Origin of the sequence: Trichormus variabilis 0441, from assembly GCF_009856605.1 — a bacterium.
GTDB classification, from domain to species: Bacteria; Cyanobacteriota; Cyanobacteriia; order Cyanobacteriales; family Nostocaceae; genus Trichormus; species Trichormus variabilis.
Genome location: NZ_CP047242.1, coordinates 889,042 through 1,119,727 on the forward strand (window position 1 = coordinate 889,042; position 230,686 = coordinate 1,119,727).

Annotated in this window: 176 protein-coding genes, 2 tRNA genes and 2 pseudogenes (2 of these 180 running past the window's edge); 105 read left to right on the plus strand and 75 right to left on the minus strand. The window is 40.7% G+C overall.

The features are described from left to right. From GSQ19_RS03495 to GSQ19_RS03540, 10 genes are all read left to right on the plus strand, one after another. Positions 1–3,387 carry the 3' portion of a type I polyketide synthase gene (locus tag GSQ19_RS03495; RefSeq protein ID WP_011321406.1) on the plus strand. 1,377 nt of this gene lie to the left of the window's left edge, so 3,387 of the gene's 4,764 nt are visible here — the last part of the coding sequence; its start codon lies off the left edge, out of view; the stop codon is at positions 3,385–3,387. 412 nt (positions 3,388–3,799) lie between these two features. Continuing rightward, positions 3,800–6,751, plus strand: coding sequence for an amino acid adenylation domain-containing protein (locus GSQ19_RS03500; RefSeq protein WP_011321407.1), 2,952 nt, complete (start codon positions 3,800–3,802; stop codon positions 6,749–6,751). Positions 6,752–7,302: 551 nt separating this feature from the next. Next, entirely contained in the window at positions 7,303–11,121 is a 3,819-nt protein-coding gene (locus GSQ19_RS03505) for a type I polyketide synthase (RefSeq protein WP_011321408.1), read from the plus strand. A 59-nt stretch (positions 11,122–11,180) separates the two neighbouring features. Next, a complete protein-coding gene (locus GSQ19_RS03510) occupies positions 11,181–11,888 on the plus strand; it encodes a hypothetical protein (protein WP_011321409.1) in 708 nt (235 codons plus the stop codon). Positions 11,889–12,416: 528 nt separating this feature from the next. Next, positions 12,417–14,171 carry an SDR family NAD(P)-dependent oxidoreductase gene (locus GSQ19_RS03515; RefSeq protein ID WP_011321410.1) on the plus strand — a complete coding sequence of 585 codons (1,755 nt, stop codon included), beginning with the start codon at positions 12,417–12,419 and terminating at the stop codon, positions 14,169–14,171. Between the two features lie 52 nt (positions 14,172–14,223). Further along, on the plus strand, positions 14,224–19,041 hold the full coding sequence (locus GSQ19_RS03520; protein ID WP_011321411.1) for a PfaB family protein: 4,818 nt from the start codon (positions 14,224–14,226) through the stop codon (positions 19,039–19,041). 180 nt (positions 19,042–19,221) lie between these two features. After that, positions 19,222–20,799: a PfaD family polyunsaturated fatty acid/polyketide biosynthesis protein gene (locus tag GSQ19_RS03525; protein ID WP_011321412.1), complete on the plus strand. Its 1,578-nt coding sequence runs from the start codon at positions 19,222–19,224 to the stop codon at positions 20,797–20,799. A 38-nt stretch (positions 20,800–20,837) separates the two neighbouring features. Further along, positions 20,838–22,004, plus strand: a complete 1,167-nt coding sequence (locus tag GSQ19_RS03530) for an MFS transporter (protein WP_011321413.1) — start codon at positions 20,838–20,840, stop codon at positions 22,002–22,004. 748 nt (positions 22,005–22,752) lie between these two features. Beyond that, positions 22,753–24,645 (plus strand): hybrid sensor histidine kinase/response regulator, encoded by a 1,893-nt coding sequence (locus GSQ19_RS03535; RefSeq protein WP_011321414.1) that lies wholly within the window; start codon positions 22,753–22,755, stop codon positions 24,643–24,645. Positions 24,646–24,740: 95 nt separating this feature from the next. After that, positions 24,741–25,238, plus strand: a complete 498-nt coding sequence (locus GSQ19_RS03540) for a molybdenum cofactor biosynthesis protein MoaE (RefSeq protein ID WP_104010064.1) — start codon at positions 24,741–24,743, stop codon at positions 25,236–25,238. A gap of 101 nt (positions 25,239–25,339) precedes the next feature. Here GSQ19_RS03540 and GSQ19_RS03545 read toward each other — a convergent pair whose 3' ends face one another. The 7 genes from GSQ19_RS03545 to trxA all read right to left on the minus strand — a co-directional run bounded on the left by GSQ19_RS03545 (position 25,340) and on the right by trxA (position 32,106). Next, positions 25,340–26,149: a peptidoglycan-binding protein gene (locus GSQ19_RS03545; RefSeq protein WP_011321416.1), complete on the minus strand. Its 810-nt coding sequence runs from the start codon at positions 26,147–26,149 to the stop codon at positions 25,340–25,342. A 214-nt stretch (positions 26,150–26,363) separates the two neighbouring features. Then, a complete protein-coding gene (locus GSQ19_RS03550) occupies positions 26,364–27,365 on the minus strand; it encodes a M23 family metallopeptidase (protein ID WP_011321417.1) in 1,002 nt (333 codons plus the stop codon). 431 nt (positions 27,366–27,796) lie between these two features. Continuing rightward, on the minus strand, positions 27,797–28,660 hold the full coding sequence (locus tag GSQ19_RS03555; RefSeq protein WP_011321418.1) for an isocitrate lyase/PEP mutase family protein: 864 nt from the start codon (positions 28,658–28,660) through the stop codon (positions 27,797–27,799). 147 nt (positions 28,661–28,807) lie between these two features. Beyond that, positions 28,808–29,521, minus strand: a complete 714-nt coding sequence (locus GSQ19_RS03560) for an SDR family NAD(P)-dependent oxidoreductase (protein WP_224311698.1) — start codon at positions 29,519–29,521, stop codon at positions 28,808–28,810. Between the two features lie 252 nt (positions 29,522–29,773). After that, on the minus strand, positions 29,774–30,439 hold the full coding sequence (locus GSQ19_RS03565; protein ID WP_011321420.1) for a nitroreductase family protein: 666 nt from the start codon (positions 30,437–30,439) through the stop codon (positions 29,774–29,776). Between the two features lie 102 nt (positions 30,440–30,541). Further along, positions 30,542–31,639, minus strand: coding sequence for an alkene reductase (locus GSQ19_RS03570; protein ID WP_011321421.1), 1,098 nt, complete (start codon positions 31,637–31,639; stop codon positions 30,542–30,544). A gap of 134 nt (positions 31,640–31,773) precedes the next feature. Then, positions 31,774–32,106, minus strand: a complete 333-nt coding sequence (gene trxA / locus GSQ19_RS03575; protein ID WP_010996030.1) for a thioredoxin — start codon at positions 32,104–32,106, stop codon at positions 31,774–31,776. Between the two features lie 77 nt (positions 32,107–32,183). Here trxA and GSQ19_RS03580 point away from each other — a divergent pair, with 77 nt between their 5' ends. From GSQ19_RS03580 to GSQ19_RS03595, 4 genes are all read left to right on the plus strand, one after another. Beyond that, complete coding sequence (locus GSQ19_RS03580) at positions 32,184–32,522, plus strand: ArsR/SmtB family transcription factor (RefSeq protein ID WP_011321422.1); 339 nt, start codon at positions 32,184–32,186, stop codon at positions 32,520–32,522. 119 nt (positions 32,523–32,641) lie between these two features. Continuing rightward, entirely contained in the window at positions 32,642–32,890 is a 249-nt protein-coding gene (locus GSQ19_RS03585) for a hypothetical protein (RefSeq protein ID WP_041456487.1), read from the plus strand. A gap of 110 nt (positions 32,891–33,000) precedes the next feature. Next, a complete protein-coding gene (locus tag GSQ19_RS03590) occupies positions 33,001–35,241 on the plus strand; it encodes a CHASE2 domain-containing serine/threonine-protein kinase (protein ID WP_011321424.1) in 2,241 nt (746 codons plus the stop codon). A gap of 39 nt (positions 35,242–35,280) precedes the next feature. Continuing rightward, positions 35,281–36,306, plus strand: a complete 1,026-nt coding sequence (locus GSQ19_RS03595; protein WP_011321425.1) for a VOC family protein — start codon at positions 35,281–35,283, stop codon at positions 36,304–36,306. Positions 36,307–36,381: 75 nt separating this feature from the next. On the opposite strand, the gene GSQ19_RS03600 is transcribed toward GSQ19_RS03595, so the two are convergent. The 3 genes from GSQ19_RS03600 to GSQ19_RS03610 all read right to left on the minus strand — a co-directional run bounded on the left by GSQ19_RS03600 (position 36,382) and on the right by GSQ19_RS03610 (position 38,823). Further along, positions 36,382–36,732, minus strand: a complete 351-nt coding sequence (locus GSQ19_RS03600) for a DUF1257 domain-containing protein (protein ID WP_011321426.1) — start codon at positions 36,730–36,732, stop codon at positions 36,382–36,384. 142 nt (positions 36,733–36,874) lie between these two features. Next, positions 36,875–38,386: a stress-responsive protein Ycf46 gene (gene ycf46 / locus GSQ19_RS03605; protein WP_011321427.1), complete on the minus strand. Its 1,512-nt coding sequence runs from the start codon at positions 38,384–38,386 to the stop codon at positions 36,875–36,877. A gap of 89 nt (positions 38,387–38,475) precedes the next feature. After that, positions 38,476–38,823, minus strand: a complete 348-nt coding sequence (locus tag GSQ19_RS03610) for a slr0373 family blue light stress response protein (protein WP_010996037.1) — start codon at positions 38,821–38,823, stop codon at positions 38,476–38,478. Positions 38,824–39,015: 192 nt separating this feature from the next. Here GSQ19_RS03610 and GSQ19_RS03615 point away from each other — a divergent pair, with 192 nt between their 5' ends. Beyond that, entirely contained in the window at positions 39,016–39,591 is a 576-nt protein-coding gene (locus tag GSQ19_RS03615) for a hypothetical protein (protein ID WP_011321428.1), read from the plus strand. A 156-nt stretch (positions 39,592–39,747) separates the two neighbouring features. Here the strand turns inward: GSQ19_RS03615 and GSQ19_RS03620 are convergent, their stop codons facing one another. The 3 genes from GSQ19_RS03620 to GSQ19_RS03630 form a co-directional block, all read right to left on the minus strand. Beyond that, positions 39,748–41,403, minus strand: a complete 1,656-nt coding sequence (locus tag GSQ19_RS03620; RefSeq protein ID WP_041455935.1) for an IS5-like element ISAva5 family transposase — start codon at positions 41,401–41,403, stop codon at positions 39,748–39,750. Between the two features lie 187 nt (positions 41,404–41,590). Beyond that, on the minus strand, positions 41,591–43,147 hold the full coding sequence (locus tag GSQ19_RS03625) for a metallophosphoesterase family protein (RefSeq protein ID WP_011321429.1): 1,557 nt from the start codon (positions 43,145–43,147) through the stop codon (positions 41,591–41,593). A 55-nt stretch (positions 43,148–43,202) separates the two neighbouring features. Beyond that, positions 43,203–44,174, minus strand: coding sequence for a YegS/Rv2252/BmrU family lipid kinase (locus GSQ19_RS03630; RefSeq protein WP_011321430.1), 972 nt, complete (start codon positions 44,172–44,174; stop codon positions 43,203–43,205). Between the two features lie 249 nt (positions 44,175–44,423). On the opposite strand from GSQ19_RS03630, the gene GSQ19_RS03635 reads away from it, so the two are divergent. From GSQ19_RS03635 to glgA, 3 genes are all read left to right on the plus strand, one after another. Beyond that, positions 44,424–44,831 (plus strand): lysozyme inhibitor LprI family protein, encoded by a 408-nt coding sequence (locus GSQ19_RS03635; RefSeq protein ID WP_011321431.1) that lies wholly within the window; start codon positions 44,424–44,426, stop codon positions 44,829–44,831. 213 nt (positions 44,832–45,044) lie between these two features. Continuing rightward, positions 45,045–46,016, plus strand: coding sequence for a hydroxymethylbilane synthase (hemC, locus tag GSQ19_RS03640; RefSeq protein WP_041457072.1), 972 nt, complete (start codon positions 45,045–45,047; stop codon positions 46,014–46,016). Positions 46,017–46,136: 120 nt separating this feature from the next. Continuing rightward, positions 46,137–47,555: a glycogen synthase GlgA gene (gene glgA, locus GSQ19_RS03645; protein ID WP_011321433.1), complete on the plus strand. Its 1,419-nt coding sequence runs from the start codon at positions 46,137–46,139 to the stop codon at positions 47,553–47,555. 152 nt (positions 47,556–47,707) lie between these two features. Here the strand turns inward: glgA and acsF are convergent, their stop codons facing one another. The 3 genes from acsF to GSQ19_RS03660 all read right to left on the minus strand — a co-directional run bounded on the left by acsF (position 47,708) and on the right by GSQ19_RS03660 (position 50,564). After that, entirely contained in the window at positions 47,708–48,784 is a 1,077-nt protein-coding gene (gene acsF, locus GSQ19_RS03650) for a magnesium-protoporphyrin IX monomethyl ester (oxidative) cyclase (RefSeq protein ID WP_011321434.1), read from the minus strand. Between the two features lie 204 nt (positions 48,785–48,988). Further along, positions 48,989–49,633: a CAP domain-containing protein gene (locus GSQ19_RS03655; protein WP_011321435.1), complete on the minus strand. Its 645-nt coding sequence runs from the start codon at positions 49,631–49,633 to the stop codon at positions 48,989–48,991. 229 nt (positions 49,634–49,862) lie between these two features. Beyond that, a complete protein-coding gene (locus GSQ19_RS03660; protein WP_011321436.1) occupies positions 49,863–50,564 on the minus strand; it encodes a CAP domain-containing protein in 702 nt (233 codons plus the stop codon). 326 nt (positions 50,565–50,890) lie between these two features. Here GSQ19_RS03660 and GSQ19_RS03665 point away from each other — a divergent pair, with 326 nt between their 5' ends. Beyond that, entirely contained in the window at positions 50,891–54,478 is a 3,588-nt protein-coding gene (locus GSQ19_RS03665; RefSeq protein WP_011321437.1) for a response regulator, read from the plus strand. 103 nt (positions 54,479–54,581) lie between these two features. On the opposite strand, the gene GSQ19_RS03670 is transcribed toward GSQ19_RS03665, so the two are convergent. Next, positions 54,582–55,265, minus strand: coding sequence for an SDR family oxidoreductase (locus GSQ19_RS03670; RefSeq protein WP_011321438.1), 684 nt, complete (start codon positions 55,263–55,265; stop codon positions 54,582–54,584). 462 nt (positions 55,266–55,727) lie between these two features. Here GSQ19_RS03670 and GSQ19_RS03675 point away from each other — a divergent pair, with 462 nt between their 5' ends. Genes GSQ19_RS03675 through GSQ19_RS03685 form a run of 3 tightly spaced genes read left to right on the plus strand, consistent with a single transcriptional unit; the run spans position 55,728 to position 59,177 of the window. Then, a complete protein-coding gene (locus GSQ19_RS03675) occupies positions 55,728–56,558 on the plus strand; it encodes a CheR family methyltransferase (RefSeq protein ID WP_011321439.1) in 831 nt (276 codons plus the stop codon). Next, entirely contained in the window at positions 56,558–57,130 is a 573-nt protein-coding gene (locus GSQ19_RS03680) for a chemotaxis protein CheB (protein WP_011321440.1), read from the plus strand. The genes GSQ19_RS03675 and GSQ19_RS03680 overlap by 1 nt, the downstream gene beginning before the upstream one ends. 4 nt (positions 57,131–57,134) lie before the next feature. Beyond that, positions 57,135–59,177: a hybrid sensor histidine kinase/response regulator gene (locus GSQ19_RS03685; protein ID WP_011321441.1), complete on the plus strand. Its 2,043-nt coding sequence runs from the start codon at positions 57,135–57,137 to the stop codon at positions 59,175–59,177. Positions 59,178–59,228: 51 nt separating this feature from the next. Here the strand turns inward: GSQ19_RS03685 and trmB are convergent, their stop codons facing one another. Beyond that, on the minus strand, positions 59,229–59,876 hold the full coding sequence (trmB, locus tag GSQ19_RS03690) for a tRNA (guanosine(46)-N7)-methyltransferase TrmB (RefSeq protein WP_011321442.1): 648 nt from the start codon (positions 59,874–59,876) through the stop codon (positions 59,229–59,231). Between the two features lie 433 nt (positions 59,877–60,309). Here trmB and GSQ19_RS03695 point away from each other — a divergent pair, with 433 nt between their 5' ends. The 9 genes from GSQ19_RS03695 to GSQ19_RS03735 all read left to right on the plus strand — a co-directional run bounded on the left by GSQ19_RS03695 (position 60,310) and on the right by GSQ19_RS03735 (position 66,673). Further along, positions 60,310–61,431, plus strand: coding sequence for a site-2 protease family protein (locus tag GSQ19_RS03695; RefSeq protein ID WP_011321443.1), 1,122 nt, complete (start codon positions 60,310–60,312; stop codon positions 61,429–61,431). A gap of 386 nt (positions 61,432–61,817) precedes the next feature. Beyond that, on the plus strand, positions 61,818–62,153 hold the full coding sequence (locus tag GSQ19_RS03700; protein WP_011321444.1) for a cation:proton antiporter subunit C: 336 nt from the start codon (positions 61,818–61,820) through the stop codon (positions 62,151–62,153). Next, a complete protein-coding gene (locus GSQ19_RS03705) occupies positions 62,150–63,577 on the plus strand; it encodes a cation:proton antiporter (protein WP_011321445.1) in 1,428 nt (475 codons plus the stop codon). The genes GSQ19_RS03700 and GSQ19_RS03705 overlap by 4 nt, the downstream gene beginning before the upstream one ends. Next, positions 63,574–63,963: a Na+/H+ antiporter subunit E gene (locus GSQ19_RS03710; RefSeq protein WP_011321446.1), complete on the plus strand. Its 390-nt coding sequence runs from the start codon at positions 63,574–63,576 to the stop codon at positions 63,961–63,963. Before GSQ19_RS03705 ends, GSQ19_RS03710 begins: the two co-directional genes overlap by 4 nt. Continuing rightward, positions 63,960–64,211, plus strand: coding sequence for a hypothetical protein (locus GSQ19_RS03715; RefSeq protein ID WP_011321447.1), 252 nt, complete (start codon positions 63,960–63,962; stop codon positions 64,209–64,211). The genes GSQ19_RS03710 and GSQ19_RS03715 overlap by 4 nt, the downstream gene beginning before the upstream one ends. Then, positions 64,208–64,486, plus strand: coding sequence for a monovalent cation/H(+) antiporter subunit G (locus GSQ19_RS03720; protein WP_041456489.1), 279 nt, complete (start codon positions 64,208–64,210; stop codon positions 64,484–64,486). The genes GSQ19_RS03715 and GSQ19_RS03720 overlap by 4 nt, the downstream gene beginning before the upstream one ends. Beyond that, positions 64,479–65,048, plus strand: coding sequence for a DUF4040 domain-containing protein (locus GSQ19_RS03725; protein WP_011321448.1), 570 nt, complete (start codon positions 64,479–64,481; stop codon positions 65,046–65,048). The genes GSQ19_RS03720 and GSQ19_RS03725 overlap by 8 nt, the downstream gene beginning before the upstream one ends. Further along, positions 65,045–65,707, plus strand: coding sequence for a Na(+)/H(+) antiporter subunit B (locus GSQ19_RS03730; protein WP_011321449.1), 663 nt, complete (start codon positions 65,045–65,047; stop codon positions 65,705–65,707). The genes GSQ19_RS03725 and GSQ19_RS03730 overlap by 4 nt, the downstream gene beginning before the upstream one ends. A 144-nt stretch (positions 65,708–65,851) precedes the next feature. Then, entirely contained in the window at positions 65,852–66,673 is an 822-nt protein-coding gene (locus GSQ19_RS03735) for a hypothetical protein (protein ID WP_104010065.1), read from the plus strand. 125 nt (positions 66,674–66,798) lie between these two features. Here GSQ19_RS03735 and GSQ19_RS03740 read toward each other — a convergent pair whose 3' ends face one another. The 4 genes from GSQ19_RS03740 to pds form a co-directional block, all read right to left on the minus strand. Then, on the minus strand, positions 66,799–68,124 hold the full coding sequence (locus GSQ19_RS03740; protein WP_011321451.1) for an ABC transporter substrate-binding protein: 1,326 nt from the start codon (positions 68,122–68,124) through the stop codon (positions 66,799–66,801). Positions 68,125–68,311: 187 nt separating this feature from the next. After that, a tRNA-Ser gene (locus GSQ19_RS03745) sits at positions 68,312–68,403 on the minus strand. A gap of 131 nt (positions 68,404–68,534) precedes the next feature. Next, on the minus strand, positions 68,535–69,467 hold the full coding sequence (gene crtB, locus GSQ19_RS03750) for a 15-cis-phytoene synthase CrtB (RefSeq protein WP_011321452.1): 933 nt from the start codon (positions 69,465–69,467) through the stop codon (positions 68,535–68,537). After that, complete coding sequence (gene pds / locus GSQ19_RS03755; RefSeq protein WP_011321453.1) at positions 69,451–70,890, minus strand: 15-cis-phytoene desaturase; 1,440 nt, start codon at positions 70,888–70,890, stop codon at positions 69,451–69,453. Before pds ends, crtB begins: the two co-directional genes overlap by 17 nt. Before the next feature lie 232 nt (positions 70,891–71,122). Between pds and GSQ19_RS03760 the strand changes: the two genes are divergently transcribed. The 3 genes from GSQ19_RS03760 to GSQ19_RS03770 all read left to right on the plus strand — a co-directional run bounded on the left by GSQ19_RS03760 (position 71,123) and on the right by GSQ19_RS03770 (position 73,429). After that, positions 71,123–71,842: a GDSL-type esterase/lipase family protein gene (locus tag GSQ19_RS03760; protein ID WP_011321454.1), complete on the plus strand. Its 720-nt coding sequence runs from the start codon at positions 71,123–71,125 to the stop codon at positions 71,840–71,842. A gap of 83 nt (positions 71,843–71,925) precedes the next feature. Beyond that, positions 71,926–72,759: a polysaccharide deacetylase family protein gene (locus GSQ19_RS03765; RefSeq protein WP_011321455.1), complete on the plus strand. Its 834-nt coding sequence runs from the start codon at positions 71,926–71,928 to the stop codon at positions 72,757–72,759. Between the two features lie 235 nt (positions 72,760–72,994). After that, on the plus strand, positions 72,995–73,429 hold the full coding sequence (locus GSQ19_RS03770) for a hypothetical protein (RefSeq protein ID WP_011321456.1): 435 nt from the start codon (positions 72,995–72,997) through the stop codon (positions 73,427–73,429). A gap of 101 nt (positions 73,430–73,530) precedes the next feature. On the opposite strand, the gene nrtS is transcribed toward GSQ19_RS03770, so the two are convergent. Next, complete coding sequence (nrtS, locus tag GSQ19_RS03775; protein ID WP_011321457.1) at positions 73,531–73,779, minus strand: nitrate/nitrite transporter NrtS; 249 nt, start codon at positions 73,777–73,779, stop codon at positions 73,531–73,533. Between the two features lie 97 nt (positions 73,780–73,876). On the opposite strand from nrtS, the gene GSQ19_RS03780 reads away from it, so the two are divergent. Continuing rightward, entirely contained in the window at positions 73,877–74,332 is a 456-nt protein-coding gene (locus GSQ19_RS03780) for a YraN family protein (RefSeq protein ID WP_011321458.1), read from the plus strand. Positions 74,333–74,617: 285 nt separating this feature from the next. Here the strand turns inward: GSQ19_RS03780 and GSQ19_RS03785 are convergent, their stop codons facing one another. Then, positions 74,618–75,007 carry a hypothetical protein gene (locus tag GSQ19_RS03785; protein WP_041457080.1) on the minus strand — a complete coding sequence of 130 codons (390 nt, stop codon included), beginning with the start codon at positions 75,005–75,007 and terminating at the stop codon, positions 74,618–74,620. A gap of 222 nt (positions 75,008–75,229) precedes the next feature. Between GSQ19_RS03785 and queA the strand changes: the two genes are divergently transcribed. Then, positions 75,230–76,456, plus strand: a complete 1,227-nt coding sequence (gene queA, locus GSQ19_RS03790) for a tRNA preQ1(34) S-adenosylmethionine ribosyltransferase-isomerase QueA (protein WP_011321460.1) — start codon at positions 75,230–75,232, stop codon at positions 76,454–76,456. A gap of 108 nt (positions 76,457–76,564) precedes the next feature. Continuing rightward, positions 76,565–77,722, plus strand: coding sequence for a tetratricopeptide repeat protein (locus GSQ19_RS03795; RefSeq protein WP_041456491.1), 1,158 nt, complete (start codon positions 76,565–76,567; stop codon positions 77,720–77,722). A 312-nt stretch (positions 77,723–78,034) separates the two neighbouring features. Here the strand turns inward: GSQ19_RS03795 and GSQ19_RS03800 are convergent, their stop codons facing one another. Both GSQ19_RS03800 and GSQ19_RS03805 read right to left on the minus strand, forming a co-directional pair. Beyond that, complete coding sequence (locus GSQ19_RS03800) at positions 78,035–78,730, minus strand: potassium channel family protein (protein WP_011321462.1); 696 nt, start codon at positions 78,728–78,730, stop codon at positions 78,035–78,037. A gap of 172 nt (positions 78,731–78,902) precedes the next feature. After that, positions 78,903–80,237, minus strand: coding sequence for a TrkH family potassium uptake protein (locus tag GSQ19_RS03805; RefSeq protein WP_041456492.1), 1,335 nt, complete (start codon positions 80,235–80,237; stop codon positions 78,903–78,905). Positions 80,238–80,455: 218 nt separating this feature from the next. On the opposite strand from GSQ19_RS03805, the gene GSQ19_RS03810 reads away from it, so the two are divergent. Continuing rightward, positions 80,456–81,298, plus strand: coding sequence for a methyltransferase domain-containing protein (locus GSQ19_RS03810; protein ID WP_011321464.1), 843 nt, complete (start codon positions 80,456–80,458; stop codon positions 81,296–81,298). Positions 81,299–81,337: 39 nt separating this feature from the next. Here GSQ19_RS03810 and GSQ19_RS03815 read toward each other — a convergent pair whose 3' ends face one another. After that, positions 81,338–85,201: a PAS domain-containing hybrid sensor histidine kinase/response regulator gene (locus tag GSQ19_RS03815; protein ID WP_011321465.1), complete on the minus strand. Its 3,864-nt coding sequence runs from the start codon at positions 85,199–85,201 to the stop codon at positions 81,338–81,340. A 1,396-nt stretch (positions 85,202–86,597) separates the two neighbouring features. On the opposite strand from GSQ19_RS03815, the gene GSQ19_RS03820 reads away from it, so the two are divergent. Then, entirely contained in the window at positions 86,598–87,428 is an 831-nt protein-coding gene (locus GSQ19_RS03820; protein WP_011321466.1) for a squalene/phytoene synthase family protein, read from the plus strand. Positions 87,429–87,506: 78 nt separating this feature from the next. Here GSQ19_RS03820 and GSQ19_RS03825 read toward each other — a convergent pair whose 3' ends face one another. Then, a complete protein-coding gene (locus GSQ19_RS03825; RefSeq protein WP_011321467.1) occupies positions 87,507–88,292 on the minus strand; it encodes an RDD family protein in 786 nt (261 codons plus the stop codon). 66 nt (positions 88,293–88,358) lie between these two features. Then, complete coding sequence (locus tag GSQ19_RS03830) at positions 88,359–89,213, minus strand: glycerophosphoryl diester phosphodiesterase membrane domain-containing protein (protein WP_011321468.1); 855 nt, start codon at positions 89,211–89,213, stop codon at positions 88,359–88,361. Positions 89,214–89,294: 81 nt separating this feature from the next. Here GSQ19_RS03830 and GSQ19_RS03835 point away from each other — a divergent pair, with 81 nt between their 5' ends. After that, on the plus strand, positions 89,295–90,260 hold the full coding sequence (locus GSQ19_RS03835; protein ID WP_011321469.1) for a stage II sporulation protein M: 966 nt from the start codon (positions 89,295–89,297) through the stop codon (positions 90,258–90,260). 220 nt (positions 90,261–90,480) lie between these two features. Then, the gene (locus tag GSQ19_RS03840; protein WP_011321470.1) at positions 90,481–90,948 is read left to right on the plus strand and encodes an Hsp20/alpha crystallin family protein; all 468 of its coding nucleotides are present in this window, start codon (positions 90,481–90,483) and stop codon (positions 90,946–90,948) included. 99 nt (positions 90,949–91,047) lie between these two features. Here GSQ19_RS03840 and GSQ19_RS03845 read toward each other — a convergent pair whose 3' ends face one another. Then, the gene (locus GSQ19_RS03845; RefSeq protein ID WP_011321471.1) at positions 91,048–95,481 is read right to left on the minus strand and encodes a WD40 domain-containing protein; all 4,434 of its coding nucleotides are present in this window, start codon (positions 95,479–95,481) and stop codon (positions 91,048–91,050) included. Positions 95,482–95,492: 11 nt separating this feature from the next. After that, positions 95,493–97,097 (minus strand): AAA-like domain-containing protein, encoded by a 1,605-nt coding sequence (locus GSQ19_RS03850; protein WP_011321472.1) that lies wholly within the window; start codon positions 97,095–97,097, stop codon positions 95,493–95,495. A 625-nt stretch (positions 97,098–97,722) separates the two neighbouring features. Between GSQ19_RS03850 and GSQ19_RS03855 the strand changes: the two genes are divergently transcribed. After that, a complete protein-coding gene (locus tag GSQ19_RS03855; protein WP_104009992.1) occupies positions 97,723–97,968 on the plus strand; it encodes a hypothetical protein in 246 nt (81 codons plus the stop codon). An 8-nt stretch (positions 97,969–97,976) separates the two neighbouring features. Continuing rightward, entirely contained in the window at positions 97,977–99,005 is a 1,029-nt protein-coding gene (locus GSQ19_RS03860; protein ID WP_011321474.1) for a hypothetical protein, read from the plus strand. Positions 99,006–99,057: 52 nt separating this feature from the next. Here GSQ19_RS03860 and glpK read toward each other — a convergent pair whose 3' ends face one another. The 4 genes from glpK to GSQ19_RS03880 all read right to left on the minus strand — a co-directional run bounded on the left by glpK (position 99,058) and on the right by GSQ19_RS03880 (position 102,152). Then, positions 99,058–100,560, minus strand: a complete 1,503-nt coding sequence (glpK, locus tag GSQ19_RS03865) for a glycerol kinase GlpK (RefSeq protein ID WP_011321475.1) — start codon at positions 100,558–100,560, stop codon at positions 99,058–99,060. A 123-nt stretch (positions 100,561–100,683) separates the two neighbouring features. Further along, entirely contained in the window at positions 100,684–101,052 is a 369-nt protein-coding gene (locus tag GSQ19_RS03870) for a pentapeptide repeat-containing protein (protein WP_011321476.1), read from the minus strand. Beyond that, positions 101,042–101,356: a hypothetical protein gene (locus GSQ19_RS03875; protein WP_011321477.1), complete on the minus strand. Its 315-nt coding sequence runs from the start codon at positions 101,354–101,356 to the stop codon at positions 101,042–101,044. The genes GSQ19_RS03870 and GSQ19_RS03875 overlap by 11 nt, the downstream gene beginning before the upstream one ends. A gap of 226 nt (positions 101,357–101,582) precedes the next feature. Further along, positions 101,583–102,152: a hypothetical protein gene (locus GSQ19_RS03880; RefSeq protein WP_011321478.1), complete on the minus strand. Its 570-nt coding sequence runs from the start codon at positions 102,150–102,152 to the stop codon at positions 101,583–101,585. 329 nt (positions 102,153–102,481) lie between these two features. On the opposite strand from GSQ19_RS03880, the gene GSQ19_RS03885 reads away from it, so the two are divergent. Further along, positions 102,482–102,913 carry a hypothetical protein gene (locus GSQ19_RS03885; RefSeq protein WP_011321479.1) on the plus strand — a complete coding sequence of 144 codons (432 nt, stop codon included), beginning with the start codon at positions 102,482–102,484 and terminating at the stop codon, positions 102,911–102,913. Here the strand turns inward: GSQ19_RS03885 and GSQ19_RS03890 are convergent. Beyond that, the gene (locus GSQ19_RS03890; protein ID WP_041456494.1) at positions 102,903–103,508 is read right to left on the minus strand and encodes a YdcF family protein; all 606 of its coding nucleotides are present in this window, start codon (positions 103,506–103,508) and stop codon (positions 102,903–102,905) included. The genes GSQ19_RS03885 and GSQ19_RS03890 overlap by 11 nt on opposite strands. 491 nt (positions 103,509–103,999) lie before the next feature. Here GSQ19_RS03890 and GSQ19_RS29665 point away from each other — a divergent pair, with 491 nt between their 5' ends. Both GSQ19_RS29665 and GSQ19_RS03895 read left to right on the plus strand, forming a co-directional pair. Further along, a complete protein-coding gene (locus GSQ19_RS29665) occupies positions 104,000–104,155 on the plus strand; it encodes a hypothetical protein (RefSeq protein ID WP_011321481.1) in 156 nt (51 codons plus the stop codon). 111 nt (positions 104,156–104,266) lie between these two features. Next, positions 104,267–105,943, plus strand: a complete 1,677-nt coding sequence (locus GSQ19_RS03895) for a fasciclin domain-containing protein (protein WP_011321482.1) — start codon at positions 104,267–104,269, stop codon at positions 105,941–105,943. A 221-nt stretch (positions 105,944–106,164) separates the two neighbouring features. Here GSQ19_RS03895 and GSQ19_RS03900 read toward each other — a convergent pair whose 3' ends face one another. Beyond that, entirely contained in the window at positions 106,165–109,194 is a 3,030-nt protein-coding gene (locus GSQ19_RS03900; RefSeq protein WP_011321483.1) for a CHAT domain-containing protein, read from the minus strand. A 68-nt stretch (positions 109,195–109,262) separates the two neighbouring features. On the opposite strand from GSQ19_RS03900, the gene GSQ19_RS03905 reads away from it, so the two are divergent. Next, on the plus strand, positions 109,263–109,844 hold the full coding sequence (locus GSQ19_RS03905) for a Uma2 family endonuclease (RefSeq protein WP_011321484.1): 582 nt from the start codon (positions 109,263–109,265) through the stop codon (positions 109,842–109,844). Positions 109,845–109,855: 11 nt separating this feature from the next. Continuing rightward, complete coding sequence (locus GSQ19_RS03910) at positions 109,856–110,311, plus strand: hypothetical protein (protein WP_011321485.1); 456 nt, start codon at positions 109,856–109,858, stop codon at positions 110,309–110,311. 42 nt (positions 110,312–110,353) lie between these two features. Here GSQ19_RS03910 and GSQ19_RS03915 read toward each other — a convergent pair whose 3' ends face one another. From GSQ19_RS03915 to GSQ19_RS03925, 3 genes are all read right to left on the minus strand, one after another. After that, positions 110,354–110,905, minus strand: a complete 552-nt coding sequence (locus GSQ19_RS03915) for a hypothetical protein (RefSeq protein ID WP_011321486.1) — start codon at positions 110,903–110,905, stop codon at positions 110,354–110,356. A gap of 32 nt (positions 110,906–110,937) precedes the next feature. Beyond that, a complete protein-coding gene (locus GSQ19_RS03920; protein ID WP_011321487.1) occupies positions 110,938–112,038 on the minus strand; it encodes an ABC transporter ATP-binding protein in 1,101 nt (366 codons plus the stop codon). Between the two features lie 79 nt (positions 112,039–112,117). Further along, complete coding sequence (locus tag GSQ19_RS03925) at positions 112,118–112,834, minus strand: GUN4 domain-containing protein (RefSeq protein WP_041456495.1); 717 nt, start codon at positions 112,832–112,834, stop codon at positions 112,118–112,120. 311 nt (positions 112,835–113,145) lie between these two features. Here GSQ19_RS03925 and GSQ19_RS03930 point away from each other — a divergent pair, with 311 nt between their 5' ends. Then, positions 113,146–114,567, plus strand: a complete 1,422-nt coding sequence (locus GSQ19_RS03930; RefSeq protein WP_011321489.1) for an NADP-dependent isocitrate dehydrogenase — start codon at positions 113,146–113,148, stop codon at positions 114,565–114,567. A 269-nt stretch (positions 114,568–114,836) separates the two neighbouring features. On the opposite strand, the pseudogene GSQ19_RS29955 reads toward GSQ19_RS03930, so the two are convergent. Beyond that, positions 114,837–115,136, minus strand: a pseudogene (locus GSQ19_RS29955) (ISAs1 family transposase); the annotation flags it as partial. Positions 115,137–116,339: 1,203 nt separating this feature from the next. On the opposite strand from GSQ19_RS29955, the gene GSQ19_RS03940 reads away from it, so the two are divergent. The 15 genes and pseudogenes from GSQ19_RS03940 to GSQ19_RS04010 all read left to right on the plus strand — a co-directional run bounded on the left by GSQ19_RS03940 (position 116,340) and on the right by GSQ19_RS04010 (position 146,208). Continuing rightward, on the plus strand, positions 116,340–117,761 hold the full coding sequence (locus GSQ19_RS03940; protein ID WP_011321490.1) for a sugar transferase: 1,422 nt from the start codon (positions 116,340–116,342) through the stop codon (positions 117,759–117,761). 71 nt (positions 117,762–117,832) lie between these two features. Continuing rightward, a pseudogene (locus GSQ19_RS03945) lies at positions 117,833–119,704 on the plus strand (non-ribosomal peptide synthetase); the annotation flags it as partial. 12 nt (positions 119,705–119,716) lie between these two features. Further along, a complete protein-coding gene (locus tag GSQ19_RS03950) occupies positions 119,717–124,648 on the plus strand; it encodes a type I polyketide synthase (RefSeq protein WP_224311571.1) in 4,932 nt (1,643 codons plus the stop codon). A 130-nt stretch (positions 124,649–124,778) separates the two neighbouring features. Then, positions 124,779–125,606 (plus strand): TIGR04325 family methyltransferase, encoded by an 828-nt coding sequence (locus GSQ19_RS03955; protein WP_011321493.1) that lies wholly within the window; start codon positions 124,779–124,781, stop codon positions 125,604–125,606. A gap of 60 nt (positions 125,607–125,666) precedes the next feature. Next, the gene (locus tag GSQ19_RS03960; protein ID WP_011321494.1) at positions 125,667–126,818 is read left to right on the plus strand and encodes an acyltransferase family protein; all 1,152 of its coding nucleotides are present in this window, start codon (positions 125,667–125,669) and stop codon (positions 126,816–126,818) included. Positions 126,819–126,925: 107 nt separating this feature from the next. Continuing rightward, the gene (locus tag GSQ19_RS03965; RefSeq protein WP_011321495.1) at positions 126,926–130,207 is read left to right on the plus strand and encodes a non-ribosomal peptide synthetase; all 3,282 of its coding nucleotides are present in this window, start codon (positions 126,926–126,928) and stop codon (positions 130,205–130,207) included. Beyond that, entirely contained in the window at positions 130,204–134,514 is a 4,311-nt protein-coding gene (locus tag GSQ19_RS03970) for a non-ribosomal peptide synthetase (protein ID WP_011321496.1), read from the plus strand. The genes GSQ19_RS03965 and GSQ19_RS03970 overlap by 4 nt, the downstream gene beginning before the upstream one ends. Further along, positions 134,501–135,898 carry an oligosaccharide flippase family protein gene (locus GSQ19_RS03975; protein ID WP_011321497.1) on the plus strand — a complete coding sequence of 466 codons (1,398 nt, stop codon included), beginning with the start codon at positions 134,501–134,503 and terminating at the stop codon, positions 135,896–135,898. The genes GSQ19_RS03970 and GSQ19_RS03975 overlap by 14 nt, the downstream gene beginning before the upstream one ends. Positions 135,899–135,906: 8 nt before the next feature. Beyond that, positions 135,907–136,920 carry a glycosyltransferase family 2 protein gene (locus GSQ19_RS03980; protein ID WP_011321498.1) on the plus strand — a complete coding sequence of 338 codons (1,014 nt, stop codon included), beginning with the start codon at positions 135,907–135,909 and terminating at the stop codon, positions 136,918–136,920. A 171-nt stretch (positions 136,921–137,091) separates the two neighbouring features. Continuing rightward, positions 137,092–138,216 carry a glycosyltransferase family 4 protein gene (locus tag GSQ19_RS03985; RefSeq protein ID WP_011321499.1) on the plus strand — a complete coding sequence of 375 codons (1,125 nt, stop codon included), beginning with the start codon at positions 137,092–137,094 and terminating at the stop codon, positions 138,214–138,216. After that, the gene (locus tag GSQ19_RS03990) at positions 138,213–139,514 is read left to right on the plus strand and encodes an O-antigen ligase family protein (protein WP_011321500.1); all 1,302 of its coding nucleotides are present in this window, start codon (positions 138,213–138,215) and stop codon (positions 139,512–139,514) included. Before GSQ19_RS03985 ends, GSQ19_RS03990 begins: the two co-directional genes overlap by 4 nt. A gap of 38 nt (positions 139,515–139,552) precedes the next feature. Further along, positions 139,553–140,740, plus strand: a complete 1,188-nt coding sequence (locus tag GSQ19_RS03995; protein ID WP_011321501.1) for a glycosyltransferase family 4 protein — start codon at positions 139,553–139,555, stop codon at positions 140,738–140,740. 80 nt (positions 140,741–140,820) lie between these two features. Then, positions 140,821–141,606 carry a WecB/TagA/CpsF family glycosyltransferase gene (locus tag GSQ19_RS04000; RefSeq protein ID WP_011321502.1) on the plus strand — a complete coding sequence of 262 codons (786 nt, stop codon included), beginning with the start codon at positions 140,821–140,823 and terminating at the stop codon, positions 141,604–141,606. 60 nt (positions 141,607–141,666) lie between these two features. Continuing rightward, positions 141,667–143,037: a right-handed parallel beta-helix repeat-containing protein gene (locus GSQ19_RS04005; protein ID WP_011321503.1), complete on the plus strand. Its 1,371-nt coding sequence runs from the start codon at positions 141,667–141,669 to the stop codon at positions 143,035–143,037. A 942-nt stretch (positions 143,038–143,979) separates the two neighbouring features. After that, positions 143,980–146,208: a GumC family protein gene (locus GSQ19_RS04010; protein ID WP_011321504.1), complete on the plus strand. Its 2,229-nt coding sequence runs from the start codon at positions 143,980–143,982 to the stop codon at positions 146,206–146,208. A gap of 412 nt (positions 146,209–146,620) precedes the next feature. Here GSQ19_RS04010 and nagZ read toward each other — a convergent pair whose 3' ends face one another. Then, positions 146,621–147,706, minus strand: coding sequence for a beta-N-acetylhexosaminidase (gene nagZ, locus GSQ19_RS04015; protein WP_011321505.1), 1,086 nt, complete (start codon positions 147,704–147,706; stop codon positions 146,621–146,623). A 384-nt stretch (positions 147,707–148,090) separates the two neighbouring features. Here nagZ and GSQ19_RS04020 point away from each other — a divergent pair, with 384 nt between their 5' ends. Then, positions 148,091–148,408, plus strand: a complete 318-nt coding sequence (locus GSQ19_RS04020; RefSeq protein WP_011321506.1) for a hypothetical protein — start codon at positions 148,091–148,093, stop codon at positions 148,406–148,408. 259 nt (positions 148,409–148,667) lie between these two features. Here GSQ19_RS04020 and GSQ19_RS04025 read toward each other — a convergent pair whose 3' ends face one another. Next, positions 148,668–151,589 (minus strand): NACHT domain-containing protein, encoded by a 2,922-nt coding sequence (locus GSQ19_RS04025; protein ID WP_011321507.1) that lies wholly within the window; start codon positions 151,587–151,589, stop codon positions 148,668–148,670. A 397-nt stretch (positions 151,590–151,986) separates the two neighbouring features. Beyond that, a complete protein-coding gene (locus GSQ19_RS04030; RefSeq protein ID WP_041457097.1) occupies positions 151,987–153,705 on the minus strand; it encodes a pentapeptide repeat-containing protein in 1,719 nt (572 codons plus the stop codon). Positions 153,706–154,190: 485 nt separating this feature from the next. Between GSQ19_RS04030 and GSQ19_RS04035 the strand changes: the two genes are divergently transcribed. Next, complete coding sequence (locus tag GSQ19_RS04035; RefSeq protein ID WP_011321509.1) at positions 154,191–157,223, plus strand: zinc-dependent metalloprotease; 3,033 nt, start codon at positions 154,191–154,193, stop codon at positions 157,221–157,223. A gap of 74 nt (positions 157,224–157,297) precedes the next feature. On the opposite strand, the gene GSQ19_RS04040 is transcribed toward GSQ19_RS04035, so the two are convergent. The 3 genes from GSQ19_RS04040 to GSQ19_RS04050 all read right to left on the minus strand — a co-directional run bounded on the left by GSQ19_RS04040 (position 157,298) and on the right by GSQ19_RS04050 (position 160,034). Beyond that, positions 157,298–158,035 (minus strand): DUF1995 family protein, encoded by a 738-nt coding sequence (locus GSQ19_RS04040; RefSeq protein WP_011321510.1) that lies wholly within the window; start codon positions 158,033–158,035, stop codon positions 157,298–157,300. A gap of 216 nt (positions 158,036–158,251) precedes the next feature. Then, entirely contained in the window at positions 158,252–158,512 is a 261-nt protein-coding gene (locus GSQ19_RS04045) for a DUF7219 family protein (RefSeq protein ID WP_011321511.1), read from the minus strand. Between the two features lie 298 nt (positions 158,513–158,810). Continuing rightward, on the minus strand, positions 158,811–160,034 hold the full coding sequence (locus GSQ19_RS04050; protein WP_011321512.1) for a PPC domain-containing protein: 1,224 nt from the start codon (positions 160,032–160,034) through the stop codon (positions 158,811–158,813). Between the two features lie 486 nt (positions 160,035–160,520). Here GSQ19_RS04050 and GSQ19_RS04055 point away from each other — a divergent pair, with 486 nt between their 5' ends. After that, on the plus strand, positions 160,521–162,551 hold the full coding sequence (locus GSQ19_RS04055) for a serine/threonine-protein kinase (RefSeq protein ID WP_011321513.1): 2,031 nt from the start codon (positions 160,521–160,523) through the stop codon (positions 162,549–162,551). Between the two features lie 16 nt (positions 162,552–162,567). Here GSQ19_RS04055 and GSQ19_RS04060 read toward each other — a convergent pair whose 3' ends face one another. Further along, the gene (locus GSQ19_RS04060; protein WP_011321514.1) at positions 162,568–163,737 is read right to left on the minus strand and encodes a cysteine desulfurase family protein; all 1,170 of its coding nucleotides are present in this window, start codon (positions 163,735–163,737) and stop codon (positions 162,568–162,570) included. A 113-nt stretch (positions 163,738–163,850) separates the two neighbouring features. Between GSQ19_RS04060 and GSQ19_RS04065 the strand changes: the two genes are divergently transcribed. Continuing rightward, positions 163,851–165,479 carry a DUF655 domain-containing protein gene (locus GSQ19_RS04065; protein ID WP_041456500.1) on the plus strand — a complete coding sequence of 543 codons (1,629 nt, stop codon included), beginning with the start codon at positions 163,851–163,853 and terminating at the stop codon, positions 165,477–165,479. 100 nt (positions 165,480–165,579) lie between these two features. Here GSQ19_RS04065 and GSQ19_RS04070 read toward each other — a convergent pair whose 3' ends face one another. Both GSQ19_RS04070 and sfsA read right to left on the minus strand, forming a co-directional pair. Next, on the minus strand, positions 165,580–166,062 hold the full coding sequence (locus tag GSQ19_RS04070; RefSeq protein WP_041456504.1) for a gluconokinase: 483 nt from the start codon (positions 166,060–166,062) through the stop codon (positions 165,580–165,582). 8 nt (positions 166,063–166,070) lie between these two features. Then, positions 166,071–166,796 carry a DNA/RNA nuclease SfsA gene (gene sfsA / locus GSQ19_RS04075; protein WP_011321517.1) on the minus strand — a complete coding sequence of 242 codons (726 nt, stop codon included), beginning with the start codon at positions 166,794–166,796 and terminating at the stop codon, positions 166,071–166,073. 471 nt (positions 166,797–167,267) lie between these two features. Here sfsA and GSQ19_RS04080 point away from each other — a divergent pair, with 471 nt between their 5' ends. Then, entirely contained in the window at positions 167,268–167,936 is a 669-nt protein-coding gene (locus tag GSQ19_RS04080; protein ID WP_011321518.1) for a 2OG-Fe dioxygenase family protein, read from the plus strand. 83 nt (positions 167,937–168,019) lie between these two features. Here GSQ19_RS04080 and gltX read toward each other — a convergent pair whose 3' ends face one another. From gltX to GSQ19_RS04110, 6 genes are all read right to left on the minus strand, one after another. Continuing rightward, positions 168,020–169,465 carry a glutamate--tRNA ligase gene (gene gltX, locus GSQ19_RS04085; protein ID WP_011321519.1) on the minus strand — a complete coding sequence of 482 codons (1,446 nt, stop codon included), beginning with the start codon at positions 169,463–169,465 and terminating at the stop codon, positions 168,020–168,022. Positions 169,466–169,628: 163 nt separating this feature from the next. Then, positions 169,629–169,702, minus strand: a tRNA-Asp gene (locus tag GSQ19_RS04090). A 381-nt stretch (positions 169,703–170,083) separates the two neighbouring features. Beyond that, positions 170,084–171,610: a serine/threonine protein kinase gene (locus tag GSQ19_RS04095; protein WP_011321520.1), complete on the minus strand. Its 1,527-nt coding sequence runs from the start codon at positions 171,608–171,610 to the stop codon at positions 170,084–170,086. A 55-nt stretch (positions 171,611–171,665) separates the two neighbouring features. Then, positions 171,666–173,270 carry a serine/threonine protein kinase gene (locus tag GSQ19_RS04100; RefSeq protein WP_011321521.1) on the minus strand — a complete coding sequence of 535 codons (1,605 nt, stop codon included), beginning with the start codon at positions 173,268–173,270 and terminating at the stop codon, positions 171,666–171,668. 333 nt (positions 173,271–173,603) lie between these two features. After that, complete coding sequence (locus GSQ19_RS04105; protein ID WP_011321522.1) at positions 173,604–174,788, minus strand: esterase-like activity of phytase family protein; 1,185 nt, start codon at positions 174,786–174,788, stop codon at positions 173,604–173,606. Positions 174,789–175,007: 219 nt separating this feature from the next. Then, positions 175,008–176,492: a TM0106 family RecB-like putative nuclease gene (locus GSQ19_RS04110; protein ID WP_011321523.1), complete on the minus strand. Its 1,485-nt coding sequence runs from the start codon at positions 176,490–176,492 to the stop codon at positions 175,008–175,010. Positions 176,493–176,568: 76 nt separating this feature from the next. Between GSQ19_RS04110 and GSQ19_RS04115 the strand changes: the two genes are divergently transcribed. From GSQ19_RS04115 to GSQ19_RS04125, 3 genes are all read left to right on the plus strand, one after another. Continuing rightward, a complete protein-coding gene (locus GSQ19_RS04115; protein WP_041456506.1) occupies positions 176,569–177,747 on the plus strand; it encodes an aminotransferase class V-fold PLP-dependent enzyme in 1,179 nt (392 codons plus the stop codon). A gap of 364 nt (positions 177,748–178,111) precedes the next feature. Continuing rightward, the gene (locus tag GSQ19_RS04120; RefSeq protein ID WP_011321525.1) at positions 178,112–179,200 is read left to right on the plus strand and encodes an SMI1/KNR4 family protein; all 1,089 of its coding nucleotides are present in this window, start codon (positions 178,112–178,114) and stop codon (positions 179,198–179,200) included. A gap of 262 nt (positions 179,201–179,462) precedes the next feature. After that, entirely contained in the window at positions 179,463–180,077 is a 615-nt protein-coding gene (locus tag GSQ19_RS04125) for a DUF4303 domain-containing protein (protein WP_011321526.1), read from the plus strand. A gap of 144 nt (positions 180,078–180,221) precedes the next feature. Here the strand turns inward: GSQ19_RS04125 and GSQ19_RS04130 are convergent, their stop codons facing one another. Together GSQ19_RS04130 and GSQ19_RS04135 are read right to left on the minus strand one after the other, a co-directional pair. Continuing rightward, on the minus strand, positions 180,222–180,662 hold the full coding sequence (locus GSQ19_RS04130) for a type II toxin-antitoxin system PemK/MazF family toxin (RefSeq protein WP_104009995.1): 441 nt from the start codon (positions 180,660–180,662) through the stop codon (positions 180,222–180,224). Further along, positions 180,662–180,904, minus strand: coding sequence for an AbrB/MazE/SpoVT family DNA-binding domain-containing protein (locus GSQ19_RS04135; protein ID WP_011321528.1), 243 nt, complete (start codon positions 180,902–180,904; stop codon positions 180,662–180,664). Before GSQ19_RS04135 ends, GSQ19_RS04130 begins: the two co-directional genes overlap by 1 nt. 420 nt (positions 180,905–181,324) lie before the next feature. On the opposite strand from GSQ19_RS04135, the gene GSQ19_RS04140 reads away from it, so the two are divergent. The 10 genes from GSQ19_RS04140 (at position 181,325) to GSQ19_RS04175 (ending at position 186,874) form a co-directional block, all read left to right on the plus strand. Then, positions 181,325–182,407, plus strand: coding sequence for a hypothetical protein (locus tag GSQ19_RS04140; protein ID WP_011321529.1), 1,083 nt, complete (start codon positions 181,325–181,327; stop codon positions 182,405–182,407). A 25-nt stretch (positions 182,408–182,432) separates the two neighbouring features. Beyond that, positions 182,433–182,756 (plus strand): hypothetical protein, encoded by a 324-nt coding sequence (locus tag GSQ19_RS04145; RefSeq protein ID WP_011321530.1) that lies wholly within the window; start codon positions 182,433–182,435, stop codon positions 182,754–182,756. A 6-nt stretch (positions 182,757–182,762) separates the two neighbouring features. Continuing rightward, a complete protein-coding gene (locus GSQ19_RS29670; protein ID WP_197992819.1) occupies positions 182,763–182,930 on the plus strand; it encodes a hypothetical protein in 168 nt (55 codons plus the stop codon). After that, complete coding sequence (locus GSQ19_RS04150; RefSeq protein ID WP_011321531.1) at positions 182,927–183,244, plus strand: hypothetical protein; 318 nt, start codon at positions 182,927–182,929, stop codon at positions 183,242–183,244. The genes GSQ19_RS29670 and GSQ19_RS04150 overlap by 4 nt, the downstream gene beginning before the upstream one ends. 30 nt (positions 183,245–183,274) lie before the next feature. Further along, entirely contained in the window at positions 183,275–183,688 is a 414-nt protein-coding gene (locus GSQ19_RS04155; RefSeq protein WP_011321532.1) for a secondary thiamine-phosphate synthase enzyme YjbQ, read from the plus strand. 297 nt (positions 183,689–183,985) lie between these two features. Next, positions 183,986–184,735, plus strand: coding sequence for a hypothetical protein (locus GSQ19_RS04160; RefSeq protein WP_011321533.1), 750 nt, complete (start codon positions 183,986–183,988; stop codon positions 184,733–184,735). Beyond that, positions 184,735–185,526, plus strand: a complete 792-nt coding sequence (locus GSQ19_RS04165) for a Nif3-like dinuclear metal center hexameric protein (RefSeq protein ID WP_011321534.1) — start codon at positions 184,735–184,737, stop codon at positions 185,524–185,526. The genes GSQ19_RS04160 and GSQ19_RS04165 overlap by 1 nt, the downstream gene beginning before the upstream one ends. A 303-nt stretch (positions 185,527–185,829) precedes the next feature. Further along, positions 185,830–186,045: a hypothetical protein gene (locus tag GSQ19_RS04170; RefSeq protein WP_011321535.1), complete on the plus strand. Its 216-nt coding sequence runs from the start codon at positions 185,830–185,832 to the stop codon at positions 186,043–186,045. Positions 186,046–186,188: 143 nt separating this feature from the next. Then, positions 186,189–186,347 carry a hypothetical protein gene (locus GSQ19_RS29675; protein WP_011321536.1) on the plus strand — a complete coding sequence of 53 codons (159 nt, stop codon included), beginning with the start codon at positions 186,189–186,191 and terminating at the stop codon, positions 186,345–186,347. A gap of 215 nt (positions 186,348–186,562) precedes the next feature. After that, positions 186,563–186,874: a DUF6679 family protein gene (locus GSQ19_RS04175; protein ID WP_010997370.1), complete on the plus strand. Its 312-nt coding sequence runs from the start codon at positions 186,563–186,565 to the stop codon at positions 186,872–186,874. 389 nt (positions 186,875–187,263) lie between these two features. Here the strand turns inward: GSQ19_RS04175 and GSQ19_RS04180 are convergent, their stop codons facing one another. Both GSQ19_RS04180 and GSQ19_RS30610 read right to left on the minus strand, forming a co-directional pair. Then, complete coding sequence (locus GSQ19_RS04180; protein ID WP_011321537.1) at positions 187,264–188,931, minus strand: MBL fold metallo-hydrolase; 1,668 nt, start codon at positions 188,929–188,931, stop codon at positions 187,264–187,266. A 272-nt stretch (positions 188,932–189,203) separates the two neighbouring features. Then, positions 189,204–189,326, minus strand: coding sequence for a membrane protein (locus GSQ19_RS30610; RefSeq protein ID WP_041456510.1), 123 nt, complete (start codon positions 189,324–189,326; stop codon positions 189,204–189,206). 472 nt (positions 189,327–189,798) lie between these two features. Between GSQ19_RS30610 and GSQ19_RS04185 the strand changes: the two genes are divergently transcribed. Continuing rightward, positions 189,799–190,389: a ParA family protein gene (locus GSQ19_RS04185; RefSeq protein WP_041457101.1), complete on the plus strand. Its 591-nt coding sequence runs from the start codon at positions 189,799–189,801 to the stop codon at positions 190,387–190,389. Between the two features lie 35 nt (positions 190,390–190,424). Next, a complete protein-coding gene (locus GSQ19_RS04190; protein WP_011321539.1) occupies positions 190,425–190,712 on the plus strand; it encodes a CopG family transcriptional regulator in 288 nt (95 codons plus the stop codon). Here the strand turns inward: GSQ19_RS04190 and GSQ19_RS04195 are convergent, their stop codons facing one another. Further along, positions 190,713–191,234: a GerMN domain-containing protein gene (locus tag GSQ19_RS04195; RefSeq protein WP_011321540.1), complete on the minus strand. Its 522-nt coding sequence runs from the start codon at positions 191,232–191,234 to the stop codon at positions 190,713–190,715. Positions 191,235–191,446: 212 nt separating this feature from the next. Here GSQ19_RS04195 and GSQ19_RS04200 point away from each other — a divergent pair, with 212 nt between their 5' ends. From GSQ19_RS04200 to GSQ19_RS04225, 6 genes are all read left to right on the plus strand, one after another. Continuing rightward, positions 191,447–192,901 (plus strand): site-specific integrase, encoded by a 1,455-nt coding sequence (locus GSQ19_RS04200; RefSeq protein WP_011321541.1) that lies wholly within the window; start codon positions 191,447–191,449, stop codon positions 192,899–192,901. Positions 192,902–192,990: 89 nt separating this feature from the next. Beyond that, a complete protein-coding gene (locus GSQ19_RS04205) occupies positions 192,991–195,906 on the plus strand; it encodes a PAS domain-containing protein (RefSeq protein WP_011321542.1) in 2,916 nt (971 codons plus the stop codon). 565 nt (positions 195,907–196,471) lie between these two features. Further along, positions 196,472–196,612, plus strand: a complete 141-nt coding sequence (locus tag GSQ19_RS04210) for a hypothetical protein (protein WP_153228337.1) — start codon at positions 196,472–196,474, stop codon at positions 196,610–196,612. A 142-nt stretch (positions 196,613–196,754) separates the two neighbouring features. Beyond that, positions 196,755–197,570 carry a 16S rRNA (adenine(1518)-N(6)/adenine(1519)-N(6))-dimethyltransferase RsmA gene (gene rsmA / locus GSQ19_RS04215; RefSeq protein ID WP_011321543.1) on the plus strand — a complete coding sequence of 272 codons (816 nt, stop codon included), beginning with the start codon at positions 196,755–196,757 and terminating at the stop codon, positions 197,568–197,570. Positions 197,571–197,695: 125 nt separating this feature from the next. After that, the gene (gene ispE, locus GSQ19_RS04220; RefSeq protein ID WP_011321544.1) at positions 197,696–198,649 is read left to right on the plus strand and encodes a 4-(cytidine 5'-diphospho)-2-C-methyl-D-erythritol kinase; all 954 of its coding nucleotides are present in this window, start codon (positions 197,696–197,698) and stop codon (positions 198,647–198,649) included. 3 nt (positions 198,650–198,652) lie between these two features. Next, positions 198,653–198,970 carry a DUF3082 domain-containing protein gene (locus GSQ19_RS04225; RefSeq protein ID WP_011321545.1) on the plus strand — a complete coding sequence of 106 codons (318 nt, stop codon included), beginning with the start codon at positions 198,653–198,655 and terminating at the stop codon, positions 198,968–198,970. On the opposite strand, the gene GSQ19_RS04230 is transcribed toward GSQ19_RS04225, so the two are convergent. Continuing rightward, positions 198,967–199,833, minus strand: a complete 867-nt coding sequence (locus tag GSQ19_RS04230) for a response regulator transcription factor (protein WP_011321546.1) — start codon at positions 199,831–199,833, stop codon at positions 198,967–198,969. The two genes, GSQ19_RS04225 and GSQ19_RS04230, sit on opposite strands and share 4 nt — an antisense overlap. Before the next feature lie 1,866 nt (positions 199,834–201,699). On the opposite strand from GSQ19_RS04230, the gene GSQ19_RS04235 reads away from it, so the two are divergent. Together GSQ19_RS04235 and GSQ19_RS04240 are read left to right on the plus strand one after the other, a co-directional pair. Then, positions 201,700–203,886 carry an anthranilate synthase gene (locus GSQ19_RS04235; RefSeq protein ID WP_011321547.1) on the plus strand — a complete coding sequence of 729 codons (2,187 nt, stop codon included), beginning with the start codon at positions 201,700–201,702 and terminating at the stop codon, positions 203,884–203,886. Between the two features lie 145 nt (positions 203,887–204,031). Continuing rightward, positions 204,032–204,277, plus strand: a complete 246-nt coding sequence (locus tag GSQ19_RS04240) for a HetP family heterocyst commitment protein (protein ID WP_011321548.1) — start codon at positions 204,032–204,034, stop codon at positions 204,275–204,277. Between the two features lie 59 nt (positions 204,278–204,336). On the opposite strand, the gene GSQ19_RS04245 is transcribed toward GSQ19_RS04240, so the two are convergent. Then, positions 204,337–205,130, minus strand: a protein-coding gene (locus GSQ19_RS04245) for an IS5-like element ISAva7 family transposase (protein WP_104009889.1) whose coding sequence is annotated in 2 segments (ribosomal slippage) — positions 204,337–204,791 and positions 204,791–205,130 — 795 coding nt in all. Because the reading frame shifts where the segments join, the coding sequence is not laid out codon by codon here. Positions 205,131–205,628: 498 nt separating this feature from the next. Here GSQ19_RS04245 and trpC point away from each other — a divergent pair. Then, complete coding sequence (gene trpC, locus GSQ19_RS04250) at positions 205,629–206,471, plus strand: indole-3-glycerol phosphate synthase TrpC (protein WP_011321549.1); 843 nt, start codon at positions 205,629–205,631, stop codon at positions 206,469–206,471. Positions 206,472–206,646: 175 nt separating this feature from the next. Here the strand turns inward: trpC and GSQ19_RS04255 are convergent, their stop codons facing one another. Next, positions 206,647–206,853 carry a hypothetical protein gene (locus tag GSQ19_RS04255; protein WP_011321550.1) on the minus strand — a complete coding sequence of 69 codons (207 nt, stop codon included), beginning with the start codon at positions 206,851–206,853 and terminating at the stop codon, positions 206,647–206,649. Between the two features lie 70 nt (positions 206,854–206,923). Continuing rightward, positions 206,924–207,394, minus strand: a complete 471-nt coding sequence (locus GSQ19_RS04260; protein ID WP_011321551.1) for a tetratricopeptide repeat protein — start codon at positions 207,392–207,394, stop codon at positions 206,924–206,926. Positions 207,395–208,814: 1,420 nt separating this feature from the next. On the opposite strand from GSQ19_RS04260, the gene GSQ19_RS04265 reads away from it, so the two are divergent. Continuing rightward, a complete protein-coding gene (locus tag GSQ19_RS04265; RefSeq protein WP_011321552.1) occupies positions 208,815–209,219 on the plus strand; it encodes a Na-translocating system protein MpsC family protein in 405 nt (134 codons plus the stop codon). Here the strand turns inward: GSQ19_RS04265 and GSQ19_RS04270 are convergent. Continuing rightward, on the minus strand, positions 209,182–209,583 hold the full coding sequence (locus GSQ19_RS04270) for a response regulator (protein WP_011321553.1): 402 nt from the start codon (positions 209,581–209,583) through the stop codon (positions 209,182–209,184). The genes GSQ19_RS04265 and GSQ19_RS04270 overlap by 38 nt on opposite strands. 615 nt (positions 209,584–210,198) lie before the next feature. Here GSQ19_RS04270 and GSQ19_RS04275 point away from each other — a divergent pair. Both GSQ19_RS04275 and GSQ19_RS04280 read left to right on the plus strand, forming a co-directional pair. Then, entirely contained in the window at positions 210,199–211,236 is a 1,038-nt protein-coding gene (locus GSQ19_RS04275; protein WP_011321554.1) for a FecCD family ABC transporter permease, read from the plus strand. A 155-nt stretch (positions 211,237–211,391) separates the two neighbouring features. Beyond that, a complete protein-coding gene (locus GSQ19_RS04280) occupies positions 211,392–212,183 on the plus strand; it encodes an ABC transporter ATP-binding protein (RefSeq protein ID WP_011321555.1) in 792 nt (263 codons plus the stop codon). Between the two features lie 27 nt (positions 212,184–212,210). Here the strand turns inward: GSQ19_RS04280 and metK are convergent, their stop codons facing one another. Next, positions 212,211–213,395, minus strand: a complete 1,185-nt coding sequence (metK, locus tag GSQ19_RS04285; protein WP_011321556.1) for a methionine adenosyltransferase — start codon at positions 213,393–213,395, stop codon at positions 212,211–212,213. 110 nt (positions 213,396–213,505) lie between these two features. Further along, complete coding sequence (locus tag GSQ19_RS04290; RefSeq protein WP_011321557.1) at positions 213,506–216,514, minus strand: cation-translocating P-type ATPase; 3,009 nt, start codon at positions 216,512–216,514, stop codon at positions 213,506–213,508. Between the two features lie 869 nt (positions 216,515–217,383). Between GSQ19_RS04290 and GSQ19_RS04295 the strand changes: the two genes are divergently transcribed. The 6 genes from GSQ19_RS04295 to GSQ19_RS04320 all read left to right on the plus strand — a co-directional run bounded on the left by GSQ19_RS04295 (position 217,384) and on the right by GSQ19_RS04320 (position 222,233). Next, complete coding sequence (locus GSQ19_RS04295) at positions 217,384–217,842, plus strand: pyridoxamine 5'-phosphate oxidase family protein (protein ID WP_011321558.1); 459 nt, start codon at positions 217,384–217,386, stop codon at positions 217,840–217,842. A 271-nt stretch (positions 217,843–218,113) separates the two neighbouring features. Continuing rightward, positions 218,114–218,452: a hypothetical protein gene (locus GSQ19_RS04300; protein WP_011321559.1), complete on the plus strand. Its 339-nt coding sequence runs from the start codon at positions 218,114–218,116 to the stop codon at positions 218,450–218,452. A gap of 377 nt (positions 218,453–218,829) precedes the next feature. Further along, positions 218,830–220,023, plus strand: coding sequence for an AbrB family transcriptional regulator (locus GSQ19_RS04305; RefSeq protein WP_011321560.1), 1,194 nt, complete (start codon positions 218,830–218,832; stop codon positions 220,021–220,023). A 117-nt stretch (positions 220,024–220,140) separates the two neighbouring features. Further along, positions 220,141–220,350, plus strand: coding sequence for a hypothetical protein (locus GSQ19_RS04310; protein ID WP_011321561.1), 210 nt, complete (start codon positions 220,141–220,143; stop codon positions 220,348–220,350). Between the two features lie 21 nt (positions 220,351–220,371). Further along, on the plus strand, positions 220,372–221,187 hold the full coding sequence (locus GSQ19_RS04315) for a DUF1838 domain-containing protein (RefSeq protein ID WP_011321562.1): 816 nt from the start codon (positions 220,372–220,374) through the stop codon (positions 221,185–221,187). 62 nt (positions 221,188–221,249) lie between these two features. Continuing rightward, complete coding sequence (locus GSQ19_RS04320) at positions 221,250–222,233, plus strand: SDR family NAD(P)-dependent oxidoreductase (protein WP_011321563.1); 984 nt, start codon at positions 221,250–221,252, stop codon at positions 222,231–222,233. 18 nt (positions 222,234–222,251) lie between these two features. Here the strand turns inward: GSQ19_RS04320 and GSQ19_RS04325 are convergent, their stop codons facing one another. From GSQ19_RS04325 to ccmP, 5 genes are all read right to left on the minus strand, one after another. Further along, positions 222,252–222,458, minus strand: a complete 207-nt coding sequence (locus GSQ19_RS04325; RefSeq protein WP_011321564.1) for an RNA-binding S4 domain-containing protein — start codon at positions 222,456–222,458, stop codon at positions 222,252–222,254. 79 nt (positions 222,459–222,537) lie between these two features. Then, entirely contained in the window at positions 222,538–222,975 is a 438-nt protein-coding gene (locus GSQ19_RS04330) for a DUF6918 family protein (RefSeq protein WP_041456512.1), read from the minus strand. Positions 222,976–223,292: 317 nt separating this feature from the next. Beyond that, positions 223,293–223,955 (minus strand): cadmium resistance transporter, encoded by a 663-nt coding sequence (locus GSQ19_RS04335; protein ID WP_011321566.1) that lies wholly within the window; start codon positions 223,953–223,955, stop codon positions 223,293–223,295. 542 nt (positions 223,956–224,497) lie between these two features. After that, positions 224,498–225,304 (minus strand): pentapeptide repeat-containing protein, encoded by an 807-nt coding sequence (locus GSQ19_RS04340; protein WP_011321567.1) that lies wholly within the window; start codon positions 225,302–225,304, stop codon positions 224,498–224,500. A gap of 10 nt (positions 225,305–225,314) precedes the next feature. Next, a complete protein-coding gene (ccmP, locus tag GSQ19_RS04345) occupies positions 225,315–225,956 on the minus strand; it encodes a beta-carboxysome protein CcmP (protein ID WP_011321568.1) in 642 nt (213 codons plus the stop codon). 201 nt (positions 225,957–226,157) lie between these two features. On the opposite strand from ccmP, the gene GSQ19_RS04350 reads away from it, so the two are divergent. Continuing rightward, positions 226,158–226,853, plus strand: a complete 696-nt coding sequence (locus tag GSQ19_RS04350) for an HAD family hydrolase (protein ID WP_011321569.1) — start codon at positions 226,158–226,160, stop codon at positions 226,851–226,853. 78 nt (positions 226,854–226,931) lie between these two features. On the opposite strand, the gene GSQ19_RS04355 is transcribed toward GSQ19_RS04350, so the two are convergent. Then, on the minus strand, positions 226,932–227,558 hold the full coding sequence (locus GSQ19_RS04355; protein ID WP_011321570.1) for a CPP1-like family protein: 627 nt from the start codon (positions 227,556–227,558) through the stop codon (positions 226,932–226,934). A gap of 659 nt (positions 227,559–228,217) precedes the next feature. Here GSQ19_RS04355 and GSQ19_RS04360 point away from each other — a divergent pair. Then, complete coding sequence (locus GSQ19_RS04360) at positions 228,218–228,934, plus strand: response regulator transcription factor (protein ID WP_011321571.1); 717 nt, start codon at positions 228,218–228,220, stop codon at positions 228,932–228,934. Positions 228,935–229,355: 421 nt separating this feature from the next. Here GSQ19_RS04360 and GSQ19_RS04365 read toward each other — a convergent pair whose 3' ends face one another. Next, entirely contained in the window at positions 229,356–229,553 is a 198-nt protein-coding gene (locus GSQ19_RS04365) for a DUF2811 domain-containing protein (RefSeq protein ID WP_010997412.1), read from the minus strand. A 447-nt stretch (positions 229,554–230,000) separates the two neighbouring features. Here GSQ19_RS04365 and GSQ19_RS04370 point away from each other — a divergent pair, with 447 nt between their 5' ends. After that, positions 230,001–230,686 carry the 5' portion of an MFS transporter gene (locus GSQ19_RS04370; RefSeq protein ID WP_011321573.1) on the plus strand. Its footprint extends 574 nt past the window's final position, so 686 of the gene's 1,260 nt are visible here — the first part of the coding sequence; its start codon is at positions 230,001–230,003; the stop codon falls past the right edge of the window.

A 230,686-nucleotide genomic window follows, 5' to 3' on the forward strand; every position in this document is an offset into this window, starting at 1 on the left:
TTAACGGTTACTCAGGCGGAAGTCGATCGCCCGCTTCATGTTTTAATGTTATCGGCAAAAAGTGAAGCTGCTTTACACACCTTAGCTGCTGATTGGGAAAATTTGTTACGCAACCATCCCGAAACGAATTTTGCCGATTTGGCATTTAGTGCCAATACCGGAAGGGGAAGCTTTAATCATCGCTTGGCAATCGTCGCCCAATCAACCGCACAAGCAAGGCAAAATTTAGCCGCTTTTAATCAAAAACAACCATCCTTGAACGTTTTCAGTCAAGAAGTAGAAAAAGGACGACAACCGAAAATAGCCTTTTTATTCACCGGACAAGGATCTCAATATGTGGGTATGGGCAGACAACTCTATGAAACCCAACCCACATTCCGTCAAGCGTTAGACGAATGCGATCGCTTATTACAACCTTACTTAAAAGAATCCCTATTAAGTGTTTTATATCCCCAAACTCCAACAGCCAACCCCCTAGTAAACCAAACAGCTTATACCCAAACTGCCTTATTTGCTATTGAGTATGCTTTGTGTAAACTATGGCAATCATGGGGCATTCAACCCCAAGGAGTCTTGGGTCATAGCGTAGGTGAATATGTAGCGGCTTGCATCGCTGGAGTATATAGTCTCCAAGAAGGCATAGAATTAATTGCCCAACGGGGACAACTAATGCAGGCGTTACCCCAAACAGGGACGATGGCGGCTGTATTTGCCCCTGTGGAAACAGTGGCCAGAGCGATCGCTCCTTACGGAAATGAAGTAACGATTGCTACTATTAATAGCCCGGAAAATGTGGTAATTTCTGGGGTGAAAGCAGCGATCGCTGCGGTACAAGCTGATTTGATTGCCCAGGGAATTGATGTCCGTCCTCTGCAAGTCTCCCACGCCTTTCATTCTCCCATGATGGAACCCATGTTAGGAGAATTTAAACAAGTAGCAGCGAAGATTAATTACCAAACTCCTCGCATTGATTGGATTTCTAGCGTTACAGGGGCAGAGATTACCCACAGTATCGATGCAGAATATTGGTGTCAGCAAATACGTGACTGTGTGCAGTTTGCACCTGCGATCGCCACATTAGCCCAACAAGGTTATGATTTGTTGATGGAAATTGGCCCCCATCCTGTTTTAACTAGATTGGGAAAACAAACTTTATCTGATCCCCAAATCCTCTGGCTATCATCTCTGCATCGAGAACAAGACAATTGGCAATCTTTATTACAAAGTGTTGCCACCTTATCAGTTCATGGAGTAGCACTTGATTGGTCTGGGTTTGAGCAAGATTATGTTCGTCGTCGTCTGCTTGTACCTACCTATCCTTTCCAAAGACAACGGTATTGGTTAGCCGAAACAGAATTTATTCAACCAGAAGTTGTACCTGTTGCTGCCATTTCCCCAGAAACATCAAAAATTGTTGCAGCCACAGAAACCTTAGAAAGCCAGATTCTCTCGTTAGTAGCGAAGATTACGGGGATGAATCCTCAACAACTCAGTCTGGATGCCACTTTAGAAGGGGGTTTAGGCTTAGACTCAATTATGATGACCCAATTAATGAATGGGATTATCAAATTTATTCCCCCAGGACAAAGAGAAAGTTTCCATCAGGTATTTTCGCTGCGGGATTTAATGCAAATATCCAATTTAGGAGAACTATTAAAGGTTCTAGAACCCTGGCAAACTGTTGATTTACAAGAGACAACAGCAGTTGATGTAATCCCATCTGCTGATATTCCCACAATAGATCAGACAAGTGACGTTGTAGACATTCTCCATAGTCAATTACCCTTATTAGTGAGTTACTGGAGTCTCAATTCCAATAGCTTGTTTACTAAGGTACAAGTTGCAGGAGATTTTAACCTAGAAATTGCTCAACACAGTTGGCAAAAACTGATAGATAGACATCCCATGTTAAGGGCGCGGTTTCACATTCCCCAAGGGGCAACAAGCTTTGCAGACTATCAGCTGCAAGTGTTGAAAAATCCCAGCCCTCCGGCTATTCCCCTCAAGGATATCAGACATCTTGCCTCTGAGGAACAAACACAAGCGATCGCTCAAGAAGTACACCATTGGTTAAATTATCGCTGGTCATTAACCCAATGGCCACTACATAAGTTCTCAGTGTTACAACTATCTGATTCAGTCTATCAAATGTTCTTGGGGAATGAACATTTGATTGCTGATGGTTTGAGTAATCATGTAATTATCCGAGAATTTCTGGAAATATACCGCGCTTGTATTGATCAAGATACCCCTGACCTTCCCCCGGCTTTATCAGTCGCTGATTATCAAGCCCAGGTGCAAGCAATGAACGCTTGGCAAGATGTTGATGAAGACCGAGCTTTAGCAGCATACAACAACTCTCAACGTCACACTGCTTACCTGTGGAATCCCCAACAACAGATTCGTCAGCAAACTCCTTTATTTGATAATCAAAAATATATCCTGTCTGCGGAAACCACTGCCAAGTTAATCACCAAAACTCGTGAATGGCGAGTACCGATGAATACCCTCCTCTTAGGGGCATTTATTCAAACTGTGTCCAAATTGGATACCACCTCAGAAAAAATTGGTATTCAAATCCCTACAAGTGGTCGGGTGTATCCGGGAGTGGATGCGTCAGGAGTAATTAGTAGTTTTGCTCAAAATTTAGCCCTGAGTTTTACCCCACCCCAAGCCCAACAAGATTGGCAGACATTTCTTACCGAAATTCAGCAAACGGTACAACAACATATTGGTAGTGGTTTAGACAGAGCTCAAACCAGACAGATGGGAGTAATTTTCCGGGATAGTTTCGTCTTAGAAAATGGCAGGATTCCAGACCACAGCCTTTCGTTAATCCAAGGAGCTTTAAAATCTAACTTGTATTTGCCTTATACAGGTCAAACCCACATTCATCATTACTATGGGTCTTTATCTGTGACTGAGTATCAAGCAGGAGGGATGAATGCTTCCGGAACAATTGATATTTTGCAAGAAATTTTTGATAGTCGTCTGCACTTGTTTGCTAGCTACGATAGCAACACCTTTGATTTGTCTGTAATTGATAGTTTGATGAAATCCTATCTAGCACAAATTGAAGAATTAGCTACCTTACCAATTGAAGAACAAGTTTCCTCAGCGTTTGTCTCTCCTATTTTTATCAATAAAGATATTGGGAAAAACTTACGCCAAATTACTTCTGAAATTTGCCATTGGGCAATTGAAGAATCAGAAATGAGTGATGATTTGGAAGCGGATTTAGGACTCGATTCTTTAGAGCTAATTCGTTTGGTGACTCGCTTAGAAAGTGTGTATGGCAAAAATTATCGTCAATGCCTCCTGAATTGCCGCACTTTAGAGGAGATGGTGGTTGTTTTGAGTGCTGAATCCCTAGCTATCAGTGCTTAGGAACCAGAAACCGGGTTTTATCTATTCCCACTTACTGTAAACCCGGTTTCGTTGGTTTTGAGCAACACCATTTTTAATGAGGTACAAAAAACAATAATTAAAATGTGAGTTCGACAAATCTTTTTTGACCTCTCCCCCAACCCCTCTCCGGCGCGGAGAGGGGAGTAAAGACCAAGATATATAGAGGAAAAATGAAGGTTTTAAAGCCTCTCTCCTTGCAGGGGAGCCAGTGCGTTGGGCGGCTTTGCCGACTTGTTCGCGCAGCGTTCCCGAAGGGTAGCAACTGGCGTGAGAGGTTTGGAGAGGGGTTTTTTATATTCGTCGAACTCACATTAATTAAACGCAGAGAAACGCAGATAAATTTGTATTCCAACAGACTAGTAAACGCTATATTAGCAAGGATATTTTTAATATGACCTTCACTCTAGAAATACCCTATTATCAAATTATTCAGCAAGCGCAATTAACACCGGATGCGATCGCTGTTTTTGATGAAACCAATCCCCTGACTTATCAACAGTTAGATCGTCTCTCGAATCAAGTGGCTACTTATTTACGCACCCAAGGAGTCGCCCCCAATACGAGAGTCGGGATTATGGCTGAACGGGGAGCTAGAATGATGATTGGCATTTTAGGCATTCTCAAAGCTGGCGGGAGTTATATCCCCCTTGACCCTGGTTATCCCACTGACCGACTGCGTTACATCCTAGAACACGCAACTATCCAGACTTTACTTACAGAACATCAAGTTAGTCCACAATTGGTGGCTTGTGTTCAGGAGGCGCTACCTTTACAAACGGTGATGTTTTTAGATGAGGGTGAACCGTTAGAGGAAATTCAATCATTAAATCAAATTACTGCGGAAACTTGGCAAGGCTTGAGTAAGGACACTTTAGAACTGTGTAACAGTCCTGACGATTTAATGGTGATTCTCTACACCTCTGGCTCAACGGGTCGTCCCAAAGGGGTAATGCTGAATCATCGAGGTTACATGAATCGTCTGACATGGATGCAGAATACTTTTTCATTACAACCAGGCGATCGCGTAGCCCAAAGAACCTCTTTTTGCTTTGATATCTCGGTTTGGGAAATTTTCTGGACATTGATGTCAGGGGCGACTATTTGTCCTGTGCAACGGGAAGTAGTTCTCAATCCTTGGGAATTTGCTCAGTGGATTCAACAAACTCAAATTAATGTGATGCACTTTGTTCCTTCCCTGTTTGGGGAGTTTATTAGTGCTTTAGAAAATGAAACTTGGAGTTTTCCCCAATTACGTTGGTTGATGTTTAGTGGGGAAGCATTACCTATGTCCTTTATCCAGAGGTGGATTGACCGTCATGGACTCAAAACCGGGCTAGCCAATCTTTACGGCCCTACAGAAGCTTCCATTGACGTTACTTGTCACTTAATTACAGAACGTCCTGATGAACGGGTGACGACGCAAATTCCCATTGGTAAAGCTATCGATAATGTGTATTTAAGAGTTCTGGACGAGGGGATGCAGCCTGTACAACCAGGAAACACGGGAGAACTCTGGCTTGGTGGAGTCCAATTGGCATTAGGCTATCTCAAAGATCCAGAGAAAACGGCTCAGGCTTTTTGTCCTAACCCCTTTACTGATATTCCTGGCGATTATATTTATCGGACAGGAGATTTGGTCAAAGAACTGTCAGACGGAACCATTGAATATCATGGACGCATAGATCATCAAGTTAAAATTCGCGGTTTCCGCATTGAATTGGGAGAAATCGAAAGTGTGTTAACTACTCATCCCGATGTCCGGGAAGCCGCAGTTCTAGCCGTTGATTATGGGGAAGGACAAAAGCGATTAGTTGCTTGTATATCGGGAAATAAAATCAAAAATCGTTTCCTCAAGGAATATCTAGAACAGAAACTTCCTCACTACATGATTCCCCAAAGGTTTCTGTGGCTGGATAGTCTACCCAAAAATCATAATGGGAAATTAGACCGCAAAACATTAGTGGCTCAATTAACCTCTGATTCCTCTCCTTCCTCTGATTCCTCTCCTTCTTTGCTACCTTTATTACCTCTAGGGCCAGCTCAAAGTTGGTTAGTCAAATATTTTGAGCCTCCTTATCAGTGGTTGGGTTATACCCGTTTTCTCTATCATCAATCCCTTAATGTAGATATCTTCAATCAAGCGGTTAATTTCCTTATTCATCGTCATGACGCTTTCCGCACGGTTTTTGTGCAGAACCAGGGACAATGGCAACAACATATTCTCAATCAAACGCCATCCTTTGTTTCTGAATATTGGGATGGTAGTCAGGTAAGTCCAGAAGAACGGAATCTGAAAATTGAGCAATACATGGAAGTGGTAGCTAAACAAATTCAGCTTGACCGTTGGCCAATGACGGCAGCGATCGTCGTCAAGGTGAGTCCTACTTGTTACGATATTACGATGATTGCTCACCATATGATTACTGATATGTTGAGCGCGACAATTTTATTTAAAGAACTGTGGAGTGCTTATCATCAACTTTTATTGGGTGTCTCTCCCACATTTCCCCAGGCTAAATCCGAATCCTATGAAGATTTTATTCAATTATTAGTGAATGAGGATAATAAAGGAACCTTTGAACATCATATTAAATATTGGCAATCTCAATTTCCTGATACTACAAGCAGATTTGAGATTCCTATCGACCATGTGAAAGGAGCCAATATTGAAGCCTCGGCGGAAAAAGAATGTTTTCGTCTTAGTCAACAACAGACAGAACTTTTATTAAATCAAGGAAAATCTTATTATGGCTCTAATGTTTACTTGATTCTCCTCGCGCCTTTATATCGTTTAATGGCTAATTGGAGTCATCGCCCAGGGGTGGTAATTAGTCATCGTAGTCATGGCAGAGATTTAGGACAAGGTAGTACTTTTATGGAAAGTATGGGGAATTATGCAATTAATTTCCCTCTAGGTATAACTTTGGACTCATCTGCGATTTGGCAAAAAATTATTCAAGAGATTAGCGATCGCTTTCAAAGTTTACCTATGAATGGTGTAACCTATGATTGGATAGGCGATCGCTTACCTGAATACCTCTACCCTGACAGCAATTTAACTTCTATACGGGTCAATTATTTAGGGAATCGTTCTGCTCCTCCGTCTAACCTCTTTGAGTTTATACAGACTGTCCGAGACTGTCGTTTGTCACTCCCCGATCAAAAACGTACCACACTCATTGAATTTTTTCTTTTGGTAGCTGATGGTCATTTAGAGATCACAATTGAATACTCTCGTAATTTTCATCTCGCTACAACAATTCAATCCTTAGGAAAACAATATCTCCTATTGCTTGAGGATATCTTGACTCCTGTCTCTATGTCTCAGCCTCCCCTGCGCTAACATCTCTGTACACTAAGAGGAACGAAACCCAACATCTACAGGCTTTTGTTGGGTTTCGCTATCGCTCCACCCAACCTACATTTCTTCTTAACTGAACCGTCTTGATTTATATTCTACTTTTCAGATATCTAAGTTTCTGAGACTAATACAACATATCCTTGACTGTCTAAAATAGGGAAAACAAAAATGTCCATCTTTGACAAAGAATAATCTATGGTTTCAATGATTAAAATAACCTAAACTAAAGTTATAAAGCAGTTCAAAATTCTTCTGAGAAAGTTCTCTCAACGGGGAGAAACCCTACACCACGACTTTCCGCAAAATCCAAAATAAACAAGCTTAAATTTACGGAACTTGATTTAGTTCAATTGATTTATATGTAATGTCATTTTCAAGTATCTAATATTTACTTTATCGTAAATTCAAGGGTTTAAGACCCCTACTTCTACACGTAGTATCAGTTGAGTTGGGGTTTAAATCCCCAATTCCAACTATCTTTAATTTTGAATTTTGAATTGTTAACACTAATTATTGGAGAAGACAAAACAAAAATGGTTGACCAACAATTGAACCCCAAAAAGTCTGTTTTGCAACAAACACCCATTGCCATTATCGGTATGTCAGCCTTGTTTGCTAAAGCAGAGAATCTACAACAATACTGGGAAAATATACTAGCTAAAATTAACTGTATTTCTGAAGTTCCAGAAACAGCTTGGAGCCTTAAGGATTATTATGATCCAGACCCCAGTACCCCTGATAAAACTTACGCTAGAGCAGGGGGATTTATCCCGGAAATCGATTTTGATCCTTTAGAATTTGGATTACCACCTGATACTCTTGAAGCTTTGGATTCAGCCAATTTACTAGCTTTGGTATTGGCAAAACAAGCGTTAAAAGATGCTGGCTATGGTGAAGGGAAAGAATTTAATCGAGAAACAACAGGAGTAATTTTAGGTGCTAGTGGACTTTGGAAAAGTATTACTCCATTAACTGCTCGTTTACAATATCCCCTGTGGGAAAAAGTTTTAAAAAATAGTGGTCTATCAGCAGAGCAGACCGAAAAAATTATTGAAAAAATGCAGGCTGCTTTTGTACCGTGGACAGAAAATTCTTTCCCAGGTATGTTGCCTAATGTGGTCGCAGGCAGAATTACCAATCGTCTAGATTTGGGAGGAACTAACTGTGTTGTTGATGCAGCTTGTGCTAGTTCTTTAAGTGCTTTAAAAATGGCAATTAGTGAACTGATTGAAGGTCGCTGTGACATGATGTTGAGCGGGGGCTTTGACACAGATAACTCTATCCTCAACTATATGTGTTTCAGTAAAACCCCAGCTTTTTCTAAAAAAGACTATCTTAATCCCTTTGATGCCACATCCGACGGCATGATGGTAGGAGAAGGGTTAGGAATGTTAGTTCTCAAGCGGTTAGCAGATGCAGAACGAGATGGCGATCGCATCTATGCAGTAATTAAAGGTATCGGTACTGCCAGTGATGGTCGCTACAAGAGTATCTATGCGCCCCGTACAGAAGGACAAGTGCGAGCTTTACGGCGAGCCTATGAAGATGCAGGCTTTTCCCCTGCGACTTTAGGATTAATGGAAGCTCATGGTACAGGTACGCCAGCTGGAGATTTTTGTGAATTTACCGCGCTTAATCAAGTTTTGACGGAAAATCAGGCAGGAAGACAACAAATCGCCCTTGGTAGTGTTAAATCTCAAATCGGTCACACCAAAGCTGCTGCTGGCGCTGCCAGTTTAATCAAAGCTACCCTAGCCTTACACCATAAAATTCTCCCACCGACCATTAATGTCACCCAACCCAATCCGAAATTCAAAATAGAAGAGTCGCCCTTTTATATCAACACAGAAACTCGTCCCTGGATACAAAATGGCGACACTCCCAGACGGGCCGGGGTCAGTTCTTTTGGATTTGGCGGTACTGACTATCATGTGGTTCTAGAAGAATATACCCCGAAGTTTCCCCAAGGAGGCGATCGCATCCATTCCACAGCCCAATCTATTTTATTGTGGGCTGATACGCCACAACAATTATCTCAAAAGTGTCAGGCTACTCTTGAGCAACTGCAATCTGACAACTGCGGCGAACAATATCACCAACTGCAACATCACAGCAAAACAGCCCTCATCCCCGAAACATCTGCCCGTGTTGGCTTTGTGGCTACCTCTCTAGAAGAAGCCCAAAAATTATTGAAAGCAGCAATCAAACAACTGCAAATACAGCCCCAAGCAGAAGCCTGGGAACATCCCCAAGGGATTTACTACCGCCAAACTGGTTTATCTCTCAAGGGCAAAGTTGTAGCGTTGTTCCCCGGTCAAGGGTCTCAATATCTGAATATGGGGCGAGAAGTTAGCTTGAACTTCCCAGAGATACAACAAGCTTATCAAGCTCTGGATCAGTTGATGGCTCAGGATAACTTGCCAGCTTTGTCTGATATCGCCTTTCCTATACCTGCCTTTAACCCAGAGGTAATCAAGCAACAGTCCCAGCAATTACAGCGCACAGAAAACGCTCAACCTGCCATTGGAGCCTTGAGCCTGGGATTGTATAAAATCTTGCAAAACGTGGGATTTAAGCCCGATTTTGTGGCTGGTCATAGCTTTGGGGAATTAACCGCACTTTGGGCGGCTGGGGTGTTTAGTGATGAGGATTATTGTTACCTGATCAAAGCCAGGGGTCAAGCCATGACCGTTCCCCAAGGGTCTCATGATTGCGATCGCGGTACGATGTTAGCCGTCAGTGGTGATGTGGCAAAAATTAAGCAACTGATCGCCGGCATGGCCAAGGTGCAGATTGCTAATTATAATGCTCCAGAACAAGTAGTACTGTCTGGTTCTAAACCGGAAATTGCCACCCTGGAGAAAGTATTAAGCAAACAGGGCTATACTGTTACCCCTTTACCTGTTTCTGCTGCTTTTCACACTCCCTTTGTTCACCATGCAAGTCAACCCTTTGCAGAGGCGCTCAATCGAGTGACCTTTAATACTCCTCAAATTCCTGTCTATGCAAACATGACGGGTAATGCCTATCCGACGGAGGCAACTGCCATCAGGAAACTGTTGGAAGCCCACCTTCTGAATGCAGTTCAGTTTGCACAGGAAATCGAAAATCTGTATGCCCAAGGAGGATATTGCTTTGTTGAAATTGGGTCCCGACAAATTCTGACCAACTTGGTTAAGCAGACATTAGGCGATCGCCCCCATGTAGCCATTGCCCTCAACCCCAGTCGCCAAAAAGACAGTGATGTCCAACTGCGTCAAGGAGTCATCCAACTCCGAGTAATAGGACTGTCCCTGAAGGATCTTGATGCTTCTCCCCGAAAATTGCCTGCTCAAAAAAGCAAATCTAAAGGATTATCTATTAAGCTCAATGCCACCAACTACATCAGTGACAAAACAAAAGCTGCCTTTGAATCTGCTTTCAAACCTGAGCCTGTAGTGCAGCTAGCTTCCACCCCTCTTGATCAGGTTGTTTCTGATGCAGCAACTGTTGTTTTAGATTCTCCTGCTCAAACTTTCGTTGCTTCCACAAATGATGAGGTTCCCATTACCCCTGTCTCTGTGATGGAAGAGTCGGTATCTCTAGGAGAAATTTACCATCAATCTGATTACCAATTTATTATCTCTAAGGACGAAACAAATATCATGAATAACTCTACTCATAATACTATCGCCTATCTTTTCCAACAGTTTTATCAACACCAAAAAGAAATGCTACAGGTTCACGAACAATACGTGAAGACTCAATCCCAGAGTTTTCAAGCATTTCTACAATTATTGCAACAACAGGAAGTGATGATTCCTCAAAGTTCTACTATTGCCGAGCAAACAGTTGTTGTACCAGCACCAGTGGTGCAACTTCCTAAGACCCCAGCCGCACCTATAGTAGAACCGCCCCAGACACCCGTCGTTCCTGTGGCTGAACTTCCCAAGACCCCTGTGGCACCTGTAGTAGAACCTCCCCAGGTAACTCCTGTAGCTGAACCCGTTCATATCTCCCATATTGCCAGCTATTTAGAGCCTCGTTATTCTGCCCCCGCTCCTCAACCCACACCAGTTGTAACCGAAACTGCTTCTCCTGCGGCGAATGAAAGCTACATTAGCCGAGCATTAATGGAGGTTGTCAGTGATAAAACTGGTTATCCTACAGAAATGTTGGAATTAGAGATGGATTTAGAAGCGGATTTAGGCGTTGACTCCATCAAGCGTGTAGAAATTATGGGAACTCTACATGAATCTTTTCCTCAGTTACCCAAACTTAGCCCCGAAGAACTCGCGGAAAAGCGTACCCTGGCGCAAATTGTCCAATATTTGGCAGGACAAATCATGGTGGCAGAAAAAAAAATAGCTTAGTTAATGTGGCTCCGAGTCCTCGGAGTCATGGAGAGATTGGACGTTACCAGGTGAAACTGATGTCTTTACCCGCCCCTGATTTTTGGAATGTTCCTAACACTCCTTACCAAACTTGTTTATTAACCGATGATGGTTCATCAACCACGACTGAAGTGGCTCAATGTTTAAGCGATCGGGGATGGCAGGTTATAGTTCTCAGTTTCCCTAATTCTTTAGTTCCTAAGCGTCCCGTTCTTCCTGCTGCTGCTCGGCGTGTGGTTCTGACAAATTTGAGTGAAGAACATTTACAAGCTCAATTAGCAGGGATTTTTCAGACTTATGGTTTGATTGGAACTTTTATCCATTTACACCCTATCAGCCAGTACCTTTACCATCAACCAAATACTCTAGTAAATCCTGATAAGGCCATTCTTAAGCAAGTATTTTTATTAGCTAAACATCTCAAATCTAGCCTCACTCAAGCAGCAGGGCAAGGAAGAAGTAGTTTTTTGACTTTGGCTCATTTAGATGGAGAGTTTGGATTAAGTGGACAACAGGATTTTAGTGCAGTTAGTGGCGGATTATTTGGATTAACCAAAACCTTAAATTTAGAGTGGCCTGCTGTATTTTGTCGTTCCCTTGATATTAGTCCTGATTTAGATGCAGCTACTACTGCTCAAATTATCCTCGCAGAACTACATGATCCCAATGCTTTAATTCAAGAAGTGGGCTATACCAAAAAAGGTCGTGTTACGTTGACTTGTGAATTGGCTGATTTAGGAGTTTAAATTGTCAGGAGTTTAGGAAAATAATCTCAACTAAACTCCTGTTTAATTTTGTCCATTAGCAATAAATTAACGTGAGTTCGACGGCTGAAAAAACCCCTCTCCAAACCTCTCCCCTACAAGGAGAGAGGCTTTAAAATCTCCATTTTTCGTCCATATTTTGTGGTCTTTGCTCCCCTCTCCGTGTCGGAGCGAAAAGTCTGTAGCTTGCTTCCCGCAGGGTGCGCCGGCTTCCGGCGATGCCTACGGCAACGTTTACGACGAACAGAACTTTTCAAGACAGAGGGATTGGGGGAGAGGTCAAAAAAGACTTGTCGAACTCACGTTAGATCATATCAAGTTCTGCTAATTACGTATAATTTGGTTTGATATATACCGGGTAATAGATCACAGGTATTTTTCACTATTACCCATTACTAAATACCAATCGCCACAGACATTATTCGGACTTGAACGAGCATGATATTATTACTCGTTTCATTTAACATTTGTAGTCAATAAATAATAACTGCTAATTACTTAATTTTACCCATGAATACTAATACTAAGCTAAATTCATCATCTGTCGTTGTTGTCAGTGGTGGTGGCAGAGGAATTACATCGGAATGTATTATTTATTTGGCTCGGCAATATAAATGTAGATTTATTCTGCTTGGTCGTTCTGCTTTAGCAGCAGAACCGGAATGGAGTATTGCTTGTGTTGATGAATCGGAATTAAAAAAACGAATTATGCAACATTTAATAGAGCAGAAAGAAAAACCAACCCCCATAAAAGTGCAGAATATTTATAAAAAAATATGCCAAAGTCGGGAAATTTATCAAACCCTAGCTGATATCAAAGAAGGAGGTGGTGAAGCAGAATATTTAAGTGTTGATGTGACGGATGCCTCTGCTTTAAAATCTGCATTAGCTCCTGTCGCCGGACGCTTGGGAAACATTACAGGCATTATTCATGGAGCAGGAAATCTAGCAGATAAATTAATTGAAAATAAAACAGAACAGGATTTTGAAACTGTTTATAATGTAAAAATAGAAGGTTTACATAGTTTGATTAATTGTGTAGATATCTCACAATTAAAGTTTATTGCTTTATTTTCTTCCTTTGTTTCTTTTTATGGCAATGTCGGTCAATCTGATTACTCCTTAGCTAATGAAATTTTAAATAAATACGCTTACTTGTTGCAGATAAAATATCCAGAGTGCCATGTGGTTTCTTTTGGATGGGGGCCTTGGGATGGAGGCATGGTAACGCCACAACTGAAACAATTATTTGCACAAAAAAATATTAAACTAATTCCTCTTAGTGTGGGGGCAGAAATTTTGGCGGAAGAGTTAACCCAAGACCACACAAAAGTTCCCCAACTTATTATTATGAGTCAAGGAATTTCTGTCTTACCAAAAGCTTTTAGTCCAGAAAAACGTAGTTATCGTTTATATCGGCGCTTAACCTTACAGGGTAATCCTTTTGTTTACGATCATGTAATCGGTGGTAATGCTGTTTTACCTGCTGTTTGTGCCTTAGCTTGGATGACAAATATTTGTGAGCAATTTTATCCTGGTTATCATTTTTTGAGTTGTCAAAAATATAAGGTGCTTAAGGGTATTGTTTTTGATGATAACTTAGCTAATTTATACTGTCTTGATTTAACCGAAGTAGAAAAATCTGAGGAAGAAATTCAGTTAGAAGCGTTAATTTGGAGTGAAACCCCTAAAGGTATTCCTTTATATCATTATCGGGCATTGATTAACATTAGTCAAAAATCCCATGCTCAACAAGCTTTAACTTTTGAAGATTTTAACTATTATGAATCTTCTTTGAGTTTAGATCCTTATCAACAGGGGATCTTATTTCATAATCAGAGATTTAGAGGTATTCAAAAGATTCTCGAAATCACTCCTAATAAGTTAATTGCTTCATGTTTTTTACCAGAAATATCTCCTGCTGAACAAGGGCAATTTTTAACCCAGTCTTTTAATCCTTACACAACCGATATGTTTTTTCAATGTTTATTAATCTGGGTAAGACAAACCTATGGCTTAGGTAGTTTACCTCTGGAATTAACGGCATTGAAACAGTTTTATACTCTCCCTTTTAACCAGGAATTTTTGATTAACTTATCTATTGAAGAGCAGAGCGAAACTAAAGTAGTTGCCAGTGCGATCGCCTGTGATACTCAAGGAAAAGTATATCTGGAAGCTACTAATATGCAGGTAACTACAAGTGCGCGTTTAAATCAACTATTCCTGAATAATACGGTCGCTGCTAAAAATACCGTTTGTATGTAATTGTTGTCTTTTTCTACAAACCCAATCGTGTATCCGTCTTATTGGAGTATATATGGAACGTTCTCGACTTGCTATTGTTGGCTTGGATTGCTTTTTAAATCAGCATTTTAATTCAGCAATCTTCTCGGCATTAATTTATGATGGCAAGACCATCAAAGACATTAATCATCTTGATAATAAGGTAGAATCTTTCACTATCTTATCGAAAATCTCTCATCAAGCTCTGCAAGACTGCCAAGTTAATTGTCATAAAAATGTTGCTGTCATTACTGCCCATAACGAAACTGTAAATCCTCATAATTCGGCAGAAAATTTGGGGAAAAATCTATCGAATTTATGGAATTTTACAGCAATTACATTTAATTTAGATGGGCAGAAAGATTGTTTACTGAAAGCGTTAGAAATTGCCCAAATCCTGTTAACTGCAAAGGAAGTTGATACGGTAATTATTAGTGTAGTCAATTCTGAGCTTAATACTTATAGCGTTAATGGTGGAGCCATTATTGTAAAAGATTATGCAGTGGCTCAAAAAGATGGCGATCGCATTTATGCGGTACTAGAAAGCTTCACCCGCATTGCAGATACCCTCTCTCCTTCATCAGTAGCCATTCAACAAAGTTGTGAAAAAGCTTTGCACCAAGCCAACATCAGCCCTCCAGAAGTTGGCTATATTGAAGTTTGCCACCAAAACCTAGCAGAAGAAAATAGCCCAGAATTTATCGGCTTAATTAATGCTTACGCTACGCATCAACATGACCTTACTTGCGCTGTTGGTAGTATAAAGGCAAATCTGGGTGATTTGGGTATTGCGACGGGAGTCATTAGCTTAATTAAAACAGCCCTATGTGTTTATCATCGCTATTTGCCAGCATACCCCCAATGGCAGCAACCCCAACACCCGGAAATCTGGCAAAATAGTCCCTTTTATGTGCCTACAAGTTCTTATCCTTGGTTTTTGTCAAAGAACCAGGAAAAGCGCCAAGCTGCTGTGAATTTGGTTGCAGAAGATGGTACTTATGGTCATATTATTCTCTCAGAAGACACGACTCAAACCAGCCGCAGCCCTAGCTATTTACCCTACGCTTCGTTTTACCTTTTTCCCATCGCTGCTGATGAGGCTTCATCTTTGCAGATACAACTAGATGATTTAGCTGCCAAAATTGAAACTAGTTTATCTTTACCTCAGACTGCCCAAGAAAATTTTAGCCAATTTCAACGTAATTCCCCATCTCCTTACGTTATAGCGATTGTTGGGGAGAACAAAGAAACCCTACAACGGGAAATTAAACAAGCGCAAAAAGGTATTGAGAAAGCATTTAGGGAAGGAAAATCTTGGAAAAGCCCCAAGGGAAGTTATTTTACTCCCAAACCCATTGGTAAACAGGGAAAAATCGCTTTTGTTTATCCAGGCGCTTTTAATTCCTATTTAGGTATGGGACGCAATCTGTTCCAATTGTTTCCCCAATTATGGAACCGCATCGCCAGTTTAGTTAAAGATCCCAATCAATTCTTACAAGCAAAACACCTGTACCCCAGAAGCCAATATTCCCTATCGCAGCGAGATTTAGAAGCCTTAGAAACTGAGTTTATCGCCAATCCCTTATCCTTACTAGAAACCGGAACTGGTTTTGCGGTAATGTTCACGGACATTATGCAGCAATATTTCCAGATTAAACCCCAAGCAGCCTTTGGTTACAGCATGGGGGAAAGTACCATGATGTATAGTTTGGGAGTTTGGGCTAATGCTGATGCAGGAAGTCAATATATCCATTCTTCCCCACTGTTCCGCGATCGCTTAATTGGGACAAAACAAACAGTAGCAGAATATTGGGGCGAACCAACTGGGGAAAATTTATGGAGTAGTCATGTGTTAATGGCTGCACCAGCAGCAGTCAAACAATGCTTAGAACAAGAACCACGAGTTTATCTTACCCACGTTAACGCACCCCAAGAAGTGGTGATTGCTGGCGATCCCCAAGGCTGTTTACGGGTGATTGAACGCTTACAATGTGATGCTTTTCGTTCTCCGTCGGATATGGTGCTGCACTGTGAAGCTATGCAGTCAGAATTTGCCGCATTTATGCAGCTGAACACTGTCAATATGGGAACACCACCAGACACAGTATTTTATTCCTCTGCTAATTATCAACCAATTCCTTTAGAACAGTTAGCGATCGCGCAAAACTTATCACAAGGAGTCTGTCAACCCTTGGAATTTCCCCGTTTAATTGATCGTGCTTATCAAGATGGGGTCAGAATTTTCCTAGAGTTAGGATCAGGCGGTAGCTGTTCTCGTTGGATTACAGAAACTCTCCAAACACAAGATCACCTCGCTATGTGCATCAATCGTCGAGGTGCAGATGATTTGGCTACCATTGTTAAAATGTTAGCCCAATTGGTAAGCCATAAAGTAGACCTGGATTTATCACCCCTCTATCTTTCCCAGGAAACGCCAACCGAAATTACCACCTTGAAGGAAACAGTTCCCTCCTTGGTAGCTTCTCCTCCTTGTCTATTTAACGAAGATGATATTTTAGAGTTTATTGAGGGGAAAGTATCAAAGGTCTTTGGTGAAAGCTATCAAGAAATTGATAACTACAGTAGACGAGTAAGAATGCCCTCACCTCCCTTTTTATTTGTGAGTCGTGTAACTCAGTTAGAAGGGAAATTAGGTGATTATAAATCAGGATTTATTGAAACAGAATATGATATTCCCCAAGATGCTTGGTATGCAATCGATGGTCAGTTAACTGTCGGCATTTGTAAAGAAGCTGGTCATGGACTGTTGATGTTATTAAGTTATCTGGGAACAGATTTTGAAAATCAAGGTAAACGTTCTTTCCGCTTATTAGATTTATCAGCAACTTTCCTTTTTGAACAGCCAGAAACCATAAAAACATTGAAGTGTCGAGTCAAGATTACTTCTTCTGTGAAAACCGAAAAAAGTTTACTCGTCTTTTTCCAAGGAGAAGCTTTAATTGGCGATCAAGTGTGGATGAAACTCCATGACGGCTGTGCAGGACTCTTTTCCGATGAAGAATTAGAACAAGGGCAAGGAATTGTTATTTCCGAAAGTGAAGCAAGAGAACGTCAGCGAATTACAAAACAACACTTTACACCTCTACTAACTTGTTCTAAATCAAATTTCACATCAGAAGAAATTCTTGCCTTAACTATAGGTGATTTGGGCGAGTGTTTTGGGGAAGAATATCAACAAAATTCCCTAAATCCATCCTTAAGATTACCACCAGCAAAACTACTCATGTTAGATGATGTGATGATGGTTAATCCACAGGGAGGAGTAGCCGGACTAGGGTTAGCCATTGGGTCAAAAGAAGTCACACCGGAAGATTGGTATTACTTCTGTCATTTTCGCAATGATCCGACCATGCCGGGGAATTTAATGATTGAAGGATGTATCCAATTAGTGCAGTTTTATTGTTTATTTTTAGGGTTACAAACTCGAACCAAAGATGCTCGTTTTCAAATCATTCCTGGCAAAACTCAAGCAGCACGTTTTCGAGGACAAGTTACCCCCCAAACAGGCACATTAATGTATCAAATGGAGGTATTAGAACTTGGACTCTCTCCTCAACCATACGCTGTGGCTAATGTGGATGTTATTTTTGGCGGAAAAACCATTGCTACTATTAAAAATATTGGTGTTCAGCTTGTTGAAAAACCACTTGCCATCAAAAATTCTCTCACTGAGATTAATCATCAACCCGTTTTATTCAATGAAGAACAACTAAAGCAATTCGCCAAAGGCTCAGTTGCGGCTTGTCTTGGTTCAGAATTTGATATATATGAAAATCGTCAATCTGTTCGCCTACCTAATGGAGAGTTTCAGTTAGTTAGTCGAGTTTTAGAAATAGAAGGCAAACGTCATGAACTGCAAAAACCTTCCCAAATAATTACAGAATATGATGTGAAACCTGATGCTTGGTTTTACGAACATAATGCTTACCCCACTTTGCCCTACTGCACCTACATTGAAATTGCTGGACAACCTTGCATTTTCTTAGGGGTTTATATGGGGGCAACCTTATTATCTCCTGATGATGACCTGCATTTTCGCAATTTAGATGGGCAAGGGACAATTCTTAAAGAAATTGACCTCAGAAATAAAACTATTACTGATAAAGTCCGTCTTCTATCTACGACTGCTGTGAAAGGGGCAATAATTCAAAAATATGAGTTTGAATTATCCTGTGAAGGAGAACCATTTTATCGCGGTAATATGGTATTTGGTGACTTTAGCACCGCCGTTTTAGCGAATCAAGTGGGGTTAGATGGGGGAAAACGCCTCAAACCTTGGTATCAAGAACATGAAACTTCTGCTTCTGATTTAACAACAATTGCCTTAAAAGACCCCAATTGGCGGCAGAAACTCTATCAAATTAATCCGAATAAACCCCATTATCGCCTCTCGGAAAAATATTTAGATTTTCTGGATGAAATGTTCATCATTGAAGATAGTGGAAACTATCAAAAAGGGTATATATATGCTAGAAAATCAATTACCCCTCAAGATTGGTATTTTCCTTTTCATTTTTATCAAGATCCGGTCATGCCTGGAGCCTTGGGAGTGGAATCAATTATCCAAGCGATGCAGGCCTATGCTTTGCAATTAGACTTAGGTAAATCATTCAAAAATCCTCGATTTGGTCAAGCTATTAATCACGAAATCACTTGGAAATATCGGGGACAAATTACGCCAGAAAATCATTTGATGTCTTTGGAAGTTCATATTTCTAATATTGAAGTTGCGTCTGACCGCATCACAATTATTGGTGATGCCAGTTTGTGGAAAGAAGACTTAAGAATTTATGAAATTAAAGATATTGCTCTGTGCTTAGTAGAAGCATGATTTACGCATGAAAACGGAAAATTAAGGGTATAGGGGTATAGGGGTATAAATAAATGTTTGCAACCCTCACACCCTTACACCCTTACACCCAGTCTCAACAGACAACCTGGGTTTGTAAGTCCTAAGAAATTCGCAATAAACCAACAATACCCATTCAATCATTATTTGAGGTTATCAAAAATGCTCACTCAAGGTACATCCATCCCTACCCTAAATCCACCAGATTCTATTGCTTTCGATCATACAAGTATTCAACAAAAACTACTGAACTTGCATCAACCTTGCTATGTATTTTTAAAAAATAATCAAATAGGAATATCCCATCAACCCATTGAAGGCATACAAGCACAAATGATGGTGAATGCCATCTTACCCCAAAAATTGGGCGATCGCAGTTTTCTTGACTTTCATGGAGTTAACTATGCTTATGCGGCTGGTGCAATGGCGGGGGGTATAGCCTCGGAAATCCTAGTCATTACCTTGGGAAAAGCGGGATTTTTAGCCAGTTTTGGCTCAGCAGGATTAGTACCGCAACGGGTAGAAAAAGCCATCTTACAAATTCAACAAGCCCTACCCACTGGCCCTTACGCCTTCAATTTGATTCATAGCCCCTCAGAAGAAGCTCTAGAGCAAGGGGCTGTGGAACTTTACCTCAAACATGGGGTGAGAACAGTAGAAGCCTCCGCCTACATGGATTTAACCCCTCATATTGTCCGCTACCGTGCAGCCGGGCTACACCTCAATTCTCAAGGAGAAATTCAAACCCACAATAAAGTCATTGCCAAAATTTCTCGCTCTGAAGTAGCTCAAAAATTTCTGCAACCAGCCCCGCTAAAATTCCTCAAATCCCTAGTAGAACAGGGATATATTACACCGTTACAAGCTGCTTTAGCCGAAAAAGTCCCCTTGGCAGATGATATTACCGTTGAAGCCGATTCAGGGGGACACACTGATAACCGTTCCTTGGTGTGTCTACTACCCAGCATTATCGCCCTGCGGGATGAAATTCAACAGCAATACCATTATGAACATCCCGTAAGAGTAGGTGCGGCTGGCGGCATTGGCACACCGGAAGCGGCTTTAGCTGCCTTTATGATGGGGGCTAGCTACATTGTCACAGGTTCGATCAACCATAGTTGCATAGAAGCTGGAACCTCTGACCGTACCAAACAATTATTAGCCCAAGCAAGCATGGCTGACATGGTGATGGCACCCTGCGCTGATATGTTTGAAATGGGGGTTAAGGTACAACTACTGAAACGGGGTAGTTTGTTCCCCATGCGCGCACAAAAATTGTATGACTTTTATAAAACTTATGGAGGAATTGAAGAGATTCCCCCAGAGATACGTCAAACTCTAGAAACACAAATTTTCCGCAAAAATTTAGATCAAGTTTGGGATGAAACCGTTGCTTATTTTTCCCAACGAGATCCTGAACAAATTGCACGAGCTAATAACAACCCTAAACGTAAAATGGCTCTGATTTTTCGCTGGTATTTAGGATTATCTTCTCGTTGGTCAACTAGTGGAGATGAGCAGCGCCAAATGGATTATCAAATCTGGTGTGGCCCCGCGATGGGTTCCTTTAATGAATGGGTGAGAGGTTCCTATTTAGAATTGCCTGAAAATCGCACAGTTGTTGATGTAGCCACCCATATCATGCAAGGTGCAGCCTATTTATATCGTCTACAAAATTTGAAATTACAAGGTCTTAACCTGCCATCCCAATACTGTTATTACCGTCCATTCCATATTTAGCTTTTGCCACAATAACCCACACATATTAACAAGGAATTATGACTAATAAAACCATCGATTCTCCTTTTGCTCCTGGACTGCCAGCCCTTTATATTGTGGCATTTTTATCAGGAATGTCTTTAGGGTTATTTAACCCATTTATTTCCACTCTGATGAAACAAAATAACATCAATGATATTGTCATTGGTGCTAACTCTACACTCTACTTTTTTATCATTGCTATTGGCACCCCATTAGTTACCAAAATTCTCAGTAAGATAGGTTTACGTAAAACCATGATGTTAGGGTTTTTGCTCATGGGAATAACTGCACCTTTATTTCCCTTCACAACCCAATTGTCTGCTTGGTTTTTGATACGTGCCGTGATGGGTTTAGCTTGTTGTTTATATCTTATCTCTGGACAAACTGCTATCAACTATTTCTGTAATGATAAAAATCGGGGCATTGTTAATGGGTTAGATGCTTTATGTTTTAGCTTAGGATTTGGCATCGGGCCAGTCATGGGAGCAGCTTTTTATAATGCTTCTCCTAAAACAACATTCCTCTTAGGCAGTGGATTAATTTTGAGTGGCATTATTGTCGTATATTTAGGACTACCAGAAAAAGAAATTAAGTTTCAAATCCCCCGTTTCCAAATTATCAAAAAGCTGAAACTACCCTTACATGGTTCCTTTGCCTATGGTTTTAGTGTCGCCACATTAGTATCTCTTTATCCTCTCTATTTACTAGAACAAAATTATGGTGTTGAGCGCATTGGTTATATTTTCGGGCTATTTATTTTAGGAGGATTAATATCAACAGTTCCAGTAAGTCATTTAGCTGATCGCATAGGTAAAATTAAAGTATTAAAGTATAGTGTGATTGTCGTGATTATTTCGGTTATCGGTTTATCTTTTATCGACGACCCCAATATCACGCCTTTCTTAGCTTTTATTTCTGGTGTAGGAATGAGTCCCATTTTTCCCCTATCCTTGGCTTTAATTGGGTCAAGACTGGCAGTTGATGAATTGTCCTCTGGCAGTGCTTTATTTACCTCCATTTATAGTGCGGGATGTACGGCTGGACCAATTTTATCGGCAATAGTGATGACACTCCTCGGAACACAATATATTTTTGTGCTAATGATGGTTATTTTTGTTTTATTTTTCCTGAGTTTAAGTAAACAGAATAAATATAACCATTCACTTCTAAGCGTTGAACGTTAGGAGATTGTTTAACAAGTTCTTGGTTGTGATTGTCAGCATTTACTGATCCCCCTAATTCCCCGTTGTAGACAGTGGCGTGGATTTAGGGGGATATGAAATATTTAGCTTCTTTAACGCAGAGTAAGGCTGTGGTTAGCGCCGAGACACGCAGAGATTTTCTCATGATAATTCGCTAGTTTTTGATGAAGGTTGGTAGTGCTGCTTTCATTTTCCGCGATTGGGGTGCTTGTTATTACAGGTATCCCTTCGTCTTTTTGCGGCTATAATAAAGTATATTTTTATGACACTGAGATAGAATTTCTTGACAAATTAGGATTAAAAATGGCTGAAAGCTTTAATTTTTATGGTGTCGCTTAATGATTCTTGGAAAATTCTCTTCCTAAAGAGGGATTACTAATAGACCTCAAAATAAGCTTTATAGTAAAACTATGTACATTAATTTATTGGGGTTAATTATTTGATTATTGGTTATAAAAAATACAATAAACTCCTTCGGAGTAAAGGTTTGTCAAGCAACAGTGATTGATTTCATTGATAATAATGATAATCAAAATAATAACTATGGCTGGTCAATATCTGCGAAATCTAATCCAGATGATTTTCCTGAGCATATCTAAGCAGAGAAGAATATATATATCATTCCTAAGATTTAGGTATAAATTCCTTCATCTAGCCAGTTACTTTTAAGGCAGTAGAAAATACTGGTTTGGAGTTGTGGAATTGCCAATAAGAGACGCAGGAGACAGGAATGAACCAAAGTTTAGTCAGAGTGCTATTGGTTGATGATGGTGAAAGTGATTACATCTTAACTTGTAATTGGTTCAGTGAATTTCGGGTAGCTAACTGCGAGTTAGAATGGGTAGATAATTATGAAGCGGCAAAAGTAGCGATCGCCAACAATCAGCATGATATATATTTAGTAGACTATCGTTTAGGCTCCCGCAGTGGACTAGAACTGTTACGTGAAGCAATTGCCGATGGCTGCACCTCTCCGATAATTTTGCTCACAGGTCAAGGAGACGCAGAAATAGATATAGAAGCCATGAAAGCCGGAGCGGTAGATTATCTAGAAAAGAACCAACTGAATGCACCTCTCCTAGAACGTTCTATTCTCTATGCTATCGAGCGTAAACAAATAGAGAAAAAAATTCGTGAACAAGCGGCGCTTTTGGATATTGCCAATGATGCCATTTTTGTACAAGATTTGGACGGGAACGTTTTATTCTGGAACGAAGCAGCAGCAAGGCTTTACGGTTGGCAAAAAGCAGAAGCAATTAACAATAAAATTCAAAACCTCTGGCAAGAAAAAAACTTAGCCTTATTGCAAAAATCGCTGAATGAACTACAGCAAAAAGGTTCATGGAAGGGAGAATTATATCAAACCACAAAATCTGGTAGAGAAATTATTGTTGAAAGCCGTTGGACATTAGTACATGAGTTTGGAAATAAATCCCAATGTATACTCGTTGTCAACACAGAAATCACCCAAAAAAAGCAACTAGAAGCTCAATTTCTTCGCGCTCAACGATTAGAGAGTATTGGCACCCTAGCGAGTGGTATTGCCCATGACCTCAATAATGTTCTGGCTCCTATTTTGATGACAGCACAACTTTTAGAGTCACAAATCAAAGATGAACGTTCTCAGCGACTATTGCCAATATTGATTACTAACGCTAAGCGCGGGGCTAACTTAGTTAAACAAGTATTATCATTTACTCGCGGTCTTGAAGGTGAACGCACCTTATTGCAATTAAAACACCTGGTTGGAGAAATTCAGCAAATTATTAAAGAAACGTTTCCCAAATCAATTGAATTGGCGGCGCACATTTCCCAGAATCTTTGGACTGTTTCTGGTGATGCTACCCAATTACATCAAGTACTGATGAACTTGTGTGTTAATGCCCGTGATGCTATGCCCAAGGGTGGTACTTTGAAAATCACGGCGGAAAACTTCTTGATAGACGAAAATTATGCCAGAATGAATATAGATGCCAAAGTTGGCCCCTATGTAGTAGTTACAGTTACTGATACGGGAATTGGTATTTCCTCAGACATACTAGATCGGATATTTGAGCCATTCTTTACCACGAAAGAATTGGGTAAAGGCACAGGATTAGGACTTTCAACCGTACTTGGCATTATTAAAAGTCACGGCGGTTTTATTAATGTATATACAGAAGAGGGGGAAGGCAGCCAGTTTAAAGTGTATCTACCTGCTCAGGATACCAAAGAGCTTTTAGAAGAAGCAGCGCTAGAATTATCTCCAGGAAATGGAGAGTTAATCTTAGTTGTTGATGATGAAGCTGCTATTAGAGATATTACGAAAACATCTCTAGAGTCTTATAATTATAAAGCAATTACAGCTAGTGATGGAATTGAGGCGATCGCCTTATATGCAGAACGCCAAGACGAAATCTCTTTAGTGTTGACGGATATGGTAATGCCCTCTATGGATGGCTTAACAACTATTCGGACATTACAAAAAATTAATCCTCTTGTAAAAATAATTGCTGTTAGTGGCTTGGCTGCTCATGATAAAGTCAACGCAGCTTATAATATGGGTATCCAAGCATTTTTATCGAAGCCATACACTGCTAACCAACTATTAAAAACAATTAATGCAGTCCAGCATAAGAATTAATTCTTGTTGCTCGGCTTATATTATTTGTAGATTTGGATAATTGCTAATTAGTAATAGTAATAAATAATTATATATTCAATTGATATTTTATGACTATGGAATCAGTGCTGCCATCTACACCCATTGTTGCAATTAAACCCAAAATTGAAGATAGTTTTGCTATCACTTTCGCACCTTTATCTCTAGAAGAAATTTACGCTCTAGCCGATGACTCTGCTAACGGTGCGGTAGTAGTAATGAGTGGAATGGTTCGCAATCAAACTGACGGAAAACCCGTACTTGCCTTAGAATATCAAGCTTATGAACCAATGGCGTTGCGTGTATTTTATCAAATAGCAGCAGACATTCGCTCGGCTTGGCCTGCTGTCAATCGGGTAGTAATTCATCATCGTATTGGACGTTTGCAGGTAGGACAAATCAGCGTTTTAGTAGCTATTGGTTGTCCCCATCGTAGTGAGGCCTTTGAAGCTTGTCGCTATGCAATTGATATTCTGAAACATAACGCCCCCATTTGGAAAAAAGAACATTGGCAAGATGGTTCTAGCACTTGGGTAAGTATTGGTGCTTGTGAACAGTCAGGACAAAATTGCTAAAATTCCCGCAGTGCTTGTCTATAGCAGTGTTTCGTCTAGGTAAAAACTTACCCCACAGCTTCTAAACTATGGGGTAATGGCAACGATTTTCGCTAACTTTATTAACTTCTTAATAAGGCGCTGCGAGTTTCTGGCCCAACTACACCATCTACACGTAAACCATTATTGGCTTGAAACTCACGCACTCGGCGGACTGTTACCGTACCATAATATCCTGTGGGTTCCACACCAAGCGCTCTCTGTACTTCGGAAACTGCTGAACCGCGAGAACCAAAGCTTAGTGTTACAGGGCCACCGATTGGTGGTTGGTTTTGGTTCCCTCTAAACAGTGCGTTGCGGGTTTCTGGGCCGACGATACCATCTGCACGTAAGCCATTATTGGCTTGAAACTCGCGCACTCGCCGAGCTGTTACTGCACCATAATACCCTGTGGGTTCCACACCGATCGCTCTCTGCACTGCGGAAACTGCTTGTCCACGAGAACCAAGGCGCAGTGTTACAGTTCCACCAACACCAGGGCCGGGTTGAGTTGGACGGCCGCCAGACATTCCACTCACCCATCTAGCTGCTACGTATCTGTTACCAGATAGGCGAGCAAAACCGTTGACGTTACCAGTGGAATTGATTTGAGTTCCGTTAGGGATACAGTCTACGACTTTGGCATTGGTGCTAGGAGAGGTACGCACATTTAGACAACTGCCGTTAGTACGCACGTATGCTGCCAAAGCACCATTAACTTGAGTTAAGGCTGTAAACAATACCATCAAGCCAGCTACAGACAGCCAAGCGGAAGACTTGAGCAATTTGCCCCAGCTAAAATCAAACTTTGGTAGTTCATATTCGAGATATTCAGTCTGACCATTTGCCTCTTGGTTAGCAATGACCATAGAGGAATAAGCAATAAATTCCATTGGTGAACACCTTATGACTAACAGCTAAAAGATGAGAATAAATACCAGATTTGTGTACTTTATACTACTGATCATAAAGTCTTTTCCCTTTATGTATCAGCAAAAAGTAAGAAAATTTATAAAAACAATTGTCGGCACGTTTTTTATCATTGATCAAATTTAAAGAAATATCAGCAAATACTCATCTTTTTACTCATAGTTAACCAGAATGTTTTTATTTATTAGAAGTATAAAAACTATCGGTACGTATCTGACTACCATTACGCCAAATTTCCACTTGTTCCGGACTAACTACGTAAGAGAAACTACCATTATCTGCCTGATATCTATCTTTACCAATACTCCAAGCTGGTATTTTGACGGGTTGGGTTGGATTTTGTTTCAACTCACCAATATAAAACAATTGCCCATTTTCGTTGCAGACTCGGACTACTATGTTTTTTGTCTCACCTTCAAGCAGCGTTAAACCACTGCATCCCGTATCAGTAACTATTGGTGCAAAGGCTACGGGAATGTTTTGTGCGGGTGAAACTGGCTGTTCTATGGGGATGGGGATGGAGGGAGTAGGGGAAGAATTATTTTCAGGTTTGCTTGGGGGATTTTCCCGTACTCGCCTGATTTGATTAACTTTAGCAGTATTACTAGCAACAGGTTGTGAGGGAATTTTGTTGGCGGTAGCAGATGCTAAAACAGTCATTGGGTTAACCGCTACTTTCCCATTGGGATAATATTCAAAGTGTAAATGTGGTGCAGTACTATTACCTGTAGACCCCATTTCCGCGATGATTTGTCCTTGTCTCACTTGTTGACCTTTGCTGGCTAACAAACGGCGATTATGTCCGTAAACAGTGACGCTACCATTGGGATGTTTAATTTCGATAGCATTACCTAGTCCCCATTCATCCCATCCGGCTTTAACCACTTTCCCAGTCGCCGCCGCGAAAATGGGTGTTCCAGATGGGCCGGCAATATCAATTCCTTCATGTTGATATTTGCGAAAGCCTTGGGAAATATATCCTTGCGTAGGCCAAATCAAGTTAGTACTAAGAGTTGGAATAGGAATGGCTATAGGTTTTTGTGGAATTTGAGAATTACCTGCTACTTGAGTTGAGGCACTAGTATTTGTACTGGGGACTGCAATTAAAGAGGCTAAAGTAATACATACATAACTAAAGCAGCGAAGGATAGTATTTTTTTTGGCTAGTTTTAAAAGCATAAAAAATTTTTCGGATACATAATTGATATTCGCTATTTCATGCTCATGCTGGAATTATCAGGGAAGTTTTTGGTCAAATTTATAACTTTAATAGATACCTTACATAAAATGGACGGACGCTGTACTCTGAAAGTGTCACGGTAAGTTAAATTTATCAGAAAGACCTAAAAATAAGGCTTATTTAATAGAGTACCCACAATTTAGAAGGAAAATTGAAAATAGATAGTGGGTAAAAGGGGTGTAAGGGTATAGGGGTATAAGGGTATAAGGCAATACGCTTTATTTCAGATATAGGAAAAAATCACAAAACCTCGATACTGCTGGGTTTTGTTGTTTGAATGTTACTCCACTCAAGGTAATCTTCTGAGCTTGCAGGCAAGATGCTGATTCTAGCTAATCTTGCCATAGTCGGGAAATGATAATTATTTGACTTAGGATTTAAACTTTTGTTCCATTTGCAGAAATTGGGGAACGCCGACAAGGGCTTGAAAATCTTGAAAGTTCACTATGTCAGTAAAATTAGCTGTGGTTCCCTGTTCTTTGATATGACTTAAGCAAGCTGTTAAAGTTTGCGTTACTGCCAATAAACCAGTAAGGGGGAAAAACACGATTTTAAAGCCTAAATCTTGTAGTTCTGATGCGGATAGTGGGGGAGTTTTGCCGCCTTCAACGATATTGGCTACTAGGGGTGTGTGGGGGAAAGCTGAAGCGATCGCTTTCAATTCTGCCACAGACTGGGGAGCTTCCACAAATAGTATATCTGCGCCTGCCTCAATGTAAGCATGACCACGGGCGATCGCTTCCTCTAAACCCAATGGACCACGGGCATCGGTACGAGCAATAATGACTAAACCACTGTCACCCCGCGCCTCTACTGCTGCACGAATTTTGCCAGCGTGTTCAGATGTGGGTATAACTCGCTTCCCTTCAAAATGTCCGCACTTTTTCGGCCATTCTTGGTCTTCTAACAATACGCCCGCCACGCCCAACTGCACAGCATCCTTGATAGTCCGCATCACATTTAAAGCATTGCCATAGCCAGTATCTAAATCGGCAATGAGGGGAACACTCACAGACTGAGCAATACGCCCCACACTGTAGAGCGCTTCCGTAGCTGTGAGAAAACCGTAATCTGGCAAACCCAAAGTAGATGCAGCAATACCAAAACCACTGGTAGCCACGACATCAAAACCGATATTTTCAGCCAGTTTGGCACTCAGGCAATCGTAGATACCAGGAATTACAATAATTTCAGGATTTGCAAGTAACTGCCGCAGTTTGTGGCTAGAAGACATATAACATTACAACTTACGCAACAGTTTGAGGATACAGCAACTCATACCAATTCAAAATTCAAAATTTAAAAAATCAGATGCTATCTGGGTTTTACTTGAATTCAGTGAATTGGTATAACCACTGACACGCGCTCGCGTAATCAACTTTTAGAAACGCTCAACCCAAGGACGTAGCTCTACTTCCCATGTCCAAGCGCTACGGGGTTGGCGGAGAATGTTGAGATAGGTTTGAGCGATCGCATCTGGGTCTAGGGTACTATCAGGATTGTCTGCTGGATCTTGGCGCTGACTAGAGCGAATTGCCCCATCGATGACAAAATGAGCTACATGAATATTCTTAGGTGCAAGTTCTCTGGCAATACTCTGGGCTAAACCACGCAGGGCAAACTTACCCATTGCAAAGGGTGCCGACTGGGGATAACCTTTGACACTAGCTGAAGCTCCGGTAAAGAAAATAGCACCACTACCCTGCTGTAACATTCTTTTGGCTGCTTCTTGGGCTACTAGAAAGCCTCCGTAAGCCGAAACTTCTAAAGTTTTCGCCACATCAGCAGGGTCTAGATCAATTAAAGATCCCCGCACTCGCCAACTGGGATTATAAACAACCACACCAGGGGAACCTAACTTATGATCAACATCAATAAATAACTGCTTTACCTCATCTGGTTTGACTGCATCCGCAACAAAACTAACTGCGTCAATTTCACTACTCAACTGCTCTAGTTTATCTATTTGTCGAGCCGCTAAAGCTACTTTAAATCCTTCTTTGGCAAACAGGCGAGCAATGGAAGCGCTAAGTCCACTACCTGCTCCTACTATTAAAGCTGTTGTTGGCATGGGTTGAATTTTTCTAAAAGTCAAAAATTTTTAGCCAGTATATATAGGATTCATACTTGATTTCTAAAATCTTAAGTAGGGGAGCCACTGCGCCCTTACGGGTTCCCCGATAACGCCAGTGGCCTTACCTACAGATACTTAGATTTTGATGCGCCAGCACAGGCTACGCCAACAATAATCAAATCGGACTCCTATAAGCCTCAAATAGCATTTGCTTTTGCCTTGTGTCTGTATTCGTCAGGACGTACTCACAAAAATTTTCCCCCTCCCTACTCCCTAACCTACATAGGGATTATCAATTCTGTCTACAGAGACATTGTTAGACAATGGCAGACGACCTGGATTTAAACGTGGTTCTGCTGCATAGCCTACAGGAACTAAAACAGCGATCGCTAAATCAGGATTATCCGCCGCACCAATTACTTCTTTCACTTGGTCTTCAATCCAGCCGTTCATAAAGCAGGTGGATAAGCCTAAACTTTCTGCTGCTAATACCAAATGGGTAGCAGCAATAATGGCATCTTTAATCGCATATTCCCGGCGCTTATCTCCCAGTCCTGCTTGAAATTGGGGAATAGCATTTTTAAAATAATTCACAGTCCCTTCATTCCAAGCCCCAGTGGCTAACGCTGTTTCAAAAACCGGGGTTAAGTCTCCTTCGCCGACGCTGGAATCGGCAGCGAAAACAAAAGTTACAGGTGCTTCGATAATTTGTTTTTGGTTCCAAGAGGCGGCAGAAAGGGCTGCTTTTTGCGCCTCATCTTGAACTAAAATAATTCGCCAATCTTGAATGTTAAAGCTACTGGGTGCGGCTACAGTCAAGTCTACTAGTTGTTTGAGTAATTCTGGGGCAATGGGGTCTGTTTTAAAAGTTTTAATCGAGCGACGTTGAACTATAGCGCTGGGTACATCTAGCGGTTGAATTTGGGTGATGGTACTCATGAGATTCTCCCGTATGATTGATGATGCTATGAAAAATAACTGACAACTGAAAAGCGCAGCGCAGTAAAAGTTTACCTGCCAGTAGAGTACAAGAATTAATCGCTATTTGCTAGCAACTTCTAAAAATGGATAATCTGTATAGCCTTTTTCACCACCACCATAAAAGGTTGTGGGGTCTGCCTGATTGAGTGGTGCGTTCACCTCTAGGCGTTCAGGTAAATCAGGATTGGAGATAAACAGCGTCCCAAAGGCAACTAAATCTGCTGCTTTGTTGGCTATGACAGTATCGCCTTTTTCACGGGTATAACCACCATTAACAATGAGTGTACCTGTAAAGCGATCGCGTAGATGGCTAGTAGGTACAATTGTGCCACCATGTCTGATGTCTGCGTCTATAGCTTCAAAGATATGTAAATAGGACAGATTGAAGCGGTTTAATGCTTGAGCTACGTAACCAAAGGTTTCTAAAGGATGAGAGTCACGGATATCGTTAAATGTCCCACTAGGCGATAGTCTGACTCCTACCCGTTGGGAATCCCACACACTTGTTACCGCCTCGGTTACTTCTAATAAAAGTCGGGCGCGATTCTCAATCGCACCCCCATACTCGTCTGTACGTTGATTCGTCCCATCCCTGAGAAACTGGTCAATTAAATAACCATTCGCAGCATGAATTTCTACACCATCAAACCCGGCCGCTAGGGCGTTTGCTGCCCCTTGGCGATATTGTTCAACAATGCCGGGAATTTCTGATGTCTCCAAAGCGCGAGGCGTAACATAGGGTTTCTTGCCTTCATAAGTTAACACCTCACCTTTAGGCGCAATGGCTGAAGGTGCTACAGGTAATTCTCCATCTGGTTGCAAGTCAGGATGAGATATTCTGCCGACGTGCCACAGTTGCAGAAAAATTCTGCCACCTTGCTGATGTACAGTATCAGTTACTAGTTTCCACCCTGCTACTTGTTCTGGGGAATGAATGCCTGGTGTATGGGGATATCCTTGTCCTTGGGGTGTCACTTGGGTGGCTTCGGCAATAATTAATCCTGCTGAAGCGCGTTGACCATAGTAGATAGCATTAAGTTGATGTGGTACATTGCCCTCACCAGCTCTTTGTCTGGTTAAGGGAGCCATCACTATCCGGTTAGGTAATTTTAGTTCTCCTAATTGGTAGGAAGAGAATAGGTTGATGTTGGTAGACATAATCTCAGTTTCTCGTAATTGGGGTGTGGATACTGGGAAGATAGAAGCAGGGAGCAGAGGAGAGTTCTTATACAGGTTATTTCCCCTTTGCCTCTCTGCTTCATCAAACACCTGAAGCTTGTGATAAATGCGGGTTACGCTTCTTGAATATGCTGTGTTAAAGTCTTAGTCAATGTGGTCTTAGAAACAGCGCCTACTACTGTATTAACTTGCCTTCCTCCCTTAAACACCATTAGTGTAGGAATGCTACGAATTCCGTAATGACTGGCAACAGTGGGATTTTGATCTGTATTCAGTTTTACCACTTTCACTAGTCCTTCGTATTCGCTAGCCACTTCATCCACAACCGGCGCTACCATCCGACAAGGGCCGCACCAAGGGGCCCAAAAGTCCACGAGAACTGGAACGTTGCTATCCAGAACTTCTTGCTTGAATGTGGCTTCTGTAACATTTGTAATGGATGACATATTACTTGCCCCTTAATTCGTTTATTCGATATTATCGAATAATGAAAATATAATTCATTTTCAGAGATAATGCAACTATGAGATTTCTGTATCATCCAGACCGAAAAGATATTTCTTTACCAGGAGTGCTGTATGCCTTAGGTGATCCAGCACGATTGGAGATTGTGCGGTTGTTAGCAAGCAAGGGGGAGCAGTGTTGTGCTGAGTTTGATTTTGCGATCGCCAAATCCACTATGTCTAACCACTTCAAGATTTTGCGAGAATCAGGAGTAGTTCTGACCCGTAAAGAAGGGACACAGCACATCAATAGACTGCGGTATGAAGACCTAGAGGCTTTGTTTCCTGGTTTATTGGATGCAGTATTGCGATCGGCTCAACCGTTGTTGACTTGTCAACAGTCAGTAATTGTTAAATAATATCGATTCTCTCGGATAATTTTGAAACCATTTTCTAAGAGTTGTGGTTAAATTGAACATCAAGTATCATGCAGGCTATTTACCCTATTAGTAGAGATGCTTGCAGGGAGGATGGAAGAATGAGGGTTTGGCTTGCTTGTTTTGTGTTTTTGTTTGCCCTAGCAGAGTTATTTGATTGGGTGAAAGGATTTGCCCTACCATTACCCATTTACATCCTTGGTGGGGCCTTCTTGGCTGTTGCTTCCAACTATGACAAGATTATTGGCTACTATTTCACCGATGTAACCATTAATGCTTCACTCGAAGAACCTCAGTTAAATTTACCCTCCCCAGTTTCTAATTTGGTTGAAGAAGATGAAGGGGCGTAGGTAGATGAATAACTAATGACTATCGATCGCCTGTAGCCAGTAAATTGCTAAATTAAAGAAAGCTCTAGTTGGTCAGCTTGTAACAAAATTTTGGCTACTGCCCCAATCCTGTGATTATTGGAATATCAAACAAACTCCGCGCTGCTTTCATTAAGGATAAAAGTTACCGTGACACTGCTGTTAACAAGAACTGGTGGCAAATAATTTTAGTCACTAGTTTGGGAGTCACGGCTTTGGTGTGGGGAGTTAGGGAACTGAAATGGTTACAGTCTTGGGAATTAAAAGCTTATGATCAGATGTTGCGATCGCGTCCTGCTGAACCACCTGACTCACGAATTTTACTAGTCACAGTTACTGAAGAGGATCTAGCAAAAAAAGGTTGGAATTTAGCTGATGATACCATCAATCGACTGTTAACTAAACTCGCATCCTATCAACCCCGTGTCATTGCTCTCAATCTATACCGACCAGAGCAGACAAATCTAGGGGCAGGGCTGGAAAATCCCACCAATATTATCAGCGCCTGCTTATCAAGCAGTATGGGTAGGTCAGAAGTACCACCACCGCCAAATTTCCCGCCGGAGAATATCGGCTATAACGATGTGATTTCTGATATTGAGGAAGACCAAGTTGTTCGCCGTGCTTTGGTGTTTTCTGAAGCCAATGATAGTAAATGTGCGACACAATTCTCAATTGCAGCTTTAGCCGCAATTACATACCTAGAACAAACAGGTATTCACGTCGATTTTGAAAAACACCAATTTCATCTTGGTAAAACCGCCTTTCCCATCCTGACACCTAATTCCGGTAGTTACAAAGGTGTGGATGCTAAAGGTTATCAAATATTACTCAATTATCGTCATCCTAATCATTTAGCGCCAACATTCACCCTGACAGAAGTTTTAAACAACCAAGTTAACCCTAACTTAGTCAAAGACCGTTTGGTAATTATTGGCACCACTGCATCTAGTATTCATCCAGGTTTATATACACCTTATAGTGCCGCAAAAGGGCAACCAACCAGAACCCCATCAGTTTTTATACATACACAAATCGCTAGTCAGCTACTGAGTACAGTATTAGATGGACGACCTCTGATTTGGTACTGGCCTGACTGGGCTGAATTGGTTTGGCTGTGGGCTTGGTCATTAGTAGGTAGCATTTTGGCGTGGCGGCTCAAGCATCCTTTACTAGTCGTCGTAGTTTTAGGTATAGCCTTAACGGGTTTAGTAATAATTTGCGCTGGTTTATTTCTGGACGCTGGGTGGATACCTTTAATTCCACCAGCTTTAACTTTAGTTATGAGTGGAGTGAGTGTGATAATTTATAGGACTTACCGCACTCAGCAACAAACTAAGGTAATCATGTTGCAAGTGGAGAAACAACAAGAGGTAATTGAGCAGTTAAACATCCTCTTGAACGAAGCAACAGCAATAGCAGATACTACAGCGTTCTATGACCAACACTCTCACCATGATTCTGTTGTGGTCACACCCAGAAAAAAAGCTGATGATTTATTATTGGGTGGTCGTTATTCCATTTCCAGTGTACTGGGTGCTGGTGGATTCGGTCGTACATATCTAGCACAAGATACTCAAAGACCAGGGAATCCTACTTGTGTGGTAAAAAAGTTAATGCCAGCACGCAAGGATACAAAGTTTTTGCAAGTAGCACGGCGTTTGTTCATTACAGAAGCAGAGATTTTAGAATCTTTGGGTCAGCATCAGCAAATTCCGGCGCTGCTGGCTTATTTTGAAGTGAATGAAGAATTTTATTTAGTAGAACAGTATATTGCTGGGCATACTTTGTATGAGGAATTACCACCTGTCACAGGTTTACAGAGTGAAGCTTTTGTTATAGAAATGCTCAAAGGAGTTTTAGAGGTTTTGGCATTTGTACACGAACATCGGGTAATTCATCGGGATGTCAAACCAACTAATATTATTAGGTCGGCGGAAGATAATCGCTTAGTATTAATCGATTTTGGTGCAGTCAAGTTGATGCAGCCACCAACTGATCAAAAAACAGAATTAGCTACGGTAGCCATCGGGACACGCGGTTATGCACCACCAGAACAATTTGCAGGACATCCCCGTTTGGCTAGTGATATTTACGCTGTGGGGATGATGGGGATTCAAGCACTCACGGGAATATTACCCCAAGAACTTCCACCAGACCCGGAAACGGGAAATGTGATGTGGCGGAGTCATGCCACAGTTAGCGAAGAACTAGCACTAATTTTAGATAAGATGGTGCGTTATCATTTTAGCGATCGCTACCAATCTGCTGCTACTGTCCTACAAGATTTAAATCGCCTTTCTAGCTTGATACAGACATCATCCATTTCCTAAAGTGTAGACTAGTTTAGGCAAGATCAATATGAATTTGGCATGACTCAGGGGCAAGAAACAGCGATCGCAGGTATATATGAAGTATGTATAGGCGTTCCCGATCCCATTTTTGCGATTCAATATTGGGAGCAATTTGGCTATCGTATCGGTCAAGTCGGTGAATTACCCCAAGCCGCCGCCTATCAATTGTATGGGGTAAATTCTGGTTTGCGATCGATTCGCTTGTATCATCAAAATGCAGATCATGGTTTGATTCGGTTGATGGTTTGGCAAAGCCCCACAAACCCAGGGTTGGGTTTATCTTCAATGAAAATTAAGGGTAATCGCTGGGCTACTAGCTTAACTGCTGATATATTAACAGTCTTAAATCACGCAGAAGATGCAAAATCATCTGGTTGGGCGGTGAGATACAGTTACCCTTATTGGGAAGTCATTTATAACAAAGAGAGAAAAAGCCGTCCTTTTATTGATCAAGCTGTGGGAGTGAGGGAAATGTTACTCTTGCAACCCTTGACTCGTCAGGTATTGTTCCAACGGTTTGGCTATACTCTACCCCATTACGGAGAAATTCACCAAGCTAGCACATTTAAGACCAGTCAGTTTACCCATATGGGTATTATTGTTCAAGATGACAGCAAGGAAAGTCTGAAATTTTATGAAGAGGTTTTGGGTTTGTTGCGTGTGCGTGATGATGTGGAAACTAGTTATGAATCTTCACCAGCCGGTCGGGATTTATTTGACCTGAAACCAGGGGAGAAGTTTATTGTCACTACCTTTGATGACCCCCGTTCTTCCCAGTCTGACTTTATGGCTGCACGTAGTGGGAGACTTTATGTGATTCGCTTTCCTGAAGCCATGAATTTAGAGTCACGCTTTGAAGCCGCCCAGCCTGGTAGCTTAGGGATGTCTCTTTATACTTACCGTGTGCGTGGATTGGCAACATATAGCGATCGCATCAAGTCCAGTCCTGTACAAAAGTTTACCACCATTATTGAAAATGAATTTCGAGAAAAAAGTTTCTCTTTCATTGCGCCAGATGGTTACTTTTGGAATTTGCTGGAGTAGAAGAAGTATAAAAAAGCGGGCTAACCGCTATGATGTGGTTAACCCGTGCAGCTTTGGGAACGCGCAGAGAAATTGTTATTGCAATACCAACTTCACATTGGCGTTTTGTAAACCGCGCTGTTTTACTTCAGCCAAGGTTTTGTTAACAGCATATTTTTGGTTGATGGAGTTGATCAACTCGGTTTGGTTGTGCTTTTTAGCAACGCCCCACAGGTCAGCGATTAGGTCAAAAGAACCATCGCTGTTGCGAGACCAACCTAGATCATATTCGCCGTCCAAAACTGCAACGATGTCGGAGCGAACGCGCTGACCATTGTAACCACGAACATCAGCTTCAGTCTTTACGCTGATGCCCAGGTCGCGCAAGGAAGCTTTGAGGATTTCGGCATCGGTGATTTTGGTGCGGAGAGTGCTAAAGTGAGACATTTGGGTTTCCTCCAATGAGAAGATTGAGAAAAAGGACAACGTTTTTTTTCAGGGAAGCCGCGCATAATGTGGGAGCGGCTTTTTTCTCGTAACTGCTAGCTTTTTTGGCTAGCCTTTCCCCCTGGGTTAGCAGGGAAAGCTTTTAAAACTCCATGCGCTGGTATTCAGCGACGGAGGCTGCGGCGGGTCTTGCCCTCTGTCTAGCCCAGTCTCTTAGGGCTGTTACCTGTTCTTGCATCGTGCGAGACAGTGGCAATGTAGCTTTAAGCGCAGCAATAATATCTAATTGGGTGAACTCGCGGTCTTGGGCAAAGGCTTCGTACATTGCCGCAACTAACGCTTGTTCAATTTCTGCCCCGGAAAAGCCATCGGACATCTTGGCGAGTTGCTCCAAATCAAACCGGGTGATGTCTTCACGGCGTTTATTCAGGTGGATCTTGAATATATCACTCCTTTCTTCAGGTGTGGGCAGATCCACAAAGAAAATTTCATCAAAACGACCTTTCCTCAAAAATTCCCCAGGTAAGCGTTCGACTCGGTTGGCTGTCGCCATAACGAACACTGGAGATTTTTTCTCCTGCATCCATGTGAGGAAAGAACCAAATATTCGGCTGGATGTACCGCCATCGGAATCACCAGAACCTGAACTACCAGCAAAGGATTTATCCAGTTCATCGATGAAGAGAATGGCTGGTGAGATAGATTCTGCTGTTTTCAGGGCATTACGCAGATTAGCTTCACTCCGCCCCACCATTGAGCCGTCGTAAACTCGCCCCATATCCAAACGCAACAGTGGTAAACCCCACAGGCGGGATGTTGTTTTGGCGATTAACGACTTACCGCAACCAGGAACCCCTAAAATTAACATCCCTTTTGGTTGGGGTAAGCCATACTCTCTAGCTCTTTCTGTGAACGCATTTGAGCGTTGTTTGAGCCATTTTTTTAATTCTTCTAAGCCACCTACAGCATCGATGGTTTCATCTTCTTCGATGTATTCTAAGATGCCATTACGCCGAATTAGTTGCTTTTTCTCAGATAGAACTATATCTACTTCTTCTTCGGTTAAACGCCCTGTAGTTACTTGGGCTTTGCGATATACTTTCTCAGCTTCATCTTTGGTTAAGCCCAAAGCTGCTCTGAGGAGCTTTTCCCGCGCTTCTGTGGTCAAGCGTCTGCCACGACTCTGGTCTAGGTGGTGAGTTAAAACTTTGTTTAACTCAGACATATCTGGTAGTTTGAAATCTAGAACGACTACTTCTTTTTCCAGTTCTATAGGTACTTGCTGCATCGGCGACATCAAAATGATGTTCTTTTGCATACCCTTGAAGCTGGCGATCGCATCTCGTAATGATCTTGTAGTCGCGGGAGCATCAATAAATGGATGTAAATCTTTAAGAATAAATATACCAGGTTCTTTCTGCCGGATGATCCAGTCTATTGCTGCCTCTGGCGAGACAGTATTATGTTGACCGACATTCCGGGGTTGACCATACTCCACGATGCCATGAGTTACTGTCCAAACAAAAACTCGGCGTTGGGGCCTTAACACTTGGGCGATTGTGGAAATTGCCTGCTCTGCCCGCTCTTCCTCGGAGGTCACAAGGTAGATTAGTGGGTATTGAGCTTGAATGAGAATGTTGAGCTCTTCTTTCATAAATCGACCTTCTTGAGACCCTAGTACAGTAAAGACATCGTTTTGTTGGTGACAACAACAGAATTATGACTTCCTTATCTAATTCCTATCTAGCAAGGAACCAATTCTTCCTCACCCTTGGGATGGGTTTCTGCTTCAGCCATTTCATCAATGGGAAGATGGTCTTGACCAATTAGTCCTGGTTGGTTTCCTAAAGCCACCAGTTCCCCATCACGTAATACTACTGAACTTTCACAATTAGGACATGAATAAACTTTGTGAGTTCGTCCGTAAGCAGCCGCCTCTAATTCGTCAACTAAGTCGGAGTTAGTTAGGTAGAAATCAAGGGCGCGTTCAGCAAGTTCAGACATCGGTTCGGAATCAATGGCCGAACGAATCTTCAGCTTTTTGTGCAGTTCTGGCGATAGATATAACGTAACCTTTTGCTTAGTTTGCATATAACTTTTCGATGGCCTTACCCGGGTATGTATATAACGGTATCGACTACTGTCTTGGTTGTCAAGACGGTAAAACGCTTTGACGGCTATTTTGTTACCTTTGTTTACATTTGGTCTTGGTTCGTTACAAAGATCATGACTAATTTAAGTTATTTAAAAGACTAAACTATAATTAGCTCCCAATTGAGACAAATGACTAAAGCTATCTTGAAAATCCTATATATACAAAGATTTCCAGTTTTAGAAAAATGTGGAATTATGTCTACATTAGTAGTAAAAACTTTGAGATTAATAAAGGCTTTTTATACCAAAATTACTTGTATTGGCACAGCGATCGCTTTGTTGTTGATTTTGTACGGTTGCTTTGCCCCGGCCTTCAACATCACAGATATCACCTGGAGAACTTACAAAAATACCCGCTATGGCTTTGAGTTTCCCTATCCCAGTAACTGGAATGCTTTAGCAACACCGACAAACGCCGATGGTGTTGTTTTCGTATCACCCAAAAGCAACTCAGTAGAAATTCGAGCCTGGGCGAGTAATCAAGTAATAGAATCTCCAACCTCAGAGAAATATAACTTTCAAACAACTCAAGGTTTAACTGGAATATTAGGGATAGAAGCGAGTAATTCTGTTAGTTCAATGACGCTAACACTGACGCAAAACCAAGTTAAGTATAGCTGGCAAGGACGAAGCCCCAGTCAAGAATTTCCCAATTACTATCCCCTATTTTATTACATAGCCCAGCAGTATCGGATTTCTCAGTAAAAGGGATTGGGGATTAATTTTCCTGTTTGCTTTCATTAACTAACGTCGTGTGCAACTTTCTCTCAGACCTAACCCCCAACCCCTTCCCTTGTAGGATACTGTTGGCGAATTGATAGAGGGCAAAACCAATCATCACAAAATAGAAAATCAGGAATACTATGAGGCAGTGGGAGCAATTCGAGCAAAGTGAGAAACGCGAGTCTGACTGCGTGGGACATGTTGCCACCAATCCCACATCCGACTGAAGTTGATAGCAGCAGCAGTAATGACATGCTGCAAGAGAGTTTTGGCAAGACCAATGTAGCGACAACGGCGTAATTGGTAGCGACCAGTAGCTTGGGAAATCAAGCCTTCAACGCCAGCACGTTGGTGATAAATTTGTTGAAAAGATTCAGTTTTTTGGCGAATGCGAGCATCATGTAATGCAAGATGTAGTTCCTGTGGTTTGAGGGTCAGAAGACGCGGTAGTTTTTTGGAGCGAGTGCATTTTGAGCGACTTGAACAAAGCGAACAATCGGATTTGTCAAATTGTATTTTGACTACTGGATTGTCATGGCTATCGACAGTTGTACGCCAGGACTTACTTTGTTTACCCATTGGGCAATCAACACGCATCAAATCCCAATGAATAGTGAAGCAATTTTGCTCAAAGCCGGATTGTGCTGTTGCTTGCCAACTAGTTCCGGGGGGAACTTTTCCTACTAAATCAACATGAAAATGGGATTGACTATCGACTAAGTTTTGAGCATTGACATAGCCAGTATCGACAACATGTTCTTGTGGCAAAAGATTGTTCTGGTTTAAACGAGAATGAATTACTGGTGTCATCTCAACATCCGCACTTGTGGCCACGGACGTTTCCACATTGATAATTAAGTTTGGCAGTATGGGGTGACAAATTTCTGTCAGATGCAGATTATAACCAGTCCAGTTGATTTCTCGCTTGCTGGAATTGCGTGCATCAACATCGTAAGGAGATTCAATCTGTAGTCTATTTGGTGGTAAGTTATCTTGTTCTCGCCAATAGACTTGTTGCAATTGAATATAGTATTGTTGCACCCAAACTATACGTAATGTTTCCACTGATGGAATCTGCCACAGCCAATTACAAGTTGAGTCTGCATACAAAGCGGATAGCAAATGATGACCATCCTCACCAATTTTTCGCCTCAATTTCTCACGTTCGGCTTTTGATTTGGGCAAGCGGTATTGCTCAAATCTCAGGGAGTAACGTTCAAACCAATCAACGTCAACTCTCGATTTGAGCCAATCAGGGGCAAAATAAGCCAAGTCATTTAAGGTATGACGTAAAGTTTCTCCCACTAATTCCAAACGATTTAACTGTCGTACTGCGGCTAATACGTGAGTTGAATCAGTTCTGACACGGCCGCGATTTTTGAGCCAACCTAGTTCTTGGAAACGAGCTAGCATTTGGTTGAGTAACTCTCGCTCTCGTCCTGCTTTGATTAATCGCTGACGAAATTCTGAAAGTACTGAATAATCAAACCCTGGGTCATTTAATTCCAACGATAGTGCGTATTTCCAATCAATATGACCCCTCACTGCATCCGCCGCTTGTCTATCCGTTAAACCTTCGATAAATTGCATTACTGTCACTAATGCCAGTTGTCCTGCTGATATTCCACTTTGACCACAATCTGCGCGGTAAAGTTTGACAAAATCCTCATCCTTATATAACACTCCTATTTCATCCCGCATCTTCATATATATGTTCCCTTTGGGAAATGAATTCCGGGCTACTTGCGCTGTTGTTTCAGGAATCTGCGACATATCACGCGGGTGCAGGGTCATAATCTTTGTAGATGCTACGCTCAATATACTTATTCTCTTTTTTCCACTGTTCCAAACTCTTGAGGGGCTTAACCCCTCAATAATTCGCCAACAGTATCCTTGTAGGGAAGGGGAGTAATAATTAAAACCTCTGTCCTTGCAGGGGAGAGGTTGGGAGAGGGGTTTTAAGAATAAGTCGCACATCGCGTTAACTAATAACCAAAGGCGGAAGCTCATAATTGTGCCAGTGACGCTGATACCATTCGGCGACTAAAGGACGGATGATAAATTTTGGTTGCTCATCGCCTGTCACATCAATACGCAAACAAGAATAGGGACGGTGTTTTTGGGAACCGTGACCATTGCGACCAACGAAGAGATGCGATCGCGCTATTAATTTACCATCTTCTGTTAAATCTGCGCCTTCTTGACGCTGGCGGCGTAGGCTATAGCCACTCCCACCGCAGACAATCCAGTGCATATTTGCATCACCATGTCCGGTCTCGAAGGTTTGCATATATTCTAAACAATGGGCGTGACCGTTCAATACTAAATTTACTAGGGGACGACCTTGATTGATGTCACCTATCTCTTGCGCCACTGCATCCAATACGTTCCGTAGGCGACTGCGAATTGCTAAGGTCTGGGATTGTAGCCATTTGGTCGCCTCGGTGACATAGGGAGGATGATGGAAATAAATTACCCTTCCCCGCACTGCTGGATTTTTCCACGATGCAATTAATCTCTGCTTAAGCCAGTCTAGTTGTTCGGTGTCAGTCTGCGCTGGTTGAGAATCAGTAGTTAATTGCTTATCGATATCAACAATAATTTCCTCAATTTGGGACACATTCGAGTGCAGATCATCTAAATGTTCCGCTTCGTCGGGGTTATCCGGGTTCAATTTTGCGGAAGTTTCAATCATCTGCATCTTCTCGCGCTCTAACGCGTCCCTGCGTTGAGTGAGAATTGTGCGATCGCTTTCACCTTCTCTGGTGGCTGGTAAAGGTTCTGGATCGTTAAATGTATTAGAATCTAAGGCGAAAAAATCTATCCCACTATAACGAAAAGTGTAATAACGATTTGGGAGACGAGTAAAATTTCCTGGTTGGTAAGCAAGACAACGCCCTGTGTCGGTTTTAGCGGTGTAATGTTTATCTAAATGACGAGGTAAATCACCTGGTAGTTGTAACCCTTTGAGATAATCGAGGAAGGCCTTGGCATAAGCTTCACCAGTACCCGAACCACGGAAACCAACATCAATATCTAGACGCGATCGCAATAAATAGCGAATCGGCCAGGTGGAAACAGACAATAAACTCAATAAAACAGGTAACTCATAATAATCGTGATTTCCCGGTACAGGAAGAATCGGTAACTTAAAAACCATCTTGTCGTAAGCAATCTGTCGGGGATTTTCTCCCCCAACAATCAACTCACGATAGGGTTGGATAAAATTTGGCTTGTAGTATTCACTAGACCCCACCAGATAAATGACATCGCCAGTATGCAGGAGAAAACCACAGTCCTGATGATGGGGTAACATTAATTCCGCTACTTGACGCTGGGGATTGTGTCCCCGATGTTTCCCGGAACCACTATCACCAACCACTAAAAAAGAGAATTCCCCATCTCCCCTTTTGCCATCCTCAATTTCTAACCGAGTTTGGTCAATATTCTGTTCCAGTATTAACGGGTCTTGCCATCGTACCCGTTGCTGCATCTTGCGGATTTTTTTAGGTATTGGTGGATCAGAGACTAGTTTCAATACTACTAACTCCTAAATATTTAACAATGTTTAAAACCCTTACACCCCTATACCCCTAATCCTCTGCTGGTTCTTTCAGTTCAATAGTCAAATTTGGCAATCCCTCTAGCTTCTCCACTAGCTCCTCTTCTGGTGCTGACGGAACAAAAATCTTTAAGGCTGCTGGTAAACACTTAATATCAACTGGAGTTTTACCTACCACCTCACCATCAATGACTACCTTTTGTGGTGGGTCTGCGGTGATTTTAAACTGTTTTGCTCGTAGATAACCGATATCATCACGTTCGGCAGCATTTCCAGAAGAAGCAGACTGAAACAGATGATAAGTAGCGGCGATCGCTCCAGCTTTGCTATTAGGCGCTACGATTGTCAAATCTAGTAAGCCATCATCATAAATAATGCCAGCCGGCCCCTGAGCTAAAACGGAAGTAGGAGGCGCAGCATTAGCCACTGTGACGGCTGAGGCGCTAGTTTTGATGATTTTGTCTTCGGTTTCGATTTCTACATCAAAACTCTCTAATTCTCTCAACTCTTGAAAGCCTGCCAGCACATAGGCCATAATCCCAAAGCGTTTTTTGGCTTCTCTATCTGCCCTTTCCACAGTTTCCGCCTCAAAACCAATGCCTGTCAACAATATCATCGGCAGGTCATTACAATAGGCTACGTCTACATTGCGAGTTACTCCCTGCAAAATTGTCCGACAAGCGGCATCAATTGTATCAGGGATTCCCAACGCAACCGCAAAAGCATTGGCTGTACCTCGTGAAATAATTCCCAAGGGAATATCAGTCCCAGCTACAGCCACAGCCGCAGCAGATAATGTACCATCTCCCCCTGAAGCAATAATTGTCTCTACTCCCCGTTCTACGGCTTCCTGCGCCAGTTTATCTGCGCCGAGTTCCTCTGTTGTCAGGTAAATATCCAGAGCCATTTCTGGTTCTAGGATGGCTCGAATTGCTGCTAAATCAACTTCTGGATCACCCTGACCAGCAACTGGGTTAAAAATAAGACAAGCGGAACGATTCATATTAAATAGTAGATCAGTTGCGATGGCACTGCGCCCAGCGTATCTATTCGCCGAAGCTCCAATTTATTCCTAGCATTATTGGGTAATTATGGCTTCTCTCTTGCGGTAGGTTAATGTTTCTTATCTGGTACTTTGCCCGTAAAACTCTAGTTTGAGGGTGTAGGGGTATAAGGGTATAAGGGATTTCCCACAAAACAATTATCCTACGATATTTCTCCCATTGTTCTCAGCCTCTTACCCTCTCTCATCATGAAACCACCCATTCCCCAATTTCTCATCTCCATTCTCGCTTGCAGTACTTTACTTTCTTCCACGGTGGCGAATGCCAAATCAATGCTTCTAGCCCAAAATCTCAATTGCGATAATGCTCAAACTCAACTCGAAATTAATCAATGTTCAAAACAGTCCTATCAAAATGCTGATAAAAAATTAAACCAAGCTTACAAACAACTTTTACCAAAGTTACAACGTTCTAGAAAACAAAAGTTAATTGCTGCACAGCAGGCGTGGATTAAGTTTCGTGATAGTAGCTGTGAGTTTGAATCCAGTCAGTATGAAGGGGGAAGTATTGCCCCTAGCGTTTATTTGAATTGCTTAGAAAAGCTGACACAACAGCGTACTCAAGAATTACAAGAATACCTGCAACCAGACCTTTAACAACTCCATCGACACAGGGGTGGGGTATTAAATCAGAGCAAAAGCAACTGACAATAGAAATAAGAAAATGTTGAGTAATTCTAAATAATGTAAAAGAGTGTAAAGAAAGGCCAAAATAAACTTAATTTGCATCAAGGGAAACCAATCAGGGAGTCACCCACTGCGGTAGTCTAGATGAGAGTGAAATTATCGCCTGGTTTGACATATTGTTTTATGACTTCAGTTGTTTCCAGTGCTAGACGCACAATCCGTATAGGTTCTCGTAAAAGTCAACTCGCTCTAGTTCAGACATACTGGGTTAGAGAGCAATTACAAAACAGTTTCCCTGATATCAATTTTGAAGTCCACACCATGTCTACCCAAGGCGACAAAATCCTTGATGTAGCACTAGCCAAAATCGGTGATAAAGGACTATTCACCAAAGAACTAGAAGTGGGGATGATCAATGAGGAGATTGATTTTGCTGTTCATTCCCTCAAAGATTTGCCGACTAACTTACCAGAAGGGTTAGCACTAGCCGCCATTACAGAACGGGAAAACCCCGCCGATGCACTAGTAGTGCATGAAAATTTTAAGGATAAGCAAATTGATACCTTACCAGCAGGCGCGGTAATTGGGACATCTTCTTTGCGACGCTTGGCGCAGTTACGCAACCAATTTCCCCACTTGACATTTAAAGATGTACGGGGAAATTTGAATACACGGTTAGCTAAACTTGATGCAGGCGAGTATGACGGTCTAATTTTAGCGGCTGCTGGGTTACAACGCTTAGGTATGGGCGATCGCATCCACCAAGTCCTCCCCAAAGAAGTTTCGCTCCACGCCGTTGGTCAAGGCGCTCTAGGGATTGAATGCCGTGCTAATGATGCGGAATTAATCACTATACTCAAAGCCATTGAACACCCCCAAACACGCGATCGCTGTCTTGCTGAACGCTCCTTTTTACGCAGTTTAGAGGGCGGTTGTCAAGTACCCATCGGTGTAAATACAGAAATCAATGGTGATGAATTAATCCTCACAGGTGTGGTTGCCAGTGTAGACGGTCAAAACTTAGTGAAAGACACCGTTTCGGGTGATGCTAGTGATGCCGAAGCGATCGGTATAAGATTAGCCGAACTCCTCCGGGAACAAGGAGCGCAAGAGATTTTAAATACAATCTTTGCAGAGATCCAACGTGGTTCTTAATCGATTGGTCAACTATATATGTTTAGATAAGTAATCAGTAGTCAGTGAACAGTGAACAATTAAGAACTGATAACTGATACTGATAACTGTATAGGCAGAATCAGGGAAACAAAAAATACCATGCGGATTCTATTTGTGGCAGCAGAAGCAGCACCCATCGCAAAAGTAGGAGGGATGGGTGATGTTGTCGGTGCATTACCTAAGGTCTTGAGAAAAATGGGGCATGATGTGCGTATCTTCTTGCCCTATTACGGCTTTTTGCCAGACAAAATGGAAATTCCCAAAGATCCAATCTGGAAGGGATACGCCATGTTTCAGGACTTTACAGTTCACGAAGCAGTTCTGCCTGGTACTGATGTTCCCTTGTATTTATTTGGACATCCAGCCTTCAACCCCCGGCGAATTTATTCGGGAGATGATGAAGACTGGCGGTTCACCTTGTTTTCCAATGGTGCGGCGGAATTTTGTTGGAATTACTGGAAACCAGAAATTATTCACTGTCACGATTGGCACACAGGCATGATTCCTGTGTGGATGAACCAATCACCAGATATCACCACAGTCTTCACTATCCACAACCTAGCTTACCAAGGGCCTTGGCGTTGGTATCTAGATAAAATTACTTGGTGTCCTTGGTATATGCAGGGACACAACACAATGGCGGCGGCTGTCCAGTTTGCTGACAGAGTAAATACCGTTTCTCCTACATACGCCGAGCAAATCAAGACCCCGGCTTACGGTGAGAAAATAGAAGGCTTGCTGTCTTTCATCAGTGGTAAATTATCTGGGATTGTTAACGGTATAGATACGGAAGTTTATGACCCAGCTAATGATAAATTTATTGCTCAAACTTTTACTGCTGATACTTTAGATAAACGCAAAGCCAACAAAATTGCTTTACAAGAAGAAGTAGGGTTAGAAGTTAACAGCAATGCCTTTTTAATTGGCATGGTGACAAGGTTAGTCGAGCAGAAGGGTTTAGATTTAGTCATCCAAATGCTCGATCGCTTTATGGCTTATACTGATGCTCAGTTCGTCTTGTTAGGAACAGGCGATCGCTACTACGAAACTCAAATGTGGCAATTAGCATCCCGCTACCCCGGACGTATGGCCACCTATCTCCTATACAATGATGCCCTATCCCGCCGCATCTACGCCGGTTCTGATGCCTTTTTAATGCCCAGCCGCTTTGAACCATGCGGTATTAGCCAGATGATGGCTTTACGCTACGGTTCCATCCCCATCGTTCGCCGCACTGGGGGTTTAGTTGACACCGTATCCCACCACGACCCCGTAAACGAAGCCGGTACAGGCTACTGCTTTGACCGCTACGAACCCCTAGACTTATTCACCTGCATGATTCGCGCCTGGGAAGGCTTCCGCTACAAACCCCAATGGCAAGAACTACAAAAGCGTGGTATGAGTCAAGACTTCAGCTGGTACAAATCCGCTAAGGAATACGACAGACTCTATCGCTCAATATACGGTTTGCCAGAAGCAGAAGAGACACAGCCAGAGTTAATTCTGGCAAATCAGTAGTTTTGAGGGTGTAAGGGTGTAATACCAATTCAAAATTCAAAATTAGGACAGTCAGATTTGGCCTGAGTTTTAAGTTTTGGATGTGTTACTTGATTTTGGAGAATTGGTATAAGGGTGTGAGGGTTTTTAACTCTTACACCCCTACACCCCTATTAAAGAACTGTACCGCGTGTTGCTTCCGTATCAATTGGTTTAATCAGGAAAAGCCGCAGCATATTCCAGAAAATAGCCGTGGCGGGTGGTATTCTCTGGAAGAATTTGACGAAATTGGGCAGTTTGTTATTTTTAATGGCTGCTAATTTCATGTTATTTTCCCAACACTGCTCTAACCGCCAGAAAAATAGCGGGTGATTAGTATTCAAGATGAGAGGGAATGCTCTGGCTGAGGTGTTATTTGTCTCTTGAATGACTCTGTTGTTGTATTTTCTGGGATGAATCCCGATAGATTCGTAAAATGATGCCCGTTCAAATACAGTCATGGTATGAGTAACAAACACAGTCAATAGAAAAAACCGCACCCACAACCGTGCTTTCCAATTTTTCCATAGTTGAGGTTGCGATCGCAGTAGTGCCTTAAAGAAATCACCATGTCGGTTTTCATCCTGACACCAGCTTTCAAACTTGCGGAATAATGGATAAAACTGGTATTCGGGATGCTCCTGCATATGTTGATGCACCAAAATATAGCGCCAGTAACCAATTTTTTCCGATAGGTAGACTGTGTAAATCACCCACTCTGGCGGAAAAAAGGTATATGTACGATTTTTGGTTAAATAATTTAAGTCGAGGGAAAGGTTTAAATCCGACATGGATTTATTCAAAAATCCCGCATGGCGAGCCTCATCCCGTGCCATAAATTCAAAAGCTTCCGCTAACAGAGGATTACGGGACTTAATGCGGCGTGATAATTCCTTGAATAACAGAAATCCCGAAAACTCTGAGGTGCAAGAACGCTCTAAAAAGTCAATAAAGGCGCGGCGCTTCTCTCCAGTAATATGATCCCAAGATTGTTTAAATTCCTCATCACGCACAAAGTGATGGCGGTTGTAGTCAGCGCGTAGTTCTTCAACAACTGCGCGAATCTCAGCCTCATTGGCGGAAATGTCTAAATTCGCCACCGCATCGAAGTCAGTGGTATAAAACCGAGGTGTTAGTAATGTTTCCTGCACAGGCGCTTTAACACCTGGCTTCAGCGTTTGAGGCTCTGGAGTTGTCAGCGAATTAACCATGAGACTCCTTTATATAGCTAAATATCTCTACAGTTATATAAGCATATAATAAATGCCAAACGCATCAGTTTAATTTTTGAAAACAAAAGCAACATTAAATAGCAGGGAAGCAAAAATTAAGCTAGTGCGCGTCTAAATAGCATAGCTACTAATCAGAGTTGTTGACTGTTGACTGTTAACAGATGGATTGTGCAACAGAATAGCTTATTGGTCTGTATAACCGCCTGCATAGGTAATCACACATATTTGTCTGTAACTGGCGTGAATCCCAAAGGCTACGCCTGTAATTTTAAATGCAGGGTTAAATATATTGGTGCGATGACCGCGTGACGGTACACCATCATCAATAATTAACTGCATGATAATATCTTGGGCGGTGTTGGAACCGTAGCTAATGTTTTCGCCTGCGGTGACTAGCCAATTACCATAGCGGTTTAGTCTAGTGAAAGGATCGCTGCTATCGCTGCCATAATGTCCTGTAGCACCTGTTTTCCCTTGGTCTTTGACGTGATCTCTTGCAGCCGAAGACATACCCACAGATACGCTTAATGTTCCCACAGGATGGATTGACTTGAGAAAAGCGATCGCCTCATCTACGGCTTTTACCCCTTCCTGAGTTTGCAAATAAACGTAATTAGCCAACTTAACTTTGTTCCCCTGAAAGCGCTGGCGGTAACTTTGCAAAATTGGTAAGTATGCTTGGGGATTTGTCCGTACTTTATTCATCTCCTCTACCACTCGTTGTTCTAGGGGTGAGAGAGTAGATTTTGGTGGTGAGATTTCCCAGCTTTTTTGTGATGCTTCGGGAACAGACTTCCAAAATTGCAATTTATTCTTCAGTAATTTCATAACTGGGGAGCTAATCAACAAGATATATAGCGATTCTCGTTGGTATGCAATACATTGTGACCTCTCTCCAAACCTCTCTCCTACAAGGAGAGAGGCTTTGATTCTCACTCCCCTTCCCTTGTAGGGAAGGGGTTGGGGGTTAGGTCTGTATTTGACTCAACTGCAAATCGCTATATTTAGCTCCACAATTTGAGTAAAATTTTTCGCAAAGTCTCTAGTTTCTATTCCCTTATTTTTCCAAAAACCCACCTGCATAAGTAATCACACATATCGTCCTATAAACTTTATGATCACCGTAAGCAACACCCGCGACCTTAAAAGCACCATTAAAAATATTAGTACGATGACCGCGTGATGGTACGCCATCATCAATAATCAATTGCATAACGATATCTTGAGCAGTATTTGGGCCGTAGCTGATATTCTCCGCCGCCGTGGTTTGCCATTTTCCATAGCGATTAATGCGAGTGAAGGGGGTACTACCATCGCTACCATTATGACCAGTTACACCTTTTGGGCCTTGGTCTTTCGTATGGTCTCTAGCACCTAAAGACATTCCCTTCGATGCTCTTAATTTTCCCACAGGACGGGCTGACTTGAGAAAAGCGATCGCCTCATTTACCGGCTTGACTCCTTCTTGGGTAACAAGATAAGTATTACTAGAAATTCTCACCCGATTACCTTGGAAACGTTTTCTATAATTTTCTATTATAGGTACATATGATCTAGGATTTGTCCGCACTTTGTTCATTTCTTCAATCACCTGCTGTTCTAATGGTGAAAGATAACTTGCTGCTAACAAAGTTGGACTATCTGTTGAGACTATGGGCAAAGTAGATGGTGTCAGAAAGGGATTATAGGTTAACGCCGGGTAAGCAATAATGGTTACTAAGCTAGTCAAAATAGATATGCAAAACTGCTGATGAAGCATCAATTACCTCAAAATTTTATACTTGGATATTTAATTGACAAATAATGAAAAACAAGTGTTTGTATAAGGTTCCGATGCTTGCACTGCATAAAAACCCTGAGAATACAATTTTGTTTGTAGCATTCTTAACTAGGAAGCGTAAACGTTAATTTTACTTAACCTATAATTTTCTAGCTTTTAATTGAAAAAAATACCTTGTCTCATCTGCGATTAACAATCAATACTTTTAGTCAACCTTTTCGTTATATCTTAGTTATTAGGTAGTTGCGTGAACTGCGGATATTAATTAGTAACAGCAACCTTAGCTTGAAAATAATCCTGTAATAATGTTTAACCGTCTCAAAATTGGCTCTAAAATCGGAGCGGGATTTACTATTAGCATCACTATTCTGAGTACAATAGGTTTTGTTTCTTATCAAAGTATTCAAGAACTAATTGTTGCTTCCCATAAAGAACGACATACTTACCAAGTACTCAGGCAAATTGCCGACCTTAATGGTTTGTTATCCACAGCAGAAAGTGGGCAACGGGGTTATATTATTACTGGGGAAATACGCTATTTAGAACCTTATCAAAAAGCCACAAAGTCTTTAGATATAAGAATTAAAGAACTGCAAAAATTAACATCAGACAATCCTCAACAACATGGCTATATTTCTAGATTAGAGCCACTAATTAATGAAAGAATATCTGTGATGCAAACCGTGCTTGATTTACGACAAAATCAAGGTTTTGAAGCTGCTCAAAAATCTATACTATCAGATAGAGGCAGAGCGATAATGGCACAAATCAGGAGTATCAGTCAGCAGATGAATGCTGAAGAATTGAAATTATTAGAGCAGCGAACAGCAATGGCACAAAATGCTGCCAATAATACTCTTGCCACTATCACTTATAGCATTCCACTTGTCTCTTTCATCCTCGCTTTAATTGGGTATTTATTGACTAGACATATCTCCTTTCCATTACAGCAAATTTCTCATGCAGCAGAGAGAATGTCTAGCGGAGACTTAGCCGTTACTTTACCAAATAGCATCCGCCAAGATGAAATTGGTATCCTGACACGTACATTTAACCAAATGGTGGCTAACCTACGCATTACAACCCAAAAAAATGAGGAGCAAAATTGGCTCAAGTCTAATTTGGCTGAATTTACTCAGCTATTGCAAGGACAGCGCAACCTCGAAAGTGTGTCTAGTTTAATTTTGTCAAAACTAACGCCACTAGTAGAGTCTCAGCAAAGTGTATTTTATGTGATTGATAGAAATCATGATGAGATTATACTCAAATTAACCGGTAGCTACGCTTATAATGAGCGCCGACATTTAGCTAATTTGGTGCGATTGGGTGAGGGATTAGTAGGACAATGCGCCTTAGAAAAACAAAGGATTCTTTTAACTGAAGTTCCCAGCGATTATATCCGCATTAGTTCCGGCTTGGGAGCAGCTTTACCACTAAATATTATTGTATTACCAGTGCTGTTTGAAACAGAAGTAATCGCTGTGATTGAAATTGCTTCTTTTCGTCGTTTCAGTGAATTGCATTTGACATTTATCGACCAATTTAGCGAAGTCATTGGTGTATTCTTAAATAGTATCTATGCTAGCGCCCAAACGCAAAATCTCTTAGATGAATCTGTGGCTTTAGCCGCAGAACTGAAACAAAGCAATCAACTTCTAGAACAGCAAACACAGGATTTAGAAAATTCGGAATTACTATTAAAACAGCAGCAACAGGAGTTGCAACAATCTAATGAAGAGTTACAGCAACTGAATGAAGAACTAGAAGAGAAAGCAGAATTATTGGAAATTCAAAATAGTGAAGTTGCTCGCAAGAATCAGGAGATTGAAAAAGCGAGAAAATTCATCGAAGAAAAGGCAGAGCAATTAGCCTTATCTTCCAAATATAAATCAGAGTTCCTAGCAAATATGTCCCACGAGTTACGGACACCCCTTAATAGCCTGCTAATTCTAGCTAAACTCCTAGCAGATAATTCAAGCGGTAACTTAAGTAATAAACAGGTAGAATATAGCCAAACAATTTACTCGGCAGGAACTGATCTTTTAGAGTTAATTAATGATATTTTAGATTTAGCAAAAATTGAGTCGGGTACTTTATCAGTAGAACTAGAGCCGATAGATTTTGCTGATTTGCATGATTATATAGAACGGACTTTCCGGCAAGTCGCCCAAGATAAAGGACTAAGTTTTAGTATTGAACTTGATGAGCGATTGCCGTCAACAATATTCAGCGACCCTAAACGCTTGCAGCAAATTTTGAAAAATCTCTTAGCTAATGCTTTGAAGTTTACCGAGGAAGGAGGGGTAACTTTAAGAATTGGCTTAGATCAAATTAATACCAATCATCCTATGATTACTTTCGCCATTAGTGATACAGGTATTGGTATTCCCCAGGAGAAGCAACAAATTATTTTTGAAGCATTTCAGCAAGTAGATGGTACAACCAGCCGCAAGTATGGAGGAACAGGTTTAGGTTTATCCATCAGCCGGGAACTAACTCAAATGTTGGGTGGTAGGCTCGGATTAGTCAGTCAGCCAGGACAGGGAAGCATTTTTACCCTATATTTACCTCAAACTTATCCAGAGAATAAAACAAAAGTAATTTCACAACAGCAGACATCATCCCCCCCGCACCAGCTACCACCAGTATCTCCAGAAAATTTACAACCCATTGCTCTTACTAATACCATCGCCGATGATCGAGGGATAATTCAACCAGGCGATCGCCTGTTACTCATCATAGATGATGACGATAAATTTGCTCGAATTTTGCTAGATATGGCGAGGCAACAAGGCTTTAAAGCTATTGTTTCTTTAAACAGCAAACAAGGTTTAGCCCTAGCACAACAATATCAGCCCAATGCCATTACTCTAGATATTTATATGCCAGATATGGATGGATGGACGCTGTTAGACCGCCTCAAACATGATCCTCAAACTAGACATATTCCTGTGCATATACTTTCTGTTGATGACCGCGAACAAAGGGCGTTACAACTAGGGGCAATTACTTTTTTACAAAAACCCGTCTCTCCAGAAATACTAAATCATACGTTAACAGAAATCAAAAGCTTTATTGACCGCAAAGTAAAACGTCTTTTAGTGATAGAAGATGATCCTGTGCAAGCCCAAAGTATTATCGAACTGATTGGTAATGGTGATGTGCAGAGTATGGCTGTGAATACAGGAGCCGCAGCCTTAGAAATTTTACGATCGCAGCACTTTGATTGTATAGTTCTGGATCTTGGTTTACCTGATATGAGTGGCTTAGAACTGCTAGAGCAAATCAAACAAGAGCCTAATCTCGTGAAATTACCAATTATTGTGTACACAGGCAAAGAAATCAGCCGTCAAGAAGAAACGCAACTTAGGAGACTAGCAGAGAGTATCATTATTAAAAATGTGCGATCGCCTGAACGGTTACTAGACGAAACTTCCCTATTTTTGCATCGAGTACAAGCAAATTTACCCCAGCCACAACGCCAAATACTCGAACAATTACATCAAACCGACCCAATTTTAGCAAATCGCAAAATCTTAATTATCGATGATGACCTGCGAAATATCTTCGCCATCACCAGCTTGTTAGAAAGCTATCAAATGCAGGTATTATTTGCCGAAAATGGTAGAGACGGCATAGAACTACTACAAGCCAACTCTGATATCAACGCCGTGTTAATGGATGTGATGATGCCAGAAATGGACGGTTACGAAACCACCCGGAGTATCCGTCAACAAAAGCAATTCCGCACCTTACCCATTATTGCTTTAACCGCCAAAGCTATGCCAGGCGATCGGGAAAAGTGCATTGAAGCTGGTGCTTCCGATTACATCACCAAACCCGTAGACACCGAACAATTACTCTCATTACTAAGAGTTTGGCTGTATCGTTAGTCAGTTGTCAGTTGTCAGTTGTCATTAGTTCTTCCCCTCTGCTTCCCCTTTGCTTCCCCTGCTCCCCCTGCTTCCTTTACCCACCTGCTCCTAACCATTAATTTCAACTGGGAACAGTCAGGGGTACACCGTTATCGGTGGGTTTCAACTGGAGAATGAAGGGAGCGGCTTTTAATACCCATTGAGAAACCAGTGGGTAATTGACAGCTTCTTCTCCGAAACAAATATCTAACATATCTGTGTGAATAATCCCTGGATTGAGGGGAATAGCCGCCATCCCAGCAGGTAGTTCTTGCGCCAAAGCACGAGTTAACCCCTCAATTGCCCATTTAGAGGCACAATAGGGAGCAACCAAGGGTGAAGTAGAGCGTCCCCAGCCGGAACTCAAGTTAATGATAATGCCGTGTCGCTTCTGTACCATTGCAGGTACAAAGTGGCGAATTATATGCACAACCCCTTTGATATTGATATCAATCAATTGGGAAAAATCCGTAGAGGGAACTTCCCATAAAGGTGCTGGTTGATTAGCAATTGCCGCGTTATTAATTAATAGGTCTGGTGGTTCGTATTCCTTGAGTATAAGTTCTGCCCAAGCTTTTACCTGTGCCTCATCTGCTACATCCACGGCGGCGAAGTTGTGAGGTGAACCAAATTTGTGGCTTAATTTCTCGACTGTGACTTGGGAACGAGCGCAACCAATAATCGTATGTCCTTCTTGAATAAAACGCTCTGTCAAAGCGTAACCCAGACCTCGGCTGACACCAGTAATGAGGATGAGTTTGACCATATTTTCCTTTTGATTATTTTTGGCCAACCACAGCTGAGGCTAGCGATCGCTACCATCATAATATGTAGTTAATTTATCATCAATATACTGTTCATAATCGGCATCTTTGTGCTTAACTATAACTAAACTCCTGAAGTACGCATAAGTTTCATACTATTGACTGATAAGTAAATATTAGATACCTTCCTAGAAGTTTTCCCCCTGAATAATTCAGGGGGATCTTACTGTTTTCAGCTATTATCTTCATGAAAAAACACATAAATAAATTTTTCTTAGTGTAAATAGACAAAATTTATACTTTACCAAGTTATTAATCAAGATATTTAGGTCAATAATTATTTGGTTGGCTCAAATTCATATCTTAAAGTTTTCATTAGCCGATGAACTGTGAAACTCTCTCCAATCAATAGCTGAAAAACTCACTCTGTGAGTGTTTTCTTAATTTTTAATGTTGAATTGTTTATGATTTTGCCCAAACCCAGCTTAGAAGATATAGAAATCAAGTTGTTGTTAGAAGGTGTTTACCAATACTACGGTCATGACTTCCGCAACTATGCTGTGTCTTCGCTCAAACGCCGCATTCACAGCTTTATGCGCTTGGAGGGTGTAGATAACATTTCGGCATTGCAACAACAACTACTGCACGATCGCGCTTGCTTGGAAAGATTTTTGCTGAGTTTGACGGTAAATGTCACATCTATGTTTCGTGACCCCAGTTTCTATCTGGCTTTCAGAAATCAAGTTGTACCTATCCTCCGCACTTATCCATTTATTCGCATTTGGCACGCTGGCTGTTCTAGTGGAGAGGAAGTTTACTCAATGGCAATCCTCCTACAGGAAGAAAATCTTTACCACCGTTGCCGGATTTATGCAACCGACACTAATGAGAAAGTATTACAAAATGCCAAAAGTGGGATTTTTTCGCTCAAAATGATGCAGGAATATACTCAGCTTTACTTAAAAGCAGGTGGTAAGCGATCTTTCTCCGAATACTACACGGCGGCTTATGACCATGCGATATTTCGTGCATCATTACGAGAAAATATTATTTTTGCCCAGCATAATCTAGCTACGGATAGTTCTTTTAATGAGTTTAATGTTATATTCTGCCGGAACGTTTTAATCTACTTCAATCAGATACTGCAAAAACGTGTACACACACTTTTTTACAACAGTTTATGCAGCTTTGGCATATTGGGTTTAGGAAAGCAAGAATCTATTAGATTCACTCCTTACGAGCAGTATTATGAAGAAATAGCCAAAGGTGAGAAACTCTACCGGAGGCTAAACTAGTGTCTTATAAAATTGTAGTTATTGGCACTTCTTTAGGGGGATTATCAGCACTGCAAACTGTTCTCGGAAATTTACCTGCTGACTTCCAACTTCCAGTGGCGATTGTTCAACATCGTCATAAAGATTCTGATGGCACTCTTAGGGGAATGATCCAAGAATCTATTTTGCTGCCTGTTCGAGAGGTGGAAGATAAAGATGAAATTTTACCAGGACAAGTTTACCTAGCTCCAGCAGATTATCATTTATTGGTTGAACCCGGTTATTTTGCGCTGTCTACTGATGAGCCTGTTTCTTATGCCAGACCGTCTATTGATGTACTGTTTGAGTCAGCTGCCGATATTTATGGGGAACAAGTCATTGGTGTAATATTAACAGGGGCTAATCAGGACGGTATGCAAGGGCTGAAAAAAATCAAAGCTAAGGGGGGTATCACTGTTGTGCAGGAACCCTCCACAGCCGCCAGCGCCATCATGCCGACAGCAGCAATATCTGCCGTTACAGTAGACTGGATTGTGTCACTTGCAGAGATTTCTCCCCTACTCGTAAATCTTGGTTACTCTACACGGAAATGAACTCATGCAGCCAGAACCCAAAGTCAACATCCTCCTAGTGGATGATAAAGTGGAAAATTTACTGGCACTAGAGGCAATTTTGGAGCGTCTAGGCGCTAATTTAGTCAGGGCGACTTCTGGGGAGGAAGCTTTGCGGTGTCTGCTGCATCAAGATTTTGCAGTAATTTTGTTAGATGTACAGATGCCGGGGATGGATGGTTTTGAAACAGCCACCCTCATTCGTAATCGTGGGCGATCGCGCCAAACTCCGATTATCTTTCTCACGGCTTTCAGTACCAGTGACCAAATGCTATTCAAGGGTTATGCACTAGGGGCGGTTGATTATCTCCTCAAACCCATAGATGCAAATATTCTCACTTCTAAGGTGACAGTATTTGTTGAACTTTTTAAGAAAACTCAAGCCATCCAACGTCAAGCAGCGCAACTAGCGGCGATTAATGCCGAACTAAGACAAAGTGAAGAACGCTTCCGTTCTTTAAGTACCTGTTCACCCATAGGTATATTTGAAACCGATACCGCAGGATGTTGTAAATATACAAATCCCCGCTATCAAGCAATTTGTGGCTTGGATGCGACAGAGAGTCTAGATAAAAGATGGCTAGAATCTGTGCATCCAGAAGATCAGGAAAGAGCGATCGCTAGTTGGTCTACTTATATTGATCAAGGCGGCGACTATTCAGATGAATTCCGCTTTCAAACAGTTGATGGTAGCCTGCGATGGGTGCAAGTACGCTCCTCACCAATGCTTTCTGGGAATGGTGAACTACTTGGCCATGTCGGTACACTTGAAGATATTACCGCCCGTAAGCAATCCGAAGAAATTCGCGCTCAAGTAATCCGCGAACAAACCGCCAGACAAGAAGCAGAGGCGGCGAATCGGATGAAAGATGAATTTTTGGCTGTTCTCTCCCATGAACTCCGCACCCCCCTAACTTCCATGTTGGGCTGGTCAAAAATTCTCCGTGCCAAAAAACTAGACGAAAAAGCCACAGCCAGAGCCTTGGAAGCAATTGAACGTAATGCTAATTCACAAGTGCAATTAATAGAAGATATTTTAGATGTATCCCGGATTATTCGCGGCCAACTGCGGCTAAATTTATCTCCTGTCAACTTGACAACTGTGGTGGAAGCGGCTCTAGAAGCAGTGCGTCCTCTAGCAGATACAAAAAGTATGACCATCAACACTGCGCTTGACTACACCTTAAGTCCTGTCAGTGGTGATTCTGCCAGATTACAGCAAATTGTCTGGAATCTTCTGACTAACGCGATTAAGTTCACACCGAAAGAAGGTAAGGTGGAAATCCGATTAGAAGGGATAAGTGGTGGATTATCTGATGATTTGACTCATGCTCAAATCCAAGTTATCGATACAGGAATTGGCATTGAACGTGAATTTCTCCCTAAAGTCTTTGAGCGTTTCCGCCAAGCAGATAGTACCACCACGCGATCGCATAACGGATTAGGGCTAGGGTTGGCAATTGTTCGCCATTTAGTGGAACTGCACAAAGGTACGATTTTGGCAGAAAGTCCAGGTGTGGGCAAAGGAGCCACTTTTACTGTGAGATTTCCCCTCATCCAAGAAAATCGGGAACCTCGACCAGCACCTACAGAAAACTTTTCTGGAGATGGGGCTAACTCTTCCCCCCTTGCAGGCTTAAAAGTTCTCATTGTTGACGATGAAACCGATACTCGCAACTTCTTAGGCTTCTTATTTGAAGAGTATGGGGCGATTTCCTCCACCAGTGCATCAGTCGAGACTGCGTTAGCCGTCATCGACCAGTTAAAACCAGATATCCTGATTAGCGATATTGGTATGGCAGAACAAGATGGTTATACTCTCATCCGCAAACTACGCTCCTTACCACCAGAACAAGGTGGAGAAATTCCGGCGATCGCCTTAACTGCATATTCACGAGAAGAAGACCGCCAGCAAATTATAGAAGCTGGGTTTCAGTATCACTTATGCAAACCAATTGATCCCAACCAATTAATTTCCGTAGTAGCCAGTATTTTCCGTCTATCCCCAGCACTAAGCAAGTTAGGGTAAAATATCCCCGACTTCAACTGTCTTTAATTTTGAATTTTGAATTTTGAATTTTTAACTGATTCTCTCAAACAAAGCACGATAAACTGGTTCTCCCCGATTCTGGGTAGTGGTTTCTCTTTCTGTCGCCACTGGGAGGGGATTTTCGCTTAACCATTCTCCTGAGCCAACTTTCTTAAAGGCTGGATTGGCAGCAAAGCGATCGCACATTTCCACAGCCACAAATTCCATGTCTGATTGCAAAAATACCACGCCGCCCACTGCTAAATAATTAGCTATATCTTGAACTAATTCTGGTTGGACTACACGGCGTTTAGCGTGGCGAGTTTTAAACCAAGGGTCAGGGAATTGAATAGTTACACGTTGGAGAATCCCTGTAGGCAAAGAGGATAATAGGGGCTGTAGTGAATTATTGGCGTTGCAATATAAATAGTGGAGGTTGGATAAACCTAATTGAGAACGAAACTGATTCGCTTCTATTACCAAAGGTTCTCTAATTTCTAACCCCAGAAAATTCCAACGGGGTTCTACTTGCGCCATTTGCAATACGAATCTACCCCTAGCACAACCAATATCCAGGTGTAGCGGTTGGTGCGGACTGCTATAAACTTTTTCCCATTCCAAAGGATTGGCTGGGGTGAGATATTTTTGCGCTAGCGGGTTGACGTGCTGACGGACGCGAACAAATGGCAAAGCTGACACTCCTAAAATCACAACTTTAAATATAGCAATTAGTTAGTTGTCAGTTGTCAGTTGTTAGTTGTTAGTTGTTATGGCTGTCGCCAGTAGTGTTAGGACATCAATAGATGATCCAAGCTAGACACAAAAAGACTTTTGGCGTTGCTGAATTGAGGTATGAAAATTAAAAATTCCATTTCTCAAACTCTTACTCTTTGCGCCTCTGCGCCTCTGCGTGTTAGCGTTAGCGGGGCGTAGCCCGACAAAAGTCATCCCACTAATCAGCAACGCCAGACTTTTCACCCAATCCCCAGTCCCCTACCCCAAAAAACCACACCTAAACAGACGGACACCACTACCATGAGAAATATTAAAATTGCTTAACACTTCGTTACACTAATAACAGCGAGTGAAGACAAAAACAAAAACTCGCACTCTGCAATTCAAGGTGAACGACATGAATGGAACAATTCGCGTTGGTAATCTCTTCGGTATTCCTTTTTATATCCATCCGTCGTGGTTTTTAGTTCTGGGTTTAGTTACCTGGAGTTATGGCGGTGGACTCTCAGCAGAATTTCCCCAACTATCTGGGGTGATGGCTTTGGGACTGGGACTGATAACGGCGTTGTTATTGTTTGCTTCTGTCGTCGCTCATGAATTAGGACATAGCTTTGTCGCCATCCGTCAAGGAATTAACGTTAATTCCATCACACTATTTATCTTTGGTGGCTTGGCTAGCTTAGAAAAAGAGTCCAAAACACCAGGTGGAGCCTTTTGGGTGGCGATCGCCGGGCCTCTAGTCAGTTTATTATTGTGTGGTATCGTCACGGCAATTGGTGTGACTACGGCAGTTACAGGGCCATTGGCAGCAATTCTGGGAGTTCTGGCTTCTGTAAACTTAGCTTTGGCATTGTTTAACCTGATTCCTGGCTTACCGTTGGATGGTGGAAACGTCCTTAAAGCCATTGTTTGGAAAGTAACAGGTAATCCCTATAAAGGTGTCACTTTTGCTAGTCGTGTAGGACAAGTATTTGGTTGGGTGGCGATCGCTTCTGGTATTTTCCCCATACTATATTTTGGTAGCTTCGCCAACGTGTGGAATCTGTTAATTGGCTTCTTCTTGCTACAAAATGCTGGTAACGCAGCCCAATTTGCCAGAGTGCAAGAAAAACTCACAGGCTTAACAGCAGCCGACGCTGTAACGACCGATAGCCCTATAGTTTCTGCCCATCTTAGCCTGAGAGAATTTGCTGATGATCAAATCGTTCAAGGACAGAACTGGCGACGGTTTTTAGTTACCAACAACGCAGGACAATTGGTAGGTGCGATCGCTCTTGATGACTTGCGAAACATCCCCACTACATCCTGGACAGAAACTCAAATTCAACAGGTGATGCGGCCAATTCAATCTACCACCATCAAATCTAGTCAACCATTGTTAGAAGTAGTGCAATTACTAGAACAACAAAAATTGTCTGCCCTCCCCGTAATTCTCGACAATGGTGTACTACTAGGCATTTTAGAAAAAGCCGCTATCATCCAGCTATTGCAAAACGGAACCCAACCTAGCCCTGCATAGTTTTCTCATCGAAAAAACGCTCCTTCTCTCAAATCCCTCAGAAATTCTGAGGGATTTTTTTTAATCATTAATATTGATGTATGCAATCCATAGGGATTACCTATGGCAATTTCTTGATTTGGGTACCGGATACCACCTATTCTTGATATGAAATCCGTGTAAACTCGTCAGTAAAACCACAGAGGGACACCAAAGGTCATTGGTGTGACAACCATTTTGTGTAAATTTACTTAATGGCAACCACAACATTTCTCATTAGAAGTTGCAGAAATGACTCAATTTCAAGGCTCTAACCGAATTTTATCCCTGATTGTGGTGAAACTTGTTTAAATAATAGATTTTTTTACAAATAACTACGGTTAACCCTTACTAAAAAGACGATTCCTGTGTTAGAAGCAAGCGTATTCGCCACAATTTTATGTGGATTTTTCGGCATTATCCTCAAAAAAAGCCTTGTCATGAAGATCATCTCAATGGATGTCATGAGTACAGGGGTGATCGCCTATTACGTATTGATAGCCTCCAGAGAAGGTTTGTTCACACCAATTTTAGCAAGTCAACAAAAGGGAACTTACGCCGATCCAGTTCCCCAAGCGGTTATATTGACGGCGATCGTTATCGGCTTTTCGATTCAAGCCTTAATGCTGGTTGGTGTCATGAAGTTGGCACGGGATAATCCCACATTGGAAAGCAACGAAATCGAGAAGAATAATACGCCATGACTACTATTACCCTCATCTGGATTACACTACCGTTTTTACTGGGGTTCATCATTTATCTTGTTCCCAAACTTGACAAATACCTCGCCCTGGGTGCGGCTCTTGCTTCGGCAGGATACGCAGCGCAGTTATTTGTGGCTCAGTCGCCCCTAGAACTAAAATTACTAGATAACTTCGGTGTCACCCTCACACTTGACGAATTAACCGGCTACTTTATCCTCACTAACGCCCTGGTAACGATCGCCGTTATCCTCTACTGTTGGCAAAGTGATAAGACAGCTTTTTTTTACGCCCAAACCATGATGTTACATGGCAGCGTTAATGCCGCTTTTGCCTGCACGGATTTTATCAGCTTATACGTGGCGCTAGAGGTAAGCGGGATTGCAGCGTTTCTCTTGATTGCCTATCCCCGGACGGACAGATCAATTTGGGTGGGCTTGCGCTATCTGTTTATCAGCAACGTAGCCATGTTGTTTTATTTGGTAGGCGCAGTACTGGCCTATCAAACCAATCACTCCTTTGCTTTTTCCTCTTTGCGCGGCGCACCACCGGAGGCGCTAGCCCTGATATTTCTGGGGCTACTGGTAAAAGGTGGGATATTTGTATCGGGATTGTGGCTACCCTTAACTCACTCCGAATCAGAAACACCGGTTTCCGCATTGCTTTCAGGGGTTGTTGTCAAAACTGGAGTCTATCCCCTGGTACGTTGTGCGCTGATTTTAGATGAAGTTGACCCCATCGTCAGGATATTTGGTGTAGGGACAGCACTGCTGGGGGTATTTTATGCCATGTTTGAAAAAGATACCAAGCGAATGCTGGCGTTTCACACTATTTCCCAATTAGGTTTTATCCTGGCTGCACCTAAGGTAGGCGGTTTTTATGCCCTAACCCACGGTTTAGTTAAATCGGCGCTCTTTTTGATAGCAGGTACCTTACCGAGTCGTAGTTTTAAGGAATTACAACATAAACCCATCAATACTTCAGTTTGGATTGCCTTAGTTATAGCCAGCTTCTCTATATCCGGCTTTCCTTTGTTGTCCGGCTTTGGAGCAAAAATATTGACGATTAAGAATCTCGAACCTTGGCAAGTTATCGCTATGAATGTTGCAGCCTTAGGAACTGCTATATCTTTTGCCAAGTTCATATTTCTGCCCCGTGGAGGAAAAGATGGAGTCAAGCCAGGTTTCTGGCCAGGGGTAATACTTTTGCTCAGTGGGCTGGTTGTCGCCAATATCGTTTATTACGACGCTTATACAGTTGCCAACATTATCAAACCACTAGCAACTATCGGCATTGGCTGGCTAGTGTATTTGTTTATTGTTCAAAGATTGGCTATTAAACTCCCCCGTGTACTAGAGCAATTTGAGCATCTGGTCGGTTTTATGAGTCTGATGTTAGTTCTACTCTTCTGGATGGTATTGGCATGACTGGATATCTAAATATTTTATTGCGCTTGGCTATTTGGTTCCTGCTCACTGCCAATCTGAGTGTGGCAAATATCATCATCGGTGTAGCTATTGCCCTCTTATTGCCACATAACGACAAAACCCAGGAAAAATTAAAGGATTGGTTGCGGGCTTTGTGGCAAAGCATCATGGCATTTCCCATCGCCTATAAGGAAGCATTGGAAATCATCTTCACTCCCCATGATGAAGAAGTAATAGTTATGGAACGTGTCCCTGCCAAAAGGACACCCGGACTTATATTCCTAGATATATTCGTCATTACCTTTACACCAAAAACCATTGTTGTGAAATACCACGAGGATGGCTGGTATGAAGTACACCGGATTCAACGGAGGAAAAAGCCATGAACCTGTTATTGATATCAATGATTCTGGCTTTGCTCATACCCATCTATGAGGCTTGGAAGAATGAGCATATCTGGCAAAAAATGTTGGCATTAGCCAGCATCTGCTCCAAATCTGCTGTTCTCATCTTGATGGTATCCGTATTACGTGATGATTGGATGATCGGCATTGTTGGGGTCATTATCCTCAGTGTAGGTAATGCCGGATTAATGCTGTTGGCAAATGTGCTGAAACGGATGAGTGATATATGATCAATGTCTTAAGTTATACCTGCATATTTATAGGCATTATCTTCTGGTTTTGGGGGACATCTTTCCTATTGGGTAAGCGATCGGTATTATTCAAGCTGCATACTCTTTCAGTGTCGGATACCCTTGGCTCAATTAGTATTGTATTTGGGTTGCTCTTGCAAAGATCCAGAGAATGGCCGTTGCTCATTCTAGGTATCATTTGCTTGGCGATGTGGAACACAATGCTGGGGTATGTATTAGCATACTGTTCTAGTAATGGGGGTAAAGATGACTAAATACGATCTCTTCATCTACATCATTACCGCTTTACTACCGTTGTCTGCTTGTCTACTAATAGTACAAGTTAACCCATACCATGCCTTGGTAATTAGGGGAATCCTGGGAGCAGTGGCAGCCTTAGCCTATACGCTTTTGGGTGCGGCGGATGTGGCTTTGACAGAAGCATTGGTCGGTACGATGTTGGCAATAACTTTGTATGCGATCGCTGTTCGTTCATCCTTAGTTATGCGTCTTGGTATCATTGAGGACTCAGTAAGTGATGCGGGAAGTAGTTTTGGGCAACTCATGGATGAGTTACGCAAAATTTTTGGCAAACGCTATATGCGTCTAGAACTAGTTTCCTATCCCAATACCCAAGCTTTGGAACGGGCGCTCATAGACAAAGAAGTCCATGCAACCTGTAGCAGACTGGAACACAACAACGGATCTGAAGACCTCTCCTACCAGACCGCCATCAGGGTGAAACGCATCTATGAAATTATGCAAAGCGAACTTTCATCACCAGCAGCAGTCCTCACCTACGTAAATACACTAGAATCAGGGGAGGAACATAAATGAAATGGATTTACATTGCCGCCGGGATAGCACTGTATATAAAAATGCTCGTCCTGCCGAATCCTGCACCACAACTACTGGATTTCTCTATCGTGGAATCGATAGTTAAAGATGGTGGCATACCCAATGCCGTGACAGTCATTATTCTCAGAAATCGGTTGTATGACACTATCTTCGAGGTAATAGTATTTACAATCGCCATCATGGGTGCTTATTTCTTGCTGGCTAATGAAAGGCCATCCTGTGCCATCTATCGTTTCACCGATCAACCATCTATTGTGTTGGCGCGTTTGGGAGCAACAATTACCTCGTTGGTGAGTATCGAGTTAGCTATTCGCGGACATTTAACTCCTGGTGGTGGTTTTGCGGCTGGTGTAGCCGGTGGCACGGCAATAGGCCTTGTGGCAATTACCTCATCACCAGAGCGAATGGAAGCGATTTACAAGCGTTGGCACGCCGCCACCTGGGAAAAGATTTCCGTTTTAGTCTTCATCATCCTAGCGGTAATCACTTTGTCTGGACTAGAATTACCCCACGGAGAGATGGGCGCTCTTTTCAGTGGTGGGGTAATACCGTTGCTAAATATCCTAGTCGCGCTCAAAGTTGCGTTGGGTTCCTGGGCAGCTATTTTGGTGTTTATTCGTTATCGCGGGTTATTGTAAGCAACCAATTATTGATTCCCTATTTCCACCTATATAAGGATGTGACAATAGATTTTCTGGTGCTAGAGTTTTCTTATTACTAGAAATTCTCGGAATTTAGAGCAATTGCTAGAATTATCTATTGTGGAACCTAATTTGTTAGGAGTGAACGTGAACAATATTTTTATTCGTAAAGAATTTTTGTTGTTACCAGGTTTAGCTGCTCTGGCAGTTGTTGGTACTAGTTTCTCTGCTCAGGCTCAAACAGTTAGTCCTGTCGAGAGTCAACAATTGACCGAATCTTCTGCAACCGTAGCAGCAAACACGGAGGCACAAAGTCAAGAATCGGCGATCGCCAATCCTGTATCTAATGGAACGGAATTACAGCAGTTTCCCAGTGTTAATACAGAGGAGCAAGCTAATCGTATAATCACACCTGTTCCTGGTACAGTAGCTACTACATCCGCTACCCTAGCACCTGCATACGTAGAACCTACTGCCCAAACATCTGCTACACCATCATCTACATCCACAATTGCACAATCAGATATTGACCCAGGTAGAGCAACTCGTGGCGGTAGAAGCTATATAGGTGTTGCGGGTAATATTGGCATAAGTGGTGATGACTCATCTCTGGGTGATGGTAACTTCGCAGCCATTAGCAAAATCGGGTTGACGAATGCTATCTCCATTAGACCATCAGCAGTTTTTGGGAACAACACCACAATTTTAGTTCCCATTACCTACGATTTTACCCTACAAGCAGCAGACGCTTTTAGTGAACCCCTAGCGATCGCACCTTATATCGGTATTGGTGCAGCCATTAAAACTGGTGATGACTCCCAAGTAGGGTTCTTAGCCTCCGGTGGTATTGACCTGCCACTAAGTTCTCAATTTACCGCCACAGCTGCCATCAATGCTGGCTTCTTCGATAGTACTGATATCGGTTTACTCATAGGTGTCGGCTACAATTTCTCTGGCTTCTAGTTGAATTGGGGATTGGGGATAAAAAAGTAAAAAGGTAAAAGATTTTTTCTTTTGACTTTTGCCTTTTTACTTTTACCTTGGATTGTTGACTGGGATTAATGTCCTCCCATTCCCGCCTCTTTCAACTACTTAGGAGTAACTTTGTCAATGGTCTTAATCTTGCCATCGTCACCTACTGTCCAAACATCATAGACACCGATAACATCACCATTCGCATCAATATCAACGTTACCACTAGCTCCTTGATAGTTGATATCTTTGCCTTCCTTGAGTAACTTCAGCCCTTCACAGACATCGGTAACTTCTACACCAGGCGCACTAGATACTTCACGAATTTTACCAGCAACACCCACACCAGTATTTTCCTTGGCGGCTTGGGCTGCCAACACTAACAATGCCGTTGCATCCCAAGCTTGGGGTGCGAATTCTCCTGGCGCACTGCCTTTTTTCGATTGCCAAAGCTTTGTTAAGGCTTCTAATCCTTTACCATCGGAACCAGGAACTGTGCCAATGATGCCAGAGGCGATAAATTTACCATCAGCAGTTTTACCAACTTGAGCCGGAAATTCATCGGATTTCATGCCATCTGTCAGCATGATTTGTACACCTTGAGCCACACCTTGCTGATAGGCTGATTTCAGTAGTAAGCTACCTGTTTCTACGTAGAAAACACCAAGAACTGCATCTGGCTTACCAGCAAAAGCCGCCGCCGCTTCGGTTTCAAAGGTGGTTGCTTTGGGGTCGTAACGTACAGGATTATTTTTGTTAACTACAGTCCCACCGAGTTTCTCAAAGGCTTGAACAAATGCTTTTTCAAAACCAACTCCATAGTCATTGTTAATCACAATGGTGGAAACTCGCTTAAAACCTTTCTTGTTGGCGAGTTCGGCTAAAGCTGGGCCTTGATAGCTATCAGGGGGGACTGTCCGCGCCCAAAAGCCATTAAAATCGCCTTTCTGGGCTTTTTCGGTAAATACGGGGCTAGTACTACCAGGAGAAATTAGTAAGACTTTATTTTGGGCAGCGATGGAGACAGCAGCTGTAGAAACGCTGCTAGCAAAAGAGCCGACTACACCTGCAACCTTATCTACAGTTGCTAGTTTAGTCATACCAGCCGCGCCTGCTTTCGGGTCTGTTTGGTCATCTACAGCCACGAGACTCACAGGCTGACCATTGACACCACCACAGGCGTTGACTGTTTCTACTACCAAGGGAACAGCCGCAGCCATTTGTTGTCCAATAGATGCTAGGTCGCCTGTTGCTGGCAGGAGAGAACCGATTTTTAGCCCTGACCCACCACTGGCTGTGGTGGTATCTGTGGCTGGGGTACTAGTTGCGCCATTGTTAGCTGCGCCATTAGGTGTGGTATTACTTGTTTCACAAGCTGCCAAAAGAAACCCTGCGGTAAAGGTAGCTAAACCTAAACTGAGGGCAGCACTAATTCTTTGCATAGATTACTTTCACTCCTCAAAGATGCGGGAGCCTAAAAGTAAGATTTAAACTAAATTTTCAGGTTAGCTTAATCTTAACAGGACTCTAAATGTTAAATGATAACATCCACCTTTAGATATAGAAGTGTTGAACCTGAATATCAGTGCTTTTTATTAACACTAAAATCCTGTTGAAAAGCTATAAAAACGGAGAGGGAGGGATTCGAACCCTCGGTACGGAGTTGCCTGCCGTACAACAGATTAGCAATCTGCCGCTTTCGACCACTCAGCCACCTCTCCAAGGTGACAAGAATAAATACTAGCAGCTATTTTTGTTTATGTCAAATAGTTTTTGTTGGTAGTCAGTAGTCAGTAGTCAGTTGTTAGTGGTTTTTACTGTGGACTGTTGACTACGGACTATTGACTAATGTTTAGAGAACTTGCGATCGCATCCAAGCTATGGGTAAGGTGCGTAACTTTTTCCATTGGGGGACGTAAGCGCGTTGACTGAAGACATCGTAATCGTTGCGTTCAATCACATCTAAAATTTGACCGTATAACATAGAAGCCGCCCACACTGGCCAACGAGCATCGGGGGCCAGGTGAGTAATGCCCTTTTCTGCTTCGGTGTAGAATTGCCGCGCTCTATCTATTTGAAAGCGCATGAGGGAGCGCCAGCGCTCATCTACAACGCCGTTGCAGAAGTCTTGCTCGGTGTAGTTAAATCGTGCTAAATCTTCCAGAGGAATGTAAATTCGTCCTCGTCGGGCATCTTCACCAACATCCCGCAGAATGTTGGTAAGTTGATTGGCAATACCTAAGGCGATCGCTTCTTGTGTGGGAATATATAGTGGCTTGCTTTGATGCCAAGGTGCTGTGTTGGTGGTGTTGTCTACCTCCATCACGGCTGTTGACATTAACCCTACAGTCCCAGCGACGCGGTAACAGTAGAGGTATAACTCCTCAAAGGTTTGGTAGCGGCTACGATGTAAGTCCATGCGCTGTCCAGCAATCATGTCCCGAAAGGGTTGAATGTCTAGATTAAAGCGTTGGATTGCGTCCACCAAGGCTACGTCGTAATTTTCTTTGGGGTGTCCCGCAAACATCGCTTCCAGATGCTGCTCCCATAGGTCTAGGGTTTCTGGCGTAGTAATGGCGGATGCGGGCCCGTCCACTAATTCATCTGTACGGCGACACCAGGCGTAAATTGCCCAGATAGCTTGGCGCTTTGCCGGACTCATCAGCAATGTACCCAAGTAAAAGGTTTTGGCATACTTGGCTGTGAGATGCCGACAAAGTTTATATGACTCGTCTACAGAGACCAGCGTTTTCATGCGCGGGGGGGAATCAGGCAGTTGCAGCATTCGTTGCAGGCGGTCGGGTTAGCGTTTGCAGGTTTGAGGTGTTGTCCTCTGGCAGCGATTCACAAATCGCCTGCGCTGTTAGCTTACCAGAAAGTACGGCCCCTTCCATACTGCCTAAATAGCGTTGCATGGTGTAACTCCCACTTAGAAAGAAATTGGCAATGGGGGTTTTTTGGGCTGGACGGTACTGTTGACGACCAGGAGTCGCTTTGTAAACTGAACGCGGCGTTTTTACGACGTGAGATTTCAGCAATTTTGCTGGATTATCGCCCTTAAAGTGGTCGGGGAAGAGTTTTTCCAATTCGACCATAGTAGCAGAGACGATTTCCTCGTCGGATTTACTAATCCAGTCTTTGGCGGGAGCTAGAACTAATTCCAGCATTGAGCGGTCAGGATTAGCATATTCACGACAAGTGTTACTCATATCAGCATAAACGCTGAGGAGGGGCGATCGCGAAAACAACAGGTGATCAATGTCTGTTAATTTCCGATCAAACCACAGATGGAGGTTAATTACTGGTACGCCTTCTAAACCTTCTAGCTTCTGGAAAAACTCCATTTGCTGCCAAGGTTGTGGCAACATGACTTTTAATGGGTCAACTGCCATAGCTGACACGTAAAAGTCTGCCGTAATCATTTCATCTGGTTCTCCATTTAACCCGCGCAGCAAGAACCCTTTTACTGTACCATCCGGGTTGAGCAAAATCTCTTTTAGAGGGGCGTTGAGCCTGACTTCTCCACCTCGTTCGGTGATGTAATCAACGATTGGTTGGCACAGTCGTTCTGTGGGAGAACCATCCAAAAAGGCTATTTTGGAGCCATATCGCTCTTGCAGAAAGCGATTTAGGGCTGTTAATAGAATTGTCGAGGAAACCTCATCGGGATTAATAAAGGTTAAAGCCTTGGATGCGGCGATGAACACGTCACTTGCTACCCGCTCACCCACACCTTGCCTTTTCAACCAATCGGAGAAGCTGTACTTGTCCATCTCCTCAACATACTTCTGGCCTCGAACTATTGCTGGAAGCAGTCCAATAGCGAACCTAATCTTCTGTTCCCAAGTCAACATATCGTTGTTGCGAAGGATCGAGGCAATGATGTTAAAGGGAGAGGGGATATCAGGAACATCAAAACGTGAGAGTGTTCCGGGTTTATCTGGTTGATTAAAAATCAGTGTATGTTCTTTCCACTGGAGTCGGTCTTCAATGCCCAACTCCTTCAGTAATTGCAGCATATTGGGATATGCCCCAAAGAAGGCGTGTAACCCGGTTTCGTACCAGTCGCCGTCAGAGTCTTTCCACGCCGCCACAAGGCCACCCAATACGTCCCGACGCTCTAAGACTATGGGAGTGTGACCTGCGTCCGTGAGATATTTCGCGCAGGAAAGTCCTGCTAGACCAGCGCCAGCGATCGCTACTCGCATTTAAACCTACTGTTCTTCAATATTTCTTAATGGTTTTGCCGTTCTCATTATACTTTGCAATCCGTTACATTTGGCAGTAATTGTGCGATCGCTTCTAGAAAAAAGTTTATACAGGGGATTAGGGACTGTTAAGGGGTAGGGAGCTTTTCGGGACAAAAGAAGTAAAATATACCCCGTAATGGTGTAGAAATGTATAGAATCTTGTAAAGATATAAAATATAGTCTTTTTAAGATGCGAACATTTCCCACTTATTCCTCAATGCAGCTGTCCTTATCACCAACTCAATGTCAGCCTTTGAAGATTATCGCACTGGGGGATAGTTTAGTATACGGCTTCGGTGACCCGGAAAAGGGGGGTTGGGTGGAGCAGTTGCGGCGCTGGTGGATGTTGCCTGATAGTTCTGGTCATGTACTGTACAATTTGGGGGTCAGAGGCGATCGCACCCAGCAAGTAGCACAAAGGTTAGAGGTAGAATTTCGGCATCGTGGCGAATTGCGAAATCGTGTCCCTGACTTAATTATCCTCTCCGTTGGCGTTAACGATTCAGCGCGGTTAACCCGTTTGAATGGACGTAACTGTACGGATTTTGCTTTATTTGAATCGGAAATTGCTTCCTTACTCGACCAAGCGCAGCAGCTTTGTCCTGTGCTGTTTGTGGGGATGGTGCCGGTAGATGAAGCCAAAATGCCTTTTTTAAATTGCTTTTATTTTAATCATGCCGATCAATACCGCTACAAAGAAGCAACTCGCATTGCTTGTAATCAACGGCAAATTCCCTATTTAGATATTTTTGACCAATGGATGGCACGGGGTGACACTTGGCGCAATAAACGTTTAACTGAAGATGGTCTCCATCCCAATACCCTGGGTTATCAATCCTTATTGGAAGATGTGATTCATTGGGAACCCTTAGCTGGTTATCATACCCGACCGGACTATCAGCTAAAGTGATGGGACTGGCAAAATAACTAGTGTCAATTTTCTCCAGATAAAAAATATTCGCCTATCATAGGGTGAGTTTTGGGAATCTTGACATGACCAACAACCACCTGAAAACAGAAAAATCTCTTGGCGTGATGGCGATCGCCACTTTTTTGGTAACTGGTGCTATTACAGTGGTTACTCTCTTAGCCTTCCGCAAAAACCAACCTCTAATAGTCACCCAAGATTTACCCGTTCCTCCCAATCAAACCCAATCGCCGCCACCACCTAAATTAGACAAGCTGACCTTTACTGTACCGATTCAATATCAAGGGAAAACAGTTTATCGGGTACAAACCAATAGTAACGAGAAAGTGATTTCTCTTACCTTTGATGATGGGCCGTGGCAAAAAACCACGCCAGAAATTTTGGAGATTCTCAAACAAAATCAAATTAAAGCGACATTCTTTTGGGTAGGACAAGCTATACAAGCAAATCCAGACATAGCTAAACGAGTTGTAGCTGAAGGTCACGCTATTGGTAATCATACTTGGCATCATTGGTATAGACGCATGAATGAGGACACAGCCAAGAGCGAAATTGAACGCACATCTGACCTAATCTACAAAACTACCGGGGTAAAAACTCATTTATTCCGTCCCCCTGGAGGAGTTTTAAACAATGGATTAGCCGCTTATGCTAAAAGTCAGAAAAATGCTGTGGTCATGTGGTCTTTGACTTCAGCCGACACAGACCCCCGCGCTAAACCTGAAGTATTTGTGAAAAACGTTGTCAAAGGCGCAAAACCTGGTTACATAGTTTTGATGCACGATGGTGGAGGCGATCGTCAAAGAACAGTAAAAGCCCTACCACAGATTATTAGTGGACTGAAACAGCAAGGTTATAAATTTGTGACAGTTCCCGAATTATTAGAAATGAAGCCGTAGTAAAGTTGTGCATAAAATTCATTATTACTAATTAGTAAGTAGACGAGAAAAATTCAACTTATATGAATAAAATATAAATTATCTCTAGGGTAGGTGTGTCATGCCAAAAGTTGAAGCACCTTGGATTATGCACGGTGCGTTGCGCGACAACACAACCTACCCTTAATTTAACTTGTCTTTACATAGTTATATATATTCGCGCCTACCTACTAGGAAATTAGCACTCATTACTCCTATGACTCCAACTTTATTTGGTCGTTGGCAAACTAGACTTTTATTACTTGCTACCGTCGGTGTATTAGTATCCTTGCCTTTTGCAATGGGTTTAATTGGGCCCGGTGCTAATTCTGTTTATTTTTGGATACTAGCTTATGTCGCTATGTTTGGTTTAGGGTGGGATGTACTTTATGACTATCTACAAAAGTTCCGTTGGGATAGGGATTGGCCTGCTGCTTATCAATTCATGGCTGGGATTTGGGAATTAATATTTGTGTTTTGTGGAGCTAAACTTTTTGGCTTTTTACCATTACCTATTCCTAAAGAAGAACTGCCACCAGATACTTTTTTAATGCACTACAGCGTAGTTTGGTTAGCAGTTTTTATTGCGTCCCAAAGCATTATGCGAATTATATTTCCTCGTTGGCGTTTTCGCGGCGGACAATGGCTTTAAAAATTCAAAAATTAAACAAATGATCAGTAGAGTCGGCAATGCCCATCAAGAAGATATACGGTGGGCATTGCCCACCCTACAATTTAGACAAGTTGATTACTTTACAGTGATTTATGGCGATGAATACTAATATATTGTCCATGAATATTAACAAAGTATGGTACTAGATAAGTTATGCCGGCAGAAATCCAGCGATCGCGCCCCATATTTCCTTGCAATAAAGCGCTACCATGATTGATAATAAATAAAATGGAGCCAACAACAACCGCAACCTTCAACGCAGTTGGTACAAACTTCGGCTCAATCAGGCTGGCAAAATATCCTTTCAAAAAACTAATCTTTTTCGCCATATAGCAGCAGTCCTAATTACCTACTCCCTACTTCCAGCCCAAGTGACTATCTTAGACTGCAACTTGGTAGAAAAACTCTAGATTACTCAATTATTTTATGTCACATTTAAATATTGCCAACTTAGGCGAAGACTTTGTAGCCCAATGGTTACAATCTACGGGTTGGATGATTTTAAATCGCCAATTTTCCTGCCGTTGGGGCGAAATTGATATCATTGCCCAGCATACAAGAAATAATCAAGAATCCATACTAGCATTTGTCGAAGTTAAAACTCGTAGTCCAGGTAATTGGGATGATGGGGGACGAGGTGCAATTACGCTGAAAAAGCAAGCAAAAATTGAGCGGACTGCAAGAATATTTTTAGCCAAATATCCTGATAAAGCTGAATATATCTGTCGCTTTGATGTAGCGATTGTTTCTTATCAGATAATTTCCAAACAGGATCATGAGTTATCCATAACTCAGGAATCTGTCACTAGTTCTTCAGTGGGAGAATATAAATTTCAGTTACAAGAATATATTCCCGCAGCTTTTGAATGTCTAATTGATTAAGGGAACGCCAAAAAATAAATTATCCGAAATTGATGGTTTGGTAGGGTGCGTCAGTATGAATACTTTCTAAGTATAGTTACATTCTATCGCACTGACACACCCTACATTTTGGATATTTTTTTATCTGGAATTCCCTAATATTGTTGGTGATTTTAATAATTATTTTGATATTTGCTGCCAGAAAATGAATTTTTTCATGACATTGGTAACTGGTTGTGAATGATATTTTGCTACCACCAATTACCAATTACCAATGAGCAAATACACAGTTTATGACCATCGATTTTACGCGAGTGTTTCTGGACAGTAACCCAGCCCTCTAACAAACTGTTGACGGAAAGCTTCTATTTCTTCCCTCTCTGGGCTACCATGTGAAACGATCGCAACTTGATAGCGGCGCATAACATCTACAGGACATTGTCCCGCTTCTAAGCTCCACAGTGCCATTTGCACACGCATAGGAGGCTCATAGCTAATTCCCAGTTCATTTAGGAAGGCTCGAAAATCACCATCTTCTTGGGACGAGACGGGATTTTTAAGTTTGATCCTAACCACCCAACCATCTATTTGATGAATCACGGTAACGAACGAAACGGGTAACTGGGGTCTACCGTGTAGATATTGAACGACCCTCAGAGTTAAACTGGCATTTGCCAGATAGTATAGGTATTCCATCATGGTGTTTGGGATCAAATCCAATCTTATATCTCTATCTTCCTCAATTGATTGGTATCCCGGTAGGGTAAATGCCCCCGTCTTTGCATGGGGGAGTTTACCCATTTATTATCAAATTGCTTAAGTGTTACGTCATAATGTCAATCTTATAATTTAGGTCTAAAATTGACTACTTTTGTCAAAAAAATGTAAACAAACTTATTCCAAGCATCGGGAATTTCAATGAAGAAACAGATATTACAATTAAACCTTGAACAAACTTCTAGTGCAGCAGCAGAGGATACAAATTTAGATTGTTCGTTGGCTGGGTATGATTACGTACTACCGCCAGAAAGAATTGCCCAAAATCCAGCAGTTCCCAGAGACAGTTCTCGTCTACTAGTCGTCAATTCTCAAACAACAGGTAAAGAAACACCACCTCTACATCAAATTTTTCGTGATTTACCGGATATTTTGCGTCCTGGTGATTTATTAATCATGAATAATACGAAGGTCATCCCCGCAAGATTATACGGGCGTAAAAGTTCTGGTGCAGAAGTAGAAATTTTATTGCTAGAAGAGCGCAAGTTTAACTGTTGGTTGGCTCTAGTTAAACCAGGAAAACGCTTTAAAAAAGGCACGCAGATTATTTTTGAAGGACTAGGTATCAGGAATCTGGGAATAAAAAATAGTCCCCATTACCCCTTATCCCCAGAGGGGTTCCCACCTTCCCCAGTCCCCAATCCCCACCAGCTAACCGCTACTGTTTTAGAAACCGACAAAGCCACAGGAGGGCGTTTATTACAGTTTGATTTACCAGAGGGGGAATCTTTGGTGCAACTTTTAGATAAATTCGGGGAAATACCCCTACCACCTTACATCACTGCATCCCAAGCGGCAGATGAACAGTATCAAACTGTGTATGCTGAGCAACCAGGAGCGATCGCAGCGCCTACTGCTGGGTTACACTTTACTCCAGAGTTGCTAGAGAAGTTACGCGATCGCAATATCAATCAAGCTTTTATTACCCTCCACGTTGGTGTGGGAACCTTTCGCCCTGTGGAAGTGGAAGATGTAGCTACTCATCAAATGCACGAGGAATGGATTGAAATCCCCGCCGCCACAGTGGCACAAATCAAAGCGACCAAAGCAGCTGGCGGTCGAATTATTGCTGTAGGAACTACAGTAGTGCGCGCCTTAGAAGGAGCAGCCGCATCTGGCGATTTACAAGAATTTTGTGGGAAAACCAACTTGTTTATATATCCTGGCTATAAATGGCAAGTTGTAGAGGGTTTAATTACCAATTTTCACCTACCACGCTCTAGCTTATTAATGCTCGTCAGTGCGCTGATTGGTAGAGAACGGTTGTTAAATATATACCAAGAAGCGATCGCCTCTCAATATCGTTTCTACTCTTTTGGCGATGCCATGTTGATTCTACCGGAAGCTAGAGGAGTCAACAGTCATTAGTTTTTATTGCTGTCTCCAAAATTTTTTAATTTTGAACTTTTAATTTTTCATGTTGTAGTGGGTACTCTTACTTGTAAGGATCTTAACCATAAGTACAGAGATACCACTATGTATAAACAACAGCAAATTAAACAGTGGTTTTGCGGTTTATCGTCAATCACCTGTCCGCATATTTCGGATTGGCAAAAGCCGCATTTGGGTGTTCTCTGCGCTGCATCAGCTTTTTTGGTGTTGGCTGCACCGATGGTGAATTTACCAGGAAGCAAGTTGTTGGCACAAACTCCCATCTCGCGGGATTTGGAAACAGCTAGTCTTTACCAACAGGGCGTTACACGCTACAACCGTAGCGACTGGCAAGGTGCAGAAAACGCTTTTCGCCAAGCGTTGCAGCGAGAACCCAATTTAGCAATGGCTAGAGCTTATCTAGGAAATATTTACCTGATGCAAAACCGTCTAGATGTGGCGGTTCAGGAATATGGGGAAGCGATTAGACTTAACCCAAATTTGGGAGAAACTTATTACAACCTGGGTTTAGCATTGCAACAACAGGGAAAAAAAGAGGGTGCTATTACAGCTTATCGCCAAGCTTTAGTGATAGACCCAAGAAGGGTGGAGGCTTATTATAACTTGGGTTTGGTATTATACGAACAAGGATTATTGCAGGAAGCGATCGCGGCTTACCAAGATGCAATTAATCTTGAACCCAGTAAAGTCAATGCTCATCATAATTTAGCGATCGCCCTGCAACAAACAGGTAAAATGGAAGAGGCGATCGTCGCCTATAGAGAAGTTTTGAAGTTAGATCCTCAAAATGCGGCAGCTTACAGTAATTTAGGCAGCCTGATGGCGATGCAAGGACGACCAGAGGAAGCCATAGCCGCTTATACCCAAGCTGTTCGCCAAGACCCCAAAAATGCCCTAGCTTACTATAACTTGGGAATAACTTTATATAACCAGGGCGACCTGCAAAAAGCTAGTAACGCCTTCAAACGCGCTCAGGAAGAATACAGCCAACAAGGGAACCTGGAGCAAACAGAGAAGACCGAGCAGTTAATGCAGCAAGTTGCTCAGAAAATCGAGGAGCAAAAGCTGCAACAAAGACAAGCATCCACACCCAAGCCGACAGACAACGCTACAAACAACCTCTTAGAAAAACTAACTCAACTAACAGCACCAAAAGAACAACCAGCTAATTCTGGTGCAGTAACTGTCTCGGATGAACAAAAGCAGTTTCCACCAATATTTCCTAATACCAATTCTCGATAAAGAAACGCTTAATTATTTTAGCACTAGCGAACTATTACCAGAAAACCTCTGCGTGCCTTTGCGCTAACCTCCGCGCTACTCTGCGTTAAAAGGGGAAGCTGGAAACTGCATAATCTTATAAAATTTTTGGCGTTGCTGATTGATGGGATGATTTCTATCTCACGCATTCGCCCTTGGCGTTCCCGAAGGGTAGGCGCAAAGGCGCAAAGAATTGACTTTCAGCTTTGTCGAGAAGTCTAAATTCATCCCGCATTTATGCAACGCCATAAAATTTTTGTATGACGGGTAATTTGCCCGTCATATTTTTTGGTTTTAAATCGGCAAACGATTAATATCTCTATCACAACCTATAACCACCATTGCCGTACCACGTTCTAAACGTTTACCGGGGTTAGGGTTAATTTGAAATTTACCATCTTGACTAACGGCTAATAAATTCAACCCGTAACGATTGCGTAACTGCAATTCTGCGATAGTTCTCCCGTGAAATTCATCTGGCACAATTAACTCTACAATACTGTTATCTGGATCGAGGTCGAATCTATCAAGAATTGATGGCTTCGTCAGTGTCCGTGCTAAGGCACAACCCGCCTCATATTCAGGAAAAACAACATGATCTGCACCAACCCGCTTTAATAGCTTGTAATGGACTTCACTGGAAGCTTTAGCAACAACGTGAGGTACTCCAGCTTCCTTGACATTTAAAGTGGTGATTACGCTTTCTTGAACATAGTTACCAATTGCCACAATTACTGTATCAAATTCCAGAATACCCGCTTCCTTAAGGGCGGCTGTTTCGGTTGAATCTAGTTGTAAAGCATGACCAACAATTTCTTCCGTCAACGCTGCTGACACTCGTTTTTCATCTATATCTGTTGCTAGCACTTGATAGCCTAACTTATGCAGTGTTGAACAGACAGAACGACCAAAACGACCCAAGCCAATTACAGCAAATTGGTTATTATCTTTGCGTAAACTGCGAAAAAAACCTAGCGATGACAGATTCACAGTTGAAATCCTTATTATTAATCCCTGTATTGAAAGCAAAACTCTTAGACTAAATTAATTCAAAGCTTTCTTTTGCTTATTCTTTCAAATTTTATCAGTTGTTAGTTGTCAGTTGTCCGTTGTCAGTCGCCAATAATTTTTACTGACTTCCCCTGCTTCCTCTCTCCTTCAGTTACCCTACAAGTAAGTTTTCTTCAGGGTAGTGAATCCTTGTCGGTCGCGGATCTCCTAATATAGCAGACATTAGTAGTAAAACTCCTACTCTACCTACATACATGGTGATAATTAAAACTAGTTTTGCTGCTGGGGAGACGCTAGCTGTAATACCAGTTGAAAGACCTACAGTGGCGAAGGCTGATACTACTTCAAATAGAATTTGAATAAAATCTAGTTGTGGGTCTGTAAGAGATATGACAATTGTGGCTAAAATGACGGTTGCTATAGAACCAACTAAAACACCAACTGCTTTTAAGATGAGAGCAACTGCTATTTTACGTTCATATAATAAAACTTCTTCTTTACCTTGAAGAATCGTTTTAGTACAGCTAGTTAAAACTCTCAGTGTGGTGGTTTTCATTCCTCCTCCGGTACCGCCTGGACTTGCACCGATAAACATCAGGGCAATGGTGATAAATAGACCCGCAGTTGTCATTTTGCCAATGTCGATGGTGTTAAAGCCAGCAGTTCTAGGAGTCACTGACTGAAACCAAGCTACTAAAAATTGATCGCGTAAATTAAGTGAACCAAAGGTTGCTGGGTTTCTTACTTCTATGCAAAAGAAGGCGATTGTGCCTAGAAATAAAAGTATTAGTGTAGTGCTAGTTGCAACTTTAAAGTCTAATGAAAATACCAAAGTTTCTTTTTTCTTGAGGATGCGATCGCGTAACCAAATGTAAGTTTCTAAAATTACCTGATAACCAATTCCACCAAAGATAATTAATCCTGTAACTGTGAAAACTACTAAAAATGAGGATTGATAACCGATTAGATTATCTTTAAACAGACTAAAGCCAGCATTATTCCAGGCATTAACACTATGAAATATAGCTAACCATAGTCCTTGATTCCAGCCATAATCAGGGACAAAAGCTGGTAATAATAAAAAGACACCTGTAATTTCAAAAATTAGCGTTGTGGCAATAATTGAGCGAATAACTTGAGTGCTACCACTCATTCCGGGGCGGTCTAAAGCTTGTTGAATAGCGATTTTTTGCCGTAGGTCAAATTTGCGCCCAATCAGCAGAATCAAAAAGGTGGTAGTTGTCATATAACCTAACCCACCAATTTGCGCCAACAAAGCAATGAACAACTGTCCCCAAAAGGAAAAGTAAGTACCAGGGTCAACCACTGATAAACCAGTGACGCAAACTGCGGATGTTGAGGTAAACAAAGCCACAATCAGATTATTCCAATTACCATTGCTAGTGGAGAAAGGCATCATCAACAAAATAGTTCCCACTGCGATGACAGCCAGAAATCCCAAGCAAACTGTGCGCGAAACGGTCATAAGCAATTAAAAATTCAATATTTAACGGTCAAAATCATCAAATCCTTTAGCTCATGGAGGTTGGTTTAAAAGGGTGGACTTATAAGTTATTCCTAATAAGAGCCATAAGGTTGATTCTGGAGACTAAACAAAAACTTTCTTATTTAATTAAAAACACACATGGTAGCCTACGAATATGTTTTTTTTAATTTTTGTTTTGTCTTAACACTGCTTTTTTTATGAGTGCAACACTATACCAACAAATTCAGCAATTTTACGACGCTTCCTCTGGGCTGTGGGAAGAGATTTGGGGCGAACACATGCACCACGGTTATTATGGTGTAGACGGTACTGAACAAAAAAACCGTCGTCAGGCGCAAATTGATTTAATTGAAGAATTACTTACTTGGGCAGGGGTACAAACAGCAGAAAATATACTAGATGTGGGTTGTGGTATTGGTGGTAGTTCTCTATATTTGGCAGAAAAGTTGAATGCTAAAGCTACAGGAATTACCCTGAGTCCGGTGCAAGCTGCTAGAGCCACAGAAAGAGCCAAGGAAGCTGGTTTAAGTGGTAGAAGTCAGTTTTTAGTGGCAAATGCCCAAGCAATGCCTTTTGATGATAATTCTTTTGACTTGGTGTGGTCGCTGGAAAGTGGCGAACATATGCCAGATAAAACCAAGTTTTTGCAAGAGTGTTACCGAGTCCTAAAACCGGGTGGTAAGTTAATCATGGTGACATGGTGTCATCGTCCTACGGATGAAACACCACTGACGGCTGATGAACAAAAACACCTAGAAGATATTTATCGGGTGTATTGTTTGCCTTATGTAATTTCGTTGCCAGAGTATGAGGCGATCGCACGTCAACTACCATTAAACAATATCCGCACCGCCGACTGGTCGCAATCCGTCGCCCAATTTTGGAACATAGTCATCGATTCCGCCTTTACTCCCCAAGCAATATTTGGGTTACTCCGCGCTGGTTGGACTACCATCCAAGGAGCATTATCACTAGGCTTAATGCGTCGCGGTTATGAGCGGGGGTTAATTCGGTTTGGGTTGCTGTGTGGGGATAAGTGAGGGATTGGGGATTGGGGATTGATGATTGTACAGACGCGATTAATCGCGTCTCTGACCACGCTTAATTAAACTGGCGACGACTGTAGCCAATTCTGTGGGTTCAATGGGTTTTGGTAAATGTAGTTGGAATCCTTCTTGAATGGCTCGTGTTCTGTCCTCGGCTCTGGCGTAGGCTGTTAAGGCGGTGGCGGGAATATTTCCCCCTTGTTCTGGCGGTAAGGAGCGTAGTTTGCGAATTAGAGAGTAGCCGTCTTCTTCTGGCATTCCGATATCACTTACCAAAACATCTGGTTTCCATTGGGAAATTATCTGTAATGCCTCTTTTGCTGTTGGCACTGATCTGACTTGAGCTTGACATTGCTCTAATACTGTGCTGACAAAATCACGAGAATCTGACTCGTCATCTACTACTAACACCCGCACCCCTAACAGCGAAGGACATAAAGGTAAGGGGGTGAAATGTTCCCCTCTTGGGCTAATTGGCTCGATAGTAGTTGCTTTATTTTCCGAGAGGAGGGGTAATTTGACTGTAAATGTAGAACCTTGTTCTTCACCGGGACTATGTACATGAACTGTACCGCCATGTAACTCTACTAGATGGCGAACAATCGCTAAACCTAATCCCAAACCTCCGTGGGATCTGGTGATGGAACTATCAGCTTGGCGAAAGCGGTCAAATACGTAAGGTAGAAAGCTGGAATTAATACCTATACCTGTATCGATGACTTGGATTTGTGCGTAGCTATTGGTGATGAGTTCATTTTGTTCACAACCAGGATTTTTGGTGAGTCTCACTTCTACTTTGCCGCCGGAGGGTGTGAATTTAATGGCATTTGTGAGTAAATTCCAGATCACCTGCTGCAAGCGTTCTGGATCACCGGAAACCTGGAATGGTAAGTTTTCTGTAGCTGGATTTTCTAAGAAGAATGTTAAATCGATTTCTTTAGCTTGGGCGGCGAGGTTAATATTCTCGATGGTTGTTTCAATGATGGGAATGAGGTTACAAGTGCGGACGTTGAGACGTAACTTACCTCTAATCATCCGCGATATATCTAGTAAGTCTTCAATGAGTTGGGTTTGAGCTTTGGCGTTGCGCTCGATAGTTTCTAAACCTTTAGCGGTTTGCGCTTCACTTAGCCTACGGGCTTGTAATAACTGCGCCCAGCCGAGAATTGCATTGAGTGGCGATCGCAATTCATGGGATAAGATAGCCAAAAACTCATCTTTCATGCGATTGGCTTCTGTTAATTGCTCTGTCTGCCGTTGCAAAGAATTAATCAGTTCCATTCGTTCCATAGCGATCGCAATTTGGTCGCAAACCGCCTGCATCATCCCCTTTTGATTTTCGGTGAAACTGGTACGGCTGCGACTGCCAAAGGAGAGTGTCCCTAAAAGTCTGCCTTGAGCAATCAATGGATAACTGTAATAAGCATGAATCCCCATAGAGCGGATTAGCTGTGTTTTAGGGTCAGTTGACTGCTGGACGTTCTCTAAAGCGATGGAATGACGTTCCTGAGCAGTTGTACCACAGATGGCTTCCCCAAACTTTAAAAACTTGATTTTTTGGGCTAGTTCAGGACAAATGCCGTGATAAGAAGCTAAACGTATGGACTGAGAATTGTCTTCTACCAAGTAGTTTAAATAAACATCCAGTCCAATTTGCTGTGCCAGTTTCTGGAAGCAACTATCAATCAGTGCTACTGGTTCCTGACTTGATAACAGGTCATTAGCTGTACTAAATAGTAATTTTAGCCGTTGATAACCCAAGGACAGAGCTTTTTCTGCCTGCTTGATCTGAGTTACATCTTGAAATACTACTACACAGGTAGCTGGATAACCGTGCATGGCTGGCAAGGTATCAGCAAATATGAGTAAAGATAGTACTTCATCGTTGGTATGCCAGTCTAACTCTAATCCTTCTAGACGTTCTCCTCTAGCAACCCGCACTCCAGGCATCTGCTCATTGGGTATGGGATTACCATTGATATCTGTGAAATGATATACAGTGTGGTACTCTTCGGCTGGTACTCCTCTGGGAAATTTACCACCAGCTAATTCATCGGCGGCACGATTGGCAAAGGTAACCCGTGCTGTTTCTGGTTCAATAAACAGCAATGGTCTTGGCATCAGATTCAACACATCTTCTAGCCATTTTTGCTCATTTCGCAGTAACTCTTCTGCTTGCTTGCGTTGTGTAATATCTACAAAGGCACCAATACAGCCTCTAGTTTTGCCATCTTCATCAAAAAGTGGGGCAACGTACTCTAGCAATTTGATGATTTCGCCATTTTCATGAACTACATCAACTTCATAATCTAATACTTCTACACCGTGAACCGCAGAGTACTGCATGGGAAGTTCTGCTGGTAAAAGCTCTCTACCTTCGTGAAATATTTTAAATGTGGTTGGTCTTTGATTTGGGGGAGCGCTGAGGGAGGCATTTACATCTGTGGAAAGTTGCAATTGCTTGGCAAAAGCTGGATTAATTTTAATATTTTGACATTCTGCATCTTCTGCTATGCCAATGCCAATAGGTATCATGTCTAATAAAGTTTGTAATTCGACGACGCGACGCTGTAAATCTTTATTAAGTTGGAGTATTTTCTGTTGTGCTTGTTGGCGTTCGCTTAAGTCTAAAATAAAGGCAACGGATTCTTCGCGCTCTTCTCCTAGCAATACATAACCAATTAATACGGGAATGCGGCTACCATCTTGGCGAATGTACTCTTTTTCATAAGTTGTACAAGCTCCTTTGGGGTTGGCTTGAGCTTCCGCAATACCTTGCTCATCTAAGTAGAAATATTCTGGTGGTGTGAGATTTTTCCAATTGAGTCTGCCTGTAAGTAAGTCTTCCTGAGAATAACCAACCATCATCAAAAATGCTTCGTTGGCTTGTTGAATACCACCGTAAATATCTGCGAAAGCAATGCCAATAATATTGGCATTGACAAGGCTTTTCAGTTTTTCCTCATAAGCTTTCAAACTTTCTTGAGCGCGATCGCGTTGTTGGCTCAAAAGTTCGATGACTACTGCATTTTGCCAAATGATGATCACAAAAATGACAATTAAGATAACCGCAAAGACTGAAACGGCAAAGTCTGGGCCGTATCTGCCGGCTCTTTGTCCTTTGAGGATTAACCACCCCAAGAACAAAGGTACGGTAATCGCTGCTAGTAATAAGCGACGTGCAATTAAACCCCCATAGCTATCGCTAAACACTATCTTCATTAGCCCTTTTTCTGATTGTCCAGACAAAATGCCAATACACAGCACTATAAATAATAATGCTGTCTGCAAAGACATCGAGGTAAAATTCGGGTTAATTGTGTAAAAAAAATTCACTTTGTAGGCATAGCAGACAAACACCTCTAAGGAAATCACTGTGGTAAAGAGAGTGAGAATCTGAGCATACCAATAGCTGCGATTATTTCGGGGATAAGTCAGCAGTTCTAAAGCTATACCTATGAGGAGAAAATTAATTGCTGTATTCAACCCCATATGTGGTGTGTTGATGGTAGTAAACACATCACCCAAAAACAGTTTGTCAATTCCCGATTCCCAGCCACACAAATATTCGCAAATTGCCAGCGCAGCAATAATGGTATTAGAGACACTAAAAGCTCTAGACAGTTTTTGGTAGGGCTTGTGGCTCTGGCTGGAATGTGATGTCCCCGACGGTTTCGTTACTAAAAGCCATACAGAAATACCGCAGAGTGCGAAGCATAATGCTGTATTCGGTGTCATGATCCCTGAACTACCCCAAAAAAATATTTTGAGAAGTTCTACATCGAGCAGCCAGCCAATTAATATGGAACTACTAACCAACGTGGCGATCGCACTCGCAATTTTTGCCACTAGTGAACCGTGCATATTGTGCAGTCGCAAGTGGTTGAATTCTAACATTGAGACTTCTGTAACTTTATTTGTATATAAGACTACTATCTTATTTTTCAATTGTACGTAGGGGAGCCACTACGTTGGTGAGGCAGTCTGATCTTCTCTACGTTCCCTGGGGGACGCTATGCGTAGTGTGTCGTTCGCGGTAGTGTTGCGTAGCAAAGACAAACGCTCTCCACGTTGGCAGTAGCCTCTTGTAGGCAAGGGGGGTTCCTTGCTGGGAGCAAGTGGCCTAGATACTCAGATTTTCACGCGCAAGCGCAGGCTACGCTAACAATAATCAAATCATATTCCTATACGATTGTAATGTTTAGGATGATCTACTATCGATATGCGCGGTTACTTGATTTAAACTACTGCCAAAGGTATTGGTTTACATCTACCTATATATATATTTTGCTGCGTCAGTAATTAAAATGTTCTTGAATGCCGTTAACACTTAAAATCTTTACCATTTTATTTTTGTGCTTTTAATTAGCCCTGGTAAAATGCTTCTACGAATATAAGTAGATGAACAGAAACTCATTTTTAATATCTTCCCAATTGTCAACTTAGGTCAACAAATGCAAAACCCTGAATCGACGTTGAATAAGAATTAAGCACTCAGATTCAGATTTTACCATTTTCTGTACAACAAAGCTTATATAGGACTACTATTTGATTTCTGAATCATATATATTACTGCCTATGCACACACTACAGATACTTAAGTTTGTACAATAATTAAATCAGATTCATATAACTTGAGTAAATAAGACAATGTAGTCATTATTTTACCTAATAAATGTATTCTTTGTTTATTGATTCAATAATTTCTGATTTTTGTTTAACAGAGTTAAAACAATCTTGATTTTACTAATTTTAAGCAATAATTAATAGCAAATAAAGTTTTTGCTACAGACGGTAATATTTTAAAGACAACCCCTGAGAGGGTTATATAAATAATGATTTATCAGTGTGTCCACAGTTTTTTCTAACTGATACATCATACATATTGAGTATTTTTTATTTGTCGATCTCTTAAGGTTGAACATAGTCGTTCTCGAAGAATTAATCTCTGCCAAAGAGACTTTTAAGATTCGATACATGGGAATTAACTTTGAATAATAAGACAAATTTGGTATATTACAGAATGTCACATTGCTATCACTGTTTATATTTACACCAAAAATTTATAATGTAATATCAAATAACAACGCAAATACGCACAGCACAAGTCACATTAAAATAGATGTGATTTTAATAAATTGAAAATTTTGTTAATTTTGATACAAAAAAACATTAATATTTAGGAGCAATACTAGCTAATCTCTAGTTTTTCCAGTTTAGTCAAAACAATATCCAGTATTATCAAAAAACTGGTAGTGGGATGTGGTGTAAAAATCAACAGAGGAGTGAAAACATGGATTTACGTAGCGATGCCTTGCAAATCCTCAAAGACACTAGTCGTACTTTTTATATTCCAATTAGTATTTTGCCGTCAGGATTACAAGAGGCAGTCGCGTCCGCATACTTGTGTATGCGTGCTATCGATGAAATCGAAGACCATCCCACCCTTGATAACCCCACAAAAGCCAAGCTGTTGCGTGGGATTAGCTTGACTCTACAAGCTGGGGTTGATGGTTTTCCTGTTGATGCCTTCGCTGCCGGATTTAGCGGTTACGAGAATACCCTCGCAGAAGTCACTATGAGGATTCGAGAGTGGTCTCTGCTTGCACCAGAAACAATTGCGCCGCGAATTTGGGATGCAACGGCGGCTATGTCAGACCGTATGGCTTATTGGGCAGAAAACAACTGGAAAATTTATACAGAGTCTGACTTAGATCGCTATACCTTTGGGGTGGCTGGTGCAGTTGGTTTGCTACTCTCAGATTTATGGACTTGGTATGATGGGACACAAACAAACCGGACTTTAGCGATTGGGTTTGGTAGAGGTTTGCAAGCAGTTAATATCCTGCGTAACCATGTGGAAGATTTAGGACGTGGAGTCAGCTTTTTTCCTGACGGTTGGGACGCAAACAATATGCAGGAGTATGCCTTGCGAAATCTCGCCCTAGCAGATGCTTACACTCAAGCTTTACCAGATGGGCCAGCGCTCAACTTTTGTCAAATCCCCTTGACATTGGCACATGGAACCATTGATGCGATCGCCAACGGTAAAGAAAAACTCAGCCGTAACGATGTGATGGCACTGCTGGAACATCTCATCACTTTTAACTTGAAAGCAGGGTGAGGAGATAAGAGGCAAGGGGCAGGGGTGCAGGGGGCAAGGAGAAGAATATCTTATTCAGTATTCATGATTCATCACTTCCTACTCCCCACTTGCCGCCCCACGATAAGCAAGGTAAATAGCTTCTAAAAATACATCAGAGGTCACAGTTGCGGGTAATGTTTCTAAGTGCAGAATTGCTTGAACTTGTTCGGCTAGTTTGATAGATAAGACGCTTCTGGCTTTGTCACTCATTGCACTACGTCGCTGTAGATATTCATGAATTACAGCAAAGTCATCGGGTAATAACCTTGATAAGTCAGTAATTTGTAATAATTCCGCATAGAGTGACTTGGCTTGTTCAGAAATAGTGAAAGTGGCTGGAGTAGTTGGTGTTTCCGTTTGAATAACAATTGTGCCTGCGGCTAAATCACCAAGACGCTTTTCTTTGCTATTAAAAATAATTAAAAAAGCCCCAATAAACAGAAATTCATCGAAAGGTCGTAATAAAGCTCGCAGAGTAGCTTGTTGTAAACCAACTGGTCTGCCATCATCTCGAACTACGCGAATCTTAACTGAGCGTTTACCGGGGGTTTGGCCTTGCCATAAAGTCTCAAAAAAGACAAAGTAGCCCGTGTACATGACAAAGCTAACAATAAATGCGATCGCTACTAGCCAAACAGCCGTCGCCGAACCGAAAGTTTCTGTCCACCAATCTACTAACTGAGCAGAAATAAAAGCCCAGACAAGGAAGAATACCACCCAAGTCGCAGCTAAAATCAAATAATCAATGATTAAAGCCCAAGCACGATTACCAATACCAGCGACGGTAAATTCTATCTCTACACTTTCTGGTGTGCGGTATTTGACACGGTTAAACAGGTGCATAGAAATTCAAAATTAATAAAACTTTCGAGTATGAGGGTTCTGGCTGCTGGTGCTATAAAATAGTGGTTAAATTTCGCGATCGCGTAACTGCAAGCCTAACCCTTCACGACGACTCCGCAGGTCATAATAAATTACAGCCTTGATGCTTTGCCAAAAGGGTATCAATAAAGCACCACTACTGAAACTAAGAACTAAAACCAGGACAAAATAAAGCAGAGCAAATGCAGTATTACCATCACTGATTAAAGGTAAAAATACCGCTTGCAGAATACTTATAACAATCTGAACCACAATTTGAATAGGGATTGTGATTAAGAAACCAACAAAGGAAATCAACAGTATCCGCCAAACGTGACCTTGAGTTAATTCCCAACTGCGACTAATTGCAGAAGTAGCCTCGATACCTTCCTCTACAGCTAAAGGTAAATCTACTAAGTAAAAACGGGTCACCAGCCACAAAATCCCTAATAGCGCCACAATACCGATGACAAAAGCCGCGAGAATAAATACAAGATAAGTCGCAGGGTTGCCTTGTTGTCCTGCTCCCCCAACAAATGCCGCCGATACCACTCCTAATAAAATAGATAAAATTACTACACCTAAACCAATGCCAATACCGACAAGAAACAATAAGAGTATTGTCAACAAAAATTGCCACAGTCGAGAGTTAACAAAACGTTCACCCGATGGAATACTTTCGGGTTGATTCACCAATTCACCAAAGGCTAGGCGCGAAATTAGGGCTGTGAGGGCATAAAACTTTGCCCACCCATAAACTGGAACTAGCACCCAGACATAAGCCTTTAATGCCAATAAAAAGTAGTCCTTAAGATGAGAACGATACAACCGTAGCCCTGCACTGACAACATTTCCTACACTCAGTGCTTGCGTGGGACTGGGAGAACCAAAGTTTCCTGCCATAGATGCGAAATTTCCTTGAAATTACGGGTGTGAATTTGAGGCTATCTTAAAGTACGTTAATTGCTAATATTCCCAAAATTTATGAATATTCAACGTTGGATTGCTCGGCGAGAGTCAAACTGGCAGCGTTTAGATGCTTTATTAAGACAGGTGGAAACAAAAGGGTTAAAGTCTCTCCCAGCTACAGAAATTCGGGAGTTAGCTAGTTTATATCGTTCAGTTGCGGCAGATTTAGCGCGCGCGCAGACGCAGCAAGTCGGTAATATTTTGATACATAATTTACAATCCTTGACAACTCGTGGCTATACGCAGATTTACCAAGGTTCGAGAAGGCAGGAATGGCAAGCGGTGGTGGAATTTTACCGATGGGAACTACCCGCAGTGATTCAGCAAACATTCACATACACTGCTACCGCTACCGCTTTATTTGTTCTAGGTCTGCTAGTTGCTTGGTGGTATGCTTGGCAAGACCCGACATTCATGTCTTTAATCGTCCCAGAACGCCTAATTTCTCAAGTTCGAGATGAACATAAATTGTGGATGGGGTCAATTGTGGGGATTGAGCCTTTGGCATCTAGTGGGATTATGATTAACAATCTCAAGGTGTCCTTTGGTGCAGTTGCAGGTGGGATGACAGCCGGAGCATTCACAACTTATGTGATGGTATTTAATGGTTTACTCATCGGTGCTATCGGCACATTGGTAGGGCAGAACAATTTAGCTTATCCCTTTTGGGCATTTGTTTTTCCTCATGGCGCTTTAGAGTTACCCGCCATTTTCTTCGCTGGTGGAGCTGGGTTGTTAATAGCAAGAGCTATTTTATTCCCTGGTGAATATCGTCGCAGTGATGCCTTGAAATTTTATGGTTCTCAAGCAGTGCAGCTATTATTTGGGATTGTGCCAATGTTAGTTATAGCCGGGATTATTGAGGGATTTTTCTCTCCTAACCCCAGGATTCCTGATCCCTTAAAGTATTTGTTTGGCACAGGGTTATTTATGATTCTTTTTATATACTGTAATCGAAAAAAAACATCAGTTAAAAGGTAGATATATAGCAAACTTTCAGTGGGTACGGTTATTGCGATCGCTCTTGGTTATGGAACCGAACCTACAGGGGTTTGCTCCTGATATACTCTTTTAGTGAAGGAGCTAGAGATTAAGCTTTTCCACAATGCAAATTAATTCAACAATATACCTCTTATTTAATTAGTAAAAAGCTTAATAATAGCCTTCTGATAAGCAAATGTTGCATTTTAGAGGTGATATTATGGCAATCACAAGATGGGAACCTTTCCGGGAAATTGAGCGCTTAGAACCATTTCGAGAAATTGATACATTACAACGGCAAATAAACCGCTTGTTTGATAGGTTAATGCCAACCAATGGTGGTGAAAAAGTTGGTTTTGCCTTTGTACCTGCTGCTGAACTTGAAGAAAAGGATGATGCTATTCATTTGAAACTAGAAGTCCCAGGCTTAGAAGCAAATGATATTCATGTAGAAGCGACTCCCGAATCGATTTCGATTACTGGTGAGCGGAAGTCTGAGACTAAGATGGAAGAAAATGGCATTACTCGTTCTGAGTTTAGGTATGGTAAATTCCAACGAGTTATTCCCCTACCGTCTCTAATTCAAAATGACAAAGTACAAGCTGAGTACAAGAACGGTATCCTCCGCCTCACTGTACCAAAAGCTGAGTCGGAAAGAAATAAAGTGGTGAAAGTCAATATTGGTTAAAGCTAGGGGAATAGTATTGAGTGCTGAGTGGATGTCTTAATAGACAATTCACTCAGCACTCGACGTATGAGTTCAGACGATGCCAACATAGGAGAGAGCTTAGTGTTTCACAATACCGCACATTTGGCGATCGCTCTCTGTTACATTGGGATTTGTGGACAGATAGTCATGCAGCCAGTCGCAACCCTTTTTGAGTAGTTCGCTCAAGTTGTCAATATGCCAGGTTCTTACTGTACCGTCATAACCTGATGTAACAATAGTTTGATCAACTGCTCTGAAGGCTATGCTACTGATTTTTCCCTGATGACCAGCAAACTCAGCTAATTGTTGTCCTGAACGACTCCACAGTTTGACCAATCCATCATCTCCCACTGTAGCAATACGTTGATTATCAATAAATATGACACTTCTCACCCATCCCTTGTGAGCTTTCCACTGACTCTGTTGAACACCGGATAAATCCCAAAGCCTAACTGTACCGTCCATTCCTCCTGTCAAAACCTGTTTTTGATCAGGACTAAAGTTAGCGCTGAATACTCCCCCCCGATGTCCCTTAAATTCAGCCAGCATCTTACCGGAAATATCTCTAAGTTGAACTGGGCTGTCCACAATACTATATCGATTAACTTGCAAAGTACCGGCAATAAGTATTTTCTGCCCATCTTGGCTAAAGTTCATGCTATAAACTCCAACATCTCTGTCTTTTGACGGAGATAATGGCCATTCTTTTATTGGCTGTTTCTGAGATGGATTCTGCCAATTCCAAATCTGCACTTTACTAAGTTCGGTATTACTGGCTTGTAATACTGTCGCTAAATAGCGATTATCATAACTAAAACTGACGTGATATGTATTGTTATACTGAACAATTGGCTTACCTGATAAATCCCAAATTATAACTTTACCTGGGATTGCTGTAGCAACATACTTTCCATCTGAACTAAAATTTATGTTGACAATCCCACCATAATTATTCGCTTTCCATCGACTTAATTCTTTTTTGGAGAGATCCCAAAACCTTACCATACCATTGAGTTCAGCAGTGGCCAGGATTTGTCCACTCGGATTAAAAGATACGCTGTTTACTATATTCTGATTTTCAAAAGAATCTCCTAATGGGAATCTGTCTGATGAAGTTTTAAAGATATGGGGAATCTTACTATTACTAGAAAGATTCCAGTTAGAAACTCGCCCAAGAACGCAGATTTTAGAGTTATCTGCCTGAATTCCCCAGTCACTACCAAAACCATAATCTTCCCCTTCTGGAGGGAAAGTCCAGATAGATTTTGCTTCTACAGGGTACTCCCCAAATGCTATTCCAGGTACATCTGGATGGTAGAGCTTAACCTTAATAATTCTGCTTGTTCGATTCTCAAATGATATTCTCCCAACTTGATTATCTTCAAAAAGCGAAGAAGAAACTCGCTCTGGATATAATCCAGGTGCATATAAAGAAAAACATTCATTACTACTTTCCCCTTCTATATTTTTCAAAAATGGTCTAGTAGAATAAAGCACATCTGGATTAAGTTGCTTTCCTGCTAAACTCCAAACTTTAGCATTACTATCTGTACCCGTTGTAGCCAGAAGTTTTTTATTTGGGCTGAATCTTACACTTAATACCCCTCCTTGATGTCCCTTGAATTCTATTAACTGCTTGCCTGATAGATGCCAAAGTCTCACCTTGCCATCATCACCTGCTGTGGCTAATAACTTTCCATCTGGGCTAAAACTTACATCTCTAACCCATCCTACATGACCTTTAAATTCTGCAAGTTGTTCACCTGATAGTTTCCAAAGTCTTGCTTTACTATCATCACCTGCGGTAGCTAATAATCTTCCATCGGGACTAAAGCTTATACTACGAAAGCTACCATTGGGACTTTTAAATTCAGATAGCTTTTGTCCTACTAAATTCCAAAGTTTAGCTATCCTATCCTTTCCTGCCGTAGCGATATATTGACCATCTGAACTAATACTTAGACTATAAATTGCACCCTGTTCTGCCATCCAATTCTTTATCTTTTGCTTTTCTTGCAAACTCCACAAATTAATATCACCATCTTCACCTCCAGTCACAATGAATTTACTATCTGGACTAAAAGCAACATCACGAATAACATTTTGATGTTTATATTCAGATAACATCTCTCCTAATAGATTCCAAATCCGAACCATTCCATCATCTGATGCTGTGGCAATGAGTTTACTATCTGGACTAAAGTTTACACTTAAAATACTGCCCCAGTGAGCCTTAAATTCGATTTGCTGTTTTCCTAAATAATCCCAAATCCGGACTGTACCATCCGAACCAGAAGTGACTATAAGCCTTCCATTTGGACTAAAGCGGATGCCCCTAACCCAACCCTGATGTCCTGTAAGTTGGTTTACCTCAAAAATTTTGTCGAGTATTTTTTGTAATGCAAATAAGGGGCTAAACGCTGGGTAATTTTCTAAAGAGGTACCATTTTTAACTAAATTTTCTAGATTTCTCGCACTTCTTATGGACTTTATTAAAGAGTTCAACTCTTCAGAATCAAACTGTTGCATTGCAACAATTCCTGACTGCTCTAGTGCATTACCTTGCAGTGCAAGTCTCGTATTGTCTTGAGCTTCCCTAGCTTCTTTTTCAGCTTTTTCGCGCAGTTGAATTGCTTGTGCTACCTTAGCTTCTGCATCCGTTACTTTTGCCTGTGCTGCTGCCACCTTTTCTTGCGACTGTCGGTCTACATTTTTAAGCTCTGCCTTCGCTGCTGCCAAATCTTTTTTAGCTTGCTCAACTTTCCGATTTGCTTCCTTCTGCTTTACTTGTGCCTCAATCAGACTTTTTGCTGCTGTTTCTTTATCAATCTTTGCTTGTTTAGTTATTTTCCCTAAATTCTCAAGAGCTAGTCGAACATCATCATCTGCTTTTTTCGTTCGATTTTTTGCTTCTTCCTTTGTATTGGCAACCTGAATATTTGCCTCTTTCACCCTCTGATTGGCCTTGTCCGTTAATTCTTTTGCTTCTTTTTGTGTATTGGCAACCTTAACATTTGCATCATTAACAGATATTCCTGCCCAGACACTCGCCACCCCTGCAACTACTAGTGTCCCTGCCAAAATTATCGAACCAACTCTCACTTTCCCCTTCGCTGTCTGCTCTGCCTCCAAAAGGATTTGATTTGCCTGTTCTGCTGTCTCCCGCGCTAGACGTTCCGCTTCTAGTTTACGGTCAATGTCTTGCTTTTCTACCTCGCGGCTTTCCCGTAAAAATCTGTCATCTTCATCACTGAGGCGTTTACCCTTTGCCCAGGCTTCGGCATCTTCTAGCGCCTGTCCCCGCAGTAGAAATGACTGTTTTTGCTCATCGGATTCTTGCCAGGCTTTCATGGCTTCCGCATAAAAAGACGGACGCAAATCCGCCAATGCCCTATCTACCCATTGCTGGTTAAATACTGCCGCATAAATGGGATTGTAAACATTGAGTTTGCCGTCCCGTTTGACTACCAAGCCGGTTAAACGCAGTTGCATTTGCTCATAACTTTCATCAGCAGCAATGCCTCCCTGATCTAAAACCTGCTGATATAGACCGAGCAAACGCCCTCGCCCTTGTTCATCACTTTGCAAAATTCTGTCACGAATGGTCTTTAGGTGTGGTGGTACATCTTGGGTTTCCCAGTTGTCGATCACTTTGGCACAGACAACTTGTTCTACCAATTCCTGGGGTGACAAGGACGAATTGACCTGCTGGACAACCAAATTCAACACTTTCTGGGTCAAAAATGGTTGTCCTCCTGTCCATGTCAATACAGACTGCATTACTGCCTGGGGATCACTGACCTTACCAATTAAACCTTGCTGTAGCGGTTCTGCCTCAGCCAGTTGAAACCCGCTCATCTCTACTGCATGGCCGATATTAAAGGAAGAACTCCGCCTACTGCGAATGAGGTCAGAAGGTGTTGCTACTCCCAAGAATGCAAAGGTCAGGCGGGTATAATCTGGCTTTTCTGCCCGCCTTTCATATAAAGAACGAATCAGAATGAAAAATCCATCGGTATCAAATTTGAGACTGAGGAGGTTATCAACCTCTTCCACAAAAATAGTGATATTTTGGGTAGTCTGGGGTAGCAAAATCTGGTCGATAAACTCATAAAAACGCTCAACTACAGAAATAGATTGCCCATCTAGTTGTTTCCACCACCCAGGGAAATCTATTTTATCTTGTAGGTGGAGGTCGCCAATTAGCCGCTTGATTGTCCCTGCATACCATTGATCTTCGCGCAAAGTCGTACCCCGCGTTTGCGGATCGATGACAGCACAGACGACCCCATCCTGCTGTAATTTCTGCATTGCCCGTACTCGCAAACTCGATTTACCCATTTGCCGCGAGTTAAACACGAAACAATACTCACCCGCCTTTAAACGTTCATACAGTTCCCGATCTGCCTGTCGCTCTACATAGGCAGGGTTATCGATGGGCAAACTGCCGCCCACTTGGTAGCTAAATAGAGTGCTATGATTTGCGGGTTGAGGTTCGGGTGAGGTAGTCATCCGCTAAACTCCTAAGCGATCGCGAAAATATTGACGATACAATTGGCATCGGGGCTGGACGTTATTCTCAACCCGCACAACCAAACCCTAAAGGCTTCCTCAGAACGCAGACGCACGGGAAACTCAGATGTGACAACGGTTTTCATCGCTGCTCCTAATGTGGGATAGTCTTCTAGCGACTTGAGATGTCCCAGCAGATAGTCGCTGTAAATGCCGGCTTCCGTTGGTGCAGTTCTCAGAAACTCCTCTAGCGTTAAATCGCCGGCTGCTATGTGATACAGTGCCGATCGCACTAAATAAGGATGCCCACCAATCAGATCCATAAACTGCTTGACAAATTGCCCAGACCAATCGAGTCCGTGCAACCTGATTAACTCCTGCACCTGGGCTGTGGTAAACTCTCCTAACTCAATTGGCAAACCCACATTGAACGGTGATTGGTTAATATCCTTTTGCAAGTATGGTTCTTGGGAGTAGACAATCACGAAGCGAAGTTTACCCCATAGTTGATTACTGCGCGATCGCTCGTGCCAACCGCGTAACAAACCACAAAAATCTGTCTCAATATCAGGATATTTAAACACGCGATCGAAATTGTCGATTGCTACTACCAAGGGTGGTTCTGTATCATCTAACAAATATTTCTCGAAGTAATCAGTACTATTATCATTCGCGCCAAAAATATCATCCCAATATTCCTCAATCTTGATTCTCACCCCTAGCGGTTTGCCCACAGAAGCGCAAAACCACTGCATATATTTATCTAGATCATTAAAGAATTTCTGGTTTACCTGCTCCAGATTCAATGTCACTGTGCGATACCCCAATTGAGCAGCATAGCCAAGGACTCGCACCATCAGCGAAGATTTGCCCATATTGTGGGGTGATTTAATCCGAATCAATGAGCCAGGCTTCTTGACCTCTGCATAACAGCGTTCCTCATAGGAAGAATGAACATAAAACCGGGAATCAATTCTCACTTGCCCATCAGGAGATTCTAAACTGACGCTGTTGCTGGGGATTGTTTGTGTGGTCACCCGATCCGCTTGCCTCAATAATACAGGGGTCAGATCCTCCGGAATCCCATCTAAGGCGATCGCATTCACTCCCGATGCAAAAGCATCCTCAATGGAGCGATTGTCCCAAATCGCTCTGTAAAAACCCTGAGCAAACTGCCTTGCGGCTTCATCCCCAATCGCCTGATTCATTCCTACCACATAGGGAATATACTGGGCGATCGCCTCAGCCTGTACTGATGCGTAGCAAGCATTTAGTACCACACAGTTAACTTCACCCGCAAACAGCTGAAAGAACTTCGCCAAAGCATCAGTACTGACTGGCTGTTCCGCCCCGTTTTCATCCTCAAAAGCTAATCCATACTCGCCGCCTCCATGCCCCGAAAAATGGACGATCTGCGGCTTGAGATTGTACATATACTGCTGTAAATCATCAGGACGTACAGCACCTCTAGACTCAATCACAAAGCGATCGCGATTGACGGATAGCTGTAGTGTGGTGCGAATTTCTTCTACTTCCTTATCCAGACGTAGCCGTACTGTATTTTGAGGGTTTGCCGCTAAAAATAGGATCTTCTTGACATCGTTCACAATTCGCATTCAAATCAGAGAATTAATCTAAGATTATGCCTCTCCTGTTGTAAATAGAGCAACTATAATTGTTTGACATCAAGATTTCTACACAAAGGTGCAGAAAGTAAAAGGATTATTGTTATCTTTTGCGCTAGGTCAATAAATTTAGTCTGACATCCCCTTTGGGTTGGAAAAAATCTAACTTATTAACATTGCCAGAGAGTGCATCTCTAATTTTGTATTTTCTAAGTTATATAGGACTAGTATTTGATTTCTGAAATATACGTAGGTGGGCATTGCTGCCCGTATCATGGTTTTATTGGCATTGCCCAGCCTACAGAGACCCATATTTTTCAGCGCCAGCACAAGTGATGGAAAAAAAATCAAATAGGATTCATATATGTCCCGAATTTATTCAAAAATCACATAAAAGTCAGATATATAGTGGCAAATATTACCTAGTTGTTGATAATGGGCTATATGCTAATAAGACAAGCAATTAATGTTTCTCGTGTGTTCTGTGCCAAGTTGGCATTTAGTGTTTTTCCTAAAATTGCTAATTTGAATAAAACAGACAACTAAACACACACTGATCCTAGTTTATTTGCTTGAATAGCTATATTGAGAGACTTGTAATTCCATACTCTTGATTATGACCAGTAAGTTAATTGATGTTAGAGAATATACTGTTAGGGCGCATAAGCGGCTAATTCACACTCGCGTTTTTAACTTTGTCTGTAAGGAGTGTAATGAGGCGACAAAACGTGAGACTTTTGGTCCTCGTCCTTTATATTGCGAGAGATGTCGTCCACCACAAGCACCGAAAAAATCCCAGCAGCAGACTCGCAAAGCCAAGCCTCGTCCAACTATTTACAAAAGTGACACCGATTTGGGTTGATTTGAAGCATGATAAATCCTCAATTGCAATTAGAGCCTCCTCCTCAAGATTTAGTCTCTCCACTGTTGGAATTACGAGACTATTATGCTCGTCTTGTAGAAGAGTACGAAACCTTATTTACACAAGCGCGATCGCAGCTGGATCATGTAGAAGCTTTATTATCTACTTGGTCTCCTAGTGCGGAAAAGAAAGAGCAAATATCCATCAGTGGTATCTCTCCAGACGTTTCCACCTCTTTCCCCAAAAAATCTCTACCATCTGCAACTAATGAGATTTCTCCCACTGAGGTTAACTTGGTGAAGTCTCAGGAACTTGAGTCCCAAAACTCAGAAAGCTTGGAAATAGAGAGTTTTGCCACTACAGATGAAGATAACAACGAGTCTCCAGAACCAAGTTCTTCAACAACGATAGAAATTACTCCAGAAACCATTAAGGGAACTGATATCCCGATGTTACCTGAGTATCAATCTCTCACTCGTATGGAAGCGATTAAAAAGCTACTAGAAGAACATCTTGGCGCAGTATGTCATATAGATTTCATTGTGCGATCGCTTTATGGAGAGTTGGAGTCTTATATTTTTAGAGTAGTCAAAGGTAGAGTCCAATCATCTCTAACACAAGGTAGAGAAAGACAAGCGTGGTTTGGCATCCCTGACGAACCCGGATGTTACACTCTGGATTTAGGCTTGGTAACTTCTAACCGTACTCATACTTACGCCCAAAATGGCAGAAGTAAGAAGAAGAAACCTGTCATCATCCCCAAGACAAAAGTCATCCCCATGTTAGAACCTTTTGAAGGGCAGTTTTTAATTGATGCTCTGAGTGTTTTCTTCAAACAAAATCCAGGTAAAGTTTTTAGTGTCGCTGAAGTCATTTCTGGACTTTATGGAGAACTAGATGAAGAAGACACCAGAGAAGTTAAAGGCAAAGTCTTGAATGAACTCTCACGGGGTTATCGTACGGGACGATTTGCTAGATTACCTAATAAAGTCGGTTTTTATACCTTGGATTTAAAGTTGGCGGCTAAGTCGGGGTAATTGGTAATGGGGAGTGTAAATATTCCTGCTCAACCTTTACACCCCTATATACCTACACCCAATCAAGACTCCGTTTAACTGCCTTTTGCCATGTCGCAAAGTTGTATATGGCGTTTTGGCTTCCCTCTCCTGGTTCAAAAATGCGGTCTATCTGGCGTTGGTTAACTAATGCTGTGTAACTATCCCAAAATCCCACAGCTAAACCTGCGGCGAAGGCTGCACCTTGTACCGTTGTGTCGCGCATGGTGGGACGTTCTACGGGAATACCTAAAACATCCGCTTGGAACTGCATGAGGAAATTGTTTTCGCAAGCACCACCATCGACAATTAGGCGCTGCATGGGGCTACTACAAGAGGCATTGATGGCTTGTACTACTTCTAACACTTGATAGGCGATCGCTTCTAATACAGCCCGGACTAAATGCTGTGGTTGGACGCTGGCGGTAATGCCAAAAAAAGCTCCTCTAGCGTTCATATCCCAGTAGGGTGCGCCTAGTCCACTAAAAGCGGGGACAAAGTACACCCCACCGTTATCATCTACTTGATTTGCCATTGTCTCAGTTTCCGCAGCCGTCTTAATTAATTTGATACCATCACGTAACCATTGAATACAAGCACCACTGGTAAACATACTGCCTTCTAGAGCATAACCGATATTGATATTTTCCTGGGAATTATATTGTGTCCAGGCGATTGTAGAAATTAATTGATGTTGAGAACGAACAATATTAGAGCCAGTGTGAGCCACCAAAAAACTACCAGTGCCATAAGTACATTTCATTAAACCGGGGCGATCGCAGCCATGACCAAACAAAGCTGCTTGTTGATCGCCTAAAATGGCTGTGATGGGGATAGCTGTATCTAACAAGCTGGTATCGGTCAGACCAAATTTTCCTAAGCTGGGCTGAATTTGCGGCAGAATATGGGCAGGAATTTGCAAAATCTCTAATAGTTGCTCATCCCATTCACCAGTTTTCAGATTCATCAACATGGTGCGGCTAGCATTGCTGTGGTCGGTGGCGTGGACTTTTCCGCCTGTTAATTTCCACAGTATCCAGGTATCAATTGTACCTGCCAGAACATTTTTTAAATCAACGCCTGTGATGTAGTCTAATAACCATCGGAGTTTAGTTGCTGAGAAATAAGCATCAACCACTAAACCAGTGCGACTGTAAATTTCCTGAGCATAGCCTTTTTCCTGTAACTGATGACACAGGGGAGCCGTGCGGCGGTCTTGCCAAACAATGGCTTTATGTAATGGCTTCCCCGTCGTTTTGTCCCACAGTAGGCAAGTTTCCCGTTGTACAGTCAAACCTATAGCAGCAATTTCACTAGGAGATATTTGTGCATTGGCGATGGCTGTTTTCATCACCCAGCAGGTATCTTGCCAGATTTCTTCCGCGTCATGCTCTAACCATCCTGGTTGGGGATAATGTTGTGTTAGTTCCTTATATGCTTGAGCAACTATTTTACCTGCATTGTTAAAGATAAATGCCCGGTTTCCAGTTGTTCCCAAGTCCAACGCTAGGATATAGCCGGAAGATGATGTCTGCATAGGCTTTAGTTAAAAGGCGATCGCTCTACCTATCCTACAAATATTTGTGTCTCTCTAGATATTGGGATAGTTTAGGCGATCGTCTTTCTGTTTCATCCCCGTGAGGGGAAGTGATTAAATATGCTAAAACTGCCGCATATTTCTACTTACCGGGTCAAAACCTCTAGAAAATTTTGTAGTTTCGTCATAATAAGCACCAGTTAAATCTGCTCCATACAACTTAGTCAAGTTGAGTTTAGCTCCCCGCAGATTTGCTTGATTCAGTTTCACGCCGCACAAATTAGCTCTAGTCAAATTAGCATTGGCTAAGTTGGCTTGACTCAAGTCTGCTCCCCAGAGTTTGGCCTTCGCTAGGTTAGCGCCGCTTAAGTCTGCTCCCCATAAATTTATCCCAGGTAAGTAGACTCCAATCAGCTTGGCTCTAATTAGGTTTGCGGCGGGAAAATATCTTTCTCCTGCTGCATAACGGCGTTTGATTGCTTCAGCATCCATGAATTGTATTTACCTTCTTGAGTAAGAAAGAAGTTATCTGTTCCCATTCCTGATTTAACTCCCCAACAAACTCTGGCTGACTGCTGCGTTGATACCAATAACGAGCATTATTCAAATCGCCTTCTTTGCGATGTAAGTACCCATGCACCCAAGCACTATCAACATCACTGGCGTTTTGTACAATCTCATGAGCTTGGTTCCAATCACCTTGTCTGTCATACCACAGAGCTTGCAGCGCCTTCGGTAGGGTTTGAGGACATGAGCGCTGTTTTTCCATCAATCGCAGAAATTCTTCTGTATTCATAATCGCCACTCAGCAATTATCAGACCTCTATTTCCAAGATACCCTGTAGATTGCTAGTGTGGAGAGACGAAGATAACAACAAAAAAATAAGTTATTCCAAAATACTTGCTAGTTAGTAAAGTAGGAAATGTCCACCAAACCTATATTATGGTGGGCAATGCCCACCCTACCAAATCAAATAGTAGTCCTAGAGGTAATTTTTCCAGTATTACCAATTACCCATTACCTAAATCTTACCTAATTGCTCCCTACCTTTAACTTCTCGATTTCCTTTGGGAACAATTTCAAACTCAAAATTACCTACGAGATGGTCATCAACATAGACGTATATTATATGTTTACCAGGCGGATCACCTGGTGCGATCGTCCAAAAGTTTTCAATCACTCCATCCTTTGGTAACTGGGTGCGTTTGGTGACGGCTTCTGTACCATCTGCTGATAATGTAAAATTTTCACCGTTATCTGTAGCCCAAGTTTCTGGGGGTTTTGGTAAGCGCAAAACTTCGCGCCATGTCACCTGACCTTTAACGTCTCGAATTTGAATCCGCCAACCGTATTTACTACCCTCCACTAGGGGAACTCTAATTGTCGGGGTAAAGTTAAATTTTCCTTCAGCGTCACGGACTACTACACCAAACTCAGCTTTACTGATATTTATCGGTTGAGTTTTGTTTGGCTGCAACTGAGGGGTTGACTGAGAAAGTGTCATAGCATTGTTGGCTAAGGCTGAGGTATGAATAAACCCAGTCGTCAGCAAAGAAGAAGTTAGTACAACTGTCGCAGCCAAAATTCTCATTCTTATCAATTTTTTGGTCAGTTACTAGTACATATTCAACTACTTTTTGTGCATCTCCGGTAGAGGTGATGCGGGAATTTTTTCGGTAACACATTTATCAGCAAGGTAGTCGGACTTAATAGATATTAATTGTTGTACTTAATTTGTGTTGAAAAGAGTATTTTAATTGTAGCGATCGCTACTCTATACATTTTGGGTTTTATCTCTTTAAACTCATTACCTGTGACCAGAAATTTTTCCCTAAAACTATAATTATTGAGTATGATTTAATTTCCTGTTGCCGGAAAATTATCAGTTTGATTGAAAAGTCATCATTGAGTTATGTTATTATGAGAAAATTTTCCATCGTTGCAATGATTGTAGTGAGTGTGATGAGCTACGTTCCATCAGAGGCGATGGGCGAAATCCCACCAGCGATCGCACTACCCCAAAGTGGTAATATTAACCAGGAGACTTTGCCAGAAACTATCATTGAACGCCATGAGGCTGCGGCTCTAACCACAGAACCCGTGACAATTAATAGTCAGTGGAATAGTGTCACAACACAACCTCAAAATCTTCAAGGAACTTCTATTCCCCTAGAACAGAAAAAGGGGTGTGAAAGTCTCAGTCCGTTTGATTTACTCAACAATCCAGACGCTCTCTTTAAAGAATGTGTCAACCCGGCAGATAACCGAACACCACAACGTGTTGAGCCAGTAGAGTATTTAAAAGTCCCTGGACTTGATTCTGGTGTGAAGGTAAATGTTACTAAATTTTAAATACAAGGTAAATAAAATAAAAATAAGTTTCTCGTATTAGAAATTCCATTTGGCTGTTAAAACTGCGATAGCGAGTGGTAGGTGTAGGCGAAGGATAAGCATCAATCCCCAAATTTCTTGCCATTAACACGGCTCGTTTTAGGTGCAATGGATCACTAATAATCAAAAATTTAGTGAATTTTTCATTAGTATCTACCACTTCTATCGCATTTTTAAGATTTTGGTAAGTTGTCCGAGACTGAGTTTCTGTTATGATGTCGGCTGTTTTGACTCCTCTGGCTGTGGCGTAATGTTTGCCAACAATAGCTTCAGCAGGTTCGTTAATTTCACCCACTCCACCAGTAAAAATAATCTTACTAATAGCTCCATTTTTATATAAATTAATGGCATGGTTAATTCGTTCTCGAAAAACAGGTGATGGTTCTTCACCCCAAACTGCTGCACCTAGAACTATTGCTGCATCTGCTTTGTTATTGTAACTACTATTGCCATAAGAATAAATACTAATTGCTGTAGATGAAATAGCAAATAATAGTGCAGATATAATAGTAATTAATATCCAAAAAAGCCATTTTTTAGGAACATTATTGAGCATAAAATTGGTGATATCAAGGGTTGAGCATAAGCAACGCACCATCCAAGATTTTCGGTGCGTTGGGACTAACGTCCATAACGCACCCTACTGGACTGACCAGCCTAGTCCATCATTTTAGCCTTGTCACGCCACTACCTTTTTCCTTAACTGAACCGTATTAGCATATATAGCTTTCTCTATGTCCCGCAAGTATGGGACATTTTTTGGTGGTTGGAAGTTCTTTACACCTGACTTTTGAAGTCAGACATAATTATTCTTTCCATAATAATATTTGTTTGGATGTACTTACTTTGGACATCTCGGAATTGCTCAAGAGCCTACAACTATCTAAAGTATGAGAAAATATCTGGAAAATATGACCTTTAGCTAGTTATTAAAACGGGTTAACATCTGTAACAATTCTCTTTATAAGACTAATAACCTTTGCAGTTCTAATATTACTAGATGTTGATCATGAATGGACACTTTCGACTCCAGCCCCTTCAATAATCATGGGCATAGCATCTCCTAGCTACATATTTTTCTATCTAATAACTCTCTACCTTACACATAATGTTGTGGGTTTTAGTTTAGAAGATGAAACCTATTTTGTTAGCGAAATTGATGCTGGTGAGAAGAAATATATTCATAACTTTGGTGTTTTCTGAACCAAAAATAATGTCTAGGCTTTTCATTGAATCAACCATAAAAGCAGTTGTCTCCCATAGTCAATTGATGTCTTTGTGTAATTTATTTACTTAATTTTGGAGGGATTTTTCATGTTTAGTTCGGTTCGACGGTCACTAGCCTACACAACTTTGCTGGCTTTGGGGATGACAGCTATAACAATAAATCCCTTAATAGTTTCTAAACCAGCTTCAGCACAAACACCTGTCCCTACAGAAACTCCGTCTACTACAGGTTCCAACTTTTCTGATGTCAGTTCAGATTACTGGGCGCAACCATTTATTCAAGCTTTAGCGCAAAGAAATATCATTGCTGGTTTTCCCGATGGTACTTTTAGACCAAACCAGGCAGTAAGTCGCGCTGAGTTTGCCACATTAATTCAGAAAGCTTTTAATCAACAACCGGTCCGACAATTAAGTGCATCTGGATTTACAGATGTACCTGCAAATTTCTGGGCATCGCAAGCAATTCGGGAAGCTTACGAAACGGGATTTCTCTCCGGCTATCCAGGGAATGTGTTTCGCCCCAATCAACAGATTCCTAGAGTACAGGCGATCGTTGCTTTAAGCAGTGGTTTAAACTTAACTACAACTGATACTGCGTCAAATATTCTCAGCAATAACTATGCAGATGCTTCGGCAATTCCTGACTATGCTGTCAACGGCGTAGCCGCAGCAACACAAAGCAACATAGTTGTTAACTACCCAAATGTAAGAGAACTGAATCCCTCAACATCTCTTACCCGTGGGGAAGCTGCCGCAATTTTGTATCAAGCTTTAGTTCGACAAGGACAAGTACAACCTCTACCTAGCAATGTTGCAGCTGCTAACTACGTAGTGGGTGGGACTGGTACAACAGGAGGTACACAAGGTGCTAATAATATTGTTGCTTTGGCAGCATCAAGTAACTCTTTTAGTACCTTGACTTCTTTATTGAGAACCGCAGGTTTAACAGATATTCTAGAGCAACCAGGGCCTTACACAGTCTTTGCTCCCACCAATGAAGCATTTGCAGCGTTACCTGCGGGTACTTTAGAACAACTGCAACAACCACAGAACAGAGAGTTGTTGGTGAGAATTTTGCGCTATCATGTGGTTCCTGGTCAATTAACTGCTAACCAACTCTCTTCTGGACAACTGACAACTGCTAGCGATGCACCAGTCAATGTGAGAGTTGACACAGCCAATAATCAAATTGCCGTTAATGAGGCGAGAGTTGTTCAAGCAAATATTCAAGCTAGCAATGGTGTTATCCATGCTATTAACGAAGTCCTGATTCCACCTAATTTAACTGGTCAGCAGCCGCAAGAAGGAACCCCTCAAGCACAAAATCCGGGTGCTGTCACTCCAGGTAGAGCTACCCGTGGCGGTTCTAGTTACATAGGGGTTGCTGGTAACATTGGTTTAGGTGGTGATACAGCTCTCAGCGATAGCAACTTTGCAGTTATCAGTAAAGTTGGTTTGACACGCAATCTATCAGTCCGACCATCAGCTGTTTTTGGTAACGATACGGTATTTCTAGTGCCGTTGACCTTGGATTTCACACCCCGCGCAGTAGAGCCTGGTGTTGTGCAGCCATTCGCCGTATCACCTTATGTTGGTGCTGGTGTAGCAATCGAAGCTAGTGGCGACACTGATATTGGTTTACTGTTAACTGGTGGTGTTGATATTCCTTTAGGACAGAGATTTACCATTAATGGTGCTGTTAATGCAGCTTTTGTAGATGAAACTGATGTTGGTTTGCTATTAGGTATTGGCTACAATTTTTAGTTGACTAACAGAGAATAATAGCAAAACCAGAACCCCGATGTTTTGAAGAAATCGGGGTTCTAAAATTAATTAAAAATAATTTCTGAATATATTAGGAGTACGATTTGATTATTGAAAACATCTAAGTATTTGTAGGGTGGTCATTGCCCACCGTATCACGGTTTTGGTGGGCAATGCCCACCCTACTGAATTTGCGAATCGTTTTTGTTTTTTGTATTTCCTTAAAGCCCATTGCCAATTAATATAAATGATGCCCAATAATAGGGATGATTAAACTGATTATTGCCTGTCAATAAGGAAAGTTGTGCTGTACGTAAAGCTTCAGATTTAGTTAAATTACCTGTTTTTAAGACATTATAAAAGCCATCCATTAATGCTTGTGTGCCGCCGTCAGAAACAGCCCATAGTGAGGCGATGGAAGCTTTTGCACCTGTTAATTGAATTTGGTATCCTAGACCGAGAATTTCTTGACCGTTACCTAATTGATTACCTAAACCTGTTTGACAAGCACTTAATACTACTAAATCAACATTTGGTAAAGACCAGTTTTCGATATCTTTAATGGTGACGCGATCGCCGTTACCAAATAATATAAATGAACTTTCTGGATCACCACTCACCAGCATCCCATGAGTTGCCAGATGGACGATTTTGTAATCGTTCATTTGGGGGATTGTAACTTGGGGGCTAAAATCATTATCTAAAAGTATTTTTGTGCCTTTAATTGTCTTGGCTAAATTGTCTACTTCAACTTTAGCAAATTGTAAACCACTAAATACTTCTTGACGTTCGCCTACTGCTACTTTATAGTCGCCTTTGGTAAAGGCTGCGGCTAAAGTTGGTAGAGAGGCTTGGGGTTTGCTGTTTAATTTGGTCAAGCTAGCGGCAGTAATATTATTAATGATATAATGCTCGATTAGCCAATTTTTGCCATCATATAATGCAGCTAATGGTATATATCTGAGTTTGCTATCGGGAGCGTAAATAATTGCTTGAGCATTAGCTTGTTTCAGGTCATTTTCTATAGGTTTAATGAGCCAGTTATATAATTTATTTGCTGGTATTTTACTATCTTTATAGGGAACAACTATAGCTTGTCGAAATTCATTAATTACTTGATTTAGTTCTGCTGGTTTGACGGGAACTGGACGATGAATTGGGGGTGTATCCGCCGTAACGACAACTAACTCTAATCTGTCATCTAATACTAAGGGATATAATAAGACGGCTTTTTTGTTTAACTGTCGCAAATTATCCCGCAGGGAATTAAGTTGTCTTAGGCTGAGGTTTTCCTGTCCAGAATTGGCAGATAATTGCTGTACAAGAGCGACTACCGCAGGTGTTTTGGTAAATTTATTAAACTCAGCCGTAATTGTTTGCTCAAGTTTCACTAATTCAGCAATGCGTTTTTCTTGGGTGGCTGTGCGTGCATTTGCTGGAGTTTGGCGGAGGTTTGTTAGTTCTTGCCCAAGGGCGATCGCTTGGTCTTGAATGGCGCTATACTTTTGGGATATCTGCTGTTCTTGGGGTTGCAGTGGTAATTTTTGGCTTAGCTGGGGTTCTGTATTCACTCCCCTTTGTCCAGTGTTAACTACTGCTGTTGTTGTTTGGGGTTGACTACGGCGATTACCAATAAAATCATTGGCTTCTTGGATTTTGAGTAAATCTAGAACTTGCTGTGCTTCGCTGGGACGGTTTTGTTTGAGTAATAAATCAGCCAGGCGGCGATACCTTTCAGCGACGGTTTCTGTGTAGGATTTTTGGATATCTGCGGGGATGGTGCGTAAACTTTGGCGAATACTTTCCGTGAGGTTGACTGATTGCTTGTAAAATGCGATCGCTAGTTGTGGTTGATTTTGTGCAGATAGGGTATCGGCTAAAAGTTTGAGGGTTGCGGCTTCACTGACTTTATCGCTAACTTGTCTGTGCATGGCTAAAGCTTGCTGATACAGTCCTGAAGCTTTCTCCTGCTGACCTTGTTTTTGGTAGATTTGTCCTAGATTACTCATTGTCACACCTTCCCCGGTGCGATCGCCTACTTCTTGATAAATAGTTAAAGCTTGCTGATTTAACTCAATAGCTTGCAGGTACTTACCTAAACTACTTTGCACCTTAGCAATATTATTCAGAGTTACAGCAATTCCCGGTTTATAGCTATTCTCTTGATATATATTTAAAGCTTGTTGATACAATTTTAATGCTTGGTCATATTTACCCAAACTCAAATAAATTTGTCCAATATTATTCATATTTAAGGCTCTACCTTGGAACTGAAAAGAGTCCTTACCAAAAGCATCACCAACATTAGCACGACTGGCGACTTGTTGCAAAGCTTGGGAGTTTTGCCCTAAATAATCATAAAGTAATTTTATCTCTTGTTTCGTAGCTTTTTCTGCATCATGATTAATTCTGCTATAAATATTTGCTGATTCTTCGGCTAATTCTAGAGATTTTTTATATTGACCCAAACTAAAATTTGTACTGGCAAGGTTATTAATAATTGCGGCTTTCGTACCAATATAATTCGAGCAGCATTCTTGCAGATTAGCTAAACCTTGCTGATAGGAATCTAAGGCTTGTTTATAGTTGCCTAAATTAACGTAAACTACACCGATATTATTCAAAGTTTGAATACCACCAATTTTATCATCATCAGCTTTTTGCATTGCCAATGTTTTCTGATAAAAATCGAGAGCTTTTGTATACTGTCCCATCCGAAAATAAACCGCACCAATATCAGCCAGCAGAGTTTTTTCGCTAGTAGCATAACTAGAATCTTTGGGATTAGCTGCTTTCAGTTCTTTGATAATAGCTAAAGCTGGCTGATAATATTCCAGCGCCTGGGGATACTGTCCCAAATTGACATATACTTCACCAATATAAGAAAGAGGTATCCATTCATTTTGGCGGTCTCTTGTTTTTCTGCGAATATCTAAGGAGGACTGAAAATATTCGAGCGCTTTCCCATACTCCCCTTTACGAAAATACACATAACCAATATTTACAAGGCTGTTCGCTTCTCCAGCCTTAGCACCATATTTTTTAAAAATAGCTAACGCCTGCTGGAAGTTTTCCAAAGCTGCTTGTAACTCCCCTACACCAAAAAAATCTTTGTAAATTAGGGATTCACCGTTACTATTCAATATCACAGCCTGTGTTATCTGTTCTTCGGCGGTTGGGGTTGGTGCTTGTGCTAGAGATGGGGAAGCTAAAGCTAAAATTAGAGTTAGAGGAATAATAGGAAGTCGCATATATGTATTAATAGTGACAAGATGCTTCCTATAATAATCGTGATCACTAAAAATGTTGGAAATTGCTGATGATTGCCTCACCTGAACCAGAATACCTCACACCTGAAGAATATCTCCAGTTAGAGGAAGCCAGTCCTATCAAACATGAATACATCAACGGTTATGCTTATGCAATGGCTGGAGCTACTGATGCTCATGTCACTGTTGCGGGAAACCTGTTTGTACTTCTCCGTAATCATGTACGTGGTTCTGGTTGTCGTGTTTACATTGCTGATATGAAAGCCAGGATTGAATCGTTAAATAGATATTATTATCCTGATGTAATGGTTACTTGCGATCAACGTGATCAGGAAACGCCTAATCATAAAAGGTTTCCTTGTTTAATTGTAGAAGTTTTGTCTAACTCTACTGAAGCTTTTGATCGAGGGGATAAATTTGTAGATTACCAGGAAATTGAGACTCTCAAGGAATACGTTTTAATTAATACAAAACGTCAGCGAGTTGAATGTTTTAAACGTGGTGATCATGGTTTATGGATTCTGCAAAGTTATACAGAGCAGGATAAAATATTTCGCCTCAATAGTGTTGATTTTGAAGGAGCGATCGCCGAACTTTATGAAGATGTTATTTTTGAACAAACTACCCTATAAATTACAAAATCATGTCTAAAAATGTTTTGGCAACAGGATTAATTATTGGTGCAATATTAGGATTATTCCCTAACTCTATAACCACTGCTCAAGAAATATACATTAACGGTAAATGCCAACAAAATCAGCAATTAGAAGAGTCTGACAGATTTACAGTTGTGTACAAATCTGATTTTAAAACCAAAGGACAAACTTATTGGTTATATTCAGGTAAATATATAGATGGTTCCTCAATCGTCTGTATTTCCCGACCAGGATTTAAACAACCAAAACTATTAAATGTTAAACAAATACAGTCTGGTTACATTGATAAAATAATCAAAGACTCATCCAATCAAACAGCTTTTCTGGTCACTGTCCGCAATGGTAATGGTTCTTATGTCCCAATTACCCAATATCGAGTCAATTTGTCCACACCTAGTAAACCTGTGACTACTAAAATAAGGTCTTGGAGGTCGGAAGGTTAATTATCAGTAATTTCTTTTACCTCAACATCAAAAATATATAATTTAACCAATGTATGGGTATTGTAACGGTTTAATTTTCAATAATTCTACCCAGTATTTTATCGCATTATTTTTAGTAGTTTCTAGATCACGAGATTTATGAACTCTGCCTATTTCCATTAAATAAAATGTCAGTTTAATTACAGTAATTAGGTTAATCAATCCTAGAGCTTGAAAATTTTGTAAAAATAAATGTACGACTGTGTGATATTTACGCTTATGACGGAAATACATCCACCATTTCATTTGATGGACGGCAATACTTTTTTGATAACCTAATGTAGTTTCTACCTGGATTAATTTATCTTTAACTTGATGATAAAACTGCATTTCTTTGACAAAATCGCCTGCTTTTTGAGCAAAAACAGCTTCATCAGATAATTTGTAGGCTTCACTAATTAAATTACCTGATTTTTCTGCTTGCTGTTGAGTGTAACCAAGTTTCAAATATATGGTGGTTGCTGCGGAGGCTAATTCTGCAAAATCTTCAGCATCATGTAACCAGTATATCTGTGCTTGCAGTTCCCCTAATGTGACCGCTAAACTTTCCTTCATCTTCACCTTGATTTCCTTGCTGTGTCATTTAATCAATCCTGAGGTGATATTCTATAACCAGTCTGAGGATCAAAAATAAACAACTGATTTAAATCGAGTTGTAAAGAAAGGCGATCGCCTGGATGTAGACGAATATTTCCACTCAATTGAACACTCAATAGTACTGTGGAATCGGGTAAACTCACACGAACTAATGTTTCCCTTCCTAAAGGTTCAACTAATTTGACATCGACTAACAATCCTGAATTCTGCGCGTTGATTTCATCAGAATTAATTGAGATGTGTTCTGGACGAATACCCAAATTCACCCGTTGTCCCGGACGCAGTTGTAAATTCTCCCTGAGAAACCCTGGAATTGCGAGTAATTGTCCATTGACATCAAAACCTGCAAGTTGATAAGTTGCAGGCAGAATATTCATCGGTGGATTACCTAAAAAAGTTGCCACCATTTGATTAGCGGGACGAGCATAAATCCCTTGAGGTTCGCCAATTTGTTGAATCCGTCCACCACTTAACACCACAATCTTATCAGCCAAAGTCATCGCCTCGACTTGATCATGGGTAACGTAGATAGTTGTAATGCCTAATTGTTGATGTAACTGCTTTAATTCTGCCCTAGTATCATCTCGCAATTGGGCATCTAAATTAGACAAAGGCTCATCTAATAAAAATACCTGTGGTTCACGAGCGATCGCTCTCCCTAGTGCTACCCGTTGTTGCTGACCCCCGGAAAGTTGTTTGGGTTTGCGATCTAACAAATGATCCAAAGAAAGCGATCGCGCCACATCCACCACCCGTTCTTGCACAATTTTCGGGTTAATTTTCCGCATCTTTAACCCAAAGGCGATATTTTCCGCCACCGTCATGTGGGGATAAAGAGCATAGTTTTGGAACACCATCGCCACATCGCGCGCTCTTGCGGGGATATTATTGACCAAGCGATCGCCAATAAACAGATTACCGGATGTAGCACTTTCTAAACCAGCGATCGTCCGTAAAATTGTAGACTTCCCACAACCCGAAGGCCCCACCAAAACCCAAAACTCACCATCAGGAATTTCAAAGGTGATGTCCTCAATTGCGGTGACGTTGTTAAATCGACGCTTGATATCTTCTAAACGAACTTTTGCCATTATCTTTAGTCATTGGTCATTGGTCAGTTGTCAGTTGTCATTAGTTTTTTCTTTCCCTTCCCCCAATCCCCAATCCCCATCACTTCGACCAAGCAGGATGAGCAAATAACGCAGCAATCACCCGCACCCCTCGTAATTGATTAGACAGGGGTAGATGACCTCTAGGCGCAGTTAAATTCCAAGTAAAGCCATTCGGGTAGCGAGTCCAGTTATTACCGCTTTTCCAGCCAATTTTCGGCCAGAAATTATCCCAGTTTTTCCCTAAACTCAACCAAATGTCTCTCTGTACGGAAAAGCCAAACTTACCTTCAGAGTGAACTATCCACAGTTGATTAATGGTTTGTAAGTCATCAGAGGGAAAGCTATCCACGTCTGTAAAATACAGCCATTTCCTTTTGACAGCCATTGGCCCTGCTATTTCGCACATGGTTTCAATGGTCAGGAGGTCTGCGGCTTGGAAATCTTGTTGAGCTAGTAACTGTTGCAAAAGATTGTAATTAATCCCGCAGCTTGATTTTAGAGTTACAATGCCCTCAGGAAAATTATTTTGCAAAAATTCCTGGGCTTGAGGTGCATCAGACTCGTAAAGCACTTGGTAGGCTTTCCCATCAATCCAAGTCGCTGGGTTCTCACGACGTTTCAGTAAGAATTCCATTAAAACATCTAATCCTTCATTGCCCACATCAGCCAACTGTAGGATTATCTGTTGTTGGACTTGGATAGACCCAGCGATTAGCCGTTGCCTGAGGGAATCGATGTCATTAGCAGTGCCTGATACAATCATTGGGTCTGTCATGCCATTACTCGTGATTAGCGGGAGAGTGAAAAAACGGTCGGCTATCGGCCTTCTTGATGGCGAAGCAATGATAGCGAAAAGTAGTTTACTATTTTTGATCGTACAAAATTGCGGCGGTTTCACTGAAAATCCTATATCAGAATCCTCCAATGCTGTAAAAAGATGAATAGGGGGAAAATCTGCGCCTCAATGAATGATGGAATGGGAAGCGGGGAGTAGGGAGTAGGAAGCCGAGGCGAAAACAACAAAAAATCCCCATCCCCAATCTCCAATCCCCAAGACACAACGTATCTTTGTGGAGTGTGTGAAATATGTACAACAAGATTACCCCCCCTACAACCGGAGAAAAAATTACCTTCAAAAATGGTGAGCCGGTTGTGCCTGACAATCCAATTATCCCCTTTATTCGGGGCGATGGAACGGGAATTGATATTTGGCCAGCTACGGAAAAAGTACTGGATGCGGCGGTAGCCAAAGCCTATCAAGGTAAGCGGAAAATTAGTTGGTTTAAGATTTACGCTGGGGATGAAGCCTGTGATTTATACGGGACTTATCAGTATTTACCAGAGGATACCTTAACAGCCATTAGGGAATATGGTGTGGCAATTAAAGGACCTTTGACTACTCCGGTCGGTGGTGGTATCCGTTCCTTGAATGTGGCACTAAGACAAATTTTTGACTTATACGCCTGTGTACGTCCTTGCCGTTATTATGCGGGTACACCCTCACCTCACAAAAATCCTGAAAAGCTAGATGTCATTGTTTATCGGGAAAACACAGAAGATATTTATCTGGGGATTGAGTGGAAACAAGGTAGTGAAATAGGCGATCGCCTCATCTCTATCCTCAACAAAGAACTCATCCCCGCCACCCCAGAACACGGTAAAAAGCAAATCCCCCTAGATGCTGGGATAGGGATCAAACCCATCAGCAAAACTGGTTCCCAGCGCCTAGTACGTCGCGCCATCAAACACGCCCTTACATTACCCAAACACAAGCAACAAGTGACCTTGGTGCATAAGGGTAACATCATGAAGTACACCGAAGGGGCTTTCCGTGATTGGGGTTACGAATTAGCCACAAGTGAGTTCCGCCAAGAGACTGTCACCGAAAGGGAATCTTGGATTTTAAGCAACAAGGAGAAAAACCCGAATATATCCTTGGAAGACAACGCCCGTCAAATTGACCCTGGTTTTGATGCCCTGACCCCAGAGAAAAAAGCGCAAATTGTCAAGGAAGTAGAAACAGTTCTTAACTCAATTTGGGAAACCCACGGTAACGGGAAGTGGAAAGAGAAAGTGTTAGTAAATGACCGGATTGCTGACAGTATCTTTCAACAAATCCAAACCAGACCAGATGAGTATTCGATTCTGGCGACAATGAACTTAAACGGCGATTACTTGTCTGATGCGGCGGCTGCTATTGTCGGCGGCTTAGGAATGGGGCCAGGGGCAAATATTGGCGATTCCTGCGCCGTGTTTGAAGCTACCCACGGTACAGCACCCAAACACGCCGGCTTAGACAGAATTAACCCAGGTTCAGTCATCTTATCTGGGGTGATGATGTTGGAGTATTTGGGTTGGCAAGAAGCCGCAGACCTAATTAAGAAAGGTTTAAGTGATGCGATCGCTAATAGCCAAGTCACCTACGATTTAGCTAGATTACTCGAACCACCAGTTGAACCCCTAAAATGTTCTGAATTTGCCGACGCAATTATCAAACATTTCGGTTAATTAAAAAATAAGGAATGGTGAATCATTATCAAATTCCCATTCTCTTTATTAATGAGACAAGGGTGAGCAATGCTCACCCTTGTCTTCCCCTAACTATACGATTATCATTCTTACAACTCATGTCTCAAGTATGAAGTATATCTTGTCTTAAGTGCTTCTGAAGTATTTCGTGACCCTTTGGCTAAATTATCGTTGTTGTTTTGGGGATTCTTTCGCAAGCATTTATTTCGTGCGAATGAGATATATCTGTTGGCAGGAGATGAAGTTGTATCAAAACTTGTACTCATCCCTACATTGAATAGTTTTTCGACCTCATCATAAAGATTTCCTTGATTATTTTTTAACGTAATTAAATAATCTGCATTTTGCTGCGTAATTAACTTCACAATTTCTTTTTGTCAACCTATTGCATCGATTGTCACAATACATCTAGACAGTTCTCATACCTTTAACAACTCGGTAATTGCTGTAATTTCATTCGACTTTTCCTCCACCTTCACTTGTCCTAATACTAATCTATTTGTATTTGCCCATGCACTCACTATTTGCATTGCACTTTGCTCACTACTGTCGTTTGGTACGATCTATGCCTAGATGTTCTATTACACCAAAGTGGTCAGCAATCGTGATTTTGGGCTTGAGCTTCATTCAACTATAATCTGGGTTCTTTTGGTTTAATGCAAAGAATTAATTTACTATAGAGAGAGACCCGTATTGCTTGGCAGCCCTCGGCTGTCAAAAAATCACCCTGTCCATACAACGATTATCATTCTTATTAAGTTTCGTGACTAATTCTATGAAAGTCTTGTGTGGTAGAGTGTTGAGGGATTTCAGCTTGATTCTCGATCTTTAATATTTAGATGCGGTCGCCCTACCGTAGGCATCGCTTTTTTTATCCGACCTCACAAAATAGCGTTTCTCCCATCACTGTAAGGCTTTTGGGTTTCGCACCGGGAACTAGTCTAACCTCCAGGTTTTTAATATTTATTTTATAAATGAGTCAGTACTCTACCTAATTATGTAGTAATGACTAAATAGTAGTTAAAGTTAGTGTAAAGTTGAAAAAATTTGACAAAAAAAAATTACTTTACGGTAGACTAACACGTAGTTAATACTTTTGATCTCAAAAAAGCTGTGTACAAAGAAAATTTTCCTCTGGGGCAAACAAATATCAAACTGTTCCACAATGAATTGGAATGTGGAAATTGAAGATATCAAATCATGCTATTCTAGTAGCACAGAGATGTTACTAATGTATTTATTGTAATTTTGTGTGATTTCTTTCGGTAATAACTCTAGTTCTTCAGTAATAGATATTTCCAAAACAGTATGTTTTGGTGTAGAGTAACATCGTAATTTTGTGTGATTTCCCTCGGTAATAACTCTAGTTCTTCAGTAATAGATATTTCCAAAACAGTATGTTTTGGTGTAGAGTAACATCGTAATTTTGTGTGATTTCCCTCGGTAATAACTCTAGTTCTTCATTAATAGATATCTCCAAAACAGTATGTTTTGGGGTACAGTGACATCAAAATAAGTTTTTTGACACAAAAAATTAGTGAAGTACTAAAATTGACCATTACACTAAAGACGGGTTGCAGCTTTAGTTTCAAAATCGCTAATCGTATTGATATAAAAAGATTTTTGCCGGGGCAAAAGTCTATCAAGCATCCGTTTTTAGTATAGATAATGTTTTTCATGTTGCTTTGCACAGGATACTAAGCAGAAATCTAACATCACCTTCCTCACCTTCAGCATACACTTGTGAATATATGTCAAATGTTCAGTTAGACAAGACTTACCTAGACTTACGTGAACCTGTATTTATCAAATTGCGTAAAGGTTCATGGTGGTTAAGATTAGTAACACTTGTTATTGTAGATTTTTCTCTTCTATTACTAGCTTGGGTATTGGCTAAAAATTATTCTACAAATTATAATTGGTTTGATATAAAAAGCTTTTCATCTATATCAATAGCTGCTGCTATCCAAATAGGTGCATTAGCTATCCAGGGTAATTACCACTCTGGTAAAAAATGGTATGATTACTTAAATATTCTGAAAACATTGACTTTTGCACATGGACTAATATTATTTTTCTGTTTACTATATCAGCCAATAATTGAGTCTAAGAGTTCATCATTAATTATATGGTCGTGGGTATTTAGCACAACCTTTGTTTGTTTTGGTAGATATATTGTATACCTTAAGCTTAATTATCTACGAAGATTTAAATTATTAGGTAGGGCTAAAATATTTATTATTTGTGAATCTCAAAAGTACGAAAAATTCGTAAACCTAATCAATAAAGACGAGCGTTACGTCTTGCTAGGACAAGCAAATGCTAATTGTTTAGATAGAGATTACCGCCAAGAAACGTTAGGGAAACTTAATAAATTGGGTGTAACGGAAATTTTCGTTTCTTGGGATGCTATCAAAAACAGAATTTTTGTCTGTTGGCTATTTCAGGCTGCGGGAATTGCAGTACATATTGTCCCAATGGAACTAAATCCGATTCATAGAGATATAGATTTCAATAGAATTGGCGGAATGACTTATTTAACTTTTGATTGTCCAATAATCACAGGTAGAGATTTTTGGATTAAGCGGAGTTTTGATTTTTGTTTTGCTAGTTTATTTTTACTGTTGACTTTTCCCGTATATCTAGCGATCGCTATAGCAATTAAACTAGATTCTCCTGGTACAGTCTTTTACAAACAAACTCGCATAGGCATACGGGGAAAACAATTTAAAGTCTGGAAATTTCGCACCATGAGGTCTGATGCGGAAAAGATGCAAAAAGAGTTGGAAGCTCTGAATGAAGTGAAGGACGGCATTATCTTTAAAATCAAAGATGATCCAAGAATCACCAAGGTTGGTAAATTTCTCCGTCGTTACAGCTTAGATGAATTACCTCAAATCTTTAACGTCTTGTTGGGAGAGATGAGCTTAGTTGGTCCTCGTCCTTTACCTACTAGAGATGTAGAGAAATTCTCTGAGCGTCATTTTATCAGACAAGAAGTTTTACCTGGTATTACTGGTCTTTGGCAAGTTTCTGGTCGCTCAAATATTTTAGATTTTGAACAAATAATCAATTTGGATCTGAATTACATTGAAAACTGGTCACTCCGCTTAGATTTTGAAATCCTACTCAAAACAGTACGAGTAGTTTTGAAAAAAGAAGGTGCTTATTAGGAAAATGTCCAGAGAAATTTGATTTTTCATGATAAAACAATCGGTGATTTTAACTTTGTATGGAAAAACAGTTAAGGAAATATCCCCACAACCAGTGCATTCATCAGTTATTTGAAGAACAAGTAGAACGCACACCTGATGCAGTGGCTGTTGTTTTTGGTAAACAACATTTGACTTACCAACAATTAAATCACCGAGCCAATCAATTAGCGCAATATCTGCGAACCTTGGGTATAGGAGCAGAAATGCTAGTAGGAATTTGTCTAGAGCGATCGCCAGAAATGATCATTGGATTGTTAGCAATCCTCAAAGCTGGGGGAGCTTATGTACCTTTAGATGCAGGATATCCACAAGAACGCCTAGCTTTCATGCTAGTAGATACCCAAATCCCAGTATTATTAACCCAAAAAGAATTAGTCAAAAAATTACCTAATCATGAGGCGCGCGTAATTTGCCTTGATACTGATTGGGAAATTATCAATCAACACACACCAGAAAACCAAAATATTAGCATCACACCTGATAATTTGGCTTATGTCATGTATACCTCAGGTTCTACAGGACAACCCAAAGGTGTGAGTGTTGTTCATCGTGGTGTAGTCCGCTTAGTCAAACAAACTAACTACGCTAACTTTACTAATACAGAAATATTTTTACAATTTGCGCCCATATCTTTTGATGCTTCCACCTTTGAAATTTGGGGTTGCTTACTCAACGGTGGAAAACTCGTTTTATATCCCAGTAACACCCCATCTATAGATGAATTAGGACAAGTTATTCAAAAATATCAAATCACTACCATCTGGTTAACAGCAGGCTTATTTCATCTCATGGTAGATGAAAATATTCATGCTTTAAAACCCTTACGTCAACTGTTAGCAGGTGGTGATGTTTTATCCGTTTCTCACGTCCAAAAATTTCTAAAAACAGTAGAAAATTGTCAACTAATTAACGGTTACGGCCCCACAGAAAACACCACCTTTACCTGTTGTTATCACATCAAAGACCCAGTCAGACCAGATAGCTCAATTCCTATTGGTCGCCCCATCGCTCATACCCAGGTATACATATTAGATGAAAATTTGCAACCAGTAGCAATGGGAGCAACAGGAGAATTATATATTGGTGGCGACGGCTTGGCACGTGGTTATCTCCATCGTCCAGAATTAACCAAAGAAAGATTTATTGAATTAAATAACTCAAACTTTCAATCCCTAACTCTATATAAAACAGGGGATTTAGCTCGTTATTTACCAGATGGCAATATTGAATTTCTGGGACGAATTGACAACCAAGTGAAAATTCGAGGCTTCCGCATTGAGTTAGGAGAAATTGAGCGAGAGATTTCTCAATATCCTGATGTGCGAGAAAACGTCGTTTTGGCTCATCAGACGGCAACAGGCGAAAAGAGATTGGTAGCTTATATTGTGCTACATCAAAGCAGTTCATATAAACAAGAACAATTACGTAATTTCCTCCAGCAGCGATTACCAGACTATATGTTGCCATCGGCATTTATGGTTTTAGAATCATTGCCGTTAACTGCTAATGGCAAAGTAGATAGACATAAACTTCCCACTCCCAGCAAAGAACGTCCCCAACTGGAACAAGTATATATTGCACCCCAAACTGATTTACAACGGCAGTTAACCAATATTTGGTCTGATGTTTTGAATATTGAGCCAGTGGGTATTGATGACAACTTCTTTGATTTGGGTGCAACTTCGACCTTAATTATGCAGATAGCTGTGCGAGTACAACAACAACTAGGAATTGAGCTATCGGTGGTGAAACTGTTTCAGTATCCTACAATCGCTGGCTTGGAAAAATATTTAAATGTAGAGCAGAACACTCAACAATCCTATAACCAGCTGCAAAGTCGCGCTCAACGCCAGCAAGCAGCAGCTTCTGCTCGTCGTCGTCATAGTCAACGGGGGGTTTAAGCAATGGTGAATATGAAAACAGTGGAAAACCAAGAGCCTCTTGATGGTGTTGCAATTGTTGGCATGGTAGGACGATTCCCAGGTGCGAAAAATGTCCAGGAATTTTGGGGAAATCTTTGTGCAGGGAAAGAGTCAACTACTTTCTTTCAAGATGAGGAGTTAGATCCCAGCATAGATCCGCACCTCGTACAAGATCCGAGTTATGTGAAAGCTAGAGGGATAATTCCTGGGGGAGAAACCTTTGATGCTGCCTTCTTTGGAATTAATCCCAGAGAAGCCGAAGTGATGGACCCCCAAAGTCGGGTGTTTTTAGAACTAGTTTATGAAGCCCTGGAAAACGCCGGTTACGATGCAGAAGCATACAGTGGCTTAATTGGTTTGTATGCTGGCTGTGGTCAAAATACCTATTTCGCTAATCATATCTGCGGTCGCCAGGAAATTATCGATCGCGTCGGTGAATTTCAGACAATGCTGGCCAATGAAAAGGATTTTTTGACTACCCGCGCTGCCCATAAGCTCAACCTCAAAGGCCCGGCTGTTAGTATCAGTACTGCTTGTTCTACTTCTTTGGTGGCAGTCATTCAAGCCTGTCAAAGCTTAAGTAACTATCAGTGTGATATGGCTTTAGCTGGTGGTGTGTCCATGACTACACCACAAAACAGTGGTTATATCGCCCAAGAAGGAACTATGTTATCTGGGGATGGTCACTGTCGTCCTTTTGATGCCAAATCTCAAGGCACAATGTTTAATAATGGTGCGGGATTAGTAGTATTAAAGCGTGTAGAAGATGCAATACAAGATGGCGATCGCATCTATGCAGTCATTCGAGGCTTTGGTATAAACAATGACGGTGCTGACAAGGTAAGTTTCACCGCACCTAGTGTAGATGGGCAAGCCGAAGCCATAGCAATGGCTCAAGCCTATGCTAACTTTCATCCAGAAACGATTTCTTACATTGAAGCTCATGGTACTGCCACATCTCTAGGCGACCCCATTGAGATTGAAGCTTTGACCCAAGCCTTTCGCATCCATACCAATAGCAAACAATTTTGTGCGATCGGTTCTCTCAAAAGTAATGTGGGACATTTAGTAGCGGCGGCTGGTGTTGCAGGTTTGATTAAAACTGCCCTTGCCCTTTATCATCAGCAGATTCCACCCAGTTTAAACTTTGAGGCTCCAAATCCCAATATTGATTTTGCCAATAGTCCTTTTTATGTCAACACGCAATTAACTCCTTGGCCGCAAGGAGAAACGCCCAGGCGTGCTGGTGTGAGTTCCTTTGGTGTGGGTGGGACTAATGCCCACATTGTCCTAGAAGAAGCACCAGCGATTCTACCTTCTAACTTATCCCGTCCCAGCCAATTATTATTGCTTTCAGCCAAAACCAGTACAGCTTTAGAGACAGCTACAGTAAATTTGCAGGAGCATTTACGAAACAATGCCTCTATCAACTTAGCTGATGTTGCCCATACCCTACAAAGGGGACGTAAAGCCTTTAACTATCGGCGCTTTGTGGTTTGTCAAAATACTAAAGAGGCCATCACCACGCTACAGTCTTTAGAACCCAAGCGCGTGTTTACTCGCCACACACAAGTCCGTGATCCCGAAATTGCCTTCATGTTTCCCGGACAAGGTTCACAATACGTCAATATGGGATTTAATCTCTACAGCCGCGAAATTGTGTTTCGGCAAGTAGTAGATCAGTGTGCAGAAATTCTCAAACCAATATTGGGTAGAGATTTGCGAGAAATTATTTATCCAGTAGCCACGGATATTGAAACTGCATCTACAGCACTGCAACAAACCTGCTTTACCCAGCCTGCATTATTTGTAGTTGAATATGCCCTGGCGCAATTGTGGCAAAGTTGGGGAGTGAAGCCCCAAGCAATGATCGGTCACAGTATTGGGGAATTTGTGGCTGCTTGTCTTGCCGGTGTCTTTAGTTTAGAAGATGCCTTAATGTTGGTAGCTAATCGTGGTCGATTGATGTGGGAGTTACCAAGGGGGGCAATGTTATCTGTGCGTTTGTCCGCCCCAGAGGTAGAAAAACGATTGGCAGGAGAATTAGCGATCGCCGCCATCAACAGCCCTTCTTTATGTGTAGTATCGGGAACCACAGAAGCGATCGCCGCCTGGCAAACACAACTAGAGACAGCAGAAATTGTCTGTCGTCTGTTACACACATCCCACGCATTTCATTCTCCCATGATGGAGGCGATCGTTGCTCCCTTTGCTGAGTTAGTCGGGAAAGTTAAATTATCGCCACCCCAAATTCCCTTTGTTTCCAGTGTTACAGGTGATTGGATTACCCCAGAAGAAGCCACCAATCCCATGTATTGGGCCCAGCATTTGCGCCAGACAGTCAGATTTGCTGATGGTGTCAAAACTTTATGGCAGCAGCCAGAACGCCTCTTACTAGAAGTAGGGCCACGCACAACCACCACCACCCTAGCACGGCAACAAGCTAAAGATATTAAACAACAAATAACCATCGCCTCTCTCAGCGACAATGCCGATAACGAGGCAGAATGGACAGCCCTACTGCAAGCAATGGGGCAACTATGGTTAGCAGGAGTCACCATCAACTGGAACAACTTCTATCAAGAAGAAAGACGACAACGTATTCCTCTACCTAACTATCCCTTTGAACGTCAACGCTTTTGGATTGATCCTCTACCCCATCCCAACCGTAATACCAATCACAAACCTGCCCATTATCAACTAGAAAAAACTCAAACTATGTCAGCCCAAACTACACTCATTTCACTGCTAAAAGAAATTATTGAAGAAACCTCTGGACTAGAAATTGCCAGCGTTGACGCATCAACAACATTTCTGGAAATGGGGTTAGACTCTTTGTCTCTCACACAAGTTGGACTGGCATTGAAGAAAAAATTCAAAGTTAAAGTTTCACTGAGACATTTACTAGAAGTTTATCCAAATTTAGCAACACTGGCTGATTTTCTCCAGCAAAACCTATCTGCCGAAGCTTTATCTGCATTAGTTCCTTCCGAAACAACATCACCATCCGCCACCTTAAGCCTGCAAGAAGTTTCGACAAACGGCTCAAATGGCAAGAATGGCAAGAATGGTTCTACCCCATCCCCAATGTTGCTAGTACCTCCAACTTCAACAAATGGAAATGGATCAAAGAATGGCTCCTTACCCCAAGTTTCTTTGCCCAATGTAGCATCCAGCGCCCTCGAAGGAGTGATTAATCAGCAGCTACAAATTATGGCTCAACAACTAGCGCTGCTGGGTAATAACAGTCAACCTGTAACTGTGCCAGCCGTAAACGGACAAAATAACGGTGTCAAATCAGAAAAACCCGTTACCCAAAGCAACCAAAAACCAGAACCACAAGATTCTACAGAGAATCTTCCCAAGAAAGTCTTTGGTGCAGGCGCTCGCATAGAAACCACTCAGACTAAAACTCTCACACCGCAACAACGCACTTATTTAGACAGCATTATTCAAAGATATACACAAAGAACTCAAAAATCTAAAGAATATACTCAAACCAATCGCCCTCATCTAGCAGATCCCAGGAGTGTTTCCGGCTTTAACCCAACGATGAAAGAGATGGTTTACCCAATTGTGGTGTCTCGCTCATCAGGTTCTAAACTTTGGGACATTGACGGCAATGAATACGTCGATTTAAGTAACGGTTTTGGCCTGAATTTGTTCGGTTGGTCGCCTGCATTTGTCACAGAAGCCATCGAAGCCCAGCTTAAGCTCGGTATGGAAATTGGACCCCAGACCCCATTGGTGGGAGAAGTTGCCAAGCTGATGTGTGAAATAACCAACTTCGATCGCGCCGCTTTTTGTAACACAGGTTCAGAAGCAGTACTAGGAGCGATGCGCCTGGCACGAACCATTACAGGACGTAACTTAATCGCTATCTTCTCTGGAGGTTATCACGGTATTTTAGATGAAGTTATTGTTCGTGGTACAAAAAAACTGCGATCGATTCCCGCAGCCCCTGGTATCCCCCAAGAAAAAGTAGACAATATCTTAGTAATTGACTACGATGCCCCCGATGCTTTAGATATTCTCAAAAGTCGGGCTGATGAATTAGCTGGTGTCATGGTGGAATCGGTACAGAGTCGCCGCCCAGAATACCAGCCAAGGGAATTTCTCCAACAATTGCGACAATTCACTGAACAAGAAGATATTGCCTTGATTTTTGACGAAATTGTCACCGGCTTTAGGATTCATCCCGGTGGCGCACAAGCTCATTTTGGCATCAAAGCTGACATTGCTACCTACGGCAAGATTGTAGGTGGTGGTTTACCTATTGGAGTCATTGCAGGCAAATCGAAATACATGGATGCGTTGGATGGTGGCTTTTGGCAATACGGAGATGATTCTGTTCCAGAAGTTGGTGTGACTTACTTTGCCGGAACTTTTGTTCGTCACCCCCTAGCATTAGCGGCAGCAAAAGCAGTACTCCAACATCTACTAAAGAATGGACCAAGCTTGCAACAACAGTTAAACGCTAAAACTGATCAGTTTGTGGTAGAACTAACGGATTATTTCCAACAAATGCAAGCACCATACACTGTTCACAATTTCGGTTCTCTGTTTATGGTGAAGTCTGCACCAGAATTCCTCTACGGAGACTTATTATTCTATTTGATGCGGGATAAGGGAGTGCATATTTGGGATCATCGACCATGCTTCCTCACCACAGCTCATTCTGATGCTGATTTGTCCTTAGCAATGGCAGCCTTTAAAGAAAGTATTGCCGAAATGCAGTCTGCTGGTTTTTTTTCTGCCCCAACTCCAACAACTAAAGGTAGTCCAGAATCATCTAAAAACCTTCGTAACCGTCCACCCCAACCCGGAGCTAAATTAGGGCGAGATCCTGAAGGTAATCCATCCTGGTATGTTCCAGATCCTCAACGACCAGGGAAATATTTACAAGTCAGTAGTGTTTCTTAAAACAGATTGACATCAGCCTATCTCTGTTGTTTAAAAAACAGGTTTTTGCTAATAAAGCAACAGAGGTAATTTTTATACATTGAATTGATTTTCTTTTCAAAATTTAATTTTAGTAAATTAGCAAAGCAATATGACTGTAATAGCCTCCCCCTATCAAAAATATCAGTTTTTGAAAAAAGTTTTAAAGAACATTCCGGTTATCTCAGATTACATCCGTTATCACTGGAGTTTTTATAGAACTCTAACTGCTTGCCGGGGCGTTTATCGTAACTTTCCTGAAGCGTTGCGGGCAACTCCAAAAGGGGCTAAAGCTGGCTACAACCAGCCTGAAATTAGTAAACATCCATCCGCAGCAAAATTAACAGCAGCCAGGGAGGCTAATGAGTTTAATAGTCAGGATTATCCAATCCTTGTCTGGCTTGCGTCTGCATTCAGAAATAGTTCAACTGTTTTTGACCTCGGTGGTAATGTAGGACACGCCTACTATACTTCCAAAAAGTTTTTGCAATATCCTCACAATTTACAATGGTTAGTATGTGATATTCCAGAAGTAGTTAACGCAGGAGAGGAGTTAGCAAAAAAAGGCAATAACCCAGGCTTATCTTTTACTGTAGATTTTTCCCAGGCGGAAAATTCAGACATCTTGATTACTTGCGGGACTCTTCAATACATAGAACCATCATTGGCAGAGATGTTGAATAAATTGAAGAAAAAACCTCGTCACATCTTGATAAATCAAGTACCATTTTACGACGGAGAAACATTTATTACACTACAAAATATTGGTTATGCTTTTTGTCCTTACAAAATTCAAAATCGCCACGAATTTATTGCATCACTTTCTGCAATTGGATATGAATTAATTGATAATTGGAAATTAGAGCGTTCCTGTGCTATACCTTTTCATCCTGAGAGATTGGTTCGTAACTATCAAGGATTCTATTTACGTCTTCAATAGTTTTAGATGTAAATTTAGCTGAGGAACAGACTGTTAATAGTTCATCGAGATATAGCTTTCATGACCAACGATGTAAAACATATTAAGCCTCTGACTTCTATACGAGGTATTGCAGCTTTATCAGTTGTAATACTTCATTTTTCTTACTATGCCTTACCAAAAACAGGTGTAATTTTGTCATCCCATAGTGCTTTTTTCTATAACAGCTATTTATGGGTTGATTTTTTCTTCATCCTGAGTGGTTTTATTATGACTCATGTTTACATCAATCATTTTTCATCTGGAGTCAATTTACATAAATACTGCTCATATTTATTTTCGCGCTTTGCTAGGATTTATCCCCTACATATATTTATATTGATTCTTTTTATTGGATTAGAGATTATAAAAATATTTTTACCAAATGCTGAGCCTTTTACAGAAAAATTTAATTTAACTGCACTTTTTGCTAACATTTTCATGTTGCAAGCTTTCGCTCTTAATTGTCCACCATTATTTTGGTGTAATACCTATTGGAATGAACCAGCTTGGTCAATCAGTGTAGAATTTATTATTTACTTTATATTTCCATCCCTCTTGATTAAATTGTTAAACAACCAGCAAAAAGATGATTTGTTAATTTACTTTTTTAGTCTGACATTATTATTCTTGGTCACACTAACCAGAGGTAATCTAGACAGCATTATTGGAATACCTTCGATAGCTAGATGTGGACTAGAATGTATTATTGGTATTATTACTTATAAGGTATATCGCAAAGGCAATTATCAAAAATATTGGAATAACAATTTATTAACCATAGTATCTTTATTGTGGATATTTTTGATTATGAATTTTAACTGGGATGATTCGCGTCTTATTCGTAGTATCCACGACTGGATAGTCTTACCGGGGTTTTCGCTACTTATCTTATCTTTATCCGTTAACAAAAATAATGTAATGACAAAATTTCTTAAATCATCATTTATCGTATATTTGGGGACTATATCTTACTCTATTTATATGATTCACTGGTTTATTCAAGAAGCATTAAAAGTTTTTTGGTTTTATAAGTTTAATGTTACTTTCGGAAGTACTTTTAACGAATATCAATCTATGATATCCTTGGGTATATTTATGGTAATAGTATTATGCAGTGCATCATTAATTCATAATTTTATAGAAGTACCTGGGCGAAATTCTTTAAAATATAAATTTTTAACTAAACAATAAAACAATATCTTCATCATTAGTAGCTCACGAGTAAAATACAATCTTCTTTATGAGTGAGCCAACTTGAAATTTATTAGCCTACTCTAATAGCAAGAGTACAATGTTTTATGAAAATATTACCTATAGAAAATCAAACTGAATTGACCGCTATTGATTTCGATCCATTTGCAGATGGTGAATTATTATTAACTGCCCCTGCTACCGAATCTCAAAAAGAAATTTGGGCATCTGTACAGATGGGGAGTGCTGCTAATTGTGCTTATAACGAATCCCAATCCCTAAACTTAAAAGGACAATTCAATTTAGAAGCTTTTCAATCTGCTATCCAACAGCTAGTTCAACGTCATGAGGCTTTACGAACAACCTTTAGTACTAATGGTAGTACACTCTGTATTGTGGCTTCGTTACTAATTGATATTCCTTTTATTGATGTTTCTAATTTAGAGGTTCAAGAGAGAGAAATAAAAGTAGCTGAAATCTTACAGCAAGAAGTAGGACAACCTTTTGATTTAGAACATGGCCCACTATTTCGAGCAAAAATAATTAAATTGCATCCCCAAGAACATTTAGTTACTTTAACTGCCCATCATATTATTTGTGATGGTTGGTCTTGGGGGGTGCTGATGCCTGATTTGGGTCAGATATATTCTGATTTGCTGCAAGGGATAATGCCTGATTTAGAAGAGCCAGACAAATTTAGTGAATACGCTATTTTACAGGAAGAAGAAGAACAAACATCAGAAGCGATCGCCACAGAACAATATTGGTTAGAGCAATTTTCCGACTCAGTACCCGTAGTAGACTTTCCTACAGATCGTCCCCGTCCACCACTGAGGACTTTTAACGCCGCCCGTGAAGACTGGCAATTAAAACCCGAACTAGTTACCCACCTCAAACAACTAGGAACAAAATTTGGTTGTAGCTTTATGACAACTATTTTGGCAGGGTTTGAAGTGTGGCTGCATCGATTGACCGGACAAAATGATCTAGTGGTCGGTATTCCCGCCGCCGGACAAGCTGCCTCAGGACAGTATAATCTTGTAGGGCATTGCGTAAATTTATTACCACTGCGGACTCAGATAGATAGCCAAAAATCTTTTAGTGACTACTTACAAACTAGACGTTCCACCATCTTAGATGCCTACGATCATCAACAATTCACCTTTGGTGGCCTAGTCAAAAAACTGTCACTGCCACGGGATTCTAGCCGGATTCCTTTAGTGCCAATTACATTCAATATTGATCAAGGATTGGATAGTGATAAATTACCCTTCGCTGGACTGGAAGTAGAATTTTTCTCTAATCCTCGCTCATTTGAAAATTTTGAACTGTTTATCAACGCTACAGAATTGCGTGGTCAACTGACACTGGAATGTCAGTACAACACTAATTTATTTGATGCTGATACTATCCGCCGTCGCCTGGCAGAGTTGGAAACCTTGCTATTGGGTATAGTGTCTAACCCCGATCAAATTATTGCTAAGTTGCCCATCTTACCAGCCGTTGAGCAACAGTTATTAGCCGCATGGAACCAGACTCAAACTGACTATCCCCAAGATAAATCCATACACCAGTTATTTGCGGAACAGGTAGAGCGCACCCCCGACGCTGTGGCGTTGATATTTCAAGAGCAACAACTAACTTATCGAGAATTAAATATTCGAGCCAATAAATTGGCGCAATATCTGCAAACACTAGGAGTCGGGGCAGACGTTCTGGTGGGTATCTGCGTGGAGCGTTCCTTAGAAATGGTGGTGGGTCTTTTAGGCATCCTAAAAGCAGGTGGCGCTTATGTACCACTAGATCCTGGTTATCCACCAGAACGCCTGGCTTTCATGCTGGCAGACACCCAAATTCAATTATTATTGACTCAAAAACACCTAGTTGAAAAGCTACCTACCCACACTGCAACATTAATTTGTTTAGATACCGATGGGGATACGATCAACCAAACAACAGTAGAAAATCCCGTTAGTAACGTCACAGCCAATAACTTGGCTTATGTGATGTACACATCTGGTTCTACAGGTCAGCCCAAAGGTGTCAGTGTTATTCATCAAGGCGTAGTGAGATTAGTCAAAGAAACTAACTATGTCAGCCTCACCAATAAAGAAGTATTTCTGCAAATTAGCCCCATCTCTTTCGACGCTTCAACTTTTGAAATTTGGGGTTGTTTGCTCAACGGTGGAAAACTAGTAATATTCCCTCCAAACACACCATCTTTAGACGAATTAGAGCAAATTATTCAACAACACCAGGTAACAACTCTGTGGTTAACGGCTGGGTTATTTCATCTGATAGTCGATGAAAAAATTGATGCGTTAAAACCCTTACGTCAATTATTAGCAGGTGGTGATGTTTTATCAGTTTCCCACGTCCAGAAATTCCTTAGCACAGTAGAGAACTGTAAATTAATTAATGGTTATGGACCAACGGAAAACACAACTTTTACTTGCTGTTATGACATCACAGCACCACTAAAACCAGGGGCTTCTATTCCCATTGGTCGCCCGATCGCCAATAGCCAAGTTTATATATTAGACTCTCATTTACAACCAGTTCCCATTGGGGTCACAGGTGAACTGTACATTGGTGGGGATGGTCTAGCGCGAGAATATTTCCATCGCCCTGATTTAACTGCTGAGAGATTTATTCTTCATCCTTTTAACTCAGATCCTCAATCACGCTTATATAAAAGTGGTGATTTGGCACGCTATTTACCCGATGGCGAGATTGAATACCTGGGTCGGATTGATAATCAGGTAAAAGTCAGTGGTTTCCGCATAGAATTGGGTGAAATTGAAATCGCCTTTTTACAACATCCAGCAGTCAAAGAAGCTGTTGTAGTTGTTAGAGAAGATATTCCTGGAGAGAAACTCTTAGTTGGTTATTTTGTTGCAGAAACTGGTCAAGATAACTTGTCAATCATCTCGGAATTACGTCAATTTTTAAAACAACAACTCCCAGAATATATGGTGCCAAAGGTTTTTATGGCACTGGAAGCTTTACCACTAAATGCTAACGGCAAAGTTGATCGCCGAGTACTACCAAAACCTGATTCTTCTCGTCCAGAATTAGAAGCAAATTATGTCGCACCGCGCACTCCCATTGAACAACAAATTGCTGACATCTGGACGCAGGTTCTCAATATCAAACGGGTGGGAATTTACGACAACTTTTTTGAACTGGGTGGATATTCTCTAGTAGGCATCCAAGTAATATCTAGACTACGCCAAGCCCTGCAAGTAGAAATCTTGATGTCCAACTTATTTGAACTACCAACCGTGGCAGATTTAGCAGAACGAGTAGAGACTCTGCGTTGGGCAACTCAGAACGTTCAAGCTACTGGAGTTGAAACCGCAGATGATTACGAGGAAGGTGAGCTATGAAAACATTGGATGAACTCCTATCTGAGCTACGTCAGCGAAATGTGCAGCTTTGGCTGGAAGGCGATCGCCTACGCTATCGGGTAGCAAAAGACAGCCTCACCCCAGAACTGCTAACAGAGTTAAAGTCTCAAAAAGCGGAAATCATTGACTTTCTGCGGCGAATTACCACAGTAGCCAGTTCTCAAATTCCTCCAATCGTATCCTGTGAACGGAACGGTAGCTTACCACTTTCTTTTGGTCAACAAAGGTTATGGTTTCTCCATCAGTTTGAACCTGATAGTTCCTCAAATAATATGCCAGTGGTGGTGCGTTTTACAGGGAATCTCAACGTTACCATCCTCGAAGAAAGCATTAACGAAGTCGTCCGTCGTCATGAAGTTTTGCGGACAACTTTCCCCGCCGTCAATGGAAAAGCTACTCTACTCATCGCTCCTGATATTTCTTTACAATTGCCAATAATTGATTTGCAGTCAGTATCAGATGAAGAACGGGAGGCTGAGGCTTACCGATTAGCAACTAATGAAGCTCATCGACCCTTTGACTTGGCTAACGGCCCCATCTTGCGAGTCTTACTGCTCAGGTTGAGCGAACAAGAGCATCTGCTAATTTGGAATATGCACTGCATAGTTTGTGATGGGGCTTCATCTGATGTGTTTTATCAGGACTTGACCACCATCTACAAAGCTTTGGCAGAGGGAAAAGCATCTCCATTATCTCCTTTACCACTACAGTATGCTGATTTTGCTCACTGGCAACATCAGTGGCTACAAGGAGAGGTTTTAGAGTCCCAAGTAAATTACTGGAAGCAAAAACTAGAGGGCAGTTTACCTATTATTCAATTACCTTACGATCGCCCTCGTCCTGCTGGTGCGCAGACTTATCGGGGCGATCGCTCCGCCCTATTGCTACCAAAATCTCTGAATTATGCCCTAACAGAATTGAGTCAAAAGTGGGGTGTAACTCTCTTTATGACTCTACTGACAGTGTTTGAGCTATTACTCTACCGTTATTCTGGTCAAGAAGACCTACTTATTAGTTTTGCCAGTGCTGGTCGGGGGCAGGTGGAAACCGAAAGACTAATTGGATTTTTTTCTAATACTCTTGTCCTGCGGAGTAACTTGGCAGGTAACCCAACTTTCCGCCAATTGTTGGGTCGGGTACGTAAGGATTGCTTAGAAGCTTATGCCCACCAAGACCTACCCTTTGAACGATTAATTGAAGAACTCAGACCAGAACAACGCAATCGCAGCACCTCACCACTATTTCAGGTGAAATTTTCCCTCAACCCCCCTTGGTCGAATGGTCGTGGCATGGCATCGGTGGAGTTGCCTGATTTGAAGATTACTTCCCTGTTTGGTTACATCTATCATGGCAAGACCAAATATGATTTGACATTGGTGTTACGGGAACAGGATAACGGACTAGGCATGGTATTTGACTACAATGCAGATATGTTTGAGTCAAGTACCATAGAAAGGATGTTGGGACACTTCCAGAATTTACTTGAAGGTATTGTAGCTAATCCAGATTGTCCGATTTCCGAATTAACTCTGTTAACACAGCCAGAGCAGCATCAGCTTTTAGTTGAGTGGAATCATCGCCAAACTGCGGATATTAAAGATATTTGCATTCATCAATTATTTGAGGCTCAAGTCCGACGCACTCCCCATAATATTGCTGTAATTGAGGATAATCAACAACTAAATTATCAAGAACTCAACGAACGTGCCAACCAATTAGCTCATTATTTGCAGACATTAGGTGTAGGTGCAGGGATATGTGTTGGTTTATATTTAGAGCCATCTCTGGAAATGATTGTCGGATTGCTAGGTATTTGCAAAGCCGGAGGAACATACATACCAATCACCCCAACATCCCACCCCAATGATCTAGCTTTCATCTTAAATGATGCTCATGTATCTTTATTGTTAACTAAAAAGTCCTGGTCTGAGAAACTACCTGAGTGTGAATCCAGCATTATTTGTTTGGATAGTGATGAAGAAGTGATCGCCCCCCACAGTCGGCAAAATTTAGTCACTCAGGTAACATCTGGGAATCTCGCCTGTGTAATATATGCACCCAATCCGATAAATAAACCCGACGGGATCGCCATGAGCCACAGCAATTTAGTTAATCATGCTGTAGCTATTCATCAACTTTGGGAAGTGAGCGCAGGCGATCGCATCCTAGTGTTTTCTGGTATCAGTAGCGATACAACTATCGAATCACTATTTCCCTGTTGGATGAATGGTGCTAGTGCAGTTATTCAGCCCCAAACCACCCAAAACTCAATCACAAATTTCTTTTCGTTCATCGCCCAACAGCAGATTACAGTTCTCAATTTACCTACTTTCTTTTGGTATAAAATACTTAAAGAAATATCAACCTCTCAAGCACCTTTACTTGAAAGCTTACGCTTGGTAATGGTTGGCGGCGAAAAAGTCTCACGTACTGCTTATGAAAGTTGGATAGAACTGGTCGGGAAACAAACACGCTGGCTCAATGCCTATGGCTCAATCGCCACAACTTTCACTGCCACAGTTTACGATCCACAAACAGCTAGTAGTGAAACAGAAATTCTCATCGGTCAACCCATAGCCAATACTCAAATATACATTCTCGATCAACTATTGCAACCTGTACCCGTTGGCGCTCCTGGAGAAGTCTACATCAGTGGTGTTGGTGTCGCTAAAGGCTACTTCAGACGCACTGATTTGACATCTGAGAGATTTATTCCTCATCCCTTCAGTGACAATACTCATGAAAGATTGTATAAAACTGGAGATTTAGCCCGCTACCTACCAGATGGCAACATTGAATATTTGGGACGCACTGACAACCAAGTTAAAATATGTGGTGTCTGTGTTGATTTAGAACAAATAGAAGCTCTACTTCATCAACATCAAGCCATAACTCAAGCCGTGGTTATTGCTACTGAAGTAACTTCTGGCGAAAAGCAGCTAGTAGCTTACCTCGTCACTCAACCAGAACAAACTCCTACAATTGATGATTTACAAACTTTTCTCTCACAAAAAATTCCCCATTACTGGATTCCTTCAGACTTTATTTTCCTAGAATCTCTACCTGTCAATACCAACGGGCAAGTCAATCGTGGCGCTCTCCCAGAGCCTAATTTCATCAAACAAAAATCAGGAGCTAATTTTGTAGCTCCTCGCAATCAGCTAGAAATAGAGTTAACGAAAATTTGGGAAAATGTTTTAGGTAAACATCCAATAGGATTAAAAGACAACTTTTTCGGGTTGGGAGGACATTCACTTTTAGCACTACGAATGTTTTCTCAGATTGAAACTATTTTTGGTAAAAATCTCCCCCTAGCTATCCTCTTTCAAGCACCGACAATTCAGCAATTATCTGACATTTTGCAACAGGAAGGATGCTCAACTTCATGGTCTTCACTTGTTCCTATCCAACTCAATGGATCTAAGCCACCTTTATTTCTAATTCATCCAATTGGTGGTAACGTTTTAGAGTATTCTACCCTCACCCATTATTTAGGTGAAGAACAACCCATTTACGGACTACAGTCCTTGGGATTAGATGGTAAGCAAGCTCCTCTGAACCGAGTTGAAGACATGGCTAACGCCTATCTTCAAGAAATACGTAGCATTCAACCTAATGGGCCATATTTCATTGCAGGTTATTCCTTTGGTGGATTAGTAGCCTATGAAATGGCACAACAACTATACACTCAAGGACAAAAAATAGGACTCTTAGCCTTATTAGATACAAGCTGTCCTAACTTACAAATAACTCGTCCATCATTGAATAAATTTGTCCGAGTTCATGTAAATAATCTTTGGAAACTTCAACCCCAAGAGAAGTTGATTTATATCCGCAATTGGTTGAAGTGGTATTTAAAAAAGAAAAATACCAGAGATGTTTTAATTCAAGATTGGCAAGAAGTTTTGGAAAACTCTCATATTGTCAATGTTATAGATGCTAACGTACAAGCTTATGAAAATTACACAGCTCAACCGTATGCAGGAGCAATGACTTTATTTCGCTCTAGCATACAGCCAGTAAAATTGTCAGACAATATTGATTTGGGATGGCATGATTTAGTCACGGGAGGTTTAGAGATTCATCATCTTACTGGAGATCACAGCAGGTTACTCAAAGAACCCCACGTCCAAAAATTGACAAAACAATTGAAAATCTGTTTAGAGCGATCGCTAACAGACAATACTTTGCTTTTTGATGATTTAAATAAATTTCAACCAAGGCTGATTTCTCATGTCGGGACAACGCAAACTAGTAGTCAATTCTCTATCAATGTTAGTAAATAAGTTAACACAAGGGATTACAACCTTTGTATTAACTGCGGCTATAGCTCGTAATCTCGGCGCTTCCTCCTTAGGGCAATATCTTTTGGCTCTCAGCTATTACTACATTTTTGTGAATCTTATATCTCAAGGTTTTAAGACCTTGTTTACTAGAGAAATAGCTCGTGAGCCAGAATTAACATCAGAATACCTAGTAAGCGGTACTTTATTACAGTTTGTTTTTAGCATTATTGGTTATTTAGCCCTAGTTGTTGTAGTATTTTTACTACCCTATAATGCCGATACTTCATTCATTTGTTACGTTATGGGCTTGACTATTGTACCTTTTGCCCTTTCCAACATCACGGAGGCAATTTTTCAAGCTCAAGAAAAAATGCACTTAATTGCTATTTCTACGGTACCAGTTTATATTCTGCGTTTACTGGTGATGGTTTGGGCAATGCAGCTAAATTATGGAGTTGAATATATTGCCGGAATTTTACTATTTTCCGAATGTTTGATTCTGGTAATTGAATGGTTGTTACTGACTAAGATAATTAAACCTAAATGGCACATTAAGCAAGATTTTATCTGGAAAACTATCAAAGCAGCCCGCACTTTTGTTGCTATTGAGGGAATAGGTATTATTGCCGGCAAATTAAATCTACTTATTTTATCTATTTTAGGTAGTGAAATATTAGTTGGCATTTATGGGGCAGTCATACAGCTTTTACAGCCCTTTATTCTTGTTTCTAGTAGTATAGCCTTGGCTGCTTTTCCTAGTATGTCCAAAGCTGTTGCTTTAGGTAAAAATCAACAACGCAAAGTAGCAGAAGATGTAATTAACATCCTACTTTGTATGAGTTTACCGTTCTTTATCGGAATTTTATTATTTTCTCATGAATTATTGTCATTAGTCTACAAAGACCAAGGTATCACGGCAGCAACAACAACTTTAAAGTTAGTCTCTTTTGCACTAATTTCAAATAGTTTTTCGGGAATATTTGGCTATTTGTTGATAGCAAATGGCTTTGAAAAATTTAACTTACTAGAAGCAGTATTAACTACATTGGTGGGAGGAATATCAGGTATTGTTTTAATTGGTCAACATCAACTATTAGGTGCTGCCTTGATGAGTCTGTTTATGAGCTATACTAACTTATCTTTTTTTGGATACATCATATATCGTCGTCTATTCTCCCTAAATCTTCGGCGAGTTTTAATACGTCCCTTGTTGATTACCACTTTTATGACTGCTGTTTTTTTCTTACTTAAAACAACTAATTTAAATTTTGTATGGATTTTAATTTTTGCATTCTCCGTCTATATTATGCTAATCTCATTGTTGGCTATTCGTCAGTTTGGTGGTTTTAATTCTGTATATAAAAAAATTCTAAGCAAAGGGTAAATTTTAAAATGTATCAAGAAGATATTTATATGAAACCTGATATATCTGTAATTATTCCTGCATACAATACAGAGGCCTATATTGCCAAAGCAATAGAATCTGTTTTATTCCAAACTTGGAGAAATTTTGAATTGATTGTGGTAGATGATGCTTCTACAGATTGCACGGTAGATGTAATTAAAAGTTTTACTGACCAACGAATCAAATTATTTGTAAACCCCAAAAATACTGGCGCAAGCGGTGCGCGTAATCGCGCTCTCCAGATAGCTCAGGGTAAATGGATTGCAGTTTTGGATGCAGATGATTGGTATGCACCAGAGCGATTAGAAAAATTATGGCAAGTAGCAACTTCAGAAAATGCTGACATTGTTGCCGATGATTTCTATATTGTACAAGATGGTGAACATTTTCCTCGGAGTACAGCCATCCGTGAAAGTGGAGAAAAGATTAATGATTTAAAAATAATCGAGCCTGTGTTTTTTGTAAAAACAGATGTCTATGGAAAACGGGGTTTGCGTCTCGGACTTTCTAAGCCTATGTTCAAAAGAGAGTTTCTCATTAAAAATAATATTAAATATGATGAAACTCTGACTGTGGTGCAAGATTTTTGGTTAGATATGGAGTGTTTAGTCAGGGGAGCTAAATTTATACTCATACCCCAGCCATATTATTATTATCGCTGTCGTGAAGGTTCATTAATCACTTCTAGTCATAATCATAAAAAAAATTTAGAGCAGTCTTGCCAAAAAATTGTAGACTTCATTAAACAAGAAAATTTGTATAATCAAAACCCTGAATTAGCACAAGCTTTATCGTATAATCTTCAAATTTTTGAAAAAAATTTAGCTTATTACCGAGTTATTGAACCAATTAAGCAAAAGTATTGGTTACAGGCCGTACGTGAATTGATTAATTATCCTTATGTTCTTATCCATCTATTACTAAAAATACCAGGAATAATTAAAAGACGTATTCAATACTATTTATTCAAAGATAAATCCGCATTTAAGATTTATAACTAAATTAAATTATCAATCCAAAAGGTAATAATCAGTTTCAATGGGATAATCTACAGATGAAAATTGCCAAATTTCTTATGAATCAATTAGCAACTTCCCCAATATCATCTGAGAGAAAAAATACAGATGATAAATAAGAAACTGTATTGATAATAAAATTATAATTTAACGAAAATGGGTAAATATCGAATTAAAGTCGTTTTATTACATTTTTCTTTTAGTGAATATACTGTTCAATTGGCAAATAATTTAGTTAAATATGTTGATTTAACACTGATACATTCAGAAGAAATATATAGGCAATGCAAAGATGTTCTTAATCCTCATATTCGAGTGATTCAAATTAAGAAACCCCGCATTCGTGATCCTCGCAACATTAAGGTGATAGCAGCAATGATGCGAATGATTCGAGAGATAAACCCTGATGTACTCCATGTTCAAGAAACTAACGATCCTTGGTATGATTTAACTCTTTTATTCAGTAAAATGCCCCCTCTGGTAACTACAATTCATGATGTATATCGTCACCCAGGCGATCGCGATTTAACACCGGGCGCTGAATATACTCGCAGAATAGCTTTCTACCGTTCCCAGCAATTAATTGTCCACTCCCAGTCACTTCAAGATATCCTCATCAAACAGTTCCGCTTACCTCAACAGCGAATTAACGTCCTACCTCACGGAGAGTTAGGTAGTTTGTTTCAAAGTTGGTCAAGTGGTCAAATAGCACCTCGTGAGCCTCATACATTACTATTTTTCGGGCGTATCTGGCCATACAAGGGTCTAAAATACTTGCTGCAAGCTATCCCCTTAGTTGCAGAACACATCCCCGGAGTCAAACTTATCATTGCTGGACGGGGAGAAAATGTCAGTGAATTATTGCAGGATGCAGACAAAAAACACTACGAAATTCTCAATAACTTTATCCCTACCGGAAATGTCGCCAATTTATTTCAACGAAGTGCGGCTGTTGTTCTACCTTACATTGAATCTTCACAAAGCGGTGTAGCAGCGATCGCCTATGCGATGGGTACTCCTGTAATTGCTTCTAATATTGGCGGTTTGAGGGAAATAGTCCGACATGAACAAGACGGACTGCTAGTACCACCGTGTGATGTCCAGTCTCTTGCAGATGCAATCATTCGGCTATTAAGTGACTCTCACTTACAACGTCAGATGCAAATCGCCGCATTAGAGCGTTGTCAACAAGACTTGAACTGGTCAAACATTGCAGCTCAAACAATCGAAGTTTACCATCAAGCGATCGCCGCCAAAAGTACATCTTTGATGACCAGATGAAAAAATATCTACTACTTGCAGAAAAAGCTTTTACAGTTCTGTCTCTACTCCATTATTCAGGCGCTCCTCTAGTTGTGATTCTGTCAGGGGGAGCAAGTGAAGGTGATGATTCAATAGCGGCTCCTGATTTTGCCTTAATTCAATTCATATTTTTAATAATTTACTTCATTACCTTTGCCTTACTCGTCCTGCGTTGGAAAAAAGTAATTCAATTAATTAATAAAGATTGGTATATATGGCTTTTACTCCTAGTAGCTATATTTTCCATATTTTGGTCTGATGTACCTGCAATGACACAAAGTCGCGTCATAGCTCTATCAGGAACACTTCTATTTCCTCTTTACTTAGCCAGTCGCTACACTTTAAAAGAACAATTACATTTACTAGCATGGACTTTCGGCATAGCGATCGTAGGTAGCTTTTTATTCGCTTTCGGCCTAAGAAATTATGGTCGTATGGCTGGAGTGCATTTTGGTACATGGCGAGGAATATATAACCATAAAAACGTTCTTGGTAAAGTCATGGCTCCCAGTGCCATGGTGTTCTTACTTCTGGCTCTTCAACCAGAAAAAAAGCGTTGGCTATTTTGGGGAGGATTCATAGCATCGATCTGGCTAATTATTGCTTCAAAAGCATCATCACCTCTTATCAATGTTATTACTTTAAGTCTTTCATTATTTTTATTTCGGATTTTAAGGTGGCGATATAACTTTATGATCCCCGCGTTAGTGGGAATCACAACATTAAGTACCATTGCATATATATTAATGACTACTAATGCTGAAGCTATAGCAGCATTATTAGGCAAAGATTTAACACTCACTGGACGAACTAATTTTTGGCCTTTGATCATCGATAAAATAGCTGAACGTCCTTGGTTTGGTTATGGATATGGTGCATTCTGGCTGGGCTGGACTGGTCCTTCCGCCGATATTTGGTACTCCTCTGGCTGGAAACCACCAAATAGCCACAATGGTTACTTAGACCTTTGCCTTGAATTGGGATTAGTAGGCTTATCACTATATGTAATTGATTATTTACAAGGTCTACTCAAGGCATTAGCTTATGTGAGGTCAGTTAAAACATCAGATGGATTTTGGCCAGGAGTTTTTCTTATGTATGTTGTGTTGTCAAATCTCACAGAAAGTACATTACTTATCCAAAATAATTTCTTTTTTGTGATTCAAATTTCTATATTACTATCACTACGAATATGTGAAGAACAAAAAACAACTCATTCCATGATCAAGCATAAAAAGAAGATTAATTATTCACAGAAAACCTACAAAATACCGTAACATTTTTGTGTTTTTACTACCTAACATTTCAGGAGTTTATGAATAGAATTTATTATCAAAAGTCTCCTCTAAAAGTTTTAATGCTCGGTGCTAGTTTAGATGTCCAAGGTGGAATTACGTCAGTTGAAAAACTAATTATCGAAAATGTGCGCCCAGAATTACAAATTACTCATGTTGCTACATTTGCACCTGGATCTGGACGGCATAATATTTTCGTATTTCTACAATCAATTAAAATACTGATACAAAATCTGATACAAAGAAAAACAGACTTAGTCCATATTCATTTCGCTGAGAGAGGCAGTACTTTCCGAAAACTAATTCTTGTCCTTATAATTCTTAGCTTTCGCCAGCCTTTTATTCTTCATGCTCATGGCGCAACATATCAAGAATTTTTTGCCGATCTTCCTAAGATACTGCAAAAAATTATATCTAATTTATTTAGGCGATGTAGTCAATTTATAGCTCTATCAGAAAGTTGGAAGTCTTATTATTTAGAAACATTTAATCTTGATAAAAATCAAATTTCCGTACTACATAATCCTGTAAAAATGCCAACCTTTATTCCTGTAAGACGACAAAAACAATCTGTAAAATTTGTCTTTCTTGGAAGAATTGGTAAACGCGGTGGTGCGCTAGACGTAGCAAAATCTGTTATGAAGTTCCCTCAGCAAGATAAAGGCGCATTTGATCTTATTAAAGCATTTGCAGCCCTACCCGAAGAAAGTAAAAAATCTGCTGAATTGGTTCTAGCTGGTAATGGAGATTTAGATAAAGCTCAACAACTAATTCAAGAATTAGGTCTTGAAGCTCAAGTAAAAATTAGCGCCTGGCTGAATCCTGAACAAAGAGATGCTCTGATAGCATCAGCAGATGTTTTTGTTTTACCTTCATATAACGAAGGTTTGCCTATGTCAATGTTAGAAGCCATGTCATGGGGTTTACCTGTGATTGTGACACCTGTTGGTGGCATACCTGAAGTGATCAATCACAATCAAAACGGCATATTAGTGCAACCAGGAAATCAACAACAGTTAGTACAAGCCATGCAGCAACTTATTAATGACGAAGATATGAGGATTGCGTTAGGTAATGCTGCCCGCCATAGTGTTGAATATTTTGACGTTAAACACTACATAAATTCTTTATCAGAAACTTATTTCTCAGCAGTTCAATGTAGTAATTATTTAGTTAATTCAACAACAGAAATGGAATCAAAATATTAATTCTATTCAGTAACTAAATCCATAAAATGCAGAGATTTTTGTTTACATTTAACCTTAACTAAGATAGGAGATTCATCAAAATGAAGTTGACTGTTAAAGAAACATTACCCTTAGAATATCGTTATATTTTGGGTATGCGTGTCGATGCTACCAGTTATGAAGATGCAACCCAAAGAATTTTAGCTTGGTCAGCTAACAAAGAAAGCAAGTCTGTTTTTGCTGCTAATGTTCACATGACAATGGAAACTCATGACAATTCCAAATTTGCAAGAGTAGTTAATAATACTGATTTAGTTACAGCTGACGGTATGCCTTTGGTATGGGCTTTAAAAGCTCTTGGTATCAAAAATGCCTCCAGGGTATACGGGCCAACTCTCACTTTACACGTGTGCAATGCGGCTGCAAATTTAGGTGTTCCTATTGCTTTTTATGGTGGTACAACAGAAAGTCTGGCAGCATTCAGTAAATTTTTAAGAAATCAGTTCCCAGGCATTAAAATTGTTTCTCAAATTGCACCGCCTTTTCGTCCACTTACACCAGAAGAAGATGAAGCTTTCACCGATGAAATTATCGCATCAGGAGCGCAAATCTTATTTGTTGGTATTGGTTGTCCTCGGCAAGAGTTTTGGATTGCAGAACATAAGAATATTATTCCAGCAGTAATGCTTGGTGTCGGAGCAGCATTTGATTTTCATTCGGGTCGTGTTAAGCAAGCTCCAAGCTGGATGCAAAACATAGGTTTGGAGTGGTTTTTCCGGCTCATAATGGAACCAAAAAGGTTATGGAAGAGGTATTTTAAGCATAATCCTCGCTTTGTATTGTTCTTTATGATGCAATTAGCTTCTAGAAAATTAAAGTTCAAATAATTTTAGTTTTATTCTCAGAGAGGTGTTCAAAGTATTGATAGCAATCAAGCAACATTTTTTATGATGAGGTACAAATCTTTAACATGGGGTGTTTTTACCATTCTGATTTTTGGCTTAACCACAATATATGTTAGCAAAATCGTCAATGCTAACAATGGAGATTCAATAAATCAGGAAGCAATTAAAAACAACTATCTATGGGCAGAGTTTGAAGCACAAGAATTTGGTCGAAACGGAGATGTCAGTCAAAGTTTAGGTACAACATACTACGTTGATCAAAGTCTTGGAAATGACAGCAATCCTGGTACTACAGAAAATCTAGCATTTAAGACAATACAGAAAGCTAATCAAATAATAAATGAGGGAGATATTGTTTATGTGAAAAATGGTACTTATGACGAAAACATTACAGTAACTAAATCTGGAAATCCCAATAATTGGATTGTGTTCCAAGCTTTTCCTGGACACAAGCCATTTGTTAGAGGAACTCAAGACGGTACTTTTAGAGTTTCTGGTAATTACATCAAAATAATTGGGTTTAGAATTACTTCTACTCAACTCGGCTCTGGAATCCATGTTGGTAATGGTAACCACCATACGAAAATTATCAACAATGAAATTCATGACTCTGGGTGTGGAGGAATTTCTGGTCAAGAGACGGATTATCTTTACATTGAAGGTAATATTGTTTATAGAAACGCATTCAAAGCACCTTATCAATGTAGTGGCATCTCCATTTATCAAGCTAAAGCATTCGATAATAAACCTGGATTTCACAATATCATTAGAGGCAATATATCTTACTTTAATGAAAATAAATTACCGAGAGAAAATGGTAAAGTTACTGATGGTAACGGTATTATCATTGATGATTTTCGACATACTCAAGGTCAAGGGCAAACATCAAAATACACTGCTTGGACTTTGATAGAAAATAATATCGTTTTTGATAATGGTGGCAGAGGGATTCATGTTTTTCAAAGTGATAATGTTGTTGTCCGAAACAATACCACTTTTAAAAATCTGAAATCTGATAACTTGGAAGGCACTCTTAATGGAGAAATTAGTACATATTTTTCATCTAATGTGCATTTTTATAACAACATTGCCTACGCTGCAAATAAGTCTAAAAAAACTTTTGTAGATGATTATTCTCAAAATAACAAATGGGATTATAACTTGTCATACAATGGCTCTATTTTAATCAATGATGGTCATTCTGATGCTAGTTTGGGCAAAAATAATCTAATTGACTTTAATCCTCTTTTTGTTAATCCATCTATTATTCATGGTGTTGCCAATTTTCGCTTGCAAGCCACAAGTCCTGTGATTGACGCAGGTACATCAATGAGTGCAGCTAGTAGTGATTTTAATGGTCAAAAAAGACCTATAGGTTCAGGATATGATATTGGAGCCTATGAGTTCAAATAGAAGTTAAAGATAGAATATATTTCAATAATTCACTCTTTATGTTAAATGAAAATACTCAAAAAATCACAGATTTTAGTCATAAATATAGTTGTGATTTTGGCTTGATACATTTATTGAAGCACTTTATGTAATGAGGTTTTTTAAACGAAAATTTATTCTTATATTATCGCCACTATTGTTTTTTTATTTTCTCTGGTATTTAGAAATAAACCAAATATCTTTTTTGAAAAAAACTATTTTTTTGGTCTATTTTACCTGTTTATATGTCTACTAGGTGCATTCTATAAACAACAGGAATTAAGAATTAATTTGCGATAGTTAATATTTTCATTTTTGTTGAACTAATATTGATATATCCTGTTTTTTTACTAGATAATGGAAGAATTTTAATTCAAGCTCATAAATTTCCTCTATCCTTTCTATATCTGATTTATAGTCTTATACCAATTCATATATTTATTATTCTCAAACATATTTGGAAATACCCTCGGAAAAAACGTATTCGCAAAATCGTGCGTTGTTTTGAATGGTGCGGGCAAAATGTTTATCCTATCTATCTTCTCCAATCGCTGGTTTGTTCACTCCCGATACGCTTGACTACTCATATTCATAATGATGTACCTAATTTTCTTCTATATTTTCTTGTTCTGACATTCAATCTATTTATTACGTTACTTGTGGTACAACAGTATTTAAAGTTTGAATCACTGTGTATGAATCTAAGCAACACAATAACATCAATAAAGTTTTACAATTACCTTAAAAAATAACGACCAAGCATCATGTAATGTAAAATCATGTAAAAATACTTAGAGGGGTGACTTCTATAAGAATAATCTACTAATCTTTCTTGTTGGTTGTGTTGTGAAACACTTAGATTTTTATATTTACTGGAGTTTTAAAACTAACATTGTTCATACAGAGTCTTCCTAGAATAAAATTATGCAATCAAAAGAATCGATAGATTTAGATTTAAGCAGATATTTTGCTGGACTGAAGCGTCGTTGGTTAGTGGCTATTAATATCTTTACGGTAACAGTTGCTCTTAGTGCTTTATCTACCACCTTGCTGAAATCATCCTATGAAGCAGAAGGAAAACTTTTATTCAAAGTACCATCTTTTAAGATCATAGGTCAAAATTTATTAGCTAGTGGTTCAGAAGCTGAAGGGGATCTTAAATCACTGGTATCCAGTCAAAACCCTATTAATACTGAGATAGAGGTTCTCTCTTCTCCGATGATACTAGACAAGGTAATAGAAGAGCTAAATCTGAAAAACAAACAAGGTAAACCCTTAAATTATAATACTCTCAAATCTGGACTAACTTTAAAAATTATTGGTGGTACAGATGTTTTAAGAGTGGCTTATAAAAGTCGTAATCCTGAAGAGGGAGCAGCGATTGTGAACAAGGTGATGGACTTATATTTAGAGAACAGTATTCTTACAAGTAGAGCAGAAGCTGAAAAGACCAGAATGCTGATTGCTCAGCAATTAAATCAACCCAAATTAAATTTACAAAGAGCAGAATTAGCCTTACGCAGTTTTAAAGAACAAAATAAAATTGTCAATCTTGCAGAAGAATCTAAATTAGCAGTTTTACAAATTAACAATTTAGATACTCAGGTTGCTAATGTCAGTTCAGAATTAGAAAAAGTTACATCTAAAAATAATACACTCCGCAAGCAAATTTCTCTGGATGTAGAGCAAGCGATCGCTATAAATGATCTCTCTCAATCCCAGGCAATTCAATCTATTTTAACTCAAATTCAACAAGTAGAACAAAAACTCGCTTTAGAACGTAGTAGATTTCTGGATAACGATCCGAAAATAGTTGATTTGGAAACTAACAAAAAAAATCTGCAAGATTTATTACAAAAACAAACTAACCAAATTATTGGTAGTCAAGTAAAACTACCACAGACAAAGTTCCCACTTAGTGAACTTAAGCAAAGTATGATTAAAGAATTTTTGCAATCGGAACAAGAACGATTGAGTTTAATTAAAAAATTAAATTCTTTGTCTAAGTCTCGTGCAGATTATGAACAACGCTTACGAATTATACCCCAATTAGAACAAAATTTAGGTGAATTAGAACAAAATCTCGAAAGCGCTCGCTCGACTTATCAGACTCTCTTAACTAAAGTTCAAGAATTAAGACTAGCAGAAAGTAAAAATACTGCAAGTGCGAGGATTATTGCTAATGCTTTGGTTCCTGATAAACCAGATTCCAGAAATAAAATAATTGTTATATTGCTAGGTATTTTATTTGGGATATTTTTGTCAATTACTACAGTTTTGTTTTTAGAAATAAGAGATAGATCCCTAAAAACAATTCAAGAAATTAGAGAAATATTTGAATATACTTTACTAGGAATTATTCCTTCAGCAACTACGAAGAAAATAACATCTTCCCATCGGGATGTAGAGTTAACTAATCTGGAAGTAGCTGTCAGAGATACGCCTGATTCATTGACTAGCGAAATGTATCGCATGATTCAAGCTAATTTAAGATTTCTGAGTTCTGATCAAGTTCTCAAAAACTTAGTAATAACAAGTGCTTTACCTAGAGAAGGTAAATCTACTGTTTCAGCTAATTTAGCTGCTGCGATCGCTCAATTAGGACGTAGAGTTTTATTAATCGATGGAGATATGCGTTCTCCATCTCAACATCAATTCTGGCAATTGAATAATTTAGTAGGTTTAAGTGAAGTACTTGTTGGACAAGTAGAATTTATTACTGCTATATCTAAGGTAATGGATAATTTGGATGTTTTGACAGCAGGTGTCAGACCTCCCAATCCGTTGGCTTTGCTAGATTCAAAGCGAATGGCTGCATTAATCGCTGATTTTTCATCACAGTATGATTTTGTGATTATTGACGCTCCTCCTCTGCTTGTTGCGGCTGATTCCCTAACTTTAAGCCACATGACAGATGGAATTTTATTAGTATCTAGACCTAATGTAATTGATTCGGGTAGTGCCTGGGCTGCTAAAGATACATTAGAGCGTTCTGGACAAAAGGTTTTAGGTTTATTGATTAATGGTGTAACCGAGAAAAATGAATTTAGCAGTGATTTTTATGTTGCTAAAAAACATGAGTTCGACGAAACTAAAAAATGGCAAGAGGTAGTGCCTGTGGGGCAAACACATCCAAATATTAAAGATCAATAATCAAGGTGGAATTGCCAAAAATAACCATTTTTGGGCAAGTTGTTGATATGAAATAACCTAGAAAGCTTATTCTACCGTTCACAACTTTACGAACGCCAACTATCATTTATGGGCAAGTTCGTCTTGAAGCCGATTTTGAGCCATTAGCTGAAAAATTCCCTCAAGTATTTGCTATAAGCAAAGCACAGTAGGTGTTTAGCAGTCTGAGCATTTCCTTCGCGTACAATTTCCCGTTTTGGCTCGATGACCCCTAAATGGAGTTAAAAAACCTCAAAGCTTAATTACAGAAAGCCGCCGCTTTGTGTTGGTAATTGGTAATAGGTAACTGGCGCTATTACTGATTACCAAATCCCCACTCACAAGAGTAAGAGTATTGTATTTTTACTTTATTAATAAACTCTCAGGCACAATCTTAAAAACAACAAGCGATCGCCAATTCGCCATGATGTACTAAAGTATCTTTATCTAACATCTGTACAGAATATTCTGGAGTTACCGCCAATAGTCTTTCGATTCTCTCCTTAGCGGAATCTACTACTGACTCAGCCAGACTACCATCAGTTAAAGCATCAGCAAAATTTTCGGCAATTTTATAGGTACGCTCGATAGAAGACGCGTGGATATTGCGAGAAACAATAAATAAATCACAGCCAGCATTAAAAGCCCGCGCGACCGTACCACGTTCCATAAACATATCGGAAACTGCTTTCATATCTAAGTCGTCAGACACAACGACACCCTGAAAACCAAGTTCTTCCCGCAGTATAGTTTTGAGGATGGGGCGGGATAGGGTAGCTGGTAAATCTGGGTCGATTTTGGGAAATAAAATATGGGCGGTCATGATGAGGGGAATCCCTTCTTCAATCAAAGCTTTGAAGGGGATAAGTTCTCGCCTTCGTAATTCCTCTGGAGTCAGGTTGAGGATTGGTAATTCCACATGGGAGTCTTTGCTAGTATCACCATGTCCGGGGAAATGTTTGGCGCATCCCACAATTCCGGCTTCTGTCAGTCCCAAATAATATTCCCGCGCACCAGTAGCCGCAGTTTCAGGAGTATTTCCAAAGGCGCGAGAACCGATAATCGGATTTTGCGGATGGGAATAAATATCAGCTACAGGTGACCAAGATAAGTTGATGCCTAAAGATTTTAATTCAATTGCCGTGGCTTTTGCTACTTCACGGGCGTGCGATCGCAACAACAACGCCTGAGGAAATCTGGTAATCGGTAAAGGTGTCCTCACAACGCGTCCTCCCTCATGGTCTAAGGTAAAAAACATCGAATCGCGTTCTGCATATTCTTGTATTTGGCTATGTAACTCCTGAAAAGTCTCCAGCCAAACCTCGTAAGGTACACCATCTACAAAGTTTTTAGCAAAAAATATTACCCCTATTGGTTTCAATTCACCCAGAGCGCGTTTATCTTCATCACTCAAACTAGTACCAGAAATACCCAGAATTAAGTGATTTCCAAAGCGTTCTAGTCTCTGCAATGCTGGCATAATGCTTAACCTATAGTTGTGTAGCTAAAGACTGGATTAACAGCATAAATAATCTCAGCCCTTATCCTACACCCTCAATAGAGGTAATTAATACCAATTCAAAACTCAAAATTAACGCCGTGTGCAACTTTCTCTCAGACCTAACCCCCAACCCCTTCCCTACAAGGGAAGGGGCATAATAATTAAAGCCTCTCTCCTTGCAGGGGAGAGGTTTGGAGAGGGGTTTTAAGAATAAGTCGCACATCGCGTAAATTAGGAAAGCCAAACAGAATATGGGTTTGAATATATCTGTATCTGTACATTAATTATGCCCCAACACTTGAAAGCCCCTTAACCTCTCTTAACAAGATGCTGATTAATCAGTTTTATTAATCATGAAAACTTGTGAACGAGTATCAAAACCTCACCCATGAGTCTTTTATTCTCGTGAGCGAGTATCAAAACCTCGCCCATGAGTCTTTTATTCTTGTAGACGAGTATCAGAATCTCGCCCATGAGTCTTTTATTCTCGTGAACGAGTATCAAAACCTCACCCATGAGTCTTTTATTCTCGTGAACGAGTATCAGAATCTCGCCCATGAGTCTTTTATTCTCGTAGACGAGTATCAGAATCTCGCCCATGAGTCTTTTATTCTCGTGCGCGAGTATCAAAACTTCGCCCATGAGTCTTTTATTCTCACAGACAAGTCGAAACTTTGTTGAGTTGCGCTATCACTCCACCCAACCTGCAATCATATTTTCGCCAATCACGAATTACCGACCACCAAAGAATCAAGATTTTAAGCCTCTCCCCGCGTCGGGGAGAGGTTTGGAGAGGGGTTCTTCCAAATTCATTCTCCTCTACCCAAAGTCAAAGCAGAGCGTTATTTTCCCACGTAAATCAAAATCTCTTTGGGTGAAGCAACAGCGCAACCCAACCTTGTACATTGAGAGCAAGTTGCACAGAGCGTTAATCACAAATTTAACTCAGTCCTAACTGTCGCTTTAACGCTTCTGGCACATTAATCGCTGTATCCAGCCCTCGTACATTCTCCCAGTTTGTCTTTTCATCCCATTTGACATCTCCCCAAAATTCATCACCGAGGTTTGCGTGACTGAGGTCTGCACCATTGAGGTCTGCGCTAATGAGGTCTGCGCTAATGAGGTCTGCACTAATGAGGTTTGCACTTCTGAGGTCTGCACTTCTGAGGTCTGCACGACTGAGGTCTGCGTGGCTGAGGTATGCGCCATTGAGGTATGCACCATTGAGGTATGCGCCATTGAGGTATGCGCCACTGAGGTCTGCGCCACTGAGGTCTGCGCCATTGAGGTATGCATCTCTGAGGTCTGCACCTCTGAGATATGCACCACTAAGGTCTGCGCTTCTGAGGAATACTCCTTTGAGGAATGCGCCACTGAGGTCTGCGCCACTGAGGTCTGCGCCTCTGAGGAATTTGCCAACTATCCTAATAAAGTTCCCTAAATCCAACCCATCACTATAATTCATGATGCGAAGCAATCGGGCTGTGAGCCTATGTCCCTGCGGTTTCCCAGATGGATAAAAGACAATTTCTGCTTTCAGCTCATCTCGCCCTTGAGCATAGCGGTGTAACTCCAACAGCAGAATCATCACATTCAACCCAGCATAAACATCCACCTGACGCTGACCTAACCCTTGAATGCCATACCTTTGCAACTGTCGCAACTTCTTCTGGGGTAAAGTCTCCTCAGATGTGTCAATAAATTTCCCTTGACACCACTTACTATAAAACTTGTCTAACCGCTTAAATAATTCCACCCACCGGAAATCTTGACTCTCAGTTAACAACCCCATCAGGTAGTCTACAATTTCCTGTGTTAACCCACCGTAACCGAGTAAATCATAGATTTCCCAATTCATTACAGCTTCAGAAATAATTGGCTGTCTCCCCTCATCCCCATCGTAATATTGCGTCCAAGCCTTAAGCCGTGCTTTCAGGCGTTCAGCAAAGAGAAACTCCCCAAAACTTTTATGGAAGAACTCAACCCCACCTTCTTGTTTTTCCGCCGGACGAATGTAAAATGCAGCCAAAGCCGTTTTCAGTGCTTCATTCCCCAGTTTTTCTTTCGCTTTTTCAATTAAAGCCTTCGCTCCTTCATCTTCTTGTAAACGTGCTTCTAACATGGACATAGAAGCAAACTCACCACCAGACTGCACAACACAAACCGCAGCTTCCATGAGGATGCGTTTTAAATCCTCAGGCTTTTGTTTAGTTAACTCAATATTTAAATCAGTTCCATCTGGTTCAGAACGCTGTTTAGTCAGTACCCAATTTACAGCTTCTTGGTAAATGATAATTTTAGCGGTGCGATTATCACTTGCCTGCTCTAACTTATGAATATCTAATTTAGAATCTCGATACATTGCCGCTAATAAATAGAGCAATAGCGGTTCCTGAGCTAATTTCTTAACTTCATCGGGGCATTTATCACTTTGTAAAAACTGCTCAAACGCAATGGTTTTACCTTTATTTACTTGTACAGCTTCCCACTTATTTAACCATTGCTGTTGGAGTTGCCCATCCATTTCCACAATCTCCACCCGTTCCAAATTGCGGGGTAAATCAGCAATACCTTGTAAAGCCATCGACCTACCAGTAATGATAACTCGATGCCCCATTTCCCTATAATCTTTGCATTCTTTCTGAAAACCAGCTACTTGTTTAATAAAATCGCCCAAATTGAGGTTATTTCTCGTTTCAATATGCAGTTCATCAAAACCATCAAGAATAAACAAAAACCGAGTATTGGCATTAGTCAACCAGTTAGCATCACCTTGAATAAAACCCAGTTTTAATTCGGCTTTAATAGTATTCTCTAACCGTGTTTCAAAAGTGTCGATATCTCTCAAGCGAATTAAGATTGGTGTCCAAATTGGGTGTAACTGTCGCCACACTGTGTAAGCAAACATTCGACAGAAAACACTTTTCCCCCTGCCTGGGCCTCCTTGGATAAACATCACCTGTTCCAAGTTATCAGGATTCAACAGAATCGTTTTCGCCCAAGTGTCTAAATTGAATGAATCCTTTTCTTCATCTATCTTGCCATTTGCATCTACAGGCTTGGCTTTGATAGGTACATAAATATCTTTAAAGGCGAACTTTTCATCAAAAACTAACTCAAAAGGTTTCTGCTCAATATGAGTTTTTAAATAATTATCAATACTCTGAAACCTTTCCTGTTCTCTCTGCCAATCACCCAAGGAAGGCTGAATTAAAGTTTTTATCGCCTCACCCGCTTCTATCCAAGCTTTAATGATATGGCGGTGAGTGTTCCGAGCCACACGTTGGGTTAAAATGTCCGCTAGTCCTGGGGAAATATTTGCTGCTGCTAATCTAGCTAATAAAACCCTGTTGAAAGCTTCAGCTAAAGGTGATTCATGGAAACATCTGATTGCTTTACTCGCAGTATCAGAATTAAATTCAACATCATTGAGCTTTTCTATTTGCTGACTGATGGCTTGAATATCAAGCTTGGCATCCCAGTTAAAATTTTGATATATATTTAAACTTAAAATTTCTTTGGTGCTTTCCAAATAAGCCGCTTGACTAACTATAAAAAAGCAGTCTTCTAAGGATGGTTCTTTCTGATTTATATCACGGGCAAACTTTAACAAAGCAATGCCAATTGGTACAAAGGGCAACCCCGCACCTATAACCTGCGCCATTGGCGAACACAACACATCTAATAAAGAAGATGAGTTTTGCAGGACTGATTGCAAGATTTCTATACTATCACCCTCTTCTTTGAGAGTATTGGCAGCTTCCAAGACTGCCTTACCTGTCTCGACACTTGTACTTAGGCTTTCTGATACTGAAAATGACTGCCTAAATTCTTGCCAAGTTTGCCAGAAACGCTTGCCCATCCACTAACACCCGTATAACTACCGTTAATTCGAGCTTAGTGTAGCATTTTAGGGAACGCCGAGTAGGGAACTTCTAGATGAATCAATTCAAAATAAAAAAACGTGAGTTCGATAAATTTGGAAGAACCCCTCTCCAAACCTCTCCCCGACGCGGGGAGAGGCTTAAAACCCTGATTATTTGTTACTCAGTTATAGATTTTCAGCCCCTTCCCTTGTAGGGAAGGGGTTGGGGTTAGGTTCCGTCGAATTCACGTTAAAAAAATATCCAAAATGTAAGGGTGCGTCAGTATGAACAATTTCTGAGTATAGTTAGGTTCTATCGCACTGACGCACCCTACTAAACTCTAGACACGCCAGTGAGGTATTTTGAATTTTGAATTTTGAATTTTGAATTGATTTACCTCTTTCCCAACTTTTCCCGCAACGCCTCCGGCAGATTCAGCGCTGTCTCCAAACCGCGCACACCTTCCCATTGCTGAATTTCTCCCCAGGTCATATCTTCTAGGTTGGCTTCACTTAAGTCTGTATCGTCGAGAATGGCATAACTGAAGTTAGCGCTACTGAGGTCTGCACCATTCAAAATTGCGCCACTCAAGTTACTACCACTGAGGTTGGCGCTGTTGAGATTGGCAAAGCTGAAGTCAGTACCCAAAAGTACCGCATCGCTGAGGTCTGCACCTGTGAGGTCGGCTTCGCTGAGAATTCCGCCACTCAAATCGGCATCGTTGAGAACCACGCCAGTTAAATCTACGCCACTGAGGTCTGCACCTAAGAACATAGCACCGTTGAGTCTGGCGTAGTTGAGTTTCGCGCCGTTGAGTTTGGCATAACTGAGGTCGGCTGCCTCCAGAATGGCATCACTTAAGTTAGTACTAAAAAGAATGGTGTCGCTGAGGTTAGTACCGTTGAGGGTGGCGTGGGTGAGGTCTGCACCACTCAGGTCTGCACGACAAAGGTCGGCGCGACTGAGGTCAACATGATTGAGGTTGGCATCACTGAGGTTAGCACCAAATAAGATGGCGTTGCTGAGGTTAGCGCGACAGAGTTCGGCATCTCTGAAGTTGACACCACTGAGGTTGGCGTGGCTTAATTCGCCATCATTGAGGATGCAGCTACTCAAGTCAGCGCGGCTGAGGTCGGCACGTTCCAAGTTAGCACCGCTTAGGTTTGCACCTGTAAGGTTGGCGCTGCTGAGGTCGGCACTACTCAGGTTAGCACCACTGAGATTAACACTACTGAGGTTGGCATCACCAAAGTCTGCACCTGTGAGGTTAGCACCTTGGAAGTTTGCGCCTGTAAGGTTGGCATCACCAAGGTATGCACCACTGAGGTTAGCACCACTGAAGTTGACTCCCGTCAAGTTGGCATTTCCCAGGTATGCACCTTGAAAATTACCATCCCGGAGAAATTCCCCCACGATATTACTAAAGTTGCCAATTTCAATGGCATCGCTATAATTAATTACCCGCAGTAGTTGGGAGGTGAAAAAGCTGTCTGTATCTGGTGGGGAAGAAGGATAAAAGTTGATTTGTTGCCGCAGTTCTTCTTGCTCTTGGGCGTGGCGGTGTAATTCTAGAAGTAAAATCAGGACATTAAGCCCGGCGTAAATATCAATCTGCCTCAGTCCAATACCCTGATTTTGTGCTGCCATCTCCAGCAATTTTCGCTGAGGTAAGTTCTCGCTTGGTGGCGCATCGATAAATTCTCCTCGACACCAACGTTGATAAAAGTCTTCTAGGCGGTGAAATAGCAACTCTGGGCGAAATTCTCTTTCAAGGATAGGCAATTCTATAACTTTTTCGACTATTTCTGGAGTTAATGCACCATTACCGAGTAAATCATAAATCTCTTGTTGGAGTTGGCTACTACTAGTTGAAAATTGCCCCCTACTATCCTCTCTTATCCATGCCTCTAAACTGATTTGTAATCTTTCACATAAAATTTCTTTCTGTAAATTAACTTGAGAAAAGTTTACATCTTTGGCTGGTTTTTGTTGGTATTTTCCCAGAGGTAAAAATGAGCGACTACCTACATACTTTGTTGTAGGCCTATCTGTTGACCTTGTACCCCGAACGTAATTCTGTAATAGTTTCCAAACATGAGGTAGTTGTGACATTTTTTTATCCATTAATAATAAATTGTCAAGGTAGAAATATATAGATAAATTCAATGGTTTGGTGCTGTGAGAACATAAATGTTTAGTATAAAATAAATCCAAGTATTTAAAATTAAAATTACATCAACAACACCTGACATAAGGATTTTCTCGGTAGAAAATTTAATCTTTAAGAGGACGATCAGGCTATATGTTCTCAAAAATTGGGGAAATTGAGCTATTTTAAGGAAATAATTCTATTTTTAGGCGCTAACTCTACCAAAACAGATGTAAAAATAATACGTACTGTTTGCTACAAAGACGATTGTTAGGAAAAATACTACAACAAAACAGCACAAAAAATCTAAAAAATGCTGTTCCTCACCAAACTGAGAAGCTAATTGCTAGCCATCAGGTAGTTTTGGGTCTTTTCCGGTGAACAGACAACTAACTAACGTTCATAGCGCATGAGAAATAATTAACGATACTTATCAGGAATAAACTAGATGAGAAAATTTACCTTTTATTTAATATTGTTCAATGGATTATTTTTAGGAATTGCAACAGCGAACGCCAAGTTATCACCTGTAGATATAGTTAATCAACATTTGCAAAATTCTCCAATTATAGATATAACAACTAAGCCTCAAAAACCCATAACCAATCAACACCCCCATATATCTACACCCTTACATCCTGCTTACACTCTTTCCCCCTCTGCTGCTATCAAGCAATCACATCAGCCTCTACTACAAAGGCCAGAAAAAATTTGGGTAATTAACCAAAATCAACAGGTCAAGGATCAACCCTTTATTTGGGTGGTGAATGATCATAAAAAGGCAGCACAGCAACCATTTCTACAAGTTGGTAAATCCACAGATAAACCGGATAAGAAACCTGCTACAGAATCTAAGCCGGAAAAAAAGGATGACTTAGAATCTTTTGATGAAGTAGTAAAAGATACTGAAAAACTAGACGGTCTATTTACTCTCTATCGTCATAAAGAAAAGAATAAAATATATCTAGAAATTAAGCCAGAACAGCTAAATAAAAATTACTTAGCTACCGCAACCCTAGAATCTGGTATTGGCGAACAAGGAATTTACAGTGGTTTACCATTACAAGACTTTTTATTTTATTTCCAGAGAGTAGACAAAAAACTATCTTTTGTGGTGCGTAATGTGAATTTTCGCACAAGGGAAGGTGATCCACAAGCGCGATCGCTCGCCCGTTCGTTTAGCGATTCCGTTCTCTACTCGGTGGAAATCAAAAGCATCCATCCCCAAAGAAAAACCTTGTTAATTGACTTGGGTGACTTGCTGCTGGCAGATTTAGCCGGATTATCTTTGTTTACAGGATTGACTCCAAATACAGACCAGTCTTCCTTTGGCAGTGCTAAAACCTTTCCCCACAACTTAGAAATTGAGTCGGTATTGAACTTCTCTAGCAGTACTGGTACAAACCCTAACAATGAAATGTTATATTTCACGACCGTACCAGATAGTCGTGGCTTCACCCTCAGGGTTCACTATAGTCTTTCCCAACTACCAGAAAATAATTATCGTCCCCGGATAGCTGATGAACGGGTTGGTTACTTTATCACTGCTTACCAAGATTTATCTAAAGAAGAACGCAACGATCCTTTTGTCCGCTATATTAATCGCTGGCACTTAGAAAAGAAAGACCCGGAATCATCCCTATCTCGTCCCAAAAAACCCATTGTCTTCTGGATTGATAACGCCGTACCCTTACAGTACCGCGAAGCTGTCAAAGAAGGGATACTCATGTGGAACAAGGCCTTTCTTAAGGCGGGATTTCAAGATGCAGTGGAAGCCAGACAAATGCCAGACAATGCCGCATGGGACCCAGCCGATATTCGTTACAATACAATTCGTTGGATTAACACTGTTGATGGTTATTTTGCTATGGGGCCATCTCGCGTTAATCCTTTAACTGGGGAAATTTTGGATGCAGACATATTAGTTGATGCTAGTCTTGTCCGCTTACTCAAAAATCGATACAGCACACTTGTAGAACCTAGTCAACTCAATACCCGTACCTCCTTATCGGCATTAATGCGGAATCGGGGACTTTGTAACAAAGGTTTAGCCGCAAAAGCCAACAACACTACTCAAGAAAAATCTCCAAGACCAAATGGTTTTTTGCAGCGTTTATCCAAGCTAGCCGGTGATTATGACTTATGCTACGGCATGGAAGCCGCCAATCAATTTGCTTTTGGGGCTTTGTCCATGTCACTGCTACAAAACAACGCACCGAATCAAGAACAGCTACAAGAATATATCAATCAATATTTACGTTTAATTGTTGCCCATGAAGTAGGACATACCCTGGGTTTACGTCATAACTTCCGTGGTAGTAATCTGCTATCACCAGAAGAGATGAACAATCAAGAAATTAGCCGCCATAAAGGTTTGACAAGTTCGGTGATGGACTATATTCCACCGAATATTGCCCCCCAAGGGACACCGCAGGGAGACTATTTTCCCAGTATGGTGGGGTCTTATGATGATTGGGCTATTCAGTACGGTTATACCCAAACCAACGCGAAAACTCCCATAGCAGAAAAGCCGATTTTACAAGCAATCGCCAGCCAATCTTATAAGCCGGAATTGAGTTATTCTCCCGATGAGGATATGTATGACCTCGACCCCACCGCCGATGCTTGGGATCATAGTGGTAACGTGCTGGTTTATTCTCAATGGCAATTAGATAATTCTCGGTTGATGTGGGCAAATCTCAATAAACGTTTCCCTATGCCGGGAGAAAGTTATAGTGATTTAAGCGATCGCTTTAGCTCAGTTCTCAGTAACTATTTTCAGAATATCTTCTACACAACAAAATACATTGGTGGGCAGTCCTTCTACCGTCTACAGGCTGGGGAAATATCAGCTACTAAGCTAGCCAGTCGCCCAAATCACTTACCCTTTGAACCTGTACCTGTTGAACAACAACGGCAAGCACTCAAAACACTACAAAAGTATATTTTTGCTGAAGATGCCCTGAATTTTCCCCCAGACCTACTGAATAAATTAGCACCTTCTCGCTGGTATCACTGGGGGAGTTTTCCCCAAATTGGCCGCTTAGATTATCCCGTTCATGACTTAATATTATTCCTGCAAGCTGCTGTATTACGGGAATTACTGGCAGGCGATCGCCTCACTCGTCTCAAGGATATTGAACTCAAGAGCTTACCCGAAAAATCACTAGCATTACCTGAGCTTTTTGATACTTTGCAAGCTGGAGTTTGGACAGAAGTTCTCAAACCAAAAGCCGGGGCGCTGAAAATTACTAGCCTCCGGCGCGGCTTGCAGCGAGAATACCTCGATATCTTGATTGGTATGGTGTTGCGGCGAGAATACGTCCCGGAAGATGCCCGTTCCTTGGCTTGGTATAAACTTAAACAATTAAACGACAAACTCAAGTCAGTCAATACCAACGATGAATATACCAAAGCCCACTTGTTAGAAACTAGCGATCGCATTGAGAAAGCTTTGAATGCCCCATTGCAGGCGAATTAGGTTTGGGGAATGGGTAATGAAAGAGAATTTGATTTGTCCCCAATCCCTAATCCCCAATCCCCAATCCCCCTAACTCAACGATTCAACGCCTTAATAAAACGTTGTAAACTTTTGAAAACACTGGGCTTTCTGGCAGGTATAGCATCTGTTTCTGCTGTTTGTGCTTGCCCTTTCATGAGAATTAAATCTATTTCATCACCTGAAGGCTTTTTGGGTAAATTGGCAATTTTCGCCCAGTTACCATCATTTTCTACCCAAATTTCCCAGTCTCCGGGGTAAGAACGGAATAAAGCCGTTTCATCATCAATAGGACGTAGGTAGTAACAGGATTGAATGATATTGAGGAAACGCTCGCGGGTTTGTCTGGCTGTATAACCAATACCTACAGTACCTGCATCTTCTAAGCGAGGGTTGAGGAAAATAGCCGGGCGATCGCCTATTATTTCACAAATTTTCTCTAGTTGGGGTACTTCTACGGAAGTGGGGGAGATAAAGAGGAAAATTTCATCTTCTGGTTGAATTTTCGATTGAATAGAAGCAGTCCTTCCCGTACCAATATCCAAAATCTGAAAGGGTGCGTCTTTCCAATCACGACGAGCTAAAGCAGCAGCACCAGCATCAGCAAAGAAGACTTTCAAGCGAGATTCGTATTCTACCAAACAGGGGAGAAACTGTTCTGCTACAGGCATAAACTTGAGTTCGGGAAACAGCAACTCGACTTGGATGCGGTGACAACCGTCTGCGAGAGCTGCTTTAGTGGCTTCACGGGATTGGGCGATCGCGTCTTCTAAACTGTTGGGAAGTTCCGGCATAATATATTTATCTCTCAAGCATTTACTTCTATTGTTTCAGTTTATGAAAAATAGCGCCTCGCTAACTAGCTAAAGCTCAAGAGATAAACATACATATTAAACCGCGTAAAGACATGGTTAAGCGCCTCACACCCCCAGTTTCAGGAATTATTTGCTAGCTTAACCCAATTGAGCGATCGCCGCCGTAACATCCTCTACAAGTAAAAACCCTTATCTTCAAGGTGAAATTGGTGGGTCGTTACTAATCGAGAGAGCTTTTTTACTACGTTTCAATTGTTTCCAAAGAGACTTAATTTGCTTACAAGCTTCATCAGGAGAAAGCTTACCGGATGTTTCCAAAGCTGTGACATAGCCAATTTTGTTAGCAAATTCTCGCAAATCAGCGTTAAATGTAAGATTTTCTGCTTTCCCCCGACCGTAGTAGCGACTGCGAGCAGAAAAAAAGTTGTTTTTGTCGTTCCGATTAGACTCTACCATCACTTCACTTGCTTTTAAGACTGTTTGTAAATATTTTTTTATGGTTAGACAAATAGTATTCCCAGTTTTAAATCCTAAATTAACATCAAAATCAAATTAGGGCTTTCTCAGAAGTTGTCGATTATTTAAGCCAAAACACTCTTCTGTATGAGCGTGTATAATACCAAGCCCGGATAATCACTTGTAGTTGGCTTGAGTGGTAACGGGTTTCCGCCGTGAGCTTCAGTCGAACGGTAATTGTTTTTACTATTACCCATTCCCCATTACCAAGTTCCGCAGATATTATGAGGAATAATTTTTAGAAAAGAGTCAATCGATATGTGCCACGGTTGTTGGGATTATTGGAAGTAACAACTATATAGTAGGTATCATCCTCAGGCAACCTAGCTCGGTCAATTAAAGCACTATAAAGACCATCTTTAGCATTATCCGCAGCAATAGTCTTCCCTTGAGAATTCAGCAAGACTATATAAGGAGAAAACTCTTCATTGACACTATCTGCACGAATACTGACAAGCTGATTTTTTTTGCCTTGGAACTGAGACACATTATAAGCACTGCGATTTTGCTTAATAGTTAAACTTTGAGCATTCAGTTCCGCCGATTCGTCTAGGATATAGCTGGCTCTATCATTCCTGAGAGCTAAACTATAACGTCCTGTATCACCAGGGTTGCGACTAGTCACTGCAATCGTGTAAGTACCTTTGACAGGTAATCGTACAAAGACAAACGCATCCTGAAGATCACTATTTGTCCCAACACTACCTCTTTTTAAGATCACTTTATTATCAGGATCAAGGAGGAACATAAACGGACTGAGACTCAAATTGCTGGAGCGACGTGAATCAGTGCTACCACCCAGCCTGATTTGGAGTAGTTGGTTTTCTCTTCCCTCGAATTTATAGAAATGAAAATACCTTCCTTGGGACTGAAAATCACCTTTAGAAAGTACGCCAAAAGCGATATCTACGAAGTTAATCTCCCTAAAAGGAAGATTAGACAGGGAAACAGGGGAAATTTTGGCAGTTGAATTGCGGCTACCTGGATTTGTAGCTGATTGACGACCTCTCTGCGGTGAAGCAGAGTTAGTTTGTCTAGAGTTAGAGTTGGACTGTGTAGATGTTCTAGGCGCAGAGTTAGTTTGTCTCGGCTGAGAAGTTGGGTTGGAATTTGATGGTGTGGATGTTCTATTTGCAGAATTACTTTCTCTAGGTTGGGGAGTTGGATTAGAGGCTGTTGAGTTGGAAGATTCACGAACAGGAATGGGTGACTCGATTGATTGCTTGCTTTGTTGTGGAGTTGCAGGCGGTGGAGAAGTAGGGATTTGCTCGATAGCTTGTTGTACTGCTTCTGGTTGTCTCTCGTCTGGGGTTTTAGCTATTATCAGTTTTCCAGAGTTCTCATGGATATCAAGAGCCTTTATAGGCAAAGTATAGTTTGCAACTACTAAGCCACTGCTCATGGAAGCAATCAAAGCTAAGTTAAATTTGAACCAATAATTTTTGTTCTTCTGTTCTGCCATAATTTCACTCCTCATACTGCTAGTATTGAGTTATTTATATAACTTCAGATAGATAGCCTTATCTACTTTTAATGCTGGACAATATCCAAGTATTGGCAAATTTTGTTTTGCCTCGTTTATTGTTATACTATGAAAGAAACTTTATATACAAAAGATACTAGATTTTTGGAGTCAATAACTTCACTATACTTTATTAGGAACATATAGCTCACATATAGGAATTGATATTAAGCAGGGATAAGATTCATACTTAATTTTTGAAATATACCCAGAGTGGGCAGCCACCCCCACTCACACTGATATTTGTTGCAATAATCAAATCTGATTCCTAGAGAATGTTAACTGTTTTTGAAAAAAATCATCTTCCATCTTCAATCTCTTAGTTACATTTGTATAAAATTTTTGATTTAACATAATGCACCAGGTTGATAGCAAAACTATAACTGTTGGATTGACATATACTCAAACTGTACACGGATTCCCAGTATGCTTTGCTGTTTGAATCCTAATTGCTCCATGCCTCAAAATCCTGATGGCAAAATGTATTGCCAACGCTGCAATACACAATTGATACCCTTATTAAGGGGGCATTATCGCATCATCAAGGTACTATCGGATGAAGGTGGGTTTGGGAGAACATATCTATCAGAAGATATAGATAAATTGAACGAATTGTGTGTAGTTAAACAATTTGCACCTAAAGTTCAAGAAAATTCAGCTATGAAAAAAGCCGTTGAGTTATTTAAACAAGAAGCTCAACGCTTGCAACATTTAGGAGAGCATCACCAGATTCCTACCCTACTAGCTTACTTCGAGCAAGATAATTATTTATTTTTGGTGCAACAGTTTATTAATGGAAACAATCTATTACAAGAATTACGTCAAGGGGTAGTTTACAACGAAAGTACAATTGTCGAATTTCTCTTAGATTTACTCCCTGTATTGAAATATATTCATGAGCGTGGGGTAATTCATCGAGATATTAAGCCACAGAACATCATCCGCCGTCAGAGTGATGGGGGATTAGTGCTAATTGATTTTGGTGCTGCCAAGCAGCTAAAAGCGACAATGCAGACTCAATTGGGAACCACTATTGGCTCGCTCGGTTACACCCCAATTGAACAAATGCAGTATGGCAAAGCTTACCCAGCGAGTGATTTATTTAGTCTGGGTGCGACTTGCTTTCATCTGTTGACGGGGATTAACCCATCTAATTTGTTTGTCGAACAAGGCTACAGTTGGGTTGAATCCTGGCAGCAATATTGGAACACTTTAGATTCCGATAGAAAAGAAGGTGAATATCTAGTTAAGGTTTTGAACAAGCTGTTAGAAACGGATATTCAAAGGCGTTATCAATCGGCTGATGAAGTGATGAATGATTTGATCAAGCAGCGATCGCTACTCTCAAGATTAAAAACTACAATACCAAAGTCTGCTCTCTTTTCCACATCTTGGTCTGCATCAACCTCATTAACCGCGTCTACAACCAAAAAACAAGCTCGGAAATCACTCAATGGTAAGTTTAAACAACAACTCCTCATAAATACCATGAGTGCGCTGTTAGGTTTAGTGGGCGTTGGGCATTTACAGTCTCTCCCGCAGCTAATTACTAAATTTTCCGAAATCTCTACTCAACCTTACACTCTCAAGGGTCATGCCAGTGATGTAAATTCCGTTGCTTTTTCTCCTAATGGAGAATTTCTAGCTAGTGGCAGTGATGACAAAACTATTAAAGTTTGGAATTTAAAAACTAAACAGAAAATCCATACTCTTCCAGGTCATTCTGGCTGGGTTTGGGCTATTGCTTTCTCCCCAGATGGTAAAACTCTTGTTAGTGCAGGTGCTGATAAGACCATCAAATTGTGGAATCTGGCAACTGGAACAGAAATTCGCACTCTGAAAGGGCATTCTCAGGGAGTAGCTAGCGTTGCGTTTAGTCCAGATGGCAAGACTCTAGCTAGTGGCAGCTTAGATAAGACAATCAAACTGTGGAACCTAGCAACAGGCAAAGAAATCCGCACGTTGTCAGAACATTCCAATGTGGTTGCCAATGTAGCCTTTAGTCCAGATGGCAAAACTCTTGCTAGTGGCAGTTGGGATAAAACAATTAAATTATGGAATCTCACAACCAACAAGGTATTTCGTACCTTGGAAGGACATTCCGATTTGGTCATGTCTGTAGTCTTCAATCCAGATGGCAAAACTCTTGCCAGTGCTAGTAAGGACAAAACGATTAGATTGTGGAATCTGGCAGCAGGAAAGACTATCCGCACCCTAAAAGGGCATTCTGACAAGGTTAATTCTGTTGTCTATGTACCAAGAAATAGCACAGTTCTTGCCAGTGGCAGTAATGACAACACAATTAAACTATGGAATTTAACGACAGGAGAGATAATCCGCACCTTAAAGCGCGATTCTGGATACATTTATTCCGTAGCCATTAGTCCCGATGGGCGTAATCTTGCTAGTGGCGGTAGTGCTGAGAATATTATCAAAATTTGGCCGATGAGTTGGTGAATCTGTTTCCCATTGATTAATGACTAATCACTAATTCTCCTGGTACCAACCTCTGTAAGATTTGTTTTAAGACCATCGCCGTCCAATCTACATCGGCTGCTGTAGTCTCACGCCCTAATGTCAACCTAATTCCTCCCAAGGCGGCTTTTGTTGAGTAACCCATTGCCAACAATATGGGGCTAGGACTAAGTTTACCACTATGACAAGCTGCGCCCGCACTAATGCCAATACCGGCAAGGTTTAAATGACGCACTAAGGTTTTACCACTGAGTTTTTCGCCGTCGGCTTGTTCGAGGTAGAAACTTACATGATGAGGTAGACGATTTTCTCTGTCGCCGGTGGGGATTAAACCAGGGACATCTGCTAACTGGGCAAATAAGCGATCGCGTAATTTCATTAAACGTGGTATCTCTATAGATAATTCCTCTGCGGCAATTTCGGCAGCAACACCAAAACCGGCGATGATGGGTACTGCTTGCGTACCAGAACGTAATCCCCTTTCTTGTCCACCACCATTCAATAAAGGCAACAATTCCACACCAGGACGAATATATAGCGCCCCCACCCCTTGCGGCCCGTATAGCTTGTGACTAGAAAGACTGAGTAAATCTACAGGTAGTTGCTGCACATCTATAGGTAAACGTCCCACTGCTTGCACTGCATCTGTGTGGAACAACGCCCCATGTTGTTGAGTTATCTTACCTAACTCTGCAATTGGTTGGACTGTGCCAATCTCACTTTGACCGTAAATCACAGAAACTAAAACCGTGTTATGTCGTAACGCAGCTTTTAAATCTTCGGGGTTAACTCTCCCTGTATTATCCACACCCAAGCGGGTGACTTCCCAACCCCATTTTTCTAGTAAGTTGGCAGGTTCGCTAATAGCCGAATGTTCCACACTAGAAATAATGATATGTTGCGGCACATTTTGCATTCTGACAACACCCATAATTGCTAGGTTGTTGGCTTCCGTACCGCCAGAGGTAAAAATAATTGATTCGGGATTGGCAGCGTTAATTAACCCTGCTACCTGTACTCTTGCTTGTTCTACAATAGTCGTTGCCCGTTGTCCCCATTCATGTAGACTAGAAGGATTCCCCCACTGTTGAGTCAGGACTGATTGCATAACTGCGATCGCTTCTGTACAAGTGGGAGTAGTAGCACTGTAATCTAGATATATTTGCATATAAGGCAAGGGCAGGGGCAGAGGGGAATAAATACTGACTGTTGACTATGGATTAATCACAAATGTGGGAATTATATATATGTCTATTCCCATCCCACTTGTAGCAGATTAACGTGCGGATTTTCCCAGCATTTAGGAATTTTTGGGTATTTTTTTTGATAGTGGCGATCGCCGCCTGTCAAAAAGTCCAATCTCACAATAATCGTCCTGCACCTCTACCGCAAGACTCATTTGTGAAAGTTTACTTTAATCAATCCGAATCCTCAGAATATCGAGAACCTTACCGTCAACAAACTCGACTGGGAGATAACTTAGAACAGCAGATTATTGACGCTATTTCTCAAGCTAAATCTACTATCGATGTAGCAGTACAAGAATTGCGTTTACCGAGAATCGCCCAAGCCCTCAAAGACAAACAAAAAGCGGGAATCAAAGTCAGAGTAATTTTAGAAAATACCTATACTCGTTCTTTGAGTAACTTGACACCAGATGAAGTCAAGAAATTACCTGAACGGGAACAAGCACGCTATCAAGAATACTTTAAATTTGTAGACCTAAACCAAGATAATCAACTCAGTCCTGAGGAAGTTAATCAGAGGGATGCACTGATAATTTTACAAAATGCCAAAATTCCTTGGATAGATGATCAAGCTGATGGTTCAGCAGGTAGTAAGTTGATGCACCATAAGTTTGTGGTTGTAGATAATCGCATAGTAATTGTGACTTCGGCAAACTTCACCTTAAGCGACGTTTTCGGGGATTTCTCTAATTCTTCAAGTTTGGGAAATGCCAACAACCTATTACACATTGATAGCCCAGAATTAGCAGCTTTGGTCACAGAAGAATTCAACCTCATGTGGGGTGATGGTGTTGGAGGTAAACCAGACAGTAAATTCGGTTTAAATAAACCTGTACGTCCTCCCCAAAAAATTACCTTGGGTGACAACACAATTACTGTGCATTTTTCCCCAACTTCACCCACCTTACCTTGGACTCAAAGCAGCAATGGCTTAATTAATGAAAGCTTAAATTTAGCGAATAAATCTATTGATATGGCGTTGTTTGTTTTTTCCGAACAGCGTCTTGCTAATACATTAGAAAAACGTCATCAACAACAAGTCTCAATTCGAGCATTAATTGATAAACAATTCGCCTATCGTTATTACAGCGAAGCTTTAGATATGATGGGAATTGCCCTGGGTAATAAATGCCGATATGAAATTGATAATCGACCTTGGTCTAATCCCGTTACTACGGTGGGCGTACCCACTTTACGAGAAGGAGACCTGCTACACCATAAATTTTCTGTTATCGACAACCAAACGGTAATTACAGGTTCTCACAACTGGTCTGATGCAGCAAATCATGGCAATGATGAGACTTTGATAGTAATTAATAATCCCACAATTGCTGCTCATTATGAGCGTGAATTTGCTCGTCTTTACGCTAAAGCTCAAGTCGGTGTCCCAGCCAAAGTCCAAGCACAAATTCAACAAGAACAAAAGCAATGTGGTCAAATTAAAACTCCTACTTCCAGTGAACTTACTCCTACTCAAGTGGTGAATATCAATACAGCAAATTTGGCAGAATTGGAGACCTTACCCGGTGTAGGTAAAAAGCTAGCCCAAAAAATTATCACCGCCCGTCAGCAGAGAAAATTTGTCTCATCACAAGACTTGGATAAAGTACCTGGAATCAGTCCAAAGATGATAGAAAATTGGCAAGGGCGTATTCAATTTTAGTGTGTGATTTTAAATTTTTTAATCTTGCTCTTAATAACATATTTTTGCAAATAAATGAGGTATATAACAGGAGCATTAAATATGTAAATTCTTCTTGTTATTAAACATTTATCATTGTTTTAATAACTTGTATAATAACTTGAGGTGACTGGGAAATATCGACACGTATAACATCATCTGGTTCCTCAAGTGATGCAAATTGACTTGTGAGCAATTCGACATTCATGAAATGATGCTCACGCTTTTGTAGTCTTGTTTGAATGAGTTCAAATGTCCCTTGCAGGTAGACTAGTTTAATATCAGTATCTAATAATAAAAATTGCCGATAGCTAGCTTTGAGGGCAGAACAAGCTAAGACAACATTTCTATTGTTTTGCAACCAATTTGTAATAGCGGTTTGCAAACTTTGTAACCAAGGTATTCTATCAGCATCATCCAGAGGAATACCACGCCGCATTTTCTCAATATTTTCTAGTGAGTGGAAACTGTCAGCGTCATAAAATTCCCAGTGTAAAGATTCCGCCAACATTTGTCCGATGGTGGTTTTACCAGAACCAGATACACCCATGATGATAATTATCATTGCTGAGATTAAATTACCAGTTTTGCTAAACCTAAATAACGGATGCCTTCTGGGGTAACATCGAAACGACAAGGTAAAACTTCTAAACCTAAGGCGATCGCTTCTCGTAACAACTTACCATATATAGGATCTGTACTATCACCAGGGGCAAACTCTGTACAATCACCACGATTAATAAAATACAGCATTACTGATCGCGTTTGTGGCAATAACGTCATTAATTCCCGTAAGTGCTTTTGTCCCCTTGTGGTTTCTGTATCGGGGAATAATGCTAAAGTCCCTTTTGCCCAAGTTGTATTTTTTACCTCTAGATAAATTGGGCGTTCTGTATCACTTCCTGTCAAAAAGAAGTCCACCCGACTTTTTTTATCTACCCCGTAAACTACCTCACTTTTGATGTGGTTATAACTACCTAACTCTGGAAACAAGTATTTTGCCAAAGCCAACTTGACTATCTGATTTGGTAAAGCTGTATTTACACCTACCCAAGTCGGCTCGTTATCGTGTACTTGAATCAGTTCTAGAGTATAAGCCAATTTACGCTTAGGATTGGCACTTTTAGAAAGTTGTACCACACTCCCTAGAGTTGAGACTCCGGTCATGGGGCCTGTATTGGGACAATGTGCTGTTACGACTTCGCCGGAAGCTAGTTGTACATCAGCGAAAAAGCGCTTATAGCGCTTTAGCAAAATGCCAGGATATAAAGGTGGGTAACTGTAGAGCCAATCAATCATGTTTAAGGGGGTTGGGGATTAGGGACTGGGGATTAGGGACTGGGGTTGGGAAGATAGATTTCCATACCCTGATACCGATTCACCAAAATTATGAAACAGATACCAACCCGGAAACTTTAAGTCTTTAGCTGTCTAGCTTCAAGGAGCGATGAGTGTTGAGCATTCAGCTAAAAACTACTGGCCTTTTTTCAGTACTTAGCCAATATACACCTAAGTACTGACTATTTAAAATCTTTACTTACAAGAGAATTGGGATACTAGTAATAAGTGATACTCCCATTACCCATTACCCATTACCATTAATCTGTTTGGCATATCCTATGGTTGAGCTTTTGTTATGCCTCTATCATAATTTGTCAATTTTTGTAGTTAAAATGACGACATTTTAATAAAAAGAAGCATATACTCGATGTAATAAGCCTTCCTTAGAGGAAAATCGGAAGGGTTGCAATCTGCAAGGAGAGAAATCCTATGCAAATAGTCGGGGGAATGACGGAATTAGAATATGCCTTTTTGTTCACCCTCAGAAAGGTAAATTCAATCGAGTTAGGAGATTTTAAGCCATTTTATAATAATTTACCAGTTGATCCTTATATTAAAGGCAACTATCGTCTGCGAAGATTATCTCGATTTATAGTTGCAGAGGATCAGTTAGTTAAGCTACCTCATGGTTATCTGTTTCAAAGTAAAGATTACAATCCATTAGTTGGCGATATTAAAAGAGAATTTGCAGAATTAGATGAGGCACTCATCGGACTTAATAGTTTTAAAAATCTGGTATTAGCATTTAGCGATTCTTGCAAACTCCATCCAGAAGCAGAAATCGGCGTGCATCAAATCAGAACTACTTGTTCTCCAGATAATTTTGGCAATCCCGCACCTGAGGGTATCCATCAAGATGGTACAGATTTTATCGGTATCTTCTCTGTTGATAGAGAAAATATTCAAGGTGGGGAAACGCACTTGTATACTGCCAAAAAAGATAAGCCTGTATTCAGTAAGATTCTCAATCCCGGAGAGTTATTATTGGTCAACGACCATGATTTTTATCACTTTACTACTCCGATAAAACCGCAGACAGAAGCTCAAGGTATTAGGGATGTTTTTGTATTAACTTCTCCTAGTTTGCTGACTGATTAAAGGTAATTGGTATCAATTGCATAACTATTGATAAGGGCTGTTAACTGTCAACAGTCAACAACCCTTACGATGGATTGTGCAACTTAAAGGCTAGCTGCGATCGCCTGACTCAAGCGTGGCTTATCCAAACCAATCTGATTCAGGAGTAACCAAGATTGAATTAAGTCTGGGCCATGCACATCACCGGTGAGGGCGACTCTGAGCGATCGCATGACTAAACCTTTCTTCACATTTTGGGCTTTCACTACCTGCTTAATTATGTCTTGAGCGGCATTTTCTGTAAGTTGGGTTTGAGCTTCTAAGGCGGCGATAATTGCCTCAAGTACAGCTTTAGAACCTTCTTGCTGCAATTGTTTGCTACCTTCTTCGCTCAATTCCACTGTTTCACTGAAAAACAGTTTGCTCATATCCACTGCATCGGTTAACCTAGTCAAGCTGGCGCTGAGTAAACCCACCAACTGTTCTAACCAAGGGCGATCGCGTCCCCCAGCAAATGAATATCCAGCCGCTTCCCAATAGGGAATGAGTAAATCAGTCAACTGATCAACTGGGGTGTTGTGAATATATTGACTGTTCAACCAATCTAGTTTCGCCCAGTCAAATTTTGCCCCGGCTTTATTCACCCGCTCAAAAGTAAATTCTTTGGCGGCTGCTTCTAAGGTAAATATTTCTTGGGTAGAATCTGGTGGCGACCAACCAAGCAAGGTCATGTAGTTGACTAAACCTTCAGATGTGAAGCCCATTTGCTGAAAGTCAGAAATGGATGTCACCCCATCCCGTTTGGAGAGTTTCCGCCCTTCCATATTTAAAATCAGGGGAGTATGGGCAAATTCTGGGATTTTTGCCCCAAAGGCTTCGTATAGCAGAATTTGTTTGGCGGTATTGGCAATGTGGTCTTCTCCCCGGATGACATGACTGATTTGCATATCGATGTCATCAATCACCACGACGAAGTTATATAACGGCTGACCAGTATCATTTTCGGAAGCACGGGCAATGACCATATCACCGCCTAAATCACTGCCTCGCCAAGACATCTTACCCCGTACTAGGTCATTCCAAACGATTTCTCGCTCATCGTCGATTTTAAAGCGGATGACGAAACTACGTCCTTGGGCTTTAAATTCGGCTTCTTGTTCTGGGGTGAGGTGGCGATGACGATTGTCGTAACGCGGGGCTTCGCCTTTGGCTTTTTGCGCTTCTCGTAGGGCTTCTAGTTCTTCTGATGTGGTGTAGCAGCGATAGGCTAAACCCTGATCTAAAAGTTGTTTTACTGCTTTTTGATAAAGGTCGAGGCGTTGGGATTGGAAAAATGGCCCTTCATCCCAATTCAACCCTAACCAACGCAATCCCGTCATGATATTTTCCGTATATTCGGGACGCGATCGCTCTAAATCTGTGTCTTCAATTCGTAAAATAAATGTGCCGCCGTGGTGGCGGGCAAACAGCCAGTTAAATACGGCTGTTCTCGCTGTACCAATGTGTAAATTCCCTGTTGGACTAGGGGCAATTCTGACTCTAACAGTCACAGTATTTCTCTCTCTCGCAAAGCATGAATAAATTTAGCTTAATACTTAAGCTTCTGAGTCCTGAGATCAATCTAGGAAACATGGACTCAACATAGTTAAGTAATTACTTCCATCCCATACCTATGCTACTCAGGACTCAGCTATAATTACTTACAAATTAGAACGGGACTGACGGGGCTCGAACCCGCAACTTCCGCCGTGACAGGGCGGTGCTCTAACCAATTGAACTACAGTCCCTTAATTGGCAACTTCCCTATTATGACGAACCTTCAAGGATTTGTCAACCTCATTTATGAAATTTCTTTTTTAGCTCAAATTTTAATTTCTAGGATTTACCCATGAAAATGAAACATCAAGGGTATAGGGGTATAAATGTTTGAAACCCCTACATCCTTAAACCCTTACACCCCCAATACGGTTCGGTTAAGGGATTTCTTGGTCAAGTCAGGCAGGGGAAGTAAGGGGAGAAGAGAAGCAGGGGAAGAGAAAAATTATGAAAATAACCTCCTTTCCTCCCCTGCCTCCTCTGCTTCCCCTGCTTATCCGAACCGTATTGCTTACACCCTTACACCCTTACACCCAGTTTCAACAGACAACCCGTGTGCGTAAGTCCTAACTTCATCCCTTGGCTAATTTTTCCAGCCGGCGTGTAGATGACAGATGCTGAAGCATATGGGCTTGAATTTGTTTATACTGCTGCCTGAGCAGGTTTTTACTAGCCAGAGGTTGAGAAGTTGGTGGGAGTTTTTGACTTTGTTCTACCCAAATTTTCAACTTTTGCCTTTGACTGGTTTCAATGTTACTGCTGAGGACTTGAATACATCTGTGGGGTGGTTCTAGGGTGAAGCAAATTAGGGGGTAGGTTTCATTATCGGCTAATGATAGTACTAATGTACGATTGAGGGGATGTTGCATATCCAGGTAGCAAGGTAGCCACTTTGGTTCTTGTTCTTGGTTGTAGAGGAGTGTCACCCACAAAAGCATGGGGTGGGGTGATGTAACAAAGATAAAACGGTTATAAATTTTAGAATTGGCACGCTGCTGAATTTCTTTTTTGGGTAACATCAGCCAGAGCGTGGATAAGTTTTTTTGGTGTGTGTTTAGTGGTAGAGGGAAAACAATTTCTTTTTTGGGTTTATCTTGAGGCCAAGTAAGTTCTTTGCATTGTTGTTCTAATGCTTTTATTACATCAGAAGCTGATATTAATTTGGGATATGATGGAGGGCTTATATTTGTAGGTAATCCAGCACAGTCAGACTGTTCTAATCCATCAATAGTTCGCAATATTTCTCCTACATTCTGTGGGCGATCGCTGGCTTTTTTCTCCAAGCAAGCCATAATTAAATCGTTGAGTTGTTGCGGGATTTTTAATTGGGGTTTGACATCGGCGATCGTCCTTGGTTTCTCAAAGTTATGAGCTTTATACCAAGCACCAAATAAATCAGTTTCTGGTTGCCAAGGTTTCGCTCCAGTGAGCATTTCAAACATGATCACGCCCAAGCTATATATATCAGAACGACCATCTAATTTTTCTCCATCTAATTGCTCTGGAGAACAGTAGGGTAGAGTCCCATGAAATCCTCTATTTGTACTTAATGTAACTGTATGATTTAAAAATTTAGCAATACCAAAATCGAGGATTTTTACTAATTGCCCTAATATCGGATCGGGAATAACTAATATATTTGCTGGTTTAATATCTCGATGTACTAAAGGATAAACTTTACCCTCAATTTGAATACCTTGATGGGCGCACTGTAAGCCCAAACAAATCTGGCGGGTGAGATGGACAAACTGGTTTAAAGGTAAGGGAATTAAGTCTTTTAAACTTTTGCCATTGAGGTATTCCATGACATAAAATGGTTTCCCTGTGTCGCTGACACCATAATCATAAGCCCTAACAATATGCAGGCTTTTTTGGCTGAGGGCTGCGCTCATCAATGCTTCGCGGGCAAAGTCTTTCTGAATTTTAGGATCAGATACAGTTTGAGTCAGAAATTTAATTGCAACTGGCGCTCCTCCTAACAGAACATCAGTTGCTAAGAAAACTTCGCCCATACCGCCTATACCAATCAACTTTTGCAGTTGATAACGATTGGCAAGTAGTCCTGTATTGTGTGGAGATGTAAATGCACTTTGATTCACTTTGACAACCTCTCCTATGCCCACTTTTGACAATTTAAAATGTCAAGTGTTGGTTTTATGACTGATATTTAAAAATTTGTAAGACTTTATCTATTAGTTTGGTCAGCCAACTCTTAATTTCCATTTGTTCTTGTGGTTTATTGACCGCTAAACTCTCCAATATTTCCAGCTTTATTTTTTCATATTCTGTTTTCAATATTTTTCTCGCTTGTTCAGCAGGGACTAATTCATTAGATTTGATATTTTGTTTAAATGTTAACCAATCTGTCAGTTGTTGACGTTGTTGCGCGGTGAGAATGAGGGTGACCACTTGAGCGCAATTAGTTGGTTCTTCTATGGCGAAAAATAAGAGATGATAATAGCCTGTTTCTGCTAAAGCTTTAACTATTTTTTGTCCTCTATTTTCTTGCAAATCAATAAAATAAGATAGCCATCTAATTAAAGATAGCTGAACATCATATAGTAAAGTTACCCATAATATCATGGGATAAACATTCATTTTATTAATAAATTTAATGCTATTATTCTTAGATAAGAACTGTGCTATTTCCTGCTTCGGCAACATTGCCCAAAAGGTTGGTATTAGCCCTTGAGTTGTATGGAGAAGATGGGGAAAGCCAATCAGGTCTACTGGTTTATTTTTTGGCCAAGTTTTCTGTAAACATTCTTTTTCAGTAATAGAAGTTACAGGTACTAATTGAACTGTAGGTAGAGTTTCCCAAATATCATTACTAATAGAATTACTACTCGTATTTTGCTGTTTAACTAATTCTAATACTTGGATTATTTCCTCAATATTTTGCGGGCGATCGCCTACTTCTTTTGCTAGACAACACATGACTAAATCTTGCAATTCTTCTGGTATTTTCACTTGGTCATTTACTTCCACAAGTGTAGGTGGCGCTTGAAATCTGTGGGCTTGATACCAATTACCAAAAGAATTACTTTGTGTTTGAAATGGATGTTTAGCTGTTAGCATTTCAAACATTAGCACGCCTAAGCTATAAATATCAGAACGTACATCCAGTAGTTTACGTCCTTCCATGTGTTCTGGCGAGCAATAAGGTAAACTACCGATAAATGAATCGGTGAGTGTCATCCCACTGCGTTCTGTTAAAAACTTAGCAATGCCAAAGTCAAGAATTTTTACATTCTCATTTTGCTTATTATTTTCCGTAATAAATATGTTTTCTGGTTTAATATCCCTATGTACAATCGGGTATATTTCACCTTTGAGAATAATGCCTTGGTGCGCGCATTTTAGACCTACGCAAATTTGATAACAAATATCTAAAAATTTTTCTATTGTTAACGGCTTAAGCTTTAATATCTGTTTTAAATTTTTTCCTTGGAGATACTCCATTACATAAAAAGGAGTTTTTTCATCAGTCACGCCGTAACTTAAAACACGCACAATATTTTTACTTTTACGCCCTAATTGTGCGCCAATAAAAATTTCTCTGGCAAACCGTTGAGATATGTGCTGATTCACTAAGTTCAACATGAGAATTTTCAATGCAACTTTCTTTCCGCCTTTAGCTGCATCTTCTGCTAAATAAACTCGCCCCATTCCCCCTTTGCCAATTAAATCTATGATTAGATAACGATTATTTAAGAATTTTCCAATATAAACATCCGGTTCTGTTTTTGGGTTTACCATAACTGGTAATTTGAGGTTATCTAGTAACTGCTTTATTGAATGAAAACTTAACTTTAACTTAGGGGAATTTTCAGATTTTATTGATGTACCTGTATCCGCTAAAAATTAGTTTTTTGTGTATTGAAAATTTTGCAAAATTTTATAGAAAATTTCCTAAATATTATGTTACATAATAACTCAGCAAAAGAAATGAGGAAATTCACTTAATCCCTGATTTGTATGAATGAATTTCTCAAGAATCAACGGTAAATTTACTGACAACGGCTAATATTAGGGTCAGAATTTGACAATAAAAAGTTTTTCTGGGTTCGTGGTGTAGTCTTTTATGCAAATTTAAAGTTTAAAATTTTGTACTATTCGCCGGAATAACCTGATAAAAGGTGATTCTATTTTGAGTTGAAAGGCGAGGATTTGGTTGCGTTGTATGGAATTGAAATTATTATCACTAATGAGAATTAACGCTTTTTGTCCATTAGGTAGCCAAGGCCCAATGGTTAAGCCTTCTATGTTATCTAGTGCTACATCTAAGGTTCTTAAATCTAAGAGCAATTTTTTCTCAACTGGCTTGATATTTTTGGAGTTTATTGTTAGCAAGCTATTTAGATTTTGGATGTTATCAGCACCTGCAAGGGAGACTTGAAATAAAGAAACACCAAATCCTAAACCAGCAAAGGAACGTTCTATACTTACAAGGTGTCCATGATTATCCAAGGCTATTAAATCGGGTAATCCACTGGCAAATTTACCTGTTAAATTTAAAAAAGCTGATACGGGTTCTGTTTGGTAGAGGAATTCTTTTTCTGGTTGATTATTTTGTAAGTTATATTGTAAAATTCTGCAAGGGCTACCAATGTTAGGTTGTGCTGCTTCTCCATCTTGAATTAAAGCATTTTCCGTAGCTGTAAATAAGTATTTATTATTAGGTGTAATTGTTAAACTTTCAAAGGCTAAATTATTACGAATACCTTGTTTTCGATTTTTATCAGGTAAAAACTTTTTAGGGATGGGTAGGCTTTTAATTGCTTTACCTGATGATAAAGGAAATTCTTTGATAAAAGGATTGGTTAAATTATCCACATCACCTTCCGAAGAAATGAATACTGTTTCTGCTTGAGTAACTGCAATTCCTTCTGTATCTGTTTCCCCAGGGACAAAGGGTTGACCATTTTCATTTAATAGAGTGGTAACACCTACGGGAACAACGCTACTATCTTGTAATTTACCTTGACTTAAATCAATTTTGAAGGTGTAGAAACGTGCAGGTGCTTTTTGTCCCCTATCATCAGAAATAGCGTAATAAAGGTCATTACTAGAATCATAAGTGATACCTGATAGCCCACCTAATGGAGTATTTTGAAAGGATAATCTTTTTGGTAAAGTAGCTTGCCCAATAAATTCTATACTACTGATTTCTACAGCGTCTGTAACTAAATTTGTAAAGAATAAGCTGGTAATTAAAATTCCAATAGTAAAGAAAATAAAGGTTCGCCAATTTAAGTTTTTTCTAATTATTTTCATCTTTTCTTGCTTGGTCTTTTTCTCTTAAGTAGAACAATTTGAAAAAACCAACCTATGTTAAGTGATGTAAAAATACTAGGCTTCATTTCCTAGTAAAGACTTTAGTCCTTGTGTGAGAACTTTAGTTCTCACTAAAAACATTTAATTATTCACCCTGTTCTACTTAGTGGTTGATTATTTTTACTACTAAGACATAATGAAATTCCTGACTACCAAATTTTAACCTACACGTCGTAAATGATACTTGTCTTGCACAAATTCGACTAGCCAGTCTTTGACTTTGCGGGTGGCGCGACAGTCGTCTTCGTTATAGCGGATAATGATTTCTAGTAAGGTGCGATCGCCTGTTTCTAGCCATTGATCATACCAGTATATACACTTAGCACCAGTGGCTTCTTTATCACGCCACTCAAAACCCATCCAGCGCGCAATGGCTTTTAAGGCATAACTCTCTATAGGTAAAGCCACGCTTTGGGTGAGGTGTTCATAAATATCGACAAATCTATATAATACTGGGTTGACTGAGGTGTAAGGTGTACGGTATAGCTTGGCTAGGCGTTTAACTGTATCTAATTCGTACACACAAAAATGATAAATTGGGGCTTCGGGATATTGCCATACTAAGTCGAGAAACTGTCGCCAAATTAATTCTTCTTCTGATGGTTTTTCGGCGACAAAGGAATAAAATTGTTCGGTGTTGGTTTGTTTGTTAATTACCAAAACCCCTAACAGATAATCTAAATTTAAGTCTGGCTGGGCTTCAATATCAAAGTATATTTCTACAGGGGAGTTGAATATCAGATTTCCCTTGGGCGGCGGGAATGGCAGAATTAGCGGCTGTCTTTGTAGAACTGATTGGGCTTGCACTACTAACTTGGCTGCAACTTGCGAATCAAAACCTACGAGATTTTCTAATATAGTTGGGCTGGTATGGGCGAGGGATTCTACGCTGGTAATGTTGAGGATTTGCAGTTGGGTGTAACGGATGGGTGTCACGCCAGGTAGTAGAGAGAGGTGTTGCTCAGATTGAGCGATCGCATAACATTGACTGTACCAAAGACAAAGATTACACTTTTGACGGGAAATAAATACTTCTGGTGCAGTATCTGACTCTAAGTCTTGAATAAACTCTCGTAAAATCCCCTGCATCTGGGGTATCCATTTAAATAAGTCTACTGAATACGGTGTCTCTTTACCCCGCAACATCAACCAAGCATTCTGGGGCTGAACTTCCTGTACTTTTGCCAAAATTTGGGTGTGGAAGGCTGTAACTACTTGATATTCTTGTTTGGGACGCTTACCCAGTTCTATATCCACTGGTTCATATACCCAATCACCAAATTTGGACTGTCCTGGCTGTTTGATTAACAAATCGGGACGACTCAAGCAGGTATATTTTGTATCATCTGTATCTATTAATTGGTTGTAATTAGCTAACAATACTCCCTGATAAATATACTCAACTCCACGCTGCATCAATTCTATGGTGGCTGCTTGTCCTGCTTCCCAATTCCTTTTCGGATATTCTGGCTGATGATATACAAATTTAGCCAAGATACTTTGTTGATGAGCATATTTATCTTGTTGTAATTTCAGCAACAATTCACTAGGTGCATCCCTTTGGCTTCTATCAGCGTGAATATCTAAAATAGGACGGCGTTTACAGCGTTGGTATTGCAGCAGGTGTTCAGCATTAATTAGCATTCATTTGGGGATTGGGGATTGGGGACTATTAACTATAGACTATGGACTAATGACTATTTTGAATTCTAATTTGTCTATGACTTCTATTTCTACTTTACAGACTAGGTTGCACAGCTATCGGGAACAGTTCCCTGCTTTAGCTAATAAGACCTATTTTAACTATGGTGGACAGGGGCCGATGCCTCAAGGGGCAATGGATATTATTACCCAATCTTTAGCTTATATCCAACAAATCGGCCCTTTTGGGACTGAGGCTGGTAATTGGATAACGAAGCAAACTCAAGCTGTGAGGGAAGCGATCGCCTCGGAATTAAACGCCTCTTCTGATACGATTACTTTTACAGATAATGTCACTGTTGGCTGTAATATCGCTCTTTGGGGCATCCCTTGGCAAGCCGGCGACCATATTTTACTATCGGACTGTGAACATCCAGGGGTAATTGCTGCTACCCAAGAAATTAGCCGACGCTTTGGGGTGGAAGTTACTACTTGTCCCCTCAAAGCTACCTTAAATGTAGGCGAACCGACAGCAATTATCGCCCAGAATTTACGCAAAAATACTCGATTGGTAGTCCTCAGTCATGTCTTCTGGAATACTGGACAGGTGCTACCTTTGGATAAAATTGTTGAGGTATGCAGAAATAATAACTCTTTACTATTAGTCGATGCTGCCCAGTCTGTTGGGGCGTTACCTCTCAACTTAACGGAGTTGGGGGTAGATTTTTACGCTTTTACTGGTCACAAATGGTTATGCGGCCCTGAGGGGGTGGGCGGTTTGTATGTGCGACCAGAGGTCAGAGACATCCTCAACCCTACATTCATCGGTTTGTATGGAATTATTGTGGATAACCAAGCCCAACCTGTAAGCTGGAAACCGGACGGGCGCAGGTATGAAGTATCTACCCTAGCTTATCCATTATACCTGGGGTTAAAGGAAGCGATCGCCACTCATCAGCGATGGGGAACACCACAGGAACGTTACGCGCAAATTTGCCACAACAGTGAATACCTCTGGCGCAGTTTGGCGGCGATACCCAATGTCAAATGTTTACGTAATACACCACCGGAAACGGGTATTGTCTCTTTCCAACTCCACCAAACCCCATCCCTCAAGCTGGTGCAATTTCTCGATTCTCAAAAGATATTAACCCGAACAATTGCCGACCCAAGTTGTATCCGGGTAACTGTTCATTATTTAACATTGGAATCGGAAATCGACCAATTAGTTGAAGCTGTAGCTAGGTTTTCACTCTAGTCAAGTCGCTTCGCTCCAATTCAAAATTCAAAATTCAAAATTCCCTACGGGTTCGCGTAGCGTTCTCGAAGAGTAGGCTACGCCAACAAAATTAAATACCCCACAGATAAATCCGGGGCCTTGAATTAATGCTGTTTCACTTTTTTTCTTTGGTCATTAGTTATTGGTCAAGAAGCTAGACAGTAAGAAACACAGTGGAATGGTTTCTTACTATCTGGAGAGAAAACTTAGATTTTTCAAGGTTTACGACAAGTGCGACTGTGCATCTCTATTGCGCGGTTGGGGCTGGGGGAGAAAGATATTTCTAAATATTGACTGCAAATCTAATTGTATTTAACATTAATTATTTGCACAGGTTACTTTAATGTCACTTCTGACAGAAACTTTAGAAAGAATCTTTAAGCATCTGCAACAACATAGACCAGAGGTAGCCTCACTTCTAAAACCAGGAAAAAAAATTGAAGAAATTCAATCTCAAATTAACAATTTACCTTTTCATTTACCAGAAGAAGTTTATGAACTTTATCAGTGGCATAATGGTATAGATTTTACAAATATTTCAAGAATTAGTTTACCTGTTGATATTAGTTTTATTCCTGGCTTTGACTTTCTGCCTTTGGAACAAGCGATAGAAGATTCTCAAGAAATTGAGGAGTTTAGGCATGAATATACTTCACCAGAAGATGAGAACTGTCATAAACCTTGGTTTCCAATCTTCGGTTCTGATGATTTAGAATATTTCCTTGTTTTTGGTAATTCAGACAATAATAAATATTCATCTATAATGCACTGTCATTTAGGAGGTGGAAGTCTACCTAAATTGAAATATCCTAACCTAACAACTTTCATGCTAATAGTAGCAGAATGCTATGAAACAAACGCTTATTACCTGACACAGCCTTCAGAAGATAATTATTTTAGAGTATTCTTAGAAGAAAATCCAAAACAATTCGCTGAAATTGAACGTAAATATTTTCTTGAAGAGTTAGAAGAATTAATAAAAGCAATATCTCAACCTAAATGTTTACTATCAAACAATATATTTAATAGCTTATGTCGCTTTAAAGATCCAAGATTTGTAGAACCAATGATTCACATCCTTCATTTACCTTTATCTGAAGTGGATAATGAAGAAGAAAACATCTCAATTCGTATAAGTGCAGCTATAATTCTTGGAGAAATTGGAGATTTGAGAGCAGTAGAACCTTTAATGAGAGCATTAGAATCTCGGTTGAAAGAAGACCGGGGATACTCTGTAGCAAATAATGCAGCAGAAGCACTCAGAAAATTAGGAGATCCCAGAGCTATTGAACCGTTGAAACGATTTGTGCAAAATAATCAACAGTATCTTCCAACTTTCATACCGTCAACTTCATGGCTTGAGCGAATTGCTCTTCAAGAAGCTTTAGAGCAAGCAAATTGGGCAATCAAAGAACTTGAGAAAATAATTTGAACAACTTTTAATTGGCAAGTAATGTTTTTTAGCCTCGACTTCGCAATCAAGGTGTGAGACATTGGCTAATACAAACCTTGATAAATAGACAAAACTTAAGAGTGAAATAAATTGGTTTCTGAATTGTTTCTTACTTGTACTATTGAGCTTTCAAGTTATTAATTACAGTGTTTTTGCTCCCCTTACTGCTAAGTGTTTAGTATTATGCTTAACTACGTATTGTATTTAACTAACGATTATAAAATGATGCGGAGTTATTTGCATGACCAAGAAACGAGAACAAGCGTTTTCAGCAATTAGTGATGCAATCGCTAATGGTATTAAAAATTTTTTAGCTGCTTTTATGCACGATTGGGCTAACGAAACAATGTATGGATTTCTTCTGGAAGCTTCTTGGGAAGGAACCTCTGTAGAAGCTGTGGCTGCAACCGAAGAAGGATTATTGCGTATAGCTAAATCTTATGCAGTCTCTGATAGTAAGGAAGATGAACAATCCATTAATCATCAACGCATTCAATTACGTTGGGGGAGTCCTGAAGATGGCTGGTACGCTAACTATGATGCAAATTTCTTTACTAGAGCTAATCATTTACTTGTCCAGGCTCATGAAACTGGATTGATGGAACTGGGCGATCAACAATTACAGCATTTGTGTCTTGAGGTACTACGAGAGTTAGATGAGAATGGAGTTTTCGCAAGTGCTGAGACTCGCCAAAATATTGTAATTGGTGTTTGTGACGTAGGCGGCGACAATACCGAAGAAGATTTTTTACAGTGGGCAGAGGCAGTTAATCCACCAGTAGTGATGGAACGATTACGCCGTGAACTGCAAGAAGCAAATGAGATATACACGCGATCGCCTTCAGGCAGGGCGTAGCCCATCGCTTGGGCGTTAATTGAGGATAAATGCTTAAAAATTAAAGCTTTTACCGTAATTTCGTAATTCCTTTATATGACGACATCGAGACAAAATGAAATGAGGGTAAGGCATTCAACTCGTAATTAACACAATTGTTTTTTTCTATAAAATTAATGTTTCGAGTTTTGCTTGTACTTCTTCTATTAAATCTTCTGTTACACTTTCAACAAATTTTACTTTTCTAGCTTTCCAATCTAGTGTTTTAATTTGATCTGCTAACACAACCCCTTTTGTTTTCATTCCTTCAATAAGGGGAACTTCAAACTTAAGCCCCTTTGGGTTAGTAGTTATAGGACAAGCTAAAACTAAAGAAGCCATTTGATTGTACTTAATTGGAGATATAACAAGAACAGGGCGATAGCCAGTTTGCTCACGCCCTTGTTGTTGTAGCTCGTTATTTAGTGTTATGGCAATATCATCAAATGACATTCCAGAATTACGAAGAGTAAATACACGTTGAATTGATTCAGCCGTGAACTGTTGTGCAGAGCCAAACTCTAATTTAACAATGTCTCCTCTATTGGGAAAGTAAGGCGGCTTCACTACCAAGCTTCATTCCCCACAGCGTCACCTGTTTCAAATTCTGGATGAAAATTATCAGGGGTCATCCCTTCAAGTAACTCATCAAGCGTATATTTTTTTCGTCTCTTTGGTGTAATTACTATGCTATTGCCTTCAACACTAAAATTGATATCTGTTCCTTCCGTTATGTGTGCTTGTTCAGCTATCGATTTAGGAATCCTAACAGCTAAACTGTTTCCCCATTTAGCTACAACTGCTGTCATAATCTTCTCCCAACGCTGTATTAGCGATTTATACGCCCAATTTTGTGTTTCCGCAGCAACACCTTTTTAATAATCGTTGGTCTGACGTATATACTTTGAAGATACATCAGACAAACAAGGGGTGTCAACACCCTTTAGAAAAAGTGACTTTTTACTTCTATCTCTCTATGCAAGCCACGACGGAGGAAGCTGCGAAACAGAGGCTTATATAATCCTCATAAGTCAAGCTTTCTAGCAAACTAATAATATTTTTCTTAGCTTTGTTTCTTACTTGTGCCAAACTTTATAAGTAATTGTTTAATTTTTAGTTGTACTGTATAAGTTCAATTCTATTTAAGCCTTGAGCATTGGTCAGGTCAACCCCTGGTAAGCCGGAAGCAAACCATTTTTTCTATAGGCAATGCTACCAACTATAATTTTATGAAACGCCCCATCTTATACGTAGCCATCACAAACCACGGCTTTGGCCATGCTACTCGCACAGCTTCAGTCGCGGCGACAATTCAAAAGTTGTGTCCAGAAGTTCTCTTAATTATGGTGACTACTGCGCCTCGGTGGTTACTAGAGTGCTATATAGAAGGCGATTTTATCCATCGTCAGCGTGCTTTTGATTTGGGTGTGGTGCAGTCGGATAGCCTCAATATGGATAAGGATGCAACTTTGGCGAAGTTGTTGGAAATTAAAAAGCAGCAAAATTCCCTGATTGCTTCTGAAGTAAATTTTATCCGCCAAAATCGTGTGGATTTAATATTAGCTGATATTCCTTTTCTCGCGCCTCTGTTTGCTAAAGCCGCAGGTATTCCTTGCTGGATGATGAGTAATTTCGGCTGGGATTTTATCTACCGTAGTTGGGGAGGGGAGTTTGCGGTGATCGCTGATTGGATTAGTGAGTGTTATTCTCAATGCAATCAACTGTTTCGTCTACCCTTTCACGAACCTTTACAAGCTTTCCCCAAAATTATAGATGTGGGTTTGACTGGTGGTTCTCCTCGCTACTCTGTTGAGGAAATCCGTTCTCTTTGGGGTATCACTGCACCTAAAGATAAGACTATTTTACTTACCTTCGGCGGTCTGGGTTTACAACAGATTCCCTACGAGAACCTGAAGCATTTTCCCGATTGGCAATTTATCGTTTTTGATCAATCTGCCCCTAACTTACCTAATTTAATCAAAATTCAAGACCGCAAATATCGCCCCGTAGATTTTATGCCTATTTGTGGGCGTGTTGTTTCTAAGCCAGGTTTTAGCACATTTTCCGAAGCCACTCTACTAGATGCACCCCTAGTAACTATTCCCCGTGATGATTTTGCGGAGGCTGCTTTGTTATTGGAGGGTATAGCCAATTACAATTCCCATCAAATTTTGACTCCAGAAGAATTCTTCCAAGGTAACTGGGATTTTCTCCATCAACCTCTGCAATCACCAAAGCAAACTCAACCAATTGCTAAGGATGGAAATGTAGCGATCGCCCAAGCTGTTTTAGAATATTTACAATTCATCTAAGACACAAGACGAAACATAAAACTTCATGGAGTTTCAAGCAATAGATACAGAAACACTAAAATTGGCTCTTGAAGATGTGCGTAGAGTTATGGAAAAACAAAAAGAAGAGCGACAATTTCTGCTAACACAAATTAATATTTTATTTGTTACAAATACAGCTTTATTAACTTTTTTGACAATATCTAGATTACTTACCAAATTTAGTCTTTTCAGTGCAGTAGAGTTATTCCTAATGTTCTTAAATTTTATGCTGTTAATTAGAGCTTTACTGCCCCGCCAATTTTCGGTCACTCCTAACCTAGAAACTGAGGATTTTTTCAATAAATATTTAGGATTGTCATCTCAGTAATACCAGATGCAAATGTTAGTTAACTTGAGAACGACTTATAATAATAATCAGAACCGAGTAGAAGATATAGCTCAATCCTTGACATATTCTGCTTTTGTGACTGCCACAATTGCTGTGATTGCCTTGTTGCATCAAGTAACAGCTTACCTTATCCCAGAATTGCAAAAACTATGAATAACAGCCAGGAAACCATAACATCTTCTCAGCAGCTATTGCTTCTCCCAGAACCGGACTTAGCTAACATTACAGTTTTAGCTCACAATTTACCCAACAAACCTATTCTACCTTGGAATCGCTTTGATTCTACTGGCATCCAGAAGAAAGTGAATCAAAGAGAGCCGAAATTATCTACTAATTTATCAATACTTACTATTTTAGTAAATGCTTCTTTACCAGTGATATTACTTGCTTTATTTTTGAAGGATTCTTCTGTGTCTATAGAAATAGAAACAAAAAATACAAATCAACCTGATTCAGAATTTTCTTAGCTGTTATCTACACCGAAAATATCATTACAAATGACTCACTACCAAAAACTTCTTAGAGTTTCTACTAACGGGAAATCATTCTACAATATTACTGCCAAAATTGAATCTATAGTTGCAGAATCAGGTGTAGAAACTGGACTTTGTACTTTATTTTTACGCCACACTTCTGCCAGTTTAGTGATTCAAGAAAATGCCGACCCAGATGTACTTGTGGATTTAGCTAATTATATGGCTAAACTTGTGCCAGAATCAGGGAAATATATTCATGATGCTGAAGGTGCTGATGATATGCCGGCACATATCCGCACGGCTTTGACTCACACTTCTGAAAATATTCCGATAAATCGTGGTCATTTGGTGTTAGGAACTTGGCAGGGAATATATATTTGGGAACATCGTCAGCGCAGTCATGTCAGAGAATTAGTTGTGCATATTTCGCAATAATCGGAATTGATCAGATCCCTAACTGCTCTTAAGACTTATAGCCTTTCTTACCCTAGTGAAGTACAAATAACAATAATTAAACGCAGATGGACACAGATATTGACGTTCGCGGTAGCGTCTCGTAGAGAAGTCTTCCCGCAGGGTACGCGGATAAATTTGCACCCCAGTAGACTAGGAAACGCTATAGGGATCTGTCAATATATATATAAGTTAAATTTATTTAATATATTTTCACATCATGTAATTACAGATATAAAATAATATTTATTTCTAGCCATTTAAGCTAGTTTAATAACGATGCAGCAGCACATAGCACCGATTAATAATTTTCAATTACTCGATGAAATACTAACCCAAGCTTCAGTTGATTTATTAACCTTGAATCCCCAAAAAAGAATGATAACTAGCTTTGTGGAATTGGGGCAAAAAATTACGCAAGAAACTACAAATTCTCAAATAATTAATGCCTTAATTAAGACGTTAGAGATCATAGTCTATGCTCAGTTAAAGAATTTCCCAGGAAATATTTTCTGGGATTTTGATTTTATGGTTAGTAGTATGTTGAGACTAGCTTTGTTAGAAAACGATGGTGCTGTTGATTTTCTAGAAACTTTTGGACAAAAGATGGTATCTTTAACAGAACTATTTGGCGGCAAAAGTGAAATTAGATTTCGCTATGTCCATGATTTTACATATGGATTTGATTGGGCAAGGTGGGTACAAAAAGATCCAAAAAATCGTGTAACAATAGAGCCTTTTAGTTTGATTTTCCTTGACTACTTGTTAGATAAAAGTGAAGAATTGCGGCAACGTATTCATCAAGGTCGTTCCCAATCTTATAAGTTGTGTGCAACAGGTTTTCGTAATCCTTTTACTTTCTCCCGTGAACCAGAAGATGAATATCGATTATTTACTCATCTGGCCCAAGACAAATTGATTCCAGTCCCAGCATGGAGTTGGAATGCTTCTCCTGTCTGGAATCAGCCTTTTGAGGAGATGCGTGAGCAATTAGCATTAAAATTAAATATTCAACCACAGAGACACTGATGAAAATTGCGGATTTAATTACTTGGTTTGAATCTTGGGCGAATCCGGCTTGGTGTGAAAGTTGGGATAACTGCGGCTGGCAAATTGAACCTGGAATACTGCATGAAGAAGCTAGAGTTTTGGTTTGCCTAACACCAACTTTGGCGGTAATGGAGGAAGCGATCGCACTCCAAGCCAATCTGATTTTTGCCCATCATCCCTTGATTTTCAGCCCTCCCAAGTCTCTCCGTCGTGGTGAAGCGATCGCGGATATGGCAAGGTTAGCTTTTACCAAAAATATCGGTATCTACAGCGCGCACACCAATTTTGACCAAGTAGAAGATGGTACGGCCGATGTTTTAGCACAGATTTTGGGACTCAAGGATGTTGCTCCCATAGTCCCGACGCAAGGGGGATTAGGTTATGGGCGTGTTGGTTTGCTAGATCCGTTCTTAAATTTACAAGAGTTATTAACTGTCATTCAAACCCGCCTGGCTCCTCCTGATTTAATTTTTTCCCCCACTGCGGATTTACAGCAGATAATTTCACGGGTGGCTGTGTTGGGTGGTTCGGGTGCGAGTTTTATCTCGGCGGTAGCCAAAACCGGTGCGGAAGCTTATCTAACTTCTGACTGCAAATTCCATCAGTTTCAAGAAAGCCGCGATCGCGGTTTAATTCTCATCGATGCTGGACACTATGCCACTGAACGCCCGGCTTGCGATCGCTTAGTAGAAAAATTTCGGTCTTTAAATCTACATTGGGTGCAATTGAGCAACCAAGATGAGGATTTTCGCCAGTTTTTCGTGAAATAGAGCAAGGGCGATATGTAATTAAATATTAATGATAGGTTAGTAGTTTTTTTTGTTTTCTATTTAAGTTAATTTACGTAATAGATTTTAATGTCTAACTAATAGTATCTTTCTGTAACTCTCTCAGGAAATACTCTTCGGAGTCAAAACGTAATTCTTACATATACCTTAGTTTTTTCATGATGTGATACAGATCACAGACGATACTGACTAGGATCACTAATAATTGCTGTTTTATATCAATTAGGTAAAGCCTAAAGTATTCCAAACTGGAGGTGACCAAATGCTTACTCAACCCTAAACAAGATGATTCGCGCACTTGTTGAATCTGCTTTTCAAACTGGTTATCTCAGTGTTGAATCTGAGGGTCTACTCAATCAAGTGCTGGCTACTAGGTGCTATCAGCCGGAAGATGTGCCGTCTCTAGCATCTTTGTATGATGCCGTTAATGCGGGAACCATTAAACGAGAAGCATCTTCGCAACGTCTTATAGAATCTCTCTCACGCTTCAAATCTCCCTAAAACTACCAAATTCTCATGATAAAAATCTTCAACTCATAACTATTGAGGCTTTGTTGTTGAAAACCATGAAGGTCAGCCAGAGAATGAGTTAAGATCAAATACGTAGGGGTAAACGTCAAGCCGAATCCCCAGGCTTCCCAGCAATGCTAATGATTACAAGTAGGCAAATTAAACAACCGGAATCATCGCTTGTTTTGGAGTATTTATTATTACATAATGGTAGGAAGAACTTACCGGAACCCATTCACTTGGTGAGGAAGACACCAGAAATGTTTGATTTCTATGAAGCAAACATTAGCTGAATCACCCCGAAAGAGATAGAATTTGGTGCAGTAACCACAAGTTTATGAATCCATATTCTCCCAGAACTGAAAATTATCAGTAAGTATCTGGACATGGTCAGAAGACACACTGATTCTGAACCAGGTTTCTCAAATCCTAAGGGTGTTATTTAATTGGGGTAAAACCCAGGTTTTTCAAGGTTTAACTACGTTGTTTAAAAAGGCAGAAGCAGTACATGCTACACCGCAAGATTTATCAACTGTGTTGCGACGGGCGGGAGGTATGTGTATTCTTGCGGGACCAGCAACGCTGGATAGAGCGCGCCCGCATCCTCGATATAGAGGGAGACTTAGTGACCCTACGCTATGAAACAGACGAAGAAGACGAAGTTTGCTCTTGGGAAGAGATGGTTCGTCTTGAAAGCATCGGCGCTGTTACTCAAAAATTAGCTTCAGTTCCACGCGGTAATATAGAACCCCTCACAACTGAAGATTGCCCAGATGCCGAGCGTATCCGTAACCATTATCCCGATTCTAATCCTGAGTAAGAGGTAAGGGGGCAGGAAGAGAAGTTGCAAGGAGGGTTTCCCTCCGGGCAAACTTCCCTACGGGACGCTACGCGAACGGGAGCAGGGAGCAAGGGGGAGGCTTACCAAAAGATTTCTCCTTTTCAACCTACATCCAATCCCTCTCCCCGCTCCCCACTTACCACAGACCACATCCTGAATCCTGAGTAATACGTCCTACTCAGGATTCGTTATTTATATACAGAGGGGTGTAGGGGTGTAAGGGTTTAGGGGTGTGGGGGAAACAACTAATAATTAAATCAAGATACCTCATAAATACAGTTTTTCTCCTAACCTCTATACCCAGCCACAGCAAGAGTTTCACGTTTACAAGCGCGACATTCCTTTTATACCCCTATACCCCTATACCCCTATTCACCATTCGCTAATCGCTCAAAAGCGGGACAGTGACCCTCTAGAGTCACTCTAAAGTTGTATAGGGGAGAGGAGGGGTTCCAGCAGCGTTGTCCTCGTTGATGGCGACAAGTGCCGCAGCAATTAATTTCGGGGGAGATGTAGCGATCGCTATTTTGATTGAGGAGTTCTCTTTGGGTTAATCCCCGTAATACCAGTTCTTCCCCCTGCCAACGGGCTTCAATTAAACCAGTATCGGCGAACTGTCGCCACCGGGGATCGGCGGTAATGGCTTCGGGGATGCTGATGGTGATGACTGTTCCTAACTCTGTCAGTTCACCTTCATAATTTGTTTCTGGGGGGGCTGGTTGTAAAAATGTTTCGCCGATAAGCAGTTCTACCATTGTCTCAGCCGCCGGTGAATGGATGTGATAACGGTTCTGCAATTCTTCTAAACAGGTCAAATCTGCTAGGTAGGCAGGGGAACCGTGAACAAAAACGACGTGCTGGGGACGTAAATTATGAATTAATTGGGTAGTTCCCGGCCCATCACTGTGTTGAGCTAGGAGATAACTTTCTACTGTGGTGGGGGCTGAGTATTTTTTATTAACTTTTATATCAATTTTTTCTGGCAATAAGATGAGCCAAGGCCCGGTTTCTGGTTGACAGTACTGTTCTAAATCAGATGTGGAATCTGTTAGGACAATACAAGGCGATTTACCTACTATGCTGCGGTTTTCTGGTTGCAAGCGGCGCACGCGGGGACGCACTCGCTCATCCCAAAATAAGGGTTGATGGCGGGCGAAGTTTTGGACTGATGCTGGTAGGTGTGGTAGCAGTTCCAAGTAAGCATCACAGCCAATAGCAACAGCGCCATCCACCCAAATATCTAAATCTCTGCCGGTGAAGTGGTGATGAGAACGCAGCAACATCAACAGTTCTTGTCCTAAGCCTAAAGCGGGGGTGGGGAGGATAACAGAACAGCGATCGCTAATGGCGCGATTAATTCTCTCGGCTAGTTGGTTTTCTTGGTTGCGGCGGTGGGGGTGTCTGGATGTGCCGTAAGTCCCTTCAATAATCAACACATTTAAGTCTATACCGCGCAGTTCTTCTAACCGCAAACCTTCAACTAAGCGAGAGTTAGATAAAAAGAAATCCCCTGTATAGAGTAATTTGTATGAGCGATGTTCTGTGGTGTATGTGAGGAGAATTGCCACTGCGCCTGGTAAGTGTCCGGCGGGGAAGATTTCGGCAACTAACCCGTCTTGTAGTTCTACAGGCGATCGCAACGGTAAGGCGTGACACAGTTGGGGAATTTCCTGGGGGTTGCGGTCTAACCAATTCAAAGGCAGCAACTTGCTGGTTACCTCGCTACCATAGATAGGTAAATTAGGAAAAGCTTGATGCAGTGCTAGTAAACCTCTAGCGTGATCTGGGTGGGCATGGGTAACTAAAACTAAATCTGCTGGTAAAGGTGGATTACCCCGCTTTGCTGATGGAGTTACACTCTTTTGGATAGAAGAAATGTCTGCTAAACCACAATCCAACAGAATTCGATGCGGCCCCATCCGCACTAATAAACATACACCTTCATCATTGTGCTGAACACTGTAGGGAAAACATTCTAGTTCGGTTGCTGCTTCCCCTGTCTCAATATTGGAATATGTGGACAAATTATTCCTCATGTTCTGCTCCCCTCCAACCTCATCATTGACCTATCCGAAAAACCAAGATTCACGAAGATTTTGGTTTTGTAGCTTGGGGGTAGTTTTGGTAGTGCGCCCCTAAAGCTGAAGAATGTGGATTTTTGATTGGGATGGACACCTTTTGCGAACGCGTACTGGTTCGTAAAAGTTGGATAACCAGGAGCCATTAAACTGGGGAATCAGGGAATTTGCCTCTTGCATTTGTAATGAACCGAAATTCTGATCGCTTACTGTCAGCAACCAGATTTCTTTTAATGGGCAGAACCATTGCCATGATAGTTATCTGAATCATAGAACCCGTTTTTCGTCCCAAAGAATAGGCACGAAACAGTAAATATTACGGTTAAACCCACTAAAATCAGTTTCACGTCCATTGGTTGTCACTCTCTAACTAAGACTTACTTATATTAATAGCGTGATTTTCCCGTCTAGCGGAATCGCTAGAAAATCTTTACTATGCTTGGGTTGATTGGGCAATAGGTAAATTTACCGCAATCAGTCAGATTGTAGAGCTTTTTGGTATTACCTGTCTATTTATGCAATATGCCTTTACAAAGTGGGGAATGGGAAGTGGCAGGGGTTGTTTCCTAAGTAGGAAATATGTAGATTAATATTTGTAAATGCTTAAGTTATTTTATACTTTTATCCCTCGATTTGCTGAGAAAACTTTGTACATGAAAATAAAGTAATCAAAATATAAGTGCTTATATTTTACGGTTACTGATATTTTAATAATGAAACATCTAAATTTTTAAATGTTCAAAAATCTAGACGTTAGAAACTAAATCGAATGTCTAGATGTTTAGATGTACAGTTAAGATGATAGGTATTCTTTATGTAGAAAAAATGATTATTACGGTAGCGGCGTTCAAAGGCGGTGTCGGTAAATCTACGACTGCGTTGCACTTAGCCACTTACTTGCAAATGAAGGCGGACACACTATTGGTAGATGGTGATTTAAACCGCAGTGCTTTAGATTGGTCAAATCGGGGTTCTTTACCTTTTAAGGTGGCTGATGAGAAGCAGGCAGTCAGTTTGGCGGGGCTTTATGAGCATATAGTGATTGATACGCCAGCCCGTCCAGACACAGAAGAACTGAAAACTTTGGCTAAAGGATGCGATTTATTGGTGATACCAACAACACCAGATGCGATCGCTTTAGCTGCAACCTTAAATCTAGTTAATTTACTGAATAAAATAAAAATAAAGTATAAAATCTTACTTACTATTGTTCCCCCCAATCCCAATAAAACCGGGGAGGAAGCGAGAACAACTCTCTTAAATGCGGAACTACCTGTATTCAAGTCAGGGATTCGGCGCTTGGCGGTGTTCCAACGTGCTGCTTTAGAAGGGGTTCCAGTCAATGCTGTTAAAGACCCTTATGCTCAAATTGCTTGGCGATGTTATGCCGGGGTGGGAAAGGAAATACTAGACTGATTCGTAATTTATAATTTTTAATTGAGTGGAATGCCTTGAATAATCAGAAAAAAACTAGCCGTTTCGATGATTTAATTGATGCAGCCCTTAGCCGTCAACAGCGAGACCAACCACAGTCAACACCAAATAAACCGACTTCCCAAAGCAAAAGCACTGACCCGGCTTATACCCGGACAACGATTTATTTACCGAAGCAAGTACATCGCCAACTTAAAGCAGCAGCAGCTTCTCAAGAACGACAAATGAGCGATATTGTGACGGAACTTATTGAACAGTGGCTAGAGAAGAAGCAGGGGGAAGAACTCATAACTGATGACCAATAACTAAAGCACAATATCTTCGCCTTGTTCGGTGAAGCGCACTTCTTTAATCTTCCATTGGGGATTACTAGTTAAGGTTTTACGGAGGCTACCAAATAGGGCAAATTGTTCGCAGCTAGAAAGTGAGACGAATTGTCGCTTGGATTGGGGTGAGAGTCTTAAGTCAACTGTGGCAATGCCCTTCCTGACTTTGACACGATAACCCGATAGGCTAAAGTCGGCGGTATCTTGTTCCTTGATGATTTTACCCACAGCGTTAGTTACAGATTGGGTGGCGGGTACGGTAACTTTTTGTGGGACAAATTCTTGACATTGGACATCACTGGTATAAAGAGTAACATTTACTGTTTTGCCAGAGACGGCTTTAGGTTCGGTGTTATTGGTTTTGGCTCGCAGTTGAGCCATGCTTGGTGCAGGTTTTGGGGAGATTGTATTTGTTGTGTTGCTGGGGTTTGAACTACAACTGCTGAGGCTAGCGATCGCCACCATCATAAATGGTAAAAGACACCTGTTGTACATTTTCATAATCTTGTTTTAAATCTCTTTCTCTTGACTTCAGTATGGCTATCAAGGATTCCGTATAAATTTGCTATAAACTTCTCATAAGTCTTGAGGGTTACACTTTCCCCAGCACCCATTATTCCTATGATGATTTTTCGCATATTTCTATAAATTCAACTTTACTTCTTGACTGTTATTAGCTATCTTCAAACCAAGAAAGTGCTTAAGAGTAGCTTATGCCTGCAATTACTTTTGATCCACGTACATCTGAGTGGGATGGTACACCAATTGACCAGTGGGAACCCTCTAAATGGAAGCAATGGAAAGCTAAACAAACTGATGAATCGGCGAAGGTAGAACGGGAATACCTGCGAATTAAACACTCCGTACAGCAGGCAAATGCGGCTTTAAGTTTAGATAGAATCAAGATTAAATTGAAACTTAGCAGCCCTAAAAGTATCGCTTTACAAGGTACTTTTCCTTGTAAACCTGGGGATGTAGGGAAACAGGGTAGTCCTAATAAACAATATACCATTTCTTGCGGTTTTGCAGCTAATGATGCTGGGGTGAAAATGGCTGTTTTGAAAGCACGAGAATTGGATTTATCTTTGATTACAAAACAATTCCAATGGACACCGGAGTTACTAGGTAAACAGGCACAAAAGATAGAGTTACCAACACAGAAGAATTCTGGAAAACTCATTGGTGAATTAATTCAAGAATATGAGCGTGAATTTTGGAAAACTCACGAGCAGAATAGACGAGGAATTCGGACTTGGGAAACTCATTATATTAGGCATTTAAAAAAACTGCCTCATGATTTACCAATGTCTGCTCAAGCATTAGCAATAGCTTTAGAAAAAACCAAGCCGAATACATCAGCGAGGTTTTTTATGGTATGGCAATTAAAGAAGTTTTGCGAGTTTTGTGGAATTGATGATTTTAAAACAATTTATGCCTATGCGACTCCTAAACCCCATCCGGCTATTCGCAAAGTTCCCTCAGATGAAGAAATTATCCAAGGATTTAACAAAATTGGTCTGCCTCTATCAGTCTACACGAGTAAAGAGAACACTACACAGCCGGAACAATGGCAATGGGCATACGGAATGCTGGCTACTTATGGCTTAAGACCCCATGAATTATTTGCTGTAGATATAGAAGCTTTTTTAGAGCCAAAAAATACTTTTCACTTAGTAAGTTTAAATCCTAGTTTGACGGAAGGGACTAAAACTGGTGAACGGAGTTGTGGAATTCCCCCTTTACATCCTCATTGGGTGGATTTATTCAAGTTAAAGAATATTAGGCTTCCCTATAACGAAGGTAAGTTAAATAATAAGACTGCCAAACTGTATATCAAATTTAGAAGTGCGGATATCGGTTTTAGACCTTATGATTTACGTCATGCTTATGCCATACGAGGTCATCGTTTACGGGTGCCAATAAAGACTATGGCAGATTATATGGGACATACAGTACAAGAACATACTAAAAGTTATCAAAGATGGATGAATGAAGATACTAATTTAGAGATTTATAAAGAGGTGGTGATTCACAGACAAGGCACTAGTAAAGAGGCGATGAAAGAAAGAATTCATGAATTAGAAGCTGAGAACTTGGCGCTGAAAGCTGAAAATGCTACGCTTAAGGGTTTATTAGTACAACACCAATTGGGTGAATTACTGAGTTAAAGACAGCCGATTGATATTGCTGGATGGAGATTGGGCAAGATAGATACTGAAGTTAACTTCAAATTTGTCGCTGGTAATGTAGTATACCTATGACTGACAATCTCGTGACTATAGATAAAAATACTTATGATTCTCTTCAACAGGAACTCATAGGACTACGCCAGGTAGTAGCAAAGACTTTACAACTAGGGTTATTGATTGAGTATATACCTGCGGCGATCGCTATTTTCGACAGTGAGATGCGCTACTTGCTGGCTAGTCGGCGCTGGCGAGAAGACTATGACTTAGTTGATGAGAATATCGTCGGTCGTTCTCATCATGATGTTTGTCCAGAAATCACTTTGGGTTGGCAGAACAGATACGAGTGTTGTTTGGCGGGAAATACGGAGAAATCTGAAGAGGAAACTCTGATCCGTCGGGATGGGACTATTGATTGGGTGAAATGGGAAATAAATCCTTGGTATGAACCATCAGGTGAGGTGGGTGGTTTAGCTGTTGTCTCTGAGGTAATTACCCCACGCAAACAATCAGACATTGCTTTAGCCGATAGTGAAAGACGTTTAAGAGATACGGAAGCACGGTTGCAGCGTCTAGCTGATAATCTGCCAGGGATGCTTTATGAATTTTGCCTGAAACCTGATGGCACCATGACTTTCCCTTATGTTTCTTCTGGGTGTCGAGAACTGATAGAACGCAGTCCCCAAGAGTTACAGGATGATGCCTCGCTCATTTTTGCCAATACTCATCCTGAGGATATGATAGGGCTGCAAGAGGCGATCGCTAACTCTGCCAAAACTCTGCAAAACTTTGAATATGAGTGGCGTATTATCACTTCTTCTGGTCAGATAAAATGGGTTCAAGGAGTCTCCCGACCGGAACGTCAGCCAGGAGGCGAAATCACTTGGTATGGTTATCTATTAGATATAAGCGAACAGCAAGCCGTACTTCGTGAACGCAAGCAAGCAGACCAACAATTGCAACAGCAAGCACAGTTGTTACAAAGTATATGGGAAGGTGTAGATTACGGTATCTGTGTCTTGGATGTTTTGGATGATGAGGCAGAGTTTCGTTACGTTAAAATAAATCCTGCCATGCACCGCATTAGTCTCTTGCCAGTTGCATCTTTTATTGGTAAAACAACGGCAGAGTCACTGCCACCTGAAATTGCCGATTTATATCGCCAACGCTATCAACAATGTATCAAGTCTCGAAAGAGCCTAGTCTTCGAGGATAATTTCTTAGTTAACGATAAAGAAACTTGGTGGTTCGTCAATATTACACCCCTTGGTGATAGCAATTCACAAATTTCGCAACTCGTAGTGACAGCGACGGAAATTACAGAACGCAAACAAGCTGAACAAGAACGGCAATTGTTTGTCTCTCTGATTGAAAATAGCAGTGACTTTATTGGTTTTGCGACTTTAGCAGGAAAACCATTATTTCTGAATGAAGCTGGACTTAAGTTAGTTGGTCTTGATGGTTTAGACGCTCTGAAGAATCTCCATATTATGGATTTTTTCTTCCCAGAAGATCAAGAATATATGGATAAACACATTATGCGGGTGGTAAATGAGCGTGGTTTATGGCAGGGTGAATATCGTTTCCGCAACTATCAGACTCATGAAGAAATACCAGTTGATTTTAATATATTTACTGTTAAAAGCTCGGAGACTGGTAAGCCTTTGTGTTTAGCAACAGTTACTCGTGATATTCAGGAACGTAGAAAAGTAGAAGCATTACTGCAAGAACAAGAGCAATTTTTACGTAATATTTATGAGGGTGTTGATCAAATTATCTTTGTGGTTGATGTTTTAGAAAACTTAGATTTTTGTTATACCGGTTGGAACTCAACAGCAGAAAGATATACAGGAATTACTCGAAATGATGCTATTGGTAAAGCACCTGAGGATATTTTTGGCAGTGTTGAAGGTTCTTTAGTCCGTCAACGATACAAAAACTGTGTGGAGGCTGGTGTTAGCATTTCTTTTGAAGATTGTTTAACTTTCCATAATCAAGAAACTTGGTGGTTAACTAAAATTAATCCCCTGAAAAATAGTGCTGGTAGAGTTTATTGTCTAGTTGGGACAACTTTAGATATTACACAGCGCAAACAAAATGAAATTCAATTGCGACAGCAAGCCGAAAATTTAGAAAACACTCTGCGTGAATTACAACTTACCCAAACTCAACTTATCCATAGTGAGAAAATGTCTTCCATTGGGAATATGGTTGCAGGTGTAGCCCATGAAATCAATAATCCAGTTAACTTTATTCACGGTAATTTGATTCCAGCCAGTGAATATGCTCAAGACTTGTTACAGCTAGTAGAACTTTATAGACTCCACTTTCCCTATCCGCCAGAAGAAATTCAGGAATTCATTATAGATATTGAGTTTGATTTCCTCAAGGAAGATTTGGTTAAGCTGCTGCAATCTATGCGTATAGGAACCCAACGCATTCGAGAAATTGTCTTATCACTCCGCAATTTTTCCCGCCTTGATGAAGCTGAATTTAAGCAAGTAGATATTCATGAAGGTATCGATAGTACGCTCATGATTTTACAAAATCGCCTAAAAGCTAAGTCAGACCATCCAGAAATTTTAGTCGTTAAAAGTTATGGTGATTTACCTTTGATTGATTGTTATCCTGGTCAGTTAAATCAGGTATTTATGAACCTTATCAGTAATGCTATTGATGCTTTAGAGGAGCCAGTAGTTGATGGTCAATTGTCAGTTGCTAAGCCTACAATTTATATTCGTAGCGAAATGTTTAATAATAACTGGGTGCGAGTTACCATATCAGATAACGGTGTAGGGATTCCTCAAGAAATCTTATCAAAACTATTTGACCCATTTTTCACGACTAAGTCTGTGGGTAAGGGAACTGGCTTAGGTTTATCTATTAGTTATCAAATTGTTGTGGATAGACACAATGGGAAATTAACTTGCAACTCGACACCTGGACAAGGAGCAGAATTTATCATTGAGATTCCCATTCATCAGTGAACAATTATTATAATAAACACCTTAATATATATTTCCCAGATAATTTTCTTTCTAGGCGATGCTCATACTTCTATGGATTTTTCTGGATGTTCCCAATCTAAAATCCAAAATGGTATAAGGTGCCTCAGTATGAATAATTTCTGAGTGTAACTAGACTTCATTTCAATGACACACCCTACTGAATGATAACTGTGATGAATGCGATCGCGCAATTTGTTTCCATAAGATCACGCCAGTATCTTTATCCTTTAAAATCAAGCCATGAGATTTAGGTTAAACGGTAATTAAGCAATTAGAAAGTAGCTCTTATATTACTTGTCAAGCAAGTTAATTTTTCACGAATTTACCTGTTTCCAAAATTGCTGGATTTTTGCAACAAGCTTAGACAAGGGATTATTTTGAGTTGGTGAAAAATGAGCTAGGGAAATAAGTAAATTTTAAATGCAGTTATAGATGATATTATTGACTAGGATAAGTCTTCGGTTTTGTAATCAACCAATTTATCCGACCCGGTTTGATATTCGGAAATCAATAGCGGAATAATTGATTTGCTCAGGTTAGGTTGATGCGAAGAAACCCAATATCAGTCAGTTATTTACTCTCGTTTTGGTTAACGCTCAACTTTTTGCTATGTCCCCTAGATGATGTGGAAGCGATCGCCATCTTCAACGACAATGGTTTTTATGCCCTAATCCGTCTGCTATGACAGTATCCTCGTTACCATAAAATGTTCACTTTTAGTAAAAAATATGAATAACTGCATTAAAAATTTACAATAAAAAGTAAGAAAAAAGTAAGAAATAGATTTTTCGTAAAACGCCAAAACCTAGACACAGTAAGGAAAATTGATGGTACGACCGCGCAGGGTATTTGCTCAGCATTGGCTCAAAAGTGAGAAGGCACTCGACGCAATTGTCAAGGCAGCAGAGTGTAGTACAAATGACCGCATCCTAGAAATCGGCCCCGGTACAGGTATTCTGACTCGGCGTTTATTACCATTGGTAGAAGCTTTACTAGCAGTAGAAATTGACCGCGATTTATGTAAATTGTTAGTAAAACAACTAGGACAAAAAGAAAATTTTCTATTATTACAAGGAGATTTTCTCACACTAGATTTAGTTGCAAACTTACTAACATTTCCTAAATTTCAAAAGCCAAATAAAGTAGTTGCTAATATTCCCTACAACATTACTGGGCCGATAATAGAAAAACTATTGGGAACAATTGCTAACCCTAACCCTGAACCATTTGACTCCATAGTATTGCTCATTCAAAAAGAAGTAGCCGAAAGGTTATATGCTAAAGCTGGGTCAAGAACCTTTGGAGCATTATCGGTCAGGGTACAATATTTAGCTGATTGTGAATTTATTTGTGATGTCCCTGCGGGTGCATTTCATCCACCACCAAAAGTAGATTCCGCAGTTGTCAGATTGCGTCCTCGACAAATACAGATTCCTGCTCGTGATCCAAAACGACTAGAGAATTTGGTAAAGTTAGGATTCGGCGCGAAACGTAAAATGCTACGCAATAATTTGCAATCAGTAGTAGACCGCGATCGCCTGAGCCAATTACTGGAACAATTAAACATAAACCCCCAAGCCAGAGCTGAAGACATCAGCACTCAGCAATGGGTAGAATTAGCCAACTTATTGGGAGTAGAGTAATTTTAGATTTTGGATTTTAGATAAAAGTCAAATCCCAATCCCCAGTCCCCAATCCCCAGTCCCCAATCCCCAATCCCCAATCCCCAGTCCCCAATCCCCAATCCCCAATCCCCAGTCCCCATCCCATGCGTTCCTACAAATTAATTGCTCCCGCCAAAATTAACTTGTATCTAGAAATCATCGGCGACAGACCAGATGGGTATCATGAGCTAGTGATGATATTGCAAAGTATCGACCTAGCCGACGAGATTGAAATACACTCCCTCAGCAGTGAAACCATCCGCGTTCATTGCAATCACCCACAAGTTCCCACAGACAAAAGTAATCTCGTATATCGCGCCGCCGAACTTATGGCGACAAAATTTCCTGAAGCCTTCGCTAAATATGGGGGTGTAGATATTACCGTCCACAAACATATTCCTGTAGCAGCTGGCTTGGCTGGAGGTTCAACCAACGCCGCGGCTGTGTTAGTCGGGATAGATTTACTTTGGAACTTGGGACTAACCCAAACAGAACTAGAAGAATTGGGATCTATTCTGGGTTCCGACGTACCATTTTGTGTCGCTGGTGGTACAGTCATCGCCACCGGTAGAGGAGAACAACTTTCGCCCTTGCCCAATTTGGATCATATATATATAGTATTGGGCAAATATCGCAGCTTAGAAGTTTCCACCGCCTGGGCATATAAAACCTATCGTCAAGAATATGGTAGTACTTATCTTAGAGATACCAATGACTTAGCTTCCCGCGCCGCCGCAGTTCATTCAGGTAGTATAGTTAAGGCTATTGTAGAAAAAGATGCCGTAGCGATCGCCCAAAAACTGCACAATGATTTAGAGAAAGTAGTATTACCTTCCTATCCCCAAGTTTTGCAACTGAGAGAATTGTTTGCATCTCAACCAAGTGTTATCGGAACCATGATGTCTGGTTCAGGCCCCTCAGTATTTGCTTTATGTGAAAATCAAGCACAAGCAGAACAAGTTCAGCAGCAAGTAAGACAAACAATTCCCGACGAAGATTTAGAATTATTTGTAACTCGCACGATTACACATGGGATTCAAGTTTTGGGTAATGAGTAACTTATGAACAACGAAACTCAACAAACAGATACATCAGGACAAGTTCCGCCTACGCCGCTACGCTGTATAACAGGAGCAGGTATTTCTGGCGGAATGGGATATGCTTTGTATTTACTAATGATATCCATCGCTACAACTTTTGCCAAAAAACCTATCCACTCTGATAACCAATTAGTTATCAGCCTAACTTCTGCTGTGCGTACCTTGGTAGTTGGGATAGTCGCCTTGGGAACAGGGATATTTGCTATAGTGACGATTGGTTTATTAGCATTAGCCGTACAACTGTTAGTACAGCAGTTGATAAAACCTAAAAATAATTAACTCCGGCCAGTCAATAAGCATTTTTCCGATTGAGGACAAACATCAATCAGCTGTGGCTTCAGATTTCTAACAGACTGGAGCGATTGTTGTTGTTTTCTCCAAGCTTTGGGAGGTAAACCGTGATGTTGGCGGAATTGGCGAGAGAAATGACAAGCATTTTGATAACCCAGCGCTGTTGCAATCTGTTCGATGGTTTTATTCGTATTTCTCAGTAGAGGACGCGCTGCGGCCATTCGCCGTTTGAAAATCCAGCCGTTCACCGTATCTCCCGTTTCTCTAGCAACTCTACTGGTTAAGTAAGCGGGTGAATAACCAACCGCAACAGCCACATTTGATAATGTAATTCCTTGATGATAATGAGCTTCAATATAATCAAAAACTTCCTGAAGCTGGGGAGTAGAGGGAAAAATTGCTTCAGAGTCTACAGCTAGGGATTCTGTTAGTTGATGAGATTTAGTCGCATACCAATACCTGAGTATAGCTTGCTTTTCTAAACGGATAGCGATCGCTTTGAGTATTTCCTCTATAGTAGAAGGCTTAGTAATATAGTCATCAGCTCCCAACTCCATACCCTTACGAAGACCGGCTTTATCATCGTTTCCAGTCAGAAAAATGAAGGGAATAATCGCTGTCAAAGGGTCTTGGCGCAGCACATTTAAAACATCGTAACCATCCATATCAGGCATCATAATATCGCAGATAATCAAATCTGGTAAATATTTTTGTGCCTGTTGAATACCAGACGCACCGTTTTCAGCCGCTATACCATCAAAACCTCTAGCCTCAAGCACCGCTAAAAAGAGATTGCGACTATCGCTATCATCTTCAATAACAAGAATTGTTTTCGATGATTCGTTTGTCATGTTTCCATCACTAAGATTGGTGGTCATTTCAGTTATCAATAGAAACTATCAGCCATATAGAAAAACTGGGTGTGCTTCCCTAAACCAAAGGTAAAAACCACCATCTAAACAGTCGTAAGATGCTTAAGGCTCCAATCCAGTTCTATTGCTAGGAAAAATTGAAATACAAATTCAGAGAAATTATTTTCGCCACGTTTCATATTCTTATTGGCTCCTGCTAATCAGACTTCTAATATGAAGGCACTTACAGTTATTGAAATGAAAATTAGATGATTTTTAATCAATAAATCACTAGAACTTTGCCTTTTCTCATATTGTTCATATCAACTCATTAAAAGAAATATTTTTCCTTGGTTTATTCAAGTAAGTAATATATAATTTTTTCGCTGAGCTTGTGATCATTCATAAGTTAATTATTCCATGATTTTCGTGGAAATCATGTATTATCCTACTCTTGTATTGGGTAAAATCAAAATTAAAAATAAACCCAATTAGCAAAGAAGATAGCGCGTCAGAAAATAATTAATTGAGTCTTTGTTGATTATTTTGTTTCATATTGTATAGGGATATTATTAGCATATATATTCACTTGTTTTCTCTAAAGAGATTAGAAAGATAATATTAAACTGCAATCACTATAAATTACCTACAACATTTTTTAATAGCTTATCGTCGTCAAAAACAAGCAGTAATATTGTAAGTCGGGAGATAATTTATTATTAGATAATAAATTTGTAGCTCCTAAACTGAAGTTTTTACTATTTTAATTTATATCGGATTTAACTACATAATAGCAGTCCGGGTCATCTGTCAGAAGGAGTACCTTTCTTCCCCATCATCCCTCTGAGTAGCTATCACTTATCTCTCGAAAGAAGTATAAAATATTAAGTTATTTGGTAGCTAGGTATACATTAAAGCGCCAAAATAGGCTTATCTAGCCACAAGTATGACAACTACTACGTAAGCTTAATACCATCCTAATAAGCTGCTCATGGCTTCTCAAAAAAATGTAACCTCTCCAATCTACTGCAATTTTGTTGGAGAGAGAACATCGTATAATTTATCTCTTTAATCGAGTATTAAATATTAAATAGTTGACTTACAAGTATCGATAGGTATAAAAATCTTGCTGAGAAGGAAAAGAATATATCAACTTTAACTTTTTCGATTAGCAATATATTTTTATGTCTCAGATTATTTGTTACAAAGTCAATCATTGAATATTTCTATGGTAAATAATAATGCTCACAACATAAGTTGTTTTATAGGAGAATATAAAACCTATATAAGTCTGATTTATTTCTATGGGTGTGTAAGTAGAAGTAATTGCAAATTTACAAAAAGATAGAAATTTTATTTTTTATTTGGCGTTTGAATGGTATCATTTTATTCGGCCGCACATCCTTTAGATAATAAAGTTAAAAAAAGCCAGTAAATTTAAATAAAGAAAAAAGAGATATGTCTATCAAAAAATTGATCATATATCTACTGCCAAAGATTGAGTAATCTTAGCAAAGAAGTTGCTTCTGCAAAACGGTTCATTTTTAGGGGCGGGTTTAACTAGATATTTATTAAGCAGATAAAAATGCTGACTGGCTAAATTCACCCCTATTTTCAAAAATAGCGATCGCCTACAACTGACCGTATAAAAGTCCAACTTTTATCTGTGGTTGAGCATTTGCAAAGGCTTCTGTAGGAAATGTTTTGTGCTGTTTTTCCTATGCTGTAGTGTCAAAATCTTCTTTTGGAGATAGTGAAATTGGTTTGATTGTTGAATGATGGGTTACACCCCTCAATAAGCGATCGCCAAAAGTAGGGCGAACCGTTCGCGCTATACTCCCTCCAACACACAGAAAAGAAAAGACAATGAATTACTATACACTTGCTTACACAACCCTTGGTAACGTGCGCGTATCTCGCAGCACAACCGAGGTGAAGATGGACACTGCACTAGATGAAATTCTCTTTCACCTAAATCAAGTACGTGGAGGTTTGTTAACCAGTAGTTACGAATATCCAGGGCGATACAAAAGATGGGCAATTGGATTTATCAATCCCCCATTACAACTGACAACAAGAGAAAACGCATTTACCATCTCTTCACTCAATCCTCGCGGACAGGTGCTACTACCAACCTTGTTCCAGCATCTATCAGCCCAGTCGCAACTACAACAAATCAGCCTCAATCATGACTACATCACAGGTGAAATTCGACCCACAAAACAGTTATTCACAGAAGAACAACGCAGTAAACAACCGTCAGCTTTTACAGTCATCCGCGAAATTCTCCAGATTTTTGCGAGTGATGAAGATGAGCATTTAGGGTTATATGGTGCATTTGGTTACGACTTAGTATTTCAATTTGAACCAATTCCCCAAAAAATTGCTCGTCCCGCAGACCAACGGGATTTAGTGCTGTATCTACCCGATGAACTCATAGTTGTAGATTACTATCTGCAAAAGGCATATCGTCACCAGTATGAATTTGCCACAGAACATGGCAACACCGAGCATCTTCCACGGACAGGCCAGTCCATCGACTACCAGGGTAAACGTCTTCTACCAAACCAAACTGCTGACCATCAACCAGGAGAATATGCCAACCTAGTTGAGCAAGCACTCGACTACTTCCGCCGGGGTGACTTATTTGAAGTAGTTCCTAGTCAAAACTTTTTTACCGCCTGTGAACAATCACCCAGTCAACTATTCCAGACCTTAAGGCAAATTAATCCTAGTCCTTATGGATTTCTGTTGAATTTGGGGGGGGAATATCTCATAGGTGCATCACCAGAAATGTTTGTGCGAGTTGATGGTAGGCGAGTGGAAACCTGTCCCATTAGTGGCACTATTAGACGGGGAGAAGATGCTTTAGGCGACGCTGTACAAATTCGTCAGCTGCTTAACTCCCATAAAGATGAAGCCGAGTTAACCATGTGTACTGACGTCGACCGCAACGATAAATCGCGGATTTGTGAACCCGGTTCAGTCAGGGTGATTGGTCGTCGCCAGATTGAACTGTACAGCCACCTCATTCATACAGTAGACCATGTAGAAGGGATACTCAGACCGGAATTTGACGCTTTAGATGCCTTCTTGAGCCATACTTGGGCAGTTACAGTCACAGGCGCACCCAAACGAGCCGCCATGCAGTTCATCGAACAGCATGAACGCAGCGCCCGTCGTTGGTATGGGGGGGCAGTTGGTTATTTAGGCTTTAATGGTAACTTGAATACCGGATTAACCTTACGGACAATTCGTTTACAAGACTCCATCGCCGAAGTGCGAGTTGGTGCAACAGTCCTTTATGATTCCGTTCCGTCAGCCGAAGAAGAGGAAACAATTACTAAAGCGACTGCATTATTTGAGACCATTCGCCGTCATACCACTGCGAATAAAACCAAAGGAAGCGATAGTCATCGCCCTGGGGATATCGTCAAAAATAAACGTATCCTCCTCATCGACTACGAAGATTCATTTGTTCACACATTAGCCAATTACATCCGCACCACTGGCGCAACCGTCACCACCCTACGTCATGGTTTTGCTGAATCATATTTTGATACAGAACGCCCAGACTTAGTGGTGTTATCTCCCGGCCCTGGTAGACCCAGTGACTTCCGCGTTCCCCAAACGGTTGCAGCTTTGGTAGGTCGAGAAATCCCCATTTTTGGCGTTTGTCTGGGATTACAAGGCATAGTGGAGGCTTTTGGCGGAGAATTAGGTGTGCTTGATTATCCCCAACACGGTAAACCCGCACGGATTTCAGTGACTGCACCTGATTCTGTGCTGTTTCAACATTTACCAGCATCCTTCATTGTGGGTAGATACCATTCCTTATTTGCCCAACCCCAAACTATACCCAGTGAACTCAAAGTCATAGCGATTTCTGAGGACAATGTAATTATGGCAATTGAACATCAAACACTACCTATAGCCGCCGTCCAATTTCACCCAGAGTCAATCATGACCCTAGCAGGAGAAGTTGGTCAGACAATCATTAAAAATGTGGTGCAGACATATACCCAAACTTTAGGAACATCAATTTGCTCATAGTGGTAATGGGTAATTGGCTTCGCTGTGAGCGTCAGCCGAACGGTAATTGGGAATAAATGGAATTCTCTTCTCCATCACCAATTACCAATTACTAATCACCAATTGCCAATTTTCAAACCATCAAATAAAATCATCAGGGGAAGTTATGTATCAGGAAGACATTTACAATTCGCAGAACGTTAAAAAAATAAATAATGAACAAGTAGACCAAATTATTAAATCAATAATTGCCGGAAAGTATTCTTGGGCTTGCGTTTTACTGCTGCGATACTCTGGTTATAACCCCATAGATTACATCCCATACCGTACTTATATTCGATTACTTAAAAACAACTGTCTGGGTGGTAAAAATCAAGAAAGCAGAAATGATACTCAAGAGGTATTGATTTGAAGCAAATCTCAGAAAATATGTTTGAGATGATACTGAGAGATTATTTATAAAGTAAATCTTTAGGATACAAGACGACGTAGCATAATCCTAGTCATTACAGCATATATAGCTGCTTCGCTCATCTCTGGAAGATGCTCATAATCCTTACTGAGACGATGATATTGGTTCAACCAGCCAAATGTTCTTTCGACTACCCAACGTTTGGGCAAAATCCGGAATTCTTGCTCAGTACGCCGTATGACTTCAACATGTGCTTGGATCATCAACCAAACTGAAAGAGCAAATTTATCGCCGTCGTAACCGGAATCAACCCACATGACTTGAACTTTTTCCAGTAATTCCGGACGCTCCTCTAAAAGTTCCATTAATGCGTAGGCAGCAAGTACCCGTTCCGGCGCATTGGCTTCACTGACAACAACTTTCAACAACAGTCCCAGGCTATCAACTAGAGTCTGCCGCTTTCTTCCTTTTACCTTTTTACACCCGTCAAAACCGTACACTTCCCCTTTTTTTGGTCAGTTTTGACCGACTGACTGTCTGCGGCGATCGCTGTGGGTTGCGTTGATTTGCCTAGTTTTGTGCGAACTTGTCCGCGCAGTGTATGGTTTAATTTTTCCCAGACTCCTTTGCGCTGCCATTTGCGGTAGTAACTGTAAACAGTTGAACTGGGTGGAAAGTCCCCCGGAAGCATATTCCATTGGCATCCCGTTTTCAAGTGATAGTAGATAGCATTGCATATCTCACGCATATCCGTTGTGCGTGGATGCCCTCCTTCTTTGGCTGGTGGAATCAATGGAGCCAGAATTTCCCACTCCATATCAGTTAAGTCTGTGGGGTAAGACTTTCGTCCCATGAGTAGCTATGTAAATACACTATATTTCATGTATCCTATACCTCCAAGCTTACTTTTATACTCACTTTTAGATTTACTTTATAAATAGCCTCTGAATACTTGAATTCTTGTTGTAGGGGAGTAACGAAAAACCCCCTACCAACTCACAGCTTGTTAGTAAATATGGGGTATAAGAACATAGGGAATAATGACCTTATACCCTTTCTTAAATATCGTAAATAAAAGGGTTTAAGGCCCCTCTCTTACAAAGTTCTGTGACGCTCTCTACGAGACGCTAAAAGCGAACGCAGACTCGCTACCGCTACGCTAACGCCGGAAGCCGATGCACCCTGCGGGATCTTGCTACAGACTTTGCGCTACGTCAATACGTAGCATTATTTCCAGTCGGGATTTAAATCCCCGTCTGAACGCGTACCGTAGGCAAAATGTATTTAATTTTGAATTTTGAACTTTGAATTTTGAATTGTTAACCCCTCTCCAGATTCGTAGCAGGTTATGATGTTGTATCCCAGCGCCATTAATACCAACCGTCTGCAACCAATTATCAGAGAAATTGTTTGGCAAAAAAAGCAAGAAGTTGCACAACTACACCAACAGATGTCATTGGCTTCCTTACAACGCCAATTAACTGCTGCGCCAACCGTGCGGGATTTCTTGACAGCCTTGCAGCAAAATCCTTACCAACCTAGCCTGATTGCAGAAATACAAAAAGCATCACCCAATCATGGTATGATTCGTGCTGATTTTGATCCAGTAGCGATCGCCAAAGCTTATGAACGAGGTGGCGCAGCTTGTCTATCAGTAGTGACAGATACCTCATTTTTTCATGGTAGTTTTGAAATTCTCCGTGCTATACGCCAACGGGTACCATTACCCATATTATGCAAAGAGTTTATTATCGACCCCTGCCAAATTTATTTAGCACGAGCAGCAGGAGCCGATGCAGTACTATTAATTGCAGCTATTCTCACAGACAGAGAACTGAAAGATTTTTTGCGAATAATTCACTTTCTGGGGATGAATGCCTTAATCGCAGTTCATAGTTTAGCTGAACTAGATAGGATACTCAAACTAGACGACATTCGCTTAATCGAAATTAACAACCAAAGTCTGCAAGATTTTACCACAGATATCAGCACCACCCAAAATTTATTAGCAGCTAGGCGATCGCATCTACAAAACTTGGGTATCACCGTCGTCAGCGAATCTGGATTATATACACACACAGACTTATCCTTAGTCACGGAAGCTGGCGCAAATGCCGTGATAGTCGGAGAATCTTTAATTAAAGAACAAGATATCGAGTTAGCTGTACGTCACCTGCTTACAGGGAATAAATAATATCATCCCCTGCTGCACACTTATTGGTAAAAACCAATTACCAATTAGCTATTACCCATCACCACCCTGGAGAAAAATTTCTTGTAGTTATCAGGAAATGGCTGGGGAAAAATTGTAGTATCAACTACTTATCTCAGCGAAACCCTGACCCCTGGACAAACCAGGGGTTTTTATTTTACTTATAAAATCCCCTGTATTTTGCTTGGGGTAACCAGTTTGTCCCAAAGGTGATTTTATCTAACTGCGAGTTAGAGGTGGATGCTTGATTACTATTGGCACAGGTAGCAGTCATACTGCTAGCGAAGCAAATAGAAATATATTGAATAAATTGATGGCGACTAGGGCGATGAACAGCCGTTAATGCAGGTGGTGATAGATACATAGAATAACAGAATGTCCCTTTTTCAGGTTGAACTCAGTATTCACAGATGCTGAATCCTCCTTCATCAGTTTTAGCTGAGTCGGAAAGTACATTCTAAAATTAATTTTTGATTTACTAAAGAGTATGGCTGAATTTCCAAGGCACGTTTAAAAGCTTTGATAGCTTTAGCATACTTACCTAGTGCCGCATAACATAAACCGATACCATGAAGTGCGCCAAAATGCACTGGATTAATTTGAATGACCATTTGACAATCAGCCAGAGATTTTTGATATTCTCCCATACTGTAATAGAGAAAAGCCCGTCGATTCCAAGCCTCCGCAAAATCTGGTTGTTCTTGGATTAATTGTGTGAGCATTACTTCAGCTTCAGTAATTTCCCCAGCATCCAGTAATTTTTGACTCTGATCAATTTTCTCCAACCCATACATTCCCTTTTGTTGAAACCAAATCCGCCAGAGTTTTTTTGTTGCTTGTTCCCGAACTAAAGCATCAGAATGTTTCAAATCTTCAAGTAAAGAATTGATTGATGAAGAATCCATGAATTTTAGAATGATGTTTATCAGTAATTGTCTCCTTTTATCAAGGTATCAACTTTCGTCGGAAATTGCTTAAGTCAATTTTAAATTCCTCATAAAAATTCTTCGGTGTTCATGGCAAATTCAGCAATGAATATGAGATTTTTGGTATTAAGTAATACTCTTGAGCCATAGATTGGCAGATGCACCCTTAAGTAGGGAGGAATTAGAACATCAAAGTTTTAAAAACAAAAACTGACTATCAGTGATTGGCAAATTCTCAGTAATGAATGGTTCATAAAAAAATTACAAAATAGTAGTAATAATCCTGAAGCCAAACAGCTTTAAGGGGAGGTATCGTGCCTACGTCCCTGTTATCCGTAGCCAAAGGAATGCACATTCCATCGGGGAATTGATTCTAGCGTTGACGGTTAACTGTCAAACGTCAGCAGTCAACAAAGCCTACAAGTGACTATGTATTTTAAAAGCGTCATAGCTTACCCTCGTTCCTATTGAGTAGGATTTCCAGGTTCACGCAACTTTGAGCAGCGAGATATGATCTTAATAGCCTTATGTTGACAAGATTTATATTTATTGATGTGGAATATGCTAGAGGTAAGCTAATCTGCGCCTAAATTGCATAACTACTAACCAGGGCTGTTGACTGTTAACGGTCAACAGTTAACATTTAACAGTCCTCACGATGGATTGTACAACTTAAAAACAGAATAGCTTATGAAGTATAGGCAATGTTCTCTTAATCTTGCACAACATTGAAAATCTTCACCACAAGAGTTTGGAGTTTTCCGTGGCTGTCATTACCAACAATCCTTCAGTAGAAATATACTCAATAGAGTCTAAAATTGGTGAATAAGCATATAAACGCATAGAACCAGAAACAACCCATCTATCAGGTTCTTTAGCATGTAACGCATTATTCCTCATTCACCAAGTCAATCAAGCTGATATATTAATTAGGAAGACATAAATAAACTTAATTATCTTAAGTCAATCTCAGGATGAGATAAATCATGACTTTTTCTCCTGCCAGAGCAAAATAATAAATATTCATCGGCGCGTACTTATGATATTTGATATATGTAGCTCATTTATTTAGGTAACTGCTGCCCACAGGACAAATTATGGAAATAAATTGGAGTTCATAACTGAATCATCATCTTCATAAAATATCCATATTTTCTATATAAAAAATTTAAAAAATATAGGGTATGATATCACGGGATAAATTTTAATTTTCAATAGTAAAATAAAACAGCTAGCAAATAAGTACAGAGAACAAGTGACTAAACTACTAAAGAATCAAAGTTTTTAAGTACATTATCTACTTGCAATGTATATTCAAGAAGTAGTTTCTATTTACATATAACTTAAATACTTATTGATTGCTTCAGCAACAAAACTTGTCGATCACACTTAGAGAATAATGGGAACCCCAACTATTGGACAACTAGAAAGAGAGATTTCACAACGTGTCAGTTCTCTATATAATGAGAAACTAGGACAAAGACCCAGCCAAATTATTTGTCACTTTTTTGATTCTGAATTGGTGATTTCTTTAGAAAATTCAGTTACCCAAACTGAACGAACACTGTTGGATGGAGGTCATGAAATTTTAGCCGAACAAATAAGACTATTGCTAGATAAAATAATTAAGACAGAGCTACAAATCCTGATCGAGAAAGTGATTGGGAAGCCTATTCTCGATTTGATGAGCAATACTAATTTAGCCACAGGTCGTACAGGTATTATCGTGATTTTAGACGAGTTACCCACAGTACGCAATCCAGAATCTATTCCAAAAGTAAACTGGAAGAATGTTGTCGATTAACATAATGATTAATTAAAGTATTTAACTGAATAAAATTATATGGTTTGGTAATATAGTCATCAGCACCTGTAAGAAAAAGACGGTCTTGATTCTGCACCAAAATAAAAGGCACAACAGCAATAATGGGAATGTTCGCTGTTTTTGAATCTTGCTTGAGGTGATTAATGACTTGGCTACCACTTAAATCCGACAGTATCATATCTAGTATGATCAGATCCGGTCTTTGAGTTTGTGCCAAAATAATTGCTCTAACTCCTTGTTTGGCACAAATACAATCGTAGTTTAAGGTTTTTAGATGGGAATTTAACAGTTCCAAGTTATGGAGATTTTCTTCTACAACTAAAATCAATGGCTGTCTATCCATAAAAAATAGTCACCCTTCATGCAAGGCTTTACACCCGAAATTGACTACTGGGTTGAGTATTATAAATCACCTCACTGGTGGTCACATTCTTTAGTAAGTGATTTATGAATGTACGAGGCTGACTTCAGGCGGCTGAATGCGGCTTGACATTACTGGCTCGTATGTTCTCGACTAGGTTGAATATTTACGCTGATGCTGAGGGTAAACTGTAACAAGCTAGTAAGTACATCAATGTAATATCTTGATTCTAAATTCATTCATAGTCAAGTGGTAATTGCAACTTTTCTATGTATTAATTTAGTCAGTATTACCAAGTACTCAATCTAATACCATATTTTTGGAGCTACTAAACGTGTAGTAGGACAGCTTTGATACAAATCTTGAACAACTTGCATAACAGTAATTACAGCAACGATCGCCAGCACTAAAATAGGTAACCATCCCTTACCAATCGCTATGGAGGAGAGTTAACATTGATAGCATAAGTTGCTAAGGGTTCATCACTTCTACAACAGCAGACTCTTGACACAGGTACTCAACTATAATTATTCTCATTCCTATCGATTTGATATTAGATTAAGTCAAGTATCTATTATCAGCAGTCCAGATTCATCCATGAAACTAAAGCAGCGACAGCAAAAAATGTTCAAGAATGTTAGCGCTGCTTCTAGAAATGAAGCACGGGTATTTTTAGCTACTTTATTTTTAGTTGTTGTTCTCCTTTTGGCAGTAGGCGCTTCTTTATCTTTTGGTGCTGTCCCCATGACACCAGAACAATTGTGGCTAGCGATTTGGCGACAGGGAGAGCAAATTTATCAAACCATTCTTTGGGACTTGCGCCTACCGAGGACTATAGCGGCGATTTTAGTGGGTGCAGCATTGGGAATGTCAGGTTCTCTGCTTCAGGGAATGTTACGCAACGGACTAGCCGACCCCTTTTTACTGGGGATTTCTGCGGGTGCGGGTTTGGTAGCGATCGCCATGTTTAGTTTAGGGGTATTCTTAGCTTGGGTTCCCCTGGCGGCCTGGGTTGGGGGAGTACTGACGACGGTTATTGTCTATTTTTTAGCCAGGACTGGAGATGGTATTTCTGTAGAAAGGCTGATTTTGGGTGGTGTGGCAGTAAGCGCCATGTTTGGGGCGATACAATCTGTTTTGCTGCTGTTAACAGAAGATGGCAGGATACAGGCCGCCTTAAATTGGCTGATTGGCAGTTTAAATGGCCGGGGATGGACAGAAGTGACTACTGCTGGTGCTTATATTAGTGTGGCATTAGTCTTGGGATGTTTATTAGCGCGATCAGTGAACTTGTTAAACCTGGGGGATGAATTAGCCGTAAGTTTGGGAGTTTCCCTTGGGCGATCGCGCATTTTCATCGGCGGGGTTGCTACACTATTAGCCGCAGGTGCTGTTAGTATTGGTGGCTTGATTGGTTTTGTTGGTCTAATTGTACCCCACGGTATCCGCTTACTAGTAGGCACAGATTATCGCGCCATCTTACCACTCAGCGCCTTGGGAGGTGCATTAGTCATGACCATTGCAGACTTACTTTCCCGCTTGGGTGCAGTAGAACTCCCAGTCGGTTCCGTCACCGCCTTGCTAGGTTCTCCCCTGTTTATTTGGTTACTTTATCGTCGTCAAAGCGGAATTTGAACTGCTAGGACATCAATAGATGGATGATACAACCTAGAAACAACGAGACTTTTCACCCAGTCCCCAGCTATATCACCCATGAAAAGGAAAAATTAAGGCTTTAAGGAAGGCCTTCTTAATTTTGAATTTTGAATTTTGAATTTTGAATTGTCAATATGCCTCTAGAAACGCAAAACTTAACAGGTGGATATACAGCAAAAACTGTAGTTAAGAACATCTCCTTAGCAATTGAAAAAGGTGAGTGGTTGAGTTTAGTAGGTGCGAATGGTTCTGGTAAATCTACCCTACTCAAACTCATGAGTCGTTTGTTAATTCCCCAAACAGGAATAGTATTATTAGATGGGAAAGCAATTCATACTCAGCCCGCCAATATTGTCGCTCAAAAACTAGCCTTATTACCCCAACAGCAAGCAATCCCTCCAGGGTTAACAGTCAGGCAATTGGTATCATTAGGACGCACCCCACACCAACCTTGGTGGCAATGGGAATTAAATGTAGAAGATAGAGAAAAAGTAGCCGAAGCTTTACATTTAACTCAGATGGAAAGCTATCAGGAACGTTTAGTAGAACAACTTTCTGGTGGCGAAAGACAAAGAGCTTTTTTAGCATTAGCTTTGGCACAAGACCCGAAAATTTTGTTATTAGATGAACCCACAACTTATTTAGATATTCGCTATCAATTAGAACTATTAGAACTACTAAAAAATCTGAATCAAAAGCCAGGCATTACCATTTTGACGGTTTTACATGAAATCAACTTAGCTGCTAGATATAGTTCTCGAATTGCTCTACTTTATCAAGGTAATATTTTTGCTTTAGGAGAACCAGAAATTGTTCTTACACCCGAAAATTTAGCTGTAGTGTTAGGCGTGGAAGTTGCTATCTTGAATACTCCTGTAGGATTGCAAATTTGTCCCTTAGCGCCAATTAACAAACAAATTGAATAGAATATTTATCAGTAATTTTAGTAAAGTTCAAAACAAACCAACCTTATCTATTTTTTCCCAAGGTAAATCGATATCCTGTCTGCCGACATGACCATAAGCAGCAAGTTTTCTATAAAATCCCCCTTTAGTTAATGAGGGTAGATGTCTTAAATTAAATTCCTTCAGAATACCTGCTAAACGAAAATCAAAATGCTTTTCTAATAAGACGGTGATATCTTCATCTGAGATTTTACCTGTCCCAAAAGTTTCTGCTTGCACGCTTACAGGTCTAGCCAGTCCAATAGAATAACTCAGTTGTACTTCACATTCATCAGCCAAGTTTGCCGCTACTATATTTTTAGCAGCATAACGGGCGACATAAGCACCCACTCTATCTATTCTGATAGGGTCTTTACCACTTAAAGCCGAACCACTATGTTTAGAATATTCACCATAGGTATCTATGGCATTTTTTCTCCCAGTTAAACCAGAATGTACCGCCGGGCCGCCAACTATAAAAGGGCCATCAGGGTTGATAAATATTCTAGTTTTTTCATCTGGTTTAATTTCTTCATCGTCAAATACAGGATAAATTACCGTTTCTCTAATATCGTCTTGTAGTTGCTTTAAGTCCGGCTTCCCCGCTTTATTTTGGCTGGCAATGACTGTAATACTATGGATTCTATAAGGTCGGCGATTTTTATATTCAACACCTACTTGAGTTTTGCCATCAGGAGTTAAATAACTTAAAAGATTTTGTCTTCTAACTTCACTGATTTGTCTAGCTAATTTGTGTGCCAACCAGATTGGTAATGGCATGAGAGTAGGGGTTTGATGACAGGCGAAGCCGAAAACTGTGGCTTGGTTAGTGACAGTAATTTGTTCTATTTCTGCATCTGATAGTTTGTGTTCATTAAATAAGTGATATGGATTAGGAGAAAGTTCTTTTAAGCTGGTTAAGATACTACAATTTTTACCGTTAAATTCCGTCTGTTCATAACCAACCTGATCAATTACCTGTCTGGCTATGTTTGTAAAATCAACATTAGTATTAGGTTCAAATCTGGCAGCGATAAATACAATACCTGTAGACGCAGCACATTCGGTAATAACTCTAGCGTATGGGTCTTGTTGTAAAAAGCGATCGACGATCGCATCACTAATCTGATCACACAGTTTATCAGGATGCCCCTCTGTTACAGATTCAGATGTAAACATGAAATCTTTTTTCATAATTCACCTTGGGGATTGGGGAATATTAGGGAACACCAAAAAATAAATTATCCGAAATTGATGATTTGGTAGGGTGCGTCAGTGTGATAGACCATAACTATACTCAGACATTATTTATACTGACGCACCCTACATTTTGGATATTTTTTTATCTTGCTTGCGCCAGTATTTTTGGTTGCTTCGTTCACAATCAGGGGTAGTAAGGCACTACCACCAATTACCGCACCATCAACCAGATTAATTGGGGTAATCTTTAATAAAGTTCTCAGGGGTGGGACGGCTACAGCTAATAGTTGCAGCCCAAAGGAACCTGTAACCGCCGCCGTGAGATAAGGGTTATGTGGGAGTTTTTCTGGACTAAATATGCTGTGTTTTTCGGAACGGCTACTAATTGTATGTAGTAGTTGGGCTGTGGTTAAACCCATGAAGGCGATGGTACTGGCTTGGGGACTAATACCATATTTGAGGATGCCGTAACCGTATGCGGCTAGGGTACTTGCAGATATGGTGGCGGACTCAAAGGTGATTCTGCCAAAATCGGATTTTTTGATAATTGGGTCTGCTGGGTTGCGGGGTGGTTGACTTAATACCTCTGGTTCTGGGGCTTCCATCGCTAGGGATAAGCCAGGGAATATATCTGTAACTAAGTTCAGCCAGAGTAGTTGAATTGCATTCAAGGGTTCGCCAATACCTACGGCGGTGGCGGTGGTCATGACCATGATTTCGCTGAGGTTGGTCGCTAGGAGGAAATGCACAGATTTACGAATGTTGTTGTATATCGTTCGTCCCCGACTAACGGCGATAATCATGGTTTCCAGTCTGTCGTCTTCCAGGACAATATCTGCTACTTCACGGGCGACATCGGTTCCCCCTTTACCCATTGCCACACCAACTTGGGCAGCTTTTAAGGCGGGGGCATCGTTAATGCCATCACCAGTCATGGCGACGACTTTACCTGCACCTTGCAAAGCTTGGACTACTTGCAATTTATTACTGGGACTGATACGGGCAAATACATCTACTTTGTCGCTGAGGGCAGTTAAGGCTTCTGGGGTGAGATTGTTGAGGTTGCTGGAGTCGAGAATTTCTAGTTGAGTATCACGGTTCAATTCTAATTCTTTAGCGATCGCATAAGCTGTGGGACTTTGATCACCTGTGATCATGACGGTATCAATGCCGGCGTGATGGAAGTCGGCAATTAATGCTTTGGCACCCCTTCTAATTGGGTCTGCCATCCCTACTAAACCCAACCAAATCAAATCTGTTTCATGGTTGCCGTTGTGGGATTCATCTATATGGTTGTAGGCTACACCCAACACCCGCAAAGCTTTACCCGCCATACGATCATTTTCTATTTCCAACATTTGTCGGTCTGCATCGGTTAAAGGCACTACCTCCCCATCCTTCATCCACCCTTGGCACATCTGCACCACTTCGCTGGGGCTACCTTTGACGGCGACAAATTTATGTCCGTTATGAGTCTCGTGGATGGTACTCATAATATTGCGGTTTTCGGAACGTAGATTCGTTTGTAGTAAAGGATACTTCTGTTTTATGGCGATCGCATCCACCCCCGCCGCAATTCCCATGTAAATTAAGGCGTTTTCTGTCGCCGAACCTGTGACTACATACTCACCATCGACACGACTCACTTCACTTTCATTACACAAAACCGAGACATGAATCAGCTTTAACAGTTCATCATACATATAGGGGTTAATATTTCCTGTCCCAGCGATGAACTCCCCATTTGTAACTTTAATTTCTCGCGTGTTGGTGTGAATTTCCACCACCGACATTTTATTTTCCGTAATTGTCCCGGTTTTATCCAGGCAAATTGTCTGCACAGAACCCAAAGCCTCCACCGCACTCAAACTACGGACAAGGACTTTGTTTCGCCGCATATCACGGATACCCAAGGCTAAGGTTGTGGTGGCAATTGTTGGTAAACCTTCGGGAACGGCTGCCACAGCCAAGGATATGGATGATTTCAACATCTGCACCAAACCATATCCCCGCATCACCCCCATCCCAAACACCAGACCACAAAGACCCATCCCAATCACTACCAATTGACTCCCCACCTGGTCTAGTTGTCTGGCCAGGGGTGTTTCTGTAGCATTGGCTGCACCTACCAGAGTTTGGATGTGTCCCATTTCCGTAAACTGCCCAGTGGCTACAACCACCGCCAATCCTTGACCCCCGGTGATATAAGTCCCCCGATAAATCATATTTAGGCGATCGCCTAATGGTACATCCTCACCTGTCAAAGATGCCGTATTTTTACTGACAGGGAGACTTTCACCAGTTAAGGCCGATTCATCAATACTTAAATTATCTGCCTCAATCAGTCTGGCATCTGCTGCTACATAGCTACCCGGTTTGAGAATTAAAACATCGCCCAAAACTACATTATCTACAGGAATTTCCTGCGCCTTGCCATCTCGCATCACCCAAGCCGACGTTTGTTCTTGATGCTTGAGAGAGTGAATGATGCGTTCTGACTGAGTTTCTGTAGCGTAGCCAATCACCGCATTTACACCAACCACACCCAAAATAACTACAGCATCAATCAACCCTCCAGTAAAAACCGACACCCCAGCCGCCACACCCAGCAAAGCCACAGGTAAAGACTTGAACTGGTCAACCAAGATACTTAAACTAGAACGTACCTCCGTTTCTGAAAGCACATTCGCCCCATATTTACGCAAATTAGCGGCAGCAGACTCACTGGATAACCCTAATGCAGAGGTGTTGAAGGTATCCACAACTGTACTTGCCGGCATAAGATGCCAATTCTCTATCTTTTGTTGCTTAACACCACTTATTCGTTGAGTTTTCTTAACAATTTTGTGAGATGTAAATGGCTGGACTTGCTGATTACTTTTTTGGTAATTTAAGATAACTTCATCAATCAAATAGGCAATCTGCTTGTAATTATATTTTGGTGAAAAAAATACAAGCACATTACCTGTAGAGATATTAGCAGAAACATCAATTATTTCTGGTTGATTGACAAGCGATCGCTCCAAATATTCCTTGAGAGATAGGGAATGATAAAGTTCTTTTACCTTATATCTAGCTCTCCCTTTGACACTGGTATGTATTGCTTGAATCACAGCAATGTCTACTCCTGTAACGCCCTGAACAAATGTAATCTTTGATATGTAGCCCCTTCTGATTAAGTAGAACCACCGGAAAAAACTAAACTATGTTAAGCAATGTAAAAATACTAGGACTCATTTCTTAGTAAAGACTTTAGTCCTTTTCTGAGAACTTTAGTTATCACTACAAACCTTTAATTGTTTACCTTGTTCTACTTAATTATAGTTATTAAGCATACTCTTTTTGATAATAGCAACTGTTAAGACTTCCAAATTTATATTTGCAATCCATGAACAAGGGATTAAACTCCGCCTACCCAGCGCCACTCTGTCTGGAAAAGTTCTGATGACTGCGGCAAGCCGCAAAGCGTCAAGTCGCTTCTCTACGAGACGCTACGCGTTAAGCGAAGCTATGCCGCAGGCTTTACGCTCCAATTCAAAATTCAAAATTCAAAATTCAAAATTAAAGACCTCCCGGATTTATTCGGGGGCTTGAATTAATGTTGTTTCACTTCTTTTTTCGCCATAAATAAATTTAGCGCGAAGTCAGAGAGGGGCTTGCATCCTTTTTTTGTTCGGTCATCAAGCTTTAATCATATATAACAGTACTTAAATAAATTACTGCTTCCATCAGCCTAAAGTTACAGAGTCATCTTCATAGATATTAAATATAATTTTCTTCATCTCTAGAGAAATTAGGCATTGACTACATATCATGATTAATTTCCACAAACAAGTAACTAAAGAAAGATAATAAGCAGTTAATTCTTGACTAAATTATACCTTGAGCTTGAAATAATTTTTAAATAAAAATGCTACTACTAGTAAATAGCTTGAAAGCCCAAAAATCATAAAAAAACAGACGACATAGAGTAAATAAATAGATGACAATTTCTACAAATCGTAACCAACAAGTTCAACAGTTAAAAGAACTCATTGCAGACATGGATTACGCCATGTTAACTACCGTCGATGATGATGGTAGTTTGCACAGTCGCCCGATGTACTTCAATGGTGATATTGATGCTGAAGGGACACTCTGGTTTTTTACCTCAGCCAGTTCTCACAAAGTTTTGGAAATTGAACACCGTCAACAGGTGAATGTGAATTTCTCATCACCAAATCAGCAACGCTTTATTTCTATTTCAGCTACAGCAGAACTAGTAAAGGAACGTCAAAAAATTCAAGCACGATGGAAATCAGAATTGGAAACTTGGTTTCCTCAAGGATTGGATGAACCAGATATTGCTTTGCTGCAAGTGAATATCAAAAGAGTTGATTATTGGGATGACCCATCTAATTTTTATGCAAAAAGTATGAGTGGTCTAGCACAAAACATTTAATAAACCAAGCCCTAGCTGAGGGTGGATAATGATCAACGTGAATCCTTTCAGCAGTTTCTCACGGGGGAGATGCTACGCGAACACCAACGCAGTGCTTCTCCTACCTATATTGAAGTAATTAAGTATGAATCCTAGATTTTAACTAAGTAGCCATTATCCACCTACACACCTAAACTCATGCCCATCACTTTGCGCTAAACTTAGAGATATTGACATAAAAATCTCTGGCAGTAAGTTCTCCAGTTAAATACCTTTGTTTACTCCAGAAACCATGTCTCAAGAACATGACGAATCAATCGAGATTCAGCAATTAGCCAGCTTAAAACCAACACACTTTGCTGATTTAATCAGAACAGCACAATTGGTTTTTGATCCTGCCAGTGGAGTATCAGGCAGATACGTAGAAGTAGACTGGCAAGAATTTGGCATGAGCGATAACGTAGCGGAGAATCTCAAATCACTTGGTGAGCAATATCGCTACGCTTCACCGGGTATTTCCAGTGAAATTGTTTGGAGTCAACTGACTCCAGAAACTCGGACGTGGTTTATCAACAACAAAGATGAATTGTGGAAGTTTGAAGAAATATTTCCAGCTTTAGACGAAGACTAAGCATCTCCCATCGTTCTTGACAGCAATATCAACAGACGGAGGTATACAACATATTGTGTCCCTCTGTCTGTTGTTAGCTGTTTTGGATCTGGTTTGATACCTCCCTTGTGGGTAGAGTTTTTTATCCGCCCAGGTTAAGCTAACAAGAATCAAAACAGATGCTTATAGCCAAGATGATGTTACCCAAGGATATATAAACTAATATTGATTAATGCTGCATTTTCTTTTTTAATTGTGTTATGAAATACAAATTTTATACTTAGTTTTGTAGCATTTGCCCATTCTCAGCAATAGGGTTACATCCAACCGTAAATATTTCCACAGGCATCGCACCATTTTTAAGTACATAGTTAAGATAATTTAAGCAACCCCCGTCAATGAATCAAAGTTTAAGTATTAGTCCTACCCAGAAGGAAACCAATAACGCCAGTCCTCTAATCGCCAAATTGCAGTTAATTGTCAAGCAGATTATCGTCCTCACTATAGAAATGCTGCTAGCATTACCTCTGGGTTGGGCATTAACAAAATTGCATTTTGGCGGAATTTCTTGGATATTTGGGGGAATTGCCGCCGGAACAGCAGTTCTGCAAGGATGCCGAGTTTTTTATAACTATTCTCCCCAGCCTAATCGCGTCGCCAGAAAAGTAGGAATGGGACTAGTCGGACTGACGGTTGGTGCATCAAATGCCAATAGTAATCTAGTTAGTCTTGTTTCGGGAATTCCTATATTTATTTTTCTCACCTTATTCTTGCTGTTATCTGGTATTGGCATTGGCTATATCTACTCCCGCTTAAGTAAAACCAACATATTAACGGCAATGTTGGCTACAGTTCCTGGCGGTGTAGGTGTCATGTCATCGATCGCCGCCGACTATAATCGTAATGTCACATTAGTAGCACTAGTACAGGCGATTCGTGTTACTTCCGTAGTCCTACTCATTCCCTTTATTGCTAGAACATCCGTTGGTGGTTATTTGAATTCATCCACACTTCCAGTTAAAGGAGTGTTAATCGATTTTGCCGCATCACAACTGGGATTATTGGCAGTTGTGCTGGTACTCACAGGAATCATTGTTTATCTAGCAATAACATTTAAGATTCCGGCCGGAGAGTTTTTTGGTGCATTAGTTCTGGGTGCAACATTCAACTCTGTGCTAGATTACTTGCCTTTTGTCAGTCATATTCACTTCCATCCCCCACTATTGGTGAATATTATCGGTCAAATGCTCCTGGGAATAACCATTGGTGAATATTGGGGGGAAAAACCTAATTTTGGTAAAAAAACCGTAGGTTACGCCTTGATGTCTGTATTCATGACCTTGGTTGCAGGAGCGATCGCTGCTACTCTAGCTATGCAGTTATCCTCATGGGACTGGTTGACTTGTTTATTAGTCACAGCGCCAGGCGGATCAGCAGAAATGATACTAGTTTCCTTAAGCTTAAATCACAATGTGGAAGTCGTCACAACAGGCCATTTAGTGAGGCTGATAGCCATTAACAGTTCTTTACCATTGTGGCTATTTTTATTCCGTCACTTTGATGGATTACGGGAAGCTAAAGCGACAAAATAGAACATTAAATAATTATTTACCGAGGATTCAGCACTAACTACTATTTCCGCCTTGGGCTAATACCATCTATACTATGTACTTAAAATTTGATAATCAAATTTAAGTAGACGCAAAGCTATGATTTCTCATGATAGGGATGCAACTTCCGTTGTAAATCAACTGCTGCGACAAATCAAAATTAAAGAAAATCAACTGAAAATTGCCCAAGAATCTAATATGCTCTATGTAGCACAAGCATTAGAGACACAGTTGCTAGAATTGCGATCGCAATTATCTGAACCGCCAGACCCGGAATTTCAAGCATTGATGAGTTTATTAGACGATTAAATTTAGTGGTTAAACAAGTTAATGGTTGCCCAAATCCAAGAACTAGATGCACTGCATTGGGTGAAAACTCGCTCTTCCCTCGACCCTAATCAATCCACATTCCTCACCTGGACAGGGAAAATTTATGCCTTCATTCCAGGAGAAAAAAGAAAACTCCTATTTAAAATGGTGGGAGTCAGCGTTAGTCGATGTTTACCTACAGATGAGGGGAACTGGGATTTTACCTCTAGGGAACTCACCTATTACTTAAACCCAGAAAACGACGAGATTTTACGTAAATGGGAAAATCCTTGGACAGGGGAGACAGTTCCAGTTCTCCATGTCGCCAATAATCCCGTACAAGGTCACTTTCAAGGTAAATTCCCGGCTCAAGTAGAGGGAGAAACGACAACCTTTGTATTTGATATCTTTCCTACATACCCCAACCCCCTCGCCGAAGAAACACAATTTGCTGAATATAGCCCCTATCCCACTTATCAAGCCGCCGAATTATTTAAACTCACTGTCCCCACCGCAGATTTATTTAACGCAGAATTGCCAGCAGTTTCTCAGCTAAGACTGAGTTGGGATAGAATCGGTCAATGGTTGCCTTGGATGAAAATGGGCGATCGCCCAGGTAATCTTATCTATAGTGCTTTTGGCAGTAAAGTTAACGGTTTAACAGAATTACCCCACATACTACAAGAGGAAATTAATACCCGCGTTCCTTTATATAAACAAGCCCCAAAAACATTCTCAGACGGCGAAGACATGACCTCTTGGCTATACTTCCAAAAGCACTTTCAGGCTTACCTAGCAGGCGACATCTTTCCCCTCCCCGCAGATGAAGAAGTGTGAAGCAGGAGGAAGAATATCTTACTCCAGACTCAGCAGTCAACTGTCAATCGTCAACAAACAATATGAAACTCCTAGAGGGGAAAGTGTCCCTAGTTACTGGCGCTACACGCGGTCTTGGTAAGGGAATTGCTATAGGACTCGGTGAAGCTGGGGCAATTGTCTACATTACCGGACGTAGACTGGATAGTAACTCAACTTCTAGCAACGATGTTTCAGGTAGTCTTAATGACACTAAAAGAGCCGTTGAAGAAGCCGGTGGTATATGTATTCCCGTACAAGTAGACCACAGCAACGACGAGCAGGTACGTTTACTCTTTGAACGTATCCAAAACGAACAAAACGGACAGCTTGATTTATTAGTTAACAATGCTTACTCCGGAGTGCAAGCATTAACCAATGCTCAGGGAAAACCCTTTTGGGAGAATGCACCCAATCTCTGGGATGCTTGTAACAATGTTGGGTTGCGTAGCCACTATATAGCCAGTGTTTATGCTGCCCAAATGATGTCCAAACGCCAACAGGGATTGATCTGTACGATTTCCTCCTGGGGCGGGATGGCTTATCTATTCGGTGCAGCTTATGGCACAGGTAAGGCAGGATGCGATCGCCTAGCGGCTGATATGGCAGTAGAATTGCAACCTTATAATATAACCTCCCTCTCCATCTGGCCAGGTATTGTTGGCACTGAACTTTTTTCCCGCCTCGCCTCAGAAATGAGCGACAATCACACAAATGACGGAAAAATTTCGGCGTTGGCGGAGCGTTACAATTGGGAAACTCCCCTACTCACAGGTAGAGTGATAGCTAAACTCGCTTCCCAGACAAATGTCATTAATCGTACAGGACGCGTCCAAGTTGTTGCGGAACTAGCAAAACAATATCGTCTTGTAGATCAAGAAGGCAATTTACCTGTGTCACTCCGCTCTCTACGTTTTCTCATACCCTTAGTATTACCCGCATTAAGAAAGCATTCCTGGCTCATACCAGATATTAAAATCCCTTGGTCAATACTATTACTAAGTGTCCTCAAATCACCTAAGACTTAAACCTGTTGACTATTAGCTTTATTCATTAGCCGGACTTGATATTACGTCTCCAACCTCAAAAACTTGTCCCGCCACCGTCACGCGATCGCTTAATACTAATTTTCGTCCCCGTCGAGTTTCAACCGCACCATTAACTTTGACATCACCATCCATAATCATCAGCTTGGCTTGCCCTCCAGTCGGAGCTATACCGACTAACTTCAAAAACTGATCTAGTTTAATCATGCTGATTAGAATTAATTTATCCCTAAAAAACGAGGACAGGTGCAAACACCCATCCCACAAATATACAACACCTAAGTTTTTAAGCCTTTGTGTATTTATCAATTAATTTAGCAAAATCTGGCACTGCTTCCTCTACGTGTTGCTTGGCAGAACCACGAAATTTATCATAAGTTCCCCGCACAATTTGCCGCTTCGAGTCCTTGACCCTAGCATCCGTAATGCTAAGTAGTGCATCAGCAGTACGAGAGCGACTCTCCACCAAATACCCAACGGCATCGCCCTTCTGCACACCCTCACTCCAAATCGGATCAAGCGCCTCAAAACACTGTGGTAGGAGCTGCTCCACTACATGGGGTATATATCCAGGCTTGATCCCCTTCAGTGCGGCAAAAGCAGTCTTCAAGGTTATACCGCTTATGCCCGACTTGGAAGCGAGTTGTGCTTCTATCATATTGCAGCAATCCTCCACAACCAGAGCCTTTTTCTCTGGGTTCAAGAGTCCGTCACTAAGTCCCATTTCACTCCTCTTTGTTCGGTATCAAAGTACTTGATGTTAATTCAATTATTTTTCCTACTGAGCAGGAAATTACAGAAAATACTATCAGATTGGTGATCACTTAACTTAAGTTCGACGGAACCTAACCCCAAAGACTTCCACGCCAGGGAAGGCTGCTCAAAATCTCTAATTGAGTACCAAAAAATCAGGGTTTTAAGCCTCTCCCCGCATCGGTGAAAGATACCCTGCGGGTACTCCTGCGGAGAACTCGTAGAGTAGCAAGCTATGGAGAAAGATTCTTCCAAATTTATTGAACTCACGTTTATATCCAAAAAATCCTAAATTTTTATACTCATTAGTAAACTAAATGTGCCTCTTTCATACATAATAAATAAACCCAACGCAATCAAGATAAAAGGTATAAAAGTTTTGCCATGAAGGCTTAAAACATAAGCGATAGGGGCTTGACGACTTAAAAGATCAGCAGTAACACACCAGATGCCAACCATGAAAAAAAATACCCCTAAAATCACTCCCAATGTCACCAGATTTTGTCCAGCAAATAAAGGAATATAAATACTAATATTGTCACCGCCGTTAGCAACAGTTACTGCTGCCACCTTATATACTTGAGGATGCAAAATACTACATATAAAAGCTAATATAGGATGAGCAGGTGAAGACCCTTTTAAATCTGTAGTTACAGCTTGAATTTGGGTATTTTCCTGCTCTTTTGTAACTAATTGTTTGATGCCAATTATTATAGGTAAAATTCCTAATAATCCTATGAATTCTCGCTGCACAAATAAGCCACCAAAAAAACCTGGCAAGCTAGCTAAAATGATAATTGAAAAACCAAGGAAATGACCGACCCAAATATGCGATCGCCGAAAATTCGCATCTACCTGTGAGAACAGTAGCAGTAAAATAATAATATCATCGATATTTGTGGCTGCAAAGGCAACCAGACTTTCCGTAAAAGCCGTTACTAGCTGATTCATGCTAAATTATTAAAAATTAAAAAAGGCAGTAGCCTATGACTTCGCCGAAGGCTAGGCGGGAGAGTGATTACTCTAAATTCACCGTGCCAATTGCCATTATTTGCCAACAGTAACTTAGTATTTTTTGTAATTATCTACTCGTTTTTCACACTTTTATCAATTTGGTGTAATATTGCGTACAAATTAATTTATCAGAAAACAATAACTAATACTTTAACTTTTTATGTTAGACAGATTGAGCTTTTCATGCTAGTAAAATTTGGGGTTTTTATTTCTTAAGTCAAGCCTGCAATTGGGACAAATTATACCAATTTGAAAAAAGAATGCGACAAATCAACCATCTGTAGAGACGCGATTTATCGCGTCTTCACCCAAGGATGTGTTGCAGTCATTAATTGAATTGGTATTAGCTAGTATTGCCAGTAAGAATATGCGGCGATTAAGCTTACCCTTACGGAAGAAAGGAAGCGATAAAAGTCAAAAAGCCTATAGAATAGGCTTCTCATCGATTGTCAACAACTTGCTGTACTAGTTGTTTTAAACTAATCATGCCTGGAAGAGTCAGGCATAATTGTTTCTTGAAGATTGACTCCATTAAGGTTAGCACCTTTCAAATTAGCCCCTCTAAGATTAGCCCCACTCAGATTAGCCCCAGCTAAATTAGCACTGGTGAGATTAGCCCAGGCTAAGTCAGCGCCTCTCAAGTCAGCTGCGGTTAAATTTGCCCGGAATAGGTATGCACCTCCTAGATGTGCTTTATGTAGATTAGCTTTGTAGAAGTTGGCTTTGTAAAGGTAAGCTCCCATCACTTCTGCTTGATATAGATTTGCCTCGCTGAAATCGGCCGCAATGAGATTAGCAGCGATAAGATTCGCAAAACAAAGGTTAGAGCGGATGAGCTTTGCTCCAGCCAAATCAGCATCTCTCAAATCAGCACTACTGAAGTCAGTACCAATTAAGTTAGCCTCCGCCACAATAGCACCCCGGAGATTGGCTCCACTAAAATCAGCACCAATGAAATGAGCATGGCTTAAATCTGCTTGTGTAAGTATCGATTGACTCAAGTTAGCCACACTAAAATTAGCTGCACTCAAGTTAGCTTCACTGATTTTTGCTTGATAGAGGTTGGCGCTACTGAGGTCAGCACCACTGAGGTTAGCACGTACAAGCAGAGCATGACTTAAGTCCACTCGGCTTAAGTTAGTACCTTCGAGATTTGCGCCCCTGAGGTTATTTTCTTGTAAGTTTGCGGTGCTGAGGTCTGGTTCAATTTGCGGATTTTCTTGTCTCCACTCAATCCATCTCACTGCACCTGCTCGTAATAAAGCTAGATGCTCTAGATTTGCCATTGTCTCTCCTTTACTCCTGGCGACCACTTGGGGAATTGCTCCGGCCAGCTACGCTTTCTATGGCTGCTCTCGCTCCCGCCGCACCTGCGAGAATATCCCTTTCTTGCCCACCTAAATACAACCTGCCAAAACTACCGACAGCTTGAACTTCTAGAATGTTAATTGAAGCTGCTTTCTCGGCTTCATTAGCGGCTAGAGCAGCATAAGCAGCAGGCTCAACCTCTAATACATATAGAGTCTGTCCGGCTAGTAGTAGCTGTCCTCGTCGCGTCCGGTTGATCAGTTGGGTTTGGTAAGCATCTATATTCCTGATAATCTGGCTGGAAACAATTCGCGGTTTAATACACTCTTCTCTTTTGACTCCAAGAGCTGCCAAAATCGCTTGACCAGCAGCCCGCGTTTCGCCTTGGGAGCCTGAATGTACTTCCAATAGACCGTATAGTCTCTCAACTACTTGTACTCCAGGGCGGACAGAGGCGGCTTTGAGGGCTATATCGGTAATTTTATTAATCTCGATACCAGGAGAGATTTCAATCCACAGTGATGTATCTCCTGGTAATGGCAAGAAACCTTGGGCTACTGTTCCTATATAGGCCGCGTGTTGTGGTTGCAGGCTGTCGAGAAATACGAAACTGCGTAGTTCTATTCCCAAGGTGATGCTCTCCAGTCATGAGGTTAAAGTAATATTTCGCAATATATGAATGTAACTTAAAACTACCATAAGGCTAGTACTACCTTTCAGAATCATCCCAGGAATTACACGCATTAATTACTTTAACTACTGAGTATTTTGATATTAATTCATCACAAAAGCTACAATAATGTTCATATTAATTAATATTTAGCTGCGGCGATGCTGAGACTAATTACTGACTTCGACGGCCCAATTATGGATGTTTCCGAAAGGTACTACCGTGTGTACCTATTCTGTTTACAGAAAACCCAACATCCAGGCCAGCCAGTACGGCAATTATCTAAAGCAGAATTTTGGCAGATGAAGCGTCAGCACGTTCCGGAAAAAGAAATTGCCCTAATTTCTGGTTTAGATGCAGTGCAAGCACAAGAATTTTCTCAATTGCGCCGTCAAACAGTGCATACAGAACCTTACTTTCAGTATGACATTCCTATCCCTGGCGCTTTAGACGTTTTGTTAAAGGTGCAACAAGTTGGGGTGGATTTAGTCGTCATGACCATGCGTCGAGTTTGGGAACTAGACTATGCTTTCCAAAAATATGATTTAGGTCAATTCTTCCCAGAAAATCGCTGTTATTGTCTCAGTAACGACTATGTGAAAACCCGTGACATTGACGATAAACCTCTGTTAATGCAAAGAGCATTAGCCGAATTACCACCCGCAGCTGATACTTGGATGGTGGGAGATACAGAAGCCGACATTACGGCGGCGAAACAACATGGTGTTAAGGTGATTGCTGTAGAATCTGGTATCCGCGATCGCACTCAATTACAACAATATCACCCTGATTTAATTGTGCAGAATCTGAGTGCTGCTGTAGATATTATTTTAGAATCTTCGGTTGTGAAAATCTAAATTAAAAACCCCTACCTATCCAGGAAGGGGTCAGATTTGGAAATATTCGGGTTGTTTTTCTTGCAAATCTGAACCGAGTTAGCGTAGAAAACTGCTAATCAACCACAATAATATAAAAGTCAGTACCGTTGAAAACTGATTTGCAGTGAAACTGATGGCTGGTATTTGCGGCAATAGTAAATTAGCAATCAGTCCACCAGTAATTAAGCCTATAATCAGACCTACAAGAGTGAACAACACTGCTCTACCAAATCTGCCTTCTTTGCGATTGAGAAAGAAAATACTAGTTCCCACCCCAATTACCAAGGCCAACTGCAAAACTTGATCGCCTGCGGCTGGATAAAAAACACTAATAGCACTCAAACCCAAAAACCAAACCCCTGGCAAAAGTACGTCTGTCCCTGAAGGCTGATCTAATATTTTTTGCAGCCATGCAGGGGACTGCTCGCGGGGTGTTAAGTTTTCTTTGGGAGCCGATTGGACTCTTAACTCTGGAAAGCGGATACGTTCAGGAACCTTGATTTTACCTTCTTGGCGCATCCTCAAACGATCCATTAAAATCGCATCGTAGGCAGCCTCAATGATTTCTACACTCTTGCTATCGCCACTATATTGTTCAAATAGGCGATTGCGAGCGTCCTGAATCTCATCAAAGCTAGCATCTTCTGATACCCCAAGTTTTTCGTAGGGACTTTGATCGCTCATGGGAGTTTATACTTCAGCCTTAGTCAGGGGCAGTCTTTGATCGAAGGAAACAATTTTAGGTTTTATTTTGATCGATAACAAAAGTATCGACGGTATTTTATGCCCTACCAGGATATTAGCACGGCTTAGTTAGATTAACCCGTAAATTTTAACTATAGTAACTTTAACATATTGCCATAACTCCGTGTATCCCCTCATGTCGTTGACCAATTCTGGCTCTACTCTAGAATTTGAGCTAGGGATACCTAAGAGCTATTTTTATGAAAAAAATAACTTTTATCTTTCAGATTTGGCAATTTACAGTTCCCTAAAGGCGTTTTCATGATTGAGCCACTAGATTCAGTAGTAGTATCAATCCAGATAAAGATTTAAAATTGAAAAGTTTTAAATTTCCACTAAACTTAAAAACACACTGCTGTGGCTAAAACCCAAAGATGACGCAACATCAAAGTTGAGAATAAAAGTCATTCCCTACTAATCTAGGGATTACTACTAAACTCTTCCTGATGTCGTTATGCTGCAATGTGATTACATTGTTATGTGGATCATCAGGAAATTTTATCCTGAGTTTTGTAGTTTCTTAAATATTCCCAAGTAGAAACTGCGTTTTTACGCCATACTGCTGTTAATCTTATTAATTTTTGTGCAAAGTGATGGTCATGGCTCCTGCCAAGATTCTTGTAGTTGATGACGACCCTGCGGTTCGGAATTTAATCCAACGCTTTTTGATAAAGCAAAACTATCAGGTGGAGGCTGCCGAAGATGGTAAGACAGCCTTATCTCTATTTGAGCAATTTAACCCAGATTTGGTAATTTTGGATGTCAATTTACCAGATGTCATTGGGTTTAACCTCTGCCAAGAGATGCAAAGTCGTAATGGTGTTTTTGTTCTGATGCTAACTAGCCGTGCAGATGAAGCTGACAAGATTCGCGGCTTTGCTAAAGGTGCTGATGACTACCTCACCAAACCCTTTGGTCTGGGAGAACTAGAAGTCAGGGTCGGAGCTATTTTAAGAAGACAGCGCGTTGTCACCACCGCAGAACAGAAACGGTTAACATTTGAAAAACTGATGATTGACCCTGTACGGCGAGAAGTGACACTTAACAGCCAAGCTGTACCCTTAACTGCTCTAGAATTTGATCTGTTACATTTCTTAGCCAGCCATCCTGGCCGAGTGTGGCGACGCGCCGAACTAATTCAAGAGGTCTGGGACTACGAATATGTAGGCGACCAGCGAGTTGTAGACGTACATATCGGTCAAATTCGCAAGAAAATTGAAGTGGACGCTAGCCAACCAGCATTGATTCAGACTGTGCGCGGGGTAGGGTATAAATTTGAATGTCCCACTCATTCACAGGTGGAAACCAATGCTTAAATATGTGGCTCATAGTCTAGGTTTAAATAATTATTTTTACACTTAGACTAGATATTTTCTTCGTATAATTAAAAACTAAGTTAATAAAATCGCTCAAAGACGTGCAATGAAGTCAGTGTATGAGCGATATTTTTATGTAAACAACCAAAAGCCTGCGCTAGTAGTCTGGCAATTCAACTTTGCAAGGTTAATAGGAGCAAAAACAGTCTCCTTATTATCTCTGCTCCCCCTGCTTACCTTAACCTAGCAATTTTGGGTTGGTGAACTACTAGGAGACGGTTGATTTAAATAAAAAAATTCTCATGGACACGATATAGCGTATCCATGACAGGAATAAGTAATCATAGTACCGTCCGTACCAGCACTTGAGAATGCCTGGTACATTAGCTGTTTGTGGCAAATCGGTACGAGACATTTCTACTTAGCAGTGATGAAATAAAGTTTCTAAGTAAACACGGGCAGCACGGCGATCGCTATCTCCGTTTTGTAGTAAAAACAATGACAGTGCTGCCGTTAAGACACGATTTTGATCCCAATCAGGATGTGTTTCTAAGTAATTTTTCAGAGAATCATGGAGAGTTTCAGGGATTTCTGTAAAAATACTAACTGTCGAGTTCATAACATTTTCCTTCTTTGAGGTCAGTCAGGGGGATAGATTGCTTGTAGTTAGCTAGTTGCAGATAACCATCCGACAGACATCGATTTTTGGTCTTGATGTCAACGGTTGAACAAACTACAAACCCAGGTCGAATCATTGTGCGATATGAGGGGGTGGGTTTGTCAATGCTGCGAAATGTTAAAAACGGTTGTATAAAAAACAGACCTGGACGCAACAATCAGGATCAAAGGTGAATTTTTGTTACATTAATTAATAAAAACTCAGTCCCTACCAATTATTAAACACGTAAGTTAAAAATCCCCAGTAAGACAGCAACAGCCTATTGCCTCGTAAACCATCTGTGGAAAACTATGAAAATCCCTGTGGAAATCCTGTGGAATCGGTGAGGAAAATTTCACCGAATGATAAGAATTACAAAAAAATTATCTTTTGATAACAATTAATCCGATGAAAATTGCGCTACCGTCCCAACTATCAGCGTGGTTATCTCCGATACATCCCCAAATTTGGGTTTTAGTGATCGCCAGATTCCTATCAGAAGTTGGTTCAGGCTTCACTGTGTTTTACGCCCCCATATTTTTTGTTAACCAAGTGGGTTTATCTGCAACTGCGGTTGGTTTTGGCTTGGCAAGTGCGGCTACTTCTGGTTTTTTTGGCAGAATTTTGGGTGGTTCCTTAACTGATTCTCCTAAGTGGGGTCGTCGTCGAACTTTGTTGCTAGCAATGGCAGTTTTGGCAATGGGGTCTTTAGTGTTGGCAACAATTACTAATTTCACCACCCTGATAATTGGTAATCTAATTTACGGATTAGGTATGGGTATTTACTGGCCAGCAACGGAAGCGATTGTCGCCGACAGTAGCCAAGTAGAGCATCGTCGAGAAGCTTTTGCGCTGACTCGACTAGCAGATCATCTAGGATTAGCCATAGGCTCCGTATTAGCTGGGGTGTTGATCACGATCGCTCAAAATTACCGTTGGCTATTCATCGTTGATGCCATTTCTTTTATGGTGTTTTTTGCCGTGGTTTATCTCGCAATCAAAGAACCTGGTTCATCCACAACTGCACCAGCACAACAACAGTTTACGGTTTGGATAGCAGCATTAAGCGATCGCCGTTTCCTGACATATATCGC

Excerpts from the sequence above, each read along its gene's own strand:
- GSQ19_RS04185 (WP_041457101.1), top strand. The coding sequence starts at position 189,799 with ATGATTATTACGGTAGCGGCGTTCAAAGGCGGTGTCGGTAAATCTACG.
- GSQ19_RS04340 (WP_011321567.1), bottom strand. The coding sequence starts at position 225,304 with ATGGCAAATCTAGAGCATCTAGCTTTATTACGAGCAGGTGCAGTGAGA.
- GSQ19_RS04030 (WP_041457097.1), bottom strand. The coding sequence starts at position 153,705 with ATGTCACAACTACCTCATGTTTGGAAACTATTACAGAATTACGTTCGG.
- GSQ19_RS03780 (WP_011321458.1), top strand. The coding sequence starts at position 73,877 with ATGTCACATTTAAATATTGCCAACTTAGGCGAAGACTTTGTAGCCCAA.
- GSQ19_RS03720 (WP_041456489.1), top strand. The coding sequence starts at position 64,208 with ATGATCAATGTCTTAAGTTATACCTGCATATTTATAGGCATTATCTTC.
- queA (WP_011321460.1), top strand. The coding sequence starts at position 75,230 with ATGAAGAAACAGATATTACAATTAAACCTTGAACAAACTTCTAGTGCA.
- GSQ19_RS03615 (WP_011321428.1), top strand. The coding sequence starts at position 39,016 with ATGACTAAAGCTATCTTGAAAATCCTATATATACAAAGATTTCCAGTT.
- GSQ19_RS04330 (WP_041456512.1), bottom strand. The coding sequence starts at position 222,975 with ATGGGACTTAGTGACGGACTCTTGAACCCAGAGAAAAAGGCTCTGGTT.
- GSQ19_RS03600 (WP_011321426.1), bottom strand. The coding sequence starts at position 36,732 with ATGTCTCACTTTAGCACTCTCCGCACCAAAATCACCGATGCCGAAATC.
- GSQ19_RS04205 (WP_011321542.1), top strand. The coding sequence starts at position 192,991 with ATGACTGACAATCTCGTGACTATAGATAAAAATACTTATGATTCTCTT.
- GSQ19_RS04225 (WP_011321545.1), top strand. The coding sequence starts at position 198,653 with ATGAACAACGAAACTCAACAAACAGATACATCAGGACAAGTTCCGCCT.
- glgA (WP_011321433.1), top strand. The coding sequence starts at position 46,137 with ATGCGGATTCTATTTGTGGCAGCAGAAGCAGCACCCATCGCAAAAGTA.
- GSQ19_RS04080 (WP_011321518.1), top strand. The coding sequence starts at position 167,268 with ATGCAAATAGTCGGGGGAATGACGGAATTAGAATATGCCTTTTTGTTC.
- GSQ19_RS03895 (WP_011321482.1), top strand. The coding sequence starts at position 104,267 with ATGTTTAGTTCGGTTCGACGGTCACTAGCCTACACAACTTTGCTGGCT.
- acsF (WP_011321434.1), bottom strand. The coding sequence starts at position 48,784 with ATGGTTAATTCGCTGACAACTCCAGAGCCTCAAACGCTGAAGCCAGGT.
- GSQ19_RS03930 (WP_011321489.1), top strand. The coding sequence starts at position 113,146 with ATGTACAACAAGATTACCCCCCCTACAACCGGAGAAAAAATTACCTTC.
- GSQ19_RS04310 (WP_011321561.1), top strand. The coding sequence starts at position 220,141 with ATGATTTCTCATGATAGGGATGCAACTTCCGTTGTAAATCAACTGCTG.
- GSQ19_RS04230 (WP_011321546.1), bottom strand. The coding sequence starts at position 199,833 with ATGACAAACGAATCATCGAAAACAATTCTTGTTATTGAAGATGATAGC.
- GSQ19_RS03830 (WP_011321468.1), bottom strand. The coding sequence starts at position 89,213 with ATGGCAGGAAACTTTGGTTCTCCCAGTCCCACGCAAGCACTGAGTGTA.
- GSQ19_RS03990 (WP_011321500.1), top strand. The coding sequence starts at position 138,213 with ATGAAAAAATATCTACTACTTGCAGAAAAAGCTTTTACAGTTCTGTCT.
- GSQ19_RS04265 (WP_011321552.1), top strand. The coding sequence starts at position 208,815 with ATGGGAACCCCAACTATTGGACAACTAGAAAGAGAGATTTCACAACGT.
- GSQ19_RS04180 (WP_011321537.1), bottom strand. The coding sequence starts at position 188,931 with ATGAGGAATAATTTGTCCACATATTCCAATATTGAGACAGGGGAAGCA.
- GSQ19_RS03965 (WP_011321495.1), top strand. The coding sequence starts at position 126,926 with ATGAAAATATTACCTATAGAAAATCAAACTGAATTGACCGCTATTGAT.
- GSQ19_RS04000 (WP_011321502.1), top strand. The coding sequence starts at position 140,821 with ATGAAGTTGACTGTTAAAGAAACATTACCCTTAGAATATCGTTATATT.
- GSQ19_RS03920 (WP_011321487.1), bottom strand. The coding sequence starts at position 112,038 with ATGGCAAAAGTTCGTTTAGAAGATATCAAGCGTCGATTTAACAACGTC.
- GSQ19_RS04155 (WP_011321532.1), top strand. The coding sequence starts at position 183,275 with ATGACTCACTACCAAAAACTTCTTAGAGTTTCTACTAACGGGAAATCA.
- GSQ19_RS03730 (WP_011321449.1), top strand. The coding sequence starts at position 65,045 with ATGAAATGGATTTACATTGCCGCCGGGATAGCACTGTATATAAAAATG.
- GSQ19_RS03975 (WP_011321497.1), top strand. The coding sequence starts at position 134,501 with ATGTTAGTAAATAAGTTAACACAAGGGATTACAACCTTTGTATTAACT.
- GSQ19_RS04355 (WP_011321570.1), bottom strand. The coding sequence starts at position 227,558 with ATGAGCGATCAAAGTCCCTACGAAAAACTTGGGGTATCAGAAGATGCT.
- GSQ19_RS29665 (WP_011321481.1), top strand. The coding sequence starts at position 104,000 with ATGGGCATAGCATCTCCTAGCTACATATTTTTCTATCTAATAACTCTC.
- GSQ19_RS04270 (WP_011321553.1), bottom strand. The coding sequence starts at position 209,583 with ATGGATAGACAGCCATTGATTTTAGTTGTAGAAGAAAATCTCCATAAC.
- GSQ19_RS03520 (WP_011321411.1), top strand. The coding sequence starts at position 14,224 with ATGGAACGTTCTCGACTTGCTATTGTTGGCTTGGATTGCTTTTTAAAT.
- GSQ19_RS03715 (WP_011321447.1), top strand. The coding sequence starts at position 63,960 with ATGAACCTGTTATTGATATCAATGATTCTGGCTTTGCTCATACCCATC.
- GSQ19_RS04150 (WP_011321531.1), top strand. The coding sequence starts at position 182,927 with ATGAATAACAGCCAGGAAACCATAACATCTTCTCAGCAGCTATTGCTT.
- GSQ19_RS03550 (WP_011321417.1), bottom strand. The coding sequence starts at position 27,365 with ATGCTTTTAAAACTAGCCAAAAAAAATACTATCCTTCGCTGCTTTAGT.
- GSQ19_RS04320 (WP_011321563.1), top strand. The coding sequence starts at position 221,250 with ATGAAACTCCTAGAGGGGAAAGTGTCCCTAGTTACTGGCGCTACACGC.
- GSQ19_RS03710 (WP_011321446.1), top strand. The coding sequence starts at position 63,574 with ATGACTGGATATCTAAATATTTTATTGCGCTTGGCTATTTGGTTCCTG.
- GSQ19_RS03505 (WP_011321408.1), top strand. The coding sequence starts at position 7,303 with ATGGTTGACCAACAATTGAACCCCAAAAAGTCTGTTTTGCAACAAACA.
- GSQ19_RS04195 (WP_011321540.1), bottom strand. The coding sequence starts at position 191,234 with ATGAAAATGTACAACAGGTGTCTTTTACCATTTATGATGGTGGCGATC.
- GSQ19_RS03950 (WP_224311571.1), top strand. The coding sequence starts at position 119,717 with ATGAAAACAGTGGAAAACCAAGAGCCTCTTGATGGTGTTGCAATTGTT.
- GSQ19_RS03845 (WP_011321471.1), bottom strand. The coding sequence starts at position 95,481 with ATGACTACCTCACCCGAACCTCAACCCGCAAATCATAGCACTCTATTT.
- GSQ19_RS29670 (WP_197992819.1), top strand. The coding sequence starts at position 182,763 with ATGCAAATGTTAGTTAACTTGAGAACGACTTATAATAATAATCAGAAC.
- GSQ19_RS03610 (WP_010996037.1), bottom strand. The coding sequence starts at position 38,823 with ATGCAAACTAAGCAAAAGGTTACGTTATATCTATCGCCAGAACTGCAC.
- GSQ19_RS03570 (WP_011321421.1), bottom strand. The coding sequence starts at position 31,639 with ATGTCTACCAACATCAACCTATTCTCTTCCTACCAATTAGGAGAACTA.
- GSQ19_RS03670 (WP_011321438.1), bottom strand. The coding sequence starts at position 55,265 with ATGGTCAAACTCATCCTCATTACTGGTGTCAGCCGAGGTCTGGGTTAC.
- GSQ19_RS03620 (WP_041455935.1), bottom strand. The coding sequence starts at position 41,403 with ATGACCCTGCACCCGCGTGATATGTCGCAGATTCCTGAAACAACAGCG.
- GSQ19_RS03840 (WP_011321470.1), top strand. The coding sequence starts at position 90,481 with ATGGCAATCACAAGATGGGAACCTTTCCGGGAAATTGAGCGCTTAGAA.
- nagZ (WP_011321505.1), bottom strand. The coding sequence starts at position 147,706 with ATGCCAGCATTGCAGAGACTAGAACGCTTTGGAAATCACTTAATTCTG.
- GSQ19_RS29675 (WP_011321536.1), top strand. The coding sequence starts at position 186,189 with ATGCTAATGATTACAAGTAGGCAAATTAAACAACCGGAATCATCGCTT.
- GSQ19_RS04350 (WP_011321569.1), top strand. The coding sequence starts at position 226,158 with ATGCTGAGACTAATTACTGACTTCGACGGCCCAATTATGGATGTTTCC.
- GSQ19_RS03685 (WP_011321441.1), top strand. The coding sequence starts at position 57,135 with ATGCAGCCAGAACCCAAAGTCAACATCCTCCTAGTGGATGATAAAGTG.
- trxA (WP_010996030.1), bottom strand. The coding sequence starts at position 32,106 with ATGTCATCCATTACAAATGTTACAGAAGCCACATTCAAGCAAGAAGTT.
- GSQ19_RS04025 (WP_011321507.1), bottom strand. The coding sequence starts at position 151,589 with ATGGGCAAGCGTTTCTGGCAAACTTGGCAAGAATTTAGGCAGTCATTT.
- GSQ19_RS03515 (WP_011321410.1), top strand. The coding sequence starts at position 12,417 with ATGAATACTAATACTAAGCTAAATTCATCATCTGTCGTTGTTGTCAGT.
- GSQ19_RS04200 (WP_011321541.1), top strand. The coding sequence starts at position 191,447 with ATGCCTGCAATTACTTTTGATCCACGTACATCTGAGTGGGATGGTACA.
- GSQ19_RS03825 (WP_011321467.1), bottom strand. The coding sequence starts at position 88,292 with ATGCACCTGTTTAACCGTGTCAAATACCGCACACCAGAAAGTGTAGAG.
- GSQ19_RS04305 (WP_011321560.1), top strand. The coding sequence starts at position 218,830 with ATGAATCAAAGTTTAAGTATTAGTCCTACCCAGAAGGAAACCAATAAC.
- GSQ19_RS04115 (WP_041456506.1), top strand. The coding sequence starts at position 176,569 with ATGACTTCTATTTCTACTTTACAGACTAGGTTGCACAGCTATCGGGAA.
- GSQ19_RS04050 (WP_011321512.1), bottom strand. The coding sequence starts at position 160,034 with ATGGCAGAACAGAAGAACAAAAATTATTGGTTCAAATTTAACTTAGCT.
- GSQ19_RS04255 (WP_011321550.1), bottom strand. The coding sequence starts at position 206,853 with ATGTATCTATCACCACCTGCATTAACGGCTGTTCATCGCCCTAGTCGC.
- GSQ19_RS03820 (WP_011321466.1), top strand. The coding sequence starts at position 86,598 with ATGGATTTACGTAGCGATGCCTTGCAAATCCTCAAAGACACTAGTCGT.
- GSQ19_RS03540 (WP_104010064.1), top strand. The coding sequence starts at position 24,741 with ATGGAATCAGTGCTGCCATCTACACCCATTGTTGCAATTAAACCCAAA.
- GSQ19_RS03985 (WP_011321499.1), top strand. The coding sequence starts at position 137,092 with ATGGGTAAATATCGAATTAAAGTCGTTTTATTACATTTTTCTTTTAGT.
- GSQ19_RS04300 (WP_011321559.1), top strand. The coding sequence starts at position 218,114 with ATGTCTCAAGAACATGACGAATCAATCGAGATTCAGCAATTAGCCAGC.
- GSQ19_RS04040 (WP_011321510.1), bottom strand. The coding sequence starts at position 158,035 with ATGCCGGAACTTCCCAACAGTTTAGAAGACGCGATCGCCCAATCCCGT.
- GSQ19_RS04125 (WP_011321526.1), top strand. The coding sequence starts at position 179,463 with ATGACCAAGAAACGAGAACAAGCGTTTTCAGCAATTAGTGATGCAATC.
- GSQ19_RS03630 (WP_011321430.1), bottom strand. The coding sequence starts at position 44,174 with ATGAATCGTTCCGCTTGTCTTATTTTTAACCCAGTTGCTGGTCAGGGT.
- GSQ19_RS04135 (WP_011321528.1), bottom strand. The coding sequence starts at position 180,904 with ATGACAGCAGTTGTAGCTAAATGGGGAAACAGTTTAGCTGTTAGGATT.
- GSQ19_RS03850 (WP_011321472.1), bottom strand. The coding sequence starts at position 97,097 with ATGCGAATTGTGAACGATGTCAAGAAGATCCTATTTTTAGCGGCAAAC.
- GSQ19_RS03870 (WP_011321476.1), bottom strand. The coding sequence starts at position 101,052 with ATGGATGCTGAAGCAATCAAACGCCGTTATGCAGCAGGAGAAAGATAT.
- GSQ19_RS04060 (WP_011321514.1), bottom strand. The coding sequence starts at position 163,737 with ATGCAAATATATCTAGATTACAGTGCTACTACTCCCACTTGTACAGAA.
- GSQ19_RS04105 (WP_011321522.1), bottom strand. The coding sequence starts at position 174,788 with ATGAAAATAATTAGAAAAAACTTAAATTGGCGAACCTTTATTTTCTTT.
- GSQ19_RS03660 (WP_011321436.1), bottom strand. The coding sequence starts at position 50,564 with ATGCTTCATCAGCAGTTTTGCATATCTATTTTGACTAGCTTAGTAACC.
- GSQ19_RS04120 (WP_011321525.1), top strand. The coding sequence starts at position 178,112 with ATGTCACTTCTGACAGAAACTTTAGAAAGAATCTTTAAGCATCTGCAA.
- GSQ19_RS04165 (WP_011321534.1), top strand. The coding sequence starts at position 184,735 with ATGAAAATTGCGGATTTAATTACTTGGTTTGAATCTTGGGCGAATCCG.
- GSQ19_RS03665 (WP_011321437.1), top strand. The coding sequence starts at position 50,891 with ATGTTTAACCGTCTCAAAATTGGCTCTAAAATCGGAGCGGGATTTACT.
- GSQ19_RS03860 (WP_011321474.1), top strand. The coding sequence starts at position 97,977 with ATGATAAATCCTCAATTGCAATTAGAGCCTCCTCCTCAAGATTTAGTC.
- GSQ19_RS03740 (WP_011321451.1), bottom strand. The coding sequence starts at position 68,124 with ATGCAAAGAATTAGTGCTGCCCTCAGTTTAGGTTTAGCTACCTTTACC.
- GSQ19_RS03785 (WP_041457080.1), bottom strand. The coding sequence starts at position 75,007 with ATGGAATACCTATACTATCTGGCAAATGCCAGTTTAACTCTGAGGGTC.
- GSQ19_RS03585 (WP_041456487.1), top strand. The coding sequence starts at position 32,642 with ATGAGGGTTTGGCTTGCTTGTTTTGTGTTTTTGTTTGCCCTAGCAGAG.
- rsmA (WP_011321543.1), top strand. The coding sequence starts at position 196,755 with ATGGTACGACCGCGCAGGGTATTTGCTCAGCATTGGCTCAAAAGTGAG.
- GSQ19_RS03885 (WP_011321479.1), top strand. The coding sequence starts at position 102,482 with ATGAGAAAATTTTCCATCGTTGCAATGATTGTAGTGAGTGTGATGAGC.
- GSQ19_RS03925 (WP_041456495.1), bottom strand. The coding sequence starts at position 112,834 with ATGACAGACCCAATGATTGTATCAGGCACTGCTAATGACATCGATTCC.
- GSQ19_RS03530 (WP_011321413.1), top strand. The coding sequence starts at position 20,838 with ATGACTAATAAAACCATCGATTCTCCTTTTGCTCCTGGACTGCCAGCC.
- metK (WP_011321556.1), bottom strand. The coding sequence starts at position 213,395 with ATGAAAAAAGATTTCATGTTTACATCTGAATCTGTAACAGAGGGGCAT.
- GSQ19_RS03580 (WP_011321422.1), top strand. The coding sequence starts at position 32,184 with ATGAGATTTCTGTATCATCCAGACCGAAAAGATATTTCTTTACCAGGA.
- GSQ19_RS04160 (WP_011321533.1), top strand. The coding sequence starts at position 183,986 with ATGCAGCAGCACATAGCACCGATTAATAATTTTCAATTACTCGATGAA.
- GSQ19_RS03535 (WP_011321414.1), top strand. The coding sequence starts at position 22,753 with ATGAACCAAAGTTTAGTCAGAGTGCTATTGGTTGATGATGGTGAAAGT.
- GSQ19_RS04010 (WP_011321504.1), top strand. The coding sequence starts at position 143,980 with ATGCAATCAAAAGAATCGATAGATTTAGATTTAAGCAGATATTTTGCT.
- GSQ19_RS03835 (WP_011321469.1), top strand. The coding sequence starts at position 89,295 with ATGAATATTCAACGTTGGATTGCTCGGCGAGAGTCAAACTGGCAGCGT.
- GSQ19_RS04035 (WP_011321509.1), top strand. The coding sequence starts at position 154,191 with ATGAGAAAATTTACCTTTTATTTAATATTGTTCAATGGATTATTTTTA.
- GSQ19_RS03995 (WP_011321501.1), top strand. The coding sequence starts at position 139,553 with ATGAATAGAATTTATTATCAAAAGTCTCCTCTAAAAGTTTTAATGCTC.
- GSQ19_RS03855 (WP_104009992.1), top strand. The coding sequence starts at position 97,723 with ATGACCAGTAAGTTAATTGATGTTAGAGAATATACTGTTAGGGCGCAT.
- hemC (WP_041457072.1), top strand. The coding sequence starts at position 45,045 with ATGACTTCAGTTGTTTCCAGTGCTAGACGCACAATCCGTATAGGTTCT.
- GSQ19_RS03760 (WP_011321454.1), top strand. The coding sequence starts at position 71,123 with ATGCGAACATTTCCCACTTATTCCTCAATGCAGCTGTCCTTATCACCA.
- GSQ19_RS03795 (WP_041456491.1), top strand. The coding sequence starts at position 76,565 with ATGTATAAACAACAGCAAATTAAACAGTGGTTTTGCGGTTTATCGTCA.
- GSQ19_RS03960 (WP_011321494.1), top strand. The coding sequence starts at position 125,667 with ATGACCAACGATGTAAAACATATTAAGCCTCTGACTTCTATACGAGGT.
- sfsA (WP_011321517.1), bottom strand. The coding sequence starts at position 166,796 with ATGATTGATTGGCTCTACAGTTACCCACCTTTATATCCTGGCATTTTG.
- GSQ19_RS03545 (WP_011321416.1), bottom strand. The coding sequence starts at position 26,149 with ATGGAATTTATTGCTTATTCCTCTATGGTCATTGCTAACCAAGAGGCA.
- nrtS (WP_011321457.1), bottom strand. The coding sequence starts at position 73,779 with ATGGCGAAAAAGATTAGTTTTTTGAAAGGATATTTTGCCAGCCTGATT.
- GSQ19_RS03555 (WP_011321418.1), bottom strand. The coding sequence starts at position 28,660 with ATGTCTTCTAGCCACAAACTGCGGCAGTTACTTGCAAATCCTGAAATT.
- GSQ19_RS03915 (WP_011321486.1), bottom strand. The coding sequence starts at position 110,905 with ATGAAGGAAAGTTTAGCGGTCACATTAGGGGAACTGCAAGCACAGATA.
- GSQ19_RS04100 (WP_011321521.1), bottom strand. The coding sequence starts at position 173,270 with ATGGTAAACCCAAAAACAGAACCGGATGTTTATATTGGAAAATTCTTA.
- GSQ19_RS03565 (WP_011321420.1), bottom strand. The coding sequence starts at position 30,439 with ATGAGTACCATCACCCAAATTCAACCGCTAGATGTACCCAGCGCTATA.
- glpK (WP_011321475.1), bottom strand. The coding sequence starts at position 100,560 with ATGCAGACATCATCTTCCGGCTATATCCTAGCGTTGGACTTGGGAACA.
- GSQ19_RS03510 (WP_011321409.1), top strand. The coding sequence starts at position 11,181 with ATGTCTTTACCCGCCCCTGATTTTTGGAATGTTCCTAACACTCCTTAC.
- GSQ19_RS03900 (WP_011321483.1), bottom strand. The coding sequence starts at position 109,194 with ATGCGACTTCCTATTATTCCTCTAACTCTAATTTTAGCTTTAGCTTCC.
- GSQ19_RS03655 (WP_011321435.1), bottom strand. The coding sequence starts at position 49,633 with ATGAAATTACTGAAGAATAAATTGCAATTTTGGAAGTCTGTTCCCGAA.
- pds (WP_011321453.1), bottom strand. The coding sequence starts at position 70,890 with ATGCGAGTAGCGATCGCTGGCGCTGGTCTAGCAGGACTTTCCTGCGCG.
- GSQ19_RS04055 (WP_011321513.1), top strand. The coding sequence starts at position 160,521 with ATGCTTTGCTGTTTGAATCCTAATTGCTCCATGCCTCAAAATCCTGAT.
- trpC (WP_011321549.1), top strand. The coding sequence starts at position 205,629 with ATGTTGTATCCCAGCGCCATTAATACCAACCGTCTGCAACCAATTATC.
- GSQ19_RS04295 (WP_011321558.1), top strand. The coding sequence starts at position 217,384 with ATGACAATTTCTACAAATCGTAACCAACAAGTTCAACAGTTAAAAGAA.
- GSQ19_RS04175 (WP_010997370.1), top strand. The coding sequence starts at position 186,563 with ATGCTACACCGCAAGATTTATCAACTGTGTTGCGACGGGCGGGAGGTA.
- GSQ19_RS04365 (WP_010997412.1), bottom strand. The coding sequence starts at position 229,553 with ATGAACTCGACAGTTAGTATTTTTACAGAAATCCCTGAAACTCTCCAT.
- GSQ19_RS04275 (WP_011321554.1), top strand. The coding sequence starts at position 210,199 with ATGAAACTAAAGCAGCGACAGCAAAAAATGTTCAAGAATGTTAGCGCT.
- GSQ19_RS03525 (WP_011321412.1), top strand. The coding sequence starts at position 19,222 with ATGCTCACTCAAGGTACATCCATCCCTACCCTAAATCCACCAGATTCT.
- GSQ19_RS04335 (WP_011321566.1), bottom strand. The coding sequence starts at position 223,955 with ATGAATCAGCTAGTAACGGCTTTTACGGAAAGTCTGGTTGCCTTTGCA.
- GSQ19_RS04005 (WP_011321503.1), top strand. The coding sequence starts at position 141,667 with ATGATGAGGTACAAATCTTTAACATGGGGTGTTTTTACCATTCTGATT.
- GSQ19_RS03970 (WP_011321496.1), top strand. The coding sequence starts at position 130,204 with ATGAAAACATTGGATGAACTCCTATCTGAGCTACGTCAGCGAAATGTG.
- GSQ19_RS04045 (WP_011321511.1), bottom strand. The coding sequence starts at position 158,512 with ATGGTAGAGTCTAATCGGAACGACAAAAACAACTTTTTTTCTGCTCGC.
- GSQ19_RS04210 (WP_153228337.1), top strand. The coding sequence starts at position 196,472 with ATGCGAAGAAACCCAATATCAGTCAGTTATTTACTCTCGTTTTGGTTA.
- GSQ19_RS03910 (WP_011321485.1), top strand. The coding sequence starts at position 109,856 with ATGTCTAAAAATGTTTTGGCAACAGGATTAATTATTGGTGCAATATTA.
- GSQ19_RS03705 (WP_011321445.1), top strand. The coding sequence starts at position 62,150 with ATGACTACTATTACCCTCATCTGGATTACACTACCGTTTTTACTGGGG.
- ycf46 (WP_011321427.1), bottom strand. The coding sequence starts at position 38,386 with ATGAAAGAAGAGCTCAACATTCTCATTCAAGCTCAATACCCACTAATC.
- crtB (WP_011321452.1), bottom strand. The coding sequence starts at position 69,467 with ATGCTGCAACTGCCTGATTCCCCCCCGCGCATGAAAACGCTGGTCTCT.
- GSQ19_RS04325 (WP_011321564.1), bottom strand. The coding sequence starts at position 222,458 with ATGATTAAACTAGATCAGTTTTTGAAGTTAGTCGGTATAGCTCCGACT.
- ispE (WP_011321544.1), top strand. The coding sequence starts at position 197,696 with ATGCGTTCCTACAAATTAATTGCTCCCGCCAAAATTAACTTGTATCTA.
- GSQ19_RS03940 (WP_011321490.1), top strand. The coding sequence starts at position 116,340 with ATGTCAAATGTTCAGTTAGACAAGACTTACCTAGACTTACGTGAACCT.
- GSQ19_RS03500 (WP_011321407.1), top strand. The coding sequence starts at position 3,800 with ATGACCTTCACTCTAGAAATACCCTATTATCAAATTATTCAGCAAGCG.
- GSQ19_RS30610 (WP_041456510.1), bottom strand. The coding sequence starts at position 189,326 with ATGGACGTGAAACTGATTTTAGTGGGTTTAACCGTAATATTTACTGTT.
- GSQ19_RS04140 (WP_011321529.1), top strand. The coding sequence starts at position 181,325 with ATGAAACGCCCCATCTTATACGTAGCCATCACAAACCACGGCTTTGGC.
- GSQ19_RS03765 (WP_011321455.1), top strand. The coding sequence starts at position 71,926 with ATGACCAACAACCACCTGAAAACAGAAAAATCTCTTGGCGTGATGGCG.
- GSQ19_RS03770 (WP_011321456.1), top strand. The coding sequence starts at position 72,995 with ATGACTCCAACTTTATTTGGTCGTTGGCAAACTAGACTTTTATTACTT.
- GSQ19_RS03880 (WP_011321478.1), bottom strand. The coding sequence starts at position 102,152 with ATGAGAATTTTGGCTGCGACAGTTGTACTAACTTCTTCTTTGCTGACG.
- GSQ19_RS03955 (WP_011321493.1), top strand. The coding sequence starts at position 124,779 with ATGACTGTAATAGCCTCCCCCTATCAAAAATATCAGTTTTTGAAAAAA.
- GSQ19_RS04110 (WP_011321523.1), bottom strand. The coding sequence starts at position 176,492 with ATGCTAATTAATGCTGAACACCTGCTGCAATACCAACGCTGTAAACGC.
- GSQ19_RS04260 (WP_011321551.1), bottom strand. The coding sequence starts at position 207,394 with ATGGATTCTTCATCAATCAATTCTTTACTTGAAGATTTGAAACATTCT.
- GSQ19_RS04235 (WP_011321547.1), top strand. The coding sequence starts at position 201,700 with ATGAATTACTATACACTTGCTTACACAACCCTTGGTAACGTGCGCGTA.
- GSQ19_RS03675 (WP_011321439.1), top strand. The coding sequence starts at position 55,728 with ATGATTTTGCCCAAACCCAGCTTAGAAGATATAGAAATCAAGTTGTTG.
- GSQ19_RS04280 (WP_011321555.1), top strand. The coding sequence starts at position 211,392 with ATGCCTCTAGAAACGCAAAACTTAACAGGTGGATATACAGCAAAAACT.
- GSQ19_RS03810 (WP_011321464.1), top strand. The coding sequence starts at position 80,456 with ATGAGTGCAACACTATACCAACAAATTCAGCAATTTTACGACGCTTCC.
- GSQ19_RS03805 (WP_041456492.1), bottom strand. The coding sequence starts at position 80,237 with ATGACCGTTTCGCGCACAGTTTGCTTGGGATTTCTGGCTGTCATCGCA.
- GSQ19_RS03815 (WP_011321465.1), bottom strand. The coding sequence starts at position 85,201 with ATGTTAGAATTCAACCACTTGCGACTGCACAATATGCACGGTTCACTA.
- GSQ19_RS04170 (WP_011321535.1), top strand. The coding sequence starts at position 185,830 with ATGATTCGCGCACTTGTTGAATCTGCTTTTCAAACTGGTTATCTCAGT.
- GSQ19_RS03875 (WP_011321477.1), bottom strand. The coding sequence starts at position 101,356 with ATGAATACAGAAGAATTTCTGCGATTGATGGAAAAACAGCGCTCATGT.
- GSQ19_RS04240 (WP_011321548.1), top strand. The coding sequence starts at position 204,032 with ATGTATCAGGAAGACATTTACAATTCGCAGAACGTTAAAAAAATAAAT.
- GSQ19_RS03980 (WP_011321498.1), top strand. The coding sequence starts at position 135,907 with ATGTATCAAGAAGATATTTATATGAAACCTGATATATCTGTAATTATT.
- GSQ19_RS03595 (WP_011321425.1), top strand. The coding sequence starts at position 35,281 with ATGACTCAGGGGCAAGAAACAGCGATCGCAGGTATATATGAAGTATGT.
- GSQ19_RS03890 (WP_041456494.1), bottom strand. The coding sequence starts at position 103,508 with ATGCTCAATAATGTTCCTAAAAAATGGCTTTTTTGGATATTAATTACT.
- GSQ19_RS04315 (WP_011321562.1), top strand. The coding sequence starts at position 220,372 with ATGGTTGCCCAAATCCAAGAACTAGATGCACTGCATTGGGTGAAAACT.
- GSQ19_RS04070 (WP_041456504.1), bottom strand. The coding sequence starts at position 166,062 with ATGATAATTATCATCATGGGTGTATCTGGTTCTGGTAAAACCACCATC.
- GSQ19_RS03905 (WP_011321484.1), top strand. The coding sequence starts at position 109,263 with ATGATTGCCTCACCTGAACCAGAATACCTCACACCTGAAGAATATCTC.
- GSQ19_RS04360 (WP_011321571.1), top strand. The coding sequence starts at position 228,218 with ATGGCTCCTGCCAAGATTCTTGTAGTTGATGACGACCCTGCGGTTCGG.
- GSQ19_RS03725 (WP_011321448.1), top strand. The coding sequence starts at position 64,479 with ATGACTAAATACGATCTCTTCATCTACATCATTACCGCTTTACTACCG.
- GSQ19_RS04145 (WP_011321530.1), top strand. The coding sequence starts at position 182,433 with ATGGAGTTTCAAGCAATAGATACAGAAACACTAAAATTGGCTCTTGAA.
- GSQ19_RS03695 (WP_011321443.1), top strand. The coding sequence starts at position 60,310 with ATGAATGGAACAATTCGCGTTGGTAATCTCTTCGGTATTCCTTTTTAT.
- GSQ19_RS03635 (WP_011321431.1), top strand. The coding sequence starts at position 44,424 with ATGAAACCACCCATTCCCCAATTTCTCATCTCCATTCTCGCTTGCAGT.